Origin of the sequence: Helicobacter canis (assembly GCF_008693005.1) — a bacterium.
Taxonomy (GTDB): Bacteria; Campylobacterota; Campylobacteria; order Campylobacterales; family Helicobacteraceae; genus Helicobacter_B; species Helicobacter_B canis.
In genome coordinates this window covers 1-178,121 of sequence record NZ_VXKE01000014.1, presented here as the reverse complement: position 1 = coordinate 178,121, position 178,121 = coordinate 1, and the positions used below count along the sequence as shown (strand labels likewise).

Below are 178,121 nucleotides of genomic sequence, written 5' to 3'. Positions count from 1 at the left end.
CCCCAAGACGAAACCCTTTTTTCCCCCCCCCCCCCCCCCGTTTTACTCTGCTTCATCACTTGAGCTTGCTTCATCTTCGCTTGTCTCTTCTCTTTCTTCTTTGGGGCAGGTTACGGCAAAGGCGACTTTCTCGCTACCGACATTGACGATTTTCACACCACTTGTGTTGCGCCCTGCTTCGCGGATCGCATTGGTATCGACTCGTATCATCTTGCCCTTTGTGGTTAGCACCATTAAATCCATATTTTCATCATTGACATTGACAATGCTTACAAGATTGCCCGTTTTATTGGTGAGCTTCATCACAATCACACCCTTGCCCCCCCTAGACTGCAAGCGGTATTCTCCTGCTAGTGTCTGCTTGCCGATGCCTTGCTCACTCACAGTTAGCAGCTTGTCATTATCACTGCTAATAGTCGTAGCTGCAATCACGCAATCGCCCTTTTCTTTAAAGCGTATGCCCGTAACCCCGCGGCTCACCCTGCCGATCTCGCGTATATCATTGACACTAAAGCGGATACACATACCCTTATGCGTGGCGATGAAAAGCTCTTTGATCTCTTGGGTGATGATTCTAGCACTCACTAGCTCATCATTTTCATCAAGGTTGATGGCGCGCACGCCCACAGAGCGGATATTGCTATACTCGCTTAAATTTGTGCGCTTGACGATGCCGTTTTTGGTGAAGAACACTAGAGATTTATCGCTGTTGAAGTCTTTTGTAGTGATTGTCGCCATAATCTTCTCATCTGGCTGGATATTGATGAGATTGACCACTGCCTTACCAATGGCGGTGCGTCCTGCTTCGGGGATTTTATAGACTTTTAGCCAGTAGAGCTGCCCTTTGTTGGTGATAAATAGTATCGTATCGTGCGTGTTTGCGATGAAGAAAGATTCTATAAAATCATCTTCGTGCGTATTGCCGCTAATCTTGCCTTTGCCACCGCGGTGCTGCTTTTCATAAGTTTTTAGCAGCACGCGCTTCACATAGCCGCGATGACTCATTGTAACAACCACTGGCTCATTGGGGATTAGATCTTCTATGTCGATTGCATCATAGTCTTCTTCAATCTGCGTAAGACGCGGGCTAGAAAACTTCTCTTTAATCTCTAGCAGCTCTTCTTTAATGATCGTTTTAAGCTTTTCTTCGCTTTTTAGGATACTTGTTAGGTATTCTATCTGCTTGAGTAGCTCGGCGTATTCTTGCTCGATTTTATCGCGCTCTAGCCCTGTTAATCGCTGTAAGCGCATTTCCAAAATCGCTTTAGCCTGCAAGCTACTTAGCCCAAACTTCTCCATAAGCCCATCGTGCGCTTCTTCAGTATTGGCACTTGCTTTGATAAGTGCTATGACTTCATCGATATGATCAAGCGCGATCTTAAGCCCCTCTAAGATATGCGCCCTAGCCTTTGCCTTTTCTAGGTCAAAAATCGTGCGGCGGATAACGATGGTCTTTCTATGAGAGATGAAGATATTTAATAGCTCTAAAAGTGTAAATATCTTTGGCTCTTTGTTGTTGATAGCAAGCAGGATAATCCCAAAGGTAGTCTCCATTGTGGTGGATTTATAGAGATTGTTTAACACAATCTCACTCATCGCATCTTTTTTAAGCTCGATGACTACACGCATACCTTCTTTGTCGCTCTCATCGCGCACTTCAGCGATCCCTTCTATAACCTTATCCCTAGCTAGCTCGCTGATTTGCTCCACAAGCTTAGCTTTATTGACTTGGTAGGGGATTTCATCGATGATGATGATGTCTTTGGTCTTGGTTTTTTCTATGTGGGTTTTGGCGCGCACGCGGATTCTACCGCGCCCAGTGCGATACGCATCGATAATGCCCTGCTTCCCATAGATGATCCCGCCTGTGGGGAAGTCTGGTCCTTGCACAAAGGAGAGCAGCTCCTCAAGCGATGCCTCTGGGCTATCGACCACATACACAAGCGCGTCAATAATCTCATCAAGCCTATGTGGTGGGATACTTGTCGCCATACCCACGGCAATCCCACTTGAGCCATTAACAAGCAGATTTGGAATCCTGCTTGGCAAGACATCTGGCTCTTTTAGACTATCATCATAGTTTGAGACAAACTCCACCGTGTCCTTATCAATATCGCGCAAAATCTCTTCACTAGCTGATGCCATACGCGCGCCTGTGTAGCGCATAGCCGCGGCATTATCGCCATCGATTGAGCCAAAGTTCCCGTGCCCATCGACAAGCGGCAAGCGCATAGAAAAGTCCTGTGCCATACGCACAAGCGCATCATACACAGCTGTATCGCCGTGGGGGTGGTATTTCCCTATGACATCACCCACGATACGCGCGCTTTTTTTATGCTTGGCGCGAGAGTTTGCACCTAAGTCATTCATCGCATAGAGAATTCGCCTATGCACGGGCTTTAAGCCATCTTTAGCATCAGGGAGCGCGCGCCCTACAATCACGCTCATAGAGTAATTTAAATAACTCTCTTTAATAGAATCATCAATATGTATATCAACAACGCTCACATCATCTAAAAGATGCTCCATAGACACTCCTTACTATCCTTAAAATCTCCACATAGATTCTGGCAAAATAAGCAGAGATTCTAGCTAAAGTTTGCTTAAAGAAGTGCCTACAAGCCCAGCAAAGCCTAAGCCCACCGCGCCTAGCCAAACAGCCATAGATTCCACCTAGAATCTAAATGCCTAGATTCTAGCCCCGCTCTTAACATCAAAGCGAGCGAGAAAGCGCACAAGCTTTAGATAATCGCGCTAATTTGCTCGCTATTGAGCCAGAGCGTATTGGTAGCACTTGAGTATTCAAAGGCTTCTTTTACGCGCACGCCCCTTAGCCCATTGGCATTCATACTATAATCAATAGGCGTTTGAAAGACAATGCTAGGCTCGATGAGATAAAACTCATCAAACTCATAGCAGTGCCTTGAGTCATCTTCTGGGATCATCACTTCGTGCAGCTTCTCACCCGGGCGGATTCCTATGAACTTCATCGGCAAGTGTGGAGCTAGGCAGCGCGCTAAATCGGTGATTTTCATACTTGGGATTTTAGGGACAAAGATTTCGCCCCCGTGCATTCGCTCCAAGCTCTTTAGCACAAACTCCACCCCACAATCTAGCGTGATAAAAAACCTAGTCATTCGCTCATCAGTGATTGGCAGCTCCTTTGCACCCTGCTCTATGAGCTTTTTGAAAAACGGCAGCACGCTCCCCCTAGAGCCTAGCACATTCCCATAGCGCACGACACTAAAGCGCGCCCTCTTGCTGCCTTTGATATTATTGGCACTGATGAAAAGCTTATCCGAGCAAAGCTTGGTCGCGCCATAGAGATTGATGGGATTAGCGGCTTTATCAGTAGAGAGTGCGATAATATGGGAGACATCATTGGCTAGGGCTGCTTGGATTACATTGCTAGCTCCTTGGATATTTGTTTTGATACATTCTATGGGGTTGTATTCTGCTATGGGGACATGCTTTAGCGCAGCTGCGTGGATACAAATATCCACCCCAGCCATAGCAGATTCTAGCCTAGCTTCATCGCGCACATCGCCGATAAAGTAGCGCATACATTTATCATTAAAGCATTGGCTCATCTCATACTGCTTCAACTCATCGCGACTATAAATAATCACGCGCGCTGGCTTATACCGCTCTAGCACCTTAGCGACAAATCTCTTCCCAAAGCTCCCCGTGCCGCCTGTGATAAGAATGCTCTTTCCATCTAGCATATATACTCCTTGGCTTTAATGTGCAATTTTAAGCACTATTTATTCCACAAGGCGTGCGCGCCCTTGTAAAAAAGTTTAAGCAAAAGTAAGTATAATTTTGTAACATTCCCAAAAAGGCTTGCGGTGTATAGAAACAAAACGACCCAATCGCTTCCACCTATCGCGCAAGGAACAGACGCATCTTATGTAGATTCTACGCATTTAGCGCAGGGGGAATCTATCTCGCTTATCCTTATGGCAGCAGGAAGCTCAAGCCGCTTCACCCAGACAACCCCCACAACACACGCGATCAAAAAGCAGTGGCTACGCATAGGAGAGAAGCCTCTGTGGCTGCTTGTGGCTGATACACTTAGCGCGGTCTATCCATTTGTGCAGATTTGTATCACTGCAAGCGAGCAAGACGCCCCCTATATGCAAAAGCTCTGCCCCTATACCATCGTGGTTGGCGGGGAGACTCGGCAGGAATCGTTACAAAACGCGCTGCGATGTATCACTAGCGAGTGGGTGCTTGTAAGCGATGTGGCGCGCGCTGGGGTGGTGGCAGTGGGGCGAAATATCATTGCCGCACTGGTTGCCGCCGCCCTAGATTCTAAGGCAGATTCTAGCCTAGATTCTAGAGCGGATTGTGTCGCGCCAATTTTAGCAGTGCCTGATACGAGCATTTATGATGGCGCATATATCGATAGAAGCAAGCTTGCTAGAATCCAAACTCCCCAGCTCTCGCGCGTAAGCGCACTGCGCACCGCACTAGAATCTACACAAGGCACCGATGAGAGCTCAATCATCAAGGCAAATGGCGGAGTGGTGCGCTATATACAGGGAGATAGGGCATTAGAGAAGCTAACTTTGGCAAGCGATTTGCTCGCATTAGAGCAGGTGCTTGCACAAGAAGTGCCAAGCTTTATGCGCGCAGTCTATGTGGGCAATGGGCTTGATGTGCATAGCTTTGAGATAGGCAAGGAGATGAAGCTAGGCGGCGTGGTGATAGAGAGTGAGTTTGGCTTTAAGGCGCATAGCGATGGCGATGTGGCCCTGCATAGCGTGATTGATGCGATTTTGGGGGCTATGGGGGCTGGGGATATTGGCGAGTGGTTTCCAGACTCTAGCAGCGCGTGGGCAGGGGCAGACTCTGCAAAGCTGCTAGAGATTGTGTGGGGCTTTGCTAAAAGTGTGGGCTATGAGCTTTATAATATTGATCTAACTATAATCGCGCAAACCCCACGCCTTAGCGCATACAAGCAGCCTATACGCGCTAGGATCGCCGAGATTCTAGGTGCGCCACTCTCTGCTATCAATGTCAAAGCCACCACGACAGAGCATCTAGGCTTCATAGGGAGAGCAGAGGGGGTATGTGTGATGAGTAGTGTTTGCCTTAGGCTTGTTTCTTTCACAGAAGTGGCACAATGTGTCAATAAATAAAGGAATGCGATGAAATTACTAATTTTAGAAAACGAAGTCTATCTTGCCCAAAGCATCGCAGGCAAGCTTAGTGATGCCGGCTATGAATGCACCATTAGCCAAAGTATCCCCAAAGAGCGCGTATCCTACCACGCGATTTTGATTTCATCAAATATTTACAACCAAAACTGCGAATTTTTCATTAAGCAGCATAGTGATTCTATCATCATTATGATGATCTCTTATATCAGCGATGACACCGTGAGCAAGCCCCTGCTAGCTGGAGCTAGAGACTATGTGCTAAAGCCCTTTATGATCGATGAGCTCGTGCGCAAAATCCGCCATTATAATGAGTTCGCAGAGACTAAGCGCGTGCTGGATTTTTATAATGCCTACTTTGACTTCATACAAAAAGAGCTAAACACCCCAAGTCTCTTGCAATATAATCCGCCCTTTATCATTAAGAGCACTTCCCAGCGCAGCGCGGATATTTATGCGATGAAATACGCTAGGGAGAAAAATATCTTGCTTGAGTTTATTACGCTAAAAGATAAAGACTATAAAAATATCTTCAAAAACACCCCCCAAAAGCAGAAAATCTACTACGCCACCAACCTTGAAGAGCTAAAAAAGCAGGAGAGAAAGGAGTTTTTAGAGCTAGCACATAGGTATCCTATGATTATTTCCTTTATCTCCACAGATAAGGTGCAGTTCCAGCAAGTGATCGACATCTCACATATCCCAAACACCCAAGAGCTAGGCGGGGATATTATGTCTATACACGATTATGTCAAAACCATCATTGCAAAGTTTGAGAGCCGCTACCCTGATATTGAGCTAGCTAAAAAGCTTGGTATGAGCAGGAAGAGCCTGTGGGAAAAGCGCAAGAAATACGGGCTTTTGCGCAAGAAATAAGAGATTTTACAATGCAGAGATACCAAAGACACGGCGCAGATTCTAGCCCCACTGCAAAGCAAGGTGCAGCCGCGGATTCTTTAGTAATCCACAATTCTGCGCAAGCAGATTCTACCTTTTTACCTTTTGCGCTAGATTCTAGCAGCACTAGGATAAGCTCTCTCAAGGGGGGACAGGGGGGCTTGAATTGCGAAGTCGCCCCCCTTATCCCCCCTTTGACCCCCCAAGCCCCCGACGACGCTTTCAAAGTAGCGCGCGAGCGCGCGACCATTGATTGTATGGATTCTGCTAGCGCAGAATATATGGATTGTCGCGCCTTGCCTAGCGACAAGGCTCGCAATGACGATGAAAACGCGCAAAAATCGCCACAAGTAGATTCTAGGATAAACGCCAAAAATACAAGCGAGCCAGCAAAGGATTCTAGGATTGTTACTCAAAATGCCCCAATTCTCAACACGCCGCAAGCGGAAGCAAACCTAGATTCTAGTAAAAGCCCAAGCGATTCTAAGATTTTAGATGAAAAATGTGGGTTGCAAGGAAAATCACAAGGGAGTTACCTAGATGGTAATGACCGCAGTGATTTTTCGCCGCTCCCGCATTTGAGCTCAAAAGCTGAATCGCCCCAAGCGCAAAAGCCAACGCCCAAACCAAGTAAAGCCGAATCCTCCAAGCCTAGAAAAGCTCTCTATATCGACAAAGAAGCTCTAAGCTCCCTAGCCCTAGTCCAAGAAGGCTTACTAGCCCCTATCTCAAGCCTAGCTAATAGCAAAACTCTGCATTTAGACTCATATCTCACGCCCTTTGTGCTAAACCCAGCGGGCAAAAGAAATCGCAAAGTGCTAGAATCCACCAAGCCAAATGATGTGCTTGATATTGTCTTTGAGCGAAGAAAGGTAGGCTACTTGAGAGTCGAGGAAGTCTTCCCTATCGATCGCCACGCCCGCACGATCCAGCTCACAGGGCTGCAAGGTGGGGCGGAGTTTGATAGGATCTACTCTAGGCTTGGGGATCTTGCGGTGTGTGGGGAGTATCAAGTGGATTTCCCAGATATTAAAGAGGCTAAAGCACGCTTGCAAGAGCAAATTACCGCGCATAATGCCAAGCATATCACAGGGCTCGTGCTTGATGGACAGATATTCCACAAAGCACACGAAGCCCTAATCCGCGATGCGCTATCGATGAGCGATTTGGTCGTGCTGTTTTTGCTAAAGCCCTATCGCCACACCATTATCCACTACGATATGCAAAAGGAGTGCGTGGAGCTAGCTATGCGCGAGTATCTTATGAGCGATAGGATATGCACTATCCCCCTTGATGACACCTACCTTTTCACAGGGACAAACAATGTCCTTTTGCACGCGATGGTCGCTAGGAACTATGGCTGCACGCACTTTATCGTTTCAGACAACACCCCTAATCTCTCTGTATTTTATGAGCGCAACACTCTGTATTCTGTGCTTGATGTGGTGAGTGGGATTAGCACGAGCATTAAGGGTGGGTATGTGTATTGCGATGTGTGCCAAATGCTTGTCAATCGCACCACCTGCCCACACGGCAAGCACCATCATATCAGCTACGATACAGAATCTATTTTAGAGTTTTTCAAAGCTGGGCTGCTGCCTCCTAGCGTGCTTGTGCGCCCAAGTATTTCAGCAAAGCTTATCGCCCATCTCTTCCCCAATCGCTTCAGTAACCTCCAAAAGCTCTACTATGATCTTATGCCCCTTAATGACGGCGTGCTTGTGCCAAAGAGCGAAGAAGACTTCTACCTAAAGCTTATGCAGCTTTATGCAATCCATAGCAAGTAGCTTGCAATCTACCGATGACACCTAGTAAGCGCGTGAAGCAGTGGAGCTTAGGTCTTATCATAGTCTTTGCGCTCGTGGCAGTGGCTTTTGTGTGGCTTAGGAGCAGTCCACCAAAACTTAGTGTATTTGTGCTAGATTCTAGCCTAGAATCTAGCGTGGGGGTAGAATCTAGCGCGTTAGATTCTCGTGCAAATCCCGCGCTAGAGCCTAGCTACTTCACTATCCCAAACCCAACGCCCAGCGCACACGCAAGCACGATTGTCGCACTTGAGCATACCGCCCTGCCCCAAAGCCTGCGCGACTCCCATGCCTTTATGGCTCTGTTTTTTGCTGGGAGCAGGGAGGGGGCAAGAGATGTAGGAATCTATCAAAGCTTCTTTGTAAGAGATTCGGCTTTGGGTAATCATAGCGGCGATTTTGTGGATTTTAGGGCAACCGCAGACCATCAGTCTAGCTCTGCCCCAAAATCCACAAAAAGCACCACTAGCACCACCGCAATGCCTAGAATCTATGAAGAAGATAAAGGGGCTGGGCGTGAAAAATCCTGCCACAAGCAGACAGAGCTAGAATCTAGTATGAAAGTGGATTCTATGGATTGCCACGCCTTGCCTAGCGACAAGGCTCGCAATGACGATAAAAAAGTGGATTCTAGGAATTTCACCCAGAACGCTGAAAATGTGTTTTGTAGCCAAGCAACTAGGCGGCAGGATTTGGGTGATAAAAATGGGGCTTTGCAAGGTGAGTCAAGGGCGCATACTTTGGCGTATGTAACCGCCGACTCGCCGCAGCAATCGCCATTTTTAGCCCCAAAGCCAACGCCAAACCCACAACATTGGAGTGCCCCTAGAGAGATCCTAACCCCAGCCCTCCTCTCCCGCCTTAGTGGAAAGTTTATCGCCAAGCTTGGCAATCCTGTGAGCTTTGTGGATTCTAGGGGAAGGGTGCATTTGTTTGTCGTGGGGGTAAGTCTTGGGGGCTGGGCGACTAGCAGGGTGTATTGGCTAGAGTTTGATAAGACGCTGGAGCATTTGCACTTCAAGCAAGAGCTAGCACTTAGCCCCTTTGCTAATCTCTCTTTCCTTGTGCGTTCATCTGCCCTGCTTTTAGAAGATGGCGGGTTTATCCTGCCGCTTTACCACGAGCTAGCGCGCAAATATCCGCTGCTCTTGCACTTTGACTCTGCGTTGAAGCTAGATTCTATCACCAAGCCACTGCCCACAATCGGGGCAAAGGCGCACTCCAAGCTCCAGCCAAGCTTTACACCCCTAAGCGCGACAAAAGCCATAGGCGTATATCGCAACTACACGCCTAGCACAATGCAAGTAAGCTTATGTGAGCTTACCCCCTTGAGCAAGCCAAAGCAGCTGCGCTGCCAGCCTCCAAAGCCTAGCAATCTTATCAACTACAATAGCTCCTCTGTGCTTTTTAGCACAAATGGCATAGTGTTTTTACTCCATAACACCCCCCCCCAAATCACTTCACACACCAAGCTAGAATCTAGTGCGCTAGAATCTAGCTTAGATTCTAGCTTGCCCCACGCAAGAGAGCAACTCTGGCTTTTCGCACTAGCACAAGAGAGTTTAGATAGCGCGCAAGTGGAGTTTGTGCCACTAGCTCTGCTTGATAGCGTGGAGTCTAGCGAGGTCCTACCCAAGTGTTACACTCTCTTTGGATCAAGTGCATATCGCCTACACCTACAAGCGCGCGTATATCAAAAGCCTAGTCCTTAGCAAATCTGCCCTAGTGCGACAAGCGCAAGAAGTGCTTAAGCGCAAAACACAAGCAGAATCTAGCTCTCTATCATTGCAAGCCGCTACGCCAGCAGCAGCAAAGCAATCCATATTCTGCACTAGCAGAATCTATACAATCAATGGTCGCGCGCTTGCTCGCAATGACAAAAGCTTAGATTCTAGTGCGCGAGCAAGTCTAGCCACCGCTAAGGCTCAAAAAGGTGCGCGATGATTAGCCTCTGCCTATTAGCACTTTTGCTCGCGCTTTTCCAAAAGCTACGCTATGGCGCAGTGCTAAGTGTAATGATTGTAGCAGTGTGCAATGTGAAGATTCTAGGGTATAGCGCGTGTGAATACTATGTCGCCTGCTTTGATACACCTAGCGTGCTTAGCCTAGCTCTTGGCCTATGCTACCTAGCACAAATCTTACTCAAGCATTATGCAAAAAATCACTACAAAGCTTTGCTAGAAGCGCGCATAATGCCACTTCCTGCGCTGGTGCTATGGAGCGGCTTTGGGCTATGGCTATACCTTGGGACATTGGGCATAGGCTTAGTGGATATTTACTACATAGATTCTAGGGTGCAGATTGCTATTATCGCGGGGCTTATTGTCGCTTGTGGGCTATGCTCAAGGCTCTTTGCTCTGCTTGCTTGTGTGAGTTTAGCAGTGGGCTATCTAGCTGGCTTTGGGCTGTATGAGAGTGTGATTGATGTGGGGCTGTGGCTTGTGTGCGTGATCTTGGGGCTTTGGTGTGTGTGCCAAAAGTGGGCGAGCAAGCGTGGAAGCAAAGTGGTGCGCCCAAATCTTAAGGGGATTTAAGTGAGATTTTAGCACTTTGTCCCTACAATCCACCCCAAAATCACTAGCCACACCAAGGAGAGAAAATGCAAGAAAACAAACAAGCCCACATAGATTCTAGCCCGCTTCAAACGAAATCCACCAAAGCCCTTATGGCAGAAGTCTCTGCTAGGCTTGATGCTATAGAAAAGCTCCCCGCACACAATGGAGACAAAGAGCTTATAGCAGAGCTAGAGAGCAAGGGCATATCACGCCGTGATTTTATGAAATGGGCTGGGGCTATGACTGCTACGCTTTCCTTGCCAGCAAGCTTCGCGCCACTCACAGCGCGCGCCGCAGAGATCGCCAACCGCACGCCTGTGATTTGGCTGCATATGGCAGAATGCACCGGCTGCAGCGAGAGCCTGCTGCGCACAGAAGATCCAAGCGTGGATTCTGTGCTCTTTGATATGATAAATCTTGAATACCACGAGACGATTATGGCAGCTTCAGGCTACCAAGCCACTCAAAACCTAGAATCCGCTATCAAAAAGCACCACGGCAACTACATCTTAATGGTAGAAGGTGGGATACCAAAAGGCAGCAGTGAATACTTCCTAACAATCGGTGCAAATGGCACAACAGGCGCGCAAGAGTGCCGCCACGCCGCAGAAGGTGCTATGGCGATCTTTGCCATTGGGACTTGCTCAAGCTATGGCGGTGTGCAAGCTGCCGCGCCAAACCCTACCAACGCCCAGCCACTTGACAAAATCATCTCAAAACCTATCATCAAAGTCCCGGGCTGCCCACCAAGTGAAAAAAATATCGTAGGCAATGTGCTGTATTTCGCTATGTTTGGCAAAACGCCTCCAATTGATGCGTTTGGGCGACCTACTTGGGCGTATGGGCATAGAATCCACGATCTATGCGAGCGCAGAGGGCATTTTGATGCAGGTGAGTTTGTAGAAGCATTTGGCGATAGCAACGCAGAGAAAGGCTACTGCCTATACAAAGTAGGCTGCAAAGGTCCCTACACTTTCAACAACTGCTCCAAGCTACGCTTCAACTCCCACACAAGCTGGCCCATACAAGCAGGGCACGGCTGCATTGGCTGCAGCGAGCCAAACTTCTGGGATACGATGAGTCCGTTTGAGCGACCCTTGGGGAACACGCCTTTCCACACCGCATATAATGGCTATGGCGCGGATAAAACTGCTGATACAATCGGCGCAGCAGTGCTTGCTGTAACAGCTGTGGGCATTGCCGCGCACGCAGTCGTATCAAGTATGGTAAAAGCCAAATAGCACGCATTAAGGAGAGAAAATGACAAAGCGAATTATTGTAGATCCAATCACAAGAATTGAAGGGCACTTGCGTATAGAAGTCATCGTTGATGAGAGCAACACCATTGTCGATGCGTTTTCTTCATCGACTCTATGGAGAGGACTAGAGAAGATCATCGTAGGGCGCGACCCTAGAGATGCAGGCTTCATCGCACAAAGAATCTGCGGCGTTTGCACATATAGCCACTATAAAGCCGGTATTGTCGCTGTTGAAGATGCCCTAGGCATTAAGCCCCCACTCAACGCCCAAATGGTGCGCTCTCTTATGAATATCTCACTCTTTTTGCACGACCACATTGTGCATTTCTATACACTACACGGGCTTGATTGGTGCGATATTACTAGCGCGCTTAAAGCCGACCCAGCCAAAGCAGCAAAAGAAGCCTACAAATACGCCAAGATCCCTTTATGCGCCGGAGAAAATGAGCTTCTAGCAGTGCAAAAGCGCGTAGGAGACTTCGTCCAGCAAGGTGCGCTAGGACCATTCCAAAACGCCTATTGGGGGCATAGGACTTATCGCTTCTCTCCAGAGCAAAATCTCATTGTCCTATCGCACTATCTAAAACTCCTTGAAGTGCAGCGCGAAGTGGCAAAAATGATGGCAATCTTTGGTGCCAAGCAGCCCCACCCACAAAGCCTAACCGTGGGCGGTGTAACTTCTGTTATGGATATTTTAGATCCATCAAGGCTTGGCGAGTGGAAGAGTAAGTTTGAAATGGTGGCAGACTTCGTGTATCGCGCATATTGGGCAGATCTTGTAATGGCAGCTCAAGTGTATGCTAGCGAGCCTTCAGTAGCGCAAACAGGCTGCGGGGTGAAAAACTTCCTATCGCACGCTGAAATGCAAGTTGGCGAGAATGAATATTTATATAGCACGGGGATTGTGAAAAATGGCGATTTAAGCAAGCTCTATGATTTAGATGAGAATCTAATCGCCGAAGAGGTTACAAACTCTTGGTATAAGTATGAAAACACCGATAAAGTCGCGCTCCACCCCTATGATGGGCAGACAACGCCAGACTACACAGGCTTTGATGATGGAGTAAGCATAGGACCAGATGGCAAGGAAATCCCTACTAAAAACCTCAAGCACGATGGCAAATACTCGTGGATCAAATCTCCGCGCTACGATGGTGAGCCTATGGAGGTAGGACCTTTGGCGACTGTTGTAGTAGGACTTGCAGCCAAAAATCCCTACATCACGCCAGTGGCACAAGAGTTTCTAAAGCAAACAGGCTTGCCCGTAGAAGCTCTCTTTACCACGCTTGGTAGAACAGCGGCGAGATGCATTGAAGCGCGTGTGCTGTGTGATTACGGACTAAAGGCATTTGATACGCTTGTGGAGAATCTAAAGGTTGATACACGCACTTGCGCACCTTATAGCATTGATGAGAGTAAGGAGTATAAAGGTCGCTATATCGGCAATGTGCCTAGGGGTATGCTAAGCCACTGGGTGAGAATCAAGGGCGGCAAGGTAGAGAACTACCAAGCAGTCGTGCCATCTACTTGGAATGCCGGTCCAAGAGACTCTCAAGGTAAGAAAGGTCCTTATGAAATGAGTCTAATTGGCACAAAAGTCGCTGATATTACTAAGCCTTTAGAGATTATCCGCCATATCCACTCCTTTGACCCTTGTATCGCGTGCGCGGTGCATATTATGGACACTAAGGGTGCGGAGCTTAGTCAATACAAGATAGCACCATCATTTGCTCGCATATAAGGAGAGATTATGAGAGGAGCGGTAGATTCTGGTAAGAGAGATTTCCAAGCGCATACGGAGTTTTCTGGGCTGACTAGGATTTTCCACTGGTTGCGTGCTTTTTCTATTTTTGGACTCATTGGCACGGGGTTTTATATCGCGCTGCCATTTTTGAGCCCTACACCAAGTGCTGAGCCCACACTTTTTGCCCAAGCCTATATCCGTAGTATTCACTTGATTTTAGGCTTTATTCTCATTGCAATATCGATTTTCCGTGTGTATCTTTTCTTTTTTGATAAAGAAGGGAGCAAAGAGGAGCGGCGGTCATTTAAGCAGTTTATCGATGTAAAAGTATGGATCGCTTCGATTAAAACTTATCTATTTATCGGCAAGCACCCACACATAGAGGGCGCATATAATCCCTTGCAGTTTATCACTTACTTTACACTTGGTGTGCTGACATTGCTTGTGTGTCTAACAGGTGTCGCACTCTATGGGAATGTCTATCATAGCGGGCTAGGTGCTGTGCTAGGTGCTAGCTTTAAGTGGGTGGAAGTGCTCTGTGGTGGGCTAGCAAATGTCCGCGTGATTCATCATATTTTGACTTGGGCATTTGTGATTTTTATCCCTGTGCATGTGTATCTTGTCGTGTGGAATTCTGTGAAGTATCCAAATGGCGGAGCAGATGCGATCATTAGTGGTGTGCGCTATCAAAACGATTTGAAAGTCTAAGTTTGCGTGTTTTGGTGCTAGGGATAGGGAATATCCTGTTTGGCGATGAGGGGATTGGCGTGCATTTGTGCAACTACCTAAAAGTCAATTATGCATTCACCTCATCAAGCCATAGCGTGGAATTTGTCGATGGCGGCACACTCGCGCAAGCCCTTATCCCTATGATTGTAGAGTATGATTCTGTGCTTGTGCTTGATACTGTGAATGTCGCGGGGGCGCAAATTGGCGATGTGTATAGCTTCCCATTTTCTGCAATCCCCGATACTATCACTTGGGCTGGAAGTGCGCACGAAGTCGAAATGCTCCAAACGCTAAAGATGATCGAGCTCCTTGGTGATCTCCCACCTTTGCATATCATAGGTATCGTGCCAAAAATCATAGGCGAGGATACGACATTTAATCTATCAAGCGAGCTTCTCTCACGCTTTGCGACCTTGAAGCAAGAAGCACTCAACCAGCTGCAAGCCCTTGGCTTTGATAGTAAAAAGATAGATTCTACCCCTATCCAAACCATAGCCAACAACTCCTACAAAGGCTACTAGCTTGCTTGCCTTTATCTTCCATACAAGTAAGCCCAGCTCCTATATCGCGCCATTTGAAGCAATCCTAACGCACATAGCCAAAGCACATAATCTAGCCTATGCCAAAGAATTTATTGACACAAACCTACCCTATCAATACGCCTTTATCCTAAAAAGCCCTGCCGCCAAAGATTATGCGCGCGCAAAGCAAAAGCCAAAAAAGTCGCTAGATTCTACTAAAGAGCGCACTGAGCCCAAAGACTTTAGCGAGCGTGTGCTAGAGTTTGCCAATGAGCTATCGCGAGCCCTGCCTTTAAGTATGTATATGGTCTTTGATCATATAGAGCCAGAGTATGTAAGCAAATCTTCCTTGCGCTTTTACCGCGCTGTGCGCACTTGCGCTAAACCCATGCCTATGGTAAGCGATACCCTAGCACTAATGCAAAGCTTTGAAGCGCGAGATTCTAGCTTCACACGCTTATGCAAGCAATTTTTCTCCCACATATACGCACAAAACTCTAGCCAAAGCCTAAAGCCAATCGTCCCTAGCGCGCTGTTTGCCTGCTTGGACTCTCTAGCGCGCGCACTCTCCACACAGCCAATCATCATCACCACTACACGAGGGTGTTATGAGCTATCTACAAAGCCCCTAGAATCTAGTGCGCTAATGTTTTGGGAAATGGGAGCGTTGCAAAGCTTTATGCGTATAGATTCTGCCCAGCTATCCTGCCTTGCCAGCGTAGAAAAGCCTAGTATGCGGCTCTGCCCCAAAGACATCTTCCGCGATGAGCTTTTAGTAAGTGGCGTGGAGATTGAGTGCCTGCTAGCTTTTGAGCCTATGCTTATGCTGCTAGGCTCTTGCACGCGCACTTGTGGGGTGGAGTATGTCTTTATCCGCAAGAGCAAGAAGCCGCCGTGCTTGACATACACTTCCTTGTTTGCTGTGCCAAAGCTAGAGCGTATTATTTATGGGCGTGATGGGATCTATCTGCACGATCGCAGGAGCAAGCACGATCTTTTTAGCATTATCGCTAAGCATTATCCGCGCCAAGAAGAAGCCAAAGCCCTAGAATCTAACGCCAAAAAGCCCAAGACACAGCGCGAGCAAAATGCCAGCCTTATGCTTGTGTGCTATCTCTCTCTCGCGCACAATAGCGCGATATGGATTTATGATGGCGCAAGCTATAAGCAAGCCCTGCCTGTGTGCTTTGCCAGCAGTGAAGCTTCTATGCTAGAGACTCTAGCGCGCGAGTATAAGGGCGCAGATAGACTGCTAGCAAACTATCAAGCGCATTTTGGAGCACTTAGCGCACTAGAATCTAGCCTAGATTCTACCCCTAGAATCTCAAAAAACCTTACTGATATGTTTGCCATTATTGCGCGAGTGCTTGGGTTTTGCGAGAGTAATGCAAGCGATGATTGTGCTAAAGAAAGCTTGCTAAATTATGCCAAGCTATGCTTGCGCGACAAGGGTCCGCGCATTGACTATAAGCTTAAAAAAACTCCCCAAGGCGGCTTAGAGCTTGACTACCCTAGAATCTTGCGTAGCTGTATGAGCTTCGCACTTGCGGGCGTTGAGCGTGAGATGATAGCCTTTGGCGTGCTAGATTCTCTAGCGGAGTTTCTGGGGAATTTCGTGCGTGATATGGCGCAGAACTACGCCTTGGGGCAAGTCTTTGTCTGTGGCGATATGCTTAGCCATAAAATATTTTTCGATAAGATTTTGCTCTATCTACCGCGCGATATTACGCTAATCCTGCCACAAGATGGCTATATTGACACATTATAGGAGAGTCTATGCGCTTTGAAATGCTCTATGCCAAAATCCACCGCGCTCGCGTGAGTGATGCAAATATCAACTATGTCGGCTCTATCACCATTGATAAGCAGCTATGCGAGGCAGTAGACTTGCTTGAAGGTATGAAAGTTGATGTCGTTAATGTCAATAATGGCGCAAGATTTAGCACTTATGTCCTGCTAGGAGAGAGTGGCAGCGGGGTGGTGTGCATAAATGGCGCGGCAGCTAGGCTTGCTTGCGTGGGTGATGTGGTGATTATCATCGCTTATGCGAGTATGGAAGCAGATGAAGCCAAAGCACATAAGCCAAAAATCGCCTTCGTCGATGAGAGCAACCACTTACTACAACAATAGGAGCAAGAATGTTTGATATGAAGGAGTTTCAATCCCTGCTAAACACAATGCAAGAGCAAATCAAAGAGCTAGAATCTAGTGCGCAAGACTCTGTCATCACAGCTAAAAGTGGGGGCGGGCTTGTGGGGGTTAGTATGAATGGTGCTGGAGAGGTGGTTGATATTAGCATTGATGATTCCTTGCTAGAGGATAAGGAGTCGCTGCAGATTCTACTTATCTCTGCACTTAATGATGCGCATAAAAGTGTGGAGAGCAACAAACGCTCCCAAGCACTCAACCTACTTGGCGGGATCAATCCATTTAACAAAAGCTAGAATCTAGCTAGATTCTACATCTTCTCATCGCTAAAAATTAGCCCATCATTATCAAGCCGCATAGGGATCACACGAAAATGCTGGAATCTATCTTGCAAGGCTTGGAGCAAGCGACTCATATCACCCTCTAAACAGAGATTAAAGAAGCTGCTCCCGCTGCCTGAGAGCGTGCTCATTAGCGCACCATTTTCTAGCGCACATTTTTGCACGCTAAAAAGCACAGGATATTGGCGCATTCTACGCTCTTGGTGTAGCTTATCTCTACTAGCAAGCCTTAGTAAATCCCACTTCTCCTGCATAATTGCCGCGCTTAGGACGCTTGTATGAGACATATTGTAGATGACATCATAGCTAGCGTATTTTTTGGGCAGGCTCTGGCGAGAATACTTCGTAGAAATGGAGCGATTAGGGATCACCATCACCGCTCGTAAATATGTAGGCATAGTATGCTTAATAGAAAATACCTTACCAGAATCCGCCCCACTCCCTAGCATAGAGATTGTAAAGCCCCCAAAAGTCGCTGGTGCGATATTATCAGGGTGTGGCTCATACGCTAGAGCCTGCTCTACTATCCCTTGCTTATCTATGGGGATATTTGCGACCTTATAGGCTGCTGCAATCGCTCCTACAATCACTGCCGAGCTAGAGCCCATACCCCTTGATACAGGGATTTTGTTATAAAACTTAAAGGCAAACTCCCCCGCACTAACTTGCAGCTGCTCCAAAGTCTTGCGGAAAATCTTTACAAACATATTATCCGCCAAAAATCGCTGCACCCCCTGCCCCTCTCCATAGATCTCCACACTGCTTTCACGCGCTTTGGTGATATGAAATTCATTGCGAAAATCTAAGCTAAGCCCAAGCACATCAAGCCCGGGTCCAAGGTTGGCACTTGTAGCTGGGACACTAAGAATCATACGACCGCCTTTGTTTTTGCCCTATTATAGCAAAGGCTATAATTTCCTAAACACCAAAATCAACCCCCCAAAGACAATCGCACCAATACCAAGAAGCATTAGCGCACTAGGGAAGCCATCAAACACCACACCAATAACCACAGAAAACACCACATCAAGATAGCTCACCCCAGCGACAATACCTGCCTTTTTGGCTACGCCATAGCTTTTGGTAATGTGGATTTGGTAGAGCACACCAATAACCCCCATAATACCTATAAATATCCACGATTTCGCACTTGGCATAACAAATGGCGCGATAAAAAAGTCCGCCTCGCTAGGCGCGTAAAACGCTCCAATAAGCATAGAGAAAAATGGCAAAATCGTCCCAATGGCGATAAATGAAAAGGCAATATACTCTGTGGGGTAGAAATTGCGCAGCTCGCGCACGCTAATGAGTGCGAGTGCGGCGAAAAACCCGCTCACAATACCAAGCAGGGCATTTTTGCTATCAACTTGCGCAAGGCTAGAATCAAAAGGCTGAAAGATACAAAGCACCCCAGCAAACGCGATGAAAATCCCAAGCCAGCCCCTAAGCCCTATGCTTTCTTTGAAGAGAAAAAATGCAATAAGCGTGATAAAAATGGGCGAAATCTTTTGGAAAGCAAATGCCCCACCAAGTGAAATATGCGCAATATTATAAAAAAACAAATACAAAGAGATCGTCCCAGCTAGCCCGCGGAAAAGCAGCAAGAAAAAACGCCCGCCATCTTTATGGATTGTAACTTTGCGCAAAAGATAGAGCATAAAGAGCGTGCCAATGGCATTGCGGAAAAACATAATTTCAATACTAGGCAGCCCATCTTCACTCAAAATCTTCGCACAAGCACCAATTAGAGCAAACTCTAGGCAGGCAAGCACCATAAAATACACGCCAAGATTATGTTTGATTATCGCAAGCATAAAAAACCTTTAGAGATATAAGTCGCAATTGTAGCAATATTTTGCGCGGTAGTAAGGGCTGCACTTTGGAGCTAGAATCTACTTATTTCAAGGATTAGTAAGACGCTCGATTCTAGATTGAATGCTTACGATGTTATAGCGCGCTTGGTTGATGTTGGTCTGCATTGTTGTAAGCAGTAGCTGGGCGTTGATTAGCTCAGTATAGGTGGAGAGATTTTGCAAGTAGCGATTGTTTGTGATGATGTAGTTTTCTTTAGCTTGGTGCAAGGAGCTTTGAGAGATTGTAAGCTGATGTCTGGCATTAGCATAATCACGCAAAAGCCCATCAATTTGCAAAGCAGCGTTGCGCTCATACTGCACGAGATTTTGCCCAAGCGCATACATATCATACTTTTTGACCTGATAGGCAAAGCCATCGCGCAAGCCGTTGAAAAGATTAAGCGTGAAGTTTAGCCGCACTTGTGATTGCAAGCCGTAATAGTTGTTTGCCCTGCCTGCGCCATCGATATACCAATGCTTAATGCCTGTTAGATCAAGCTGGGGGAGAAACTGCGCCTTTGTCATTTGGAATGCTATTTGCGCGGATTTTGCTTGAGACTTGACTAGGAGGTAGTCAGGATTGCACGCTAGAATCTGGGCGATAAGATTTGCCCTATCATAATCGTGTAAATGCACCTTTTGTATCTCTTCTATCTGCCCTACTTCTACCTTCTCTCCAAGGAGATTTTCTAGTTCATTAAGCGCGTAAGTGAGATTCATCTTAGCATTTTCTAGTGAAATATTTGCATTGGAGAGTTGTAGCTGCATTGTGAGCACTTCGTTTTTCGCGCGCAAGCCCTGCTGGTAGAAGGAGTTTGCCTTTTTAAGCTGCTCATTGAGTAAGCGCGCGGACTCTTGCGCGGTATTTAGCAGGGCTTTGCTCTGCAAGATTTTGATATAAGCAAGCCTAGTATTTAGGACTACATCTGCTCTAGCACTACTGAGCAAAAACTGCTGGCGGACAAGATTCTGCTTAGATTCTGCAGTGGTCAAATAGTCCTTAAATCCGCGGAAGAGATTCATACTCGCGCTTAAGTTTATGTCGTTTAAGGAATAGTGCGGCGAGAGACTTGGGGCATTGTAGCTATATGTATAGCCGCTACTAAGCGTGGGTAAGAAGTTGGCATAAGTGGAGTATTTGTTGTAAGTAGCAGCAGAGACATAGCTCATCTGGCTTTGCACTTTAGCCGAGTAGCGCAGAGCCTTATCAATCGCTTCTTCTAAAGACAGCGCGCTTAAAGCCATAGAGCCACAAAGCACATAGAGCCACAAACTTCTAAACACTCTCAAACATTATCCTTACATATCTAGGGCATATCATAGCGCACAGCTTTGATAAACTTAGGAGACCAATAGCTATTAGACAAGCTAGCAATTTTCGCGCCACCTTTTGCTGATAGATGCAAAAACTCTCCATTTTCAAGATAAATCCCCACATGATAGCCAAGCGCACCTCGCCCTGTTTTAAAAAACACCAAATCCCCTGTGCGTAGCTTGCTTTGGCTCATCTGCTTACCGCCTAGCTTTTTGCCGCCATTCATTTGATCAATCGTGGTGCGAGGGAGCTGCACAGAAAAGCTCTCACTAAAAACACTTTGCACAAAGCCGCTGCAATCTGCGCCGCTCTTTTTCACACCGCCAGAGACATAGGGGGTTGATTTCCACTGCTTTTGCTGGGACAAAAGCACGCCAAGCGCGCTAGATTCTGCCCTGCTAGAGTTCTTCGCGCTTGATTTTGGAGCTTTTACGCGTGTAGAATCTGCTTTTTTTGTAAAGCTTGTAGGCTTTGATGAAAATGTGTTGTAGCCTGCTTGGCGTGCGTGCTTATTAAAATCCTGCAAGAAGCAGCCCTGCAAATACACACCACAAACAGCGACACAAACAATAAACCGCAAGGACACCGCTACTCGCATAAAGACTCCATTATCAGCGGCTTAGCTGGGCATTAGACTCTAGGCGATTAAGCCAGACAAAGACCCGCACAACCGCTTCATACAGCTCCGCTGGAATCTCGCTCTCAATCTCCACTTGCAAGAGCATATCCACGAGCTCTTCATTGGCAAAGAGTGGGACATCGTATTCTTTAGCTTTGGCAATGATCTTTTCTGCGATAGTGCCTTTACCACTTGCTAGCACCTTTGGCGCGCTATCTTGCTGGGCGTTATAAGCTAGGGCTGCTGCTTTTTGCATACGCGTTAATACCTTAGGGCAATATCATCAAGCTCGCTCCAGCTTGGCACTCTTGGGCTTGTGATAGATCTAGCAAAGGCGCGCATAGACTCTGCATTGCTCATTCTAGCAAGTATATGCGCGACTGATCGCACAAGCACATCTGTCTCAATATTGACGCGTCTGCCTACTTTATAGGTGGAAAATAGAGTGTTTTGCATTGTGTGAGGAATAATGGTTAGTGTGAAAGCACCCTCCCCCACGCTAGAAATCGTTAGGCTAATGCCATCAATTGTGATTGAGCCTTGCGGGATCACAAGCCCTAGCGTGCGCTCATCTACTGCGATGGTAAAGAGCGTTTGGTTGCTATGGGAATCTATGGCAGTAATTGTGCCAATGCTATCAATATGCCCTTGCACGAAATGCCCATCTAGCCGAGAGTCCGCTCGCAATGCTGGCTCAATATGCACCAACTTTGTGTAGTTTTCTATGGCGACACTTTGGGCTGAATGCTTAGAAATCTCTAAGGAGAATCCATCACTATGGAGTGCGATCGCCGTTAGACACATACCATTTACCGCGATACTATCGCCAATTTGCGGTGTATATGTGCTCTCAAGTCGCAAGATGTTGTTTTCTAGCGTGCGCACCTTTGCGATCTCTCGCACTAATCCACTAAACATACTAGAATCCTATTTGATAATGTAAATAAATCGCGCGTGCATTGTAGCAAAGTTTAAAGACTAGATTCTAGCAAGGGGGTAAAGTTAGGATACAATGCGCCAAATTCACGCCAAATTTCTAAGGATAGCAAATGCCACCACTATTTATTGATACACATTGCCACCTTGATGATAGTCGCTATGAAGCAGATCTAGAGGAAGTTGTAAAACGCGCACAAAATTTTGGCGTAAAGGGGTGCATTATCCCAGCTGCTAGCCCTGATACACTCGCACGAGCAAGGGAGATCGCCACGCAGTATCCGCATATTTACTTTGCTTGCGGACTGCACCCGTGCGAGATTAGCCATAGCAATGCTAGTGCAAGCAACCACGCCACCTTGCAGGAGTGCTTCAGCCTACTTGATGAGCCAAAATGCATAGCCATAGGTGAGTGTGGGCTGGATTATTACCACTTCTTAGACTCCCTTCCAAAGCAAGAGCAAAAGCGCAACCAAGCAGAAGTTTTCATCGCGCATATTGAGCAGGCAATAGCGCGGGATTTGCCGCTGATTGTGCATATACGAGAATCTAGCAATGATGCCTATGAGATTCTATCCCAATACCCAAAAGCGCGCGGAGTTTTGCACTGCTACAATGCTGATGAGATTTTACTAAAGCTTAGCGATAGATTCTACTATGGCATTGGCGGGGTGGCGACATTTAAAAATGCTAGAAGGCTTGTAGAAGTGCTACCCAAAATCCCTCTAGAGCGTATCGTGCTAGAAACTGATGCGCCCTATCTCACGCCCCACCCACACAGAGGGCAGCGCAATAGCCCAGAGTATATCCCGCTAATTGCCCAAAGAGTCGCGCAGATTCTATCGACTACACAAGATCAGCTAGCAACAATAAGCACCAATAATGCCCGCGCACTCTTTGCTATCAATACAGACTAACGCCTAAGACTTAGGGGCGGCTATTTATGATTACTAGAAAATCTGCTATAATCGCAGCTTTTTTATCACCAAATCCGTTTGAAACCTATAGATTCTAGTCGTTTTGAGATTGTAAGGAGTATGGAGTGTCGCTTTCATCATCGCTATTGCAACACGCAAATATACGCAATTATATAGCCACTGCTAAAGCACAAGCGCGCAAGAGCTTTGCCAAAGGGCTCTTGCTTACAAGTATGCTTACAAGTATGCAAGCAGGGGGCTTTATCCCTGATAATCACACTGCTTCTACGCTGCATTCTCTAGGGGTTGGCGTGGAGTTTTTAAACACCTTGCAAACCAACACCATTTTGCAATCTGCCAGCACCGATACGCGCTGGACACGCTTTGTGCAGCAGTTTGATGCAAGCTATGAGTTTATCCCCATTATCCGCTCAATGATCGTGCAAGCAGGGATTCCACAGGAGTTTTTATTCCTAGCGATGGCAGAATCGGGCTTTTCATCAAGGGCATATAGCAAAAAGCGTGCGGTGGGGATTTGGCAGTTTATGCCCTATACCGCTAAAGACTTGGGGCTTGTAATCAATGACTATGTCGATGAGCGCAGAGACCCTATCAAAAGCACACAAGCAGCTATTAAATATTTGCAGTTTCTCTACAATGCCACAGGAGAGTGGTATCTCGCAGCAATGGCGTATAACTGCGGACTTGGACGACTCAAAAAGGCTATCGAGCGCGCTGGGAGCAGTGAGCTAGAAGTGCTACTTGATGAGCAGGAAAAATATCTCCCCGGCGAGACACGCCAATATATCCGCACGATTTTAAGTATGTCCCTAGCCTTTAGCAATACACAAAAAATGCAAGCTGTCGATAGAGAGTATCTCCTAAATCGCGGCGCATTTGACACACTAGCCCAAGTGCAGGTAAAGGGCGGGACACTGCTTGCAAGTATCGCAGCAAGTGCTGGAATGAGCCTAGCAGACATTAAGAAATATAATCGCCACCTAACCTACAACTTTCTCCCAAAATCAAACAAAGAGTATGCCATTTATATCCCCTATGACAGGCTCGCGCACTTCAAGCAAAACTTCAACCCAAACACCACCGCCACCGCAAACTTCATCTTCCACAAAGTCAAAAAAGGCGAGAGTCTTGCTTCCATTGCCAAAAAATACGGCATAAGTATGGAAGAGCTAAAACTTAGCAACAACTTCTCCAACAAGCAAACAATCTTTGCTAACCAAAAAATCATAATCCCCATACTGCAAAAAATCGCGCAAAACTAAAATGCAAGCCCAAAGAGCCAGCCACAATACTCTCTCCCACTTAGCCACTATGTGGGCTTTGGTAGGCATTGTCGTGGTGCTTATAGGGGGCTGCGCAAATGAAAGTGTATATCGTGGAGGGATTGGGGCTTTTAGCGATTATGATTCTTTGCAGTCATATCGCTCCACAAGCGCGCTTACGCCAAATTATATCAATCAAGCCTTTGATGGTGATGTCTTTAGCCTTGGTAAAAATGGTAAGTCTGGCAATAATTTTAGTGCGAGCAATGCCCCAAGCGATAGCTTTAGCGGGAGCAATGCCTCGCTTTTGCGCGGTATGCGAGAGAGTGAAGCAATCCAGCGTGCGACTATGCGCCCTTACCAAATCGCTGGGAAGTGGTATTACCCCACGCAAGTAAAAGTAGGCAAAACCTTTGATGGGATTGCTAGCTGGTATGGTCCAAACTTCCACGCTAAAGCTACTTCAAATGGTGAGACTTACAATATGCACGCCCACACTGCCGCTAGCAAAACCCTACCGATGAACACCATTGTAAAAGTCTTTAACAAAGACAATGGCAAGACAACCATTGTGCGCATCAATGATCGTGGTCCCTTTGTCGATGGGCGCATTATCGATCTCTCTAATGCCGCAGCAAAAGACATCGATATGGTGCAAAAAGGCACAGCAAAAGTGCGCATAGAAGTCATAGGCTTTGGTGGAAAAGTCGATAAACACTATCAAAACTCCCTTAGCGTCTCAAATGAAGCAATCCAAGATGAGTTTGAAGTGGGCGATAGCGAGAGTCAATCAGTCTCTGGCGGGTCATTTTCCCTGCAGCTAGGGGTGTTTAAGCAAAAGAGTGGCGCAGAATCTACTAAGCAAAAATACAGCGATACAAACTATAATGTAGCCATCAAAGAGCAAGATGGCTTATATCGGGTTTTTTTACAAGGATTCCAAAGTGAAGAAGAAGCACAAGACTTCGCCAAATCACGCGATCTAAGCCCTGTAATCGTGCGAGATTAGTAAGCTAGATTCTAGGACAAGGAGCAATATGCAGCAGCTAGAGCGATTGACAAAAGAGACGCAAATTACCGCATCACTAGAGATTTATGGCAGTGGCACAAGCACAATACAAACAGGCATTGGGTTTTTCACCCATATGCTAGAAGCCTTTAGCAAGCACGCACTTTTTGACACAACGCTAGAATGCAAGGGCGATATAGAAGTGGATTTCCACCATAGTGTAGAAGATAGCGGTATCGTGCTTGGCAAGCTTTTAGCCCAGAGTATTTACCCCGCATCACAGATAGAGCGATTTGGCAATGCTGCTGTGGTGATGGATGAGGCGTGCGTGGAGTGTGATATTGATATTAGCAATCGCGCGTTTTTGGTATTTGATATGGGAGAATTGTATCGCGGTAAAGTGGGTGAGTTTGATGTAGAGCTTGTAGAAGAGTGGTTTCGCGCGGTGTGCTTTAATGCCAATTTGAGCGCGCATATCGTGCTAAAAAGGGGGAAAAATCTCCACCATATCACAGAGGCTGCGTTTAAGGCATTTGGCGTGGCACTGCGCAGGGCATTAAGCAAAAATGATCGCATAACAATCCCAAGCACCAAAGGCACGCTATGATACGCTTACTACTGCTTGATGTTGATGGCACGCTGACAGACGGCACGATAAACTTCCTTGAGCTAGATGGCGGCATTTATGAGTCTAAGTCCTTTCATATCCACGATGGCTTAGGGATTGTAGCGTGGCTAAAGCTTGGGCGCGAGATTGCTATCATCTCTGGGCGAGAGTCTAAGTCATTGCGAAAAAGAGCTAGTGAGCTTGGGATCACGCGGATTTTTATGGGTGTGGAAGATAAGTCCATAATCGCTAGAAACATAATCTCTGGGCTTAATCTCTCTAAAGATGAAGTAGCTTGCATAGGCGATGATATCAATGACCTAGGTATGTTTAGAGAATCTAGCTTACGCTTTGCCCCGGCTAATGCCAATGCGTATTTACGCACAAAGGCTGATGTAGTGCTCTCTTGTAGGGGTGGTGATGGGGCTATTAGAGAGATGATAGAGTTTATCCTGCAGCGCAACGAAGAAGAATACCAAGAGTTTTTAGCCCTTTATGAATAGCTCGCACAATACTCCACACAATCCCAGCTGGCGCAAACTCCTGTATGCGCTAAAGCCCTACTGCAATGTCGCTTATAGTATGCATTGGTTTTTCGCACTTACACTTGCTGGGATTTTTGCCTTTATCATAATTTTTGCTAGAGATACGCAAGCGATTTTACTCAAGCAATCACAAATGCCCCTTGTAGAGCTCTATGACTTCTCTATCTACCAAGCTACAAACACAGGTGTAGAGACACATATCAAAGGCACAAAAGCTCTGCGCTATGCAGAATATGAGCAAAGCTTTGAGACAATTTTGCGCAAAATCCAGCCGCGCTTGCCCAATGCACCCCGCATAACCGAGTATATCTATGGGCAAGAAATCACGCGCACAGGCAATATCTATACATTCAACAAAGGCGGTGTTTATGCTAAAAACAGCGGCGAGGTCTTCTATAGCAAGCGTGCGAAATATGATGCAAAAAATGAGATTTTCACAGGGATTGGGGCATTTTGGGCAAGCTCGGTGGAGGGCAGTATGGAAGGGCAAAATATCATCTACAATCAAAAGCTTCAAACCACAACTGCAAATAGCGTTACTGCTAGGATAGACTTGCAAGCGCAAAGGGATAGAAAATGAAACATTCTTTTACACTAGAATCTACTTTTGCACTGCCTAGGGCGTTTTTACTCTTTTTATACTTGCTATTATATGTAGGGGCTTTAGCGCAAGAGCTTGATATACAAGCGCAAAAGGTCTTTGCCGATGAGAAAAAGGGCATTACCATAGCTACAGGAAAAGTCAAAATGGTCAAAGGTGAAGATAAGCTTAATGCCGATGAAGTGAGAATCTATGTCAATAAAGCTCGCAAGCCGCTCAAATTTGAAGCCATAGGAAATGTAGATTTCCTTCTGCTCACCCAAGATGGCAGAAGACTTAAGGGCAAAAGCGACACACTTATCTATCTTGTCGATGCTAATGAGTATCAGCTCATCGGCAGAGCCCAAGTGCAAGAAATCGGCAAGCCAAACTTCCTAAGAGGGGAGAAAATCACACTCAACAACGACAACAACTTCGCCAATGTTGAGAGCAGCAGCAGTGCCCCTGTGCGCGTAATCATCGATCTAAACGATATGCAAAGCAACCCACAAAATAGCTCCCAAAATAACCCCAAAAACAAGCAGCCAGAGTCAAAATCTAGGCAAGTAGATTCTATACTAGATCCCAAACCAGAATCCAAAGAGCTAGAATCTACTCCGCTAGATTCTAGTGAGTAAGATTCTAGCACGCTATGATGATCACCATCTCAAACGCTCATTTTCTCACTTCTGCTAGCAAGCTTAGCGAGTGCCCACCCCCAAGCACAAGCGAAATCGCTATGCTAGGGCGAAGCAATGTAGGCAAAAGCACCTTTATCAACACGCTCCTAGAATCTAACCTTGCTAAAAGCTCTTCCACCCCGGGCAAAACACGGCTTATCAACTTTTTTTCTTCTGTGTGGTTTGATAGTGCCAGCTCTAGTAGTATCCCTATATCGCTTATCGACTTACCCGGCATTGGCTATGCGAAAGTCTCTAAGCAGGAGCTTGCCCTCTGGCAGCGCAATCTTTGGGAGTTTTTGCAGCAGCGAAGAAGTATCAAAGTCTTTATCCACTTAATTGATGCAAGGCATAGAAATCTCCCCATTGATGAGAATTTAGCGCGCCAGATTCAAGCGATTCTCCTTGGTGATCAATTCCTACTACCCATCTACACTAAAGTCGATAAGCTCACCAAAAACGAGCTAGCAAAGCTGCGCCAAAAAGGAGCACTAATCACCACAAATAACGCTACAATAGCGCAAACAATCTACCGCCCCAAATCCCCACAAGGTCCGCAAACTCTCCTTGATATGACACGGGCAAGTATATTGCGCGCGCTTTTGGGTAGCAATGGCTAAGGGAAGCACTATGGTCCAAGAGATGAAAAACAACACCTACAAAGAGATCGCTAAAGTCGCTCTGCTTTGCTGTGGGTTTTTCATCTGGACAATGTGTAATCGCATATTTTTGTTTCTACCCCCGCTAATTGGACTACTATTTATCATATTTATGGATATACATCAAAGAAAAAATCTCATTGCCACCATTGGGATTCTCATCTGTCTTGTAATCTTTGAAGCCCAAAATCAGCTCCCGCTAGGGATTTTGCCGCTAGTGTTTTTGGTCGTGCGCTATATCATTACAGAGAAGTTTAATCTAATCTTTGGGCATAACGCGCTCTTTGTCTTTTGGTATGTGGGCATACTCTATCTTAGCTACTTTTTTGTGATGTATATTTTTGAAATGTTTGGATCACGGCTTGAGTTTAGATTCCATAGTGTGTTTATCGTGTATTTTTTGTGTGAGTCGTGCGTGGGGATTTTGTATGAAAAACTTAAGCAAAGATAGATGATGAAAGTTAGTATCCCGTATAAAATCGTCTTGCTCATCTTTGTGCTTGTGTGGATCGTCCTAATACTGCGCATTTTTATCATCACAATCCAACGACACGACCACTATGAGAGAATCGCCAAGCGCAATATTTCTAAGCAAGAAGTGCTTGTGCCAGCTAGGGGGCTGATCTTTGATAGAAATGGCGAGCCTTTGGCTGTTAATGAGCTGTTTTTCAGCGTGTATTTAGAGCCGCTACTTAGTGATAAAGACTTGCGCGCTGCTATTGCTATGATTATCAAGCACCTCCCAGATCAAAACTTCGATGAGCTTATGCAAGCCTACACCAAGCAAAACTCCGCCTACAACCACGACCTTATCAAAGTCATCGACTATATCCCAAGCAACGACATACAAACAGCCTATGCAGCCCTTATGCAAGAAGACAATATCCGCGTGCAGCCTACTTTCCGCCGATTTTATCCACATAGCTCACTTGCCTCACACATTATCGGCTATGTCGGTAGAGCAGATAAAAATGATGTCTTCTATGATCCTGTGAGTAAATACACCTCTATCATCGGCAAAGAGGGCATAGAGCGACACTACAATACAATTCTACAAGGGCAGCTAGGCTATCGCAATAGTATTGTCAATGCCTATAACCAGCGCGTATCCAAGGCAGAAGAGTTTTCCCCACAAACACAAAACAACATCACCCTAACCATCGATGCCAAACTCCAGCGAGCAATCGATGAAGAATACAGCGAGCAAAATGGCGTAGCAATCGTGCTTGATGTGCGAAATGGCGAGATTCTAGCAGCTGGAAGCTACCCAGAGTATGACTTAAACGACTTTGTAGGGGGCATTAGCGTGGCAAAGTGGCGCGCCCTTACTGATAACCCACACACCCCACTTATCAATCGCTTCGTCAATGGGCAATACCCACCCGGATCTGTTATCAAAATGGGCGTGGCAATGGCGATTTTAGAATATGGCGATGTCAATGAATACACCAAAATCAACACGCCCTACTCAATCAAAATCGGTGAATGGCAGTTCCGCGACTGGAAGCAAGGCGGGCACGGCAGCTCGGATATGTTTAAAGCCTTGCGAGAATCTGTAGATGTATATTTCTATAAGCTCTCACAAGTGGTGGGGATTGAGAATATGGCAAATGTGCTTAGGACTATGGGCTTTGGCGAGCGCACGGGCGTGGATTTCCCCGGGGAGTCTAGTGGGGTTCTCCCTACGCCAAATTGGAAAGCCCAACGATATGGAAGCACTTGGTATGTGGGCGACACAGTGCAAACCTCCATTGGTCAAGGCTACTTCCTAGCCACCCCTATGCAAATCGCGCGCTACACCGCCTTGCTCGCAAATGGCAAGCTCACCACACCACACTTCCTAAAAAAGCAAAACAATGATGAAAACATCATAGCCCCAGAAGATGTCCTAAATGACTTGCAAAAGGCAAAGCTCCCCGCTATCCAAAAGGGTATGGCAGAAGCGTGCAATGCGCCCGGAGGCACAGGCACGCGCAGAGTCTATGGCGCACAAGTCAAAATCGCTTGCAAAACAGGGACTGCGCAAGTTACTTCAATCCCGCAAGAAGTAAAAAAGCGAGCCAAAGAGAGCGAGCTAGCCTACTTCCACCGCTCACACGGGTGGATGACAGCATTTGTCCCAGCACATAATCCTCAATATGCCATTACCGCGCTTATTGAGCACGGACAAAGTGGTGGTAATGCCGGACCCGTTGTCGTGCGCATAGCTAATGAGCTCTATAAACTAGGCTATATCAAGTAGCCCTGTAAGCGCGCTAGAATCGAGCTTTCAGCCCTTTTTGCGTAGTGGTGCATAAAGCTTGAGATAGAATCTTGCCCACTCTCAAGCCCCTCTTCTATCTCAAGTCGCTCTTCTTGTAGTAGCACTGCTGCTATGGTGAAAATCGCCTCCTTATGGCTTAAGAAAAAGCCTGCAAGAGAATCTATCGCTTCAATCCCACTACTAGAGCTAGAGAAGACAAGCGCACTAGGGAGATTCTCCTGCGCGCTAACTAGCCCAAGCTTTTGCCCATCTTCAACGAGCTTGCGCGCCCTTTGATAATCCTCCCCAAACACCCCAAAGCTATCCTTAAACACCACACGCGCAGCCCTATCGCCCACAAGGTAGAATCCAACTCGCTTCAGCAGCTCACTATGGCTTAGCGTGTGGGCTAGAGATTGGGCAAGAAGTGTCTCAAACAATGTCGCCTTTTGCACAATTAGTCCATTATGCAACGCGTAGAGTAGTTTGCTTGAATGATAGATCGCATACACATCACGCAAGCTAGATTCTAGCAGGGGCAGCCGTTTTAGCCCGCTGTGGATTTTGCTATATACTTCATCAAAGTCGCGTTTAGAGATTGTGGGAGATTGGTTGCGGATAGCATTAAGTGCTGCTTCATTGACAAGACTTGCAAGACTTGCGCCACTAAAGCCTGAAGTCTCACTGGCGATTTGGGGGATTGCTTGGGCTAGGGTATTGGGCTTGCTGGCAAGATACATTGATAGAATCTGCTCTCTTTCTTGCTTATTAGGTAGCTCGATGAAAAGTTTCCTGTCAAATCGCCCACTACGCAAAAGCGCAGGATCAAGCGCATCGATATGGTTGGTCGCTGCAAGCACGACCACGCCACTATTATCGCTAAAGCCATCCATTTCTACAAGCAGTTGATTGAGAGTAGATTCTCGCTCGCTATTGTTGCTGCCCTCTTTGCGTGCTTTGCCGATTGCGTCAATTTCATCGATGAAGATAATGCAAGGCGCACTAGCCTTCGCCCTGCTAAAAAGCTCGCGCACTCTTCTTGCACCCACACCCACATACATTTCAACAAAGCTAGAGCCACTTTGGTAGAAAAATGGCACGCCACTCTCCCCCGCAAGGGCTTTGGCTAGAAGTGTCTTGCCCACGCCGGGCACGCCACTAAGCAGCACGCCTTTAGGGAGATTAACGCCAAATCGCTGGTATTTTTGCGGATATTTGAGAAAATCCACAATCTCTAGCAGCTCCGCTTTGACCTCATCAATGCCCGCCACATCACTAAAACGCATACTAGAGTGCAGTGGCACGATGGTGGATTCTAGTGAGTCTCTAAGCGCAGTGGCATTGATTGGCGTGATATTTAGGCGTGATTTGCGCGCTTGCACCAAAGCCACTACCACAGCAGCAATAACTAGCATAAGCAAAGTAGCGATCCCATACGCGAGCCACTTTGTGCTTGCTCTATCTATGGGCATAGCTTTGATGATAGTAGGATTTACTTGGGAGCGTAGAATCTTATACACCTGTGTATCTTTAGCTTGAGCGTAGAGATACTCATCTTTCTCCCAAAGCTTTATGATGAAGTTTTTTTGCAGGGCATTTTCTAGCGCAGCAGCTGAAATGACCTTGGCATTATCCTTTAGCACCAGCACTAGGAGTAGGAGTAAAAACACCACCACACCTACGACAACCACCAAAAGATGCTTAGATTTTGGCATAGTTATGCTCCTTAATCTCATACTCGGCAATCTCTACCCACTGCCCTAATTCCTGCTTAGATTCTATAAAAATTTTATTAAAATGCTCATCAAGCCCGACATACACATCGCCTAATTGTTTCTCAATAAGCACTTGCAGGGGCTTATCTTGCGCCATTCTTTTTTGACGGAAAGCGCGATTTGTCTCTTGTATATGCGTATTCAGACTATGGAGTCGCTCTTTAGCCAGCGTGCCATTGACACGATCGCTCATACTAGCAGAAGCCGTCCCAGAGCGCACAGAATACACAAAAGGGTGGATATGCGTGAGCGGAAGTGTGCGCACATTGCTAAACGCCTGCTCCCATATCTCCTCGCTCTCACCCGGATGCCCTACAATATAATCTGTGCCAATGGCATAGCCTAGAGCTGCGATCTTGTGTAGTAGCTCATAGTCGCTCTCAAAGCGATTAGCGCGATTCATTAGTTTTAGCATTGCATTATGAGAGTGCTGCAAGGCGATATGCAAATGCCGCTCTAGCTTTGGGTGAGCTAATAGATCGCAAAACTCTTCATCAATTTGGCTTGGCTCAAGGCTGCCGATACGCACGCGCTTTAAACTATCTAGCGCAAACAATGCGCGCAAAAGCTTTGATAAAGAGCCATTGCTATCTCGCCCATAGCTCCCGACATTTGTGCCTGTAAGCACGACTTCTTGCACACCAGAATCTACAAGCACTTGCACCTGCCTTACAATCTGCCCTAATGGCAAGGAGCGCGATTTACCACGCACAGAGGGGATAATGCAGTAGCTACACGCAAAATCACAGCCCTCTTGGATTTTGATAAAAGCGCGTGATTTGCCCACAAACTCACTCACAATAGTAGAATCTAAATGCTCTAAACTATCTTCATAAAAGAACTTCTCCCCTTGTGCTAGCTTGTCTAAGGCGTGCGCTATTGACTCTTTATGGCTATGCCCTAGCACACCATCAACCAAGCCTTTATCAAACAACGCCCTGCCCTGTGTCTTTACCCCACAGCCTGCAAACACCACAGACTTGCCCATATCTCTTGCTTTTCTTACATAGCTGCGCACACCAGAATCCGCGCCATTTGTTACCGTGCAGGAGTTTATCACCACCACCTGCGCGCACTCTTCTTCCAAAGTATGTTCAAACTCCCCCAGATTCTCACGCATAATCTGCGTGTCATAGAGATTGGTGCGACAGCCAAAAGTTTTGAAAAACACTTTTGGTTTTTCTTGTTTTATCTCTTTCATAATAGTGCTTTCTTAGTGGGATTTATCGCCAAAGCCATCATAAGGCGTTTGGACAAATTTTGTCGTCTCATAGGCGATGAAAATATCTGGCTCTTGCAAAAGGGCTTGTGTAATCTCTAGCGATATTTGGCTGCGCAATGTTAGCGTGGCATAGGCGTTTGTTTGATACCACACAGAGATGGTAATGCCATTTGGCGCGATGAAGCTATACACCCTAGGATCGACATTAGCGTGCTTAAGCGAGTAGCGATCGCGCATTTTTCGTAGGCGGCTTTTGGTGAGCTGGGTGTAGGACTTAGAATGCTTGGCTGTAATATCAAGGGCGATTTGCAGAGCTTTTTGATGATTAGAATCAAAAGTTATGCAAAAATCTATCCCGTCCCACACTGTTTGCATACCATTATGCGTATAGTTGGCAATCATCATCGTAAAGACAAAGTTATTGGGGATAAAGACAATGCGCCCAGCACGGCGATTGGTCGCAACGCTAGTTAGGGTTACATCTTCATACATTGTAATGCGCAGCATAGAAATATCTAGCACATCACCCACATAGATACTGCCATCTTTCTCCACGCGCACTCTATCACCTACATGCACACTCCCCCCAATGACAATCACAAACCACCCCAAAACACTCATAAATAAATCTTTCATCGCAATGGCAAGCCCAGCAGAAGCAAAGCCCAGCACCGCGACAAGATAAGTTACATTCTCCAAATAAGCAAAAAGTAAAATAAGCACGATAATGGTGATATTAAAAAAATTGATAATTTTATTTGCCGTGTAGGTGCGCTCGTTATCAGTGATATATCGCTTAATGAGAAGCTTAAGCCCCAAAGCTAGCCCTATGCTAATAAGAATGGCTAGAGCGATATACATAAGCTTGAAAGTTTGCTTTTGTATTTGGTGTGATAGTAGGGTATAGACTTCATCATAGCGTTTATTATAAATATCAATGCTTGTGGAGATGATGTTATAAGCACTTTGAAATTCTAGTAGCTCTGCTTGCACAAGGGTCAGCTCTTTTTGGACTTTGGACTTATCAATCCTGTTTAGCTGCTCAAGCAAGCTGTATTTACGCTCAATGAGTGCTAGCACGATTTCTAAGCTCTCTTTATTGCTCGCGAATGTGGCTTTTGTATTTTGCAAATTATTGATGAAAGATAGCCCACCAATGATGGCAAAAGGATTGGTGATAGCGGGCACTTCGCTTATCTCTGGCTTTTGGATTAGATCTCTAAAAGGATCGCTTTTAGCGTCCTTTAGTAAATCAAGCTGCCGCTCTAGGGTCTCTATGGCTAGACGCTTTTCATTAAGCGCGCTAATGTCGTGGGCATTGATATGCAAAATCTCATCTTGAAGTGTGTGCATTTGGCGCATTATGCGATTGTAGTTGGCATAGTCTGTATAGCGTTTAAGCCAAGGGTTGTTGCTTTTTGTCAAAGTGGTATTGATAGAAACTAGCTCATCTTGCAGCTCTTTAAGCGACATTGTAGCAGGGTCTTTGTGCTTTAGGGAGCTCTCTTGTGGTAGCGTAGCATAGGAGAATCCCACAAGCAAACACCATAGTATCGGTAGGATTTGTCGTATCTTGCTAGTAAGCACACTCTGCCTTTGGGGTCAAATTAGCGTGCATTATAGCAAAACTCCTCTAGCACCTAGGCGCGATATAGGCATAGCCGCTATGGGGCAAGATACAAATATGCTTTGTATGCGCACCTTTTTTAAGTGTGATTTGCATAGGGGCTTGCAGGGCTCTGGCATTTTTAGCACAAAAGGGCTTGCCAAATCGGTCAAACCCCACGCGAAATGTCCATAGCTCTTGACAAGCTGGCTCTGTGCTTAAGCTGATAGATTCTACCCCGAAGCTCTCATACAAGCGTACGAGGATCTCGCTATTATTGCGGCACTCTATGGAGATATTGACATTGCTATACCCTGATAGGCAGCGTTTATTTTTCCCATTTATGGCGATGAGATCGCCGGGCTGGGGCTGATTATCTCTGTCTGTTGTGGGCGAAAATCGTGGCGTGTCAAAAAATACGCTAAAACTATTTAGCGTGTAGATTCCACTTTGGTGGAATTGGATTTGCCAGAAGTTTTTACTAGAATCTAAAAGCTTGTGTGGGTCAATGGAAGGGTGCAAGCTTGTTAGGGAGGTGGTTTGCTTGGGGGTGAGAAACACTAGCGAGTCATTTAAGGCTAAGTGCTGAGTGTAGCGGATATAAGCAAGTGTGATTTGCGCAGCTTGGTGTAGCGTATGCGCACTACTTGGCATAGCAAAGCTTATAAACACGCCTAAAATCGCAATGGCAATAACTAGCTCAAGCGCACTAAATGCGGCACGCATTGCTTCTCACAAGCTTATACCTAGCCACAACCCTACCTACATACACAATCTCTATCATCTCGCTCTTTTGGGTTATGGGGGTGGATTCTTCATACAAACACGCCGTATTGCCTGCCAAAATCCCATAGAATCCAAGCCGTAAAGCAAGCACACTATTTTGCACTTTTAGATTCTCTATGCCACGGCTTTTTAGCGCACTTGCCACATCTTTTGCAATGTAATAATTACGCGCGAAATTTGCCTGCTCACTAAAGAGATAGGTAAGCTTATTACCAAAGAGACAAAAGCTCTCAACACACAGCACCAAAAAGACTAGCCCCATACGCACCTTAAATCGCGTGCGATATATCTTCAAGCGCACGCGCATATCATTGTAGAATCCATACACCAAAACAGGCAGCCCCACGACACACAAAGGCGCAAATTTGGCGATGTCAATTTCTTGGCGCAGAGATAAAAGCAAGCTAAAGATAAGCCCGCTTACACTTATTAGCACCATTAGGGAGTAGTCTTTATGCCTAGCAATAGCCGCATATAGCGTGTAGATGTAATACAAAAATAACAATGGGGAAAAAAGCATAGCAAATGCCCCCAACACATCAAGGGAGTAGGCTTCAGGCACGCCAGCAATAGAGCCAGAGTGCAAAAACATATTACCCCCAAACCCAACAAGTGCCACCACAAGCACCTTGCTCTTCCTGTGTAAAATCGCATAGATTCCAAGCGCGATAAATAGCACGCAAAACACTAAATCCAGCATACCAGCCAAACAGATAAGCACATAAGGCACTCTCTTAAATCGCAGCTGGATAAAGCAAATCACCAGCAAAACAAAAATGATAAACCCGCTCTCATAGAGCAGTAAGGCTGATAGATTCACACCGGGCAAAAGCGCGTATAGCAGCACTAGGAAGAGACTATCGCGCTTTTTGCGCAAGTAGATTCTACCTATCATATACATAAGCCACATATTGCAGATATGCACAGCAATCAAGCTAGAGCGCAGGGCATAATCATTGCTGCCAAAAATCTCTAAACACACCCTTAGCCACGCAAATAGCCACGACTCGCTACTATGCAGCTTAATAAGCTCCTTGTAGCTAATAGAAATCTCCCCCACCATACACACTAAGAGCACAACGCTCCCAAGCAAAATCCCCAAAAACCCAACATCTACGACATCATATTTGCGCCCTTTAGGAAGCGATCGCTTGTGTAGCCACAAGCGCGCCAACAAGATAGAGCGCGCGAAAAACTCCTGCGCTTTAGAGAATCTCTGTAAAATCATAGCCATTTGCACGCAAGCGATCACAAATCATCTGCTTATGCTCCTGCCCCTTAATCTCAAGTGAAATAATCACATACGCATCGCCATAGGCGAGATTGGTGCTAGTCCTGTCATAATCAATTTGCACGATATTTGCCCCCGCTTGGACAAAAATATTGCTCAAAGCTTGCAGTGCTCCGGGCTTATCGACAAGCAGCACTTGAAATTGGAATTTGCGCATTGTTTTAATTAAGCCTTTTTGGATAATCAAATTAAGCATTGTTACATCGATATTTCCTCCACTTAGCACCACGCCCACGCGATCATTCGCATTTAAAGCAATCTTGTTATGCAAGAGAGCTGCTACGCCCACAGCCCCAGCTCCTTCTACCACAAGCTTTTGGTTTTCTAGCAGATACAAAATCGCTGAAGCAATCTCTTCATCATCAACTTCGATAATATCGCTCACCAATGACTCCACATAGGAGAAATTTAGCGCATTCACATCGCGCACAGCAATCCCATCAGCAATGGTGCGCACAGATTCTGCATTGCGTATGTGCTTATGGATAAAGCTCTCTCTCATAGCTGGCGCGCCCTTAGCTGTTATGCCAATGATCTTGGTGCGCGGGCTTAAGTGATGATAAGCTGAAGCGATCCCGCCTATAAGCCCGCCCCCACCAATAGGCACAAGCACAATATCTAGCTCCCTTTCAGCAATCATCTCAAGCGCGATAGTCCCCTGCCCTGCCATAACAGCTTCATCTGCAAAAGGGTGGATAAAGCTTAAGCCCCTATCTTGCGCTATTTCACACGCTTTAGCATACGACTCATCATAGTTATTCCCTTGTAGCACCACTTCCGCGCCTAGCTCTCTAGTGGCTTGGACTTTGAGCAAGGGGGTAGATTCTGGCATCACAATTACAGCAGGGATAGCGAAATGCCTAGCAGAGTAAGCCACGCCTTGCGCGTGATTCCCCGCACTAGCGGCGATCACACCCCTTGCCCTTTCATCTTCGCTCATAGAAGCGATTTTATTAAACGCGCCGCGGATTTTGAACGCCCCTGTGCGCTGGAGATTTTCCTTTTTCAAATAAATATGCGCGCCAAAGCGTGAAGAAAGCTTAGGAGCAAGAGAGAGCGGGATATACTCAATGATTGGCGCAAGCCGATCTTGCGCCTGCTGCAAGGCTTGTAATGCTAGCATTTTGGACTCTTTATAGCTGGATTGTAAGGCTTTGGATTCTGGTGTTATTGTAATGCGTGAAGCTTAAAATCAAGCAAGATAGATAGCCCTAAACTAGCAGCACCCACAGAGATTATCTTTAGAGAGATTATCGCTCAAGCAATTTACACTTTATAAGTTATAATAATCAATCTTAGATTAGTATCAATAAATCGAGCAATATCAAGCAATTATGTAAGGATAGATTCTATGCCTCACGCTACAAAATCACCGCCCACAGCACTCACCATAGCACTCATTGGGCAGCCAAATGTCGGTAAAAGCTCATTGATCAACGCCCTTAGTGGCTCACATCTAAAAGTAGGCAACTTTAGCGGCGTAACGATTGAAAAAACGCAAGCAGTCTTCACCTACCAAAACACGCGTATCACCATCATCGATCTCCCCGGCTCCTACTCGCTCAACCACTACTCCCCAGAGGAAAAAATCACCAAAGACTTCCTAGAATCTAGGCAGTATGACATCGTGCTAAATGTGCTAGATTCTACCAATATTTCGCGTAATCTCGCCCTAAGTGGGCAGATTATGGACCTTGGGGTAAAGATGGTGCTAGGGCTTAATATGATTGATGAAGCGCGAGATGAGCAAATTAGCATTAACCACGAGCTCCTAAGTGAGATTCTAGGTGTGCCCTGCGTGCCTATCTCTGCCAGCACAGGCGAGAATCTATCCCTTTTGCTTGATACGCTCATATCCTATGCACAAAAGCCCCTGTGCGCGCCAAAGCGCATTTATAACGACAAGATTGAAAAGTCCATTGCCAAAGTGGAGCTATTTATCACCCAGCAGTCCTTTTATGAGCTGCAGACCTACCCGCACGCTAGCTCACCCCTATCAGCAAGACAGCTTGCAATCCTACTCATCAAGCAAGATAGCGCACTTTATGCCTACTTGCACGATAAGCCCTGCTACCACGAGATCTTGCAGTGTGTAAGCAGTGCGCGCCAAGAGCTATCGCTTGCAAGCGGGGAGAAAAACATCGCTAGAATCTTCCACCACGATGCCATAGCCTACGCCCAAGGCGCAGCCAAAGAGACGATCACCTACCCAAAATCTATCTTACAAAAAACCAAAGATATGGACTCGCTCTTGCTGCATAAGGTCTTTGGGATTCCTATTTTTCTACTGCTAATGTTCGCGCTATTTGAAATGACCTTTTATGTGGGCGGGTTTTTTAAAGACTATATTGAGCTAGGGTTTGAGAATCTAGCAGAAGTGATTAGAGAGCATATTGTGGTAAAGGACTTTGCTTCCTTGCTGTGTGATGGAGTCATCGGCGGGGTGGGGACGATTCTGGCGTTTTTGCCGCTCATTATTGTGCTGTATTTTGGGATCGCACTCCTAGAATCTAGCGGCTATATGGCGCGTATAGCCTTTTTGCTCGATGGCTTTTTCCATAAATTTGGCTTACACGGCAAGAGCTTTATCCCGCTTATAGCGGGCTTTGGCTGCTCTGTGCCAGCCTATATGGCTACTAGAACGCTAAAAAATCGCAACGAACGCCTAATCACGCTATTTGTCATAGGATTTATGAGCTGTAGCGCGCGCTTGCCTATTTATGTGCTATTTGTGGGGGCGTTTTTTGACCCCAAATATGCAGGGGTTGTGCTTTTTGGGATTTATCTCTTTGGCGCGATTGCCGCACTGCTACTTGCCAAGCTGCTCAAGCTCTCTGTGTTTGCAGGGTATGAAGAGCCATTTGTAATGGAAATGCCAAAGTATAGAATGCCAAATTGGCGTGTAATGTGGTTTAGCGTGTGGAGCAAGGTGGTGATGTTTTTGAAAAAGGCAGCGGGGTTTATTTTCCTAGGATCGGTGCTTATTTGGTTTGCCTCCCAATACCCAAAATCCCCAACCCTTGCCAAAGAGTATGAAGCCAAGCGCGCTGCGCTGGTAGATTCTAGGCAGTTTCGCGCATTAAGTGAAGAGCAGCAGCAGGAGAAGCTATGGTATTTGCACAATGAATACAATGAAAACTTCTTGCGCCAAACCTACTCTGGCAGGATCGGTGAAGCCCTGCGCCCAATCTTTGCGCCCCTAGATTTTGACTGGCGGCTCTCTATCTCGCTTGTAGCAGGCTTTGCGGCAAAGGAAGTAGTCGTCTCTACACTTGGAGTCCTCTACGCACTAGGCGATGATGTCAGCGAAGAATCCACCACCTTGCAGCAAAACTTGCGCGATAGCATTTCTTTCCCAACGGCGATTGCTTTCATTGTCTTTGTGATGTTTTATATCCCCTGCTTTGCGGCGACCATTACCTTTGGTAGAGAAGCTGGGGGGATAAAGTTTGTGGCGTATTTGTTTGTCTTTACAACCATTGTAGCGTATTGCTTCGCGCTGCTTGGCTACTACTGCGCGCTATTTGGGTATCGATTTTTTATCGGTTAGTAGGGCATTAGCACGATCAAATATCGCCTCATCTTCGCTTAAATCCGCCCATACCCACTGCGCTCCACTTTGTCGCTTGCCATCGAGCAAGTCCCCACCCTTGCGGTATTTAAGGTCAATTTGGGCTATGTCAAATCCACTCAAATGCGCTGCAAACTCCCTTAATCGCGCAGAATCTGGCGTATGCGTATAGAGATAGCAGTAGCCTTTAAGCCCATTGCGGCTCACCCTACCTCTTAGCTGGTGCAAAGTCGCTAGCCCTAGCTTCTCTGGGGCGATAATCACAATGGTAGAGAGCTTTGGCAGAGAGATCCCCACTTCTATAAGCGTGGTAGCGAGCAAGATCGAGCCATTTTGCGCAAACTCTTCTAGCACTTTTTCTTTCTCTTTATCCTGCCCAGAAGTGCTATATACTTGTGGGAATCTAGCGCGCCAAAAACTCTCCCCCTCTTTTAGCGAGAGATACTCGCTCACTTGGCTCTCTTCTACAAGCGGATAGATGATAGCTACTTGATGCGTGGCTTGCACTTCTGCACTAATGTGGGCTAGTAGCTCTGGGAAGCTGGGCTTAGAAATGATTGTGGTGGTAATGTCTTTAGGATAAGGCAGCTCATCAATAATGCTTACATCAATCATTTTAGATTCTAGCATAGCCATTGTGCGGGGGATTGGCGTGGCGGAAAACTGCAAAATATGAGGCTTTGAGGTAGAATCTATGGTCGCAAGCTTTTCTAGGTAATGTCGCTGCTTCACCCCAAACCTATGCTGCTCATCGCTCATCACAAGCGCGATCTCTTCCCCGCTAATCTCGCGATAGAGCAAGGCTTGCGTGCCGATGATAAAATCCACTTGGGAGGCAAAAAGCCCTTGCAAGTCCTGCTTAGATTCTGCGCTAATGTAGGTGATATTGAGCGATTTTGGCAGATAGAGCAAGGCTTGCTCATAGAGCTGCTTTGCTAGCACGCTTGTAGGCGCCATAAGCAAGGACTTTTTGGGATAAGCCATCATCACACTAGCCAAAATCACCATTGTTTTCCCACAGCCCACATCGCCCATCACAAGCCGTTTTGCCGCTTTGTGGCTAGCGAGATCGCTGGCGATTTGCGCGCACACGCGCTGCTGGGCATTAGTGAGCGTAAAAGGCAAGCTCTCTACCCAGCTTTGATAATCGCCCGTGCAGCGGTATTTGGCAGCATAATCTGTGCGCTTTGTGCTTAAACGCAAAAGATGGCAGTAAATCTCGCAAAATTTAAGCGCGTAAAGGGTCTTCTCATCAAAACCCTTGCGCGCACAAAATATGCGGAAAAACTCTTTATCCGGGTGGAAAATGCGCACAAGAGAGTCTGCCACATCACTAGGTAGCCCGCACTCTTGCAGGGCTTCTTGGGTGATTAGGCTTTGGGTTAGGCTTATCATATCTGCGTTTTTATGCGTGGTTTTAAACTTTGGGATTATGGCATTGATCTCGCGGATAGTCTTTGGCTGGATCATCGAAAGCCTACCGCCCTCATCGCGCAAAACTCCCTGCACAAATACCACAGAATCTAGCGCGAAAAGCCTTTTGATATAGGGCTTTGGGTGGAAAAATGTCAGCGTGATAGGCTGGGAGAAAGCAAGCGCGTAGGCAGAGATTTGCAGCACTTTGGCATAGCCTTTATAGGCTAGGATCTGCACTTCTAGCGCACCTTGCGCGCCATTATGGAGAGAGTCTATAAGCATTGTGCTCTCATAGCCACTTGGCGCAAAAGTCGCAAGCTCTAGCAAATGCGAGAATCCAAACTTCCCTAGCTCCTGCGCACTCATACTACCTCCGCCTAGAATCTAGCGCGATTATAGTGTTTTGCCCGCGTGCTTGCAAGTAGGTCTCAAGCTAGATTCTACTACCATACACATCGCCCACTAATGCACTCATTTAATAGCTCTGGCAGGGGCAGCAGAGCATTGCCACGCCTATCTTCGCCCTCTCCACTGCAATTATGTAGTGAAACTATCGATTCAAAAGGATTGCGATGAGATCTTGTGATTTCTAGCACACCTAGCCCTATTAGCTCCAAATGCCGCGAGCCAAAGCGCGTGATCCGCTCTATCATATCTGCTGGCGTTTGCACAGCCTGCACTCTTGCACGGAAGGATTCTAGGCTAAGATTGGGGGCATTTGCTGGGATAATCACCACGCCATCACTAAGCCTTAATGCCGCAACCGCGTGCCCAATGCCCCTGCCAGCATTCAATCGCACCATCGCAAAGAGAAACACACTCCCCACAGGTCGCTCCAAAACTCTCTGCGCCAAAGCGTGTATCCCACTCTCCTCCACACTCTGCCCTAGCACACTCCACTCATATTGCGGAAGCATAGAAATACTACTTGCCAACGCCCTACTTGTCCCACGATAAAACAACTCCCTATGATTGCTAGCAGGGCTATCGTAGTAGCCTAAAATATCTTGCAAAGTATCGTGTAAAAGCGAGTTTCTCGCATAAAAGCTGGCAAAAGGATTGACCCCCGCTCCTGTATCAAAAAAATACCCCCCACTACCGCGCGGATGAGCGTGCGCTTCTAAAAGCTCGGCGATTGCCTGATAGGCTTGCAAAAGACAAGTTCCGCATATACCGCTACTTGCCCTAGAAGAATCCGCGCTAATGTTGATATGCCACAAACGCGCTATCCACGCTTCATTTAGGCTAAAGTAGCTTGGCAGTGCTGGAGAGCCTTGCAAAGGTGGAGAAGGTGGCGTGCGCAAAGGCTTGGCGGGGGCTTTAGGCTCTACCTGTCGCATTGGCAATATTGTCGTAAGCAGGTGGCGTAGCAGCGGCGGGGGTGGCAAGAGGGCGACTTGTAGGGACTTTTTTGATGATTGCAAAGGATTGTGCTTATGCCCGGGTGCTGGGCAGGTGTGGAGATTTTCCCCAATGTTTGCGCTAATAAAGCGCAGCCACTCTTGTGTCGTGTGATCTAGCTCAAAGGCAGAAGTCGGGCTATTTTGCACATCACTGCTAGCATACTCCTTGCTAGCGACATAGGGCACACCCCAATGGACTCCATAGCGCGTAAGTCGCAAAATATTGCCATCTTTATCCAAAAAGGCAAAATGCCTATCATCAATGGGAATAGGCTTGAAAAAAGCTCTATTTTCCTTAGGTGGGGCTGCATCCGTGCATAGCCCCCACACTACCCAATCCCACGACTGCTTGCCGGCGTTAGAGTACATACAATACAGCCGCCCGCTGCTCTCATCATAGCTTGCGATATGCCCGCTTAAAAGATTGTAGTAGAGAAATGCGGTGTTTTTCTGCGATTGGTTGTTGGCTAGGAAATACCGCTCCTGCCCTTGTGCGTAGCTCAAGCTCCAAGAAATCGCGCTTTGGATAGTGAGATTTGCTGGGGTGGCTATGGTGCTTGCCCATTTTTGCATAGAGCTTTCAAGCTTGTGGGTGTAGAGCCCTCCTGCAAAGATATGTGCTGCATACAAATAGCCCCCATCATCTTGTATGCTATAAATGCCATCAAGAGAGTAGAAGCGGTTGTCTTTTAGCTGCCATTGCTGGCTTGGGAGATTGATAGCGCAAGGCGATAAATGCACATAGTCTTTATCGCGCCTTCTCTCTACCACAGAATCTGGCGCAGTGATACACAGCCAAGTGTCGTTAATGTAGTAAGCTAGGCGGCTAAATACATCATAGCGCGCTTGTAATGCGCCTTGGCAGCTTGAGAGGGCGATATAGCTTGTGCCACCCGAAAATGTAGGGGAGTAACATAGAGAGCGGCTATCTTGTGTCAGCACGCGGATCGGAGTGTCTCGCGGTGTTTGCGCTAGGGTTTGCTTGGGGCTAAAGGGCTCGGCACAGAGTAGAAGGGGGAGAACTAGAGCAAATGCGCTACGCACAGACACACTCCCTAGAGCTAGTGGCTTTAGCAGGATTTGCACACCGCATAGATCTAGCCCTAAATCCTTAGCCAATAGTCTTAAGCCCCACACTAGAGACAATGATCACACGCGCGCAAGCTTTAGCCACGATCCACCCTCTTTAAAAAATACCGCCCCACGATCACACCCCAGCTGCCCCTATACCTGCCCATATCACATACCCCACGCCCGTAGAAATCTCTCGCATAGCTATGGATAAGCAAGTAAAGCTAAACACAAAGCAGCCGATGATCGCTAGCAACATACAAAAAAGCCTAATGCCTAGCCCTGTGAGAGCCTGCAGTCCTAGAGTATCCGCATATTTCAGCCCACTGACCCAAAATATCTCACAAATACCGCCGATGAGAAAAAACCACGCGAGATTTTTACTCATACACCCCCTTATGCCCCCTAGCATTAAGGCGTGGATTGTAGCACAAAAAACTTACAAGTTTCTATAAACACTACTTTAAACGCATTTTTAAAAAGCTCTCTAAACTAAAACAACTTGCTTTCAAAAATCCTTATTGCTCCGTTTAAAAAATAGCTCACAAATCCGTGCGGCAACATAGCCGCTAAAATCTTTTGGCACACTAGATTCTTTATTGTAAAAATACAAAGCTACTTCTAAATCTAAGCCTTGAAAATCTAGCTTTTTATCACAAAATAATTCTTTAAAGCCTTGCAATTTATCCCTTGCATTTGCTTCAAAGCTTAAGCCCTTAGGATCTACAAAAATGATTTTATAATCCCCACTTTGCTTATGCTTTAACCAAAAGATAAAATCGGGGTAAAACTTCCTTTGCTCTTGGCTTTGCGTATCAAAATAGGGGATAAAGATAGAATCCTTTGTTTCTACAATCTTGCTAAAGCACCACTCATAATCTTTAAATGCGTTCTTAGAATCTTGTAAATATTTTTGCAAATCCTCTAAAAATTCTATCTCACTTCTTTCACTAATGGCATAGTTAATATGGATTGTAGAATCTTTATATGATTCTAAAACCATAGGGCTGTAATAATGCTTTGCTAGCTCTGCTGTGATAACATAGCTATGTTTTTCTACTCTTTGTGTTGGTTTAGCTTGGATTTGCTCGGTGTATTCATCTAGTGAGATTTTGCCTTTTTCAAACTCTTTTTTAAGCGCATCTATGCTTTTAGCTTGTTTTGTCTGTGCTAGTTCTTTCACTGCTTTATTCATCTCTTTTATAATCATCTCACTAAGCCCATCACCACTTAGCATAAAATCTTTAAAATGCGTAATGCTATCTTCACAAGGCACAAACTTTTCTAACTCCAGCAAAGGTGTGTGGAAAAATCTATCCATACTATGCAGGGCATTTTGTGCTTTAAGTTTTGGCATATTGCCCTTTATCTCTAAGCTTACACTTGCTTCATCACGCATTTTTTGCTGTATCTTTTGTAAAGTGCTAAAGCCTAAATCCACTCTATTTATCCCGCTTGATACAAGCAAAATATCTTCATCATAAGATTCTATATATTTGCTTAATCTCTCAAAGTCATAATGTGAGATAACAAAGGTTTCATTGCTTTTATGAGAGTTTTTATAGCTTGGCACAAGCAGTGGCTCTAGCGTTTTATTTCTCTTAAAGCCTGTAAGCTTACTTTGGAATCTAAAGCCCTCAAGCCCCTTTAAAATCCACTCAATCGCTTCATTTTCTGTCGCCATAATAAATACACTCTCAATGCCCAAACTCCCATCACCTAAAGAATCCTTTGTGTTATACTCTAGTGTATTACTTGCTTTTAGTCGTTTGCGGACATCTTTAAAAGGCTCAATTCTTACCCCTCGCCCTATGGTTTGCAAGACATATTTTTTTGCCTTTTTGCTACCGATATTGATAAAGTTAATGAAATTCACACGATTACTATCCCACCCCTCGCTAAACACCTTGCTACCCATCATAATTTGTATGGGCGATTCTTTGTGATTTAGCTCTTCAAAATACCCCTTTGCCATATCCTCCCCACTCTCAATGCCTAGCCCATCAAGATAGCTTTTCTCCCACTCTTTAATGCTACCGATATTTAAAAGCAAAAAGGGCTTTGTCGCATTTTTACTTTTAAAGGCAAGCTCTTTATTATTCCCCTTAATCTTGCAGCACTCTAGGCTTGAAGTCTCTTTAGCATAAAAGATTTGCTCTCTTAAGTCTTTAGAATCCACTTTTGCAAGTCGCTCTAAAAAGTCTTTATTCATCTCTTTTTCAGCGAAATATATATTGCTAGATTCTAGCTTTTTTGCTAAGTTTTTTGCAATCTCGCTTATATCTTTAGAATCTTGTAAGATTTTCATAATCGCTTCAAAATACAGCTTAATCCCCGCATCTTTGGTATTGACTTTATCCGCCACAGCGATGATTAAAGGATTATGATAATGCAAGTTTTCAAACCTTGCTTTTAAGCTTTTTAATTCCTGCTTTATCCCCACAAAAAGGATAAAACTCTCTAGTATTCGCTCTAGCTTTTCATCGCTAGAATCCACTTTAGAATCTTTAAAGGCTTTGAGATTGCTATCTAGCACCACGATATTTTTCCCATAGCCATCATTATTAAACTTCTCTAAATTGTAGTTAAAAGCACAAGTAAAAAGCTCTATATCATTATCAAAAGTCGCAGAAAAGTTAAAGATAAATCCGTGTGGATACTCCTGCCTCTCTCGCCCTTTTGCTAAGTCTCTTATATAGCTTTTTCTTATAGAATCTTTGCTATCGCCCTTATGTGCTTCATCAAGCAAGATATACCAGCCTTTTTCACGCATTAAATCATCATAATTTAGTCTCTTAGCCTTAGAATCTTTACCGACATTTTCCTTTATATCTAGCAAATCACTTCTGCCAAGAAACACGACATTTTCAAAGCCTAGCAAACTTTGATTATCATAAGCTTTTATCTCTTTACAAGTGATTTGTATCGGCTGATACGCATTAAAGCTTTGTATATGCGTTTTAAACTGATCTAAAATCTTATCATTTGGCACAAGTAGCATTATGGGCTTAGATTCTATCTCGCCATTTTTCATAAGTCTTTGCATAAGGCTTATAAGCTTTATCATCACAATACTTTTGCCACTGCCTGTCGCCATCCAAAAGCTTGCCATATTGCAAAACTCTTTTATATCTAAGCCTTTTTTAGAATCTAGCTTTATAGCGTTGTATTTAAAAGCCTGTTTATATTCATAGCATAGCTCTTTTGTATCATCTCTATATAGTTTTAAACTACATAATGCCTTTTGCAATGCCGCTACTTGATATTCTTGCAGACTAATACTGCCATTAAAGCTTACTAAATCAAGGCTTTCAAAAAGCTCGCTGAAAGATTGAAGCTTTTTGTCTGTAATGTCTTTTAAAATCAGTGATTGTTTTTTGGTCATTTTCCTGCTCTCGCGTTAAGTGTTTTATAGGTAGATTCTAATATCTCTTCATCTTCTTGTTCTGCCTTTAGCAACGCTTCCTTTTTGCGCTGTGTGGCAAATAGCTCATATTGTTTATAAGCGGTTTGCTCCATTTGTGTGTTAGAGATACTGCCATTATCTTTTAAAATTTGCATTCCTTGAAAGGTGAGCAAAGAATCCACATTTTGCCTCCAAAAGTCCATAGTCAAAGTTTGCTTATCTTTCACTCTAAGTTCTGCGGATTCTAAAAACACATTAACCAAACGATTTAAACTATCTAGCTCCTCTTTTTTTAGATAATTTTTCGCCACAATCACATCGCCCTTACGCACAACGCTACCTTTCCAGCTTGTAAGCCCCATATTCAGCTTTTTTGCGTTTGCTCTCTCACAAATCAGCTCTGCGGCAGTTTTGTGCGTGATAGCGTATAAAAGCTTGTTTTGCGTTTGTGCGAAAAACATTTGCGTTGCCTTATCGCTAGAATCATAATCTACACTCAAAGCAAAAAGCTCTCGCACTTTTTGATAAAACCTTTTTTCACTCGCCCTTATATCCCTAATCTGCTCTAACAGCTCATCAAAGTAATCGCTTCTGCCATTTGGATTCTTAAGTCTATCGCTATCTATTAAAAAGCCCTTTTGTAAATAGGTTTTTAAATGCTCATTTGCCCAGATTCTAAACTGCACTCCCCTTTTACTACGGACACGAAAGCCCACAGCCAAAATCATCTCTAAGGCATAAAATTTCACTTTGTATGATTTACCATCACTAGCAGTTGTTCGGATTTCCCGAATAACTGAATTTGCCTGCAATTCCCCATCTTTTAGGATATTTGTGATATGTTCGCTTATACTAGATTTTGAGGTGTCAAAAAGTTTTGCCATAGAATCTTGGGCTAAAAATACACTCTCCCCAAGATCATATAGCTCTACTTTTATTTTTTTATCTTGTGTGGTGTAGAGAAAGATATTTGGCATATTAGTTGTCATAAATATTTTCCTCTTAAAATATCTAAAAATAACTGATTTCTATTTTCCGCATCGTAAATTAAAGAACTATAATCCATAAAATTAACTATCGTATTATTAGCCTGATTATATTTGTAACAAATAGGAAAGTTGGTGCTTGTGTATATCTGATTGTAATCATCATTGATAAGATCTCTCAATATTTCTTCACTGAACTTTAAAAAACCGTAAGCCCAAATTCTTAAACCCTTTTGTGCATATGCCTCATTGATATAGGAAGCATAGCTTAATATCTGACGCTTTGCTTTTGGAAAATAATCCCTATCATTTTCTGGCTTTTTAAATTCTATCAATAGAATATCAGTAATTTTCTCTTTTTCATAAGTATTTGAAATGATACTTAATAAATCAGGTCTTTCTATGTTTTTATGCAGCTCTGGAAAAATATCTTTAATCTGTATGTCGCTAAAAATTTTATCATAGCACATAAATCTATCATCAAATAACCAAACATTATTAGTTCTATAGTTTTTTTTATCATCAAATGTTTTTTTAGGCATAAATAAATTATGGATTTCAGCTTCTACACTCCCTTTATCAACAGAGTTTTTTAATTTTTGGATTAATTTATCCCTATCAAACACATATTCAGCCAATTCCGTTTGTGTTACTTTAGCTAATTTAGCTTCATAATTTGTTTTTACCTTATTATTATCATCTCTTAAAAAATCCTTATCATCATTAAATTCTTTTTTTGCATTTTCTAACATATCATTTACATTTAATTCATTCCTATTTTCAAAATATACTCCGAGATAAGGTGATTCTTTAATTGATTTTTTTCTATTTTCTTTAATTGTATTTTCTACATCAAAATTATGTTCCACATAAATTGCTTTGAGCTGATTTTCTAATTCATCGTGTATATCATTCCAACTCAAATCCTCAAATTCAAGCGAATTTTTTCGTTTGGGATAAATTTGCAATTCATTTCTTTCATCATTAACATTTTTATCAAAAAAATCGGATTCTAAAATATAAAATATTCTTAAATCTTTTTCTTTTGGCAAATTATATTTACTTTCTTGGTTTAAATCTGAATTTTTTATAACAACCCTATTATTTGCAACATAAAATCCTTCATTTCTAAAATCACTTTCCCCAAAAATATATGATATGCTAAAAGAATAATTTTTAATTTTAAATTCTTTCTTTTCAAAATCTGGTATTTCAATACTCTTAACACTATCTACACATTCATCGTTTCTATAAATATCTATTTTAATATCCTTGTTTTCTATCTTAAAATAAGCCAGAAAATGCTCTTTAATTTGTTTTTTAATCTTAGAAAAATCAACCGAAAAAATATCTTTTGGATTTGATAAAATCACTTTAGTTTTATCAAAAAAATCTTGCTCCTTAGGCTCCGTCATACCATTATAGGTAAAATCAAATTCTTTATTTTTACTTACAACCTTTACGCTTTTAAAAAGTTTAAGATATATAAATCTTCCTATACCCTTACAGCCTAATGATTTTTTATAATTACTACGATATTCTCCAAAAGACTTCAAATTTTCCTCATTAAAGCCATCACCATTATCAATCACTTCAATTTTATCTACATAGGGAGTTATGTTTTTATTGTCTAAGCTGGAGGCTATAATTTTAAGCTCAATATATGTGGCATTTGCTTGCATTGCATTTACTATTAATTCAAATATCACATTCTCAAGCTTGACATTTTTTAATTGATCTACAACCTCTGGTATATTTATTTTCATCACAATTTCTCCCACCACAAAAGATTTTTAAGTTTTGGGTATGTATGTAAGTCAATTTGGTCTAGTGATACAATATCGCCATTATCAAACTCACAAGATTCTATACCTTTAGAATCTAAAAATAATCGCTTGATTTTTAGCCCTTGCAAATTTGCCAAAGTGTGAAACAAATCAAATTCCTTTCTATATCCACTCATATCTAGCGTGATTGTTTCGCCCTTATTCAGCTTTTTAATGAGTTTGCGGGATTTTCTGTAATCAATGATTTTTTGTGCTTTTTGATAATCTTTAGCAGGGTAAATGCTTTGACTATCTTTACAGATTGCTGTGCATTGTGCTTCTTTGTCATATTGAGGCGAAGCCGAAATATCTCTTTTAGATTCTATATTTTTAGATACTTCAGCTAACGCTTCAGTATGACAAGTGGAGGGGGCTTTGGTATGACAAGAAAAAGGCTTAGTATATTCAGAATCCATAAGCACATATTCACATTCTTTTAATGCTTCTTCATAGGATTCTAGCTCGTAGTATCTAAATGCTCCGCTGCCTTGATAGTCGCATTCTTTGCTAATCCCACTTTGAAATCCCCCTATGACTTTTTTAAGGCGTGGGAGTATGACTTTATAAAAATGCTCTCCCATTTCCACGCCAAGCCATTTACGCCCTAGCTTTTGTGCGGCAGCTAGTGTAGTCCCACTTCCTGCAAAGAAGTCTAAAACTATGGAATCTTCATTGCTAACTATTTCACAAATTCTTTTTAATAGCTTTTCGGGTTTTGGATTATCAAATAATCCTTTATCTAATATGGAAGCTAAATCCTCATTACCCTCGTGTGTGCTACCAACTTCTTTATAGCTCCAAAAAGTTCCTATTGTTTTACCTTGCTTTACTTCACTTAAATAAGTTTTTTTATCAATACCGCCATTTTTATTAAAATAAAGTCCATTTTCAAGATAAATTTCCATCAATCTTTCTTTAGAATATCTAGGATACCTACCTTTTGGAGCATTCCAAGAAGTTCCATTAGGAAATGTAATAGTGTAGAGATTATTTTCACTACCACTCTTGGCGTGTAAGGGCGTAGGTTTCCACGCACCTTTTGGATCATTATCGGGATTTTTATACGCAGAATTCATAGTTTCTGTTCTAGCTAAAAGATTAAAAGTAAAATTATTAGCAGCTTTGGCAAAACAAAAAATACTTTCATTTTGGTTTGAAGCATACTTAGCATCATTAGAAGTTGTATATTTTCCCTGCCACACAAAATCTGCTACAAAATTATCTTCCCCAAATACCTCATCACATAAAATTTTAAGCCTTGCTTGTTCGTTATCATCTATGCTTATAAAAATGCTTCCACTATCCTTTAAAAATTCCCTTGCTAATTCCAAGCGATTAGCTATCATTGAAAGCCACGATGCGTGATTAAATTTATCCATATAAACAAAATCGTTGTTGCTCGTGTTGTAAGGCGGGTCAATATAGATTAAATCCACTTTGTTTTGATATTTTGGCATTAGGGAGTTTAGTGCTTGAAAATTATCTGCTTTTATTAGCTCACCATTAAGGATAGATTCTATATCATCAAACACACTTAGAATCTTGTATTTTACCTCTTTGCTAAAATGCTTTGTATCAATGGGTAGGAATTTATATTTGTCATCACTCAATATTTTTTCGCTTATATTTTGTGCTTGAAAACTCTCATCAATAAGCCCTAAATCCTGCCATTCTTTGATTTGCTTTTCAAAGCCTTTGTCTTTGCATATAGAATCTAAAAGTGCAGTATTTTGCGATTGAGTTTTATTAGAATCTTGGCATTCTAAGGATTGAGATGAGAAATTAGGGTTGTGCAAGTCTTGCGAATGAGACGCACTAAGCGTGCGTTGCAGTGAACAAGGCGAAGCACTCCCTGATTTATCACTCAATACTGAATGCCTTAAAATCAAATCAAGGCTAAAGACATAATTTACTTTTTTCGCAAACTTAGGCTTTAACCACACAGCCTTTAGCTCATCTTCAAAATCGCCTATAAGCCCTATTATTTCTAAGGCGATATTGCGAATCCTTTGTAAATGTGATATGGATTTTACACTCCATTCTTGAAACTCGCTGTCTTTATAAAGATAATGATAAAACCACAAGTCAAACTGCTCTTGTAAAAACGCCCTTGCATTTTTGTGGATAAAAAAATCTACTTCATTTTGCTTTTTATAGCTTGTAAAAAGCTTTTTTATGTGTGCTTCATCTAGGGGGATTTTATGTGCTTTTAGGGATTTTATAAAATCTTCGCTCAATTCGTTGCTATTTTCTTTAAACACAGCATTAAGATCGGGGAATAAATCCTTTTGACTTAAAACCTTGATATAAATGATGGGTATAGAATCTTGTGTATCTGTGCCTGTTTGCTCGATTTTATCAAGTTTGAATATAAGCTTTCGCTTGGTATTATCAGCATTTTGCGTGTATTCACTTGTATCAAAGTAGATTTGGGCTAGCTCATTTTCATCGCTTAAAGTAAGGCTAGTATAAAGCGTATCACTTTTGACATAGTATAAATCTTTTGTTTTATAAAAAAGGCTTGTATCTTTGGAATTGGTATAGACTTTTGCATAAATGTTTTTATACAGCGGCGTATCGTGGAAAAATGGTGTGCCTGTATCATTAAGATAACTTTCAAAAAAGGTGTAAAGCTTGTTGTAAATATCGTGTGAGTTAAAATCATCATTTGGGATAGCAGAATCTAGGTAGGTTTTTATGTGGGAAAAATACTGCTCTTTTATGCTTAAAAGATTGCTAAAACCGCTTTGTGCGTTGCTTGTGCTGCTTTGCGTATTTTGTGGTGTATTAGCCCTTTCATAGGCTTTTATCTTTGCACCGAGATAACATTCCTCTAATTTGCTATAAAATGCTTTTTTGTAGTCCATTGTTTGCCTTTGTGTTTTTATGTGCTTTTGCTATAAAGCTTAGTAAAACTTCCCCATATCTTGCTTAAGCGATTTATTTTGTATTGCAAATCTCTATTTTCTCCCATCTTCTAGCACTTTTAAATTGCCATTAGATTCTATCTCGCAGACGATGTATGGGAGTCCTTGTTTGTTGAGTTCGTGCATAAAGGGGTCGGGGTCGTTTTGCTCCATATTCCACACACCACTACCACTACTAGAATCTATGCCTTGATGCTCCCCGCCCTTTGGCATATCACCATTATCTGCGTTGTTTGGTGTTTTTGGCTGGTTTAGCCCCCATTTATCTTCACATATCAGCTTTGCTCCAATCATCGCTGGCACACCTGTGGTATAGCTCACACCTTGCGCATTAACTTCCTTGTAGCAAGCCTCGTGGTCGCAAATATTATAAATATAAATCGTGCGCTCTTTCCCATCTTTCACGCCCTTCATATAGCAGCCAATGTGCGTTTGCCCCTTTGTGCGACTTGCTAGACTTGCTGGGTCTGGCAGAAGCGTCTTTAGCACTTCAATGGGCACGATTTTGCCGCCCTTGTGTGCCACTTCATCAATGCGTAAAAAGCCGATATTCTCCAAACATTTCATATGTGTAAGATAGCTCTCGCCAAAAGTCATAAAAAAGCGGATTTTCCGCAAACCTTTGATATTGCGGATAAGCGATTCTAACTCTTCGTGGTAAAGCAAATAGCTATTTTTCGCGCCAACTTCTGGGTAATCCCACTCTTTCATCAAGGCTAAAGGGGCAATGTCTCGCCACTGCCCATTAAAGTAAGATTCTACTTTCAAATCCTGCGTATTAGAATCTAGAGTAAAATGCTTCTCTTCTCGCTCAAACTTACGATAAATAGTATCTTGCTTTAAATCCGGATTCAAGGCTAAGTCAGCTTGTGAAACAAGGCTATTAGATTCTGTATTAGAATCCCTAATGTCTTTCGTCCAATATCTCGCCTTTGAACTCACTTCCCTTAGATTAATTTCAGGGTTAAAGTTCGTAGCAAACGCATAGCCGTGATCCCCTGCATTACAATCCAAAATATCAATGCTATGAATCTCATCAAAATAATGCTTCTGTGCGTAAGCACAAAATACATTTGTAACGCCCGGGTCAAACCCGCTGCCAAGCAAAGCAAAAATCCCTGCTTGTTTATAGCGTGTATCATACGCCCACTGCTCTTTATACTCAAAATGCGCGGAGTCTGGATGCTCATAGTTTGCCGTGTCTAAATAATGCGTTTTTGTGCGTAGGCAAGCTTCCATAATGCTTAAATCTTGGTAAGGCAGCGCGACATTTACCACGAGTTTTGGGCGGTATTTTTCAATCAAAGCCACCACAGATTCTACGCTATCTGCATCGACAGAATCTATCTCAATCTCACCTAAGCCCTTTTCTCTAATAGAATCTGCTATTGCTTGACATTTGCTAAGTGTGCGAGAAGCTAAGATAATGCGAGTAAAACTCCCACGATTGCTCGCCATTTTATGCGCTACTACGCCTCCAACCCCACCTGCACCAATTTGTAAAACACAAGCCATAATTGCTCCTTTTAGATGATTTAGCCTTGCGGCTCTCCTATAGTTTTGCGCGCTTCCCAAGCAAACTCGCCAAGCTCCTGCGTGATCGAGCTACTCACCTTAAGATCGCTTACAAAGACATAATTCCTGCCTGCTTCTTTGATGATGATATGCAGCTCTTGGCTGCCGCTATGCTTCTTAGCACACTGCGAGATACGCTCTAAATGCGCCACATCAGTCTCCCTATCTAGCACGATCCCTAGCGCGCAGCCAGAGCCTAGACTCTTTGGATCAATATGGATAGGGATTATCTCGCTTGCTTCTTCTTGGACATCTTTGTCCTTTTGGTATTTTAGGCGGATTTTAGCTTGCTTGGCATCTTCAAGGCAGAGCACATCAAATGCGCGAAACTCTTTCTTACTATCCCTAGAATCCACCTTCCCACTAAGCACTATAGGCTCATTTAGATCCATACAATCAAGCTTAGCGATAGTGCTCTCAAATATCGTAATGTTGGCATTCCCGGAAAGATCGATCACACTTAGCACGCCATAGATATTGCCCTTTTTGGAAACGCGCTTTTCCAAGCCTACAACTTTTACCGCAAGCATTACATTAGAGCCATCTTCTAGCTGCTCTAGTGCCCCGATACGCGAGACACCCTTAAGTGCTGTAATTTGCTTGCGATACGACTCTAGCGGATGCCCAGAGATATAAAGCCCCAAGCACTCATACTCATAATCAAGTGTGGTTTTTTGATCAAACTCCTCTATATTGCTAAAGCTAAAGCGGATTCCAGCTAGCTCATCTTGTGAGTCGGCAAAGAGCGAGTTATGTATCTCGCCCGCGAGTTTTTGCTTATTGCGCCCGATCTCGCAAATTTCATCGATATTTTTAAGCATTGTTGCGCGTGTGTAGCCTAGATTATCAAGGCTACCAGATTTGATCAAAGGCTCCATAACGCGCTTGGTAATCTTAGAAAAATCCGCCCTAGAAATGAAATCTTCCAAATCCTTAAACTCTCCCCCACTCTTCCTGCACGCAATGATACTGCCCATAGCATCTTCGCCAGCTCCCCGTATCGCTCCTAGCCCAAAAACGATCTTTTTCTCTCCATTGCGCCAATCAGCAACGCTAAAAAACTGATCCGATAAATTGACATGAGGGGGTAGTGTCTCCATACCACGCCGCTTTGCCTCCTCGACATACTCTGCGACTTTATCGATTTTATTAGACTCGCTTGTAAGAAGAGCTGCCATAAACTCGTGCTCATAGTAAGTCTTAAGATACGCCGTCTCAAAGGTGATCATCGCATACGCCGCAGAATGCGACTTATTAAACCCATAGCCAGCAAATTTAACAATAAGCTCCCACAAATCGCTAGCCTTTTGCACATCAAAGCCATTGCTCTGCGCCCCTTGGATAAATTTCTGCTTATTATCTGCCATAATCTGCTCGTCTTTTTTCCCCATAGCGCGCCGTATCAAATCCGCCTCGCCAAGCGAGAAGCCACCGATAACTTGCACGATTTGCATAATTTGCTCTTGATAGACAATCGTCCCATAAGTATGCTTCAAAATCGGCTCTAGCTCATCAAACATATAAGTGATAGGCTCTAAGCCGTGCTTGCGGTTGATGAAGTCATCTACCATACCAGATTCCATAGGTCCGGGGCGACCAAGAGCAATGATTGCGATAATATCTTCAAAGTTTGTGGGCTTTAGTCTGCGATTGAGTCTTTGGAACATACCAGATTCCACTTGGAAGACTCCCATTGTATCCCCACTTTGCAGGAGCTCATAGACTTTTGCATCATTGACATCAACTTGCAAGAAGTCTATCTGCTTGCCATAGCGGTCTGCGATGATTTTTAGCGCATCATCAATCACCGTGAGCGTCTTTAGCCCCAAGAAGTCAAACTTGATCAAATCTACTGCTTCAAGGTATTTCATAGAATACTGCGTGAGTATAATCCCATCAGTGCCAGCATATAGAGGTGTTTTATGCCATAGCTCTCTCTCACTATCTAGCACAAGTGCTGCCGCGTGCTTGCCGGCGTTGCGATTAAAGCCCTCTAGCTTTAGGGCAAACTCCCACACTTTCGCTGCTAGCGGATCGCTTGCGACTAGCTCTTGGATCTTTGGCTCTAGCTCCCAAGCCCCCTCGATAAACTCGCCATTTTTCTCATAGCCCTTCAAAGTGATCCCTAGCTTTTCTGGGATAAGCTTGGCAAAGCTATCGGCTTCTTTTATAGGCATATCTAGCACGCGCGCGACATCGCGTATCACGCCTTTTGCGAGCATTTTACCAAAGGTGATGACTTGGGCGACATTGTATTTACCATATCGATCAATCATATAGTTTAGAATCTCGCCGCGCCTGCGCTGGCAAAAGTCTGTATCAATATCGGGCATACTCACGCGCTCTGGGTTTAAGAATCGCTCAAAGAGCAGGTCATAGCGCAAAGGATCAATATCTGTAATCCCTAAGCAAAATGCCACAAGGCTTCCTGCCGCACTACCACGCCCCGGACCCACCGGTATGCCCATCTTTTTAGCTTGATTGATAAAATCCCACACAATGAGCATATAGCCGGGGAACTTCATCTTTGCAATAATCTCCATTTCATACTCAAGCCTATCGCGATACTCTTGGTGCTTCTCTTCTGGGACATTTTGCAGGCGTTTTTCTAGTCCTTGCTTAGATTTGTAGATGAAGTATTCTTCATCGTTTTCAAAGTCTAGCCCCTCAGCACTTGCGTATTCTTTGGTAAATTTGAAAGTCGGTGGAGTTGGGGGGTTGTTTTTCTCATCTTTTAGATCAATGCTAAAATCCGCGCATTTACGCGCGATCTCTTGGGTATTTTCTAAGGCTTGTGGCACATCGGCAAAGAGCCTTGCCATCTCCTGCTCGCTTTTGACATAAAACTCCGCCACACTATGGCGCAAGCGACTTTTATCCTGTAAGGTGCGCCCTGTGCCAATACACATCGCCACCTCTTGGAATCCCGCATCCTCTCGCGTAGGGTAGTGGGCGTCATTAGTAGCGATGATTTTGATCCCACACTCCTTACTTAAGCGCAGTATATGGGAGTCTATGGCTTCTTGCTCTGGGATTCCGTGGCGCATAAGCTCTAGGTAAAAATCATCGCCAAAGATTTCTTTATACTCTAGTGCGACCTTTTTAGCCGCTTCATAGCCACCTGCGCCGTATTTCAAGTTTCTCTCGCTTTGATTTAGGTGGAAATTTACCTCCCCTGCAAGGCAGGCAGATGAGCACACAAGCCCCTCGCTACACTCTTTTAAAAGCTTTTTGTTGATCCGTGGGTAGTAGTAAAAGCCGTGGATAAAGGACTGCGAGCTAAGCTTCATTAGATTCCTATAGCCTTGCTCATTTTTGGCATAAAGGCACAGGTGATAGCGGGCTTTAGAGCTTTTATCCCCAATATCATCGGCATTGTGCAAATATGCCTCAATCCCTATAATAGGCGATATGCCCTGCTTTTTCATCTTTGTATAAAAGTCAATCGCGCCAAACATATTGCCGTGATCAGTCATAGCGACACTTGTCATACCAAGGCTTTTAAGCCGCTTGGCGAGCACTTCTAGCTTATTAGCACCATCAAGCATAGAATATTCTGTATGTAAATGTAAATGCGTGTAGCCCATATTTTCTCCTTAGAATCTTTGCACTTGTAGGAGTGGATTCTAGCTTTTTTGCTATTAGCATTTGTTTAGATTTGAAGGAATTTTTGGGGTAGATTTTCGTAAATGGTAAAAGTATCAACGCAATCCGCTATACTTGGCATCTTCACAAAGGAGTATTATGCGCAACATCACTTTGCAAACTATTATTATCATCGGTATGCTGGGTGCTGGCACACTAAGCGCAGCCACCCAGAAGAAGCAGGCAATTGATCCAAAAGAGCTAATACAAAAGGCTAAGGACGCAGGGCTAAAGCCTATGCCCCAAGGCAAGGAGCTTTCCGCCTACCAACAAGCCCAGATCAAAAAGCACAAGCTCGCCGCACCCTACAAGCCCAAACTCACTCAAACCCAAGTCGAGCTAGGCAAAAAGCTCTACTTTGACCCTAGACTTTCAAAATCCAATCTCATCTCTTGTAACACCTGCCACAATCTAGGGCTAGGTGGCGCAGATATGGTGCCAACAGCCATTGGGCACAAGTGGCAGGCAAACCCAAGCCACTTAAACTCCCCAAGTGTATATAACTCAATGTTTAATAGCGTGCAGTTTTGGGACGGACGCGCTGGCGACTTAGGACACCAAGCACAAGGACCTATTGAAAACCCAGTAGAAATGGCAGCTACGGCAAAAGAGATTGTCGCGCGCATACAATCAATCCCTGCCTATGTCGATGAGTTTAAAGCCGCCTATGGCAATAATGTCAAAATCGACTTCAAGCTAATCGCCGATACTATCGCACTTTTTGAAATGACACTTGTAACGCCTAGCCGCTATGATGACTTTTTAAATGGCAATGTAAAAGCCCTAAGCAAAGAGGAGCAAGCTGGGCTAAATATGTTTATCGATAAAGGCTGCACCGCCTGCCACACAGACATCAACCTAGGCGGCTCTATGCAGGCGTTTTCTGTGGTGAAGCCCTATAAGTTTGCCAAAGTTGGTGGCTTTAAAGGCGATGCCAATGGTATGGTCAAAGCCCCATCTTTGCGAAATGTGCTAGATACAGCCCCCTACTTCCACAACGGGCAGTATTGGGATATTAAAGATGCGATTAAAGAAATGGGCTCTATACAGCTAGGTATCGCCATAAGCGACCAAGAAGCCCAAACGATCGAAAAGTTCTTCCAATCGCTTAATGGCAAATACCCCGCAGTGATCTATCCTATTTTGCCAGCTAGCACAGCCGCTACACCAAAGCCTGCATTTTAAGCACACTAGAATCTAGCCCCACTAGATTCTAGTGTGCTACTTCTGGTAGCTTTGCATACAAAATGGTAAATATAAGGTAAATATAAGGTAAAAAAGCTACACTTTACCCCCTATATCATCTAAGGAGTTTTTATGCGGACTTTCACCACAAAACGCGCAAGCAAGATTCTAGCGATAAGCACTATCGCTGCGGGTATGCTTAGCAGTGCAAGTGCATTTGATATTAAATACAACGGCTGGCTTGAGATGTTTGGTAAAGGTGGCTTCAACAACCAAGCAATCGACAAAGACAAGGGCATCTACCCCACAGATAGCTTTCTTAATGTCGTAGGCAGCCTTGGCTTTGATGGAAACCTGCTTGCCAAAGACTTGGAAAGCCAATCGCTAAAATATGGCTTCAATCTTACAGGCGGGTCAATGATTCTAGACTCCACAAGCAAGGGCTATCCGCTAGGACCAGATAGCGTAAATAACGAATATGTTGGTAACTGGGCAGGGTATAACCAAAACCTAGGACCAAAAGACAATACAAACCGCCATCTCTATGTCATCAATAATGCCTACCTTGACTATACCTATGGGGACTTTGACACGAGTCCTTTTAGCTTCCAGTTTAAGGGCGGTCGCTATCTCTCTGGCGCGGAGTATATGAGCGGCTATACACAAGGTTTTGAATTTACTACGAAATTCAAATTCAGCGACTCCCAATCGCTTAAACTCTGGTGGTTTAGCTCCTATGGGAGAGCATTTGCCTTTGGTCAATGGTTGATTGACTTCTACTCACCACAGGGTTATATGACTCCAGGTGGGCAGTTTGCCAACTACGGGATCCACGCGTTTAAAGCGATCTACAGCCTTGGTGGGCTTGACATCACGCCTTATATCTACTTCTCGCCTGGCACTTACACTGCTCCGGCATTCCGCGTAGAGTATGATACAAACAAGGGCTTTGATGGCACAGGCTTCCGCTCACGCACCTTTGCAAATATTTTGCTCCCAATTTATGGCGATAGATGGGACGGAGAGTATCGCTGGGGCTCGATAGTCAATAAATACACCCAAAGCTTGCTTATCCAGCAGCAGTTTGACTACAACAACTACAACTTCGGGCTAGGTGTGTATAAAAACTTTGGGCACGCAAACGCCAGAATCGGGACTACGGGGAATCCTTGGATGCTGGATTTCTGGACAGCTAGCTCCTATGACATTGGTCGAAGTGTGAGCGATATGGTGGGCAAAGACGCGCTTACTCCTTATCTCTTTGTCGGTGGGACACACTTTGCCAACAAGCTTTGGTGGCAGCTCACTGGTCGCTGGACAGATGCAGAGCGTAGCCAAGAGCACGCGATCGCGCTTAATTGCAAATACCAAATCGATGAGCGGCTATCTGTGGGCGGGAAGATTGAATACTTCAGCGATACGACAAAAGCTGGCTATAAAGTGGGCTGGGCAAATGGTGGTGGCGGCTATGGAAACGAAGAAGGCACTACCCAAGCTGGCACACCTAAAAATGTCGCTGATCGCAGCCACGCGTTTTTGTGGATACACTACGACATCTAAGCCTTTTCTACCTACACGATCTACAATCAAGCTAGATTCTGCTAGAATCTAGCCTTGCTACACCTTTTAAGGACTATACTTGAAGAAAATAGATTCTATGAATTTAGTGCCATTTATTGACATTATGCTCGTGCTCTTAGTGATCGTGCTTACAACCGCTTCTTTTATCAACACTTCTAGAATCCAAGTCAATGTCCCTAAAGTCAGCGATGGCTCAAGCAAGCAAGATACGCAGAGCAAGCCCATCACCATAGCCATTGATGATCAGGGTCGCTACTATCTAAATGACAAGCCCCACACCCTAGAAGCACTCAAGCAAGCTATAAAGAGCTATGACGCAAGCACTTCTGTCATCATCAATGGCGACTCCCAAAGCAACCTTAACGCCTTTGTGCAGATGATGGATATAATCCAAGCCCAAGGGCTAAAAGATCTCTACATAGTCGTAGAAGAAGAGTGAGCTAGAATCTAATTTACACCAAAATACTCTTTTGCAAATGCAAATCAAAACCGCTTAGGGCGTTGTAGCTTTTATTTGCATTAGCACAATGAGAGCTAAGAAGTGTGAAGTCTTTTACACCTAGCTTTTTTAGAATCTGTGCGCCGATTCCAAAGTCTTTAATATCACCACAATTTTTTGTAATATTTTCACTATTTGCCATATTCTCACTATTAAGGCACACAAGATAGCCGCCTTGCTGTGAAAGTAACTCTATACTTTTTTGCAGGGCTTGCCACTCGCTAGAATCTGTCAAAAGGGCAATATCGCTACTTGTATTATGAAATCTAATGAGCGGCGTTGTAGCCTGTGGGCTAAAGCTAAAGGCAATATGTTCATTTTCTAAATGATCTAAAAAGGTGATTTTCTCACACTCTTGTGCCATAAACACCGCCTTTTCACGCGAAGTTTCACGCACGAGATTTTCAAAATTTAAGCGATATTGGATAATGTCGCTGACATAGAGAATCTTTAGATTATGAGTTTTAGCAAAATCAAGCAGAAACTTATCCCCCCGCCCTGCCATCGTGCCATCTTTTTTCATAATCTCACAAATCACGCTAATGGGTGCAAGCCCCGCAAGGCGGCAAATATCTACACTCGCCTCTGTATGTCCTGTGCGGATAAGTGTGCCACCACTCTTAGCAATAAGTGGGAAAATATGCCCCGGACGCACAAAATCGCTTGGCTTTGCGTTGTTATCACACATTAGGCGGATTGTCAAATCCCGCTCGTATGCGGAAATCCCCGTCTTTGCTTCCTTAGCATCAATGGATATGGTAAAGGCAGTCTCGTGGTTGCTATCATTTCTTTGCACCATTGGGGGTAAGTCTAGCTTATGGGCTAGCTCTTGCGTGATAGATACGCAGATGAGCCCCCTTGCCTCTTGAGCCATAAAGTTTATTTTCTCTGGGGTTGAGAAGATTCCAGCCATTACCAAATCGCCTTCATTTTCTCTATCTTCATCGTCCATTATGATAATCATTTCACCTTTTTTAATCGCCTCTATGGCGTCTTTCATACGCGTTTGATACATTAGCGTTGTCCTTCAATATTGTGTAAGCACGGATTATATAAAAAAGATTCTAAATCTCCAAAGCTCCCAGCCTAAGCAGATTCTAGCTCTAATATAAGTGTTTTATAAGAAAAGATTCACTTAAATTGCGTGCGCGAACGCGCCTAATAATACAAAGTCTATAAGGACTACTATGTTTCACTTCAAAAGCAAGAGCGCACCCAAGATCCCACAAAGCGATATTATAAGTCTCTATCTCACAGATAATATCACCCAAAGAATCAAAGAAGTGCAAATGCCAATCAAGCTAGCACTTGGCTATGCAATGCCCAACACAGACTTAGCCCAAGCAGCCGCCCAGATCAAAGCCGCGCTTCCTAGCGATGCGGTGCTGATTATGGCAAGTTCATCGGGGCTACTTTGCTCAAAAGATGCCAATGTAGAGCGGCAGTCATTTTATGGAGATGGTCTTGATGGGCAAGGGGTTAGCCTAATGCTCTTCTCAAGCAATATGATCGCTGATATTTATACAACAAAGCTTGATCTAGGTATCGCAATGGCAGAATCTAGCGAGCAAATAGCGCATATAGAAAATGAAGTGCGCAAGGTGCGCGTGCCTTTTAAGGTGGAGTCTTATGATACGCTTGGCTATGTGCTAGTTGATGGGCTTAGTGGGAGCGAGAGCTTTTTGATGGAGGCGATTTATAATGTAGGCAAGCTTGCTTGCTTGTATGTCGGCGGTAGTGCTGGCGGCAAGCTCGACTTCAAAAATACCTATATCTTTGATAATACTTCTGTCGTGCAAGGTGCAGCGGTGATCACTTATGTCAAGCTTAAGCCAAATTATCGTTTTGGGATTTTTAAGACCCAAAACTTCCAAGCCACAGATACAAAATTTGTCGTGCTAGATTCTAATGTCAAAGCTCGCACGATCTCAAAATTCCTCGATAATAATTACAGCGCGATCAATGTGCTTGATGCTTTGGCGAGGCATTTTGGCTGCGCTATTGAGCAAGTGCCGCAAATGATGGAGTCCTATGCCTTTGGGATTAAGATTAACGATGCAATCTATGTGCGCTCAATCGCGCAGTTTGACATAGCCCAAAAGCACATTGCAACCTATTGTGATGTAGATAGCGCAGAAGAGCTGACCTTGCTTAAGCGCGTGGATTTTATCCAATCGACCAATGCGGACTATGAGCAATTTTCACGCAATAAGCCAAAGCCCATAGGCGCGATTTTTAATGATTGTATTTTGCGGAGATTGCATAATGCTAGCGCGCTAGGCTCGCTAAAGACTTTTAGGGATTTTCCTGTGGTTGGGTTCTCGACTTTTGGGGAGCTTTTGGGGGTGAATATCAACGAAACGCTAAGTGCTGTGTTTTTCTACCGCTTAGACAATGCGCAAGCAGATTTTAGCGATGAGATTTTAGATAGCTTCCATATCCAATATAGTCAGTTTAAATCCTACTTTCTCTACAAACGCCTTATGCGCCTTAAGCTTATTAACAACATAAACGAGCTTATGCTCTCCCAGCTCAAAGACTCGATCCCAACCTTTACCAATGTAGCGGGCGCACTTAGAAGTGCTGGCAAGGACTTTAGCGATATGGGGGCAAATCTTGATGAGGTCAATACGCAGTTTAATGCCTTTTCCCAGCAGCTTGAAGATAGAATGCAAACAGGCTCGCAGGATATGAATCTAGAAGATAGAGTCTCCCACCTACTTGAGCAGATCGGGGATCTCAATCGTGTCCTTGATATTATCTCTGGCATCGCTGATCAAACAAACCTCCTAGCCCTTAATGCCGCCATAGAAGCCGCGCGCGCTGGCGAGCACGGCAGAGGCTTTGCTGTAGTTGCCGATGAAGTGCGCAATCTAGCGGAGCGCACGCAAAAAAGCCTAGATGACACAAGTGCTTCGGTCAAAAGCGTGATTGAAAATGTGCATACAATCAACAAAAGTGCCAAAAATGCTTCACTAGGTATGCTAGATATATCCGAGCACTCCAAAAATATCTCTAGCACGATCCACACACTTATCCAAAATAGCAAAACCCTCTCTAATGAGATGAATGAAAAAGTAGGGATCAGCGAGCAAATAGAAGCCGAGCTGCAAAAAATTAGCGTGTATGAAAATGTGCTAGAAACACTGCATAAGTCCCACAACTAGGCAAAGCTGCCATAAGCTTAGCGCAGCTAGCTTGTGTGAGCTTTGCGCTAGCTACATAAGCACATATTGACAAATAAGTAAAACTGCTATACAATCGCGGCTTTATTAAACGCTGTTGGGGTATCGCCAAGCGGTAAGGCACCTGGTTTTGGTCCAGGCATTCCGAGGTTCGAATCCTTGTACCCCAGCCACTTTCTCCCTTTAACTTATACTATATCGCGGGGTAGAGCAGTCCGGTAGCTCGTTGGGCTCATAACCCAAAGGTCGGTGGTTCAAATCCATCTCCCGCAACCATACATCAAATCCCACATTGCTAGCTTTTGGCACATTTTAGTTTTTGGAGAGTTGTTTGATAAGTGTAGCTCATAGCCCTGATGCTGATGATATTTTTATGTATTATGCCATTGCGTTTGGGTGGGTGAATTCTAGGCTTGGGCTGCAATTTTGCAACACTGCGCTAGATATACAAACACTCAATGAAGCGGCTCTGCAAGGGAGCTATGATGTGAGTGCCATTTCCTTTGGTGTATATCCGCTTATCGCGCAAGATTACGCGCTTTTGCGCACAGGGGTAAGCTTTGGCAGTGGCTATGGACCAAAGCTTATCAAGCTAAAGGGCAAGCAGCTAAAGCCACATTGCAAAGTCGCTCTCTCTGGTGCGCACACGACAAATGCCCTGCTTTTCCGCATAGCTTATCCTAATGCCAAAATTGTGTATAAAAACTTCCTTGATATAGAATCTGCTGTGCTAAATGGCGAAGTTGATGCGGGCGTGCTTATCCACGAGTCAATCCTAACCTTTAGCGATCAATTAGAAGTGGAGAGAGAAATCTGGGATATATGGTGTGAGCTAGCAGGCGATGAGCTGCCCCTGCCACTTGGCGGTATGGCTTTGCGCCGTAGTATCCCGCTACATAGGGCGATTGATATAGAATCCACGCTGACAAAGGCTGTGCAAATCGCTACGCAAAACAAGCCCCTACTCTCCACAATGCTGCTTAAGCGCAATCTTATCCGCGTCAATGCCAAAGAGCTAGAGACTTATCTCAATCTCTATGCTAATGCAGATTCTATCTCTCTTAGCCCTGTGCAAAAGCAAGCCATCGATACGCTTTTTTCTCTACTGCATAAAGCTGGATTCTACCCCAAGGCTTTGTGCTGCGAAGAGTTTCTGCTCCCTAGAGAGTATGCAGAGCTGCGAGACTCTTAGGCTGTTTATAATCGCATAAACCTTTTGCGCTACAATCGCTAAACTCCACCACAAAGGACACAAATGAACTATATCAACAAATGTCTTTTCCCAGCAGCAGGCTATGGGACACGATTTTTACCCGCGACAAAAGCTATGCCTAAAGAAATGCTCCCCATTCTCACAAAGCCACTGATACAATATGGTGTCGAAGAAGCCCTAAGTGCCGGCTGCCAGACGATGGCGATCGTTACAGGACGAGGCAAACGCAGCATAGAAGATCACTTTGATATAAGCTATGAGCTAGAGCACCAAATCAAAGGCACGGATAAAGAATTTCTACTCAATGAAGTGCGCTCACTCATCACACAATGCACCTTTTCCTATACGCGTCAAAATGAGATGAAAGGCTTGGGGCATGCGATTTTGACAGGGGAGACACTCATTGGCAATGAGCCCTTTGCTGTGATTTTAGCTGATGATTTATGCGCAAATATCGGTGGAGATAGCGTGCTAGCGCAGATGGTCAAGCTCTATGCCAAGCATAAATGCTCCATAGTCGCTATCGAGGAAGTGCCTATGAGCGAAGTGGATAAATATGGTGTGATTGCGGGCGAGATGATTAGCGAGAATGTCTATCGTGTCAATACAATGATAGAAAAGCCAAGTGCTAGCGAAGCCCCCTCAAACCTAGCAGTCATTGGTCGCTATATCCTAACGCCTGATATTTTTGATATTTTGCGCGTAACGCCCCCGGGCAAAAAGGGCGAAATCCAAATCACCGATGCTCTAATGGAGCAGGCGAAAAATGGGCGCGTAATCGCCTATAAATTCCAAGGCAAGCGGTATGACTGCGGTAGTATCGATGGCTTTGTGGAAGCGACAAATGCGTTTTTTACAGCAAAGAGTGGCAAATAATGTATAACCAAGGCTTTTATGCGGTGTTTTTGCTCATTTCCTTTGGGTTTGGGTTTGTCGTGTTTATGTTTGGGTTTTTTATGCGAAGCTTGTTTGACAAAAAGCCAAAGCCAAAGCCCTTCACCCTAAAAGACTTCCGCAAGCTTATCCCCAAAGCCAAAAGCCAAGCCCAAGCCCACGAGCTAATTGAGCAATTTGTGAAGAAATTTGGGCTGTTTGCGCCAAGCTCTAGTGATCGTGAGGAGTGGCTTGATGTGGTAAAGGAGCTTACAAGCCTTGAGAGTATTGACACAGATAAAGCCGCTGAAATCCGCGAGCACCTAAGCGCGAAAAACCCATCCATTAAAAAAGAAATATCCGATGTTATAGGGCTTGCCCTAAAGACGAAAAAAGACTCCGCCTCCTAGAATCTACCCAGCACTCCTGCGATCGTGCCAAGCTCTAGCTCCACAATATGCCTAAGTAGATTCTAGCTACGCGCTGTGCTTCCGCTGATATTTATGGGAGCTTTGCTAAAAATGCTTGAGCTGCGCTTGTGGGTGCTTAGGCTACTAGGGTAGAATCTAGCACACATTTGGGATAGCATTGCTAAAGTCCTAGGATCTACTTTATATCGATAGGCTAGTAGCCCTGCTTGCTGCGCATTTGCAATGACTTCTTTTCTTGTGGCATAGGTAGTGATGATCCCAGAGTCTTTAAGCAAGCTAGCAAGCGTGCAAAAATGCCTAAAATCCCATAGCTCTCTATTTTTCTCATAGCTAAATGGGTCTTGGTAGATAACATCAAAGCCGTGGAAATGGCTATATCGCTGCGCTAAGTTTGTCTGCAAGTCCGCAAGCAATGCACACGCATCACCCCAAAATATTTGCAAAGATACATTATGCGCTATGCGCGCTTGCCCACTAGATTCTAGCTGCGCCATAGAGCTAGAATCTAGCGCGTGGATTTTGCTAGCAAGGGCTAGATTCTGCCTATCAAGCTCGATAGAGATAATGCAAAACTCCATTTGATCAAACGCGCTAAAAAGGCGCGAGAGCAAGGCGTTGTAGCCAAGCCCAAAGCAAAGATCTAAAATCCATACCTGTGGCTTTGGCGACTTGGCTTGATTGGCAGCTAGAGCCTCCCACACAGGAGCTATATGCTTGGCAAGCTTCTCGCTAAATGCGCCCTCGCCCATATTGGCATAATGCTCGCCAAAGTGCGCATTAAAGGCATTTAGCGAGCCGTCCTTGCTAGAAATTAGGCGTAGATTAGGGGGCAGCTCCATTGCGACTGATTATAGCAGAGGGTCTAGCCGTGGTAGTTTGGTGCTTCTTTGGTAATATCCACATCATGCACATGGGATTCTCTAAGCCCAGCGGCAGTGATTTGCACAAACTCTGCTCTCTCCCACAAGCTTGGGATATTTGCCGCGCCTAGATAGCCCATCGAGCTGCGCAAGCCCCCTACAAGCTGGTGCAAAACATCGCCGATTTTCCCGCGATATGGCACACGCCCTTCAATGCCTTCAGGCACGAGCTTTTCTTGCGCAGTGCCCTCTTGGAAGTAGCGATCCGAGCTACCCTTAGTCATAGCACCTATGCTTCCCATACCGCGATAGCTCTTATACTGCCGCCCTTGGTAAAGCACCAAATCGCCAGGACTCTCTTCTGTGCCAGCTAGCAGAGAGCCTATCATCACGCTAGATGCCCCTACGGCGATAGCTTTAGCCACATCGCCAGAGTATTTGATCCCACCATCTGCGATGATTGGCACGCCCATTTTCGCCGCCACTTCCGCGCAGCCTGCAATGGCAGAGACTTGGGGCATACCCACGCCTGCGACAATCCTTGTGGTGCAGATACTGCCCGGACCTATGCCGACTTTGACTGCATCTGCACCGGCTTTGATTAAGTCTTGCGTGGCGGCTGCGGTTACGACATTGCCCACAATCACATCAACTTCATAGCTTGCTTTAATGGATTCTAGGGTAGCAATGATATTTTTAGAATGTCCGTGCGCAGAGTCAAGCACTAGCACATCAACGCCTGCTTCAACGAGAGCCTGCGCCCTATCAAGCTGCCCCACGCCAATCGCCGCGCCCACGCGCAAGCGACCTTGGGAGTCTTTGTTGGCGTTGGGGTATTCTATGCGCTTTTGAATGTCTTTAATGGTGATAAGCCCTTGTAAGATATTGTTGCTATCGACTATGGGGAGCTTCTCTATCCTGTGCTTGTGCATAATGGCTTTGGCTTCATCAAGGCTTACGCCTATTTTGGCAGTAACTAGGGGCATTTTTGTCATCACATCGCTGACTTTCTTGCTTAAATCATTTTCAAAGCGCACATCGCGATTAGTCAAAATCCCTATCAACAGCCCCTTTTCATCAACCACTGGCACGCCAGAGATTTTGTAGTTATCTGTGATTGCCTTAGCATCGGCTAGGGAGCGATTTGCTTGGATAGAGATGGGGTTAGTGATGATGCCGCTCTCGCTTTTTTTGACCTTGTCGATTTGCTCTACTTGCATAGCTTGGGGCATATTTTTATGGATAATGCCAATGCCCCCATAACGCGCCATAGCAATGGCGGTTTGATACTCTGTAACTGTATCCATAGCCGCAGAGACGAAGGGGATATTGAGTGAAATATTGCGCGTGAGCTTGGAGCTTGTATCGACTTCTTTTGGCAGCACGGCGGAATACGCTGGGATTAGCAAAATATCTTCAAAAGTTAGGGCTTTTTGTGTGAGTTTCATAGCGACTCCTTTTGATATGGGTTGCGCTTGGCTTAGGCAAAACTGGATTCTAGGCTATATGCGCAATCAAGCACACTTTGCTCTTCAAAGGCTCTGCCTAGCAGCTGCATACCAATAGGCAGCCCTTGAGACTCGCCCACAGGCAGGCTAATTGCCGGCAGCCCTGCGAGATTTGCGCCGATGGTGTAAATATCGCTTAGATACATTTCAAGCGGACTTTGCGTAGCGCGGAATTTAGGGGCGACACTTGGGGACACAGGCGATAAGATCAAATCTGCTTGCTCAAAAATTTGGGCATATTGCTGGGTGATAAGCGCGCGCATTTTCTGGGCTTTTAGGTAGTAGGCATCATAGTAGCCGCTACTTAGCACAAAGCTCCCTAGTAGAATCCTATTTTTCACCTCTTTGCCAAAGCCTTGTGAGCGTGTGTTGATGTATAAATCTTTGAGCCCACTAGAATCTGCGCGATTCCCATAGCGCACGCCATCAAATCGCGCGAGATTGCTACTAGCTTCTGCGGTGCAGATGATGTAGTAGGTAGAGATATGCAAGCTTGTATCAAGCATTTTTGCAGGGACTATGGTATGCCCGCTTTTTTCTAGGATTTTGATAGTCTCTTCATACGCCTTGGCAATCGCTGGGTCGGCATCTTTTAGGAAGTCATTTAGCACTGCGATTGTGAAGCATTTATCCCTATCAAGCTTGGAGAAGCTTTGCAATGGCGAGAGCTTGGCACTAGTGGAGTCTAGCTCATCATAGCCACTAATAGCATCAAGCAAGATCGCGCAGTCCTGCACATTTTGTGTAATTGGTCCTATGCAATCAAGGCTTGAACTATACGCCACTAGTCCATAGCGGCTCACTCTCCCATAAGTGGGCTTTAGCCCCACGCAGCCGCAATACCCAGCAGGCTGGCGGATAGAGCCGCCTGTATCGCTCCCAAGCGCAGCGATCGCATAGCCCCCAGCCACTGCTGCGGCACTGCCCCCAGAGCTGCCGCCTGGCACTCTTGAGGAGTCCTTGGGGTTTTTGGTGCGCCCATAGCAGCTTGACTCTGTCGTGCTGCCCATAGCAAACTCGTCCATATTTGCCCGCCCAAACGCGCTCATACCATTAGCGCGTAATCGCGTAATAGCAGTGGCATCATAGGGGGCGATATAGCCTTGTAGAATCTTACTCGCGCAAGTAATCTCCCAGCCTTTTACATTGATATTGTCTTTAATCAAAATTGGCACGCCGCTATGATTATCGCTAGAAAAATCGATATAAGCATTTAGCTCGATAGCGGCTTGGGATTTTGCCTTAGCTTCTAGGCTGGATTGTAGAGCTTGGCGCTCTTGCTTGGGGAGAGATAGGGCTTGCTGTAATGTCATAGGCGTCCTTGAGATAAGTTATCAATAGCTGCGGATTTTAGGGCGCATTATAGACAAAAGTAGCTTACATAAGGCTTGCTAAAAGTGCGCAGCCCCCTAAAAGCTTAAAGCAAAGCGCAAAAACCACTCCTTATCCTTAGTGCTTACAAACTTCTGCCTAAGCAAGCTCTCGCTCCACGGGTCATCTTCTCTCACTCCACCTACGCCCCATTGCCCATTGTTTGGGTCATATTTAGTATGGTCAAAATGCGCACCATTGAAGCCATACCACCGCTCCTGCGCGATAGGGTAGTAGGAGATCTTATAGCCAAAATCTATGCGAGTAAAGCGCGAGAGATATATACTTGCCCCAAAGCGCATAAACCCCCCACTCCCCGCGGAGAAAAAGGCGTCTCTTGCGTTGCTTGCTTTGCCTTTGGCGGCAGCTTCGTTATACCAAGTTTTGTTGTCAGGATCGCCTTGGGAGAAGCGCGCGAACTCCGCTCCCCCGCCGACAAATCCCCCTACCTTAAAATACGCAAGCCTAGAGAGCCAGAATCCCTCTTGGTGCAAAAACCCAAGCCACCGCTGCAAAATTGTATCCACAGGGATATTAAATATCGCATCAGCCCCTAGTGCAAAGCTCAAATACCGCCCATCTTGTGGGGCTAGTGCGCTGGCATTTGGCGTGTCTTGGAAGGTGAAAGAGTCTTCAACTTTGGTATTTGGTGTGTCTGGGTTAGTGCTGCTACCTAGGATTAAGATTCCGCATTTTTGCTGCTTCTCTGCTTCGCTCCAAGTTTTGCTATTTTGTATGCAAAGATTATACGCTTCTTGCAAATTATTGGTGCTAGTGTCGCGCTTATCACTGCCTGCGATTTTACTCCCAAGCGAGCCGCTGCGGTTTGTCATCTCGCCAAAGAGCCTAACCCCCAAAATATGAAACTTGTCAAAGAAATATTCCGCGCCAAGCTCTAGGCTAGAGCCTGCATTAAGCTGCCCAGCATACTCCGCACTTGTGGTATCGCCGCTGCATTTTTGGTTTGGACAGGTGGCGACTTCCTTGCTCATACTTTGAGTATTGTGCGTGTGTGTAGAGCTTGCAGACACTACGCCAAAGCCAATATATGGGTGCAAAATATCGCCAAACACCCACGCCCTAGGGCTTGGCTTGTAGAAAAAGCTAGAATCTTGCGCGCCAAATTTACCCAGTGCATTATCGCCAATAGGCGGCGGGGCAGGCGGGAGCGGGTGGGCGGCTTGGGCATTGCTAGCAGGCTTAGTGGTGGGCGCACTAGTGGGAGTGAGCGTAGGTGCTGGCTTGTTTTGTAAAATCGTGTGTTTTGGCTCTTTAGATTCTACTGCTGCGTGCAGAGCTTGGGCAAAGGCTAGCGCACATAGAGCTAAGCGCGCTAGAGTGCTACTAGAATCTACTTTTTGCTTGGCGTTGGCTTTTTGCGATAAATCGATGCTTGCTTTGCGCGTGCTGCGCTTACATACGCCAAGTATGCGCCCTAGCACGCGCTCGCAAAACGCCGATTTCTCACCAAAAATCCTGCCGCCTACGACTTGTTTAGCAAACACGCTTGCTCTTTCATTTTGTAGCGTTTTTAGGGTTTGGGCGTTTTCCCTAGAATCTAGCCACATTACACGCTTCTTTTATTGAGAGTAACAAGTGGTGCGCTCCCCCACTCTAGCGCACTTGTGGCAAAAAACTCTTCAATGCTCTCTCGCATTAGCCTAGGATCTACCAGAGCATTGACCACATTGCGAAAGGCACTTGCGCCATTATGCCCCTTAGCATAGGCGTGTAGATTCTTTCTAAACATCACCACCCCCCTCTCTCCATAGAACTCCACCATCGCATCAAAATGCTCTAGCACTAAGTCCTTTTTCACCATTGTGGGAAGCGCGGTGGTATTGTGGCGGATCTGCCAGAAAATCCACGGGCTAGTAAGTGCGGCACGCCCTATCATCACGCCATTTGCGCCTGTTTCTTGCAGGACAGATTGTGCCTTTTGCACAGAGTCTATCTCGCCATTGGCGATAAGTGGATGGCGTAGAATCTTTCTCATCTGTGCGATGGCTTGGTAGTCGATTTTCTCCTTTTTGTATCCATCTTTGCGGGTCCTGCCATGGACTACGACAAAATCTATAGGCGCATCATTGAGCGCGTGGGCAATTTCAGCTGGGATCTTCTCATCAAAGCCTAGCCGCACTTTGACACTTGTATAAGGCGTAGTGCTCTGCTCCTTAATCAAGCGCAAAAGCTCCACAAGCTTAGGCAAATCCTGCAAAAGCCCGCTACCATTGCCGTGATTGGCGACTTTAGGGGCTGGGCAGCCGCAGTTAAAATCCAAAATATCAATGCCTTCTTGTGTGTTTAGGACACTAATGGCGCGTTTTATGATCTCTTGCTTTGAGCCGGCAATTTGCACACTATAAGGCGTCTCTAGGGGGGATTTTTGGAGCATTTTGAGCGTTTTAGCACTAGAGAATGCAAGCGCGTGGGAGCTTATCATCTCACTCACTGTAACATCTACGCCAAAGCGTTTAACCACAGACCGAAAGGGCAAGTCCGTATAGCCAGCAAGCGGGGCTAAAAAAAGCTTCGTGCTACTAAAATCTAATACCCTAGCACCCATTTCTTAAACTCCTTGTCTTAAGCAGGCGATTATAGCATAAGCCTAAGCTAAGCATATCTCGCGCGCCTTTTGCTGTCTTTTGTGGATAATTATTACGCTTGCTACAAAGCATAGCGCAAACAAAGCTAGCAGCATTAAAAAATGCGGAGTCACACTCGCAAAGTCCGCGCCCATTTGATTTAGGCTAATAAAGCCTCTAACGCCGTGGTATGCTGGGATTGCAAAGCTTAGATCTTGTAAAAACTGCGGCAGCAGCTCACTTGGCCAAATAAAGCCCAAAATAAACACTAGTGGCATAGAAGAGACAAATACCACTTGTGTGGGTAAGCTCTCATCTTCTAAGCTAGCTCCCAAAAGCACGCCGCACGCCACGCAGCTTGCGATAAATGCCACCGCAAAGCACCAAAAATCACTCAAGCTAGCAATGTGGCTCACCCCAAAAAGTGGAAAAAGCACGCCAAAATACAAGCCAAATAGCACGCAGTAAATCCCCATAAACGCTAAGATTCTAGCACTTACAAGCTTCCACGCACTCACATCATTACTATAATGCTTCAAGGCTTGGAGATCCTTTAGCGCGATGGCACGGGCGCGCATTCTGTTTTGATACGCGCTTAGGATTCCACTCCCTGCTATGGCAGTTTGATGTAAGATAAAAACTAGCACCGCAGCTAGAGCATAATTGATATAGCCTAGGCTTGGATTGTATAAAGGGATTGCCTGCAAGCTTACAAGCTCTGTATCAAGCAAATTTGGGTCGCGTTCTTTGCGCAGCTCATCGCTTAGGGTATCAATCGCCTTATGCACGCCCTCTGCTATCGCGCCATACACAAGGAAGTAGGAGGCATTACCCATATAGGACACCACACTGCCAATGCCCTTTTTCGCGCTTGCTTCAAAGCCCCTTGGGATATAGATCGCACCATCTGCTTCAAAGCTTTCAATAAGATCTTTTGCCGCTTCTATTGAGCCTACTTCACGCACTAGAGCGATCTCTCTTGTAGCACTTATAAGAAAAATGAGCCGCTTTGAGAGCGCGCTAGAATCTTCATCGATGATGACAAGTCGCTGCTTGCGGACAATGTCGTTCATATAAGGCATAGGATAAAGTAGTCCATACACAAGCGAGCCGATGACCACAACCATCACCACAAGCTTATTGCTAAAAATCGCTTTATACTCTTGTGCGACAATGGCTAAAAAGCTCATAGCGCGCTCCTTTTGCGCAGGGCTTGGGGGAGATTCTTCGCAAGAGGGCTAGAAGAGAATAGTCGCAGATGATAAATCAGCACCCCAAGTGCTAGAAAAAGCAAAAACCACAACATCTCCCCCATAATCCCAAGCCCAAAGCCAACACTCCCGCCATAATTAGCCTGCTGGATATAAAGCTCCATATAGTAGGATATGGGCAGAAATTTGCTCCAAAACAGCGCGAAAAAATTCATCGAAGCTTGCGGGTAAGTAACCCCAGCAAAGGCTAGAGAAGGTGCAGTATAGATCGCCATAAAGCCAAGAGCCTTTTTCATATCAAGCAAGATTGATTGCACAAAGACTACCACTGCATTCACACAGGCTACAAGTAGCGTAGTCCCTACAATCAGCAGAAAATTGCTCCCCCTAAGCTCATAGCCTAGATTCTGCAAGAGCGTTAGCATACACACCCCCCAGAATCCAAACACAAGCGTATTAAACCCATAGCGCACAAGCACGCTAGATACACTTGTGGGGCGATTTTTGAGCAAGTGCAGCATTGCTAGCGCACTTAGAATTTGCAGCATACAAGGGAGCAAAAGTGTTAGCATAAACTGCGCATAGTTGCTGCTTGCATTATAAAGGGGGATAATTTGTGAAAAAATGGGCATAGACTTGCCAATGGCAAGCTCTAGATTCTCATCTTTGACTAAGTTTTTTACGCTCCATTGCTTGGCATTAAGTGTGCCTACTACTTGCATAAGCGCGCTGGCAATGGACTTGCCTATAAGCACAAATTGCGCATTGTAGTAGAGCGTGATTTGCGCATTGATGGAGCGTTTGAGACTAGCTTCATAAGAATGTGGGATTACCACAAGAGCATAGATCGCATTAGTGGCGAGATCTTGCTTAGCAGCTTGCACACTTGGATAAACGCGCTCAATGCGCACCACAGCAGAAGAGTCAATCATAAAAAGAGCTTCCTTGCTTGCAGGGCTCTTGTCAAAATCCACCACCCCTATGGCAAGATCTCTTGGTAGTGAAGCCATAAATACCGCATAGATAAACCACGCTAAAAGCAAGGGCAAAAGCACATAGATAAGCAAAAGCACAATATGGCGCGATAAGTAGAGCCAAAACTGCCGCAGTTTTTTAAAGAAATAAGCTTGCATAGTGGATTCTAGTTGGGCTCTAGGCGCACAATCGCGCTATATCCTATGCGGAACTCCCCAATATGCTCTAAAGGCTGCGCTTCTATCTCAAAGCTACGCAAATCATAGCCCTTAGAGTTAGAAGTCGCCCTCCAAGTGGCAAAGTCGCCTAATGCTGACACATAGCGCACCTTAAAGCGCACATCTTTTTGCAGAGCTGGCACAAACGCGCTAAACTCACTCCCCACGCTAAAGCGCGGAAGATACTCTTCTGTAACGCTAAGATTTAGCCACGCTTGGCTATTATCCACAAGCAAAACAACAGGGAATCCCGTAGGACTTAGCTCACCTTCACTTAAGAGAATATTGCTCACTTCTGCATCTGCTGGGGCATAGGCTTGCATATCGTGGATATAGGCTTGCACCTCATCTAGCTGCCCTGCTGCGGCAAGCTCCTTTTGCTTAGCGGCAACTTTGGTCTCGTGGCTCGCGCCATCTAGGGCGATTTTATACTGCTGCAAGGCGGTGTTTTCGGAGTATTTGGCATTTTGGTAGGCAGTGTAGGCTTCATCGCGCCTTTGCAAGCTTACTACGCCATTTTTATACAAATCTTCGATGCGGGTGTAGGTCTTTTCTGTCAGCTCACGCATAGCTTTTGCACTATTGTAAATATCTCTTGCAGAGATGATTGTCTCCACTCTAGCACCTTTGTTGGTCTCTTGGGATAAGGCTTTAGCCGCTTCATAGCCTGCCTTTGCTTGCTCTAGCTTTGCTTGCACTTCTGGAGAATCGATAGTGAAGACTAAGTCGCCCTTTTTGACTTTATCGCCCTTTTTGACAAGGATTGACCCCACACGCCCAGCAAGCTTGGAGCTTACGCTATATTGCTTGGCTTGGATTTGCCCTTGGATTAGCTGGGGCTTGGGTGTATAAGCTTTGTAGAAGCTTATAGCAAGCCAGATGAGAAGCACAAGTGCAAGTGCGGCGACAAAGCCAATTTCAATATACTTCTTCATTCACTCTCCTTTATCAAATTTAGCCTTAGCACATCAGCGAAGATTTTGCAAAGCTACTACTTATATGCATAAAAACTCTCAATATCATCACTCAAGGCAAAAAGCCTAGCAAGCGCGACAATCGCCTTATATGCGGAAGTTTGCTGCTCAATGAGCGCATTTTGCAGGGCATTTTGCGCATCGACTACTTGCACGCTTGTAGCAAGCCCTTGCTTGAAAGCATTTTGCTGGAGTTTTAGATTCTCTTTGGCTAGATCGATCGAAGAGCTTCTGCTGTTGTATTCTTCTTTAGCATATATGGCTTCTTTGTAGGTCTTTTGCACAAGCAAGGTGATGTCCTTGCGTGCTTGCTCGGCTAGGGCTTGTAGCTCAAGCTGGGTGAGCTTGGCAGCTTGGTAGTGCTGGACTCTAGCTTTTGGGGTGATGAGCGAGAGATTTGCTGCGATGCCGATGTGCCAAGTAGGGATTGCGCGCATAATGAGCGCGTGGTTGGCGTTATTTGCATACACTGCGCCAAAGCCCACCACCTGTGGAAGGAATGGAGCTAACGCTAGAGTTTTAGCCTCTTTTGCACCTTGCACTTTGAGATCAAGTGAAGTTAGTGCGGGGTAGCTAGCAAGTGTCTTTTGCACAAAGCTAGATTCTGGTGGCAGGGGCTTTTGGATTAGGGCTAGGGTATCCATAGGAGCTAGATTCTGGCTTGAGAGCGCAGAATCTAGCGTAAGCTTGGCGATTGTCGCGGCATTTTGCGCTTGACGCAGGGCGTTTAGATTCTTATCGTGCGCTACTTGTGCGGCTAGCACTTCTACGCGTGCGATTTGCCCGCTTTTTTCTAACGCTTTGGCATTGGCATAATGCTCCTTGCTAGCTTGCTCACTCTGGGCAAGCACTTGGGCAAGATTCTCTGCTAGCACCGCGCCATAATACACACTTGCTAGCTCTTCAAAGCTTGCTAGCTTTTTAAGCCTTAGGGCTTCTTTGGCATCTTTATGGGCGATGGCAGCGATTTTTGCACCTTGGATTCTAGCTCCGCCTGTGTAGAGTGGGTAGATCATTGTAAGTGCGCCTATGATGATATTTTGATCAAGCAAGACGATTGGCTGATTAAGCGCGCTAAGTAAAGGCGCGAACTGCTGGGACAAGGCTGGGGGGATAGAGCTTGTGTCCATAGGGAGCTGCTCTTGGATCTTTCTATCTAAATGTGTGTAGAACACGCTTGCATTGATCTCTGGGAGAAAGCTAAGCTTCGCACCTAGGGCTAGCTTCTTGGCGCGATCAGTGTTTAGACTCTGTGCCTTTATGGCTTGGCTTGTTTCTAAAAGCAGGGCGTATGCTTGCTCAAAGCTAATGGCTTGTGATTTGGTGGTGCTATCTCTATCTTGCTTTGCTGGCTCGCTTGGCTCTTTGGACTCTTGCATAGGGGCTTGGCTTGGAGTATCGATAAGATCTGCTGGCAGTAACGCCGCTTGCACAAAGCCTAAGCTAAGCCCACATAGCAATAAACACACTCGCATACACACTCCTTAAAAAGCTAAAATTGTATAACAAAATCAATAACACCCCCTACCCTAAGTCTAGGGGCTAGATTCTACCCCCTAGAGAGATGAGTCCAAAGCTATGGAAGCCATCTTGTGTAGCAAACTCCTTGCTCCTATGCACCACGCTATACACAATTTGGAATCGCTTATAATGCACCGCCCCACCCCAGACAAACTCAAGCATAAAGGGATTTGTGCTAATGCTATGGCTGCTTGCAAAATGCGGGGCAAAGGTATTGCCTTGCAGAAATATATTGCGCCCCACCACGCGCGCACCTGCGCCCACAAAGCCATATATGCTAAAGCCACTGCCCACATAAGGCGCGCCTACAAAGCCGCTATTTAGATGCATTGGCGCAGTGTTTGGGCTAAGGCGGTAGCCAAAGCGCGCTAGCAGGCTTACTTGAGAGTGGATTCTGGCATTTCCTAGGCTTAGGGCGAATTGCGGCATTAGATCTAGGCTATGGGCAGTGCGCTCTAGAATCTGTGGGATACTTGCACTTAAGCCCCAATGCGCATTTAGGATAAACTCATTGCGCAGCTGGGTCCCCCAGCCTGCAAGATGGGCGTTGTTGGTTAGATCGTGGATTAGATCTTGCACTTCTTTAGCCCCGCTCGCTCTGCCCACAAGCCCAATATCAAGCCCTAAGCTCTCAAATATATATGCACTGCGCACAAAGCTACTCAAACTCACGCCCAAATACCCACCATAAGGGTGGTCATCTTCAGGCGGGACAGGGGAGAATCTATCCTTTGGCGCATACATTTCTTGCTTGATAGCTAGCCCAAAGCTTGTATGCAGCGCGCTAGGCTTAAAAAATTGCTGCAAGCTAGCAAAGCGTAAAAACCTAAGCGCGCTAGATTCTTTAGAGATAAAGCCTAGCCGCACGCCAGCAGTGTAGTATTTATCCACCCTGCTATCGAAGTTTGCGTCATTTTCATAATCAAGCAAAAGCAGTGCTTGTGCGCGGGGCAAAGCTAGATTATAGCTAGAATCTAGCCTTTTATCATTGCAAGCGTTATTCTCCGCGCGGCAATCCACCTGCACACTAGAATCTAGCTTTTTAGATTCTAGCTTATGTGGCTTCTTGGGCGGTATTGCTTTAGATTCTAGCTCATCTGCCAAGCACGCAGCACAGCATAGATAAAGGGCTAGTAATAACAATCGCATAAGATACATTGATTATAGTGTGTGGATAGGGATAGAGTGTAAGAAATCTCCGCGAGCGCGGAGATATGTAGGAAAGCTATTTAGCTTCTTCTGTTTTAGGAGCTTGCTCGCCTTCTTCAGTGCCTGCTTGCGCAGCTTCATCAGCGTTTTGATCAGCAGGAGCTTGAGCAGCTTCAGTGTTTGCCCCTGCATTAGCCTCTGGAGCTTGCTCGCTAGCTTCAGCATTTGCTTCTGGAGCTGCTGCTTCAGTGTTTTGATCAACAGGAGCTTGAGTCGTTGCTTGCTCTTCTACTGCTTGTGGCGCAGCTTCTTCTGCTTTTTTATCATCACCACACGCGCTAAAAAGCACTGCTACCGCCGCTACAATCGCCAATTTTGAGAAAAGACCTTTCATAGGAACCCCTTAAAGTGAAATAAGCCTGCATTATATAAAGCTATGTATTAAACTTTGCTTTAAGACTAGCGTAAGTGTGCTAGGAGGTAGAATCTAGCTAGACTCTAGCAAGCTCTTTAGCTAGCTTGATACAGGCTTCTAGTGTTTGCTTTGGGCTTACATAGCCTTGCACGCTAGGAGCAAACGCACGCAAGGTCGTCTGCCCGATTGCTATGGCGATATAGCTAGAATCCCAGCCAAAGTTTTGCACAAAGGCGTGGTAGTTGCTTGGCGCACTAAAGATTAGCACAGAGCGTGGGGCGGGCTTTTGCGAGTAGGGTAGAGACTTTGGGGTATTGGCATAGGCGATGATTTGCGTTAGGGGGATTTGGGCTTGCCTAAGTGCTAGGTCAAGGTTTGAGACAATGCTTTGTGCGCGCAAGTAGAGTAGCCTGCGCCCACAAGCGCGCGCGATAATCTCCCTAGCAAAGCTCTCTCCGTGTGAGCTGCTAGAGATAAACTCTATGCAAAAGCCTGCACTCTCTAGCACGCGCTCACACCCAGCCCCAATGGCAAGCACAGGGATTTCTAAGAATGCCCCAAGCTCGCTATATCTCTCCATCTCACACATAAGCGCGCTAATGCCGTGCTTGGAGGTAAAAACAAGTGCATCAATGTGCTCTTTTATCGCGTGGGGCGGGATATTAGACTCTAGCAAGGCATCATAGATAGGGAGATAGTGGATCTCACTCACACAAAGCGTGGGGATTTCTTTAGAAATAGTGGAGTTGATTAGCACAATCTCGCGCATAGCCTATCCTACTCTTCAGGGATTTTACACTTCAAGGATTTTGGTAGATTCTATGAAACACAGCAAAGCGCGGGAAGCCATTTTTAGTCGTGCCATAGAATTTGTAGGTGATGATAGAGCCTAGTGGTGGCGGGCTTTGACGCTCTGTATCACTAAAGCCGCTGCCGATTTTAAAGCGCATTAGCCCTGCTACGCCTTTGGTGGTGGTCTCTTGCTCGCAAGTAAGCGAGCCTAGCTTGCCTGCATATTTGCCCTTGCCTGCGTTGTGGGCTACTACTTTGCACTCTGCATCGCTATAAGTTTTAAGCTTTAGGGCATTGGGCGATCTTGTGCGCTCATAAGGTGCTGCAACCTTGCGCAAGACAAGCCCTTCTGCGCCCTGCTCACTTAGCTCTTGCAAGCGTTTGAATAGCTGCTTTTCGCTTGCGATTGGCTCGTGCTTGATGAGAGAAATAGGCATTGTCGGTGCGCTTGCAAGGTAAGATTCTAGCACCTTAAGCCGCTCAAAAAGTGTGCAGTGCGCACCCTTTGCGCCCTGCGCTGCCTGCTTGCTTGCTTTGTGGGCTTGATCTTGTGGTTTAGGGGCTTTAGATTCTAGTGCGCCACACATTGGCACATCAAAGACATAATACCTTGCCCTCCCCCAGCTAGAATCCTCCCGACTAGAATCTAAAGCTTCTCTGTCTCCGCCACAAGGGCAGTGCGTGCAGTCTTTTTGCACAAGGGCTAATGCCTTCTCAAACTCCCCCCTGCCTATCCACAGCTCCCCATCAAGCGCAAAGGGCGGAAAATGCTTAGTAAAGCAAGCAGGTGCTTTGATCACCCTGCCATTGCGCGTTAGAAGCTGCTTGCCATTCCACAGAGCGCGCACGCCATCAAGCTTCTCACTCATCACAAACTCCTGCACATTGCTTGGACGCGCTTTGTGGTAGTCCATAAGTAGCAAGACTTTAGATTCTAGTGGATCTTGCGTCTTTGCACTATCTGCGCGCGTATTTAGAGCCGCCAGACATAGCATTATCGCTAGTAAAAAGTGGATTCTATATCTTAGGGAAGCCATCTTCGCCTTGCATAAATGCATAAAGCTTTTTATACAGCACTATTGCCGCGCGCTTTAGGGCATAATCATAGCTCGCTTGACTCTCTTGTATGCTCGCTTGGAAAATGACTCTTTGCGCGCAGTCTTTAAGCGTTACTTCTAGGCTTATGGTGGTTGGACCTCTCTTTTTAGCGGTTATGGCTAGATGCGGGGTGCTAGAATCCTTAGTGCTTGTAGCAAGCTTGGAGATCTCCGCGCTAAAGAGTGCTTCTTGGGCTTTGGTGAGTCCTTGATAGGTGGTAGTGAGCAGTGGCTTTTGGACTTGGTCGTAGAGAGAGGAGAGCTTGTGAAAGTCTTTAGGCAAGGGAGCTTGCAGGGCATCTAGAATCTGGGCTAGCTTGCTAGCTTGCTTCAAGCTAGATTCTAGCGCGCCAAAATCCCTTAGCGTAATGCAGCTAGGAGCAGTGGCGATGATGGGCTTTGCGCGAGATAAGATAGCTTGCAAATCCTGCTTAAGTGGTGCTAGTAGCTGCTCTTTGCTAATGCCTACTTGGACATAGTATGTGCCTTGCTTGTAAGCTTTGTTGCTCACTTGGAGATTAGGCAAGGAGAGCGCGCTAGAATCTAGCTCTATATGCTGGGAGAGCTTGGTTGTGAGCTTGTCATTATGCTGGGTGTTGTGGATATGCGTGGAGGAGCGCACTTGGGTTTGCACACTTTGGGCTAGGTCATCAATGGCAGCTTGCTTAGCACTCTCAAAGCTTCCCCCACTGCCCACACCATAGAATTTAGCCCCTTGCTTGGTGGAGAGAAACCAGCTTGGCGGCTTGCTAGCACAGCCCACAAGTAGCGCAAGTGCGATAAGCACGACTAGATGAGAAAACAGCTTAGACATAGCTACCCCTTTAAGAGATTGTTACTAGAATCTAGCGTGCGCTCTTTTGTGCGCTTGGCTTGGTGCTCCACTGCTAGCTTGCCGCCTAGGGCTTTATAGAGCACAATCACAGAAGAGAGCCTAGCAAAGCGCGCTTCATCGACACTTTGGCGCGCACTTAAGAGTGCATTATAGCTTGTAAGATAGCTTGACTCATCAAGTAGCCCTAGCTCATAGCGCGTGCGCGCAGCAAGCCACACTTCTTGTGAAGTGGAGAGCACTTGCTCTTTTGCCTGCAAGGAGCTTTGCGCGGTATTGACTTCTGTGATGGCGTTTTCTATCTCGCCAAGTGCTGTGCGCAGGGTGGATTCTAGCGCGTAGAATGCCTGCTTTACGCTCTCTTTTTGGATTTTATAGTCTTTGGTTAGGGCGGAGCGGTTGATAAGCGGGGAGGCAAGCGAGCCAGTGATACTCCAAATCAAGTCCCCAACCCCGCGTGAAGAGAAGAGGATCTGCCCTAAGTTTCCACCAAGACTTAGTGATGGGAAAAGCGCGGCTTTTTTGGAGTTTTTTAGCATTACTTGCGCATTTAGGCTAGCAATACTAGCGCGCACATCATCGCGGGAGAGCAAAATATCTTTAGGCAGGGCATTTATGCTAGGGAGCTTTATGCTAGGGAGACTAGAATCTAGGCTAGATTCTAGTCTTTGGGCTTTAGATTCTAGCTCACTGCCATTTAGTAGTAGTGTAAGTGCTTGAGTGTCGCTGGTGTTTAGCAGGACTATTAGGGCGTTTTTCATCTTTTCTTGCTCAAGGAGTAGGGAGCTATGCGCGCTTTTAGCAGCATTTAGCGCGGCGATTGTATCGCTTAGTATGGTAATGTCAATAAGCCCCAAATCGTGCTTATGGCGCAAGGTGTCTAAAATCCTGCCATAATTATTAAGCATTTGCTCTTGCAAGCGCGCTGCGTTGGTAATGCGCTTATAGGCATAATAATTACTCGCCACTTCGCCAATGAGACTTACCTGCGCTACGGAGAGATTAGAGAGCGTGGCTAGGTAGTCGTATTTCTTGGATTTTCTTAGCATATTAAGCTTGCCAAAGAGATCGAGCTCCCACGATAGCGAGAGATTAGCGTTTAGGGTGTTTTGGTTGATGTTGATTTGGTAGCGGTTGTAATTGCCCGAGCTGTAGTTGTAGCCCATATTGATAGAGAGCTTTGGGAGCATATTGGCACTTGCTAGCCCTAGGGCTTCTCTGGCTTGGGCGATTTGGGAAGTGAGTGTAAGGATATTGGTATTATTAGCTAGAGCCATATCAAGCAGTGCGCGCAAGCTCTCATCATCAATAAGTGTAAGCAGTGATTGCGCAAATGTGCTAGGCGTATCTGTATCACGCGTAGATTCTAGGCTAGAATCTAGCTGCTTGCTAAAGGAGCTTGCAAGCGCGATAGACTCGCTAACTTTCTCATCTGCATAGGGCTTTGAGCAGCTACATAGCGCAAGCGCACACAAGCAGCCCACACTCAATCGCGCTATCATAGCCTTAGCTTAGGCAAACTCTTTGAGCAAGAGCTTTTGTGTATCCATCACGCCTATGCCTTTGTCAAGCACTTTTATGGCGATTTCTTGCGCTTCTTTGAGTGAGTGCATAGCATAGGTGCCGCATTGGTATTTGTTTGCCTCAGGGATTGTATCCACGCGCAAAATATCGCGCATACTCGCCTCCCACGCTTCTAACACATCATAGCTACAAGGCTCTCCAATGACGCTCATATAAAACCCCGTCCTGCAGCCCATCGGTGAAATATCGATGATCTCGGCATTTTTGCCATTGAGATGATCACGCATAAATCCGGCGAAGAGATGCTCTAGCGTGTGGATACCCTTTTCACTAAGAATGTCTTCATTTGGCACGCAAAAGCGCAGGTCAAAGACAGAGATCACATCGCCCTTTGGCGTTTGCATAGTTTTAGCAAGGCGCACCGCAGGGGCTGGCATAATGGTATGATCGACCTTAAAGCTATCTAGTAGTGGCATAAATGCTCCTTATTTCGCAAGTAGGGGCGCATTATAGCAGTATTTCTATGAAGCCAATGTGAAAAAGACTTTTGCAAGAGATTTGCTAGTATAATGCCTGCAAAATGAGAATCTAAGGCACTCTATGCGTCTCCAAACACTCCTTGCAATGCTCGCACTCCTGCCCTTTGCCACAAATGCTAGCCAAGCTGCTAATGTCAGCAGTGTAGAATCTAGCGCGCAAGAGTTAGATTCTAGCCCAGAGTCCAAGCTAGAATCTAGCCTAGATTCTAGCCCTAAGTCGCTGCCCCCTGTCTATACCACTGCCACGCGCACACCTGTGCAAAGTGAGCAGATCCTAGCAGCCAAAGATGCCCTGCTGCACTCTGGTGATATAGCAAAGTCGCTTTTGTATGTGCCGGGCTTTTCTATGGTGCGCAAAGGTGGCTTAGGGGCTGAAGTGCTCTTCCGCTCTCAAGGAGCTTCGCGCGTGCCGATCCTGCTTGATGGGGGCAATCTACAAGGTGCTTGCGGGGGGAGAATGGACACAAGTGCAACCTACATTTTCCCAGAAAATTACGACCATATCCTACTAATCAAAGGTCCCCAAGATGTGCGCTGGGGCTCGCTCATAAGCGGTGGAGCGGTGTTTATGCGCGATATTACAATGCTAGATCATAACACCTTACAAGCAGATACAAGTATGCTAGCAGGGAGCTTTGATCGCCTAGATTTGCACGCAAGCGTGCTAGCTGGGGGTAAATACGGCTCTTTGCGCGCGATTGCAAGCCATTATGAGAGCGGGGACTATCGCACAGGGAGTGCTAGCTTTAGCGGTGGGAGTGCCACGCACTCTGCCTACAAGCGTGAGTCCGCAAGCCTAATCGCCACACTCACGCCCACCAAATACACAGGCATAGAGCTTGATATGGACATAGGCAGGGGGTTTTCCTCCTACCAAGATAGGCAAATGGACGCACGCACATTTGATCGCTTATCCTTTAGCCTAAAGGCGCAGCAGCAGTTTCAAAGCGAGATTGTAAGGCAGCTTGATTTGCGCGCTTCTTGGCACGAAGTTGATCACATTATGGATAATTTCTCTCATAGACAAGCTAGCGGAGACTATCAGCTCAATAACCCAAAGCGCACCAATGCCAACGCCCGCGCCGAGCTCACACTCTACCCCAGCCAAGCACTCACGCTCTATCTAGGCGCAAGCTATGCCTATGATGATCATCAAATGCGCACTTCTGGCAAGCAGCCTTCTGCCAGTGCGGCAAATGCCTTCCTATCTCAAGCCTATAAGCCAAACTTCCACTTCAACTATGCCTCTATCTTTATGCAAGGCTCTTATGCGCAGCTAGATTCTGCTTCTAGTGTGTATTTTGGCGCGAGATATGACTATGCTAGCGCGCATAAAGCTAGCAGCGCAGAATCTAGCAGCAATCACCTAGGCAGCGGCTTTGCGCGCTATCAGTATGAAAGGGGTGGGTTTTCGTATTTTATAGGGCTTGGCTTAGCACAGAGAAGCCCAGACTTTTGGGAGCGGAGCAAAACAGGTGGTATGGGCTTGGAGAAAGAGAGCAATCTCCAGCTAGATGCTGCTACTGCGTATAAGAGAGAGAATCTCTCCTTGCAAGCATCTTTATATGGCGCGTATATGTGGGACTATATCGCCCTACACTATGCAAGCAACACTACAAGTGCGTTTAATACCGACGCACTGCTTGCAGGTGCAGAGCTTGAGGCAAAGTATGGGGCTTTTGGGCTTGTTTATATCTCTGGCTCGCTTGCCTACACCTATGGGCAGAATCTAACGACAAGATCCGGGTTACTAGCAGGCTCGCCACTGCCCCAAGTAGCCCCACTGCAAGCGCAGGTGTCTTTGTGGCTTGAGCATAGGGGGTTTCTAGTGCGTGCGGATATGTTTGCTAATGCCGCGCAAAGCCGCTATGCCAAAGACTATGGCAATGTGATTGGCAAGGACTTTGGAGCAAGCTTGGGCTTTGCTACTTTAAGCATTTATGGTGGCTATAAGCGTAAGAATTTTAGCCTGCTTTGCGGGGTGGAGAATCTAACCAACGCGCTTTATAGCTATCATCTCTCTAAAGCTGGGGTGATGGTGGGCGAGCTAGCTCCTACTAGTAGAATCTATGAGCCCGGGAGAAGCTACTATCTAAAGCTAGCACTTGGATTCTAGTTTAAGAGACTTAACTTGCTTAGATTGAGCCTAGCTAGAATCTAGCGCGATTTGCCTGCCTTGATTTTTCTACGCCATCGCCACTCTATGGCACGCTTTATGGCTATGGCGATAAGCCCAGAGACTTCGCGCCCAGAGACTTCGCCCACGCCATAGCTATGTCCTAGAGAGCAGATCGTGCCCTGCGGCTTGTAGGAAAATGGCGGGATTGGTGCGCTAGAATCCACTTTAGCAGAGTCTTTGGCAGCGTATTGTTGTAGATATGTAGCCAAAATACTTGCTAGATAAATCCCTTGCTGCTGGGCTAGCTGGGCGGTTGGGGGGTAGAATCGCTGCGTTTTCTCATCTAGCAGTGCGGAGCAATCCCCAAGCACAAAGATAGATTCTAGCTCCATATCCGCGCTAGAATCTTTAGCGGCATTAGAGTCGCTAGATTCTAGGGATTTTGGGTGGAGATAGGGGGTGATTACAAGCTTTGATTTTGGCGTGCCAAAAGAATTAGCAATGACTAGGCTGCCTTGCACTCCTGCTGTCCATATTGTGCAAAAAGACTCTATAAGCGTGGTTTGGGGACCCTGCTGCTCATTTGCGCACGCGATTTGCACGCCATTTTCTAGCACGCTTAGGATTTTGCTAGCACTAAGCACTTTCACCCCTAGCTTCTCTAAATATTTTCGCCCCTTTTGCGCTAGAGTGGGTGAGAACATCGGCAGCACATTATCTAAGGCTTCTATACACACGCATTCTATGGGCTGTTGTATGCCTAGTTTTTTTGCTTGCTTTGGAATCTCTTGGGAAAGAGTTGCCACAAGCTCACACCCGCTAAACCCCCCACCGCACACCACAAAGCGCAAATACCGCGCATCACTAGTGCGCGTATAGGCTTGGAGATTTGCCTCTATCTTAGCGTGGATTGCTTTGGCTTGGTGGTAGTTAGTAAGTGGCAGGGCATACTCGCTCACACCACTTATGCCAAAGCTATCGCTAGCAAAGCCTAGCCCAAGGATCAGCACATCATAGCTATATGTGCCACACTCGCAGATAATTTGCTTGCTAGAAGCATTGATTGTGCGCACACAATCTTGCACGATTTCTATGTCTTTTGGGAGAATATCTTGTAGCTTATGTAAAATCTCTCTATCTTTATAGCCGCTTGCCACTTCGTGTAGCAAGACACTCTCATAATGTGTAGAGTCTTTTGTGATAAGCGTCCATTTAGCAGAGTTGTAAATGGACTTTGGCAAGCTAGCGATACAAGAGAGAGTCGCATACCCAGCACCTAGAAATACAATATGTGGAGTTTTCATCAATGTCCTTGAAGTAGAATCTAGTATAGAGTGTAAAAGATAGGAAGAAGTGGCTCCGGATGCAGGATTCGAACCTGCGACCAAGCGGTTAACAGCCGCCTACTCTACCGCTGAGCTAATCCGGAATCTGTCTTAGCATTTGGAAGTAAAACGCGCATTTTATGGAAAAACACGCACCTTGTCAAGGGCTCACAAACACAAGCGCAGAGCAAGGCTTACAAAGGCTTGCTAGATCAATGTGTGCATCGCAAGTGTGCAGGACATTACACAGCACGCCATCATAGCCGCTATCATCGCTAGCTGCTAGAAGCTGCTTAGATTCTAGCACGCTAATGCCATACTCTAGCTTCGCTCTATCTCTATCAATAAGCGAGTCTAGCACTTCTACTTCTAAGCCCAAAGATTCTAGCTCATAGCATAAATGCGGGACCTTGGTGTTGCGCATATCCCTGCAGTCCTTTTTAAACGCAAAGCCCACCACAAGCACCCTAGCTCCTTGTAGCTCAACCCCAGCAGACTCTAGCTGCTTGGCAAACTTGCTAGCGATGAAGCTCGGCATCGCTTCATTGACTATGCGCGCTTTTGTGAGAAGCGTTGGGCTAAAGCCTTGAAGCTTGGCGATATAGGAGAGATAGTAAGGATCGACACTAATGCAATGCCCCCCCACAAGCCCGGGGTAAAATGGCAGGAAGTTCCACTTCGTGCGCGCAGCTTGCAAAATCTCTGCCATATCAAGCCCAAGTGTGTCAAAGAGCATATACGCCTCATTCATAAAGGCGATATTCACATCGCGCTGGGCGTTTTCTAGGGCTTTGCTCGCTTCGGCTATCTCTATGCTAGAGACGCAGTGCGTGCCAGCAGGGATCACGCTCGCATAGAGCCTATCGATGATCTCCGCAGACTCTTTACTAGAGCCTGAAGTGATCTTCACTATCTGGCTTAGGCTGTGCGTTTTATCCGCTGGGTTTATGCGCTCTGGTGAGTAGCCCACACAAAAGTCGCGATTTAGCTGGAGCTTGCTAGTAGATTCTAGTAATGGCACACAAAAGTTGCGCGTGCAAGTGGGGTAGGTGGTGGATTCAAACACGACAATATCCCCCACCTTTAGCATAGAGCCTACAAGCTCACACGCGCTTTGCAAGTAGGAGAGATCTGGGAGCTTGTCTTTGGTGATGGGCGTGGGGACGGCGATTAGATAGATGGTCGCTTGCGCTAGCTCACTTGGCTCGCTGCTAAAGTGCGCTAAAGGAGCTTGCAGGAAGTCTTGTAGCCCGCATTCGCCACTAGAATCTAGCTTTTCTTGCAGCTGCTTTACTCGCGTGGCGTTGATGTCAAAGCCTATGGTAGGGTATTTTGCGCCAAAGGTTAGGGCTAGGGGTAAGCCGACATAGCCAAGACCAATAACAGCTATAGTAGTAGGCGTTGGCTTTTGCGCGCTTTTGCTAGATTCTGCGGCGCGGGCTTGCTCATTACCGCTTAGGTAAATCCCTGCGCCCGCGCCTTGAAAGCTAGCAAAATCATCGCAAAATCCTGCCGCCTGCGGCTTGGTTTGTTGGGGCGTTGGCTTTTTGCTAATGGATTCGGCTTTGCGCGATAAATCGGCAATTCTGCGCGATTGTCGGCGATCATTACCGCTAAGGTAACTCCCTTGCCAATCGCTTGAAAGCCCCGATTTCTCATCGCAAATCCTAGAATCCTTTGCTGGCTCGCTTAGGATTGCTGTGTTTGCGGAATCTAACTTTCTGTCATTGCGAGCCTTGCAAGGCAAGGCGTGGCAATCCATACTAGAATCTACCTTTTTTGCGGTATTGCTAGATTCTAGCTTTGCTTGGGATAAAGTCCTTTCAAGGGGGGACGGGGGGGCTTGAATTGCGAAGTCGCCCCCCTTATCCCCCCTTTCACCCCCCAAGCCCCCGACGACGCTTTCAAGGTTGCACGCTTTGCGTGCGCCATTGATTTGATTGGATTCTGCTTGCGCAGAATTGGATTGCTTCGTGGATAAATCCACTCGCAATGACAATTGGTTGGCTTGGTTTTCTTCTAGGATTCTAGGAATTGCGGTGGGGCTTTGCAAGTTTTGAAAATTTTCTAAAGAAACTTCGCTTCGCTCGTTTTGGGGAAGGTTGCTTTTTGATGTCAGCTGCTTGTCAATCTCGGCTGTTTTATCAAAGCCGCTATGGGATTCTAGGTTTTGCGATGAGAAATCTTTGCTTTGCGAGCCGCGCGCGGAGATAAGACTTAGGTGTCTATCGCACAAGCGCGGTGAAGCAATCAAAGATTTATCGCGCAAAGCCGAATCCCTTTTTTTACACTTCACGCACGACACCATTTTCTAGCATATAGCAGCTCCCATCTCCCCCACTCCTAGCCCTCCCACTGCTATCAAACCTAAGCCTAGCCCCAGACCTATCCACAAAGCCAATAAGCCTAGCAGGGTTGCCCACCATAAGCGCGAAGCTTGGCACAGATTCTAGCACCACACTGCCTGCGCCAATGAGTGCAAACTCGCCTATTTCTATACCGCAAAGTATCGTGGCATTTGCGCCGATAGAGCAGCCTTTGTGCAAGATTGTAGGGAGAAACTCGCTCTTGCGATTGATGAAAGCGCGCGGCGTCAAAACATTGGTAAATACCACACTAGGACCTATGAAAACTTCATCGCGCACTTCTACGCCTTGATAAACGCTTACATTATTTTGGATTTTACAACCATTACCGATAGAGACATTTGCACCTATGCAGCAGCCCTGCCCGATGACACAATCACGCCCTATCACGCTTCCTTGCAAAATATGGCAAAAATGCCAGATCTTACTGCCTGCGCCTATTGTTACATTTTCATCGATTATGCTGCTTGAGTGGATCAGCGCGCCATTTACTTCTCGCACCGCTACTGCCCTTTGGCAAGGAGTTTGCACGCGCGCAAGGACTTTTGAGCAAAAAGTCTCATACGCATATCGCGGTAGAATCTATGCAGCTCGCGCAGTAGCACGAAGCGGTAGTAGAAGCCCTTATCCTTTGGCTGGTGCTCTGGCTTACCTATGGTGGAGTGCTCATCTAGCTCGTTGATTTGCGCAATATGTGGGAGATAGAGCATTTCAGCGACATTGTGCAGGTAAGAAAAGCTCATATAGTAATCCACCGCGACAAAGATTTTCTCCGCGCCTTTGATAAGCTTTGCTGCGCCACTTGGAGAGATGTAGTAGCCTGATGCGCCTAGCATTAGCTTAGGAGCTAGAGCGAAATGCTCTTGCAAGAGATACATCGTATGCCAAGTCCGCCACGCTAGGCGCACATACTCATAGGGGCTTTGCGCGATTGTCTGCACACCTTCCCCAAAGCCAGCGCAAAAGCTTATGTCATCTTCTAGCACGATGATCCCTTCTCCTAGCTCTACACACTTCTGCCATAAAGCATAGTGGGAAGCAAAGCACGCTAGCTCTGTCTCTCGCACTGCTCTAGCCTTATACACCCCAGCCCAAAATGGACAATACCGCTTGATAAAGCCATTTTCTCTAATGTCTTTAGGTGTTATAGCTTGGAAAAAGTGAAATGCGATCTTTTCTTGCAAATGCGGCTCTTTAGCAAAAAGTGCGGCGATATTTGCCTCCATACCTGCCCTGCGATCAAGGGAGTGGGCAAGGTTTATGACAAAGCATTGCAGCATAATCTAGCCTCCTTAGTTCTTGCGATATGCGGTATTTGCGTGGCTTGGCTTTGGGCGTGAGCTGTGGCTTAGTAGCTTGGCTAGCTGCCAAAGCCACCTTGCGCAGGACGCGTGCTTGGCGCGCCTTTAGCAGCGTTGTTTTGGTAGAATCCGCCTTTTGCATTGCTTGGCGTGCCGCCTGCTCGCGGGGAATTTGCGCTGCCTTGCTTGAAATTATTTGCACTGCGCTCATAGGCTTGGGGGGATTTGTAGTTGCGCTGCTTGTTTTGCTGGTAGTTTGGGTTATTGAAGAGCTTGTTGCCGATGTAGCTTCCTAGTAGCGCGCCTGCCGCGCTTGCTAGGATCGCCCCACCTAGTCCTAAGCCCCCGCCACTCTCACCGCCGCCCCCACCAGCAGCTGGAGCTAGTAGCTCACTTGTGCCATTCTCCACACGCGCGGCTTCTTTTTGGATAATTTCATCTACTTCCTCATCGCTCAAAATCCGCTCCACTCCATTTTTATCACGCACGACTACGCGTGTAGTGGCACTTGGGTATTCTTCTAAGACTTTGTAGCTTCCATCTAGCTGCTCTTCTACGATGACAAACGCCCCTTGCTTGATGGCTTGGCTTGGGGCTTGGCTACCTTGAGTGCTGGGGCTATTTGCAAAGCCATCTTGTGGATTATCGCAGCCTAGCAGAGCGACTAGCACAAGCGCGCTGCTGCTACCTACCATCGCAAAATCTGCGATTTTCCTATATGGCGATGAAGTGTTACTATGCTTAGGCTTTTTCATCATTACTCCTTGTAGATTCTAGCCGCTAGTTTAGGGGCTCATAGATAAATGGCACGCCCTCTATAAGCCCAGAATTTTTAATGCTATTAGTTACGCGCACGACTTGGCTATATGCCTCATCGCTTGCGGTGGTGGGGGTGTATGTGCGCGCATAGATTTTGCGCAGGGTTTGGATCTGCTCTTTGGGGGTTTTGGCACTGCGAATTTGGCGCGCAATATCTGCTGCTTTGTATAAAGAGTCTTGCCCAAGTAGTCCCACTGGGATCATTATAATGGTATGAGTTTGAAGCTTTTCTTCTATGCGTGCTAGCTCTTCTTGGCAGTGGCTGCACATAGGGTCAGACACGATGTAGAGCTTTTTAGAAGTCGCGCCGGTTATGGTTATGGCGTAGTCTTTAGGGATAGAGGCAAAGAGCGCGTTTAGCTTGGCGGAGTTTTGGACTTTGAAATTATACGCGCTTATGGCGTTTAGCTCTTGGGAGACGCGCTTACTTAGTGTATCATCGCTGCTAAAAAACGCGCTTGCCACGACTAGATTCTGCTGCTTCTCATCGCTTATCAGGAGTGTTTTATAGCCATTTAGCTTATCTTGGATAGTGAGCAAAAACAAGCCGCTAGAATCTAGCGGGCTAAAGCTCACTACTTCTAGCGTGCGCTTAGTTTTAGACTCTAGGAGCTTTTTAGCTATGTTTGCATCGTTGGCATTGGCTTGCGCGCTTAGTGCTAGCGCAAAAGCGCATAATAGCGCGCTTATCTTGCTTGCTTTCATCATATCTCCTTAGATTCTAGCTTTGGACGCGCAATAATGCCATAGAAAATCTAACGCTTGCCACGCGCGGACACTAAAGCTTGCAGCGATACACTTCGCCATAGATGATGTATTCATCGATTTTGTTAGAAGTGTTATCGTTTGCTAGCCCCATTTTGAACTGGTAGTCCGCCCCTAGGTAGCGCGACTCGGTATGTAGCACAAGCACGGCATTCCCACCAAAGCGCGCAGCTTTATTGCGCAAGTCATTTTCCGCACCTGCTATGGCAGCAAGCAGCTTAATGCCATAGCCCTTTGTATTGACAATGCCTGAAGATTCTGTGAGATAGGTGCAGTCTTTGAGCGAAGACTTCCCGCGATAGACTTTCACGCTTAAGGCATCTTGGGTGGGCTTTGGTGGCTTGTAGCACGCGCTAAAAATGCTAGCTATGCTAAGTAGCCCTGCTATGCTTATAATGCCAAAGGCTTTGGTGGTGTTGTGGTAGAGTCTCATATATGTCCTTATGCTTCTAAGATCTCGCTTTACACAAGCTGCTTGATAGAGAAGCACTAGCAAATAGTATTCCTAGAATCTAGCTAGATTCTCCAAAGTGCTGCAATGCTCTTACCAAGTCCTCTGGCGTATCGATCCCTATGCTTTGTGTGCTAACGAGCACCATAGCAATGCGCTTGCCATAGTAAAGCGCGCGCAGCTGCTCTAGCTTCTCTATGTGCTCTAGGGGGGAGTGCTCTTTAGACTGCGGCAGAGCGCAAAACTCCCTAAGACTCTCCACACTATACCCATAAACACCCAAATGTCCCAAATAGCTAGAATCCACTTTGCTATCATCTGTGGCATCGCGATTATATGGGATAATGGAGCGCGAGAAATACAGCGCATTCATACTAGAATCCACCACGACTTTCACGACATTTGGATCAAGGGCTTGGGCTTTGGTGATATGCTTTGCACAGCTTGCCATAAACGCACCTTGCTGCATTACCCCCTGCAGTGCCTGCAAAATCTCTGGCTCTAAAAACGGCTCATCAGCTTGGACATTGATGATAATCTCGCTGCTAGAGAGCCCTAGCTTTTTAGCAGCTTCATAGCAGCGATCTGTGCCGCTTTGATGATCTTTGCTAGTAAGGATAGCGCGGATATTGTGGCTTTTGCATAGCTCTAGCACGCTTATATCATCGCACGCTACGCATACTTCATCGACTTTGGCGGCGTTTTTCGCACTTGCTACCACCATTGGCAGCCCAAAAATATCTGCTAGAATCTTATTGGGGAAGCGGGTGGAAGCAAGGCGCGCTGGGATTATGATCATAGATTCTCCTTGTAAGGGCTTTATAGCTTGCGTTTCAAAGCACATAAAGCCACGCATTATATCGCAAAGCACCAAAGACTCAATCCCATCTATGAATGCTAAAAATACAATGATACTCCAGCTTTTATCTGCCACAAATGCTGCGTCTCATAGGCAATGCGCGTATTGCGGAGTAGATTCCAATACGCGCTAGAATCCATAAATACATCAAGCGCGAAATGCCTACTTGCATAGAGATTTACCCCAAGAAATGCGCGCAATCTCGTATCATAGCCACGATTATTCCCCAAAACATCATAATATAAGTTTGATTCTATAATGGCTTTGACTCTAGGAAAGCGTGCAATCACACCAAGCTTCAAAGCAATGTAGGGGTTATGGATTAGCTCATAACGATAGCCAAGAAATGGCAGCGCGAAAAATGTCAAACGCCGAGCATACGCACTAAACCCAAGCCCGCCTTCAATCGTGGGAAAAAGCCTTGTGCTACGATTTATGGCAGCACCAAAAGCATTGCTATTTTCATACTGATAGAGATTAGATTCTAGGCGCAAGGAGATAAGCTTAGAGAGTGTGCGCGTGCGATAAAAATCCGCCAACGAATACAAATGCAAAAGCTCGATTTGAGAGAGAAAGGCACGCTCTTGGCGAGCACTCAAGCTAGAATCTAGCGCGATTTTCCCATCTAGCGCGAAAAGCCTAGATTCTATATGCTCCTTGTAGCTAGAATCTGCATTTGTGATAGCAGAATAAATTGGCGCGAGAGAGAAAGAGAGTAGATTGCCCTGCTCATAGGCTAGCGTTAGTTTGCTATTTGGATAAGAGCGCAAAAGATCATTTACTCCAAAACGATTGATAAATGGCTGCTTACGCGGCGGTGCTAGCCACTCTTGCGTGCCTATCTGCCCTACTGCATCTAGGTGCTTGATATAAGTAGCTGGCGTGGTAAAAGGCTTAAATTTTTTAAACCCATAGCTAGAATCTAGCACGCTAAGGATTTGTGCGACCCCATCGGTGCAGTTATGCGTGATGAAAGCATAGTGGATTTGCCTATCTTTTAGCTCCCACAAATGCAGCCTAAATAGCTCGCGCTGGGAAAAAGTGGATTCTAGCTTGAAGCGATAGAGCACGCGAGATTGATTCTCTAAATATTCTGTGGAGAGATTACCATAAGGAGTTAGCGCGTAGTAGCCTGTGAGATTGCCAAACATCGCACGGATATAATCTAGCGGATTAAAAAACTCGCTTAAAATTGCGTAGTAGCTCATACCATATTCTTGCATTTCACCCTTTTTACGCACAATTTTTGCACTCCCAGTCTCTGTGTCTATATCCTGCTTGCTTTTGCCAAGCAAGCGCAAATATATATGCCCCATACTAGAGCCGGGATATATGTCGCTCTCTGCGGCAAACTCAAGCCAGATTTCATCGATTGGCACAAGGCTTAGAAATTCTTGCAAGTCTTTGCAGGGCGTGGCTTGTTTATAGGCTAGAATCGCCTGCAGGGCTCGCTTATAAGCTAGCGCATTTGTCGTGCCACTTGCTACTAGATTGTGCAAATAGACTTGGATAAGCTGTAATCTCGCAGGATACAAGCAGACAAACTCTCGCTCATTGCCATTTGCCTTTAACCCACTAGATTCTATTGCATTTATTAGGCTATCTATGGTGGCGATATATTCTAATCGCGGATTTTTATGCCCCTTTTTATGTAGGAAAAAGTTTGATTTTTTGGATTGTTTGGGGATACTTGAGCGATTGTTTTGGTAGTGAAGTAAGGCTCTCCAAGCGGTGGATTCTGGGATAGGGAGCGATAGCAGGCTCGTGCGCAGAGATTCTTTACCATGCGGTGCAGAATCTAGCGCGATGAGCCATGGGCTCATACAAGCCCATAACAAAAGAAAGCCGATACGCAATTATTTCTTTTCTTGTAGTGGGATAGTCCAAGTCGTATTTGAGTATTGATACATACCGCCCGTGGCAGCATCTACACCAACGCTCGTAAGTCCGGGCAGCACAAAAAGAAAAATCCCAACTATATCTAGCCAAAATCCAACGCTCACATCACCCTGCCCGCCGATACTAAGAAATGAGTCTTCATAGTTTGGATTATCGATATGCAAAACTTGTATATTCGCACCTTTTCTGCTAATGCTTACTTCAGCTGGGATTTTCACCTTTTGCCCATCTATTGTAGCCATTACATTTTTTCCATTTGAAGTGGTGAGTAGCACCTTTTGCTTCGTCCCATGGGTTATGACTCCACAGCCGCTAAGAATAAGCACCAAAATTATTGCAAGACATACTCTCATCGTTCTATCTCACACACTTTGGATAGACAGGCAAAACAAGCTGTTTATTAGCATATTTAAAGGCACTGCCAGTGGCTTGATCTACTGCTAGGCTTGTAAAACCGGGTAAAATGAATGCCAAGACTCCAAATATATCAAGAAGCGCAACTAGATTTTGTGGCAGCATTACTTCGTTTCTGCCAATAGCTTGTGAATTGATAGCGCTATCTTGGTAGTTTGGGTTATCTTTTGAATACAGATAGATCATCTCACCTTTTCTTTTAAGCTTTATCGTGGCTGGGAGGCGCAATTTTCGATTATCAATGGTAACAATTACTTTATCTCCATTTGAGGCTCTTAGGGAGACTTCTTCTCTAGGACCGCTCGTAATAGTCGCACACCCTGTGAAAATAACGCTAGCGACAGCTATGCCTGCACCAAGCGATAGGGCAAGAGATAAAGCTTTGAGTCGCATTGCTGCTCCTTTTGTTTTTAAGATTAAAATGCTATTCAATCAAAAAAAAAAAAAAAAAAACAGCTTAAAATCCAGCATAAAGTATTGCTTGCAAGCATTTTGATACTTTTTGTAACATTGGCAATCCAGCAGAGCAGCAAGAGTGCGTAAAAACTTGTATGCCTAGCGTAATTGTTATTTAAGCATTAGGGGCTTATAATCACAAATTACTTTAACCAAAACTTAAGTTTAAAGGAGATTCTATGGCAGAAAGGACTCTTTCTATCATCAAGCCAGATGCCGTGCAAAAGGGCGTGATCGGCAAGATCATCGATCGCTTTGAGAGCAATGGACTAAGAATTGCCGCGATGAAAAAGCTCCAGCTCTCCAAATGCGATGCAGAAGTATTCTACGCGATCCACAAAGACCGCCCATTTTTCAACGATCTTGTCGAGTTTATGGTAAGTGGTCCGGTAGTTGTAATGGTGCTAGAAGGGGACAATGCCGTAGCTAAAAATCGCGACTTAATGGGCGCGACAAACCCCAAGGAAGCCAAGCCCGGCACAATCCGCGCAGACTTTGCGCAAAGCATTGACGCAAACGCTGTGCATGGAAGCGATAGTCTAGAAAATGCGCGCAATGAAATCGCTTTCTTTTTCGCTGCTAAAGAGATTTGCTAGAATCTAGCAGCACTGCTTGCTATGCGCATACAAGCTAGGAAGATCTCTTCCGCACCAAAGGCGTTTGAGCTGCATTCTCAAGGGCTGTGCTTTAAGGGTGAGATTTTCGCTAAAGATCGCGGGCTATTTTGTATCAATGCAAATTTAGCAGGAGAGATCGCGCTTATATGCGATAGGAGCGGGGAAGAATTCTTACAAAGCATTGATGAAAAGTTGGTTTTGTATATTGCAGATGGACTCTGGGATACACAAAGCCAACGCTTTGAGGCATTTGATGTGATCGAGTGCTTTGATGGCTTTATCGACTTAGATTCTATCTTACAAAGCGAGATAGAATCTATTAAGCTTGATTATCATAGTAAAGGAGATTAGTATGGCAGTCCCAAAAAGACGAGTAAGTAAAACAAGAGCGGCAAAGCGCAGGACTCACTACAAAGTAGCACTAGCAAAACCTATCAAAGATAAAGACGGCAGCTGGAAGCTACCACACCATATCAACAAATTTAGCGGCTCATACAAATAACTTGTGAAGCGCGTGAGCGCAAAGGCTAAGGAGCAGATATGTGGAAAATAGCTGTTGATGTGATGGGTGCTGATCATGGGGTTATGCCCATTGTGCAAGGTGCTATCGCAGCAGCCAAGGCGCGTGAGTGCAAGGTGCTGCTTGTAGGCGATGAGAGAGAGATTACCCCGGTGCTTTCCCAAAGTGGTGTCGCGTATGGGGAAAATGAGCGCGTGGAGGTGGTGCATTGTAGTGATTATATCCGTATGGCAGAGAGTGCCACAGATGCCCTAAAGCGCAAGGAATCATCAATCTATATCGCCACAGATCTTGTGCGAGAGGGCAAGGCAGATGCGCTTGTATCGCCCGGGCATAGCGGCTCGACTATGAGTCTAGCGACTCTGCGGCTTGGCAGGATCGATGGCGTCTCGCGCCCCGCTATTTGCACACTTATGCCAACTATCACGCACAAGCCTAGTATGATTTTAGACGCTGGGGCAAACACCGACTGCAAGCCAGAATACCTAGTAGAGTTTGCGATAATGGGCTATGAATACGCGCGCAGTGTAATGGGCTATGATGACAATGCTATCCGCGTAGGGCTCTTAGCAAATGGCGAGGAAGAATCCAAAGGCAACGAGCTGACAAAAGCCGCCTTTGCTCTGCTAAAGGGCTATCCATTTTTCAAGGGCAATGTCGAGGGCAACGATATTTTTAATGGCAGTGTTGATGTCATCGTGTGCGATGGCTTTAGCGGAAATCTCGTGCTAAAAGCTAGCGAGGGCGTGGCAAGCTCCATTAGCCAGATTCTAAAGCAAGAGATAAAAACTAGCCCCTTGCGCCTACTAGGAGGCTTGCTGCTTAAAGGCGCATTTGCCAACCTTAAGAAAAAGGTCGATTACGCGGAATACGGCGGCGCACCGCTGCTTGGTGTCAAACAAGTAGCAATCATTAGCCACGGCAAGTCCAATGCCCGCGCCATAGAAAACGCCGTATATCAAGCACTAAGAGCGTGCGAAGCCAAAGTGTGCGAGCGCATCGCCCAAGCGTTTGCTAGCACAAAGGGGTAGAGATGTATTATGCTGCTATGCGCTCCATCGCCTCCTATGTCCCTACGCGCTGTGTCCCAAATACAGAGTTTGAAAGCACGCTTGATACAAGCGATGAGTGGATCACCAAGCGCACGGGGATTAAGTCTCGCTATTTTGCGCACGATGATGAAGGTAGCAGTGATTTAGGTGCTAAAGCCGCAGCACTTGCCATTGAGCGTGCAGGTCTTAGCGCGAAAGATATAGATCTAGTGGTTTGCGCGACTCTTAGCCCAGATTTTATGGCTATGCCTAGCAATGCCTGCTTGATTAGTGCTAAACTTGGGATCGCCGATGTCCCAGCCTTTGACATAACTGCCGCTTGCACGGGGTTTATCTACCTGCTCTCCGTGGCAAAAAGCTTCATAGAATCAGGCGCATATAGTAATGTGCTTATCGTGGGGGCAGAAAAGGTCAGCAATGTGCTAGATTTTAGCGATAGGGGCACTTGCGTGCTTTTTGGCGATGGGGCAGGAGCTGCAGTCATCTCACGCACACAGGATAAAGCAGAATCTATACTTGATGTCCATATCGGTGCAAATGGCGCGTATAGCGACTTGCTAATGACCCCTCAAAAATCTAGCGATGGCAGTGGCGGTAAGCTACAAATGAAAGGCAGCGAAGTCTTCAAGCACGCGGTGCGCACACTCACTGCCGATGTGATTCATATCTTAGAGCGCAATGAGCTAGCCCCCACCGCCATTGATCTCTTTATCCCCCATCAGGCAAACTTGCGCATTATCTCCGCAGTAGGCGAGCAGCTAGGCTTGCGCGATGAGCAAGTGATTATCACCGTGCAGAAATATGGCAACACTTCTGCTGCTAGTATCCCTATGGCTATTGATGAAGCCTACAAAACTAAGCGACTCAAAAAAGGCGATCTTATGCTGCTTGATGCCTTTGGTGGGGGCTTTACTTGGGGGTCTGCGCTTGTGCATTTTGGCGGCGCACCCTACAATGGATAAGCACACGCAAAATACGCAAGAAAGAGCTAGGCAAACGCGCATCGCTAGCGATCTCGCCCTTATCACGCGCCAAATCGATGCCGCCACAGAGCGATACCAAGCTAAAGCGGGCATTACAGGGCATAAAGTTACCCTTGTAGCAGTGAGCAAATACCAAGATGTAGAATCTATGTGCGCGCTCTACTTAGCCGGGCAGCGAGCCTTTGGAGAAAATAGGGTGCAAGACTTGCGCCAAAAGGCAAGCGAGCTTGAGCGACTTCTAGCCCAGCCCCCATATCAAGTAACCCTAAAGCCCCAAGCCCCCCAAACGCCTATTGAGTGGCATTTCATCGGCACACTCCAGCGCAACAAAATCAACCACCTCCTAGCCCTAAGCCCCACGCTAATCCACTCTATCGACTCCATAGAGCTTGCCCTAAGCCTTGATGAAAGGTGCAAAGCCCAAGGCAGAATCCAGCCCGCTCTTTTACAAGTCAATGCCGCCAATGAGCCTAGCAAGCACGGATTCTCCCTAGAATCTACTTGCGATGCTTTTGCCCATATCCGCGCGCGCACTTCACACTTACACCTACAAGGGCTAATGACCATAGGCGCGCATACGCAGGATATTAGCGCGGTAGTAGAGAGCTTTGCTAGAACAAAAGCCCTATACGACACGCTTCGTGCCGCATATAGCGATGTAGAGACTTTGTCTATGGGTATGAGTGGGGATTTTATGCACGCCATTATGCAGGGCGCAAATATGGTGCGCATTGGCAGTGCGCTATTTAAAGGCTAGATTCTAGCTAGAATCTAAGACACAAGCTTGCTAGTGCGCGTTGTCTTGGGGATCTGTCTTATTGGATTAGACATCTGCCACTTGCGCATTGATTGATCGCTTGAGAGAGTGGAAGCACCCCGCTCCCCCTGCGCCCATCTCCATCGCCACTGCAATTATTGCTTGAAATCTCTGTGTTTAGAGGGTTTCTATAAGGCTCTCTTAGGCGCAATGCTGCAAACATATAGATATTAGCGATACCTTGTGCAGATAGGGCATTGATCGCTTCTTGCAAGGTTGTAGCCATAAGGGTGTTTGAGAGTAGTCCGCTAAATGCCTCATAGCTAATCCCACCTGTAACATTTGTGGGGATAAATAGCACGCCTTGCTCTAGCCGCAAAACAGGGATCGCGTGTCCGCTTGCTCTGCCTTGCGCATCGCGCATATAGACATTGATAATCCACACGCTCCCAACAGGCGCGTTAAAAAACCCTTGCAGAATATTAAGCATTTCAATTTGCGTCCTTGCATACTCTTGCATAGTCCAAAAATACCCCGGAAACATACTTAGAGCAATGGAGCGATACACCTGCGTGGCATACACTGCCGCATCTGCCCAAGACTGGGTGCTAGGCGCATTTGCCATTGTATAGGATTCTAGCTGCTGTGCTAGCAGTGGGTAGCGAGCGCGAAAGGAGGGGAAAGGGTTTGCCCCAGCTTGTGTGTCAAAGAAATAGCCCCCGGATTCTAGCGGTGCTTGAGCGTGGGCGATAAGCTCTGCTACCATTTGATAGCTATGCAGCAAGCACACGCCGCAATCTCCTGCTCGTTGTAGCACACCATCTGTGCTAGTGGCGATCTGCCACAGCCGCCTTCTCCACGCATCATTGAGAGCAAAATGGCTAGGCAGTGGTGGGTTTGTAAGACTAGAGCGCACGCTGCTGCCCGGAGCTGGACAGCTTACTAGCTCCTTGCTAATGTTTGCTTCTACAAATCTCTGCCAATCTTGCATAGCATTATCAAAGTGGAAAAAGGAAGTAGGTGTATTGTAAGTATCTTTAGCGATATAGGCACTTGTAGCAGTATAAGGCGCACCCCAATTCACGCCATATTTGGTTACACGCAAAAAATTGCCAAGATAGTCTTTGAGCATTGCTTGATTATTCTCCCCAAAGGCAAAGATCTCCCATTGTTGTGATTTCTGCCCTTTGGCGCACTCTTTGTATGCCAGCCAGTTCCACTCCTGCTTGCTTGTTTGCGTAGAGGTTAGGCAGAGAAGCTGCAATGATTGTGGGCTAAAAAGCGCGATTTGCTTTGTTTCAGGGTTGTAGATGAAGTCTGTGGGCTCATCTTTGCTAGCGGCATTAGCTAGATAATACATATCAAACCCACTAGGAGTGATAAAGCTCCAGCCTATAAAGGTGCTAAGATTAAGCCCAGCGGGTGTAGCAAGGGTGCTTGCCCACTCCTGCATACTAGAATCTAGCGTGTGTGGAGTCGCGCCCTTTGTAACTAGGGCTACAACCTTGCCTTTTGTGGCTACTTGTAGGGATTTATCCTGTGTGTAGAATGCGCTATCCCTTAGCACAAATCTCTGCTTTGTGTCATTAAGCACACAGGGCTTTAGCACAATATCCACTTCATTATCCGCCACGCTCATACATAGCCACGCATTGTTGATAAACCACGCCACACGCGCAAAAACATCATAGCGCGCAAGGGGGGTGGCATTTGTGCAAGGCTCTAGGGTGATGGCATTGTGCGATGGAGTGTAGCAGAGCTTCTGCCCTTGCATAGCTACTACAAGTGCTCTGTCTTTAGGCTTATCGGCTAGCTTTTGGGCGGGGGCTTGGCGCGCTAGACTCTCACTAGCACCAATGGAGCAAAGAATTGCTAGTAGCAAGATAAATGGTCGCAGAAGATGTAGGGGCATAATCTCTCCTAGTCGTGTCTTATAAGCAGCAGATGCCTAAGCGATCGCACAAATGGGCATTATACTCTATATGCTACAATGCGCAGCTTCAAACCACCCAAAGGCAGAGTATGAGCAAAAATCTCGCGTGGCTTCTTATCATCATCGGCGGTATTTGTGAGATATTTTGGGTAAGCGGGCTCAAATACGCAGACACGCTAGGCTTGCAGGCTCTAACAGGGCTTGGCATTTGCATTTCCTTTGTGTGTATGCTGCTTGCGATTAAGGCTATTGAAATTAGCGTGGCATATAGTGTGTTTGTGGGGATTGGGGCGGCTGGGATCGTGCTAGCAGAGATTGTGGTCTTTGGCGCGCCGGCTTCTTGGCTAAAGATCACGCTCATTGTGGTGCTGATGTGCGCGGTCATTGGGCTAAAGTTTGCCACAAGCGATAAAGGGGCTTGATGATACACTGGATAATGCTGCTTGCTGCTGGGCTTATGGAGGTCTTTGGCGTGATTGTGATGAAGCGATTTGTCGATGGGCAGAGGCTCTATCTGCTGGCGATTATTGGGTGCTTCGCACTTAGCTTTACTTGCCTATCTGTTGCTATGCAAGAGATCTCTATGGGCGTGGCGTATGCGATATGGACAGGCATAGGCGCGGCGGGGGGCGTGATTGTCGGGGTGGTGTTTTATAAAGAAGATCGCTCGCTTTTGAAGCTTCTATGCGTGTGCGTGATCATCGCTGCAAGCATTGGGCTAAAGGCGATTGGCTAGAATCCACTTTTTACACTAGCGGTGTTTTATCGTCATCGAGCCTTGCTTGCAAGGCGTGGCAAAACAAGGCGAAGCCGCAGCTTCTTTAGTAATCCACTTTTTGTGCTTTGTCTTTGTGGATTGCTTTGTTGTGGCTATCGCCACTGCCTCGCAATGACGGAGAAAGGGCATTGTCGCTAGAATCTAAAAGTTTGTCATTGCGAGAAGTCGTAAGACTTCGGCAATCTATAAGCCTACGACACTACCTATCTTTCCATATCACATCTTCTATCAAATACCTTAAGCTTGTTTTGCTTGCTCGATAATAGCAAAAAGCTCTTTGATGATTTTGGGGTGGAGAGTCTGCCCTGCGTGATGGGGTAAGACCATTCTATAAATGTGTTTTTGTAGATTCTATGACTGCCCTTTTGCCTATCTATGGCAAACCCTTCTTGCAGTAGCAGTCTCTCTGCTTCTTTGGCACTTAGTCGCGGAAGTTCAGGCATTGGCTAACTTCGATGGGAACTATGGCAGTGTGTCTGCTTGCTATATTTGCTCTCTCATCATTAGCTAGGCTCTCTAGGTAGAGCTGCGCAGCTTCTGTGATATTAGCCGCAGCTTCTTCGTGGCTTTGCGCGCAAGTTACACAGCCTTTAAACTCTGGGACAAAAGCGAAATACCCATCTGTATCTTTCTCTATAATGGCATTGATTGTCATTGGCTCTTCCTTATCATTTTGTGTTGTTTAGATTCTAGCATTAGTTTTTTATGTTTTGGAATCTATTATTGCTATCTCATCGTTTGTGAGATTGTAGAGTTTATAGACTAAAGAGTCGATTTTAGATTCTAACTCTTTTGTGTCAAGGGCGGAATCTGCTTTGTCATTTTGAGCCTTTGAAAAAGGCGAAAAATCTTTTTTAGATTCTGTATTTTTAGATACTTCGGCTAACGCCTCAGTATGACAAGCTTTAATTTCTAGGATATTCTCTACACATTTTATAATCTCATCGCACAAGGGCTTATTAGATTCTGTGATTTGTGGGATAGGGAGTCTTTCTACATATTGATTAGAAAGCAAAAAGCCTTTATCAGCATATAAATGCCCTATATTTTTAAAATAATAAAAAATCGTTTTAGAATTAAGAAATCCAAGTATGTATAATAATCTCTCTTTTGACTTGCTTGTTAAAAATGCCATAGAATCTAAAAGGTAATAATCAGATTCCATAATAAAACTTGGCTCTTGTGTAACGCGTTGCCACGAAATCTTTTCTTTTTCAAAGTTGCTTAAGTATTCATTTGTAGGGTTGTTGTCTAGCTCTAGCCAATGGTGTTGCCCTGTGTATGGCTTTTTATCTGTGGCTGGTTTGTTGGTGCATTGTCCCCTTTTTTGTAGCTTATCTTTGTGTTGTAAGAGATAGTTATATATTGCTGGATAATCTTTTTCTAAATATTGATGAGAGTTAAATTTGGCTATGATTATCCACAATCCTGCCCACTCATAACTATACCGCTTAATATCCCTGCCACGCAAAATGGGCTTTATAAGCTCACTTGTCCTTTGTCTTTCATTTTCACTCACACAATTCCTTAAAATCTCATCTCTTTTTGCAGAATCTATAATAAAGGCTTCGTTATAGCCTGTTTTGATTCCATAATTTATAGAAATATCCCATTCTTTTAGCGGTGTGCCGATGGCTTCAATCTTAGCTTTAAGGGCGGCGTTGGTGCTGTCTTGGAAAATAAAGCTTTCTTTAGTTAAGCTAGATTGCAAAAGGCTTTGTGATGTGATGTATTCTTGCAGTGGGGCATTGGCTTTAGTATCGTAGTCTTTGGGGTGTGCGAAGTCAAATGTATGTGTAGAATCTGGCGTTGTTTTGATAAAGCTTAGGATACTTGTATCCACAGAGGCGGAGTCAAAGACTTTTATACCATTTAATTCTATGTAGTAAAGCAGGGCGGTGGCTTCAAGCAAAAACTCCCTTAAAGGCTCGCCATATCCTGCTCGGCAGTATTTATTGCTTGTGATAAAGCTTAAGATTCCATTGTGTTTTAGAATCTTGTGTCCTTGCTCGTAGAAGTAGGTGTAAATATCGCTTGTGCCTTTGTAGATTCTAAAGGCTTTTTGAAGTTGTGGCTTTAGGTGCTTTATCTCTTCTTGGCGGATATAAGGCGGATTGCCTATGACTAAATCAAAGCCTAGAAAGTCGCCATTAGAATCTAGCACTTCAGGGAATGCAAACCGCCATTCAAATGCGTTAGTGTCATTTATGAGATTCTCATATTCTCGCATAGATTCTATAAGTGTTATAAGCTCTTTTTCTACAAAACCTTGCGACTCTTTGGGTATGTCTAGGCTCTTGTGGAAGTTAAAGTTTATCGTGTAGTCGTTGAGACTTTTTATAAGGGCAGAATCTAGGCTTTTGTTTTGCAGAGTGGCGTTATCAATGCCATTGTAGCCATAGCGTTGCAGGTAGCTAGATAGGGCATTTTTGAAGTTTTGGTAGGCTTTGCTTGTTTTGTGAAATATAGCGATGATAAAGCTTTGTGTGGTGTGGATTTTTTGCTTATGGAGTGATTTTAGCTCGGCGTTTGTCTCGTTTTTGTAAGCACTCACGGCGTTTTTGTAATCTTGTATAGTATGTGGGAGTTTATTTTGTATATCATTGATTGTAGATAGAATCTCATTTGCAGATTCTAGGGTGGCGTTATCATTGAGCCTATTTTTTAAATCTTTTTCTAAGCTTTCTTTTGTCATATCTAGGGCGATATTGCTTATAAGCGAATTTCCACATTTAATATTTATATCAATGTTTGGTAGGGTTTCTAAATCGCCTGTATTTTTACCATTAGAATCAAAGATATAAAAGCTGTATTTAAGTAGCTCTATCCATAGTCTTAGCTTTGTGATTTCACAAGAGTTTGGGTTTATATCCACGCCAAAAAGGCAGGATTCTATCAAAATGCGTTTGTTGTGGAATAGGGCTTTTTGGATTATGTGAGATTCTAAATTTTCGTGGGCTGGGGTTTGATAAGTATGCAGGGTGTTATTGGAATCTTGTATTAAAATCTCATCATTTTCTAGGCGTAATCTTATGTCTTTTAATCGCTTATAGTCTCGCTCTCCATTATCATCAATGTGAATCTCGCAGAGAATCTTAAGGCGGAATTTTAGCTCTATCATAGCATTGAGCATAGACACAAGGAAGTGTCCGCTACCAACGGCTGGATCGCAAACCTTTATAGAATCAAAAATGGCATTTGCCTCTTTATAGCCATCTTTTGAATCTGTGAGTTTGTCTAGCTTTTGTGCTAAAGATTCTAAGCTATCGCATTCCCACGATTTTCTTTCATTAAACTTCTCTATAACGACTTTTTCTAGCGACTCTTTACACATATAGCTTGTGATAAAGCTAGGCGTGTAGAAACTGCCCTCTTTGTAGCCATTTAGCTTTTCAAAGACTAGTCCTAGCACGGCGGCATTTATCAGCTTGTCGTGGTTTGTTTTGATATGGTCTATAATATCTTTTGGCGTGGTGGTGAAGTCATAGGCGTGTAAGAATTTAAAGAGATATTCTAAAAGGGGCAGGGATTGTGTATCTTTATACTCTTTGTCTTTTTTAAGGATTGAGTGCTTGAAAATGGCGAGATGATTAGAATCTAGTTTGCTTATTTCGTTATTTTGCTTTTCTAATTCTGTTTTGTCAAAAAGGCTTGAGTTAAGATAAGGGATAGAATCTTTTAGCTTTAAGTCGGTTTTTCGCTTCTCTTTTTTAAGGGCTAATATGTCAAAAAAGAGCGTGTTTAAGTCTGTGAAGTTTTGTAGCGTGTCAATGTCTAAAAAGGGCTTTGTAATATGCTTGAAACTTAAAAGCATAGATTCTAAAAGTCGCAGGAATAATATGCGGTTATTCCAAGTGGTAAGCAAGGAAAAGATTGTCTCAAAGTCTTTGTCTCTATCAAGTCCTAGTTTGTTGCAGATAGAATCTAAAAGCGTGTTTTGCTCTGTGGTGGGGAGGATTAGAATCTTGCCTTTTTGGTCTATCTCTTTTAGCCCTAGAATGTAGAGCAATTCATCATAAAAGCTTTGATTGAGTGTGTTGGCGTCAATGCAATTTTTTTGTTTGAGTAGCACTTGTGGGCTTAGGGCTTGATATAGCAGGGGCAGGGGTGTAGTCTGTATATGAAAATGGGTAAATTTTAGTGTGGAGTTAAGGGAGGGCAAATAGTCTTTAAGTGTGGCGTAAAACTTGCTTGTGCTTGTGCTTGTGCCTTGATTCTTATCGCAGTTATCAAAGGCTTTTAGGATTGTTTTATCTTTAGTAAATGTGAGATACTCTCTAGCGTCTATGAGATAGAAATCTCGCGTATTTGTTAGGATAATGTGCTTTATGTCGTTGTTGTTATGGGTTTTATACTCGCGTAAAAAGTAGAGAATAGATTCATAAAAGGCTTTGGATTCTAGATTGTGTAGTGTGGGTAGTGTTCTCCCCCCCCCCCCCCCCCCCCCAAAAAAAAACTTGTTTTTTTTTTTTTTTTTTTTACTTCAAAAAGCACTTTTGCAATCCCATCTTCATAAATGCTTAAATCAATGAGATTTTTTGTATTGCGCTCATAGTTAAAGCTATCTTTCAAAAAATCCATAAAGATGATTTTTAAATGCTCTTCGCTCTCTTTATTTTTCTCCGCCTTATCCAGAGCGTTTAAAAGATTATCCTTATGTGTGTCAAAAGATTCTAGCTCTTTTATGCTTGGGCTGTGGGCATTTGATAAGAAGTCTTCTAAAGGGATAGGTGTATAGGTCATTGTGGCTCCAGGGTTATGGGTTTGCTTGTGGGGATAGGCATTATAAGTGCTAGGTCTTTAAGCGCGCTTAAAGACAGCAAGTAGCACTACAATCACGCTAGATTCTAGCTATAGGGTATTAAACAAATCTGTAGAGAGATACCGCTCGGCAGTGTCATTGAGCATTGTTAGCACCTTTTTACTTGGATTTTCTTTGGCGATCCTTTGGGCGATGGCGACATTTGCCCCGCTTGATATACCCACCATCACACCGACTCTAGCGAGCTGCTGGGCACAAGCGATAGCTTGCTCATTTTCCACACACACGATAGAATCTATCACGCTAGTGTTTAGGATTTTGGGGATAAAGTTTGCCCCTATGCCTTGGATCTTGTGTCCAGCGGCGCACCCTTGGCTAAGTAGTGGCGAGGCAGCAGGCTCGACACCAATGACTTGCAAGCCAGAAATCTTCTCTTTTAGCACCTCACCCACACCGCTGATCGTCCCGCCTGTGCCAAAGCCTGCGACAAAGTAGCCAAGATCCCCGCTAAAGCTCTCATAAATCTCCAACGCCGTGGTGCGCCTGTGCGCTTCTTTGTTAGCTAGATTTTCAAACTGACTTGGCATAAAAGAGTCAGGGATACTCTCTAGCAGCTTGCTAGCTTCATCAAGCGCGCCTTTCATACCCTGTGCAGCTGGGGTTAGCACAAGCTTCGCGCCAAAGAGTGTCATCATCTTGCGCCGCTCTATGCTCATAGATTCTGGCATTGTGATAATGATCTTTAGCCCAAGGCTAGCGCAAATCATCGCAAGAGATATGCCCATATTACCGCTGGTGCATTCTACTATGGTGGTGTCTTTTGTAATTTGCTTGCGATCAAGCGCATCTTGTATCATCGCAAAAGCAGCGCGATCTTTAACAGAGTGGCTTGGGTTGAGAAACTCACACTTGCCATAGAGATTGGGAGCAAATTGATGGAGATGGAGAATGGGCGTGCGACCGATTAGATCCGTGATATTATGAGCGATAGGCATAAGAGTCCTTTGTGGTGAAATGAGTCAAGCTACCAAGATTTGCAGCATATTGTCAAGCAAGTGCTAGAATCTAGCGCGCCCCTTGAGCCCACTTGTTACCAAAGTGCCTGCGCCCACAAGCGCAAGCTAGAATCTAGCTCGCTTAAAACTTCTTCGCATTAACATCATCAAGGATTTTAGCTGCAACGCTATCAAGCGCGGTACTTATATCGCGAGAGTGGTTGGCGATTTGCACATTTTGCTGGGTTATGTCTTCAAGCTGGGAAATGGTGTCATTGATCTGGCTTACACCTTCAGTCTGCTCCTTGATAGATTCTGCCATTTCGTTGATACTTTGCACTAAGAGATTTGTATTTGCCTCAATCTCGCCTAAGCTTTTTTGCGTGCGCTCTGCAAGCTTGCGCACTTCATCTGCCACCACGGCAAAGCCTCGCCCGTGCTCGCCAGCGCGCGCAGCTTCAATAGCGGCATTAAGGGCTAGCAAGTTTGTTTGATCCGCGATGTCTCTAATAATGCCAATGACATTTTTAATATCTTCACTTTGAGCGATGACTTCGTTTGTATGCTCGCTGACACTTTGCATAGATTGGGCGATTTCTTCTGTGAGTGATGCGGTTTGCTGGAGTGAAGAGCTTTGGGTGTTGGCACTTTGGGTAAGCTCATAGACAGAAGATTCTAGCTCCTTGGACTTTGCTTCAAGCTCTCTAGCGTGATCGCGCGAGATAGCAAGCATACTTGCCATAGAGTCCCCAAGGTTATTGATAGCTACTTCAAGTCCTCTTGGGTTTTCTACCCTATCAGTGAAGTCGTTGTTTTTATACGCGTCAAAAACACGTGCCGAGTTGCTAAGGTCATCTCCCACGAGATTTAATAGCGTGCGCGACATTTGGTTGATCGCATCTTTTAGCTCATTGATTTGCGGATTTAGGCTTGTGTTTTCAATAATTGTGCCAAAGTGTCCGTTTTTCGCTTCTTCTACGACACCTAGCACATCGCGCACGAGATTGGAGTCTTTTTTAAGCCCTTCTTGCGTGCGCTTGACATTATCATCAATCGCCTGTGCCATACGCCCAATTTCATCTTTAGAATCTAGGGGGATAGAGTCCATCTGCTTGCTCTCGTGATTAAGGTAGGCAAAAAAGGCAAAGACATTATGCTGCAAGCTTAGAATCCCGCGCAAATGCGTGCTATAAAACAGCCACATCAATGGGAAAAAGATCAGCAAAAATGCCACCATAGAAATAGCGATATTGTTATAGATTGTTTGAGAAATATTCCCTAGAATCCCTTGCGAAGTGGCGTGGGTGTAAATATCTAGCGTATCAATATACACCCCTGTTGAAATCCAAATATCCTTCGTATTTGGGATAAGCTTGGCATAGGCGACTTTCTGCGCATCGACAAACCCGCCCTGCGGCAAAGGCTTAGAGAAAATGTAATACACAAATTTACCCTTTTGACTCGTGTCTTTAGAGATCTCAAAAAGCTCTCGTATGTAATACACACCATTAGGGTCCTTAGCGTCCCAATACGACACGCCAATCATATCTTTGCGATTAGGGTGGGCGACATTTATGCCCTTTTGAAAGGCGAAGTAGTAGCCAGACTTGTCGTCTTCAAAGTTGAATTTATCAATGGCTTTTGCGATGATGGCGATTTGATCCTTTTCATCAAGTCCTTTTACAAGCTCACCTAGCGAGCTTGCCATAGAGTCTGTGCCGAGCTTGATTTTTGCCTTAATCTCTTGCTCTAGCATTGCGATAATTTGCTCTTGCGTATGCTTGGAGAACTTCGCCTCTCCTAAGATCGTTAGCACCAAAAATATGACAAATGCCACACCAAAGCCGACAATCAAGGTGAAAAACTTTGATTTAAGTGAAAGGTTTTTATAAAACTTCATAGCCATTCCTTCAAGCAGGGTAGTAAATAGCACTGCAAAAAAAGGTAGCATAAAATCCAAGCAAATCAAGCAAAATCTACCCCCAGCCTTAGGCTATGTGTAAATAGTAAGCAAAGAGCAAGGGTTAGGAGCGTTTGAGATAGATTCTAGTGCTTTAGCACATTTGCGCTATAATCCCAGCTACCACCACTTCAAGGAGTAGCAATGCCAAGAGATGCCAACGGAAGCCCGCTAGATTCTGGCGATAGCGTAACTATCACTAAAGACCTTAAAGTAAAAGGTGTTTCAAGCACGATAAAGCGCGGCACTATGGTTAAAAATATCCGCTTAAATGGTAATGATGATGAGATAGAAGCCAAGCTCCCAAAGCTTGGCACCATTGTGATAAAGACCTGCTTTGTCAAAAAGGCATAGCATAAATGGCAAAAAAGTCCTACCTCATTGATACTTCTATCATACTTGATGACCCAGAAAACATCATCTATCTCTACGACAATGCCAAAAACACCCTATGTATAAGCGATGTCGTGCTAGAAGAGCTTGATAAGAAGAAAACCTCACACGAAGTAGGCTTTTTAGCGCGAGAGTTTTTCCGCAATATTGGGGACTTTGATAAGCGCGCCACAAGCAGTGCTAAAGCAAGCAAGCAAGAGCTGCCATTCCCCCCAAAAGAGCAGGACTTTTTATACATAGCCTACTATGAGAGCAAGCAAGGTGCGATCCCCATTACAATCATCTACCGCGCAAGCTACAAAACCAAGCACCTAGAATATGGGCTAAATGACGCAAGGATCGCAGAAATCGCCAAAGACTATGGGCTCACTCTACTCACCAATGATATAGCACTAAAAATCCGCACTAAAGCAAGCGGGCTCAATGCCCAATCTCTCTTCCGCGATCGCGTGGAAAACCCCAGTGAAATCAACTTCTGGCATAGCTTCTTGCTCCATAAAGACGCGCCTTTAGCCCAGCTTGAGAAAACAAAGGCATTTAAAACACTAAAAGAGTGGAGTCTAATCCATATCGATGAGCAAGATAATACCGATAGCTCGCTCTATCTCACGGGGAAAAAACGCTTTGGCATAAAGCTACAAGGTCGCTTTGAAGAATGGGACTTAGATACAATGATAGATGAAGCTGCCCCCTATGTAACGCCCATAAATTTAGATCAAAAAATGCTCTTTTGCCTACTCACCCACCCGCATAATGTCGCCACCATAGCCACAGGCTCAACAGGCTCTGGGAAAACACTTATCGCACTTCAAGCAGGACTAGAGCTACTGAAGCAAGAAGTAGTTGATGGCATTATCTACCTGCGCAACACCATCACCGCTAATGACAAAGAAGCCGAGCTTGGATTCCGCAAGGGTGATGAAGACCAAAAGCTAGGCTACTTTATGTATCCGCTCTATAGCGCGATCAACTTCATCATCGACTCCTTGCGCTCTAGCTCGCTAAAGAGCTACCTTGAATACCGCGGCAATGTCAATACAATCCACAAAGAAGATGCCACGGAATATTTTTTAAAAAAGCACAATATCCAAGTCGTTGATATTGCGCACGCTAGGGGGATCACTATCCGCAAGAAGTTTGTGATATTTGATGAAGTGCAAAATGCCTCAAACGCCACGATCAAGCTCATTGGCACAAGGCTTGGAGATGATAGCAGGATCGTGTTTCTAGGCGATTGGGCGCAGATTGACCACCCATATCTAAGCAAGTTTCGCAACGGCGCAGTGAGCCTACTGCAAAAAGCCCTAGCCACAGACATCATCGCTGGAATCCAGCTGCGCCAGACGATCCGCAGCTCCATAGCGCAGTGGTTTGGCGAGAGCTTTTAGGCAGGGCGCGTGCAAACCTACTACATTTTTGCTAAAATCACGCACAAACTCCCTTTCTAAGGCTAGCAATGATAGATATTAAACTTTTACTCCAAGATTTTGACTATGTCGCTTCTGCCTTAAGCAAAAGGCAAGTAGATTCTAGCACCTTGCAAGAGTTAAGCACGCTAGCTAGCAAGCTAAAGCTTGCCAAGCAGTCCCTAGAATCACTCCAAGAGCTACAAAACAAAAACTCCAAGCTCTTTGGCGCACAAAGGGCACAAGGGGTAGAATCTAGCGCACTAGAGACACTGCGCAAGGAGCTAGAATCTAACAAGCAAGCCATAGCCCAAGCGCAAGAAGTCGTGCGAGCCTTGCAAGAAGAGCTAGAATCTAGCCTTGCCACTATCCCCAATCTCCCAGACTCCCACACGCCAAGTGGCAAAGATGAGAGCGAGAATGTCGAGCTAGAGCGCATTCTAACTCCTAGAGAGTTTGACTTCACTCCTAAAGAGCATTTTGAGCTAGCAGAGCAAAATGGCTGGATCGACTTTGCCGCTGGGGTAAAGCTGGCTAAAAGTCGCTTCTCAGTCCTGCGCAAGGAAGGCGCGCTACTCTCTCGCGCACTTATAAACTTTATGATCGATAGCAATCGCAAGGCGGGCTTTGAGCTTGTTAGCACGCCAGTGATTGTTAATAGCGCAATGCTCTTTGGCACAGGACAGCTACCAAAATTTGAAGATGATATGTTTAAGCTAGCAAGCTTTGAAGAGCCAGATTCTAGCGCGGTAGAATCTAAGGGCATAAAGAAAAAGGGGCATAGTCTCTACCTCATCTCCACTGCGGAAATCACGCTTACAAATCTCTATAATGACTGCATTATTAGTGCTAATGACCTGCCTATTTGCCTAACTGCGCAAACGCCCTGCTTCCGCAAAGAAGCCGGCAGTGCTGGGCGCGATACAAGGGGCATTATCCGTGAGCATCAATTTGACAAAGTCGAGCTAGTGGCGATCACGCACCCAAGCCAAAGTGATACAATGCAAGAGAAAATGCTCCGCACCGCTAGCAAAATCTTAAGCGATCTAGGGCTGCCCCACCGCTTTGTGCGCTTGTGTAGCGGGGATTTAGGCTTTAGCGCGAGTAATACCATTGATATAGAAGTGTGGCTGCCCGGGCAGGGCTGCTACCGCGAGATAAGCTCTGTTAGCAACACGCGCGATTTCCAAGCAAGGCGAGCCAAAATCCGCTACAAAGAAAATGGCAAAAACCACTTCGCCCACACACTTAATGGCTCATCTCTAGCCGTGGGGCGCACGCTTGTAGCCATTATGGAAAACCACCAGCAAAAAGATGGCACAATCGCTATCCCCAAAGTCCTAGAATCCTACTTATAAGATTAGAGCTATGGCAGATGTAAATAGTATCCAAGAAGAGCAAGAGCAGACCCAAGCCACCGAGTCTAAAGGGCTTAGTGAAAAGCTGCAGAAGATTCTAGCTCCTATGCAAGGGCTATTTGCTAGCCTTAGCCCCCAGATCCAAAAGCTTAAGCAGAATAAAATCGCCTTTTATAGCGTGCTAGGAGGAGGGGCAGTGCTAGTTTTGCTGCTGCTTTTGCTGCTGATTCTAGCACTTATGCCAAGCAAAAAGACAAAAAAGCCCGAGCAAGAAGCGACACAAGAAAGTGTAGTCAATGAAATCTCCCAAGAAGAAGTGCAAAAGCTCATCAGCACGCCACTTCCTGCCCCTGATGAAGATGCCCCAGATTCTAGCGTGGATAATCTTATCATTAAAGGCAATGTGCTCTATGATCAAGGCTACCGCCAAGAAGCGTATGAAGTCTTCCGCAAGATCGCTGACTTTTCCCAATCAATCGCTAGCTACAACCTAGGCACAATGGAGCTAAAATCCCAGCTCTATCAAGATGCCATCGCAGCTTATAGCGACTCGATCCAAACGGGGCAAAATGTCTCTGCAAGCGCGATCAATGCGGCAGTGGCTGCATTGAAGCTAGATCGATTTGATTTATATGGGCACTATGTCAAAGTCGCTAATGACAACCTAAGCGAGATTATCAACGAGCCATTTTACAGCTATGCCTACGCTCTTGTCTCCTACTATGAAGACAAGTATTTTGAAGCCCTAAGCCCCTTACTTAACCCAAACTCCCTAGACTTTAGTGCGCAAAACAACCGCCTAGCCGCCCATATTTTCACTATCTTTGGTGATGATACAAATGCCCTAGAGCACCTACAAGCTGCCGCAGACCCAGAAGACAACAAATCTATCGGGCTACTTTATGCACGCAAGGGCGAATACACTCCAGCAAGAAATCATCTAGTCAAGTTCCTGCAACAACACCCAAATGATGTAGAAGCCCTTATGGCACTGCAAATTATTGAGCTAAAGCTTGGCAACTATGCAGCAGCAGCAGCAAGCTTAGATTCTATCGCTTCAAGCAAGAAAATCCACGAGCAGGCAAAGACCACCTACCCCATTAAAGTCACCATCAATCCAGAGCTCTTTGATGTGGGCATCGCGCAAAAGACCTTTTGGGAGCGCGACTTTGAGAATAAGGACAAAATCGGCTACAAAATGCTCTTTTACTTCGCACCATATCGAGTGTTTGATGCAAAGCGTGCATTAGAAGAAATCACACAAGCAAGCAACTTCGCCCAGCTCAATATCACAGAGGGGAAAAATATCCTTCTACGCTCTGCCACGACCTCTAAAATCGACAAAGAAATTATCCGCACGCTTGTCGCACTTGAGAGTAAGGATCTGCGGCAGGCGTTGGTATTTCTCAAAAATGTTACAAAAACAAACCCAAACCACGCGATTTTATACTACAACCTAGGGCTAGTCTATGCACAGCTTGGGCAGTATGATGATGCCTATGCGCATTTTATCCGCTCATATTATCTTGATCAAAGCGACTATCTCTCTGGAATCTTTGCAGTGCTCACAGGGCGATTTAGCCACAAAGATACCGAGCGCGTGGTATTTGATATGGTGCAGTCTTTCCAAAACCACGAAATCCAAGACCACACCCAAGACCCAGCCAAGCACACATTTGTAGAAAACTTCCTAAACTACCTAAATGACAACCAAATCCAAGAAAGCGACTGGATCGCACAAGCCAAGGTCAAAGAGCCTATTTACTACGCACTAGAGTTTGTCTATGCGCTTAAAAACAAAGACAAGCAAGGTATGCTAGATAACATCAACGCACTTAAGGCTATTTTTCCAAATGATGTGGTCGTAAATATTTTAGCCGTGCTTACTAAGAGCTTTGGCGAGAGCTTGCAAGATATTAGTATCAATATGTATAACTTATTTAACTCCAATACCCTAGATCTACGCCCGCTGTATTATGGCGGGGCTTTGCCTAGGGAGCTCTATGTCTATACGGGCTTTATCACAGGCTCTTTGCAAAATCAAGCACGCATTATGCAAAACCACCTAACCGCTAAAGATGACGACCCGCGCGGCACTTTGCAGACACTTGGAGCAATTAGTATCTACCAAAAAGACTTCCAAAAAGCCTATACGATTTTTAATATGCTTGTTGATGAGCTCAAAGAAGACGACAGCCACACGCGCTTTCTCACAGCAGTTTCTGCCGTGGGTGCTGGGAACTATGCTGATGCGACCTTACTTTTACAACTTGCTAAAATGGAGACCCCCACCGCCTATGAAGCGCGCTACGCACTAGGGCTACTCTATCAAGCCGCTCAAAACTACAAAGCCGCTGCCACAAACTACAACTTCGTGTCTTTAGCGGATTTTCGCTCTGAGTTTTTTGACTTCCAAATCGATACGCAAAAGATCTACTCCTACGAGCTAGAATCTAACGCCACCACGCTTACAAAGTAGCTTATGGACGCCCTACTCTCTACACTAAATCCTGCCCAAGCAGAAGCTGCCAAGCACATTGATGGGGCATTGCTTATCCTAGCGGGTGCTGGCAGCGGGAAGACAAAGACAATTACCACGCGCCTAGCCTATCTCATCAAAGTCGTAGGTATCCCCCCGCAATCCACCCTAACGCTAACTTTCACCAACAAAGCCGCAAGTGAAATGCGCCTTAGGGCACTGCAGATTCTAGGTGAGGGCTGCCCGCCTTTACACCCGCCACTACTTTGCACATTCCACCGCTTTGGGCTGCTCTTTTTGCGTGAGCATATCCACCACCTAGGGCGCAAGCACGACTTCATTTTGCTTGATAGCGATGATCAAAAGCGCATTGTCAAAAAGCTAGATTCTAGCTATGCGCACTTTAGCCCAGCGCAGATTCTAGGCTATATCTCTGCTTGCAAAAATAAGCTAATCACCCCAAGCCAAGCGCACCAACAAGCAAAAAGCCAAAACTACCAAGACCTAAGCAAAGCCTACCAAGACTACCAAGCATTCCTAGAGAAAAACAATATGCTTGACTTTGATGATTTACTGCTAAAAAGCTATGAGATTCTAGCTAGTAATGCCGAGATTGCTACAATGATGAGCGAGCGTTATCAATACATTATGGTCGATGAATACCAAGATACCAACTTCTTGCAAGTCTCCTTACTGCAAAAGCTCTGCACCACGCATAATAATCTCTGTGTCGTGGGCGATGATGATCAAAGCATTTATAGCTGGAGGGGGGCAGATATTTCCCATATCCTGCACTTTGCGAAAACTTTTGATGCAAAGACCATCACCCTAGCGCAAAACTACCGCTCCAAAGAGCCTATTTTGCGCGCGGCAAATGCACTCATCGCCCATAACACTTCCCGCCTTGGCAAAGATTTGGTAAGCACTAGGGGAGATGGTGATGAGATAGTGCTACTTAGCCATAGCGATGAAACGCAAGAAGCAAATACCATTGCCAGCAAGATCGCTGCACTTTTGCAAAGTGGCATTGCTCCTACACAAATTGCCATACTATTTCGGCTTAATGCTCTCTCTCGCAGCATAGAAGAGGGCTTAAATCGCGCCAAAATCCCCTATAAACTTATCGGCGCGACTAGATTCTATGAGCGCGCAGAGATTAAAGATGTGCTAGCATATTTCCGCGTGGTGCTAAATCTTAATGATGACTTCTCTCTCTCGCGTATCATCAATGTCCCTAAGCGTTCCCTTGGCAAGGTCGCACAAGAAAAGATCTTTAGCACCGCTAGTGCGCAAAGCCTTAGTGTCTATGAAGCCTATAAGCAAGGGCTACTAGAATCCACTTTATCACACACGCAAAATAAGCAGCTAAAAATGCTCTTTGACACCCTAGAACTCCTGCAAGCAAAGCTCCAAGAAAGCGCGCTAGGCTTTTTAGACGCTTTTGATGAAAGCTTCGCCCTGCGCGTGGAGACAAGCTTTGATGATATTGATAGGCGCGCAAATATTGAGGAGTTTTATGGCTATTTTCGCGACTTTTTTATGCAAAACCCACATTACGGGCTTGATGATTTACTCTATGAGCTAAGTCTAAGCTCTAGCACTGATGTTGAAGTGGGCGAGAGTATTAGCTGTATGAGCGTGCATAGCTCTAAGGGGCTGGAGTTTGACTATGTGTTTATCATCGGCTGTGAAGAAGGGTTTTTCCCACTTTTGCGTGAAGAGGGCGATCTGCAAGAAGAGCGCAGGCTCGCGTATGTAGCTTTCACACGCGCTAGGGAGAAGCTCTTTGTCTCACACGCGCACTCACGATTCTATAAGGGTAAGCGAGAGACTCTAGCCCCATCACGCTTCCTTAAAGAAGCCAAGCTTACCCCAGAAGCAGATACATATAGCAAGCCTTGCATAAGCCAAGAAGAGCTAGAATCTAGCCAAGATTTTAGCAAGGGCTGTGCGATTAAGCACAAAATCTTTGGGCTAGGCGTTGTGCAAGAAGTGCGCAAACAAGGCGGGCAGGTGTATTTGCGCATTAACTTTGGTGGGAATGTCCGCTTGCTGCTTGCAGACTTTGTGCAAAGGGTGTGATGTGAAATATCTAGCTGCAGTCATTTTGCTCACGCACGCTCTTGTAGCACAGGAGTCATCACTCAAGCAATATATCGCCCAAGCCTATGCCACCGCCTATAAAGACTACGATATCCACATCACACAAATTAGCCTGCAAGCTCCGCAATCGCTACAAGGGCACAATCTCTCCTGCGCTGCTCCAAATATCTGCACACTCTCACCAAATGCACTTGCAAAATCTAGCGGCACGCTTATTGCCAAAATCCACAATGGCGCAAGTGTGGTGTCTGTGCCCATCTCATATAGTATTGATGCAGAGCTAAGTGTCATCAAAGCCACAGCACTCATTAGCACAAATGCGGACATAACAAGCCAAAACACCGCCACACAGCGCAGCAAGCTAGCACTGCTTAGAAACACCAAGCTTTTGCCACAAAGCGCGCTGGGCAAGGTCTCTGCAAGATCACTTATCGGCTCTGGGAGCATTATCACGCTAGATAAGGTCAAAGAGCGCATTCTCGTGCGCAAGGGCGAGATGATCACAGCAATTATAAAAAGCCAGAATCTATCTCTACAAACCCAAGTGCAAGCCTTGCAAAATGGCACACAAGGGCAGATTATCAAAGTCCTAAACCAAAGCACACAAAAGATCTTACGCGCACAAATTATTGATGAAAATACCGCAGAGATTCTCTAAGCACTTTAGCCTAGATTCTACCTCTTGACTGCCTAGCTAGAATCTATTTGGATTCTAGCTAGTGGGCGCGCTTAGCTACTTAAGATCTGCCCAGCTATCACCTAGCGAAATGCTAGATTCTAGTGGGATAGCTAGGGGGTAGATACTATCCATAATATGGGCAATTTCTTTGGCGGATTCTAGGGCGTTTTGTTTAGGTAGCTCAAAGATTAGCTCATCATGCACTTGTAAAAGCATAGCAATATTTGAGCCTTGGATATGGGCGTGGATTTTTAGCATAGCCATTTTGATAAGATCAGCCGCACTACCTTGGAAAATCGTATTAACCCCCTCTCGCAAGTAATTAGCGCGCATAAACTCCGTAGCATTGCTAAAGTCAAAATACCTTCTATGTCCCAGCAGTGTCTGCGCATAGCCATTGTGCAAAATCTCTTGCTCTTTAGATTTTAGAAATGTCTTTACCGAAGGGAAAAAGTCAAAATAGCTTTGGATATAGGACTTTGCTTCGCTAAAGCTTATGCCTAGTGTTTGGGCAAGCTTGCGCGCGCCCATACCATAGATGAGACCAAAGTTAATGCTTTTAGCAATGTGTCGCTTCTCTTGTGCTTGTTTTGGTGAAAACAAAATGCTTGCCGTTTGTAAGTGAATATCTAAGTGATTGCAAAACGCCTCGACCAACGCAGAATCCTGTGAAAAATGCGCAAGCAATCGCAGCTCAATTTGTGAGTAGTCGATTGAAAGCAGCGTATAATCCTCACTCTTAGCGCGGAATCCCGCGCGGATCAGCTTACCTTGCTCGCTACGCACGGGGATATTTTGGAGATTTGGATTCTTAGAGCTTAGGCGACCAGTGGCAGTGCCGCTTTGCAAAAATGAAGTATAGATTCTACCTTCATCATTATGCTTCAATAGCGGCTCTACATAGGTGTTTTTGAGCTTGCTTGCTTCTCGGTATTCTAAGATTTTGGGGATTACAGGGTGGGCATCTAGCAAGGCTTGCAGGGTCTTCTCATCAGTGCTGTATCCGCCCTTGATCTGCCGCTGTGCCTTTAGCCCAAGCTTGTCAAAGAGCATAGTGCCTAGCTGCTTTGGGGAGTTTAGGTTAAAGACATCATTGCAAAGGGTGAAAATCTCTTGCTCCAATGCCAAAAGATCCTTGCTAAAGCGTGTGGAGAGTGCTTGGAAATATTTGGTATCAATGCTAATGCCATTACCCTCCATTGCCACAAGCACTTGGATAAAGGGAAACTCCAAACTTTGAGCAAGGGAAAATAGCTGCTGCAAGCCTTTAGATTCTAGGGTGGAAGAGATTATGTGAAAAAGTGCAAAAGTCGCAGCGGCATCTTCTGCGGCATACTCTGTGGCAGACTCTATCAGCACTTCAGCGAAGTTCTGCTTACTGCCAAGCACCTCGCTAAAAGGGAGCATTGTGTAGCTAAACCACTTGCGCATTTGCTCATCTAAGCCCACCTTGCTCGCACTATCATAGAGCCACGCCAAAATCATAGAATCATAAATTTCACGCTTTGGCTCTATGCCTAGCCTTTTGGCGATCTGCAAGTCGTATTTGAGATTATGCCCGATGAGTGGATAGGAGAAAAGTAGCTCTAATGCCGCTTTTGTATCCGCCAAGGAGAGCTGACTTGGTGCGCCTAGGTAGGTGTGCGCCACGGGGACATAGTAGGCATTTTTACCATCAAAGCAAAAGCTAAATCCCACAAGCTCCGCCTTTCTTGTATCAAGCCCAGTGCTCTCACAATCATAGGCGATTTTCGTATCTTTAGGCAGGGGGGCAAGCAGGGCTCGTATCTGCTCCAAACTCCATAAAGTGTGTGCTTTGTAGGTAAAATTTGTAGAAGTAGATTCTAGGGCTTTGGGCTTTAATACTGCTTCGTGTTTGACATTCATAGGCTCGCCTGAGAGTCGCTGGACGATTTTGGTAAATTCATAGCGGCTTAGCTCATCAATGATTAAATGCAAGGGGTTTTTCTCTGGCATAGCAAGTGCTTGGAAATCCACATCTAAAGGCAGGTCTTTTACAAGCGTTACAAGCTTTCTGCTAAGAAGCGCGCTCTCTTTTTGCTCTCTTATAACTTGAGCTAGACGCTTGCTAATGACTTCTTCTAGCTCATTTTCTCTTGCATACATCGCATCAAGTGAGCCAAAATGCTCCAAAAGCTTGCAAGCAGTCTTAGCACCTATGCCCTTAACACCCGGGACATTATCGCTTGTATCCCCTACTAAGCTTTGATAGTCGATAAACAAATGCGGCAGCACGCCAAACTTCTGCTGACACTGCTCCTGCCTAATCTCTACTTGCCGCACAGGATCGAGCAAAAACACATCATCATCAATAAGCTGATAAAGATCTTTATCGTGGCTGATGATTTGGGTTTGTATGCCTTTGGTCTTGGCTAAGTGCGCTAAAGAAGCGATCACATCATCTGCTTCATAGCCCTCTTTTGCAATTTTGACAAGCTGCATTTTCTCAATCCACTCAATGGCGACAGGAAGCTGCAGCAATAGCTCTTGCGGGGTTTCTTGGCGGTTTGCCTTGTAGTCTTTGTAAATAGCTTTTCGTATATTTTGCCCCCCGCCTTCTAGGGCAAAGATAATGTAGTCGTGTGGATTACTTTTATACAGCTTCATAATGAGATTGGCAAAGCCTGTGAGCAGCCCTGTGGGGAAGCCTTGAGAGTTTTGCAAAGGTGGAAGCGCGTAAAAACTACGGAAAAAAAACCCAAATGTATCAATAATGATAAGCTTTTGCATAAAAGTCCTTTGACACGATAAATCTTAACAATACAGCCACAGAAGTATAGCTAAAGAGCGTTGCAGATATGATATAGCCTAAATGCTTTTAGTTCTTAACTTTAGCTATTTTTAGGAATTTGTAAGGACTATCTCTATAAAATCTCAGGTATTCATACTTTGTAGTTATAGCGCGGTTGTAGGATTATTTGGGTTAGCAAGGAGAGTAAATGAGCAAAAAAACTTCCCTTTTCGTATTTGCTCTAGTTTGTATATTTGGCTTTATCATCGGCAATGGTATTTATGGGCTATATAATGCAAATGCGTTGAGCTATCTCTCCAATGATTCTGCCGCGTGCAATAACTGCCATGTGATGAATGAAGTCCATCGCGATTGGACAAAAAGCTCACATCAAGGCGTAGAGTGTATCGAGTGCCACTTGCCACACTCATTTACACGCAAATGGCTGGCTAAGGCATATACAGGGCTAAATCACGCCTACCACTTTACATTTGACAAGCATCTACCGACAAACTTCACTGCTAATGCAGACACCAAAGCGTGGGTCAAGGAAAGTTGTATGCGCTGCCACGGCGACTACGCACATAATGCAATCGACCCTACAAAAGGCGATAAGGGCAGTAAAAATCCAGCTGAAGGCAGCTTGGATTGTATGTCCTGCCATCACAATGTGGGGCATTTGCGGGATTTTTAACACACATTAAAGGAGAGTAAATGGGCAAAAAGACTTTATGGATCGCACTAGTTGTAGCGATCCTTGTAGGAGCATTGGTCGCATATATCACGGCAGATATAGGGCAAAAGAAAGGCGAGCAAACTGCGCTTAACATAGGGGCTTCTGCGGGGCTTAGCGATAGTGATCCGCGCCTAAGCACTTGGGGCGCAAAATTCCCAGACTATTTAGATATGTATTTAAGCGGTGCAACGCTTACACCCAAATCTACCGACTTTGGCGGGAATCTCTCTTACAACAAGCTTGATAGATTCCCACAGCTTGTAAAAATGTGGGCTGGGTATCCCTTCTCCAAAGATTTCAATGAAGAGCGACACCACTTCTATATCCAAGCCGACCAGATGAAAACAGCTCGCAATAACAAAGACTTCCTTAATGCTTCTGGGCTTAAAGCATTTGGCGGGCAGCCCACAGCCTGTATGAACTGCCATAGTGGCTGGAGCTCTTGGCTTTTAGAAAATGTCTCTAAAGGCGATTTTTTGGCATTTAATAGTGCGAAATATTGGACGATGATCAAAAATGTCCCAACCTTTGATGAGCAAGCACCAGATAGCCCAGAGCACCTAGGGCTTCACGGCGGCACGAGAATGGGGCTTACTTGTGCGGACTGCCACTCGCCTAAGGATATGAGCCTGCGCATCACTCGCCCAGCCCTTGTCAATGCCCTTGTCTCTAGGGGCTATGAGGCTGATGAGAATCAAGGCGTGAAAGCCACTCGTCAAGAAATGCGCACACTTGTTTGCTCACAATGCCATGTTGAATACTACTTCGCTCCTGCGGGTAAAGTTACCACAATGGGCGAGAGCATCGCCAATGATCCAAATGCCAAATGGCTTGATGGCACGCAAAAAACTTATGACCAAATTGACTATTGGCGCGATGGCAATAAGCCTACACAAGTTAGCGTAGATGGGACAATGCTTGTTTTCCCTTGGAGCGAGTGGAAAAAAGGCGAGCCATTTAAAATCGAAATGTTTGATGACTACTATGAAAAAGTCAAAGACAAATTCCCACAAGATTGGGTGCATAAAGACACTAAAGCCCCTATGATCAAAATCCAGCACCCAGAGACAGAGCTAGCAAGCGGTGGAATCCACGCGCAAAATGGTGTGTCTTGCGCAGATTGCCATATGCCATACACACGCAATGGTGCCAAGAAGGTTACAAACCACCAGTTTGTCTCTCCGCTTAATGATGTCAATGCATCGTGCAAAACTTGCCATAGACAATCAGAAGAGTATCTTAAGCAGCAAGTATTCAATATCCAAACTTCTATCGCCTCTATGCAAAGAAGTGCGGAGTATGCGATCGTAAGCCTAATCGAAGATATTGCTAAGGTGCGTGCGCAAATGGGTGGGCTAGCCAAATACCAAACTGATGGCGCAGCAGATGACAAGAAAATCTCACAAGCCCTTAATGCGGTGCTTGATCTTCATCGCAAATCACAAATGCGAGCAGATTTTGTCAATGCGGAAAACTCCACAGGATTCCACAACCCAACAGAAGCGGCTAGGATCATGGGGCAGTCAATCGCTATGGCAAAAGAAGCGCAAGCTCTGCTTGTCTCTCTTGCAGCAAAAGACAATATCCATATCACGCCATCAAACCTAGGCTTTAAAGATATGCAAAAATACGCGCCCGGCGAGTTGCGCTACCCAGTAGATATGGAAGGACACAAAAAAGGCGATCTCTACTACAACGAGCCTGAAGAGAAAGATGTAAATCGCGCGCCAAATAAGCGATTGCTTGAGCTTGATGAGAGCCTATCACCCTATAACTACACCAAAATCCACGCGAAGCCTTAAAGCCCGCCGCCTTTAGGCGGACTTTATCGCACTAGAATTCTCCCATAGCCTTAGACTACCCAACCACACCACAAACTATAAAGAAGTTTTTAGCAAACTCGTGGTAGAATCCGCCCTTGCGTTGCTTTGAAAGCATCTATGCCTATCTTATGAAAGGAGAGAAGACAATGCCAAAGATGAAGACAAATCGCGGGGCAGCCAAACGCTTCAAGTGTAAGAAAAATCTTATTAAGCGTGGCTCGGCGTTTCGCAGTCATATTTTGACAAAGAAATCGCCAAAGCGTAAAGCACAGCTTAAGTCCCCTCATTTCGTGCATAGCGCGAATTTAGATTCTGTGAAGAATCTATTGTGTCAAGCATAAGTTCAAGTCCCCCTAAATAGGGAAAGATTAGCGAGAGCTACACCTACATAAAGGTCAAGGAGAAACAATGAGAGTTAAAACAGGCGTTGTCAGGCGCAGACGACACAAGAAAGTCTTAAAACTAGCGCGCGGATTTTACAGCGGGCGCAGGAAGCATTTCCGCAAGGCTAAGGAGCAACTAGAGAGAAGCTTGTGCTATGCGTTTCGCGATAGAAAGCAAAAGAAAAGAGACTTTAGAAGTCTATGGATCGTGCGCATAAATGCTGCGTGTAGGATCAATGATATTAGCTACTCTAAATTTATCCACGGATTAAAACGCGCTAATATCGAGCTTGATAGAAAAATCCTAGCGGATATGGCTATCAGCGACCCTCAGGCTTTTGCCGCGATTGTCCAGCAGGCTAAAGCAGCGATATAATCAATACCGCCCATATATGGGCTTTGTTATACTCGTGCAGCCCAACTTCCTTCAATATATTTAGATTCTAGGTCCCTAGAATCTAAGCTAAGTCTTACCCCAAGCGCAAGCCTATCCCCCAAACACAAAAAGTAAAAAATTTTTTAATTTATTTATAAAGGCTTTTGGGCTACTATGTGGGATTTTAGAGTTAAGGAGTGTTAATGCAAGAGACACAATCACACCCTAAAGTCCTTATCATCGGTGGTGGCTATGGCGGGCTTAAAGCCGCTCTAGGCTTGCAGCGCAAGCTCAAAACGCAAGCAGACATCACGCTTATTAGCAAGCACGATTATCACTACCAAACCACACTTTTACACAAAGTCGCCATAGGCACTCTAAGCTCGCGCAAAGCCAGAATCTTCTACCGCAAGATTCTAGACCCTAAGAAAATCCGCTTCATCAAGGACAAAATCATAGAGCTTTGCCCAGAAGAAAACAAAGTCATAGGCAATGGCGGAGTTTATGAATATGACTACCTTATCATAGCCCTTGGTTTTCGCCCAGATCATTTGGGCGTTAAGGGTGTGGGGAAAAACACCTACCGCCTATCCTCACTCAATGCCGCGCTAAAACTTATGAAAAACATTGAAAACAAATTCAAAGAATACACCCATACAAAAAATGTCCAAGATCTCTCTGTGATCGTGTGTGGCACGGGCTTTACAGGGATAGAATTTACCGCCGAGCTCGCCACGCAGCTTGATGAGCTATGCCTTATTTGCGGGATTGATCGCTCCTTGCCTAAGATCACTTGCATAGGGCGATCGGAGCATATTTTGCCCGTGTTTAATGACAAGCTTGCCACAGCAGCAGAATCTAAGCTTAAAAAACTTGGCGTGCGCATTGTCTCAAATGCCACGATTGAAGAAGTGCGCGATGACCGCGTGATCGCTCGCTACAAAGGGCAAGATGAGCCGCTGGAGATTCTGGGGAATACGATTATTTGGAGTGCTGGGGTCAAAGGTAGTGAAATCATCGAGCAATCAATCCTGCCAAACAAAAAGGGTAGAATCCCCGTTAATGCCCAGCTACAATGTGAAGCCTACCCAAATATCTATGTCGTAGGCGATAGCGCGCAAGCTAGGGACAAAGACATTATCCACGCACCTACCGCCCAGCTCTCCGCCCAAATGGGTGATTATATCGCTGAGCTTTTTGTCGCCAAGCTTGCTAATAAGCCCTTTACGCGCCCCTTTGTTTTCCACCATAAAGGCACGGTTTGCTCCATAGGGCATACAGATGGCGTGGGAATGGTCTTTGGCAGGGGGGTTAAAGGCGAGCTTGCAGCTTTTATCAAAAATACCATAGAAAACAAGTGGCTATATAGTATCGGGGGCTTTGATATTGTCTTTAAAAAGGGGCAGTTCCGCTACCGCACAAGCAACTAGCCATAGCAAAGCTAGAATCTAGCCTAGATATAAATATGGGCATTTAGATTCTACTTGATAAGATAGTGAGAGAAGGAGTGAGTATGAAGCCCTTAGTAATGGTGATGATAGCGTGTGTAGTGGGTCTGGCTAGTGAGCTGCGTATCAAGCCTCCGCTCCACCCTATGGACTACCATAAATTCTCCCAAACACTAAATGGTGATCCCAAGCAAGATATGCCAAGGATCGCAGGGCTAATCGCGCGCAATCTCTCTGCTTGCTATGTGCGCGCCCACACCCTAGCTGGCAACGCACAAGAGAGCCTAAAGCGTGTGAAAATGGGCTGCGAGATAGAAGCCTACAATATGGCAAATGTGCCAATCCATAGGCACTATGCTATGCGTGGTGAGCTATTAGAGCACGATGAGATACAAGCGCGCAAGGAGCAGTTTTTCACCAAGTATAAAGCTCACATTTATGAGAGTGCTAATGAGCTGACAGAGCTAGAGCTTGGGCTATAGGCAATTCTCAAAATAGGCTAGATTCTGCTAAAATCACGCTCCTACAAATCTATGGGAGTGCAAGATGAGCCAAAGCACCATATCAAGCCCAGAAGAGTCAAAGCCTAAGCTAAGCCCACAACGCAAGGCGACAATAATCTCAAGCTGTGTCGCGTGCGTGCTTATTGTAGTGAAGTTTGTCGCTGGGATTCTAAGCGGCTCAGTAGCGATCCTTGCAAGCGCGATAGACTCCTTACTCGATCTATGCGCCTCAAGCTTTAATCTCTATGCTATCACAAAGGCAGAGAAGCCTGCGGATATGAAGTTCAACTACGGGCTAGGGAAGATCGAGTCGCTTGCAGCGGTGATTGAAGGCAGTGTGATTCTAGTCTCTGGGGTTTTTATCATCTATCAATCTGTGAAGAAGCTTATGCTAGGGAGCGAGCTAGTGCGCCTTGATCTTTCGCTCTATGTGATGGTTTTCTCTCTCGTGCTCACTATCGCGCTGGTGCTTTACCTCCAATTTGTAGCAAGAGTGAGCGGGAATCTTGTCATTAAAGCTGATGCCCTGCACTATAAAACAGATATTTTAAGCAATGGCGTGGTGCTTGTATCAGTCGTGCTTGTCAAGCTTACAGGCTTTAGTGCTATTGATGCGATATTTGGCATTGGCATTGGGCTATATGTGGGGTATTCTGCCTTTGGGCTGTTGAGAGATGGCGTGCTGGTGCTGCTTGATCACGCGCTAGAAGATGAGAAGCAAGCAGCGATTAAAGCGATTTTAGATTCTACTAAGGAGATTAAGGGCTACCACGACTTAAAGACACGCCAAAGCGGTGGGCTACACTTCGTAGAAGTGCATTTGGAGTTTAGCCCAGAGATTTTGCTAAAGGACGCGCACGCTGTGGCAGACTCTATCGAGTGGCAAATCAAAAGCCTGCAAGTGGCTGGGCAAGGTAGCTGGGAGGTGATCACACATCTTGACCCCTATGAAGAGTAGTGCGCAAAGCCTAGAATCTAAGCGCACATAATACACCCTAGCAAGCCCCACACACTAGCACGATAGAGACTATATAGATTCTGCTTTGACAAAGTGCAAGGAGAGAGAATTCACACAATGGCGCGTGTTTTTCTCTGTGAAGCCTTCTCCTATAAATATATGCCCCAAATGCCCCCTGCAGCACGCGCAAAGAATCTCCACGCGCTTGCCATCGCTATCAGGCTCTTTGGCAATAGCCCCTTGTATCTCATCATCAAAGCTCGCCCATCCGCAGTGGCTTGGGAACTTATCTTTAGAGTTGTAGAGTGCAGCACCGCACTGGCGGCAGATATATACGCCATTTTCAAAATGATCAGTATAGATTCCGCTAAATGGCGGCTCGGTGGCTTTGTCGATAATGATTGCGCGCTCTTTGTCATTAAGCGGAGGCATTGCAGGCATACTCTCGCTCCTTATCTAAGATATAGGGCTTGCTAAAATAGCGAGCTTGAGAGATTGAAGCTCAAAGGTGTGGGGTAAGTTTTACTAAGCTTTTGGCAAATCTGTGAGCTTGGCACGGGCTGGACTCTCACTTGCAAGCTTTGGGCGGTAATGTCGATCATCACACAATTATTGGCTACATCTTGCGCGCCATCTTTCCCAAGCCGCACGCCATTGCCCTGAGCGACCCAGCGCGTAGGAGATAGCCCAGCAGCTTGCATAATGAACGCACCATCAAGGGGGCTTGCACTTAGATCTTGCGTGAGTGCTGCTACTTGCACGGAGCTAATGACTGCTTGTATATCGCTATTTACTGCCGCATAGAGCGCGTCTGTGCGCGTGGCGACAAGCTTTGGGATCGCCACTGCTGCAAGTATCCCAACCACAGCTATCACAAACACAAGCTCAATCAAGCTAAATCCACCACTCACCCCAAGCTTTGGTGCGTGGATTCTAGCGCGCATTACACAAGCCTATCGACCATCTTTTTGACAAAATCCGCGCCAGCTTTAGCCGAAGACTCCAAAAACTCATCAAAGCTCACATCAGCACTTCCATCGGCACTATCGCTAATAGAGCGTAAAATACAGCAGGGCACTTTGAAGCTATCGCACACCACTGCCACACTCGCTCCCTCCATCTCCACTGCTGCTGCGCCAAAGTTATCGATGATCCACTGCTTTTTCTCCTTGCTATGGATAAAGGCATCGCCTGAAGCGATTATGCCCTCTTTTAGCGTGAGATTAGATTCTAGGGCTACTTGCCTAGCGATTGCATTCAAGCTCTCATCAGTCTCGATAAATACCCGACTCTCTGGGATAAAGCCTAGCGGGTGTCCAAATGCGCTAATATCCACATCGTGCTGGCATAGCTTAGTCCCAAGCAGCAAATCCCCCACTGCTAAATCTTCTCGCAAGCCTCCAGCCACCCCGCAGAAGATGACTTTCTCGCAGCCAAAGCGCAAAATCATCGTGCTGGCTGTGATTGCAGCATGCACCTTGCCGATCTTGCTATAAGCGATATGTATCTCCGCATCTTTATGCACAATATGGTAGAACAGATTGCCCCCTAAGAGCGTAGTGCGACTTGATGGGAAAAGCTCTAAAAGCGGTGTGATTTCTTCTTGCATTGCCCCTATAATGCCTATTTTTTTCATTACTGCTGCTCCAATTGCGAAATAGACTCTTGTAGGGTTTGGGTGTTGGCGATTGTGAGCGTGGGCTTTTGGCTTAGGCGTTTGTTTAAGCCCTTTAGCACGCTATTATGCCCTAGCTCGATATAGGCATCAATATGCTCATCAACAGCCAAAATTGACTGCTTATACAGCACAGGAGAGATAAGCTGCAAGCGCAGAAGCTCGTAGGCTTGTTCGGCGGTGTCATAGGGCTTTGTCGTGGCGTTTGAGATGATAGGTAGTGCGAACTTGGGCTTTAGATACTTGCGCAAAAGCTCTTCAAATGGCTCGCACATAGATTCTAGCAAAGGGCAGTGCGAGGCTACAGACATAGGCAGTAGCAATGCCCTTTTAGCTCCTAGGGCTTTGATGGGCTCTTCTATGCTCGCTAGGTCGCTCTTTTTCCCCGCTAGGACGATCTGCCCATCGCCGTTGTAGTTGGCACACCAGACACTTTTGCCTTGATTGCGCCACGAGCTTGTGGCTTCTTCTGCTACTTCATCGCTAAGCCCTACGATGACCATCATTCCTGCATCTTTGCCCTCGCACGCCTTAGTCATCATCTCTCCGCGCGCTTTGGTGAGCCTAAGCCCATCTTCAAAGCCCACGCCCAGTGCTACGCACAGCGCGCTTATCTCACCAAGTGAATGCCCTAGGGCAAAGTGCGCGAGAAGCGGGGACTCTTGCTGCAGGATTGTGTGTGCGATTTGGCTTACAAGAAAGATCGCTGGCTGGGTGTATTGCGTTTGATTAAGCAGGTCGTTTTCTTCAAAAAGCAGCTTTTTGAAGTCAAGCCCCAGCACATCGCTAGCGGTTTCAAACATCTCTTTCGCCACGCCGAAGTTCTCGTAAAAATCCTTGCCCATTCCTATGGCTTGAGAGCCCTGCCCCGGGAAAACAAAAGCATATTTCATCAATAATCCTTATCAACTTGTAAATAAGCTTGCATTGTAGCAAGTTGCCGCTTATTGTCAAATAAGTTTGTATTGGCGCGTGGCTAGCACATCTCCTTTATCATCTCTTCAAACATCGCCCTATCATCGCCCTATTCATATTCTCGTGCAAAGTTTGCCCATTTTTCGCACACCATATCTGCCAATCTTGCCCCACTTTTACAGGCAGATATAAAGATATAACTAGTGATTTTACTCGCACTTAAATATGCTTGTTTTAGCTTTTGTATCTTTTGCTTATAGGCTTTTTCCTCTACGCTTTGAGATTTGCTTGCATTCACACTTTTTACTTCAAAAATGTGGATTCTATCTCCCTTGTCTTTAAAGATAAAGTCTGGATAGCTCACGCGTTTTCTCTCATCGTAATATTCATATTTTATATTTGATTTATCTATGAAGTTTTTGCCAAAAAGATAGATTTTCTCCCCATTTATCTCTATGCTTTTCGCACAAGTTTTAGCAAGATTTTTAAGGATTTAGCTACGATTATTTTTTTCAAACACCCATAAGTATTCAAATACACTATTTTTCTGCACTTTAGCATTGCTTTTAATCGCCTGTAAGGAATTTCATAAAAACTTACTTTACCAAAGGATTCTAAAAGCTTAGAAATGGAATTTTTATCCATAATGCCATCGCTATTGTAACTTAACACTAAGTTTTTATAGCAAGGGAGTTTTGCGATATTTTCTAGCTGTATTAAAGCAGTTTTTGCGTTGCAAAATAGGCTTTTTTGCTCCCCCCACTCACGCATTCCAGCCACACCTTTAATACTAGGATTATCATATCTTGCAAGGGTTTCTAGTAAATGATAATTTGGGGCGTATTGTCTTTGATTATAAGGCGGGTCAAGATAAAGTATATCAATAGACTTTTTAAAACCTTGCAAAATCTTTACGCTATCCCCGCAAAAGCACTCCCCGCTTATGCCCTGCGAAAACTCAATAGCCTTTAACATAAAAGGCTTTAAAGCTCTTTTATCCCAACTCTTACAAAATGCTGCATACACACCTGCCACATTTGCAAATAAAGACACAGATTCTAAAAGCGTGGCAAGGAGGATAAAATACTCACTCTCATTGATATGATTTTTATTTTTCCATTGCTCTATTTGCAAACGCATCGCATCTATTTTTTGTGCGTTTTCTTGTGTGAAATACATTCTTGCATTTGTCGGGCTGGGTGCATAATGTGTGCTAATAAAGCCTTGCACACCACGCAAAGAATTTAAAAAATTTAGCACCTTTTCATAGGGGGTGTTAAAAAAAGTGCGACTTTGCAAGGATTGCTTTTCTAGTAAAAGCTTTTTAAAGCTTGGACTTTTATACTCTAAAAAGGCTTTTTGCAAACAATAAGAAAAATACAGCATATCACTACTATATACTTTAAAGCCTTTATGCCTAAAGAATTTCCCCACACTTACACTGCCGCTAAAAACATCAAAAAAGCTTTGGTTTTCTGCCTTAACAAGCCTAAGTTTTTGTAAAAAGTCATAAATGATGGGGGCTAGTTTTTCTTTATTGCCAATAAAACGCATTATCCGCCTTGTAGTTTGTAATGAATACTTCTTGCGTGTGTTGTTTATCCCTATATTTTGCTTGATAATTTGCATTTGTATAGTGTGCTTGTATAGTGTAGATATAAAAATTATGCGTCTCTAACCATTGTTTTAAAAGCTTATTTTCTTGTCCTTTGTGGGTAAGAACATTTGAAAGCCCAAAGAGAATACCTTTAGAATCTAGTTTGCTAAGATAGTTTAAAAGCCGTTTTTCTAGGCTTTCATTCCAGCCACTAAAACCCCTTTTACCATCATTATAAGTGCCCTGCGTGATAAGATAGGGTGGGTCGCAATACACAAACAATTCTTTATCTTGCATAGAATCTAAAGTGCTAAAAATTTCACTAAAATCAAGGCTAGAAAATGTGATATTTGTCTTTTGTAAAAATCGTATGAAAGCGATGAGATTTGTCCGCATTTGCGGATTAAAACTTGAGCGATTTCTGCCAAAATGGGTACTAAAATGATGTGCGTTATTAAAGCGTATTTGATGATTAAAACTAAAGGCAAGAAGTGCAAGTAATTTTAAAGGATGTTTATACGCATTATAATCCTGTCTTAAAAGTTTATAGCCCTCTGCATTTTCTTTGCTTAAATCATAAAAATGTATGATTTGCTCTATTTCTTGCAGTGTTTTTTCTAAAGGATTTTGTTGTAAAAATTTTAAAAGAGCGATAAGATAACTTAAATTATCATTTGCCAAAATTCGCTTAGCATTGACATTGATTGCCACATTACAGCCTCCGCAAAACACATCTATAAAAGTATCAATTTTTTTAGGAAATAAGGGTAGGATTTGGGGTAAGATTTTGTATTTTCCGCCAATGTAATTGAGTGGGGATTTGATATGGTGCATTACTTCTCATATTTTCTTAAATATTCTATCACTTTCTCCAAAAACTTTGGGTTATCTTTAAATCTGCCAAGTCCCGTATTGCAACTATCACATATCCATTCCCTACCTTCACCTGTCTCGTGGTTGTGATCCCTAACAAGATTTGCTGTTACTCCTACAATACTTCTCTTTTCGCAAATTGGGCAAGTAAAAATACTGCCTTTAGGTGGTGCAATTTTGTCCATTCGCTTTTTTTCATTATTAGAAAGCTTTACGCCATCAATATGTTTTCTACACTCTCTGCAACTTGGTCTAGTGGTTTTGTTACCCTTTGCATCGGTTTGATTAATTTCAAAACTACCAGTATCTTTCAAAATATGACAAATATTGCATATTTTACAATCAAATCCTTTTCCAGTTTTGTAAATGTCAATTGATTCTAAATTCTCAAAATTTACTTTTTTAATTTCATTGACACCTATAAATAAAACCATTGCAGATTCTCCATTAATCGCCTTGACAATACCAACAGAATTTTTTACCACACTACCAATTTGCTTATTTGCAATCACAAAATTATCAATATTTAAAAGCATAAATTACTCCTATATTTATCTAGTCTTTTTTTTGCTATTTCAATGTATTCCCAACTTATATCTACTCCTATAAAATTTCTCTTAGCTAAAAAAGCCATTTTGCAAGTTGTCCCAGAGCCACACATTGGGTCAAATACAATATCTCCCTCATTACTCCAAGACAAAATATGATCAAGAGCAAGTTGTTCGGGATACATAGCCGGGTGTTTAAAAGCTTCTCTATCATTTGTTGTTCCACCAAGCCCTACGGCATAATACCAAATATTTGTCTTTGTCTTTTCTTGTTTCAATTCTTTAAGAACTTTATTATTCTTACCATCTGATTTTTTATTTGCCACCAACATTTCAAAACCATTTCTTGCGGTTTTTTCTTTAAGTGGATTAAAAGTTTTCGGTTTTCCTTTAGAAAAAATAAACATATACTCATACCCATTAGTATAAGCATTTGAACGCATAAAAGGTGTGTTTTTTTTCGCATATATCATAACATCGTGTGCATTAAATCCAATTTTTTGAAAATATAAGGCCTGTTTAAAACTTGTCAAGCTTTTATTTCCGTTTTTGATTTTATCACCAACAACCCAAACAACAATTCCCCCTTTTTTTACAATCCTAAAAATTTCATTTGCTATACTCTCAAATTCAAAATTATACCCCTTGTAATCCCTTAGGTTATCATATGGCGGAGAAGTTACAACTAAATCAACACTATTGTCGTGCATTCTCTTTTGCATAAAATGCACACAATCATCAATATAAAAATTATTTAATAAATTGTTGGTGCTTACATCAATATATTTTGTCATTATTTACCTCAATTTTCCGTTTATTATAACATAACCTAAACACACAAATATTCAAAAAACTACCCGTCCCACTCACAATTTTGACATAGATTTTTTCAACTGCCTTGCACGACACGCCTAGAATCTCATAGCTAAACGCAAAGCAATTTTCTTTAACAATGGGTAAAATCTTAAGAGTATCCACAAAAGCGCAAAGCTTTTTATCCTGTAAAAATCTTGTGATTATAGTGTGTAACACTTCTTGTTTTGGTCGCTCTTCTGTAAGAATATAGAGATTCATTGCTTTCTTCCTTGCACATAATAATATACTATACAATCTGTCTCTATTCTATCCACACTTTAAGAGCACTTCTTCTTTAGATTCTGCATTTTCTATGAGTTTAGTGAGAAACTCGGCATTTTCTTTTTCTAGAATCTTATCTTCTTGCCTTTGCTTGATTTTTGCTATTTGCTCTTGCTTTAGCTCATCTAAGATTGTCTTATAGTCGCTTTGTAAGTTTTGCATTTTGTCTCCTTTTTTGTGGTAATTGTGGCTTGTCGCTATGCAAACATCTCTGCGAGAATACCCTGAAGCTTTTCTTGCTCTTTTGCTCCTAGGGTGGAGATTTTTTGTAAAAATCTCTTCACACTCACGCAGCGGATTTGATCACATAGGATTCTAGCCTCCTTGCCTTCTAGCACAAAATCCACCCGAAATGGTGCGCTAAAGCCCCTAGAAGTGATGGGCGCGATCAGTCTAGTTTGCAGGTAGTTTAGCTCATTGGGCGAGATGATGACACAAGGGCGAGTTTTGGTGATTTCAGAGCCTATGGTCGGCTCTAAATTGACCCAAAATATATCAAATCGCTCCATATCACCACTCCCACTCTGTGCTATCTATATCGCTTGCAAACTCTTCACACTCACTGCTTGCAGCTAGCTGCCTTAGCTTCTGGCTATCCCACGAAGCCCTAGGACTACTAGGGCTTAGTAAAAGCCCGTTTTTCACTATCTGCAAGTCTATATCTCGGTCTTTAAGTTTGGCTTTTTCTATAAGGGCTTTAGGGATACGCACGCCATAAGAAGAGCCGATTTTCACAAGCTTTGTCATATTCACCCCTTAAACAAATGTAATTATAAAATAATTATACCATAGCCACTTTGAGCCACTTTGGAGATATGGAGATAGCCCCTTGTGTGCCTAGATCTAGGGCTTAGAAAAAGTATCGATACCCAAGAAGCACCTTAAACATTCCTCCAAGGGCATCTGCCCTTTGCTCTAGCAGTGCTTGCGTGAGCCTAGCCACTCCCCCACCAAGCTCGAAAAACGCCCCGTGCCCACTCTTGCTAATAAACTCGTGCCCAAGTCCGCCGCTAACCTCCCAGTAATACGGGGCTTGCGCGAAGCTACTTGTGCGCACACTCACTAGCCCAAAGCCAGCCCCCACGAACAAATACGGGCGGAAATATGGAAGCCCGATATAGGAGCTAATGCCCCCGCCCCCAAAAATCCCAAGCGATAGCTTCTCATAAAAGCCCAAAATATTTGTATCAAAGCTCTCATCTTGCAGGAGTTTTGCGGCTTTAGATTCTAGCGATAGGGTGTTGCGCAGCTGCACAACCTGCCCCTGATAGAGCGAAATCCCAAGCTCAAGCCCCCCGCCCATACTAGCCCCCGTGTTAGCATAAATCCCTAGCGCGAATCTACTTGAGCTATCCCACTCCCTAGCACTAAGCCCCACAAAGCTTACACACAGCACACACAGCATAGCAGCACCCCTGCTAATGCCCTGCCTAAAGCCGCTTGCCCTGCCCCTTGTAGTCTCCCTTGTCATTAGCACTCCTTGAAAATTAAGAGCCTGTATAAAGCCTCTTGCTAAATCTCTTATATATTTGGCGTGGAGAGAAATTATACATTCTTCAAGTGCAATAAGCTAGTATTGCACATCGAGTATTGGGGCGGTGGACTATGGTGCTATGGGTGTTTGCGGCGATGATGGTGTGTCTATATTGGCGACCTTTTTGCCTGCCTTTGTGGGTGTATAGCAGCCTTGGAGCTTTGGCGTGTGTAATGATCTCCGCGCTAGATTCTAGCGATATTATGCGTGTGTGGGCGATGGTGTGGGATAGCACGCTGACACTTGTGGGGCTTATCGCGCTGGCTTTTGTGCTAGAAAAGTTGCTGTTTTTGAATATGTGGCGATGCTTTGTATCCGCACAATGTGTTAAGAATTACCAATCTATACTCCATTGATAGATTACTTCAATATAATCTTTTGTTTGTCTATAAATCGTAATGCTACCACTATCATACCCCATACCAATTACCCAAAATTTCCCTTTAATATCGTGTATATAATATGTTCCCACTTCGTCATCTTTATTAGATTCTGATTCGCCATAATCATATAAGTTTTTATCGGGCAGTGTTTTCATTTTGTGTTTTTGTCTAAATAAAATATAGGCTTCTTTAATATCTTTAGCTTTTATAAAATATTTTCTTATACCTATATTCTCTCCATTTACATTTCCACAAGGGAATTCATAGCCACTTGTTCTATATTTACACAAATCAATAAAAACAAGATTATTTTGAGAATCCTTTTGTATTTTAGTTTCATCATATTGCACTAAAAATACTTCTGAAAAAAATTTTTCTCTTTCATCTATCATTGTTGCTGCTTGAGTGTCATCAATCTTGATTGTTGCACTATATAAACTACCACAAAACAACACAATAAATACGGCATATTTTTTCACAATCATATCCTTTATTTAAAATTTATCTACCATATTTTGGGTTTTATCAAAATCTACATAACTGCTACCATCATAACTTATTTTAAATTCTGTCCCCCTACTCCATTTCGGTGTTTTTAATGCAATATGTAACCAGCCAATTTTGCTGCTTGAGAATTTTTCTAAAATCACTTGAGAAAAAACTTGATTATTTAAGTTTGGAATTATATTGTTATGTATTGCTAAATAAACTTTTTTCAAATCATCTTTACTATTAAAACCCAAATCTAAAGCCTCGCACTTTGTGTGTTGGCTTTTTCCTTTTTTGGACGAATTTGGCAAATTTTCATTCACAATATCATTATCTGTATAGATTCCGCTTCCGGGGGCTTCTGTGCCTTTGTGTAAAATCACGGCTTGTTCTTGCGGATTGAGCGGTGGCATTTTCATTAGAGATTTTTTTGTTACTTTCATATTTCTTCCTTAAAAGTGGTATCTATACCCAAGTAAAACTTTTACCATTCCGCCCAGTGGGGTATTTTGGCTAAGGTTTATGGGATTTGAAGTGAGTTTGCCTACCCCTCCGCCAAGCTCAAAAAATAAAGTATGCCCAAAGTGTGAGATAAATTCGTGTCCCATTCCCGCATTCACTTCCCAATATTGCGGAGTTTTAGCGAGATTCTCTTTTGTGCTTAGGAAGCCATAGCCTCCGCTTGGATAAAGATACGGGCGGAAGTATTCAAAGCCAATACTTGAAGCGATTGTGCTGCTTGTGAGAATGCCAAGGCTTAGTTTGTCATAGATTCCAAAAATTTGCGAATCAAAGCGTTCATCATTAAAAAGTTTGGAGGCTTTAGATTCAAGTGAAATGCTATTGCGTAAGCTTAAAAGTGAGCCTTGAAAGAGTGAAAAGCCTAGCTCTACTCCACCGCCCATACTCGCCCCCGTATTGGCATACACACCAAGGCTCATCTTGCTTTTTTCCCCAAACTCCCCTGCGTAAAGAGAAAAACAACACAAGATTAACAAAAGATATTTTTCATTCACTTCCCCCAAATTTTATGCGGCTTCGTGCGAGAGCTACATTATACATTGTTAAAGTTTATGGTTAAAGCTTGTGTAGTAAAACTTAGCTAGGATTAATGCTTTGAAGTTCCCTTAGCTATCCCACGCAAAAAAGTAGAATCTATGGCATTTCTTATTTTTATATTGACTTTGCTTTGCATTTATATCCGCCCTTTTAAGTTGCCTTTGTGGGTGTATAGCTCTCTTGGGGCATTGCTTTGCTTGGCGTTTGGGGTTGTAGGTTTTGCTGATGTAGCGTTTGTGTGGAATATGGTATGGGATAGCACACTCACACTTGTTGGGCTTATCATCTTTTGCATTGTGCTTGAAAAGCTCTTATTTTTTGACTTTTTAGCCTATAAGATTCTAAGATTTTTAAGTGAAAAGGGGGAGTGCGGGGGCATTTCTAGCTTTAAATTTTATGTGTTTATTGTGCTTTTTGGGGGATTTTTGGGGGCATTTTTTGCCAATGATGGTGCGATTTTAATCCTAACGCCACTCATTATCGCCCTTTTTGGCAAGCTAGATTCTAAAGATATAGAATCTAAGCTAGATTCTAAAAATTCAGCACAGATTCTAACCCCACTTGTGATTTTCCTGCTTATAGTGAGTTTTGTAAGTGATTTTGCTTCAAACACCTTTGTGATTTCAAATCTCACAAATATCATTGCCCTGCATTTTTTTAACCTTAATGCCCTAGATTTTAGCAAGGTTATGGCACTGCCACAAATTTTTATCATCATTGCTAGTCTTTGCTTTTTTATCCTTGTGCGTAAGAGATTGCCTAGAATCTTAAGGGTTAAGATTCCAAATGCGGAATCTAGCGGTGTAGAATCTAGCATAATGCCCCAAAAAAGCGTGATTATCATTTGTTTTGCCCTGCTTTTCTTGCTTTTATGCGGGATTTTTATAGCAAATGCTTTTGCTCTCCCGCTTTCTTCTTTCACGCTTTTATGCGCGGCTCTTAGCCTTATTCTTGCGTATAAAAAGATTGAGATTCTGCCCTGTCTTAAGGCTTCGCCCTTTGGGATTGTGGTATTTTCTTTAGGGCTTTTTATCGTGGTGTTTGGACTACATTCTACAAGCTCTTTTATGCGTGATATTTTTGCGTTTTTCCTTGATGATTCCCTAAGCGATAGTTTTTCTACACACACTCTCACACAAATCTTTAGCGTTGGTGCGATTAGCTCACTTGGCTCAAGCCTTATTAATAATCTGCCTATGGTTATGCTTGGCAATCTTGCTTTAGGCGACTTTGTGGGGTTAGATTCTAGCTCTAGGGAGTTGCTAATTTACGCTCATCTGCTCGGCTGTAATGTCGGGGCAAAGATTACTCCCATTGGCTCACTTGCCACACTGCTTTGGCTTTTTAGTCTTAAACGATATGGAATCTATATTAGCTTTTGGCGGTATATGCTAGTGGCAATGCTTGTTGTGCCTTTTATGCTGTGCGTGGGGCTTTTGGGGCTTTATCTTTACGCGCTATTGTATGGGCTTGGCTAAATCTTAAGAGAGTGTTTGCACATTGGCGTGCGCTTGCAATATGGATAGTGGCTTCTAAGATTCTCTATGCTAGAATCTACTTTTAATAATCGTGTTAAAGCTTAGATTCTAGGGGCGTGGAAGTTGGAGTTTCTCTCATATCTCACAGAGGGCAATGTCATTGTATTTTTGCTGCTTTTGCTGCGATTTAGCGCGATTTTGACATTTTTCCCATTTTTTGACTCCCAGCTTGTGCCTATCTCGGTGCGTGGGGCTATGGCGTTTTTTTTAACCATTGCGTTTCTACCCTTAGCCCACACAAATGCTAGCATTACGACCCTGCCTGATTTGCTACTCGCGGCGTTTATGGAAATAGCCTTAGGCTTTATGGCATCGCTTGCGCTGCAAATCGTCTTTAACGCGCTTTTTATCGCAGGCGATAGTATAAGCTTTTCTATGGGTATGACTATGGCAAGTGCCTATGACCCATCAAGTGGAAACACAAAGCCCATCATCGTGCAAGTGATTATGCTAAGTGCGCTTGTGCTAGCCCTAATGCTAAACTTTCATCATCTAATCTTCCGCTTTGTAGCCTTCACGCTAGAGATTCTCCCCATAGGGCAAGTGAGCTTCTCGCCAAATCTTGCAAACTACCTTATCCGCGCTTTTGGGAGTATGTTTGCACTAGGCTTTGCTATGGCATTTCCAGTGCTTGGGGTGATTTTGCTTACCGATATTGTCTTTGGTATGATTATGAAGACACATTCGCAGTTTAATCTCTTCTCCTTTGGATTTCCGCTCAAAATCGGCATAGCCTTTGTAGTGGTGATTTTGATCATACCCGGGATTTTGTATCATTTTAAAACAGATTTGTATGAAGCGTTTAAGGCGTTAAATATTGTCTTTTCACATTAGCCAAAGGAGCATAAATGAGTCAAATAACAATAACCTTACTACACCACACACCACTAGAAGTATGCTCACACGCTATACGCACTTGCTGGAGTAGCTTTGATAAGGGTGATTGTGGTGGGGAGAAAGATAGAGAGCTTATCAATCGCGTGGGGAATATTTATAAGCACTCAAGCACGCTAGAGCATTTAAGCTACACATTCTTTATACAAGGAATTTCACGCGCGTGCTTACAGGAGCTAGCTCGCCATAGAATCGCTAGCTACTCAGTAAAGTCTAGTAGATACACACTAGCAGAGCTAAAAAGAGCAGATATATCCACACTAGAGCAGGCAAGCAAGTTTATCAAGCTAACAGATAACGACAAGGTAAATCAATCGAGCCACCAAGCATTGCAGAATCTAAAGGAGTTATTGCTAGATTCTAGCACGACAAATGATGTAGCTAAATATGCTATGCCAGAGTGCTACTTAACCGAGCTTACTTGGACTATCAATGCAAGAAGCTTACAAAACTTCCTAACACTACGCACGAGCAAACACGCATTATGGGAGATACAAGAGCTAGCGCACGCTATATATGAAGCATTGCCACAAGAGCATAAGTATTTGTTTGAGAAGTGTGTGGAGGGGGAGAAAGGCGGGCACAATGGCTAAATTTTCTACCATAATCCTAGCTGCAGGGGTTGGCAGCAGAATGAAGTCAAATAAGCCCAAAGTTTTGCATAGGATTTGCGGCAAGTCGATGATAGCGCGCATCACCGAAGCAGCCTTGCAAGTAAGTGATGATGTGCATATCGTGCTCTATCATCAAAAAGAAGTCATAGAAGCGCATTTGCGCGAGTATTTTGGAAGTAAGCTAGAATCTATCACGCTACACACCCAAGATTGCCAAAATTTCCCCGGCACTGGCGGCGCGCTAATGGACTCTAGCGGGAAGCTTATCGATCTTGCACACGATCGGCTTGTGGTGCTAAATGGCGATATGCCCCTAATCACCCCAGAATCCATCGCCACAATCGCCCAAGCGCAAGCCCCAATTATTGTTAGCACGATCACACTGGAGAATCCTAGCGGCTATGGGCGCGTGCTAGTGGATTCTAGCGGGCAAATCACGCAAATCATCGAAGAAAAAGACTGCAATCAAGCACAAAAAGCCATAACACTTGTCAATGCCGGAATCTATGGCTTTGATAGAGGGCTGCTAGAGCGTAGCCTGCCTAGACTTACCAACGATAATGCGCAGCAAGAATACTATCTCACCGATGTTATCGCGCTAAATGCCGCACTAGATTCTACAAGCTTGCTAGAATCTAGTGCGCCAAATCGTATCAAAATCGCGCCATTTTATGGCAATGCGCGCGAGTTTATGGGCGTCAATTCTAAAAGCGAGCTAGCCCAAGCAGAATCGATCCGCCTACAAGAGCTTAGGCAAAGGGCGATGGATCAAGGCGTGATTATGCGGCTGCCAGAGAGTATTTACCTAGAGGAGTGGGTGGAGTTTGAAGGGGAGTGCGAGATAGAAAACAATGTCCGCATTTGCGGCAAAAGTGTCATTAAGCACTCTCATATCAAAGCAAGCAGCGTGGTAGAAGATAGTGTCATAGAGCATAGCGACATCGGTCCTATGGCGCATATCCGCCCCAAATCACACATCTCCCACACACACATCGGCAACTTTGTAGAGACAAAAGCCGCGCATTTAGAGGGCGTGAAAGCGGGGCATTTAAGCTATCTTGGGGATTGTGAGATAGGGTCTGGGAGCAATGTAGGTGCAGGGGTGATCACTTGCAACTACGATGGCAAGGGCAAGCATCGCACCATTATCGGGCAAAATGTCTTCATCGGTAGCGACACCCAGCTAGTCGCTCCTGTGGAGATAGAATCTAGCGCGATCATTGGTGCTGGCTCTACGATCACCACAAATGTCAAAAGTGGTGAGCTGGCATTATCACGCACCAAGCAAAGCAACATCGCGGGCTTTTTCTACCGCTTTTTTGCCAAGCCCTAAGGCTTAAATACTAAGCCATAACTAAGTCAAAATCAGCTACCCTAGAATCTATCAGGGGCTGCCATATCCACATCGCTTGCACATTGCATTTAAGGAGAGCTAATGCTTAAGACTTTTCGCGCGAAAATGATTTTTACACTGATTGTGTTTTTTGTCGTGGGGGTGGTGGGGCTAATTGCCCTACTGCAAAGCAACTTCAACAAGCTCGCCACTAAAGAATCCACCCATACAGCAAATATGCTTAGCCAGTCCATTTTCTACACAATCCGCGCAGGTATGAATATCGGCTCAAGGGACGCCATTGAAGCAAGCGTGGAAGATTCCAAAAGTATCCCCGGGGTTGAAGATGTGAAGCTCTATCAAGCTCCAAGTGTGGTAGAGCTCTTTGCGATACAAGATCCGCTTGTGCCCACAGATGTGGTGCGCAAGGTGTTTGAGACAAAGGAGTCTGTGCTTGAGCATACAAGTGATTTCGCCCTGCTCTATGAGCCGCTAATCGCGCAGGATAGCTGCCTTATGTGCCACGCAAATGCGGCTAAAGATGAAGTGCTGGGCGTTATGGAGCTAAAAATCTCGCTCAAAGAGCTGCACGAAGGGATCACGCAGAGTATGTATTGGGTCATTGGCAGCACTGCTGTGGCGTGTCTTATAGCTTTGAGCGGGCTTTGGGTGTTTTTTGAGCGGGAGCTGATCCGCCCGCTTGGATTCTTGCGCGCTATGGCACAAGATCTCACCAGCACCAAAGAGGGCGATCTCACTAAGCGTATCGCCATAAAGCGGCAAGATGAAGTAGGGATCACTTCGTCATTTTTCAATCGCTTCATAGAGAAAATCCAAAGCACCATAAAAATCGCCAAAAATGTCTCCACGGAAAATCTCCAAACTATCAACAATCTCAATGAAATTTCCCTAGAGCTCTCCAAAAACTCCGCCATACAAGTCGCGCATATTGACACCATCGATAGCTTTTCTAAAGACATTGCCAGCCAGACTCAAGGGGTCAAAGACAATATCGCTGCTATGGTAGAAAGTGTCTCAAGCACGCAAAATGCCCTAGATGAGTTTATCGCCAACCTAGAATCTGTCGCAAGCAAAATGGAGCAATCAAGCCAAGATCATCAGCAGATTTTTGAAAGTGCAAAAGTCCTTGTGCAAAATGCCGACCAAACGCGCCAAACTCTCTCATTTATCGCAGACATTGCTGATCAAACAAACCTGCTAGCCCTTAATGCCGCTATTGAAGCTGCGCGCGCTGGCGAGCACGGGCGAGGCTTTGCAGTCGTGGCAGATGAAGTGCGCAAGCTTGCAGAGCGCACACAAAAATCGCTCAATGAAATTTCTGCGATGACAAATGCAAGCGTGCAGAGCATACAAGAAGTAGGTGAAGAAATCCAAACCACCGCGCAAGAAGCCGAGCAAGTCGCCCAGCAGGCAAAGGAGCTTATCGGCAATGCACATCGCACAAAGGAGCTTTTAGCTCAAAGCCTACAAGCTTCTAGCGACATCGCTATAAAGAATGAAGAAGTATTTGCCAAAACTCTTAGCCTAAACCAGAAAATCGAGCAGATAGTCAAGCTCTCATCGCGCACAAAGGAGCTTGGCAGCGAGGTAGAATCTATCGTAAAAAGCACCGAGCAAAAGACAAAAGAGCTAGATAGCGGGATCTCTGCGTTTAAGACTTAGATTCTAGCTTTGAGAATCTAAGCCTTTCTCACTCAAATACCTATCCAAACTCTCATCATCAAGCACCCTGTCATAATACTGCAGAGCAATCCGCCTTTTATCATTTGTCTGTATATCGCCATTTATCGTGTCAATAAACTCCCTAAAATCCGCATTTTTATTCACTAACATATCAATGGTTTTAAAGTCTAAATTTCTTAGCACAGAGGGCAAAAGCACAGAAGATTCAGTAGGCTCTAGCTCTAGCTTTATAAGCCCAATGCCAAAGCTACTATGCAGCCTTCTTAGCTCATCAAACACTTCAGAATCTAGCTCTTCAAATATGACCAAATACCCCTCATTTGCAAAGCTAGAGTTACTCACCGCTTGAAAGTAGCTCTCTTTCAAATTGCTAAAATCAAGTGAAACTTTTAGCTCAAAGGAATAAATCTTAAAATCGCGGCAGTTTAGATTCTGGCTTAGCTCTAGCGTTTCTCTCTCACTATAATCATTAAATGGGAAATGCACCCCCACAATATCGGGATAGTTCCACTTATCCTGCCCACTCTGCGTCTTTTTACTCTTTTCGTGCTTAATAGTCTTTGCATACACATCAAAATAATCTTTTGCAAAGCGCACAAACAGCGGGTGCAAATCCCGCTCGTGAAAGCCCCTACCTTTTTGCTTCTCGTTACTTGTCTTGCTTGTCTGTATTAGAGATTCTAATCCCTTTTGCAGCTCATTCTCTCTCGCCCTTAGCCAAAAGGTCGTGGGTGCTCTTGAAGCCACCATAAATATAGAATCCTGCTTATCTCTCATATCTCTATAAATCCGACCATACACCATTTTCGATGGTTTTTGACTTGCATTGACTAGATTTTTATCCAATCCACTTGCTACTATTAAATCCCAAATTTGCCCACAATTGAGCGGTTCAGTAGCATCTTGCAATACACAACTTATTGCCTCTAAATATGTCATTTTCTTTTGCATTTTTATCCTTTTTCTTAGTCTCTACCCAAACACCCTTTTAAAGATAGCATCTACATTTTTTGTGTAGTAGCTAAACTCAAAGCATTCGCGGATTGCTGCTACGCCGATAAGCCCCACAAGCTCGCTATCTGCTAAAAGATATTGTAAATATAAGCTCTCGCCCTTATCGTTTAACGCACTCTTTCCATTTTGTAAGTCTTGCCACACTTTCATCGCATTTCTTTGCACGATTTTATAGGCATCTTCACGGGATACGCCTTTTTTAGGGAGTTCAAGCAAGATTCGCTGTGAAAACACAAGCCCACCTGTAAGGTTGAGATTTTTCATCATATTTTTTGGATAGACCACTAGCTTTTCAAGCAGCCCCTTTAAACGCATTAGCATAAAATCTGTGGTGATAAAGCTATCTGGCAGGATAAATCGCTCCACGCTACTATGGCTAATGTCTCTCTCGTGCCACAACGCGACATTCTCCATTGCAGGCAGGGCATAAGCGCGGATTATTCTACAAAGCCCTGTGATATTTTCACTCAAAACCGGGTTTCGCTTATGTGGCATAGCCGAGCTTCCCTTTTGTCCGCTTTCAAAATACTCTTCTGCTTCATAGACTTCTGTGCGTTGCAGGTGTCGCACTTCCACGGCGATTTTCTCACAGCTACTCGCCAAAAGGGCTAAATCGCTCATAAGCCTAGCGTATCTATCCCTTTGTATCACTTGATTACTCACAGGGGCGGGTGTAAGTCCAAGCTCTTTGCACACTAGCGTTTCAAGCTCCATAGGTGTGTGGGCGAGATTGCCCATAGCCCCACTAAGCTGTCCCACAGAGATGACTTCAAGCGTAGATTCTAACGCCTTTAAATGTCGCCCTAGCTCATCATACCAAATCGCTAAAACCAGCCCAAAGGTGATAGGCTCTCCGTGGATTCCGTGGCTTCGCCCCACCATTAGCGTGTCTTTATGTTCATATGCACGCACCTTTATCGCCTCTCTCACTTGTCTTATATCATCTAAAATAATCTTTAGAGAATCGCGCATTTGCAGTGCCACAGCGGTATCTATGCAATCGCTAGAAGTGATCCCATAATGCACCCAGCGGCTCTCCTCTCCCAAGCTCTCCGCCACAGAAGTGGTAAAAGCGATTAAATCGTGCTTGGTAACAGATTCAATCTCATCAATCCTAGCGATGTCAAATTTCGCATTTTTACATATCTTTTCACAATCGCTATCAGGGATTAGCCCTAGCTTATTCCAGCCACGCACCAGCGCCTTTTCTACTTCAAGCCACGCGGAATATTTCGCATTCATATCCCATAGCTTTTTCATCTGCTCTCTTGCGTATCGTTCTACCATTTTTGCTCCTTTTTGATTAGATTCTAATACCCTGCATCTTGTAGCTTTTTATACTTATCGCAGCCCTCTTGTAAGCCTAAATCACAAGCCTTGCCGACAAACACAACATCATGCGACAGAAAATCCACCCTTGTGTGCTTTTTATAACTAGGCTGCTTAGATAAGATTTTGCCCACATCTATTCTCTATGGGCATATTTCAACCCAATATACGTAGCAGAGCCAACAAACAGGCAAATTCTCACGCTCTATCTCATTTGTTGTCTTGCTAACTGATCTGCTAAATGATATGCTAGGCAAGCATCTCTGTGCCCCAAATCGCAAGCTTCTCCAAAGTATTCTGCAGCTATTGAGTGGCTAAGCCTCACCCCTTGCCCTTTACTATACATAAATGCTAACTTATAGCACGCATGGGCAAATTCATTTTCGCAAGACTGCTTTAACAGTTTTCTTGCTTTTATCAAGTCCTGATCTACTCCGTTACCATCTTTATATTTGATCCCCAAAAGCCCACATTTCAGCATATTACCGCTCTCACATAAAAGCTTAAGCTTATCAACACTAAATAGCTGTTCCAACTGATTGCAAGCTTCAAAATCACCAGATACGCATTTTTTTTCTATCTCTTGAGACTCTACAGCAGATGATTTTGCCTCATTGGCACTCACATTACATACATATATACTGGCACACAGCAGACTTATCAAAATCTTTTTCATGTTCTCTCCTTATACTCATCTCTAACAGCCTAGTTATTACACTAAGCAATTAGTGTAATATTTTACAAAAAATATTGCTAATACACACAAAGCCCTAGAATCCACTTTTTCATCTTAGCTCCTTGATTAGCTAATGCTTCCCGTTTTTTAGATTTTATGTTTAATCATTAAAAGTTATGCCTCACAATTTTATCTCGCAAAATTGTCTTTCTTTAACGCATCACTCTACCAACACTCCATTTAGAAATAGAGCAGCTTCACACCCTTGCCTTTCACCTAGCTTACAAGCCTTTTCATACAAATCAAGCGCCTTTGTCTCATTTTTTGCCACACTCTCCCCATTTGCATACATAAAACCAAGATTAAAACACGCTGCAGCATAATTTAACTCGCAACCTTTGCGATAGTAACTTTTTGCTTTTACTAAATCTTTCGCTACCCCCATTTTGCCAAAATATAACGCTACCCCCACTTGAAAACAGCCAAGTCCAAGACCACCATTACAGGCTTTATCATAAAATCTAAATGCTTGTTTATCATTTTCGTCTAAAAAAAGTGTCCCCAACATACCGCAAGAAAGCATATCGTTTAACCCACAGCCTTTTTCAAACCATATCTTTGCTTGTGCTATATCGTGTTGATCAAAAAACACATATCCTACACGCCTACACGCCACGCCCACTTTTTCATCACAAAGCTTTCGTAGCCCCTGCATATCTCCTTTTTCAACAAGTGTTGCACATGCTTTTTTGTCCCCACTTTCGCACAGCTCTCTCAATATATCTAGCTCAGTGCTTCCAAGCCCACACACCACGCACGCACAAACCCCTAGCCCAATCCCTAGAATCCACTTTTTCATCTTAGCTCCTTACTATCAATTTTAGATGATCAATACCTCTCGTCTCTTAGCTTTTTATACCGATCGCAGCCATGTTGAAAGCCCAAATCGCAAGCCTTGCCATACAGCTCTTGTGCCTGCGCGACATCCTGTCTTACTCCATCTCCGTATTGATATGATATAGCAAGCCCAAAACACGCTATTTCATCATTAAGCTCACAACCCTTTTCCAAAAATTGTCTTGCTTTGGCGTATTGCAACTTCTTGCGAAGTATAGCCCCAGCACTAACACACCCTCTCCCCTCATCTAAACTACAAGCCTTTTCAAACAAATCAAGTGCTTTTGCTTCATCTTTTGCCACCCCATTCCCCTTTTCATACATAAAACCAAGACCAAGGCACGATTCAGTGTCATTTAACTCACAGCCCTTACGGGTTAAGCTTCTTGCTTTTGTATAATTTTTTGCCACCCCAGCATCGCCAGAGTAATACATATACCCAGCAGCAGCACAGCCACTCCCGTCTATTCCATTTTCACACGCTTTAGTATAAAGCTCAAGAGCTTTTATAGCATTTTGCTTCACGCCCAATCCGTTCTCATAGAAAAATCCCACATTGCTACAAGCATCCATAATGCCACCATCACAAGCTTTGACATAAAACATAAGAGCTTGTGTGTAGCTCTTTGCTTTCTTATAATGATCCCCCATCACACCACAAGAATTAGGCTCATTATAATCGCACCCCTTTTTGAACCACACCTTTGCCTGCGCTATATTCTCTTGCAAATGAAACTCTAGCCCCACAAACATACACGCCAAGCCCACTTTCTCATCACAAAGCTTTTGCAGTCCTTGTATATCCCCTTTTTCAAAGAGTGCTTCGCACGCCTTTTCATCGTTATTTTTGCACTGCGCCCTTAGAGCTTGCAGCTCCTTTTCTCTCTGCCTTAGCGCATTCTGCCGCTCTAGCTCGCTAGAGGCACTAGGATCTGCCACTTTAGAGATGATCTCTTCATTATCCCATAGCACCTTGCCTGTTTTAATATCACTCAAAGTTAGCAAAAATATATAATCAATTCGCACGACTTCGCCTATCTTTTTGCTTTTTTGGGCGATTTTGCCACTAAGTGATAGCTCTGGGGCTTGGAGCGTGTCTTGCTCGTGGGTGGTGTATTGGTTGTAGGTTGGGTCTTTTGTGAGCTTCCTAGAATCTATGATAAGCTTATCAGCTTTCGCACCACTGCCAGAAATAGCATTAGTGAGCGTGAATTTACCGCTTTTTCTCATCGCTCTAGCAAGCTTCCTAGCCATAAGCTCGACATCGATATCTTCACTTGTCTCATTAGCAATATCCGCGATTGCTAGCAGTCTTTTACCCTGAAGCGTGCGGACATATTGTGAGTCAAGAAGTGAAGTAGCATTGCTCTCTATCACTCTATCAATATCGTGTATATCAATCCCAAAGGAGACATACTCGCTAGAGTCTTGCACATAGCTCGCACTTTTCACCCCAGCCAAGCCATACACCGCGCACACACAAACCCCTAGCCCAATCCCTAGAATCCACTTTTTCATCTTAGCTCCTTGTCTCCCTTGTCAAGCCCAAATAAAGCACGCATTATAATCAACCTAAGCTTTAAGCCAGCTCACATACGCCGCGATAGCAAGCCTAGATCTAGCTCCCCACGCACTTCAACACCGCGCATTTCAACACTAGATCTAGCTAGAATCTAGCGCGCCTAAGCAAGCAGCCCTTACCACCCACGGCTAAAATCTGCTACACTTTACAAAAATCTTACCAAACTCAAATCAAGCAAGGACTACAATGTTTAAACGCTTTAAAACAGAGATTTACACCTACTACAAAATGGTCATTCTAGCTCTCATCTCTATCACGGGGATCGTGCTTATGGGGCGCAGTGAAGTCGCGCAAAATCTCTTCTCCGGGCTAGCGATTTTCCTGCTAGGAATGCTCTTTTTAGAAGATGGGTTTAAGGGCTTTAGCGGTGGCGTGCTAGAAAAAGTGCTCAAAAACTTCTCCAACACCCGCTTAAAAGCGATCATTTTTGGGCTTAGTGCCACAGCCATTATGCAAAGCTCCACACTTGTAACAATCCTTACCCTATCTTTTCTCTCTGCTTCTTTAGTGAGCTTGGCGCAGGCTCTTGGCATTGTCTTTGGGGCGAACATCGGCTCTACCACAAGCGGCTGGATCATCGCGGGCATCGGGGTGAAAATGAATGTCTCCGCCCTTGGGCTGCCGCTCATCACACTTGGCGTGCTTTTGCTGCTGATGAAAAACAAGAATCTAAAGTCCCTAGGCTATATCCTTGCTGGGATTGGCTTTTTCTTCCTAGGGATTGCATATATCAAAACAGGCTTTGAAAGCTACCAAAACTTCGACCTAAACGCAGCGGCGAAATTTGGCGGATTCTGGGCGTTTTTGATATTTTTTGGGGTAGGGATTTTGATCACTTCCATTGTGCAGTCAAGCTTCGCCACGCTTACGATCATTATCCTAGCTCTAAGCTCTGGGAGCATTAGCTACAATGACGCCCTAGCCCTTGTGATAGGCACAAATGTCGGCGGCGTGGTAACAGCTCTCATCGCCTCTATCTCTTCTAGTGTTGATGGGCGCAGGCTCGCCATTGGCAACACGCTCTTTAATGTCGTTATAGCCATTGTGTGTATGGCGTTTTTGCCTGTGTTTAAGGAGATTGTCGAGCTTGCAAGCAATCTCTTTGGCTTTAAAAGCGATGACTACGCGCTAAAAATCGCGCTTTTTCACACTATCTACAATGTCATCGCCGTGCTTTTGATGACACCCTTTATCCCTATGTTTGAAGCATTTTTGTGCAAATTTATCACCACTTCAAAAGACGATACTGACTATGCAAGATATTTAGACTTTGATCTAATCCCCTACCCAAACACCGCCAAAGAATGCCTAGAAAAGGAAGTGCTACATCTCTTTGATAACACGATCACAATCCTAAGTGCAGTCATTGGCACAAGCAAGGGGACATTTTTCACCCAAAGGCTAGATTCTACCTACTTCACCGATACAAAGCCCCGTATCGATGCTACCAAGCTAGAAAATATCTATGAAAAAACCATTAAAAACATCTTCAACTCCATCATCGACTTCTCCACGCACTTGCGCGCCCAACAAGCCCACGATCCTGTGCTTTGCGCAGAGATAAATAATCTCCAAAAAGCCTCGCGCAATCTTGTCGAAGCCACGAAAAATCTAAAAATAATCCAAGCAAGCCTTATCAAAAACGCCAATGCAAGCAACCAAGCCCTGCAAGCCCAATACGCACAAATACGAGCCTTACTAGCAAACACACTCTATGACCTAAAGCATCTCCAAGATGAAAACACCCCACAAAGCGGGCAAAAACTCTCTGCAAATGAGCGCAAACTTGCGAGCGACAATATCCAAGAGGGCATTAAAACGATCAAAAAAGCTCTAAAAAAGACCAACACCAAATCCATAACCACAATCCAAGACCTAATCAAAGACCGCGCAATCACTTCTGCGCAAGCCACTTCACTGCTCAATGACATAGCCTTTAGCACTGAAGCGTTAAAGGAAATCGTAAGCGCGGCAAACTGCATTGTCAAATACGAAAATGTCCTACTAAAAACGACCTTACAAAAGCAAGAGCCACTAGAATCCACAGAGTCTTGCGCACCAGAATCCAAGCTAGATTCTACCCCCTAGGCTAGCTTGTAAGCTAGCATTTAAGCATTCTAGGCTACAATCGCACTTATTTTTACGCAAAGTGTCGCTATGGATTCCACTCTCTACCGCCCCAATGTCGCTGCGATTTTACTCTCCCCTAGCTACCCTGATGTGTGCGAATTTTTCTTAGCAGAGCGCATTGATATGCAAGGGGTATGGCAGTTCCCTCAAGGCGGGATTGACGCTGATGAAAGCCCAGAATCCGCCCTTATGCGCGAGCTTGAAGAAGAGATAGGCACGCGCGAGGTGGAGATTCTAGCTGAGTATCCAGAGTGGGTGAGCTATGACTTCCCAAGCTCTGTCATCACCGCTATGCGCCCATATATTGGGCAAAGGCAGCGGTATTTTCTAGCCAAACTTTTGCCTAATGCTAGAATCAACCTAGTAGCCCACACGCCAGAGTTTTCACGCTATGAGTTTGTGGGGTATGAAGAGATTTTTAGGCGCGTTACACACTTTAAGCGCGATGTGTATCATAAGGTGCTTGCGTTTTTTCTCCCCATTATCAGGCAAGCACAAGGGAGCGCAGAGCTATGCTAATTGTCCAAAAATATGGCGGCACGAGTATGGGAGATTGCGAGCGGATTGAGAATGTCGCAAACCGCGTGATTGACGCGCTAAACTCCTACAATAATCCACAGCTAGTTGTCGTAGTGAGTGCGATGAGCGGGCAGACAGATATGCTAATCAACTACACCAAATACTTCACGCCCCTGCCAAAGCTGCGCGAAGTAGATATGGCTCTAAGCGCGGGAGAGCGTGTGAGCGCGGCACTGCTTGCTATCGCACTAGAATCTAAAGGCTACAAAGCGATCTCACTAAGTGGGCAAATGGCTGGGATTTTGACAGACTCTACCCACACAAAAGCGCGGATTGAGTCTATCGACTCTACTTACACAAGATCACTACTAGAGCAGGGCTATATCGTGGTGGTAGCTGGATTCCAAGGGGTGGATAAAAATGGCGAGATCACTACACTTGGGCGAGGTGGTAGCGATCTCTCCGCCGTGGCACTCGCGGGTGCTATGAAAGCAGATTTATGCGAGATTTACACCGATGTCGATGGTGTTTATACTACTGATCCACGCATAGAGAAAAATGCCAAGAAAATCGACAAGATTAGCTATGATGAAATGCTAGAGCTTGCCTCAATGGGCGCAAAAGTCCTGCTTAATCGCTCCGTAGAGCTGGCAAAAAAGTGGGGCGTAACACTTGTAACGCGCAGTTCCTTTACACAAAAGGAAGGCACACTTATCACAACAGAGGAGAACATTATGGAGCAGCCCATTGTAAGTGGTATTGCGCTAGATAAAAACCAAGCGCGTGTCAGTATAGCTGATGTGCGCGACCGCCCGGGCATTGCCGCAGAGATTTTTGGCGCGCTAGCTAGCGGGAATATCAATGTCGATATGATTGTCCAAACCATCGGCAGAGATGGCAAAACAGACATAGACTTCACAATCCCTCTAACAGATGTGGAGCAGACCAAAGTCGTGCTACAACCCTTTGAAGTCGATGTAGAATCTATCGACTATGACTGCAATATCGCAAAAGTCTCTATTGTAGGTGTAGGTATGAAGTCCCACTCTGGCGTGGCGAGCGTGGCATTTAAATCCTTGGCAAATGAGAATATCAACATTATGATGATTAGCACAAGCGAGATTAAAGTCTCTATGGTCATCAACATAAAAAGCGCGGAAACCGCGGTGCGTGCGCTGCATAACGCCTATGAGCTAGATAAGTAGGGGCTATGAGAAACACAGACTTCCGCTCGTGGCTACTGGAGACTATGCGCCTTGAGTATAAAAAATGGGCAAACGATAGAGAGTGGCTAGAAATCGACCGCGCACTATTTGCTGACACAATGCTTGGCGCGATCAAGCACATTGTCCGCGGTGGGACACTGCTGCTTGCTACTGATGAGCGCAGAGAGTGGTTTGGCACTTACGCGCTCTCTAGATTCTACTATAGCGGCACTCACCGCCCACTTCTGCCTATCTTCTCGCTTAATCGCCTACTAGGCACAGACCTCTCTATCCAAAAATCTAGCATAGACAACACGATCAATATGCTTGATATTGCTTATGGGGATTATATGTTTTGGTATGTTGGGCAAATCAACAACCACATCGCTGATCTATGCAGAAGCAAGGAGTATGGGCTGTTTTGGGTGATGGACGAGGGCATTAGGGGGGCGTTTGCGCTGCGTGCTAATGATGAGTTTTTAGACTATAAGCTCATTGAAATGCTGCGATTATTTGAAAAAGCTTTATATGAGAGTATCTTCAATCGCGTAGTGATTGAGTAGTGGGATTTAGGGGCTATGATAGGGGAGATTATTTTAGTCAATGACATACAAGAAGAAGTAGAGCACTTTGCCAGCGCGCTAAACCCTAGCGATGTGCGTATCTATGAAGAGAGCGAAATCCAAATCAAGCATATCCACGATATTATCGCAGAAGCCCATATCGCCACCGACTCGCTAAAGACCCTAATCATCGCGGCACACTCTTTCCGCACAGAAGCGCAAAACGCGCTATTAAAGACCCTAGAAGAGCCACCAGAAAATGTCAAGTTTATCCTAATCTCGCGCAATAAAACCGCCCTTATCCCCACTATTCGCTCGCGCTGCTTGCTAACTGACAAGCGTGTAAGAGAATCTATCACTCCCTTTACACTCACGCTCTCCACCCTTAGCCTAGAATCTATCTACACCTACATAACCACTCTAGCCAAGGACAATGAAGATAGCAAGATCCACGGCAGGCAGCTTGTGGGCTCTATCTTGCACTCTGTGGCTAAAGAGGGCATTAAGCTTGGTGAAATGGAGCTAGCGATGTTTGATAGCGCACTAGAGCAGCTAGAAAACTACCGCCCCAAGCACATTGTCTGCTTAAATCTCTTGCTAATGATCTACTACAAAACACATAAGCGAGTGCCTAATGCTCTGCGCTAGGATTGAGCCAAGGTTTTTACACGCGGTGCTAGAATCCATTGGAGCTGATCGCACGGGGGAAAAGATTATGCGCAAAAAGGGCGAGATCCTACTCTTTCTCCTGCGTGAGCTGCGAGCACCAGAGCTGCATATTTTAAAGCAAGAGCTACTTAGTGTAGGCGGTGATCTCGCCACGCCAAGAGATGCCCTGCTTTGTGAAAAGCCCTCCTACAATGCCCTGCTCATTGCCACAAGATCCCAGCTTGAGCGCGTTGTCACAAAGTGCAAACACCAGCCTTTCGCACTAAAATCCCTTAGCCAAGCCCTGCAAGCCCACCTAGAATCTAGCACGCTAGATTCTAGCAAGAGCACCCCAGAAATTATGCCAATCATCAACCTAACCCCAGATAGCTTCTATGCGCCATCGCGCCACACAAGCGAGCGTGCCATAGAATCCATACAAGAGCTAATCGCGCAAGGTGCTAGGCTTATCGACATTGGCGCAGCAAGCTCTCGCCCGGGCTCGCCGCTAATTAGCGCGCAAGATGAAATCGCACGCCTGCAAGAAGTATGCGCCTACATTAAGCGCGAGAATCTAGGCGCAAAGGCACGCTTCTCCATTGACACCTACAATGCCAAAACCGCAGCATTTGCACTAGAATCTGGCTTCCGCATAGTCAATGATGTCCGCGCGCTAGGGGATAAGGATATGCTAGCAGTAGTGAGAGACTTTGGCGCGGATTTTATCCTAATGCACACAAAAGGCACGCCAGAGACTATGGCAAGCCTAGCAGACTATGAGCACTTGCTAAGTGAGATTGATACATTTTTCGCGCGCAAGCTTGAGCTACTAGAATCTAGCGGGGCGGGGGAAGTGATTTTAGACATTGGCTTTGGCTTTGCTAAAGATAGCGCGCAAAATCTAGCACTAATCCAGCATTTACGACATTTTAAGCACTTTGGCAAACGAGTGCTTGTAGGAGCTAGTCAAAAGCGCACCATTGGAGAGCTGCTTAATGCGCCAGATCCAGATGACCGCCTAAGCGGCTCGCTAAGCTTGCATCTGCTCGCCTTGCAAAATGGCGCAGATATTATCCGCGCTCATCATTATAAAGAGCATAGCGATATGCTAAAAATTTTTCTTAGCTTTAGCAAGGCTTGCTATGTAGAGCATTTATAATCTTATCTTTAAGGAGTTTTTGTGAAAAAATTGCTGCTTTGGCTACTTGGGATTCTAGTCGCGCTTGTGCTGCTTGTGTATATCTTTGTCTTTAGTCCTATTGGAAATGCGATCTTTAAGCCCATAGTGCAATCACAGATCAACAAGCACTCGCCCCTACCACTCACGCTAGATAGATTCTCACTAGGGCTCACTAGCACGCATATCGTGCTAAAAAATGGAGAAAAGCTCATCATCGATCTAAGCGGTAGCTATAATCTCTTCACACTAGGCGTGGATTTTGATTTGTTTGTCGATGCGAATGATATTTCACTCTTTGGAGAAATGGCAGGCATAGAGCTAGCTGGGGCATTTGAAGTGCGCGCTAAAGCGGTGGGAAAAGTGTTTGATGAGCTAGTAGTTAGTGCTACAAGCGATATCGCGCGATCAACAAGTGTCTTTAATGCAACGCTTTATGACCTTATGCCCACAAAAATCACCGCTCAAATCTCTGCTATGCGTATTGATGAGCTGCTAGCAATGCTTGGGCAAAAGCCCTATGTCAGCGGAGTTTTAGGACTGCAAGCCGATATTACTGGCACGCAGGATAAAGAGCCAAACTTCAACGGACAAGCCACACTAGCTATCACGCAAGGGGGCTTTTCTCAAGAGCTTATACAAAAAGACTTTGACATAGAAATCCCGCGCACTAGTTGGAACGCAAACCTTAGCGCGATCTTTGATATGGATACCATTAAGCATAATCTCGTCTTCAACGCCAATGTAGGCAGGATCATCTCAAGCGGGGACACACAGCTCTCTCCCTTGCTTACTAAAAGCACTTACTCTATCAATCTAAGCGATATTAGTGCTTTCACACCACTTGTGGGGACAAAGATTAGGGGGGCGTTTCGCACAAATGGCGAGGTTATAGGCGGGGCTTCACAGATGAAAATCTCTGGCAAAAGCGATATAGCAGAATCTAACACCACCTACTCTGCTCTGCTAGAGTCTTTCTCTCCTAAAAAGATCGCCTTTGATAGTAAGGGACTAAAACTTGAGCAAGTTTTCTTTATGCTTTATTTGCCTAAATACGCCACTGGGCTAGAAGATGCGAGCGGGGAGATTTGGGATTTAGATAAAGGCATAAGTGCGCAAGTCATCTCTAGCCTAAAGGGTATGGTCATAGGCGATACAATCAAGCGCGAGTTTGATCTAGCTATGCCCAATACGCCATTTTCCTACAAAAGCAATGTCCGCTTGCAAAAAGGCGTAGGAGAAGCGGACTTCATACTAGAATCTAGCCTTGCAAATCTCGCGCTAAATCCCATTAAAATCGACCTTAGCAGCACCACAATCGCCACGCCCTACACCATCACAATCCCCAACCTAAAAGCCCTAAAATTCCTAACAGGGATCGAGCTCTTAGGCAAGCTTGAAGCCAATGGTAAAGTCAAAATCGCACAATCCATAGAAGCAGACTTCCACACACAAAGCCTAGGCGGGCAGCTTGATGCCAAGCTTAATGGCGATGACTTTAGTGCCAAGCTTAATGACCTTGATACGCTCTCTTTGCTAAAAATGGCGCAATACCCCCAAGTCTTTAGTGCTAAGGCAAATGGCGAGCTTACCTACAATCTAGCAAAGCAGAGTGGGGATTTACACGCAGTGCTATCCCAAGGGCATTTTATGAAAAATGACTTAAGCAACCTCTTGCAGCAGTATGTGAAGTTTGATCTAACGGGGCTTGTGTTTAATAGCGTGGGCATAGACTCTCAAATCAACAAGCTGAATCTAGTCTCCACATTTAGCGCGAAAAGCGGGGACTTCTCTATGCACGGAGACAATATCCTAACAGACCTTGAAAAAGGCACAATCAACGCCAAGCTAAAAACCGCTATCAAGCAAGACTCTGTCGATGTGCATATCAATGGCGCGCTAAGCGCACCGCAAATAGAAGTAGATTTTAGTGAGCTTGTGCGCAAAAAAGCAGGACAAGTGATACAAAATGAAATTGATAAGCAAATCGACAAGCATAAAGATAAAGCAATAGACGCGCTTAAAGGCTTATTTCAATGAGCAAAGCCGCGCACTCTAAGCTGCGAAGCATAGAATGCAAGCGACTTGTGATCAAAATCGGCAGCTCGATTTTGACACAGTCGCTAGATTCTAGTGAGGGCACTTGTGTGCAAGTGGAGCGTATCAATGCCCTTTGTGCGCAAATTGCCGCGCTAAAGGCTAACATTAGCGAGATTGTGATCGTCTCTTCAGGCGCAGTGGCAAGCGGCTTTAGCCTGCTAGGCTTTGCGCAAAGACCAAAGGATATTATCGACAAGCAAGCTTGCGCAGCAGTGGGGCAGGCGCGCTTGCTTTGGCAGTATGAGCAAGCCTTTAGCAAGCACTCTTTGCACATCGCTCAAATCCTGCTCACTAAAGATGATCTCTCAAACCCTAAACGCTATCTCTACGCAAGTGCCGCGCTTAGACGGCTGCTAGAGCTAGGGGCTATCCCTATCATTAACGAAAACGACCCCGTGCTAGTTGATGAGCTAAAATACATCGAAACCTTCGGGGATAATGACAATCTAGCCGCGCTTGTAGCAGGAATGATTGATGCAGATTTACTGCTTATACTCTCTGATGTCGATGGGCTTTATAGCGCAAACCCAGCTACAAACCCAAATGCCAAGCGCATTAGCGAAGTGCGAGAAATAAGCGAGCAAATCACAAGCCTAGCGGGGCAGGATACAAATAGTGCAGTAGGCACAGGCGGTATGGCAAGCAAGCTAAAAGCTGCTAAAAAGGCAATGCAAACAGGCTGCAATGTCGCTATCATCAAAGGAGCAAATGCAGATAATATCGCTAAGTTTTTCAAGGGCGAAGATGTTGGCACCTACTTCCACCTCCCAGCAAATGCTATCAAAAAGCGTAAGTTTTATATCGGCTATGTGGCAATCCCTAAAGGCAAGCTTTGCATCGACTCTGGTGCGCAAGCAGCCATAAAAGGCGGGAAATCGCTCCTGCCAAAAGGCGTGCTAGAAGTGCAAGGAAGCTTTGAAGCAGGCGATGTGGTGGGCATATATAACCCACAAAGCCAAGAAATCGCTAGAGGCAAGGCGCGCTATAATGGCTATGAGTGCGCGCAGATCATCGGCAGAGATTCTAAAGACATCGCTAAGATTCTAGGGCAGAGCTATGGAGACTGCCTAATCCACTGCGATGATATGGCGATCTTAGAGTGATCTTAGAGTAAAGGACTTTTATGGAGTATGCAAGCACGCTACAAGCATTACAGCAAGCAAGTAAGATCCTTGCTCACACTAGCGCGAAAATGCGCAACCACGCGCTAGAGTGCCTAGCCAATGAGCTAGAATCTAGCCGCGCGATTTTGCAAGAAGAAAATGCCAAAGACATTGCAAGCGCGCGTGAAAACGGACTATCACAGGCGATGATTGATCGCTTGCGTATTGATGATAGCGCGATTACAAGTATGATCCAAGCAGTCAAAGAGATCAAATCTCAGCCAGAAGTGCTAGGCGAGGTGATTAGCGGTGGAGTGCGCCCTAGTGGGATCACAATCGCGCAAGTTAGGATTCCACTAGGGGTGGTGTGTATCATCTATGAATCTCGCCCAAATGTAACGATTGATACCGCAGCTTTATGTATAAAATCTGGCAATGCCATCTTGCTAAAAGGGGGCAAAGAAGCCCACCACTCAAACACTGCCCTACTTGCTTGTATCACGCGCGCGCTAGATTCTAGCTCTCTCCCTAAAGAATGCGTGCAATCACTCGGGCTTATCGCTAGAGAAGACTTAGCTAGAATCTTGCAGCAGCGAGCATATATCGATGTGGTGATCCCACGCGGTGGGGCTGGGCTCATAGAGTTTGTAACCACTCATAGCAAAATCCCTGTCATCTTCCACGATAAGGGCGTGTGCCACGCATATATTGATAGCTCTGCTTCTAAGCAGCACGCGCTTGATATATGCCTAAATGCCAAAGCTTCACGCCCAAGTGCTTGCAATGCTATTGAGTGCATTCTAATCCACCGCGATAGCGTGGGGGAGATTTTGCCAGATTTAGTAGCCACACTGCTAGCAAATGGCGTGCAAGTGCGCGCGCAAGCAGAAGTGCTTGCCCTACTTGGAGAGAGAGATGGGCTTAGCCTAGCTAGTGCAAGCGACTTTGGCGTAGAGTTTGGGGACAAAATCATCGCACTAAAGATCGTAGAATCCATAGCACAAGCCTTAGAGCATATCGATCAATACGGCTCTAAGCATAGTGAGATCATCATCACACAAAGCTTAGATTCTGCTAGGGTGTTTTGCGACTATGTTGATGCAAGTGCTGTGTTTGTGAATGCTTCTAGTCGTTTTAATGATGGTGGCGAGCTTGGGCTAGGTGCTGAGATGGGCATAAGCACACAAAAGCTGCATACAAGAGGACCTATGGGCGCAGTGCATTTAACCACGACAAAATACCTTATCCACGGCAATGGCAGCATTAGAATCTAGCGCGCAAAATCTGCTCTAGTAGATTCTAGTTATCACGGCTGGGTGTTTTAGGATTCTCTTTGTAAAATCGCGCTACACTTTGGGGATTTAGAAGCTACAAGCTAGAATCTAGGTGCAAAGGACTAAAAGTGAAGAGTGGGTATTTTGGAGAGCACGGCGGGCAGTTTGTCCCAGAGATTTTTATGAATGCCATTATCGAGCTAGAGCAGGCATACACGCGCTATAAGCTAGACCCTAGCTTCCAAAAAGAGCTACAAGAGCTGCTAGATAACTATGCAGGGCGACCATCGCGCCTATACTATGCCAAAAAGATGAGCCAAGATCTAGGAGCTAGAATCTACCTAAAGCGCGAAGATCTAAACCACACCGGCTCGCATAAAATCAACAATGTCCTAGGGCAAGCACTACTTGCTAAAAAAATGGGCAAAACTCGCATAATCGCAGAGACAGGCGCAGGGCAGCACGGCGTGGCAAGTGCCACAGGGGCAGCACTTTTGGGGCTTGAGTGCGAAATATTTATGGGCGAAGAAGATGCTAAAAGGCAGGCACTTAATGTGTATAGAATGCGCCTACTTGGGGCAAAGGTGCATATCGTCTCAAGCGGGACTGCCACGCTAAAAGATGCGGTCTCACAAGCCCTGCGCGAATGGAGTGTGCGCATAGAAGATACGCACTACCTACTAGGGTCAGCCGTAGGACCCCACCCTTTCCCTATGATCGTGCGAGACTTTCAAAGTGTCATCTCCCTAGAATCTAGAGCGCAAATCTTGCAAGCAGAAGGAAGACTGCCAGATATGGTGGTAGCGTGCGTGGGAGGTGGGAGCAATGCCATAGGAAGCTTTCATCACTTTATCCAAGACTCTAGCGTGCGGCTTATCGGCTGTGAAGCAGCGGGTAAGGGCGTTGATACCAAAGAAACTGCCGCCACACTTACCACAGGCAAGGTGGGGATTTTCCACGGAATGAAGAGCTACTTCTGTCAAGATGAGTGCGGACAAATCGCACCTGTGTATAGCATATCTGCTGGGCTTGACTACCCGGGTGTGGGACCAGAGCACGCATATTTACACGATATAAAGCGCGCAGAGTTTGTCGCAATCACTGATGATGAAGCAGTAGGGGCGTTTGAGTATCTATCAAAGATGGAGGGCATTATCCCAGCAATTGAGAGCTCCCACGCCATAGCTTATGTGCAAAAAATCGCCAAAGACTTACAAAAAGACTCGCTAATCCTGCTTACACTCTCCGGCAGAGGCGACAAAGACTGCGCCGCTATGGCTAGATACAAAGGGGAGGAGATTTATGAGTAATATCACACAAGCCTTTAGCAAAAGAAAGGCATTTATCCCATTTATCACCTGTGGCGATCCTAGCCTAGATTTTAGCCAGAGGGCGATTGATACACTTATAGAAAATGGCGCGGATATTATTGAGCTAGGTATTCCATTTTCTGACCCTGTGGCAGAGGGCGATGTGATACAAAAAGCCACCGCACGCGCGCTAGATTCTGGCACCAGCGTGGAAGATGTCTTCGCGCTTGTGGCAAAGGTGCGTGCTAAAAGTAACATTCCCCTTGTGTTTATGACTTATGCCAATATTGTGTTTTCTTATGGAAGCAAGGAGTTTTTCGCTAAAGCTAGGGAGCTTGGGGTAGATGGTGTGATTATCCCCGATGTGCCTTATGAAGAGAGAGATGAGTTTGCGCGCTTCTCTCAAGGGCTAGATCTAATCCCCCTAATCGCCCCCACAAGCGATGATCGCATAGAAATGCTAGCCCAAAGTGCGCAAGGGTTTATCTACTGCGTCTCTTCGCTGGGTGTTACCGGGGTGCGTGAGCATATCATAAGCAATGAGTCCATTATCGCGCGCATTAGGCAAGCAAGCCAACTCCCTGTGGCAGTGGGCTTTGGGATCTCTACTCCTGCTCAAGCAAAGGACATAGCACGCTATGCTGATGGGGTGATTATAGGCAGTGCGGTGGTTAGCATTTGCGCACTTAGTGAGAGTGAAGAAATAAGGCTGCGAAAGCTTGGTGCGTATGCAAGGGAGATTCGAGCTGCGCTAGATAGCACGGACTGACAAAAGTGGATTCTAGGGAGCGATTCAGTCTTGGGTGAGCAATGCTTAGAATCGTGGAGTGCCTGCCCAAGACTTAATCGCAGCAGTAATTTCACGCATTTTTTGGCAGTCTTTTTGCCCATTAGATTCTAGTCCTTTGGAGAGATCGATCCCATAGGGCTTAAAGCTTAGGGCTTTAGGGAGATTGCTAGCATTGATCCCTCCTGCTAGGAAAAAGTCTCGCCTAAAGCCCTGCGCCCTTGCTTGCTCTATATACTCCCACGCAAACTGCTCCCCACTCCCGCCTTTGGCATTATCTAGCAGCAGCATATCCGCACAGCTTTGCTCTTGGAGAAGTATCGCGCGCGCACTTGTGGCAGCGATGGCTTTAAAAATCGGGGCTTTTGTGCGCGATTGTAGAAAGTGGATTCTAGCTTCTCTTTGAGCAAAAATCTCTTCACTCTCGCACAAGTGGCTATCGTGCAGCTGGACCACATCAATCACGCTAGATTCTACAAGCTTGATAATCTGCTCTAAAGGCATATCGACAAACACCCCTACTGCTTGGATTTGTGGGTGCAGGAGTGATTTAAGATGCTTTGCTTGCTCTGCGCTGACTTGGCGCAAGCTTTTAGCAAATACAAAGCCGATAAAATCTGGCACAAGCGCATTAGCACAGGCTATATCCTCCTCCCTCCATAGCCCACACATCTTAAGCTTAATCATAGCTAGATCATATCATTCTGGGCGGGGGGCGATTTCTCCAAAGCAAAGCACTGCAAAATCCCCTGACACGCCCTCATACCAAAGAGCATAACCAGCCACGACACATAAATCCAAACCATCAAAAACAGCACGATAGACACCGAGCCATAGAGTGTGGAGTAAGTGGTATTAAGCGTTACATAATAAACAAAGAGATTTTTCATAGCAAACCAAATGCTCCCAGAGATAAACGAAGAGATAAAGAGCGTCTTTTTATGCAGGGGCTTATTTGCCGAAATCCTAAAAAGCACCAAAAACAGCATACAAGTAGCAAACCAAGAAAAAATCTGTGAATACATCAGCGGCTTTGAGTGCGTATCAAGGAACTGCTGCGCGCTAAGGCTTAGATAAAACACCGCCACAGAAGCAAGGGGGAAGAGTGTAATCATCGTCCAATACATCATCAAAGAGTCAAAAAACTTGCGCGGCTTTGAGTTGAACATCTTTGAAGTGATGAACTCATAATTGCGGAAAAACAGCAGCGAAGTGATAAAAGCTGAAATCACCCCGACAACGCCCATCTTATTGCCATTTTCTAAAAATGTATTCATAAAGTTCATCACCACTTCCGCATTTGTAGGGAGAATATTTGAGAGTATAAGCCGCTCGACATCGACAATTTTATCCTGAAAATGCGAAAACGCCAGCAAAACAGAAAAGGTGATAAACAGCATAGGGATAAGCGCGAAAATCGTATAAAAACTAAGCGAAGAAGCATAGTAGAACATCTCCTGCCGATAGGTCAAAAACCGATACCCAAGCGCGCAAGTATGACGCATTTTTGCCAGCAGATCGCCCAGCCTTTTTCTCCACGCTTGTAGCCATTTTTGCTCTCTCATCTCTCTCCTTCAACACCGCAGAATCCAAGCGGTTATCCTAGCAGAAATTAAGCTTAAAATGCTACAATTACCCCCAAATCAGCCCAAAGGAGACCAAATGTTCCACGAATATCGCGATGAAATCCACGCATTAAAAATGAACAACGCCCACTTTGAAAAAATCTTTGACGAGCACAACGATCTTGATCAAAAAATCAAAAACGCAGAAGATGGCATAGAGCATCTTAGCAACACAGAAATAGAAGTCCTAAAAAAGCAAAAACTTCGCCTAAAAGATGAAGTCTATGCGATGATCCTTGAGTATCGCAAAACACACAAAAGCTAGAATCCACTTTTACAGCGAAGTAGCTATGGATCAAGCCAAGATTACCGCTACTTTGCTGCACGCATACAACTCCCAAGACTACCCACTCTGTCTCCAATTAGCCACACAATTCCTAGCTCAGAATCCAAACAACGCGCAAGTATGGTTTATCTGCGCGATGAGTTTGTATTATCTAGGTGATATTACACGATCTATCGACTATCTCAAAAACGCCCAAAAGCTCGCGCCAAATGATGAGAGCATAGCCATAAACCTAGCCGAGATTTTGCGCAAGGCTGGCTCTTTGAAAGATGCTGCCCTAACACTCGCGCCATTTCTCCCAAGCACCAACCCAGACATATACTTCAACCTAGCTAGAATCCTAAGCCAAGCAGATGAGAGCCAAAGTGCCATCGCCGCCTACCAAGAAGTGCTAAAGCTCTCGCCCAATGACACCCAAGCTGCCTACAATCTCGCCAATCTCTATGCCAAAGTAGAAGCCTACCCCCAAGCAATCGCGCTGTATAAAACCTGCCAAAGCCTTGAAGCCCACTTCAATCTAGCGCATACTTATGTGATGATTGATGATTTAGATTCTGCGTTAGTGCTGTATAAAAATTTAGAAGCCTACTTCGCCCCAAGGCTTAAAGAAATTGGTGAAAGCGAGGAGATCTACCACGCTTATAATGCTTCGCGCGCGGACTTTTACTTCAACTTCGCTAATGCCCTGCGCTATGCGGGCAAAAGTAGAGAAGCAGAGCGGCTCTACCAAAAGTGCTATATGATCGCCCCAAAGTTTGAATATGTCATAAACTATGCGCATTTGCTGCTTAGTGTGGGGGTGTTTGAGAGAGGCTTTGGCTACTACCAAGAGCGACTAAAGCTTGCCAAGCAGGAGATGGATAATACGCGGTTTTTCCAAAGCTCAAGGCATATTGCCATTTTGCCAGAGCCAGCGGCGATTAGAGAGTGTATCAAAAATGCTCGCGTGCTTATCTTCCACGAGCAAGGCTTTGGCGATAGTGTGATGTTCGCACGCTTTATCGATAGCCTAGAGTGCAAAGAGAAGTATGTCTTTGTGCAGGCTCCTTTGCGCAAGCTGTTTGCCAAGCGATTTACCATCGTGGAAGAAGATTTTAATGACTTTGATTATTGTATCTCCTTGCCTAGCCTACCCTATGTGCTGGGGATTTCTCTGCTTGAAGATTTTCAGCATAATGCTGTGTATTTGAGCGATATATTTGCTAGCTCGCACACACAAGCAAGCAATAGTGCGCTTGATGAGCTTGCCCTGCTAGATTCTGCCACACAAGTGGCAAAAGACTCTAAATTAGAGAGCATTGTAGGAAGCCTTGCTAGCCCTACGCCAAAAGACACTGCTAAAGCCTTGCGCATAGGGATATTCTTCCACTCAAACCCAAACTTCGCCTATGCCAAATACAAGTCAATCCCCCTTGAAAAGCTTCTTACTTGCTTCCACGCTTGTGCGCAAAAAGGCTTGCAGTTCTCCTTGCATTGTATCCAGCCTGAACCACTAGAATCCATTGTGGAAGCCCGCACCCTAGACACACTCATCAAAGAGTCCAAAGCCTCCCTGGAAGACTTGCGCACAAGGGCTACAAACACACAAGATTCTATCTTGCACACTTATGCGTTGCACGATTTTGATGATACTGCGCGCTTGATTAAGGCTATGGATTTGGTAGTAAGTGTGGATTCTGTGGTGGCGCACTTAGCCATAGCTCTTGGTGTGCCGTGCGCGACTCTAGCCTATAAGCGGTATGATTGGCGATGGGGCGAGATAGGCAAAAGTCGCTTTAGTGGATTTTGCGGGGGGGAAGTCTTTGCGCAAAATGTCTATGGGCAGTGGGAGCAAGTCCTACAAGAGCTAGAATCCTACTTACTTCGTATGCGCTAGCTAAAGTCCTGCCAGCTAAGCGGCGAGCCTTTCTCCAAATCTCTGCTCGCCCTTTTACCCAAAACTTCGGGGAGAAATTTTGGCGAGAGTCCGCCGCTTGGGCGTATAGAGCGGATATTGCTAGGCGTTAGAATCTGCCCCTTTTTTACATCTTCACACACAAAAAGCGAGCGGGCAAAGGCGCGCGCGGTGGAGCTGGCATTAGATTCTAGCTTGCTATCTAAATCTTGGCTGCCAAGTGCTAGGTGTGCGGATTTTAGCTTGCGTGCTAGAGCTTGAAACTCCCTAGCCTCCATACTAAACTCCGCATCAACACCCCCCAAAGACCGCCTAATAATAAAGTGCTTTTCTATCATACTTGCCCCCAAAGCGCAAGCCAAAAGCGCGCATAAATCGCCTTGCGTGTGATCGCTTAGCCCATATTTCACCCCATAGCGAGCAAGCGTTGGCATAGAGGCGATTTGGGCAGATTCTAGCGGAGCTGGATAAGAGCTTGTGCAAAGCAAAAGTGTAATGTCATCATTGCCCGCATCATAGCACGCCTGCAAGGCTTCTAGGATCTCTTGGTGTGTGGCAATGCCTGTGGAGATGATAATGGGCTTTTTGGTGCTAGCAACTAGCTTGATAAAGGGTATATCTGTGATCTCAAAGCTTGCGATTTTATACATTGGGCACTCTAGGCTCTCTAGCAGCTCTAAAGCCTTGGCAGAAAATGGCGAGCTAAAAATCCCCACACCAAGCCCCCTAGCATAGTCAAAAAGCTCCTTATGCCACGCAAAAGGCGTATAAGCCTTTTGATACAAATTATAGAGACTCTCCCCGTCCCAAAGCGTGCCAGAATCTATGCGGAAATGTGTTTTAGTGCTATCAATGCTTAAGCACTCTGGCGTGTAGGTTTGCAGCTTGACAAAATCCGCGCCTGCGATTTTAGCGGCTTTTATGGTGTGCTTAGCTAGGCGCAGGCTTTGGTTGTGATTGGCTGAAATTTCTGCGACAAGCAAGGGAGCTGCCTTTTGCTTGGGGGGAAATGCTTTATTCTTTGCTTGCTCATCACCGCTCTTAGATTCTAGCACTTTGCCATATACACACACATCGGCAAAGTTTTGTGTAAGCTCATTTGTATTGGAGCTTATGGGCGTATCTTTTGCGCGGATAAACTCACGCAGCCTCCCTTGTAAGGCAAAGCCTCTACGCTCATAAAATGCCCTAGCGTGCGCGTTAGATTCTAGCACTTCAAGATAGAGTGCGTGTAGCCCTAGCTCCCTGCCTGCTTGCTCTAGGGCTGCTAGCACCATCTCCCCCACGCTGCCAAATGCGCTATCCTCACACAGAGCGCGCCGCTGCTGCTTGCTCAAAAATGGATTTGTATAAATCCCAATATACGCGTGGGCATTGTGCAAAGAAATCTTGCTTAAAGAGCCCACACCTAGCACCACACTCCCGCACTTAAAGAGCCAATATTTCGAGCGTGGATTGTCCTTAAGCGAGTCGATAAACTCCCTATGCGCTTCTAGGCTAATAGATTGCGCATACATAAAGCTTGCCACGCGCTTATCATTGCGCATAGCGAGCACGCATTGCACATCATCTTCACAAAGCGTGCTAAAACTAAGCCCCATAATACCAGCAGGCTGGCTAGCTAGCGGATAGTAAAGCTGCATAATCTCCCCTTAATCATAGCAAGTTTGACATACTGCCACACATCGCACTTCCCCTTCTAAAAACACTTCCATATCGCCAGAGTAGGCTTTAGATTCTAGCTCATTGATATGTGCTAGAGTAGGGAGCTTGCCACTAGAATCTACTTTTGGCATTGGACTCTTCTCTTCGCTTTGCGATTCTAGCCCTAAATGCTTGCGGCAGGATTTTTCACGCCCAGCCTGTTTGTGTTTTTCTAGGATTCTAGGAATTGCGGTATTGCTAGTGAGGCTTTTAGCAAAATTTAGGGTAGAGCAAGACTTGAGGTCTGCGGTTGCCCTAAATTTTGCTAAATCGCCGCTATGACTACCCAAAGCCGAATCCCCTTTGACAAAGGGTTCGCACCATAGCCTTAGCCTATCCCCACTTGGCGGCACCAAGCTCGCGCTAGATTCTAGCCCATACACCTTATACCCCACAAGCAAAGTCGCTGCCATACCTGTCCCGCACGCAAGTGTGATGTCCTCTACTCCCCGCTCATAAGTAGCTAGGTAAATTTCATCGCTGTGCTTGGCGTATGCTAGATTGACATTAGCATTAAAGCTCTTGCGCAGCTCTTGCATAAACGCCTTTGTAGCCGCGCTAGATTCTCTAACAAGGGCTAAATCCTGCACAAAGCACACCAAATGTGGCACACCCGTATCGATGTAAAACCACCTTGCCGCATCAAGCAAGCTTGTGGGCAGATAGGTAGAATCTAGCTTTTGCACTGCATTACTAGGTAGCGCGCTTAGGGCAAAAAGATTGCGATATAGCCCAAGATTGCTAGAGACGATTTGCCCATTTACACGCACTTTAATCACTTGTGCTTGCATACTAGAGTGCGTGATGAAGCTATGATCCCTAGGGGCTAGCCCTAGATTGTAGGCATAGTGTGCCGCGCAGCGCGAAGCATTGCCACACATATTTGCGCGCGAGCCATCGGCATTGTAGAAGTCCCATTGGTAAGCGATCCCATCATCGCTAAAGGGCAGCAAGGCGACAAGCCCATCTGCTCCAATGCCGCTATGTCGATCACACACCGCGCGCGCTAGATCCGCATAGTCTCCTTGCGTAAAAAGTGTGTGGAAGAGCAAGAAGTCATTACCATTAGCGCAGTATTTGTAGAGAGTCATTATCGCCCTTTAGTGTGGATTGTCTCAAAAACCCTTAAGCAGAATCTAAACAAGACTTGCACATAATTGTAGCAGATCCTACAACTATACAAGGAGAGCTAATGAAAGAGATCGTGCGCCTACAAGCTACATACAACCAAGAAGCCAACAAAAAGATGATAAGCGTGCTAGAAGGGCTTGATGAAAATGTGCTCACCAAAGATATGGGACTATACTATAAGTCAATCCTTGGGACGATGGTGCATTATAGTGCTGGCGATGCGAGCTTTTTCAAGGAGTATTTTTCGGCATTTTGTGCCAAAGCTCCTAGCTCTTCAAAGATTGAAGCAATGCTTGCAGAGCCTTTTGCATTCAAGCCCCAAATCATCAACGACACAAGCAATCTCTTTGCCGCTAGAGAAGTGCTAGATAGCTATATTTTAGATATTGTTGAAAACATCAATGAAAGCGACTTTAAAGCCATTAAGACTATCCACTTCCCGTGGGGTGCTATGCAAAAGCCTGTGTTTCAATTTATCCTAGCTATACTAAACCACGCCACACACCATCGCGGAATGATTGCCTGCGCACTTGATATACTCAAGGTTGATAATGACTTTAATGGAATGCTTGGAGTTTAGATTCTAGCAAGCCCTAGGGGGCTACTAGGCTTGGCAGGCTTGATTGTAGAGAGTAGAATCTAACTTGCCACTTTAATAGCTGCTAGCCTGCAAGCGAGAGGTAGAATCTAGGATTCTGGTGTATCGCACTCTTCACACACACCTTTTACCACGACACTTTTGACCTTGCCTTTAATGGGAGGCAGCTCGAAGTCTTTAATCTCCTTGCACACATCACAAACAAAATGCGCCTTTGCCATATCAGCTAGCTCGTAGAAAAACTTGCCCTGCATTTCACTCTTGCTTACAATCCCGCTTTGCTCAAAGAGCTCCATATTGCGATAGAAGGTCGTTTTGTTTGCCTGTATTGCGAAGCTCTCAAAGCTTAATGGCTGCTTTGCTTTCAGTAGAATCTCAAGCATTTCTAAGCGCAAATCTGTGATATGGATATGATGCTCTCGCAGCAGTTGCACAGCGTCCATTGCTCGCCTTGTGGTTTTAAGATAAAGCATTATAGCCTATAAGTGGCAAATGAGATAATGCTATGCTTCTTTGCAATGTAGATTCTAGCACACAACTATATTTTTAATATGCAACTAAGTTGTTTTAAGTAAAATTATTTGCAATTATCCATCAAACAAATCATTAGCAAAGGATCATTATGCGTCTATTTCCCCTACTAGTAGCAAGCTCTCTAGCCTACACGCTCCACGCCCAAGCCACACAGGAGCAAGCTCCACCAAAGCCCGCAGAGCAAAAGACTCTTGACCCCATCTATGCCCAAGCTAGCAGAGAGTCTGCAAGAGATCACGAATACGCCAACACCACCACCATCGATGCCAAAAGCCTGCAATCTCGCCAAGCTACAAGCTTGCGCGATGTGTTCGCGCTAGATTCTAGTGTGAGTGTGGGCGGGGCTACCACCACAGCACAAAAGGTCTATATAAGGGGGCTTGAAGATAGGCTTTATAGTGTCAATATCGATAATGCCAGCCAATATGGCAACCTCTTCCACCACCAAGGCAACATCACTATCGATCCTATGATGATCAAAGACATTTCCGTCCAAAAAGGCACGCCAGATGCCTATATGGGAGCAGGCGCGCTAGCAGGGTCTATGAGTATCCGCACAAAAGATGCGCGCGACTTCTTGCGAGATGGGCAGAAATATGGCGCGCTAGTGGGGCTTGGCGGCTATAGCAACCAAGGCTTTAAAACGCACTTGGCTGGATTTTTCGCGCTAAAGAATACCGATGCGCTCCTATGGGCAAATTGGACAAATATCCTAGGCTTTTCTGCGGGCGATGGGCAGTGGGTGCAAGGCTCTGCTAATAACAACAAAAGCCTATTGTTTAAGCTCAATCAGCGACTAAGCGAGCGCAACACCCTAACACTCTCCTACAATGGGCTTAATGAAACTTCCACTGCGCCTTTTGCCACCAATTTAGCAGAGAGAAATGTAACGCTGTTTGCCCATACTAACTACAACCACACCGCCACCTTAGGCTTTACACGCCAAGCCGATAGTGCCAAGCCTAGCTCCACACAAGTGCGCACTAATCTCTACTTCAACCAACGCTCCCTTTACCTTAAGCCCCTGTCTCAAACAAGCACAAACGACCACCACGAAGTCGGGGAGAAAAACATCGCCTTTAGCAATGTCGGCTACAATCTAGCCCTAAGCAATCAATTTAGCGTGCTTGACCTAGAGTATGGGCTAAACTATCAAGGTGTGTTTGTCGCTGATACCGCCGCACCAAAAGATGCCATAAACCGCGCGAAAGAGAGCGGGCATATCTATGGCGGCTTTGTTAAAACAACCTATACGCCAAGCGAGCATTGGGTGCTTGGCGTGCAAAGCCGCTATGATGTGTTTAACTATTTTGATAAAAACAACCAAACCCACCTAACTCAAGGCTTCTCCCCAGCTGCTAGTATCACTTATCTCCCCACAAGCACACTAAGCTTGCGCGCAAGCTATGCCTATCTCACAAGGGGGGCTATACCCGGTGATGCGACACTACTAGGTGATAAAGATGTGCTAATCCACAAAAATCTGCGACCAGAATCTATCCAAAATATCGAGCTAAATGCAGATTATAGTGGCAGTATCTTTTGCGCGCGTGTGGCTGGGTATTACTCTAGGCTTGGAGACTTTATCAATAGCTATGCCCACGACCACGACCACAGCGACCATATCCACACGCCCGGCGAGCCTCATAGCCACGGCGGCTTACGACAGAATATGCACGCCCCCATTGAAGTCTTTGGCTATGAAGGCGGTGTGGGCGCAGACTACAAAGGCTTTAGCTCCTATGCTTCTATCGCGCAGAGCTTCCCCACTTATAAGGGCTATTTACTGCAAGATACTTATGAGCTAGGCGCGGTATCTGGGATTATTTATAATCTCTCTTTGCAGTATGAGTTTCCGCGCTATCATCTGCGCTTTGCTTGGCTTAGTCAATTCACCCAGCGCGTGAAATACAAAGGCTATGATATTTACAACGACCAAATAGGCTTCATCGACAAAGCCGGATATAGCGTGCATAATCTCTACATAAATTGGGAGCCTTTGGGAGAGAAGCGGCTATCACTGCGCCTAAGTGTCAATAATATTTTCAACACCTTCTACATCGCCCAAACAAGTCCCTTTAAAAACGAGGCGATGGAAAGCTTAGATTCTAGCGTGCGGCGAGCTATGCCAAATCCGGGGATTGATGCGCGATTTGAAGTAGGCTATCAGTTTTAGGAGATAGAATCTAAAGTCGTGGATAAAGTAGTATCGTGGCAGAGAGGAAGGGATTCGAACCCTCGAAGGCTTGCACCTTACACGCGTTCCAGGCGTGCTCCTTCAACCACTCGGACACCTCTCTATGTGCTACTATGAAAGAAGCGCACATTATAGCATATTTTACAAATCTCTAGGCAATCTCTACCACAAGCCCTAGGGTTAGCAAATCCACTTGCCTAATACTAATGTAGTGTTTGTTATAATCCGCGATCCACTATGCCATATCGCCACAAAGGTTGGGAATGTTTCCTAGTTTAGATCTCACACAAGCACAGAATCTAGCCAAGCAAGGCTACACACATATCCCAGTAGCAAAAGAGCTCTATGCAGATTTCATCACGCCAATCCTTGCCCTGCGCGCGCTTAAAGCCCACTCTAAAGAAGCCTTCCTCCTAGAATCTATGCAAGACCCAAACAACCGCGGGCGATACAGCTTCCTAGGTTTTGAGCCAAGTGCGCAAGTGCGCGCTAGCAGAAGAGAGATCACACTCACTACCAAAGACCCCTCCTTACGCGCCCTTGCTCCAAGCCCTAGCGTGCAAGATGGCGACTCTATCACCTTTAGCGGCGATCCTAAAGCCATCTTGCGCGCCATTCTAGCGCGCTACAAATCCCCAAAGCTTAGGGATATGCCACCTTTCACCGGTGGGCTTGTGGGGTATTTTGCCTATGAGTCTATCCGCTATATGGAGAGCAGCCTTGACTTCCCCGCGCCAAAAAGCCCAGAATCTAGCGATGATGATGATTGGGAGCTAGATTCTAGCGATGATTTGCATCTTATGCTTTTTTTGCACACCATAGTCTTTGACCATTTGCGCCAAAAGCTCTTGCTCATTACCAACATCAATCTAGCAGAGCTAGAATCTAGCCTTACACAAGCCAAACACAAGCTAGATTCTATCGCGCATATTTTGTATCAGGCAAGCAACGCTAGCAAGGCATTCGCACCCTTTAAGCTAGAATCCCCGCTTAAACGCTACTTTAGCAAGGAGCAATTTAGCCACAAAATCCACACCGCCAAGCACTATATCAAGCAAGGCGATATTTTCCAAGTAGTGCTATCAAACCCTATGCAAGCTAAAGCTAGCGGCTCGCTCTTTGATGTCTATCGCGTGCTGCGCACAAGCAACCCATCTCCTTATATGTTCTATCTCTCTAGCAGTGAGCTAGAAATCACCGGGGCATCGCCTGAGACGCTTGTGCGCTTAGATTCTGGCACACTTTATACCTATCCACTTGCAGGCTCACGCCCACGCGGAGCAGATGAGCAAGAAGATGTGCATTTAGAGCAAGAGCTTTTACGCGATGAGAAAGAATTGAGCGAGCATAATATGCTAGTAGATCTCTCGCGCAATGATATGGGGCGTGTGGCGCAAATTGGCAGCGTAGAAGTCGCGCAGTATAAGCAAATTGTCAAATACTCTCACATTATGCACCTCTCTTCTACGATCCGCGCACGCCTTGATAGTGATCAAGACGCCCTAAGCGCACTTGAAGCGATTTTGCCAGCTGGCACACTCTCTGGTGCGCCTAAAATCCGCGCGTGTGAGATTATCTATGAGCTAGAAGAAATCGCTAAAGCTGGCAATCGTGGGATTTATGGTGGGGCGATAGGCTACCTAGACTTCTCTGGCAATATGGACACTTGTATCGCTATCCGCCTTGTGTATAAAAGGGGCAATAGAATCTTCGTGCGCTCTGGGGCTGGGATTGTTTATGAGAGCAATGAGAATGCCGAGTGGCAAGAGCTGCAAAACAAAGCGCAAGCCATTATCCAAGCCTTAGAGCTAGCAAATGCTGGGCTTAATTAAGGAGCTAGAATGATCCTTTTACTTGATAATTACGATAGCTTCTCTTACAATCTCTACCAGCTTCTTTGCGCACAAGGAGCGCACATAGAAGTCCATCGCAACGACAAAATTTCCCTGCAAGACATACAAGCCAAATCCCCGCAAGCCATCATCATCTCCCCGGGTCCCAAAGCCCCTAAAGACGCTGGGATCTGCATTGATGCGATCCGCGCCTTTGCCCCGCATATCCCCATACTTGGCGTGTGCCTAGGACATCAGGCGATTTGTGAAGCCTTTGGTGGCAAGGTAGGCAGCGCGCCAAAGCTTATGCACGGCAAGCAAGACACCATAGAAATCGACACCGCAAGCCCGCTTTTTGCCAATCTGCCTAGACATATTGAAGTGGCGCGCTATCACTCTTTGTGTGCTTTAGAGCTAGGCAGCGAGCTTGTCGCCCTTGGGAAGACACTTGAGATAATGGGTGAGGCAGATTCTATGATTATGGCTCTAGCACATAAACACTACCCTACCTATGGCGTGCAGTTCCACCCAGAATCTATCCTAACGCCTAAGGGCGCAGTGATTATCCAAAACTTCCTAGCGATCGCACATAAGGGGATATGATGATTAAAGACTCTATAATCGCCCTAGCCAAGGGGCAAACACTGACCTACACGCAGGCAAAGCAAGCGATGGACGAGATTATGAGCCAAGAAGCTAGCGACATTCAAATCGCTGCTTTTCTTACAGCCCTTGCCTTAAAGGGCGAGAGTATCGATGAGATCACCGCGTGCGCAGAATCCTTGCGCGAGCACTGCGTGCGCTTGCTGCACAATATGGAAGTGCTAGAGATTGTAGGCACAGGGGGTGATGGCTCAAACTCCTTTAACATCTCCACTGCTAGTGCCATTGTAAGCGCAGCAGGTGGGGCGAAAGTCGCCAAGCACGGCAACCGCTCTGCCTCTTCACAATGTGGCTCTGCTGATGTGCTAGAAGAGCTTGGAGTAAATATTATGCTTGATAAAGAGCGTGCGCAAAGGCTTTTAGAAGAAATTGGGATTTGCTTTTTGTTTGCGCAAAATTATCATATCGCTATGCGCTATGTCGCCCCTGTGCGCAAGCAGCTAGGAATCCGCACGATTTTTAATATCCTAGGACCTTTGAGCAACCCAGCTGGAGCTAGCTTGCAGCTTATGGGTGTGTATGATGAGAGCTTATGCGAGCCGCTAGCACAGGTGATGAGAAATCTAGGTGTGAAGCGCGGAATGGTCGTCTATGGGCAAGATAGCCTTGATGAAATCTCCCTAAGCGCGCCTACTAGAATCTGTGAAATCAATGAAAGTGCTATACGATCCTACATTTTTAACCCTGAAGAGTTTGGGCTAGAGCTTTGCGATAAAGACGCATTACAAGGCGGAGACAAAGGCACAAACGCACGCATTATCCAAGAGATTTTTAGCGGGCAAGACAGGGGGGCTAGATACAACGCCACTTGCCTAAATGCCGGCGCAGCACTCTACATCGCCAACAAGGCAGAATCTATGCGAGATGGATTCTACCTAGCCCGCAAGCTGATCGACCAAAAAAGCGCGCAAGAAAAGCTTAGTGCCTTTATCGCCCACAGCCACTCCCCCACACCAAAGGACCTAAATGCTCTTTAACTCCTATCTCTTTATCTTTTGCTTTTTGCCTATTGTGTGGGCAGTGTTTCATATTTTAAAAGCATTGAGTGTTAAAAAAGATTCTACCACCTATA

164 protein-coding genes, 4 tRNA genes and 3 pseudogenes are annotated in these 178,121 nt (G+C 45.3%); 80 read left to right on the top strand and 91 right to left on the bottom strand.

Features of this window, described 5'->3' with window-relative positions:
• Positions 1-42: 42 nt before the first annotated feature.
• Both gyrA and pseB read right to left on the bottom strand, forming a co-directional pair.
• Positions 43-2,529, bottom strand: coding sequence for a DNA gyrase subunit A (gene gyrA / locus F4V45_RS05265; RefSeq protein ID WP_150337367.1), 2,487 nt, complete (start codon positions 2,527-2,529; stop codon positions 43-45).
• A 212-nt stretch (positions 2,530-2,741) separates the two neighbouring features.
• On the bottom strand, positions 2,742-3,725 hold the full coding sequence (gene pseB, locus F4V45_RS05260; protein ID WP_150337366.1) for a UDP-N-acetylglucosamine 4,6-dehydratase (inverting): 984 nt from the start codon (positions 3,723-3,725) through the stop codon (positions 2,742-2,744).
• A gap of 123 nt (positions 3,726-3,848) precedes the next feature.
• On the opposite strand from pseB, the gene F4V45_RS05255 reads away from it, so the two are divergent.
• The 13 genes from F4V45_RS05255 to F4V45_RS05190 all read left to right on the top strand — a co-directional run bounded on the left by F4V45_RS05255 (position 3,849) and on the right by F4V45_RS05190 (position 17,116).
• Complete coding sequence (locus tag F4V45_RS05255; protein WP_246145095.1) at positions 3,849-5,144, top strand: bifunctional 2-C-methyl-D-erythritol 4-phosphate cytidylyltransferase/2-C-methyl-D-erythritol 2,4-cyclodiphosphate synthase; 1,296 nt, start codon at positions 3,849-3,851, stop codon at positions 5,142-5,144.
• Between the two features lie 9 nt (positions 5,145-5,153).
• Positions 5,154-6,038 (top strand): DNA-binding transcriptional response regulator, encoded by an 885-nt coding sequence (locus F4V45_RS05250; RefSeq protein WP_023929969.1) that lies wholly within the window; start codon positions 5,154-5,156, stop codon positions 6,036-6,038.
• Positions 6,039-6,049: 11 nt separating this feature from the next.
• Positions 6,050-7,846: a hypothetical protein gene (locus tag F4V45_RS05240; protein ID WP_170235183.1), complete on the top strand. Its 1,797-nt coding sequence runs from the start codon at positions 6,050-6,052 to the stop codon at positions 7,844-7,846.
• A gap of 14 nt (positions 7,847-7,860) precedes the next feature.
• On the top strand, positions 7,861-9,576 hold the full coding sequence (locus tag F4V45_RS05235; RefSeq protein WP_150337363.1) for an exo-alpha-sialidase: 1,716 nt from the start codon (positions 7,861-7,863) through the stop codon (positions 9,574-9,576).
• Positions 9,515-9,808, top strand: coding sequence for a hypothetical protein (locus F4V45_RS05230; protein WP_150337362.1), 294 nt, complete (start codon positions 9,515-9,517; stop codon positions 9,806-9,808). The genes F4V45_RS05235 and F4V45_RS05230 overlap by 62 nt, the downstream gene beginning before the upstream one ends.
• Entirely contained in the window at positions 9,805-10,398 is a 594-nt protein-coding gene (locus tag F4V45_RS05225) for a hypothetical protein (protein ID WP_150337361.1), read from the top strand. Before F4V45_RS05230 ends, F4V45_RS05225 begins: the two co-directional genes overlap by 4 nt.
• Before the next feature lie 131 nt (positions 10,399-10,529).
• Positions 10,530-11,660: a hydrogenase small subunit gene (locus tag F4V45_RS05220; RefSeq protein ID WP_150337381.1), complete on the top strand. Its 1,131-nt coding sequence runs from the start codon at positions 10,530-10,532 to the stop codon at positions 11,658-11,660.
• A 19-nt stretch (positions 11,661-11,679) separates the two neighbouring features.
• The gene (locus F4V45_RS05215) at positions 11,680-13,419 is read left to right on the top strand and encodes a nickel-dependent hydrogenase large subunit (RefSeq protein WP_023929963.1); all 1,740 of its coding nucleotides are present in this window, start codon (positions 11,680-11,682) and stop codon (positions 13,417-13,419) included.
• Positions 13,420-13,428: 9 nt separating this feature from the next.
• The gene (gene cybH / locus F4V45_RS05210; RefSeq protein ID WP_023929962.1) at positions 13,429-14,130 is read left to right on the top strand and encodes a Ni/Fe-hydrogenase, b-type cytochrome subunit; all 702 of its coding nucleotides are present in this window, start codon (positions 13,429-13,431) and stop codon (positions 14,128-14,130) included.
• A 2-nt stretch (positions 14,131-14,132) separates the two neighbouring features.
• Entirely contained in the window at positions 14,133-14,672 is a 540-nt protein-coding gene (locus F4V45_RS05205; protein WP_150337360.1) for a hydrogenase maturation protease, read from the top strand.
• Position 14,673: 1 nt separating this feature from the next.
• Positions 14,674-16,440 carry a hypothetical protein gene (locus F4V45_RS05200; RefSeq protein WP_150337359.1) on the top strand — a complete coding sequence of 589 codons (1,767 nt, stop codon included), beginning with the start codon at positions 14,674-14,676 and terminating at the stop codon, positions 16,438-16,440.
• A gap of 8 nt (positions 16,441-16,448) precedes the next feature.
• On the top strand, positions 16,449-16,802 hold the full coding sequence (gene panD / locus F4V45_RS05195) for an aspartate 1-decarboxylase (RefSeq protein ID WP_150337358.1): 354 nt from the start codon (positions 16,449-16,451) through the stop codon (positions 16,800-16,802).
• Positions 16,803-16,810: 8 nt separating this feature from the next.
• Positions 16,811-17,116 (top strand): YbaB/EbfC family nucleoid-associated protein, encoded by a 306-nt coding sequence (locus F4V45_RS05190; RefSeq protein ID WP_023929958.1) that lies wholly within the window; start codon positions 16,811-16,813, stop codon positions 17,114-17,116.
• A 14-nt stretch (positions 17,117-17,130) separates the two neighbouring features.
• Here F4V45_RS05190 and thrB read toward each other — a convergent pair whose 3' ends face one another.
• From thrB to ribE, 6 genes are all read right to left on the bottom strand, one after another.
• On the bottom strand, positions 17,131-18,033 hold the full coding sequence (thrB, locus tag F4V45_RS05185; protein ID WP_150337357.1) for a homoserine kinase: 903 nt from the start codon (positions 18,031-18,033) through the stop codon (positions 17,131-17,133).
• 36 nt (positions 18,034-18,069) lie between these two features.
• Positions 18,070-18,975 (bottom strand): DMT family transporter, encoded by a 906-nt coding sequence (locus F4V45_RS05180; protein WP_150337356.1) that lies wholly within the window; start codon positions 18,973-18,975, stop codon positions 18,070-18,072.
• Between the two features lie 87 nt (positions 18,976-19,062).
• A complete protein-coding gene (locus F4V45_RS05175) occupies positions 19,063-20,298 on the bottom strand; it encodes a TolC family protein (RefSeq protein ID WP_246145139.1) in 1,236 nt (411 codons plus the stop codon).
• A 23-nt stretch (positions 20,299-20,321) separates the two neighbouring features.
• On the bottom strand, positions 20,322-20,927 hold the full coding sequence (locus F4V45_RS05170; RefSeq protein WP_150337354.1) for a C40 family peptidase: 606 nt from the start codon (positions 20,925-20,927) through the stop codon (positions 20,322-20,324).
• A 13-nt stretch (positions 20,928-20,940) separates the two neighbouring features.
• Positions 20,941-21,204 (bottom strand): EscU/YscU/HrcU family type III secretion system export apparatus switch protein, encoded by a 264-nt coding sequence (locus F4V45_RS05165; protein ID WP_023929953.1) that lies wholly within the window; start codon positions 21,202-21,204, stop codon positions 20,941-20,943.
• Between the two features lie 5 nt (positions 21,205-21,209).
• Positions 21,210-21,866: a riboflavin synthase gene (ribE, locus tag F4V45_RS05160; protein WP_150337353.1), complete on the bottom strand. Its 657-nt coding sequence runs from the start codon at positions 21,864-21,866 to the stop codon at positions 21,210-21,212.
• A gap of 131 nt (positions 21,867-21,997) precedes the next feature.
• Here ribE and F4V45_RS05155 point away from each other — a divergent pair, with 131 nt between their 5' ends.
• From F4V45_RS05155 to mrdA, 10 genes are all read left to right on the top strand, one after another.
• Positions 21,998-22,801, top strand: a complete 804-nt coding sequence (locus F4V45_RS05155) for a TatD family hydrolase (RefSeq protein WP_150337352.1) — start codon at positions 21,998-22,000, stop codon at positions 22,799-22,801.
• 233 nt (positions 22,802-23,034) lie between these two features.
• Positions 23,035-24,084, top strand: coding sequence for a lytic transglycosylase domain-containing protein (locus F4V45_RS05150; protein WP_407925331.1), 1,050 nt, complete (start codon positions 23,035-23,037; stop codon positions 24,082-24,084).
• A gap of 49 nt (positions 24,085-24,133) precedes the next feature.
• Positions 24,134-25,093: a septal ring lytic transglycosylase RlpA family protein gene (locus F4V45_RS09750; protein WP_150337380.1), complete on the top strand. Its 960-nt coding sequence runs from the start codon at positions 24,134-24,136 to the stop codon at positions 25,091-25,093.
• A gap of 28 nt (positions 25,094-25,121) precedes the next feature.
• Positions 25,122-25,700 (top strand): imidazoleglycerol-phosphate dehydratase HisB, encoded by a 579-nt coding sequence (gene hisB, locus F4V45_RS05140; protein WP_023929948.1) that lies wholly within the window; start codon positions 25,122-25,124, stop codon positions 25,698-25,700.
• Complete coding sequence (locus tag F4V45_RS05135; RefSeq protein WP_150337350.1) at positions 25,697-26,203, top strand: KdsC family phosphatase; 507 nt, start codon at positions 25,697-25,699, stop codon at positions 26,201-26,203. Before hisB ends, F4V45_RS05135 begins: the two co-directional genes overlap by 4 nt.
• The gene (locus tag F4V45_RS05130; RefSeq protein WP_150337349.1) at positions 26,196-26,825 is read left to right on the top strand and encodes a hypothetical protein; all 630 of its coding nucleotides are present in this window, start codon (positions 26,196-26,198) and stop codon (positions 26,823-26,825) included. The genes F4V45_RS05135 and F4V45_RS05130 overlap by 8 nt, the downstream gene beginning before the upstream one ends.
• Positions 26,822-27,463, top strand: a complete 642-nt coding sequence (lptA, locus tag F4V45_RS05125) for a lipopolysaccharide transport periplasmic protein LptA (protein WP_150337348.1) — start codon at positions 26,822-26,824, stop codon at positions 27,461-27,463. Before F4V45_RS05130 ends, lptA begins: the two co-directional genes overlap by 4 nt.
• Positions 27,464-27,480: 17 nt before the next feature.
• On the top strand, positions 27,481-28,125 hold the full coding sequence (gene yihA / locus F4V45_RS05120; protein ID WP_150337379.1) for a ribosome biogenesis GTP-binding protein YihA/YsxC: 645 nt from the start codon (positions 27,481-27,483) through the stop codon (positions 28,123-28,125).
• Between the two features lie 10 nt (positions 28,126-28,135).
• Positions 28,136-28,615 (top strand): hypothetical protein, encoded by a 480-nt coding sequence (locus tag F4V45_RS05115; protein ID WP_150337347.1) that lies wholly within the window; start codon positions 28,136-28,138, stop codon positions 28,613-28,615.
• Positions 28,616-30,406 carry a penicillin-binding protein 2 gene (gene mrdA, locus F4V45_RS05110; protein WP_150337346.1) on the top strand — a complete coding sequence of 597 codons (1,791 nt, stop codon included), beginning with the start codon at positions 28,616-28,618 and terminating at the stop codon, positions 30,404-30,406. It begins immediately after the preceding gene.
• On the opposite strand, the gene F4V45_RS05105 is transcribed toward mrdA, so the two are convergent.
• From F4V45_RS05105 to ilvA, 6 genes are read right to left on the bottom strand one after another with little or no spacing between them, the layout of a single operon-like run.
• Positions 30,394-32,121, bottom strand: a complete 1,728-nt coding sequence (locus F4V45_RS05105; RefSeq protein WP_170235182.1) for an AAA family ATPase — start codon at positions 32,119-32,121, stop codon at positions 30,394-30,396. The genes mrdA and F4V45_RS05105 overlap by 13 nt on opposite strands.
• A complete protein-coding gene (gene mtaB, locus F4V45_RS05100; protein WP_150337344.1) occupies positions 32,108-33,382 on the bottom strand; it encodes a tRNA (N(6)-L-threonylcarbamoyladenosine(37)-C(2))-methylthiotransferase MtaB in 1,275 nt (424 codons plus the stop codon). The genes F4V45_RS05105 and mtaB overlap by 14 nt, the downstream gene beginning before the upstream one ends.
• A gap of 12 nt (positions 33,383-33,394) precedes the next feature.
• Positions 33,395-34,990 carry a mechanosensitive ion channel domain-containing protein gene (locus F4V45_RS05095; protein WP_150337343.1) on the bottom strand — a complete coding sequence of 532 codons (1,596 nt, stop codon included), beginning with the start codon at positions 34,988-34,990 and terminating at the stop codon, positions 33,395-33,397.
• Positions 34,991-35,036: 46 nt separating this feature from the next.
• Positions 35,037-35,735 carry a pilus assembly FimT family protein gene (locus F4V45_RS05090; protein ID WP_150337342.1) on the bottom strand — a complete coding sequence of 233 codons (699 nt, stop codon included), beginning with the start codon at positions 35,733-35,735 and terminating at the stop codon, positions 35,037-35,039.
• Positions 35,719-37,047 (bottom strand): hypothetical protein, encoded by a 1,329-nt coding sequence (locus F4V45_RS05085; protein ID WP_150337341.1) that lies wholly within the window; start codon positions 37,045-37,047, stop codon positions 35,719-35,721. The genes F4V45_RS05090 and F4V45_RS05085 overlap by 17 nt, the downstream gene beginning before the upstream one ends.
• A complete protein-coding gene (gene ilvA / locus F4V45_RS05080; protein WP_023929936.1) occupies positions 37,001-38,209 on the bottom strand; it encodes a threonine ammonia-lyase in 1,209 nt (402 codons plus the stop codon). Before ilvA ends, F4V45_RS05085 begins: the two co-directional genes overlap by 47 nt.
• A gap of 228 nt (positions 38,210-38,437) precedes the next feature.
• Here ilvA and feoB point away from each other — a divergent pair, with 228 nt between their 5' ends.
• Positions 38,438-40,636 carry a ferrous iron transport protein B gene (gene feoB, locus F4V45_RS05075; RefSeq protein ID WP_150337340.1) on the top strand — a complete coding sequence of 733 codons (2,199 nt, stop codon included), beginning with the start codon at positions 38,438-38,440 and terminating at the stop codon, positions 40,634-40,636.
• Here feoB and recG read toward each other — a convergent pair.
• The 9 genes from recG to dnaE all read right to left on the bottom strand — a co-directional run bounded on the left by recG (position 40,607) and on the right by dnaE (position 58,854).
• Positions 40,607-42,439, bottom strand: coding sequence for an ATP-dependent DNA helicase RecG (recG, locus tag F4V45_RS05070; RefSeq protein ID WP_150337339.1), 1,833 nt, complete (start codon positions 42,437-42,439; stop codon positions 40,607-40,609). The two genes, feoB and recG, sit on opposite strands and share 30 nt — an antisense overlap.
• Before the next feature lie 77 nt (positions 42,440-42,516).
• Positions 42,517-44,595, bottom strand: coding sequence for a DUF1561 family protein (locus tag F4V45_RS05065; RefSeq protein ID WP_170235181.1), 2,079 nt, complete (start codon positions 44,593-44,595; stop codon positions 42,517-42,519).
• Between the two features lie 88 nt (positions 44,596-44,683).
• Positions 44,684-44,935 (bottom strand): DMT family transporter, encoded by a 252-nt coding sequence (locus F4V45_RS05060; RefSeq protein ID WP_170235180.1) that lies wholly within the window; start codon positions 44,933-44,935, stop codon positions 44,684-44,686.
• Positions 44,936-45,055: 120 nt separating this feature from the next.
• On the bottom strand, positions 45,056-47,932 hold the full coding sequence (locus tag F4V45_RS05055; protein WP_150337336.1) for a DEAD/DEAH box helicase family protein: 2,877 nt from the start codon (positions 47,930-47,932) through the stop codon (positions 45,056-45,058).
• Positions 47,929-48,930 carry a virulence RhuM family protein gene (locus tag F4V45_RS05050; RefSeq protein ID WP_150337378.1) on the bottom strand — a complete coding sequence of 334 codons (1,002 nt, stop codon included), beginning with the start codon at positions 48,928-48,930 and terminating at the stop codon, positions 47,929-47,931. Before F4V45_RS05050 ends, F4V45_RS05055 begins: the two co-directional genes overlap by 4 nt.
• Positions 48,931-48,938: 8 nt before the next feature.
• Complete coding sequence (locus tag F4V45_RS05045) at positions 48,939-50,705, bottom strand: ATP-binding protein (RefSeq protein ID WP_150337377.1); 1,767 nt, start codon at positions 50,703-50,705, stop codon at positions 48,939-48,941.
• Complete coding sequence (locus F4V45_RS05040; RefSeq protein WP_150337335.1) at positions 50,705-53,632, bottom strand: site-specific DNA-methyltransferase; 2,928 nt, start codon at positions 53,630-53,632, stop codon at positions 50,705-50,707. Before F4V45_RS05040 ends, F4V45_RS05045 begins: the two co-directional genes overlap by 1 nt.
• 93 nt (positions 53,633-53,725) lie before the next feature.
• Positions 53,726-55,207: a saccharopine dehydrogenase family protein gene (locus F4V45_RS05035; RefSeq protein WP_150337334.1), complete on the bottom strand. Its 1,482-nt coding sequence runs from the start codon at positions 55,205-55,207 to the stop codon at positions 53,726-53,728.
• 20 nt (positions 55,208-55,227) lie between these two features.
• Positions 55,228-58,854: a DNA polymerase III subunit alpha gene (gene dnaE / locus F4V45_RS05030; protein WP_150337333.1), complete on the bottom strand. Its 3,627-nt coding sequence runs from the start codon at positions 58,852-58,854 to the stop codon at positions 55,228-55,230.
• 196 nt (positions 58,855-59,050) lie between these two features.
• Between dnaE and F4V45_RS05025 the strand changes: the two genes are divergently transcribed.
• The 3 genes from F4V45_RS05025 to F4V45_RS05015 all read left to right on the top strand — a co-directional run bounded on the left by F4V45_RS05025 (position 59,051) and on the right by F4V45_RS05015 (position 62,117).
• A complete protein-coding gene (locus F4V45_RS05025) occupies positions 59,051-60,097 on the top strand; it encodes a cytochrome-c peroxidase (protein WP_150337376.1) in 1,047 nt (348 codons plus the stop codon).
• A 132-nt stretch (positions 60,098-60,229) separates the two neighbouring features.
• Complete coding sequence (locus F4V45_RS05020; RefSeq protein WP_150337332.1) at positions 60,230-61,657, top strand: outer membrane family protein; 1,428 nt, start codon at positions 60,230-60,232, stop codon at positions 61,655-61,657.
• 79 nt (positions 61,658-61,736) lie between these two features.
• Positions 61,737-62,117, top strand: coding sequence for an ExbD/TolR family protein (locus F4V45_RS05015; protein ID WP_150337331.1), 381 nt, complete (start codon positions 61,737-61,739; stop codon positions 62,115-62,117).
• A gap of 13 nt (positions 62,118-62,130) precedes the next feature.
• On the opposite strand, the gene F4V45_RS05010 is transcribed toward F4V45_RS05015, so the two are convergent.
• A complete protein-coding gene (locus F4V45_RS05010) occupies positions 62,131-63,192 on the bottom strand; it encodes a bifunctional 3,4-dihydroxy-2-butanone 4-phosphate synthase/GTP cyclohydrolase II (RefSeq protein ID WP_150337330.1) in 1,062 nt (353 codons plus the stop codon).
• Between the two features lie 172 nt (positions 63,193-63,364).
• Here F4V45_RS05010 and F4V45_RS09930 point away from each other — a divergent pair, with 172 nt between their 5' ends.
• The 6 genes from F4V45_RS09930 (at position 63,365) to F4V45_RS04980 (ending at position 67,858) form a co-directional block, all read left to right on the top strand.
• Positions 63,365-65,344, top strand: a complete 1,980-nt coding sequence (locus F4V45_RS09930; RefSeq protein WP_150337329.1) for a methyl-accepting chemotaxis protein — start codon at positions 63,365-63,367, stop codon at positions 65,342-65,344.
• A 116-nt stretch (positions 65,345-65,460) separates the two neighbouring features.
• A tRNA-Gln gene (locus F4V45_RS05000) sits at positions 65,461-65,535 on the top strand.
• A gap of 26 nt (positions 65,536-65,561) precedes the next feature.
• Positions 65,562-65,638, top strand: a tRNA-Met gene (locus F4V45_RS04995).
• A 55-nt stretch (positions 65,639-65,693) separates the two neighbouring features.
• Complete coding sequence (locus tag F4V45_RS04990; RefSeq protein WP_150337328.1) at positions 65,694-66,554, top strand: menaquinone biosynthesis family protein; 861 nt, start codon at positions 65,694-65,696, stop codon at positions 66,552-66,554.
• A gap of 63 nt (positions 66,555-66,617) precedes the next feature.
• On the top strand, positions 66,618-67,451 hold the full coding sequence (gene galU, locus F4V45_RS04985; protein ID WP_150337327.1) for a UTP--glucose-1-phosphate uridylyltransferase GalU: 834 nt from the start codon (positions 66,618-66,620) through the stop codon (positions 67,449-67,451).
• The gene (locus tag F4V45_RS04980) at positions 67,451-67,858 is read left to right on the top strand and encodes a hypothetical protein (protein WP_150337326.1); all 408 of its coding nucleotides are present in this window, start codon (positions 67,451-67,453) and stop codon (positions 67,856-67,858) included. The genes galU and F4V45_RS04980 overlap by 1 nt, the downstream gene beginning before the upstream one ends.
• A 62-nt stretch (positions 67,859-67,920) precedes the next feature.
• On the opposite strand, the gene F4V45_RS04975 is transcribed toward F4V45_RS04980, so the two are convergent.
• From F4V45_RS04975 to luxS, 16 genes are all read right to left on the bottom strand, one after another.
• Positions 67,921-68,718, bottom strand: a complete 798-nt coding sequence (locus F4V45_RS04975; RefSeq protein ID WP_150337325.1) for an MnmC family methyltransferase — start codon at positions 68,716-68,718, stop codon at positions 67,921-67,923.
• 23 nt (positions 68,719-68,741) lie between these two features.
• Positions 68,742-70,187, bottom strand: a complete 1,446-nt coding sequence (gene guaB, locus F4V45_RS04970) for an IMP dehydrogenase (RefSeq protein ID WP_150337324.1) — start codon at positions 70,185-70,187, stop codon at positions 68,742-68,744.
• Positions 70,188-70,219: 32 nt separating this feature from the next.
• Complete coding sequence (gene gatA / locus F4V45_RS04965; protein WP_150337323.1) at positions 70,220-71,560, bottom strand: Asp-tRNA(Asn)/Glu-tRNA(Gln) amidotransferase subunit GatA; 1,341 nt, start codon at positions 71,558-71,560, stop codon at positions 70,220-70,222.
• A 96-nt stretch (positions 71,561-71,656) separates the two neighbouring features.
• The gene (locus tag F4V45_RS04960; protein ID WP_150337322.1) at positions 71,657-73,186 is read right to left on the bottom strand and encodes a hypothetical protein; all 1,530 of its coding nucleotides are present in this window, start codon (positions 73,184-73,186) and stop codon (positions 71,657-71,659) included.
• Positions 73,186-74,184, bottom strand: coding sequence for a tRNA dihydrouridine synthase (locus F4V45_RS04955; RefSeq protein WP_150337321.1), 999 nt, complete (start codon positions 74,182-74,184; stop codon positions 73,186-73,188). Before F4V45_RS04955 ends, F4V45_RS04960 begins: the two co-directional genes overlap by 1 nt.
• Positions 74,185-74,226: 42 nt before the next feature.
• Complete coding sequence (locus F4V45_RS04950) at positions 74,227-75,393, bottom strand: ABC transporter permease (RefSeq protein WP_150337320.1); 1,167 nt, start codon at positions 75,391-75,393, stop codon at positions 74,227-74,229.
• A complete protein-coding gene (locus F4V45_RS04945) occupies positions 75,390-76,547 on the bottom strand; it encodes an ABC transporter permease (RefSeq protein WP_150337319.1) in 1,158 nt (385 codons plus the stop codon). The genes F4V45_RS04950 and F4V45_RS04945 overlap by 4 nt, the downstream gene beginning before the upstream one ends.
• An 8-nt stretch (positions 76,548-76,555) precedes the next feature.
• Complete coding sequence (locus F4V45_RS04940) at positions 76,556-77,542, bottom strand: HlyD family secretion protein (RefSeq protein ID WP_023929911.1); 987 nt, start codon at positions 77,540-77,542, stop codon at positions 76,556-76,558.
• Between the two features lie 56 nt (positions 77,543-77,598).
• Positions 77,599-79,056, bottom strand: coding sequence for a TolC family protein (locus tag F4V45_RS04935; protein WP_150337318.1), 1,458 nt, complete (start codon positions 79,054-79,056; stop codon positions 77,599-77,601).
• Positions 79,057-79,123: 67 nt separating this feature from the next.
• Complete coding sequence (locus F4V45_RS04930) at positions 79,124-80,251, bottom strand: lipid A deacylase LpxR family protein (RefSeq protein WP_170235179.1); 1,128 nt, start codon at positions 80,249-80,251, stop codon at positions 79,124-79,126.
• 76 nt (positions 80,252-80,327) lie between these two features.
• The gene (locus tag F4V45_RS04925; protein ID WP_150337316.1) at positions 80,328-80,645 is read right to left on the bottom strand and encodes a hypothetical protein; all 318 of its coding nucleotides are present in this window, start codon (positions 80,643-80,645) and stop codon (positions 80,328-80,330) included.
• 97 nt (positions 80,646-80,742) lie between these two features.
• Entirely contained in the window at positions 80,743-81,435 is a 693-nt protein-coding gene (locus tag F4V45_RS04920) for a uroporphyrinogen-III synthase (RefSeq protein ID WP_150337315.1), read from the bottom strand.
• A gap of 31 nt (positions 81,436-81,466) precedes the next feature.
• On the bottom strand, positions 81,467-82,495 hold the full coding sequence (locus F4V45_RS04915; protein WP_170235178.1) for a DNA ligase: 1,029 nt from the start codon (positions 82,493-82,495) through the stop codon (positions 81,467-81,469).
• A complete protein-coding gene (locus F4V45_RS04910) occupies positions 82,476-83,369 on the bottom strand; it encodes an LPP20 family lipoprotein (protein ID WP_150337313.1) in 894 nt (297 codons plus the stop codon). Before F4V45_RS04910 ends, F4V45_RS04915 begins: the two co-directional genes overlap by 20 nt.
• 2 nt (positions 83,370-83,371) lie before the next feature.
• Positions 83,372-84,889, bottom strand: coding sequence for a TolC family protein (locus F4V45_RS04905; RefSeq protein WP_150337312.1), 1,518 nt, complete (start codon positions 84,887-84,889; stop codon positions 83,372-83,374).
• 9 nt (positions 84,890-84,898) lie between these two features.
• Positions 84,899-85,387: an S-ribosylhomocysteine lyase gene (gene luxS / locus F4V45_RS04900; RefSeq protein WP_023929903.1), complete on the bottom strand. Its 489-nt coding sequence runs from the start codon at positions 85,385-85,387 to the stop codon at positions 84,899-84,901.
• A 124-nt stretch (positions 85,388-85,511) separates the two neighbouring features.
• On the opposite strand from luxS, the gene F4V45_RS04895 reads away from it, so the two are divergent.
• Positions 85,512-87,566 carry a TonB-dependent receptor plug domain-containing protein gene (locus tag F4V45_RS04895; protein WP_150337311.1) on the top strand — a complete coding sequence of 685 codons (2,055 nt, stop codon included), beginning with the start codon at positions 85,512-85,514 and terminating at the stop codon, positions 87,564-87,566.
• Between the two features lie 41 nt (positions 87,567-87,607).
• On the opposite strand, the gene F4V45_RS04890 is transcribed toward F4V45_RS04895, so the two are convergent.
• The 12 genes from F4V45_RS04890 to F4V45_RS04835 all read right to left on the bottom strand — a co-directional run bounded on the left by F4V45_RS04890 (position 87,608) and on the right by F4V45_RS04835 (position 98,161).
• Positions 87,608-88,873, bottom strand: a complete 1,266-nt coding sequence (locus tag F4V45_RS04890) for an NAD(P)/FAD-dependent oxidoreductase (RefSeq protein ID WP_150337310.1) — start codon at positions 88,871-88,873, stop codon at positions 87,608-87,610.
• Positions 88,874-88,923: 50 nt separating this feature from the next.
• A tRNA-Asn gene (locus tag F4V45_RS04885) sits at positions 88,924-88,998 on the bottom strand.
• A 56-nt stretch (positions 88,999-89,054) separates the two neighbouring features.
• A complete protein-coding gene (locus F4V45_RS09600; RefSeq protein WP_211362727.1) occupies positions 89,055-91,190 on the bottom strand; it encodes a nucleotide sugar dehydrogenase in 2,136 nt (711 codons plus the stop codon).
• Positions 91,180-91,761, bottom strand: coding sequence for an acyltransferase (locus tag F4V45_RS04875; RefSeq protein WP_210670667.1), 582 nt, complete (start codon positions 91,759-91,761; stop codon positions 91,180-91,182). The genes F4V45_RS09600 and F4V45_RS04875 overlap by 11 nt, the downstream gene beginning before the upstream one ends.
• A 2-nt stretch (positions 91,762-91,763) precedes the next feature.
• Positions 91,764-92,540: a glycosyltransferase family 25 protein gene (locus tag F4V45_RS04870; protein ID WP_150337308.1), complete on the bottom strand. Its 777-nt coding sequence runs from the start codon at positions 92,538-92,540 to the stop codon at positions 91,764-91,766.
• 80 nt (positions 92,541-92,620) lie between these two features.
• Positions 92,621-93,319, bottom strand: a complete 699-nt coding sequence (locus F4V45_RS04865) for a UPF0323 family lipoprotein (RefSeq protein WP_407925329.1) — start codon at positions 93,317-93,319, stop codon at positions 92,621-92,623.
• Between the two features lie 22 nt (positions 93,320-93,341).
• Positions 93,342-94,088 (bottom strand): hypothetical protein, encoded by a 747-nt coding sequence (locus F4V45_RS04860; protein WP_150337307.1) that lies wholly within the window; start codon positions 94,086-94,088, stop codon positions 93,342-93,344.
• Between the two features lie 70 nt (positions 94,089-94,158).
• Positions 94,159-94,578, bottom strand: coding sequence for a DUF4156 domain-containing protein (locus tag F4V45_RS04855; protein WP_023929895.1), 420 nt, complete (start codon positions 94,576-94,578; stop codon positions 94,159-94,161).
• Positions 94,579-94,657: 79 nt separating this feature from the next.
• Entirely contained in the window at positions 94,658-95,395 is a 738-nt protein-coding gene (gene kdsB, locus F4V45_RS04850) for a 3-deoxy-manno-octulosonate cytidylyltransferase (protein ID WP_150337373.1), read from the bottom strand.
• 98 nt (positions 95,396-95,493) lie between these two features.
• The gene (locus F4V45_RS04845; protein ID WP_150337306.1) at positions 95,494-97,278 is read right to left on the bottom strand and encodes a lipoprotein N-acyltransferase Lnb domain-containing protein; all 1,785 of its coding nucleotides are present in this window, start codon (positions 97,276-97,278) and stop codon (positions 95,494-95,496) included.
• A 33-nt stretch (positions 97,279-97,311) separates the two neighbouring features.
• Positions 97,312-97,596: a hypothetical protein gene (locus F4V45_RS04840; RefSeq protein WP_150337305.1), complete on the bottom strand. Its 285-nt coding sequence runs from the start codon at positions 97,594-97,596 to the stop codon at positions 97,312-97,314.
• A 115-nt stretch (positions 97,597-97,711) separates the two neighbouring features.
• On the bottom strand, positions 97,712-98,161 hold the full coding sequence (locus tag F4V45_RS04835; RefSeq protein WP_150337304.1) for a LexA family transcriptional regulator: 450 nt from the start codon (positions 98,159-98,161) through the stop codon (positions 97,712-97,714).
• Between the two features lie 242 nt (positions 98,162-98,403).
• Here F4V45_RS04835 and ndk point away from each other — a divergent pair, with 242 nt between their 5' ends.
• The 6 genes from ndk to F4V45_RS04805 are packed head-to-tail and all read left to right on the top strand — an operon-like array spanning position 98,404 to position 102,153.
• Positions 98,404-98,820 (top strand): nucleoside-diphosphate kinase, encoded by a 417-nt coding sequence (ndk, locus tag F4V45_RS04830; protein WP_023929893.1) that lies wholly within the window; start codon positions 98,404-98,406, stop codon positions 98,818-98,820.
• Positions 98,821-98,841: 21 nt separating this feature from the next.
• Positions 98,842-99,192 carry a DUF177 domain-containing protein gene (locus F4V45_RS04825; RefSeq protein WP_150337303.1) on the top strand — a complete coding sequence of 117 codons (351 nt, stop codon included), beginning with the start codon at positions 98,842-98,844 and terminating at the stop codon, positions 99,190-99,192.
• Position 99,193: 1 nt separating this feature from the next.
• Positions 99,194-99,343 (top strand): 50S ribosomal protein L32, encoded by a 150-nt coding sequence (gene rpmF / locus F4V45_RS04820; RefSeq protein WP_023929891.1) that lies wholly within the window; start codon positions 99,194-99,196, stop codon positions 99,341-99,343.
• A gap of 38 nt (positions 99,344-99,381) precedes the next feature.
• Positions 99,382-100,392: a phosphate acyltransferase PlsX gene (plsX, locus tag F4V45_RS04815; protein WP_150337302.1), complete on the top strand. Its 1,011-nt coding sequence runs from the start codon at positions 99,382-99,384 to the stop codon at positions 100,390-100,392.
• Positions 100,393-100,394: 2 nt separating this feature from the next.
• Entirely contained in the window at positions 100,395-101,375 is a 981-nt protein-coding gene (locus tag F4V45_RS04810; protein WP_150337301.1) for a beta-ketoacyl-ACP synthase III, read from the top strand.
• Complete coding sequence (locus F4V45_RS04805; RefSeq protein ID WP_150337372.1) at positions 101,368-102,153, top strand: YggS family pyridoxal phosphate-dependent enzyme; 786 nt, start codon at positions 101,368-101,370, stop codon at positions 102,151-102,153. The genes F4V45_RS04810 and F4V45_RS04805 overlap by 8 nt, the downstream gene beginning before the upstream one ends.
• A 58-nt stretch (positions 102,154-102,211) precedes the next feature.
• Here F4V45_RS04805 and F4V45_RS04800 read toward each other — a convergent pair whose 3' ends face one another.
• Positions 102,212-104,065, bottom strand: coding sequence for a DUF1561 family protein (locus F4V45_RS04800; RefSeq protein ID WP_150337300.1), 1,854 nt, complete (start codon positions 104,063-104,065; stop codon positions 102,212-102,214).
• Positions 104,066-104,097: 32 nt separating this feature from the next.
• Here F4V45_RS04800 and F4V45_RS04795 point away from each other — a divergent pair, with 32 nt between their 5' ends.
• Both F4V45_RS04795 and F4V45_RS04790 read left to right on the top strand, forming a co-directional pair.
• Complete coding sequence (locus tag F4V45_RS04795; protein WP_246145086.1) at positions 104,098-104,508, top strand: DMT family transporter; 411 nt, start codon at positions 104,098-104,100, stop codon at positions 104,506-104,508.
• Positions 104,509-104,510: 2 nt separating this feature from the next.
• Positions 104,511-104,822, top strand: coding sequence for a DMT family transporter (locus F4V45_RS04790; RefSeq protein WP_407925330.1), 312 nt, complete (start codon positions 104,511-104,513; stop codon positions 104,820-104,822).
• 15 nt (positions 104,823-104,837) lie between these two features.
• Here the strand turns inward: F4V45_RS04790 and F4V45_RS09595 are convergent, their stop codons facing one another.
• From F4V45_RS09595 to cysK, 6 genes and pseudogenes are all read right to left on the bottom strand, one after another.
• Positions 104,838-104,993 carry a hypothetical protein gene (locus F4V45_RS09595; protein ID WP_211362726.1) on the bottom strand — a complete coding sequence of 52 codons (156 nt, stop codon included), beginning with the start codon at positions 104,991-104,993 and terminating at the stop codon, positions 104,838-104,840.
• 108 nt (positions 104,994-105,101) lie between these two features.
• A pseudogene (locus F4V45_RS04785) lies at positions 105,102-105,307 on the bottom strand (type II toxin-antitoxin system HicA family toxin).
• A complete protein-coding gene (locus F4V45_RS04780) occupies positions 105,286-105,519 on the bottom strand; it encodes a type II toxin-antitoxin system HicB family antitoxin (protein ID WP_150337299.1) in 234 nt (77 codons plus the stop codon). The pseudogene F4V45_RS04785 and the gene F4V45_RS04780 overlap by 22 nt, the downstream one beginning before the upstream one ends.
• A gap of 48 nt (positions 105,520-105,567) precedes the next feature.
• Positions 105,568-109,239, bottom strand: coding sequence for a type IIG restriction enzyme/methyltransferase (locus tag F4V45_RS04775; RefSeq protein WP_210670672.1), 3,672 nt, complete (start codon positions 109,237-109,239; stop codon positions 105,568-105,570).
• A gap of 23 nt (positions 109,240-109,262) precedes the next feature.
• Entirely contained in the window at positions 109,263-109,607 is a 345-nt protein-coding gene (locus F4V45_RS09590) for a DUF7149 domain-containing protein (protein ID WP_211362725.1), read from the bottom strand.
• 108 nt (positions 109,608-109,715) lie between these two features.
• Positions 109,716-110,621 (bottom strand): cysteine synthase A, encoded by a 906-nt coding sequence (cysK, locus tag F4V45_RS04770; protein WP_023929883.1) that lies wholly within the window; start codon positions 110,619-110,621, stop codon positions 109,716-109,718.
• Positions 110,622-110,660: 39 nt separating this feature from the next.
• Here cysK and F4V45_RS09925 point away from each other — a divergent pair, with 39 nt between their 5' ends.
• On the top strand, positions 110,661-110,783 hold the full coding sequence (locus F4V45_RS09925) for a hypothetical protein (protein ID WP_281292477.1): 123 nt from the start codon (positions 110,661-110,663) through the stop codon (positions 110,781-110,783).
• On the opposite strand, the gene F4V45_RS04765 is transcribed toward F4V45_RS09925, so the two are convergent.
• Positions 110,764-112,521, bottom strand: a complete 1,758-nt coding sequence (locus tag F4V45_RS04765; protein WP_210670665.1) for a methyl-accepting chemotaxis protein — start codon at positions 112,519-112,521, stop codon at positions 110,764-110,766. The genes F4V45_RS09925 and F4V45_RS04765 overlap by 20 nt on opposite strands.
• 204 nt (positions 112,522-112,725) lie before the next feature.
• Here F4V45_RS04765 and F4V45_RS04760 point away from each other — a divergent pair, with 204 nt between their 5' ends.
• The 6 genes from F4V45_RS04760 to flgA all read left to right on the top strand — a co-directional run bounded on the left by F4V45_RS04760 (position 112,726) and on the right by flgA (position 120,978).
• Complete coding sequence (locus tag F4V45_RS04760; RefSeq protein WP_023929881.1) at positions 112,726-112,935, top strand: alkylphosphonate utilization protein; 210 nt, start codon at positions 112,726-112,728, stop codon at positions 112,933-112,935.
• 5 nt (positions 112,936-112,940) lie between these two features.
• Positions 112,941-114,362 carry a PhoH family protein gene (locus F4V45_RS04755; protein WP_150337298.1) on the top strand — a complete coding sequence of 474 codons (1,422 nt, stop codon included), beginning with the start codon at positions 112,941-112,943 and terminating at the stop codon, positions 114,360-114,362.
• A 68-nt stretch (positions 114,363-114,430) separates the two neighbouring features.
• Positions 114,431-115,738 carry a serine--tRNA ligase gene (gene serS / locus F4V45_RS04750; protein ID WP_150337297.1) on the top strand — a complete coding sequence of 436 codons (1,308 nt, stop codon included), beginning with the start codon at positions 114,431-114,433 and terminating at the stop codon, positions 115,736-115,738.
• Positions 115,739-115,748: 10 nt separating this feature from the next.
• Complete coding sequence (locus F4V45_RS04745; RefSeq protein ID WP_150337296.1) at positions 115,749-118,217, top strand: tetratricopeptide repeat protein; 2,469 nt, start codon at positions 115,749-115,751, stop codon at positions 118,215-118,217.
• Between the two features lie 3 nt (positions 118,218-118,220).
• Entirely contained in the window at positions 118,221-120,299 is a 2,079-nt protein-coding gene (locus F4V45_RS04740) for an ATP-dependent helicase (protein ID WP_150337295.1), read from the top strand.
• 1 nt (position 120,300) lies between these two features.
• The gene (gene flgA / locus F4V45_RS04735) at positions 120,301-120,978 is read left to right on the top strand and encodes a flagellar basal body P-ring formation chaperone FlgA (RefSeq protein WP_170235175.1); all 678 of its coding nucleotides are present in this window, start codon (positions 120,301-120,303) and stop codon (positions 120,976-120,978) included.
• A gap of 75 nt (positions 120,979-121,053) precedes the next feature.
• Here flgA and polA read toward each other — a convergent pair whose 3' ends face one another.
• On the bottom strand, positions 121,054-123,750 hold the full coding sequence (gene polA, locus F4V45_RS04730; protein WP_150337293.1) for a DNA polymerase I: 2,697 nt from the start codon (positions 123,748-123,750) through the stop codon (positions 121,054-121,056).
• 209 nt (positions 123,751-123,959) lie between these two features.
• Here polA and nrfH point away from each other — a divergent pair, with 209 nt between their 5' ends.
• From nrfH to F4V45_RS04695, 7 genes are all read left to right on the top strand, one after another.
• Positions 123,960-124,445 (top strand): cytochrome c nitrite reductase small subunit, encoded by a 486-nt coding sequence (gene nrfH, locus F4V45_RS04725; RefSeq protein ID WP_150337292.1) that lies wholly within the window; start codon positions 123,960-123,962, stop codon positions 124,443-124,445.
• A gap of 20 nt (positions 124,446-124,465) precedes the next feature.
• The gene (locus F4V45_RS04720; protein ID WP_023929873.1) at positions 124,466-126,289 is read left to right on the top strand and encodes an ammonia-forming cytochrome c nitrite reductase subunit c552; all 1,824 of its coding nucleotides are present in this window, start codon (positions 124,466-124,468) and stop codon (positions 126,287-126,289) included.
• Positions 126,290-126,456: 167 nt separating this feature from the next.
• Positions 126,457-126,651 (top strand): 50S ribosomal protein L35, encoded by a 195-nt coding sequence (gene rpmI, locus F4V45_RS04715; protein ID WP_023929872.1) that lies wholly within the window; start codon positions 126,457-126,459, stop codon positions 126,649-126,651.
• 67 nt (positions 126,652-126,718) lie between these two features.
• Positions 126,719-127,069: a 50S ribosomal protein L20 gene (gene rplT, locus F4V45_RS04710; RefSeq protein WP_023929871.1), complete on the top strand. Its 351-nt coding sequence runs from the start codon at positions 126,719-126,721 to the stop codon at positions 127,067-127,069.
• A 203-nt stretch (positions 127,070-127,272) separates the two neighbouring features.
• Entirely contained in the window at positions 127,273-128,499 is a 1,227-nt protein-coding gene (locus F4V45_RS04705; RefSeq protein ID WP_150337291.1) for an NAD(P)/FAD-dependent oxidoreductase, read from the top strand.
• Between the two features lie 83 nt (positions 128,500-128,582).
• The gene (locus F4V45_RS04700) at positions 128,583-128,999 is read left to right on the top strand and encodes a hypothetical protein (RefSeq protein ID WP_150337290.1); all 417 of its coding nucleotides are present in this window, start codon (positions 128,583-128,585) and stop codon (positions 128,997-128,999) included.
• A 64-nt stretch (positions 129,000-129,063) separates the two neighbouring features.
• On the top strand, positions 129,064-129,978 hold the full coding sequence (locus F4V45_RS04695) for a cation diffusion facilitator family transporter (protein ID WP_150337289.1): 915 nt from the start codon (positions 129,064-129,066) through the stop codon (positions 129,976-129,978).
• Positions 129,979-130,047: 69 nt separating this feature from the next.
• On the opposite strand, the gene F4V45_RS04690 is transcribed toward F4V45_RS04695, so the two are convergent.
• The 14 genes from F4V45_RS04690 to F4V45_RS04630 all read right to left on the bottom strand — a co-directional run bounded on the left by F4V45_RS04690 (position 130,048) and on the right by F4V45_RS04630 (position 138,194).
• Positions 130,048-130,410, bottom strand: a complete 363-nt coding sequence (locus F4V45_RS04690; protein WP_034578252.1) for a methionine-R-sulfoxide reductase — start codon at positions 130,408-130,410, stop codon at positions 130,048-130,050.
• Between the two features lie 41 nt (positions 130,411-130,451).
• Positions 130,452-130,922 (bottom strand): type II secretion system protein, encoded by a 471-nt coding sequence (locus tag F4V45_RS04685; RefSeq protein WP_150337288.1) that lies wholly within the window; start codon positions 130,920-130,922, stop codon positions 130,452-130,454.
• A complete protein-coding gene (locus tag F4V45_RS04680; protein ID WP_150337287.1) occupies positions 130,922-131,614 on the bottom strand; it encodes a 5'-methylthioadenosine/adenosylhomocysteine nucleosidase in 693 nt (230 codons plus the stop codon). The genes F4V45_RS04685 and F4V45_RS04680 overlap by 1 nt, the downstream gene beginning before the upstream one ends.
• Positions 131,614-132,546: an ACP S-malonyltransferase gene (fabD, locus tag F4V45_RS04675; protein WP_150337286.1), complete on the bottom strand. Its 933-nt coding sequence runs from the start codon at positions 132,544-132,546 to the stop codon at positions 131,614-131,616. Before fabD ends, F4V45_RS04680 begins: the two co-directional genes overlap by 1 nt.
• Before the next feature lie 131 nt (positions 132,547-132,677).
• Positions 132,678-132,932 (bottom strand): hypothetical protein, encoded by a 255-nt coding sequence (locus F4V45_RS04670; protein WP_150337285.1) that lies wholly within the window; start codon positions 132,930-132,932, stop codon positions 132,678-132,680.
• 89 nt (positions 132,933-133,021) lie between these two features.
• On the bottom strand, positions 133,022-134,122 hold the full coding sequence (locus F4V45_RS04665) for a DNA adenine methylase (protein ID WP_246145076.1): 1,101 nt from the start codon (positions 134,120-134,122) through the stop codon (positions 133,022-133,024).
• Positions 134,103-134,999 (bottom strand): Dam family site-specific DNA-(adenine-N6)-methyltransferase, encoded by an 897-nt coding sequence (locus F4V45_RS04660; protein ID WP_150337284.1) that lies wholly within the window; start codon positions 134,997-134,999, stop codon positions 134,103-134,105. The genes F4V45_RS04665 and F4V45_RS04660 overlap by 20 nt, the downstream gene beginning before the upstream one ends.
• A complete protein-coding gene (locus F4V45_RS04655) occupies positions 134,999-135,574 on the bottom strand; it encodes an Hpy99I family type II restriction endonuclease (RefSeq protein WP_002955897.1) in 576 nt (191 codons plus the stop codon). The genes F4V45_RS04660 and F4V45_RS04655 overlap by 1 nt, the downstream gene beginning before the upstream one ends.
• The gene (locus tag F4V45_RS04650) at positions 135,565-136,380 is read right to left on the bottom strand and encodes a DNA-methyltransferase (protein ID WP_150337283.1); all 816 of its coding nucleotides are present in this window, start codon (positions 136,378-136,380) and stop codon (positions 135,565-135,567) included. The genes F4V45_RS04655 and F4V45_RS04650 overlap by 10 nt, the downstream gene beginning before the upstream one ends.
• Entirely contained in the window at positions 136,364-136,660 is a 297-nt protein-coding gene (locus tag F4V45_RS04645; protein WP_246145071.1) for a hypothetical protein, read from the bottom strand. The genes F4V45_RS04650 and F4V45_RS04645 overlap by 17 nt, the downstream gene beginning before the upstream one ends.
• Before the next feature lie 48 nt (positions 136,661-136,708).
• Positions 136,709-136,885, bottom strand: coding sequence for a hypothetical protein (locus tag F4V45_RS09450; protein WP_170235174.1), 177 nt, complete (start codon positions 136,883-136,885; stop codon positions 136,709-136,711).
• A gap of 35 nt (positions 136,886-136,920) precedes the next feature.
• Complete coding sequence (locus tag F4V45_RS04640; protein ID WP_023929861.1) at positions 136,921-137,232, bottom strand: type II toxin-antitoxin system PemK/MazF family toxin; 312 nt, start codon at positions 137,230-137,232, stop codon at positions 136,921-136,923.
• A 1-nt stretch (position 137,233) separates the two neighbouring features.
• The gene (locus F4V45_RS04635) at positions 137,234-137,470 is read right to left on the bottom strand and encodes an AbrB/MazE/SpoVT family DNA-binding domain-containing protein (protein WP_023929860.1); all 237 of its coding nucleotides are present in this window, start codon (positions 137,468-137,470) and stop codon (positions 137,234-137,236) included.
• A gap of 103 nt (positions 137,471-137,573) precedes the next feature.
• Positions 137,574-138,194 (bottom strand): hypothetical protein, encoded by a 621-nt coding sequence (locus tag F4V45_RS04630; protein ID WP_150337282.1) that lies wholly within the window; start codon positions 138,192-138,194, stop codon positions 137,574-137,576.
• A 119-nt stretch (positions 138,195-138,313) separates the two neighbouring features.
• Between F4V45_RS04630 and F4V45_RS04625 the strand changes: the two genes are divergently transcribed.
• Entirely contained in the window at positions 138,314-138,613 is a 300-nt protein-coding gene (locus F4V45_RS04625; RefSeq protein WP_150337281.1) for a hypothetical protein, read from the top strand.
• Here the strand turns inward: F4V45_RS04625 and F4V45_RS04620 are convergent.
• Genes F4V45_RS04620 through F4V45_RS04610 form a run of 3 tightly spaced genes read right to left on the bottom strand, consistent with a single transcriptional unit; the run spans position 138,592 to position 140,070 of the window.
• Positions 138,592-139,125, bottom strand: coding sequence for a hypothetical protein (locus F4V45_RS04620; RefSeq protein ID WP_246145069.1), 534 nt, complete (start codon positions 139,123-139,125; stop codon positions 138,592-138,594). The genes F4V45_RS04625 and F4V45_RS04620 overlap by 22 nt on opposite strands.
• A 9-nt stretch (positions 139,126-139,134) precedes the next feature.
• Positions 139,135-139,572, bottom strand: coding sequence for a hypothetical protein (locus F4V45_RS09735; RefSeq protein ID WP_246145067.1), 438 nt, complete (start codon positions 139,570-139,572; stop codon positions 139,135-139,137).
• Between the two features lie 9 nt (positions 139,573-139,581).
• Positions 139,582-140,070, bottom strand: a complete 489-nt coding sequence (locus tag F4V45_RS04610) for a hypothetical protein (protein WP_246145062.1) — start codon at positions 140,068-140,070, stop codon at positions 139,582-139,584.
• Positions 140,071-140,286: 216 nt separating this feature from the next.
• Here F4V45_RS04610 and F4V45_RS04605 point away from each other — a divergent pair, with 216 nt between their 5' ends.
• The 5 genes and pseudogenes from F4V45_RS04605 to F4V45_RS10045 all read left to right on the top strand — a co-directional run.
• Positions 140,287-141,666, top strand: coding sequence for an arsenic transporter (locus F4V45_RS04605; RefSeq protein ID WP_150337278.1), 1,380 nt, complete (start codon positions 140,287-140,289; stop codon positions 141,664-141,666).
• Between the two features lie 123 nt (positions 141,667-141,789).
• Positions 141,790-142,560: a flagellar biosynthetic protein FliR gene (gene fliR / locus F4V45_RS04600; RefSeq protein ID WP_150337277.1), complete on the top strand. Its 771-nt coding sequence runs from the start codon at positions 141,790-141,792 to the stop codon at positions 142,558-142,560.
• A 23-nt stretch (positions 142,561-142,583) separates the two neighbouring features.
• Complete coding sequence (gene thyX / locus F4V45_RS04595; protein ID WP_170235184.1) at positions 142,584-143,213, top strand: FAD-dependent thymidylate synthase; 630 nt, start codon at positions 142,584-142,586, stop codon at positions 143,211-143,213.
• On the top strand, positions 143,206-144,567 hold the full coding sequence (gene glmU / locus F4V45_RS04590) for a bifunctional UDP-N-acetylglucosamine diphosphorylase/glucosamine-1-phosphate N-acetyltransferase GlmU (protein ID WP_150337275.1): 1,362 nt from the start codon (positions 143,206-143,208) through the stop codon (positions 144,565-144,567). The genes thyX and glmU overlap by 8 nt, the downstream gene beginning before the upstream one ends.
• A gap of 693 nt (positions 144,568-145,260) precedes the next feature.
• Positions 145,261-146,034, top strand: a pseudogene (locus tag F4V45_RS10045) (methyl-accepting chemotaxis protein); the annotation flags it as partial.
• Between the two features lie 219 nt (positions 146,035-146,253).
• Here the strand turns inward: F4V45_RS10045 and F4V45_RS04580 are convergent.
• From F4V45_RS04580 to F4V45_RS04560, 6 genes are all read right to left on the bottom strand, one after another.
• The gene (locus F4V45_RS04580) at positions 146,254-147,222 is read right to left on the bottom strand and encodes an HTH domain-containing protein (protein ID WP_150337273.1); all 969 of its coding nucleotides are present in this window, start codon (positions 147,220-147,222) and stop codon (positions 146,254-146,256) included.
• Positions 147,223-147,243: 21 nt separating this feature from the next.
• A complete protein-coding gene (purB, locus tag F4V45_RS04575; RefSeq protein ID WP_150337272.1) occupies positions 147,244-148,572 on the bottom strand; it encodes an adenylosuccinate lyase in 1,329 nt (442 codons plus the stop codon).
• A gap of 23 nt (positions 148,573-148,595) precedes the next feature.
• Positions 148,596-148,748: a hypothetical protein gene (locus F4V45_RS09445; protein WP_170235173.1), complete on the bottom strand. Its 153-nt coding sequence runs from the start codon at positions 148,746-148,748 to the stop codon at positions 148,596-148,598.
• 71 nt (positions 148,749-148,819) lie between these two features.
• Positions 148,820-149,290 carry a tetratricopeptide repeat protein gene (locus F4V45_RS04570; RefSeq protein ID WP_150337271.1) on the bottom strand — a complete coding sequence of 157 codons (471 nt, stop codon included), beginning with the start codon at positions 149,288-149,290 and terminating at the stop codon, positions 148,820-148,822.
• A 220-nt stretch (positions 149,291-149,510) separates the two neighbouring features.
• On the bottom strand, positions 149,511-150,149 hold the full coding sequence (locus F4V45_RS04565; protein WP_150337270.1) for a tetratricopeptide repeat protein: 639 nt from the start codon (positions 150,147-150,149) through the stop codon (positions 149,511-149,513).
• 29 nt (positions 150,150-150,178) lie between these two features.
• Entirely contained in the window at positions 150,179-151,705 is a 1,527-nt protein-coding gene (locus F4V45_RS04560; protein ID WP_150337269.1) for an LpoB-related protein, read from the bottom strand.
• Between the two features lie 250 nt (positions 151,706-151,955).
• Here F4V45_RS04560 and F4V45_RS04555 point away from each other — a divergent pair, with 250 nt between their 5' ends.
• The 11 genes from F4V45_RS04555 to trpA all read left to right on the top strand — a co-directional run bounded on the left by F4V45_RS04555 (position 151,956) and on the right by trpA (position 164,567).
• A complete protein-coding gene (locus F4V45_RS04555) occupies positions 151,956-153,857 on the top strand; it encodes a Na/Pi cotransporter family protein (protein ID WP_150337268.1) in 1,902 nt (633 codons plus the stop codon).
• Between the two features lie 69 nt (positions 153,858-153,926).
• The gene (locus F4V45_RS04550; RefSeq protein WP_150337267.1) at positions 153,927-154,418 is read left to right on the top strand and encodes an RNA pyrophosphohydrolase; all 492 of its coding nucleotides are present in this window, start codon (positions 153,927-153,929) and stop codon (positions 154,416-154,418) included.
• Positions 154,412-155,623, top strand: a complete 1,212-nt coding sequence (locus F4V45_RS04545) for an aspartate kinase (protein ID WP_150337266.1) — start codon at positions 154,412-154,414, stop codon at positions 155,621-155,623. Before F4V45_RS04550 ends, F4V45_RS04545 begins: the two co-directional genes overlap by 7 nt.
• Positions 155,624-155,628: 5 nt before the next feature.
• Positions 155,629-156,186, top strand: a complete 558-nt coding sequence (locus F4V45_RS04540; protein WP_150337265.1) for a HobA family DNA replication regulator — start codon at positions 155,629-155,631, stop codon at positions 156,184-156,186.
• Positions 156,187-156,201: 15 nt separating this feature from the next.
• Positions 156,202-156,834: a DNA polymerase III subunit delta' gene (locus F4V45_RS04535; protein WP_023929843.1), complete on the top strand. Its 633-nt coding sequence runs from the start codon at positions 156,202-156,204 to the stop codon at positions 156,832-156,834.
• Positions 156,821-157,993, top strand: coding sequence for a dihydropteroate synthase (gene folP / locus F4V45_RS04530; protein WP_246145054.1), 1,173 nt, complete (start codon positions 156,821-156,823; stop codon positions 157,991-157,993). Before F4V45_RS04535 ends, folP begins: the two co-directional genes overlap by 14 nt.
• Positions 157,994-158,014: 21 nt before the next feature.
• Positions 158,015-160,051, top strand: a complete 2,037-nt coding sequence (locus tag F4V45_RS04525) for an AsmA-like C-terminal region-containing protein (protein WP_150337264.1) — start codon at positions 158,015-158,017, stop codon at positions 160,049-160,051.
• Positions 160,048-161,214: a glutamate 5-kinase gene (proB, locus tag F4V45_RS04520; protein ID WP_150337263.1), complete on the top strand. Its 1,167-nt coding sequence runs from the start codon at positions 160,048-160,050 to the stop codon at positions 161,212-161,214. The genes F4V45_RS04525 and proB overlap by 4 nt, the downstream gene beginning before the upstream one ends.
• A 20-nt stretch (positions 161,215-161,234) precedes the next feature.
• Positions 161,235-162,488, top strand: coding sequence for a glutamate-5-semialdehyde dehydrogenase (locus F4V45_RS04515; protein WP_150337262.1), 1,254 nt, complete (start codon positions 161,235-161,237; stop codon positions 162,486-162,488).
• Positions 162,489-162,616: 128 nt separating this feature from the next.
• Positions 162,617-163,798 (top strand): tryptophan synthase subunit beta, encoded by a 1,182-nt coding sequence (gene trpB / locus F4V45_RS04510; protein WP_150337261.1) that lies wholly within the window; start codon positions 162,617-162,619, stop codon positions 163,796-163,798.
• Entirely contained in the window at positions 163,791-164,567 is a 777-nt protein-coding gene (trpA, locus tag F4V45_RS04505; RefSeq protein WP_150337260.1) for a tryptophan synthase subunit alpha, read from the top strand. The genes trpB and trpA overlap by 8 nt, the downstream gene beginning before the upstream one ends.
• A 45-nt stretch (positions 164,568-164,612) precedes the next feature.
• Here trpA and F4V45_RS04500 read toward each other — a convergent pair whose 3' ends face one another.
• Positions 164,613-165,272, bottom strand: a complete 660-nt coding sequence (locus tag F4V45_RS04500) for a phosphoribosylanthranilate isomerase (protein WP_150337259.1) — start codon at positions 165,270-165,272, stop codon at positions 164,613-164,615.
• Positions 165,273-165,274: 2 nt separating this feature from the next.
• Complete coding sequence (locus tag F4V45_RS04495; protein ID WP_150337258.1) at positions 165,275-166,150, bottom strand: YihY family inner membrane protein; 876 nt, start codon at positions 166,148-166,150, stop codon at positions 165,275-165,277.
• 97 nt (positions 166,151-166,247) lie between these two features.
• On the opposite strand from F4V45_RS04495, the gene F4V45_RS04490 reads away from it, so the two are divergent.
• A complete protein-coding gene (locus F4V45_RS04490; protein WP_150337257.1) occupies positions 166,248-166,475 on the top strand; it encodes an HP1242/YdcH family protein in 228 nt (75 codons plus the stop codon).
• Positions 166,476-166,500: 25 nt separating this feature from the next.
• On the top strand, positions 166,501-168,372 hold the full coding sequence (locus tag F4V45_RS04485; RefSeq protein WP_150337256.1) for a tetratricopeptide repeat protein: 1,872 nt from the start codon (positions 166,501-166,503) through the stop codon (positions 168,370-168,372).
• Here the strand turns inward: F4V45_RS04485 and pseI are convergent.
• The 3 genes and pseudogenes from pseI to dapF form a co-directional block, all read right to left on the bottom strand.
• Positions 168,369-169,373, bottom strand: a complete 1,005-nt coding sequence (pseI, locus tag F4V45_RS09730) for a pseudaminic acid synthase (RefSeq protein WP_246145119.1) — start codon at positions 169,371-169,373, stop codon at positions 168,369-168,371. The genes F4V45_RS04485 and pseI overlap by 4 nt on opposite strands.
• Before the next feature lie 147 nt (positions 169,374-169,520).
• A pseudogene (gene pseH / locus F4V45_RS09725) lies at positions 169,521-169,991 on the bottom strand (UDP-4-amino-4,6-dideoxy-N-acetyl-beta-L-altrosamine N-acetyltransferase); the annotation flags it as partial.
• Positions 169,992-170,042: 51 nt separating this feature from the next.
• Positions 170,043-171,185, bottom strand: coding sequence for a diaminopimelate epimerase (gene dapF, locus F4V45_RS04475; protein ID WP_150337254.1), 1,143 nt, complete (start codon positions 171,183-171,185; stop codon positions 170,043-170,045).
• Between the two features lie 101 nt (positions 171,186-171,286).
• Between dapF and F4V45_RS04470 the strand changes: the two genes are divergently transcribed.
• Positions 171,287-171,805 carry a DinB family protein gene (locus tag F4V45_RS04470; RefSeq protein ID WP_023929829.1) on the top strand — a complete coding sequence of 173 codons (519 nt, stop codon included), beginning with the start codon at positions 171,287-171,289 and terminating at the stop codon, positions 171,803-171,805.
• A gap of 107 nt (positions 171,806-171,912) precedes the next feature.
• Here the strand turns inward: F4V45_RS04470 and F4V45_RS04465 are convergent, their stop codons facing one another.
• Positions 171,913-172,266: a Fur family transcriptional regulator gene (locus F4V45_RS04465; protein ID WP_034577757.1), complete on the bottom strand. Its 354-nt coding sequence runs from the start codon at positions 172,264-172,266 to the stop codon at positions 171,913-171,915.
• Positions 172,267-172,445: 179 nt separating this feature from the next.
• Between F4V45_RS04465 and F4V45_RS04460 the strand changes: the two genes are divergently transcribed.
• Positions 172,446-174,533, top strand: coding sequence for a TonB-dependent receptor plug domain-containing protein (locus F4V45_RS04460; protein WP_150337253.1), 2,088 nt, complete (start codon positions 172,446-172,448; stop codon positions 174,531-174,533).
• Positions 174,534-174,569: 36 nt separating this feature from the next.
• On the opposite strand, the gene F4V45_RS04455 is transcribed toward F4V45_RS04460, so the two are convergent.
• A tRNA-Ser gene (locus F4V45_RS04455) sits at positions 174,570-174,657 on the bottom strand.
• Positions 174,658-174,817: 160 nt separating this feature from the next.
• Between F4V45_RS04455 and F4V45_RS04450 the strand changes: the two genes are divergently transcribed.
• From F4V45_RS04450 to trpD, 3 genes are read left to right on the top strand one after another with little or no spacing between them, the layout of a single operon-like run.
• Entirely contained in the window at positions 174,818-176,386 is a 1,569-nt protein-coding gene (locus F4V45_RS04450; RefSeq protein ID WP_150337252.1) for an anthranilate synthase component I family protein, read from the top strand.
• Positions 176,387-176,395: 9 nt separating this feature from the next.
• The gene (locus tag F4V45_RS04445) at positions 176,396-176,989 is read left to right on the top strand and encodes an anthranilate synthase component II (protein ID WP_150337251.1); all 594 of its coding nucleotides are present in this window, start codon (positions 176,396-176,398) and stop codon (positions 176,987-176,989) included.
• The gene (gene trpD, locus F4V45_RS04440) at positions 176,986-178,026 is read left to right on the top strand and encodes an anthranilate phosphoribosyltransferase (protein WP_210670664.1); all 1,041 of its coding nucleotides are present in this window, start codon (positions 176,986-176,988) and stop codon (positions 178,024-178,026) included. Before F4V45_RS04445 ends, trpD begins: the two co-directional genes overlap by 4 nt.
• Positions 178,027-178,121 lie beyond the last annotated feature (95 nt).

What these genes read in the sequence shown, in the direction of transcription:
- gyrA (WP_150337367.1), bottom strand. Translation starts at nt 2,529, where the DNA reads ATGGAGCATCTTTTAGATGATGTGAGCGTTGTTGATATACATATTGAT.
- pseB (WP_150337366.1), bottom strand. Translation starts at nt 3,725, where the DNA reads ATGCTAGATGGAAAGAGCATTCTTATCACAGGCGGCACGGGGAGCTTT.
- F4V45_RS05250 (WP_023929969.1), top strand. Translation starts at nt 5,154, where the DNA reads ATGAAATTACTAATTTTAGAAAACGAAGTCTATCTTGCCCAAAGCATC.
- F4V45_RS05240 (WP_170235183.1), top strand. Translation starts at nt 6,050, where the DNA reads ATGCAGAGATACCAAAGACACGGCGCAGATTCTAGCCCCACTGCAAAG.
- F4V45_RS05235 (WP_150337363.1), top strand. Translation starts at nt 7,861, where the DNA reads ATGACACCTAGTAAGCGCGTGAAGCAGTGGAGCTTAGGTCTTATCATA.
- F4V45_RS05225 (WP_150337361.1), top strand. Translation starts at nt 9,805, where the DNA reads ATGATTAGCCTCTGCCTATTAGCACTTTTGCTCGCGCTTTTCCAAAAG.
- F4V45_RS05220 (WP_150337381.1), top strand. Translation starts at nt 10,530, where the DNA reads ATGGCAGAAGTCTCTGCTAGGCTTGATGCTATAGAAAAGCTCCCCGCA.
- F4V45_RS05215 (WP_023929963.1), top strand. Translation starts at nt 11,680, where the DNA reads ATGACAAAGCGAATTATTGTAGATCCAATCACAAGAATTGAAGGGCAC.
- cybH (WP_023929962.1), top strand. Translation starts at nt 13,429, where the DNA reads ATGAGAGGAGCGGTAGATTCTGGTAAGAGAGATTTCCAAGCGCATACG.
- panD (WP_150337358.1), top strand. Translation starts at nt 16,449, where the DNA reads ATGCGCTTTGAAATGCTCTATGCCAAAATCCACCGCGCTCGCGTGAGT.
- F4V45_RS05190 (WP_023929958.1), top strand. Translation starts at nt 16,811, where the DNA reads ATGTTTGATATGAAGGAGTTTCAATCCCTGCTAAACACAATGCAAGAG.
- thrB (WP_150337357.1), bottom strand. Translation starts at nt 18,033, where the DNA reads ATGATTCTTAGTGTCCCAGCTACAAGTGCCAACCTTGGACCCGGGCTT.
- F4V45_RS05180 (WP_150337356.1), bottom strand. Translation starts at nt 18,975, where the DNA reads ATGCTTGCGATAATCAAACATAATCTTGGCGTGTATTTTATGGTGCTT.
- F4V45_RS05170 (WP_150337354.1), bottom strand. Translation starts at nt 20,927, where the DNA reads ATGCGAGTAGCGGTGTCCTTGCGGTTTATTGTTTGTGTCGCTGTTTGT.
- F4V45_RS05165 (WP_023929953.1), bottom strand. Translation starts at nt 21,204, where the DNA reads ATGCAAAAAGCAGCAGCCCTAGCTTATAACGCCCAGCAAGATAGCGCG.
- ribE (WP_150337353.1), bottom strand. Translation starts at nt 21,866, where the DNA reads ATGTTTAGTGGATTAGTGCGAGAGATCGCAAAGGTGCGCACGCTAGAA.
- F4V45_RS05155 (WP_150337352.1), top strand. Translation starts at nt 21,998, where the DNA reads ATGCCACCACTATTTATTGATACACATTGCCACCTTGATGATAGTCGC.
- F4V45_RS05150 (WP_407925331.1), top strand. Translation starts at nt 23,035, where the DNA reads ATGCTTACAAGTATGCAAGCAGGGGGCTTTATCCCTGATAATCACACT.
- F4V45_RS09750 (WP_150337380.1), top strand. Translation starts at nt 24,134, where the DNA reads ATGTGGGCTTTGGTAGGCATTGTCGTGGTGCTTATAGGGGGCTGCGCA.
- hisB (WP_023929948.1), top strand. Translation starts at nt 25,122, where the DNA reads ATGCAGCAGCTAGAGCGATTGACAAAAGAGACGCAAATTACCGCATCA.
- F4V45_RS05135 (WP_150337350.1), top strand. Translation starts at nt 25,697, where the DNA reads ATGATACGCTTACTACTGCTTGATGTTGATGGCACGCTGACAGACGGC.
- F4V45_RS05130 (WP_150337349.1), top strand. Translation starts at nt 26,196, where the DNA reads ATGAATAGCTCGCACAATACTCCACACAATCCCAGCTGGCGCAAACTC.
- lptA (WP_150337348.1), top strand. Translation starts at nt 26,822, where the DNA reads ATGAAACATTCTTTTACACTAGAATCTACTTTTGCACTGCCTAGGGCG.
- yihA (WP_150337379.1), top strand. Translation starts at nt 27,481, where the DNA reads ATGATCACCATCTCAAACGCTCATTTTCTCACTTCTGCTAGCAAGCTT.
- F4V45_RS05115 (WP_150337347.1), top strand. Translation starts at nt 28,136, where the DNA reads ATGGTCCAAGAGATGAAAAACAACACCTACAAAGAGATCGCTAAAGTC.
- mrdA (WP_150337346.1), top strand. Translation starts at nt 28,616, where the DNA reads ATGATGAAAGTTAGTATCCCGTATAAAATCGTCTTGCTCATCTTTGTG.
- F4V45_RS05105 (WP_170235182.1), bottom strand. Translation starts at nt 32,121, where the DNA reads ATGCCAAAATCTAAGCATCTTTTGGTGGTTGTCGTAGGTGTGGTGGTG.
- mtaB (WP_150337344.1), bottom strand. Translation starts at nt 33,382, where the DNA reads ATGAAAGAGATAAAACAAGAAAAACCAAAAGTGTTTTTCAAAACTTTT.
- F4V45_RS05090 (WP_150337342.1), bottom strand. Translation starts at nt 35,735, where the DNA reads ATGCGTGCCGCATTTAGTGCGCTTGAGCTAGTTATTGCCATTGCGATT.
- ilvA (WP_023929936.1), bottom strand. Translation starts at nt 38,209, where the DNA reads ATGCTAGCATTACAAGCCTTGCAGCAGGCGCAAGATCGGCTTGCGCCA.
- feoB (WP_150337340.1), top strand. Translation starts at nt 38,438, where the DNA reads ATGCCTCACGCTACAAAATCACCGCCCACAGCACTCACCATAGCACTC.
- recG (WP_150337339.1), bottom strand. Translation starts at nt 42,439, where the DNA reads ATGAGTGCGCAGGAGCTAGGGAAGTTTGGATTCTCGCATTTGCTAGAG.
- F4V45_RS05060 (WP_170235180.1), bottom strand. Translation starts at nt 44,935, where the DNA reads ATGAGTAAAAATCTCGCGTGGTTTTTTCTCATCGGCGGTATTTGTGAG.
- F4V45_RS05055 (WP_150337336.1), bottom strand. Translation starts at nt 47,932, where the DNA reads ATGACCAAAAAACAATCACTGATTTTAAAAGACATTACAGACAAAAAG.
- F4V45_RS05050 (WP_150337378.1), bottom strand. Translation starts at nt 48,930, where the DNA reads ATGCCAAATATCTTTCTCTACACCACACAAGATAAAAAAATAAAAGTA.
- F4V45_RS05045 (WP_150337377.1), bottom strand. Translation starts at nt 50,705, where the DNA reads ATGAAAATAAATATACCAGAGGTTGTAGATCAATTAAAAAATGTCAAG.
- F4V45_RS05040 (WP_150337335.1), bottom strand. Translation starts at nt 53,632, where the DNA reads ATGGACTACAAAAAAGCATTTTATAGCAAATTAGAGGAATGTTATCTC.
- F4V45_RS05035 (WP_150337334.1), bottom strand. Translation starts at nt 55,207, where the DNA reads ATGGCTTGTGTTTTACAAATTGGTGCAGGTGGGGTTGGAGGCGTAGTA.
- dnaE (WP_150337333.1), bottom strand. Translation starts at nt 58,854, where the DNA reads ATGGGCTACACGCATTTACATTTACATACAGAATATTCTATGCTTGAT.
- F4V45_RS05025 (WP_150337376.1), top strand. Translation starts at nt 59,051, where the DNA reads ATGCTGGGTGCTGGCACACTAAGCGCAGCCACCCAGAAGAAGCAGGCA.
- F4V45_RS05020 (WP_150337332.1), top strand. Translation starts at nt 60,230, where the DNA reads ATGCGGACTTTCACCACAAAACGCGCAAGCAAGATTCTAGCGATAAGC.
- F4V45_RS05010 (WP_150337330.1), bottom strand. Translation starts at nt 63,192, where the DNA reads ATGTATCAAACGCGTATGAAAGACGCCATAGAGGCGATTAAAAAAGGT.
- F4V45_RS09930 (WP_150337329.1), top strand. Translation starts at nt 63,365, where the DNA reads ATGTTTCACTTCAAAAGCAAGAGCGCACCCAAGATCCCACAAAGCGAT.
- galU (WP_150337327.1), top strand. Translation starts at nt 66,618, where the DNA reads ATGAACTATATCAACAAATGTCTTTTCCCAGCAGCAGGCTATGGGACA.
- F4V45_RS04980 (WP_150337326.1), top strand. Translation starts at nt 67,451, where the DNA reads ATGTATAACCAAGGCTTTTATGCGGTGTTTTTGCTCATTTCCTTTGGG.
- F4V45_RS04975 (WP_150337325.1), bottom strand. Translation starts at nt 68,718, where the DNA reads ATGGAGCTGCCCCCTAATCTACGCCTAATTTCTAGCAAGGACGGCTCG.
- guaB (WP_150337324.1), bottom strand. Translation starts at nt 70,187, where the DNA reads ATGAAACTCACACAAAAAGCCCTAACTTTTGAAGATATTTTGCTAATC.
- gatA (WP_150337323.1), bottom strand. Translation starts at nt 71,560, where the DNA reads ATGACATTACAGCAAGCCCTATCTCTCCCCAAGCAAGAGCGCCAAGCT.
- F4V45_RS04960 (WP_150337322.1), bottom strand. Translation starts at nt 73,186, where the DNA reads ATGTGGCTAGATTCTAGGGAAAACGCCCAAACCCTAAAAACGCTACAA.
- F4V45_RS04955 (WP_150337321.1), bottom strand. Translation starts at nt 74,184, where the DNA reads ATGGGTGCTAGGGTATTAGATTTTAGTAGCACGAAGCTTTTTTTAGCC.
- F4V45_RS04950 (WP_150337320.1), bottom strand. Translation starts at nt 75,393, where the DNA reads ATGAGCTTTTTAGCCATTGTCGCACAAGAGTATAAAGCGATTTTTAGC.
- F4V45_RS04945 (WP_150337319.1), bottom strand. Translation starts at nt 76,547, where the DNA reads ATGCAAGCTTATTTCTTTAAAAAACTGCGGCAGTTTTGGCTCTACTTA.
- F4V45_RS04940 (WP_023929911.1), bottom strand. Translation starts at nt 77,542, where the DNA reads ATGAAGAAGTATATTGAAATTGGCTTTGTCGCCGCACTTGCACTTGTG.
- F4V45_RS04935 (WP_150337318.1), bottom strand. Translation starts at nt 79,056, where the DNA reads ATGCGAGTGTGTTTATTGCTATGTGGGCTTAGCTTAGGCTTTGTGCAA.
- F4V45_RS04930 (WP_170235179.1), bottom strand. Translation starts at nt 80,251, where the DNA reads ATGCGATTGTTATTACTAGCCCTTTATCTATGCTGTGCTGCGTGCTTG.
- F4V45_RS04925 (WP_150337316.1), bottom strand. Translation starts at nt 80,645, where the DNA reads ATGAAAGGTCTTTTCTCAAAATTGGCGATTGTAGCGGCGGTAGCAGTG.
- F4V45_RS04920 (WP_150337315.1), bottom strand. Translation starts at nt 81,435, where the DNA reads ATGCGCGAGATTGTGCTAATCAACTCCACTATTTCTAAAGAAATCCCC.
- F4V45_RS04915 (WP_170235178.1), bottom strand. Translation starts at nt 82,495, where the DNA reads ATGGCTTCCCTAAGATATAGAATCCACTTTTTACTAGCGATAATGCTA.
- F4V45_RS04910 (WP_150337313.1), bottom strand. Translation starts at nt 83,369, where the DNA reads ATGTCTAAGCTGTTTTCTCATCTAGTCGTGCTTATCGCACTTGCGCTA.
- F4V45_RS04905 (WP_150337312.1), bottom strand. Translation starts at nt 84,889, where the DNA reads ATGATAGCGCGATTGAGTGTGGGCTGCTTGTGTGCGCTTGCGCTATGT.
- luxS (WP_023929903.1), bottom strand. Translation starts at nt 85,387, where the DNA reads ATGCCACTACTAGATAGCTTTAAGGTCGATCATACCATTATGCCAGCC.
- F4V45_RS04895 (WP_150337311.1), top strand. Translation starts at nt 85,512, where the DNA reads ATGCGTCTCCAAACACTCCTTGCAATGCTCGCACTCCTGCCCTTTGCC.
- F4V45_RS04890 (WP_150337310.1), bottom strand. Translation starts at nt 88,873, where the DNA reads ATGAAAACTCCACATATTGTATTTCTAGGTGCTGGGTATGCGACTCTC.
- F4V45_RS04870 (WP_150337308.1), bottom strand. Translation starts at nt 92,540, where the DNA reads ATGCTGCAATGCTTTGTCATAAACCTTGCCCACTCCCTTGATCGCAGG.
- F4V45_RS04865 (WP_407925329.1), bottom strand. Translation starts at nt 93,319, where the DNA reads ATGATGAAAAAGCCTAAGCATAGTAACACTTCATCGCCATATAGGAAA.
- F4V45_RS04860 (WP_150337307.1), bottom strand. Translation starts at nt 94,088, where the DNA reads ATGATGAAAGCAAGCAAGATAAGCGCGCTATTATGCGCTTTTGCGCTA.
- F4V45_RS04855 (WP_023929895.1), bottom strand. Translation starts at nt 94,578, where the DNA reads ATGAGACTCTACCACAACACCACCAAAGCCTTTGGCATTATAAGCATA.
- kdsB (WP_150337373.1), bottom strand. Translation starts at nt 95,395, where the DNA reads ATGATCATAATCCCAGCGCGCCTTGCTTCCACCCGCTTCCCCAATAAG.
- F4V45_RS04845 (WP_150337306.1), bottom strand. Translation starts at nt 97,278, where the DNA reads ATGAGCCCATGGCTCATCGCGCTAGATTCTGCACCGCATGGTAAAGAA.
- F4V45_RS04840 (WP_150337305.1), bottom strand. Translation starts at nt 97,596, where the DNA reads ATGGCTACAATAGATGGGCAAAAGGTGAAAATCCCAGCTGAAGTAAGC.
- F4V45_RS04835 (WP_150337304.1), bottom strand. Translation starts at nt 98,161, where the DNA reads ATGCGACTCAAAGCTTTATCTCTTGCCCTATCGCTTGGTGCAGGCATA.
- ndk (WP_023929893.1), top strand. Translation starts at nt 98,404, where the DNA reads ATGGCAGAAAGGACTCTTTCTATCATCAAGCCAGATGCCGTGCAAAAG.
- F4V45_RS04825 (WP_150337303.1), top strand. Translation starts at nt 98,842, where the DNA reads ATGCGCATACAAGCTAGGAAGATCTCTTCCGCACCAAAGGCGTTTGAG.
- rpmF (WP_023929891.1), top strand. Translation starts at nt 99,194, where the DNA reads ATGGCAGTCCCAAAAAGACGAGTAAGTAAAACAAGAGCGGCAAAGCGC.
- plsX (WP_150337302.1), top strand. Translation starts at nt 99,382, where the DNA reads ATGTGGAAAATAGCTGTTGATGTGATGGGTGCTGATCATGGGGTTATG.
- F4V45_RS04810 (WP_150337301.1), top strand. Translation starts at nt 100,395, where the DNA reads ATGTATTATGCTGCTATGCGCTCCATCGCCTCCTATGTCCCTACGCGC.
- F4V45_RS04805 (WP_150337372.1), top strand. Translation starts at nt 101,368, where the DNA reads ATGGATAAGCACACGCAAAATACGCAAGAAAGAGCTAGGCAAACGCGC.
- F4V45_RS04800 (WP_150337300.1), bottom strand. Translation starts at nt 104,065, where the DNA reads ATGCCCCTACATCTTCTGCGACCATTTATCTTGCTACTAGCAATTCTT.
- F4V45_RS04795 (WP_246145086.1), top strand. Translation starts at nt 104,098, where the DNA reads ATGCCTAAGCGATCGCACAAATGGGCATTATACTCTATATGCTACAAT.
- F4V45_RS09595 (WP_211362726.1), bottom strand. Translation starts at nt 104,993, where the DNA reads ATGCCCTTTCTCCGTCATTGCGAGGCAGTGGCGATAGCCACAACAAAG.
- F4V45_RS04780 (WP_150337299.1), bottom strand. Translation starts at nt 105,519, where the DNA reads ATGACAATCAATGCCATTATAGAGAAAGATACAGATGGGTATTTCGCT.
- F4V45_RS09590 (WP_211362725.1), bottom strand. Translation starts at nt 109,607, where the DNA reads ATGACCTATACACCTATCCCTTTAGAAGACTTCTTATCAAATGCCCAC.
- cysK (WP_023929883.1), bottom strand. Translation starts at nt 110,621, where the DNA reads ATGCCTATCGCTCATAATATCACGGATCTAATCGGTCGCACGCCCATT.
- F4V45_RS04765 (WP_210670665.1), bottom strand. Translation starts at nt 112,521, where the DNA reads ATGAAGTTTTATAAAAACCTTTCACTTAAATCAAAGTTTTTCACCTTG.
- F4V45_RS04760 (WP_023929881.1), top strand. Translation starts at nt 112,726, where the DNA reads ATGCCAAGAGATGCCAACGGAAGCCCGCTAGATTCTGGCGATAGCGTA.
- F4V45_RS04755 (WP_150337298.1), top strand. Translation starts at nt 112,941, where the DNA reads ATGGCAAAAAAGTCCTACCTCATTGATACTTCTATCATACTTGATGAC.
- serS (WP_150337297.1), top strand. Translation starts at nt 114,431, where the DNA reads ATGATAGATATTAAACTTTTACTCCAAGATTTTGACTATGTCGCTTCT.
- F4V45_RS04745 (WP_150337296.1), top strand. Translation starts at nt 115,749, where the DNA reads ATGGCAGATGTAAATAGTATCCAAGAAGAGCAAGAGCAGACCCAAGCC.
- F4V45_RS04740 (WP_150337295.1), top strand. Translation starts at nt 118,221, where the DNA reads ATGGACGCCCTACTCTCTACACTAAATCCTGCCCAAGCAGAAGCTGCC.
- polA (WP_150337293.1), bottom strand. Translation starts at nt 123,750, where the DNA reads ATGCAAAAGCTTATCATTATTGATACATTTGGGTTTTTTTTCCGTAGT.
- nrfH (WP_150337292.1), top strand. Translation starts at nt 123,960, where the DNA reads ATGAGCAAAAAAACTTCCCTTTTCGTATTTGCTCTAGTTTGTATATTT.
- F4V45_RS04720 (WP_023929873.1), top strand. Translation starts at nt 124,466, where the DNA reads ATGGGCAAAAAGACTTTATGGATCGCACTAGTTGTAGCGATCCTTGTA.
- rpmI (WP_023929872.1), top strand. Translation starts at nt 126,457, where the DNA reads ATGCCAAAGATGAAGACAAATCGCGGGGCAGCCAAACGCTTCAAGTGT.
- rplT (WP_023929871.1), top strand. Translation starts at nt 126,719, where the DNA reads ATGAGAGTTAAAACAGGCGTTGTCAGGCGCAGACGACACAAGAAAGTC.
- F4V45_RS04705 (WP_150337291.1), top strand. Translation starts at nt 127,273, where the DNA reads ATGCAAGAGACACAATCACACCCTAAAGTCCTTATCATCGGTGGTGGC.
- F4V45_RS04700 (WP_150337290.1), top strand. Translation starts at nt 128,583, where the DNA reads ATGAAGCCCTTAGTAATGGTGATGATAGCGTGTGTAGTGGGTCTGGCT.
- F4V45_RS04695 (WP_150337289.1), top strand. Translation starts at nt 129,064, where the DNA reads ATGAGCCAAAGCACCATATCAAGCCCAGAAGAGTCAAAGCCTAAGCTA.
- F4V45_RS04690 (WP_034578252.1), bottom strand. Translation starts at nt 130,410, where the DNA reads ATGCCTCCGCTTAATGACAAAGAGCGCGCAATCATTATCGACAAAGCC.
- F4V45_RS04685 (WP_150337288.1), bottom strand. Translation starts at nt 130,922, where the DNA reads ATGCGCGCTAGAATCCACGCACCAAAGCTTGGGGTGAGTGGTGGATTT.
- F4V45_RS04680 (WP_150337287.1), bottom strand. Translation starts at nt 131,614, where the DNA reads ATGAAAAAAATAGGCATTATAGGGGCAATGCAAGAAGAAATCACACCG.
- fabD (WP_150337286.1), bottom strand. Translation starts at nt 132,546, where the DNA reads ATGAAATATGCTTTTGTTTTCCCGGGGCAGGGCTCTCAAGCCATAGGA.
- F4V45_RS04665 (WP_246145076.1), bottom strand. Translation starts at nt 134,122, where the DNA reads ATGCGTTTTATTGGCAATAAAGAAAAACTAGCCCCCATCATTTATGAC.
- F4V45_RS04660 (WP_150337284.1), bottom strand. Translation starts at nt 134,999, where the DNA reads ATGCACCATATCAAATCCCCACTCAATTACATTGGCGGAAAATACAAA.
- F4V45_RS04655 (WP_002955897.1), bottom strand. Translation starts at nt 135,574, where the DNA reads ATGCTTTTAAATATTGATAATTTTGTGATTGCAAATAAGCAAATTGGT.
- F4V45_RS04650 (WP_150337283.1), bottom strand. Translation starts at nt 136,380, where the DNA reads ATGACAAAATATATTGATGTAAGCACCAACAATTTATTAAATAATTTT.
- F4V45_RS04645 (WP_246145071.1), bottom strand. Translation starts at nt 136,660, where the DNA reads ATGAATCTCTATATTCTTACAGAAGAGCGACCAAAACAAGAAGTGTTA.
- F4V45_RS09450 (WP_170235174.1), bottom strand. Translation starts at nt 136,885, where the DNA reads ATGCAAAACTTACAAAGCGACTATAAGACAATCTTAGATGAGCTAAAG.
- F4V45_RS04640 (WP_023929861.1), bottom strand. Translation starts at nt 137,232, where the DNA reads ATGGAGCGATTTGATATATTTTGGGTCAATTTAGAGCCGACCATAGGC.
- F4V45_RS04635 (WP_023929860.1), bottom strand. Translation starts at nt 137,470, where the DNA reads ATGACAAAGCTTGTGAAAATCGGCTCTTCTTATGGCGTGCGTATCCCT.
- F4V45_RS04630 (WP_150337282.1), bottom strand. Translation starts at nt 138,194, where the DNA reads ATGACAAGGGAGACTACAAGGGGCAGGGCAAGCGGCTTTAGGCAGGGC.
- F4V45_RS04620 (WP_246145069.1), bottom strand. Translation starts at nt 139,125, where the DNA reads ATGATTGTGAAAAAATATGCCGTATTTATTGTGTTGTTTTGTGGTAGT.
- F4V45_RS09735 (WP_246145067.1), bottom strand. Translation starts at nt 139,572, where the DNA reads ATGAAAGTAACAAAAAAATCTCTAATGAAAATGCCACCGCTCAATCCG.
- F4V45_RS04610 (WP_246145062.1), bottom strand. Translation starts at nt 140,070, where the DNA reads ATGAGCCTTGGTGTGTATGCCAATACGGGGGCGAGTATGGGCGGTGGA.
- F4V45_RS04605 (WP_150337278.1), top strand. Translation starts at nt 140,287, where the DNA reads ATGGCATTTCTTATTTTTATATTGACTTTGCTTTGCATTTATATCCGC.
- glmU (WP_150337275.1), top strand. Translation starts at nt 143,206, where the DNA reads ATGGCTAAATTTTCTACCATAATCCTAGCTGCAGGGGTTGGCAGCAGA.
- F4V45_RS04580 (WP_150337273.1), bottom strand. Translation starts at nt 147,222, where the DNA reads ATGCAAAAGAAAATGACATATTTAGAGGCAATAAGTTGTGTATTGCAA.
- purB (WP_150337272.1), bottom strand. Translation starts at nt 148,572, where the DNA reads ATGGTAGAACGATACGCAAGAGAGCAGATGAAAAAGCTATGGGATATG.
- F4V45_RS04570 (WP_150337271.1), bottom strand. Translation starts at nt 149,290, where the DNA reads ATGAAAAAGATTTTGATAAGTCTGCTGTGTGCCAGTATATATGTATGT.
- F4V45_RS04565 (WP_150337270.1), bottom strand. Translation starts at nt 150,149, where the DNA reads ATGAAAAAGTGGATTCTAGGGATTGGGCTAGGGGTTTGTGCGTGCGTG.
- F4V45_RS04560 (WP_150337269.1), bottom strand. Translation starts at nt 151,705, where the DNA reads ATGAAAAAGTGGATTCTAGGGATTGGGCTAGGGGTTTGTGTGTGCGCG.
- F4V45_RS04555 (WP_150337268.1), top strand. Translation starts at nt 151,956, where the DNA reads ATGTTTAAACGCTTTAAAACAGAGATTTACACCTACTACAAAATGGTC.
- F4V45_RS04550 (WP_150337267.1), top strand. Translation starts at nt 153,927, where the DNA reads ATGGATTCCACTCTCTACCGCCCCAATGTCGCTGCGATTTTACTCTCC.
- F4V45_RS04545 (WP_150337266.1), top strand. Translation starts at nt 154,412, where the DNA reads ATGCTAATTGTCCAAAAATATGGCGGCACGAGTATGGGAGATTGCGAG.
- F4V45_RS04540 (WP_150337265.1), top strand. Translation starts at nt 155,629, where the DNA reads ATGAGAAACACAGACTTCCGCTCGTGGCTACTGGAGACTATGCGCCTT.
- F4V45_RS04535 (WP_023929843.1), top strand. Translation starts at nt 156,202, where the DNA reads ATGATAGGGGAGATTATTTTAGTCAATGACATACAAGAAGAAGTAGAG.
- folP (WP_246145054.1), top strand. Translation starts at nt 156,821, where the DNA reads ATGCTCTGCGCTAGGATTGAGCCAAGGTTTTTACACGCGGTGCTAGAA.
- proB (WP_150337263.1), top strand. Translation starts at nt 160,048, where the DNA reads ATGAGCAAAGCCGCGCACTCTAAGCTGCGAAGCATAGAATGCAAGCGA.
- F4V45_RS04515 (WP_150337262.1), top strand. Translation starts at nt 161,235, where the DNA reads ATGGAGTATGCAAGCACGCTACAAGCATTACAGCAAGCAAGTAAGATC.
- trpA (WP_150337260.1), top strand. Translation starts at nt 163,791, where the DNA reads ATGAGTAATATCACACAAGCCTTTAGCAAAAGAAAGGCATTTATCCCA.
- F4V45_RS04500 (WP_150337259.1), bottom strand. Translation starts at nt 165,272, where the DNA reads ATGATTAAGCTTAAGATGTGTGGGCTATGGAGGGAGGAGGATATAGCC.
- F4V45_RS04495 (WP_150337258.1), bottom strand. Translation starts at nt 166,150, where the DNA reads ATGAGAGAGCAAAAATGGCTACAAGCGTGGAGAAAAAGGCTGGGCGAT.
- F4V45_RS04490 (WP_150337257.1), top strand. Translation starts at nt 166,248, where the DNA reads ATGTTCCACGAATATCGCGATGAAATCCACGCATTAAAAATGAACAAC.
- F4V45_RS04485 (WP_150337256.1), top strand. Translation starts at nt 166,501, where the DNA reads ATGGATCAAGCCAAGATTACCGCTACTTTGCTGCACGCATACAACTCC.
- dapF (WP_150337254.1), bottom strand. Translation starts at nt 171,185, where the DNA reads ATGACTCTCTACAAATACTGCGCTAATGGTAATGACTTCTTGCTCTTC.
- F4V45_RS04470 (WP_023929829.1), top strand. Translation starts at nt 171,287, where the DNA reads ATGAAAGAGATCGTGCGCCTACAAGCTACATACAACCAAGAAGCCAAC.
- F4V45_RS04465 (WP_034577757.1), bottom strand. Translation starts at nt 172,266, where the DNA reads ATGGACGCTGTGCAACTGCTGCGAGAGCATCATATCCATATCACAGAT.
- F4V45_RS04460 (WP_150337253.1), top strand. Translation starts at nt 172,446, where the DNA reads ATGCGTCTATTTCCCCTACTAGTAGCAAGCTCTCTAGCCTACACGCTC.
- F4V45_RS04450 (WP_150337252.1), top strand. Translation starts at nt 174,818, where the DNA reads ATGTTTCCTAGTTTAGATCTCACACAAGCACAGAATCTAGCCAAGCAA.
- F4V45_RS04445 (WP_150337251.1), top strand. Translation starts at nt 176,396, where the DNA reads ATGATCCTTTTACTTGATAATTACGATAGCTTCTCTTACAATCTCTAC.
- trpD (WP_210670664.1), top strand. Translation starts at nt 176,986, where the DNA reads ATGATGATTAAAGACTCTATAATCGCCCTAGCCAAGGGGCAAACACTG.